This window comes from Longirhabdus pacifica (assembly GCF_004115085.1).
GTDB lineage: Bacteria > Bacillota > Bacilli > Paenibacillales > DSM-105158 > Longirhabdus > Longirhabdus pacifica.
Window position 1 is genome coordinate 1 of record NZ_QXJP01000001.1, and the last position, 230686, is coordinate 230686.

218 protein-coding genes, 1 tRNA gene, 1 pseudogene, 2 CRISPR repeat arrays and 1 riboswitch (1 of these 223 cut by a window edge) are annotated in these 230686 nt (G+C 36.5%); of the genes and pseudogenes, 158 read left to right on the forward strand and 62 right to left on the reverse strand.

What is annotated here, in order from left to right; all coding sequences use genetic code 11:
* Window positions 1-118 precede the first annotated feature (118 nt).
* Window positions 119-364, forward strand: a pseudogene (locus tag D1Z92_RS00005) (ABC transporter ATP-binding protein); the annotation flags it as partial.
* 12 nt (window positions 365-376) lie between these two features.
* Here the strand turns inward: D1Z92_RS00005 and D1Z92_RS00010 are convergent.
* A complete protein-coding gene (locus tag D1Z92_RS00010) occupies window positions 377-961 on the reverse strand; it encodes a hypothetical protein (protein ID WP_128893591.1) in 585 nt (194 codons plus the stop codon).
* A gap of 1 nt (window position 962) precedes the next feature.
* Window positions 963-1904, reverse strand: coding sequence for a hypothetical protein (locus D1Z92_RS00015; RefSeq protein ID WP_128893592.1), 942 nt, complete (start codon window positions 1902-1904; stop codon window positions 963-965).
* Between the two features lie 285 nt (window positions 1905-2189).
* On the opposite strand from D1Z92_RS00015, the gene D1Z92_RS00020 reads away from it, so the two are divergent.
* Window positions 2190-2663, forward strand: coding sequence for a hypothetical protein (locus tag D1Z92_RS00020; RefSeq protein WP_128893593.1), 474 nt, complete (start codon window positions 2190-2192; stop codon window positions 2661-2663).
* Window positions 2664-2732: 69 nt separating this feature from the next.
* Here the strand turns inward: D1Z92_RS00020 and D1Z92_RS00025 are convergent, their stop codons facing one another.
* The gene (locus D1Z92_RS00025) at window positions 2733-3317 is read right to left on the reverse strand and encodes a hypothetical protein (RefSeq protein ID WP_128893594.1); all 585 of its coding nucleotides are present in this window, start codon (window positions 3315-3317) and stop codon (window positions 2733-2735) included.
* A 1-nt stretch (window position 3318) separates the two neighbouring features.
* Window positions 3319-4254 carry a hypothetical protein gene (locus D1Z92_RS00030; RefSeq protein WP_128893595.1) on the reverse strand — a complete coding sequence of 312 codons (936 nt, stop codon included), beginning with the start codon at window positions 4252-4254 and terminating at the stop codon, window positions 3319-3321.
* Between the two features lie 216 nt (window positions 4255-4470).
* Between D1Z92_RS00030 and D1Z92_RS00035 the strand changes: the two genes are divergently transcribed.
* The 13 genes from D1Z92_RS00035 to D1Z92_RS00100 all read left to right on the forward strand — a co-directional run bounded on the left by D1Z92_RS00035 (window position 4471) and on the right by D1Z92_RS00100 (window position 17354).
* The gene (locus D1Z92_RS00035) at window positions 4471-4920 is read left to right on the forward strand and encodes a hypothetical protein (protein WP_128893596.1); all 450 of its coding nucleotides are present in this window, start codon (window positions 4471-4473) and stop codon (window positions 4918-4920) included.
* A gap of 3 nt (window positions 4921-4923) precedes the next feature.
* Window positions 4924-5976, forward strand: coding sequence for a phage tail sheath subtilisin-like domain-containing protein (locus tag D1Z92_RS00040; protein ID WP_128893597.1), 1053 nt, complete (start codon window positions 4924-4926; stop codon window positions 5974-5976).
* Between the two features lie 79 nt (window positions 5977-6055).
* The gene (locus D1Z92_RS00045; RefSeq protein WP_240666510.1) at window positions 6056-6496 is read left to right on the forward strand and encodes a phage tail tube protein; all 441 of its coding nucleotides are present in this window, start codon (window positions 6056-6058) and stop codon (window positions 6494-6496) included.
* Window positions 6497-6588: 92 nt separating this feature from the next.
* Window positions 6589-6993 (forward strand): phage tail assembly chaperone, encoded by a 405-nt coding sequence (locus tag D1Z92_RS00050; RefSeq protein ID WP_164931363.1) that lies wholly within the window; start codon window positions 6589-6591, stop codon window positions 6991-6993.
* Window positions 6994-7181: 188 nt separating this feature from the next.
* Window positions 7182-10148 carry a phage tail protein gene (locus tag D1Z92_RS00060; RefSeq protein WP_128893600.1) on the forward strand — a complete coding sequence of 989 codons (2967 nt, stop codon included), beginning with the start codon at window positions 7182-7184 and terminating at the stop codon, window positions 10146-10148.
* 11 nt (window positions 10149-10159) lie between these two features.
* Window positions 10160-10810, forward strand: a complete 651-nt coding sequence (locus D1Z92_RS00065; RefSeq protein WP_128893601.1) for a LysM peptidoglycan-binding domain-containing protein — start codon at window positions 10160-10162, stop codon at window positions 10808-10810.
* Window positions 10810-11769, forward strand: a complete 960-nt coding sequence (locus tag D1Z92_RS00070) for an XkdQ/YqbQ family protein (RefSeq protein WP_128893602.1) — start codon at window positions 10810-10812, stop codon at window positions 11767-11769. Before D1Z92_RS00065 ends, D1Z92_RS00070 begins: the two co-directional genes overlap by 1 nt.
* Before the next feature lie 72 nt (window positions 11770-11841).
* The gene (locus D1Z92_RS00075; protein WP_128893603.1) at window positions 11842-12327 is read left to right on the forward strand and encodes a DUF2577 family protein; all 486 of its coding nucleotides are present in this window, start codon (window positions 11842-11844) and stop codon (window positions 12325-12327) included.
* Window positions 12328-12741 carry a DUF2634 domain-containing protein gene (locus D1Z92_RS00080; protein WP_128893604.1) on the forward strand — a complete coding sequence of 138 codons (414 nt, stop codon included), beginning with the start codon at window positions 12328-12330 and terminating at the stop codon, window positions 12739-12741.
* On the forward strand, window positions 12741-13838 hold the full coding sequence (locus tag D1Z92_RS00085; protein ID WP_128893605.1) for a baseplate J/gp47 family protein: 1098 nt from the start codon (window positions 12741-12743) through the stop codon (window positions 13836-13838). The genes D1Z92_RS00080 and D1Z92_RS00085 overlap by 1 nt, the downstream gene beginning before the upstream one ends.
* Before the next feature lie 37 nt (window positions 13839-13875).
* Window positions 13876-14448, forward strand: coding sequence for a putative phage tail protein (locus D1Z92_RS00090; protein ID WP_128893606.1), 573 nt, complete (start codon window positions 13876-13878; stop codon window positions 14446-14448).
* Window positions 14449-14453: 5 nt separating this feature from the next.
* The gene (locus D1Z92_RS00095; RefSeq protein ID WP_128893607.1) at window positions 14454-15902 is read left to right on the forward strand and encodes an outer membrane protein assembly factor BamB family protein; all 1449 of its coding nucleotides are present in this window, start codon (window positions 14454-14456) and stop codon (window positions 15900-15902) included.
* A 30-nt stretch (window positions 15903-15932) separates the two neighbouring features.
* Complete coding sequence (locus D1Z92_RS00100; protein WP_128893608.1) at window positions 15933-17354, forward strand: hypothetical protein; 1422 nt, start codon at window positions 15933-15935, stop codon at window positions 17352-17354.
* 122 nt (window positions 17355-17476) lie between these two features.
* Here the strand turns inward: D1Z92_RS00100 and D1Z92_RS00105 are convergent, their stop codons facing one another.
* Window positions 17477-18448, reverse strand: coding sequence for an aldo/keto reductase (locus tag D1Z92_RS00105; protein ID WP_128893609.1), 972 nt, complete (start codon window positions 18446-18448; stop codon window positions 17477-17479).
* A gap of 300 nt (window positions 18449-18748) precedes the next feature.
* Between D1Z92_RS00105 and D1Z92_RS00115 the strand changes: the two genes are divergently transcribed.
* From D1Z92_RS00115 to D1Z92_RS00125, 3 genes are all read left to right on the forward strand, one after another.
* The gene (locus D1Z92_RS00115) at window positions 18749-19414 is read left to right on the forward strand and encodes a TetR/AcrR family transcriptional regulator (protein WP_164931364.1); all 666 of its coding nucleotides are present in this window, start codon (window positions 18749-18751) and stop codon (window positions 19412-19414) included.
* 499 nt (window positions 19415-19913) lie between these two features.
* Complete coding sequence (locus D1Z92_RS00120; protein ID WP_128893612.1) at window positions 19914-20318, forward strand: sigma factor-like helix-turn-helix DNA-binding protein; 405 nt, start codon at window positions 19914-19916, stop codon at window positions 20316-20318.
* 139 nt (window positions 20319-20457) lie between these two features.
* Window positions 20458-20946, forward strand: coding sequence for a hypothetical protein (locus tag D1Z92_RS00125; RefSeq protein WP_128893613.1), 489 nt, complete (start codon window positions 20458-20460; stop codon window positions 20944-20946).
* 152 nt (window positions 20947-21098) lie between these two features.
* On the opposite strand, the gene D1Z92_RS00130 is transcribed toward D1Z92_RS00125, so the two are convergent.
* Window positions 21099-22265 carry an iron-containing alcohol dehydrogenase gene (locus D1Z92_RS00130; RefSeq protein WP_128893614.1) on the reverse strand — a complete coding sequence of 389 codons (1167 nt, stop codon included), beginning with the start codon at window positions 22263-22265 and terminating at the stop codon, window positions 21099-21101.
* Between the two features lie 235 nt (window positions 22266-22500).
* Here D1Z92_RS00130 and D1Z92_RS00135 point away from each other — a divergent pair, with 235 nt between their 5' ends.
* The 20 genes from D1Z92_RS00135 (at window position 22501) to D1Z92_RS00230 (ending at window position 39339) form a co-directional block, all read left to right on the forward strand.
* Window positions 22501-23592 (forward strand): phage tail sheath C-terminal domain-containing protein, encoded by a 1092-nt coding sequence (locus D1Z92_RS00135; protein WP_164931365.1) that lies wholly within the window; start codon window positions 22501-22503, stop codon window positions 23590-23592.
* Window positions 23593-23630: 38 nt separating this feature from the next.
* The gene (locus D1Z92_RS00140; RefSeq protein ID WP_128893616.1) at window positions 23631-24728 is read left to right on the forward strand and encodes a phage tail sheath C-terminal domain-containing protein; all 1098 of its coding nucleotides are present in this window, start codon (window positions 23631-23633) and stop codon (window positions 24726-24728) included.
* 86 nt (window positions 24729-24814) lie between these two features.
* Window positions 24815-25909 (forward strand): phage tail sheath C-terminal domain-containing protein, encoded by a 1095-nt coding sequence (locus tag D1Z92_RS00145; RefSeq protein WP_128893617.1) that lies wholly within the window; start codon window positions 24815-24817, stop codon window positions 25907-25909.
* 265 nt (window positions 25910-26174) lie between these two features.
* Entirely contained in the window at window positions 26175-27308 is a 1134-nt protein-coding gene (locus D1Z92_RS17150; RefSeq protein ID WP_164931366.1) for a phage tail sheath C-terminal domain-containing protein, read from the forward strand.
* A gap of 50 nt (window positions 27309-27358) precedes the next feature.
* Window positions 27359-27793, forward strand: coding sequence for a phage tail tube protein (locus D1Z92_RS00155; protein WP_128893618.1), 435 nt, complete (start codon window positions 27359-27361; stop codon window positions 27791-27793).
* 42 nt (window positions 27794-27835) lie between these two features.
* Complete coding sequence (locus tag D1Z92_RS00160; protein WP_128893619.1) at window positions 27836-28384, forward strand: hypothetical protein; 549 nt, start codon at window positions 27836-27838, stop codon at window positions 28382-28384.
* A 12-nt stretch (window positions 28385-28396) separates the two neighbouring features.
* Complete coding sequence (locus D1Z92_RS00165) at window positions 28397-29482, forward strand: phage tail sheath subtilisin-like domain-containing protein (RefSeq protein WP_128893620.1); 1086 nt, start codon at window positions 28397-28399, stop codon at window positions 29480-29482.
* Between the two features lie 32 nt (window positions 29483-29514).
* Window positions 29515-29949 carry a phage tail tube protein gene (locus D1Z92_RS00170; protein WP_128893621.1) on the forward strand — a complete coding sequence of 145 codons (435 nt, stop codon included), beginning with the start codon at window positions 29515-29517 and terminating at the stop codon, window positions 29947-29949.
* Between the two features lie 101 nt (window positions 29950-30050).
* Window positions 30051-30443 carry a phage tail assembly chaperone gene (locus D1Z92_RS00175; RefSeq protein WP_128893622.1) on the forward strand — a complete coding sequence of 131 codons (393 nt, stop codon included), beginning with the start codon at window positions 30051-30053 and terminating at the stop codon, window positions 30441-30443.
* Between the two features lie 182 nt (window positions 30444-30625).
* Entirely contained in the window at window positions 30626-33121 is a 2496-nt protein-coding gene (locus D1Z92_RS00180) for a phage tail protein (RefSeq protein WP_128893623.1), read from the forward strand.
* Between the two features lie 12 nt (window positions 33122-33133).
* A complete protein-coding gene (locus tag D1Z92_RS00185) occupies window positions 33134-33796 on the forward strand; it encodes a LysM peptidoglycan-binding domain-containing protein (RefSeq protein WP_128893624.1) in 663 nt (220 codons plus the stop codon).
* Entirely contained in the window at window positions 33793-34770 is a 978-nt protein-coding gene (locus D1Z92_RS00190; protein WP_128893625.1) for an XkdQ/YqbQ family protein, read from the forward strand. Before D1Z92_RS00185 ends, D1Z92_RS00190 begins: the two co-directional genes overlap by 4 nt.
* 33 nt (window positions 34771-34803) lie before the next feature.
* A complete protein-coding gene (locus D1Z92_RS00195; RefSeq protein ID WP_128893626.1) occupies window positions 34804-35310 on the forward strand; it encodes a DUF2577 family protein in 507 nt (168 codons plus the stop codon).
* Window positions 35307-35750 carry a DUF2634 domain-containing protein gene (locus D1Z92_RS00200; protein WP_128893627.1) on the forward strand — a complete coding sequence of 148 codons (444 nt, stop codon included), beginning with the start codon at window positions 35307-35309 and terminating at the stop codon, window positions 35748-35750. The genes D1Z92_RS00195 and D1Z92_RS00200 overlap by 4 nt, the downstream gene beginning before the upstream one ends.
* Complete coding sequence (locus tag D1Z92_RS00205) at window positions 35740-37098, forward strand: baseplate J/gp47 family protein (RefSeq protein WP_128893628.1); 1359 nt, start codon at window positions 35740-35742, stop codon at window positions 37096-37098. The genes D1Z92_RS00200 and D1Z92_RS00205 overlap by 11 nt, the downstream gene beginning before the upstream one ends.
* The gene (locus D1Z92_RS00210) at window positions 37095-37751 is read left to right on the forward strand and encodes a putative phage tail protein (RefSeq protein ID WP_128893629.1); all 657 of its coding nucleotides are present in this window, start codon (window positions 37095-37097) and stop codon (window positions 37749-37751) included. The genes D1Z92_RS00205 and D1Z92_RS00210 overlap by 4 nt, the downstream gene beginning before the upstream one ends.
* Before the next feature lie 14 nt (window positions 37752-37765).
* Window positions 37766-37960 (forward strand): hypothetical protein, encoded by a 195-nt coding sequence (locus D1Z92_RS00215; RefSeq protein WP_128893630.1) that lies wholly within the window; start codon window positions 37766-37768, stop codon window positions 37958-37960.
* A gap of 80 nt (window positions 37961-38040) precedes the next feature.
* Window positions 38041-38316, forward strand: coding sequence for a BhlA/UviB family holin-like peptide (locus D1Z92_RS00220; protein WP_128893631.1), 276 nt, complete (start codon window positions 38041-38043; stop codon window positions 38314-38316).
* Window positions 38313-39107: an N-acetylmuramoyl-L-alanine amidase gene (locus tag D1Z92_RS00225; protein ID WP_164931367.1), complete on the forward strand. Its 795-nt coding sequence runs from the start codon at window positions 38313-38315 to the stop codon at window positions 39105-39107. Before D1Z92_RS00220 ends, D1Z92_RS00225 begins: the two co-directional genes overlap by 4 nt.
* The gene (locus D1Z92_RS00230; RefSeq protein ID WP_128893632.1) at window positions 39097-39339 is read left to right on the forward strand and encodes a hypothetical protein; all 243 of its coding nucleotides are present in this window, start codon (window positions 39097-39099) and stop codon (window positions 39337-39339) included. Before D1Z92_RS00225 ends, D1Z92_RS00230 begins: the two co-directional genes overlap by 11 nt.
* A gap of 113 nt (window positions 39340-39452) precedes the next feature.
* Here D1Z92_RS00230 and D1Z92_RS00235 read toward each other — a convergent pair whose 3' ends face one another.
* Window positions 39453-40241 carry an AraC family transcriptional regulator gene (locus D1Z92_RS00235; protein ID WP_128893633.1) on the reverse strand — a complete coding sequence of 263 codons (789 nt, stop codon included), beginning with the start codon at window positions 40239-40241 and terminating at the stop codon, window positions 39453-39455.
* A gap of 307 nt (window positions 40242-40548) precedes the next feature.
* Here D1Z92_RS00235 and D1Z92_RS00240 point away from each other — a divergent pair, with 307 nt between their 5' ends.
* From D1Z92_RS00240 to D1Z92_RS00260, 5 genes are all read left to right on the forward strand, one after another.
* Entirely contained in the window at window positions 40549-42465 is a 1917-nt protein-coding gene (locus tag D1Z92_RS00240) for an outer membrane protein assembly factor BamB family protein (protein ID WP_128893634.1), read from the forward strand.
* A gap of 12 nt (window positions 42466-42477) precedes the next feature.
* Window positions 42478-42729 (forward strand): hypothetical protein, encoded by a 252-nt coding sequence (locus tag D1Z92_RS00245; RefSeq protein ID WP_128893635.1) that lies wholly within the window; start codon window positions 42478-42480, stop codon window positions 42727-42729.
* A 368-nt stretch (window positions 42730-43097) separates the two neighbouring features.
* Window positions 43098-45212, forward strand: coding sequence for a hypothetical protein (locus D1Z92_RS00250; RefSeq protein WP_128893636.1), 2115 nt, complete (start codon window positions 43098-43100; stop codon window positions 45210-45212).
* Between the two features lie 89 nt (window positions 45213-45301).
* Entirely contained in the window at window positions 45302-45763 is a 462-nt protein-coding gene (locus D1Z92_RS00255; RefSeq protein ID WP_128893637.1) for a hypothetical protein, read from the forward strand.
* Window positions 45764-46173: 410 nt separating this feature from the next.
* Complete coding sequence (locus D1Z92_RS00260; RefSeq protein ID WP_128893638.1) at window positions 46174-46326, forward strand: sporulation histidine kinase inhibitor Sda; 153 nt, start codon at window positions 46174-46176, stop codon at window positions 46324-46326.
* 265 nt (window positions 46327-46591) lie between these two features.
* Here D1Z92_RS00260 and D1Z92_RS00265 read toward each other — a convergent pair whose 3' ends face one another.
* Entirely contained in the window at window positions 46592-46843 is a 252-nt protein-coding gene (locus D1Z92_RS00265) for a hypothetical protein (RefSeq protein ID WP_128893639.1), read from the reverse strand.
* 284 nt (window positions 46844-47127) lie between these two features.
* Here D1Z92_RS00265 and D1Z92_RS00270 point away from each other — a divergent pair, with 284 nt between their 5' ends.
* Window positions 47128-47520, forward strand: coding sequence for a thiol-disulfide oxidoreductase DCC family protein (locus D1Z92_RS00270; RefSeq protein ID WP_128893640.1), 393 nt, complete (start codon window positions 47128-47130; stop codon window positions 47518-47520).
* Here the strand turns inward: D1Z92_RS00270 and D1Z92_RS00275 are convergent.
* The 3 genes from D1Z92_RS00275 to D1Z92_RS00285 form a co-directional block, all read right to left on the reverse strand.
* Entirely contained in the window at window positions 47517-48509 is a 993-nt protein-coding gene (locus D1Z92_RS00275) for a DUF4855 domain-containing protein (protein ID WP_128893641.1), read from the reverse strand. The genes D1Z92_RS00270 and D1Z92_RS00275 overlap by 4 nt on opposite strands.
* Before the next feature lie 37 nt (window positions 48510-48546).
* Window positions 48547-49545 carry a glycosyltransferase family 4 protein gene (locus D1Z92_RS00280; protein WP_128893642.1) on the reverse strand — a complete coding sequence of 333 codons (999 nt, stop codon included), beginning with the start codon at window positions 49543-49545 and terminating at the stop codon, window positions 48547-48549.
* Between the two features lie 246 nt (window positions 49546-49791).
* Window positions 49792-50790, reverse strand: coding sequence for an NAD(P)/FAD-dependent oxidoreductase (locus D1Z92_RS00285; protein ID WP_128893643.1), 999 nt, complete (start codon window positions 50788-50790; stop codon window positions 49792-49794).
* Between the two features lie 546 nt (window positions 50791-51336).
* Here D1Z92_RS00285 and D1Z92_RS00290 point away from each other — a divergent pair.
* Together D1Z92_RS00290 and D1Z92_RS00295 are read left to right on the forward strand one after the other, a co-directional pair.
* Window positions 51337-52536 carry an NAD(P)/FAD-dependent oxidoreductase gene (locus D1Z92_RS00290; protein WP_128893644.1) on the forward strand — a complete coding sequence of 400 codons (1200 nt, stop codon included), beginning with the start codon at window positions 51337-51339 and terminating at the stop codon, window positions 52534-52536.
* 28 nt (window positions 52537-52564) lie between these two features.
* Window positions 52565-52804 carry a hypothetical protein gene (locus tag D1Z92_RS00295; protein ID WP_128893645.1) on the forward strand — a complete coding sequence of 80 codons (240 nt, stop codon included), beginning with the start codon at window positions 52565-52567 and terminating at the stop codon, window positions 52802-52804.
* Window positions 52805-52944: 140 nt separating this feature from the next.
* On the opposite strand, the gene D1Z92_RS00300 is transcribed toward D1Z92_RS00295, so the two are convergent.
* The gene (locus D1Z92_RS00300; protein WP_128893646.1) at window positions 52945-53259 is read right to left on the reverse strand and encodes a hypothetical protein; all 315 of its coding nucleotides are present in this window, start codon (window positions 53257-53259) and stop codon (window positions 52945-52947) included.
* Between the two features lie 330 nt (window positions 53260-53589).
* On the reverse strand, window positions 53590-54330 hold the full coding sequence (gene hemQ / locus D1Z92_RS00305; protein WP_128893647.1) for a hydrogen peroxide-dependent heme synthase: 741 nt from the start codon (window positions 54328-54330) through the stop codon (window positions 53590-53592).
* A gap of 746 nt (window positions 54331-55076) precedes the next feature.
* On the opposite strand from hemQ, the gene D1Z92_RS00310 reads away from it, so the two are divergent.
* The 3 genes from D1Z92_RS00310 (at window position 55077) to dnaI (ending at window position 58163) form a co-directional block, all read left to right on the forward strand.
* Window positions 55077-55379: a YuiB family protein gene (locus tag D1Z92_RS00310; RefSeq protein WP_128893648.1), complete on the forward strand. Its 303-nt coding sequence runs from the start codon at window positions 55077-55079 to the stop codon at window positions 55377-55379.
* Window positions 55380-55684: 305 nt separating this feature from the next.
* Window positions 55685-57169, forward strand: a complete 1485-nt coding sequence (locus D1Z92_RS00315; RefSeq protein ID WP_128893649.1) for a replication initiation and membrane attachment family protein — start codon at window positions 55685-55687, stop codon at window positions 57167-57169.
* Between the two features lie 40 nt (window positions 57170-57209).
* The gene (dnaI, locus tag D1Z92_RS00320; RefSeq protein ID WP_128893650.1) at window positions 57210-58163 is read left to right on the forward strand and encodes a primosomal protein DnaI; all 954 of its coding nucleotides are present in this window, start codon (window positions 57210-57212) and stop codon (window positions 58161-58163) included.
* A gap of 146 nt (window positions 58164-58309) precedes the next feature.
* Here the strand turns inward: dnaI and D1Z92_RS00325 are convergent, their stop codons facing one another.
* Together D1Z92_RS00325 and D1Z92_RS00330 are read right to left on the reverse strand one after the other, a co-directional pair.
* Window positions 58310-58453 carry a YqzM family protein gene (locus D1Z92_RS00325; protein ID WP_128893651.1) on the reverse strand — a complete coding sequence of 48 codons (144 nt, stop codon included), beginning with the start codon at window positions 58451-58453 and terminating at the stop codon, window positions 58310-58312.
* 69 nt (window positions 58454-58522) lie between these two features.
* Window positions 58523-58939, reverse strand: coding sequence for a hypothetical protein (locus D1Z92_RS00330; RefSeq protein WP_128893652.1), 417 nt, complete (start codon window positions 58937-58939; stop codon window positions 58523-58525).
* A 207-nt stretch (window positions 58940-59146) separates the two neighbouring features.
* Here D1Z92_RS00330 and D1Z92_RS00335 point away from each other — a divergent pair, with 207 nt between their 5' ends.
* The 4 genes from D1Z92_RS00335 to uvrC all read left to right on the forward strand — a co-directional run bounded on the left by D1Z92_RS00335 (window position 59147) and on the right by uvrC (window position 65572).
* Window positions 59147-60625, forward strand: coding sequence for a hypothetical protein (locus D1Z92_RS00335; RefSeq protein ID WP_128893653.1), 1479 nt, complete (start codon window positions 59147-59149; stop codon window positions 60623-60625).
* Between the two features lie 190 nt (window positions 60626-60815).
* Window positions 60816-63056 carry a PEP/pyruvate-binding domain-containing protein gene (locus D1Z92_RS00340; protein WP_128893654.1) on the forward strand — a complete coding sequence of 747 codons (2241 nt, stop codon included), beginning with the start codon at window positions 60816-60818 and terminating at the stop codon, window positions 63054-63056.
* Window positions 63057-63218: 162 nt separating this feature from the next.
* Entirely contained in the window at window positions 63219-63536 is a 318-nt protein-coding gene (trxA, locus tag D1Z92_RS00345; RefSeq protein WP_128893655.1) for a thioredoxin, read from the forward strand.
* A 221-nt stretch (window positions 63537-63757) separates the two neighbouring features.
* Window positions 63758-65572, forward strand: coding sequence for an excinuclease ABC subunit UvrC (gene uvrC / locus D1Z92_RS00350; protein WP_128893656.1), 1815 nt, complete (start codon window positions 63758-63760; stop codon window positions 65570-65572).
* Here the strand turns inward: uvrC and D1Z92_RS00355 are convergent.
* Complete coding sequence (locus tag D1Z92_RS00355; protein WP_128893657.1) at window positions 65523-67205, reverse strand: CPBP family intramembrane glutamic endopeptidase; 1683 nt, start codon at window positions 67203-67205, stop codon at window positions 65523-65525. The two genes, uvrC and D1Z92_RS00355, sit on opposite strands and share 50 nt — an antisense overlap.
* A gap of 249 nt (window positions 67206-67454) precedes the next feature.
* On the opposite strand from D1Z92_RS00355, the gene D1Z92_RS00360 reads away from it, so the two are divergent.
* Window positions 67455-68114, forward strand: coding sequence for a potassium channel family protein (locus D1Z92_RS00360; RefSeq protein WP_128893658.1), 660 nt, complete (start codon window positions 67455-67457; stop codon window positions 68112-68114).
* Here the strand turns inward: D1Z92_RS00360 and D1Z92_RS00365 are convergent.
* Complete coding sequence (locus tag D1Z92_RS00365) at window positions 68104-69000, reverse strand: LysR family transcriptional regulator (protein WP_128893659.1); 897 nt, start codon at window positions 68998-69000, stop codon at window positions 68104-68106. The two genes, D1Z92_RS00360 and D1Z92_RS00365, sit on opposite strands and share 11 nt — an antisense overlap.
* A 208-nt stretch (window positions 69001-69208) precedes the next feature.
* On the opposite strand from D1Z92_RS00365, the gene D1Z92_RS00370 reads away from it, so the two are divergent.
* The 4 genes from D1Z92_RS00370 (at window position 69209) to D1Z92_RS00385 (ending at window position 73217) form a co-directional block, all read left to right on the forward strand.
* Window positions 69209-69871: a succinate dehydrogenase cytochrome b558 subunit gene (locus tag D1Z92_RS00370; RefSeq protein WP_128893660.1), complete on the forward strand. Its 663-nt coding sequence runs from the start codon at window positions 69209-69211 to the stop codon at window positions 69869-69871.
* 13 nt (window positions 69872-69884) lie between these two features.
* Complete coding sequence (gene sdhA / locus D1Z92_RS00375; protein ID WP_128893661.1) at window positions 69885-71645, forward strand: succinate dehydrogenase flavoprotein subunit; 1761 nt, start codon at window positions 69885-69887, stop codon at window positions 71643-71645.
* Window positions 71645-72409 carry a succinate dehydrogenase iron-sulfur subunit gene (gene sdhB, locus D1Z92_RS00380; protein ID WP_128893662.1) on the forward strand — a complete coding sequence of 255 codons (765 nt, stop codon included), beginning with the start codon at window positions 71645-71647 and terminating at the stop codon, window positions 72407-72409. The genes sdhA and sdhB overlap by 1 nt, the downstream gene beginning before the upstream one ends.
* A gap of 193 nt (window positions 72410-72602) precedes the next feature.
* Window positions 72603-73217 carry a DUF2062 domain-containing protein gene (locus D1Z92_RS00385; protein WP_128893663.1) on the forward strand — a complete coding sequence of 205 codons (615 nt, stop codon included), beginning with the start codon at window positions 72603-72605 and terminating at the stop codon, window positions 73215-73217.
* Window positions 73218-73425: 208 nt separating this feature from the next.
* Here the strand turns inward: D1Z92_RS00385 and D1Z92_RS00390 are convergent, their stop codons facing one another.
* From D1Z92_RS00390 to D1Z92_RS00400, 3 genes are all read right to left on the reverse strand, one after another.
* Complete coding sequence (locus tag D1Z92_RS00390; RefSeq protein WP_128893664.1) at window positions 73426-74232, reverse strand: histidinol-phosphatase; 807 nt, start codon at window positions 74230-74232, stop codon at window positions 73426-73428.
* 28 nt (window positions 74233-74260) lie between these two features.
* Window positions 74261-75163, reverse strand: a complete 903-nt coding sequence (locus D1Z92_RS00395; RefSeq protein WP_128893665.1) for a LysR family transcriptional regulator — start codon at window positions 75161-75163, stop codon at window positions 74261-74263.
* A 385-nt stretch (window positions 75164-75548) separates the two neighbouring features.
* The gene (locus tag D1Z92_RS00400; RefSeq protein ID WP_128893666.1) at window positions 75549-75794 is read right to left on the reverse strand and encodes a DUF2573 family protein; all 246 of its coding nucleotides are present in this window, start codon (window positions 75792-75794) and stop codon (window positions 75549-75551) included.
* 187 nt (window positions 75795-75981) lie between these two features.
* Here D1Z92_RS00400 and D1Z92_RS00405 point away from each other — a divergent pair, with 187 nt between their 5' ends.
* From D1Z92_RS00405 to lepB, 5 genes are read left to right on the forward strand one after another with little or no spacing between them, the layout of a single operon-like run.
* Complete coding sequence (locus tag D1Z92_RS00405) at window positions 75982-77229, forward strand: DEAD/DEAH box helicase (RefSeq protein ID WP_128893667.1); 1248 nt, start codon at window positions 75982-75984, stop codon at window positions 77227-77229.
* A gap of 33 nt (window positions 77230-77262) precedes the next feature.
* The gene (locus tag D1Z92_RS00410) at window positions 77263-78018 is read left to right on the forward strand and encodes an ABC transporter ATP-binding protein (RefSeq protein ID WP_128893668.1); all 756 of its coding nucleotides are present in this window, start codon (window positions 77263-77265) and stop codon (window positions 78016-78018) included.
* On the forward strand, window positions 78011-79228 hold the full coding sequence (locus D1Z92_RS00415) for an ABC transporter permease (RefSeq protein ID WP_128893669.1): 1218 nt from the start codon (window positions 78011-78013) through the stop codon (window positions 79226-79228). Before D1Z92_RS00410 ends, D1Z92_RS00415 begins: the two co-directional genes overlap by 8 nt.
* Before the next feature lie 45 nt (window positions 79229-79273).
* Window positions 79274-80341, forward strand: coding sequence for an aminopeptidase (locus tag D1Z92_RS00420; RefSeq protein ID WP_128893670.1), 1068 nt, complete (start codon window positions 79274-79276; stop codon window positions 80339-80341).
* Between the two features lies 1 nt (window position 80342).
* The gene (lepB, locus tag D1Z92_RS00425) at window positions 80343-80888 is read left to right on the forward strand and encodes a signal peptidase I (protein ID WP_240666511.1); all 546 of its coding nucleotides are present in this window, start codon (window positions 80343-80345) and stop codon (window positions 80886-80888) included.
* A gap of 100 nt (window positions 80889-80988) precedes the next feature.
* On the opposite strand, the gene D1Z92_RS00430 is transcribed toward lepB, so the two are convergent.
* The 6 genes from D1Z92_RS00430 to D1Z92_RS00455 form a co-directional block, all read right to left on the reverse strand.
* Window positions 80989-82287, reverse strand: a complete 1299-nt coding sequence (locus D1Z92_RS00430) for an aminotransferase class I/II-fold pyridoxal phosphate-dependent enzyme (protein ID WP_128893672.1) — start codon at window positions 82285-82287, stop codon at window positions 80989-80991.
* 61 nt (window positions 82288-82348) lie between these two features.
* On the reverse strand, window positions 82349-83143 hold the full coding sequence (asd, locus tag D1Z92_RS00435) for an archaetidylserine decarboxylase (protein ID WP_128893673.1): 795 nt from the start codon (window positions 83141-83143) through the stop codon (window positions 82349-82351).
* A 105-nt stretch (window positions 83144-83248) separates the two neighbouring features.
* A complete protein-coding gene (locus D1Z92_RS00440; RefSeq protein ID WP_240666512.1) occupies window positions 83249-84025 on the reverse strand; it encodes an ABC transporter ATP-binding protein in 777 nt (258 codons plus the stop codon).
* 81 nt (window positions 84026-84106) lie between these two features.
* Window positions 84107-84877, reverse strand: a complete 771-nt coding sequence (locus D1Z92_RS00445) for an ABC transporter permease (RefSeq protein ID WP_240666513.1) — start codon at window positions 84875-84877, stop codon at window positions 84107-84109.
* Window positions 84867-85163: a thiamine-binding protein gene (locus D1Z92_RS00450; RefSeq protein WP_128893674.1), complete on the reverse strand. Its 297-nt coding sequence runs from the start codon at window positions 85161-85163 to the stop codon at window positions 84867-84869. Before D1Z92_RS00450 ends, D1Z92_RS00445 begins: the two co-directional genes overlap by 11 nt.
* A 40-nt stretch (window positions 85164-85203) precedes the next feature.
* On the reverse strand, window positions 85204-86244 hold the full coding sequence (locus tag D1Z92_RS00455) for an ABC transporter substrate-binding protein (protein WP_164931368.1): 1041 nt from the start codon (window positions 86242-86244) through the stop codon (window positions 85204-85206).
* 103 nt (window positions 86245-86347) lie between these two features.
* Window positions 86348-86459, reverse strand: a riboswitch (TPP riboswitch).
* Between the two features lie 269 nt (window positions 86460-86728).
* Here D1Z92_RS00455 and D1Z92_RS00460 point away from each other — a divergent pair.
* From D1Z92_RS00460 to D1Z92_RS00470, 3 genes are read left to right on the forward strand one after another with little or no spacing between them, the layout of a single operon-like run.
* Complete coding sequence (locus D1Z92_RS00460) at window positions 86729-86911, forward strand: cytochrome c oxidase subunit 2A (protein WP_306438795.1); 183 nt, start codon at window positions 86729-86731, stop codon at window positions 86909-86911.
* Window positions 86912-86928: 17 nt separating this feature from the next.
* A complete protein-coding gene (locus D1Z92_RS00465) occupies window positions 86929-87402 on the forward strand; it encodes a cytochrome c oxidase subunit II (protein ID WP_128893675.1) in 474 nt (157 codons plus the stop codon).
* A gap of 17 nt (window positions 87403-87419) precedes the next feature.
* Entirely contained in the window at window positions 87420-89078 is a 1659-nt protein-coding gene (locus D1Z92_RS00470) for a b(o/a)3-type cytochrome-c oxidase subunit 1 (protein WP_128893676.1), read from the forward strand.
* Between the two features lie 144 nt (window positions 89079-89222).
* Here D1Z92_RS00470 and D1Z92_RS00475 read toward each other — a convergent pair whose 3' ends face one another.
* The 4 genes from D1Z92_RS00475 to D1Z92_RS00490 form a co-directional block, all read right to left on the reverse strand.
* Entirely contained in the window at window positions 89223-90053 is an 831-nt protein-coding gene (locus tag D1Z92_RS00475; RefSeq protein ID WP_128893677.1) for a carbohydrate ABC transporter permease, read from the reverse strand.
* On the reverse strand, window positions 90053-90937 hold the full coding sequence (locus tag D1Z92_RS00480) for a carbohydrate ABC transporter permease (RefSeq protein WP_128893678.1): 885 nt from the start codon (window positions 90935-90937) through the stop codon (window positions 90053-90055). Before D1Z92_RS00480 ends, D1Z92_RS00475 begins: the two co-directional genes overlap by 1 nt.
* A 23-nt stretch (window positions 90938-90960) precedes the next feature.
* Window positions 90961-92253: an ABC transporter substrate-binding protein gene (locus tag D1Z92_RS00485; RefSeq protein WP_128893679.1), complete on the reverse strand. Its 1293-nt coding sequence runs from the start codon at window positions 92251-92253 to the stop codon at window positions 90961-90963.
* Between the two features lie 103 nt (window positions 92254-92356).
* Window positions 92357-93361, reverse strand: coding sequence for a LacI family DNA-binding transcriptional regulator (locus D1Z92_RS00490; protein WP_128893680.1), 1005 nt, complete (start codon window positions 93359-93361; stop codon window positions 92357-92359).
* A gap of 302 nt (window positions 93362-93663) precedes the next feature.
* Here D1Z92_RS00490 and adhE point away from each other — a divergent pair, with 302 nt between their 5' ends.
* From adhE to pflA, 3 genes are all read left to right on the forward strand, one after another.
* Complete coding sequence (gene adhE / locus D1Z92_RS00495; protein ID WP_128893681.1) at window positions 93664-96270, forward strand: bifunctional acetaldehyde-CoA/alcohol dehydrogenase; 2607 nt, start codon at window positions 93664-93666, stop codon at window positions 96268-96270.
* Between the two features lie 111 nt (window positions 96271-96381).
* Window positions 96382-98652: a formate C-acetyltransferase gene (pflB, locus tag D1Z92_RS00500; protein WP_128893682.1), complete on the forward strand. Its 2271-nt coding sequence runs from the start codon at window positions 96382-96384 to the stop codon at window positions 98650-98652.
* A 78-nt stretch (window positions 98653-98730) separates the two neighbouring features.
* Window positions 98731-99474 carry a pyruvate formate-lyase-activating protein gene (gene pflA, locus D1Z92_RS00505; RefSeq protein WP_128893683.1) on the forward strand — a complete coding sequence of 248 codons (744 nt, stop codon included), beginning with the start codon at window positions 98731-98733 and terminating at the stop codon, window positions 99472-99474.
* Between the two features lie 29 nt (window positions 99475-99503).
* Here the strand turns inward: pflA and D1Z92_RS00510 are convergent, their stop codons facing one another.
* Entirely contained in the window at window positions 99504-100235 is a 732-nt protein-coding gene (locus D1Z92_RS00510; protein ID WP_128893684.1) for a Crp/Fnr family transcriptional regulator, read from the reverse strand.
* A gap of 271 nt (window positions 100236-100506) precedes the next feature.
* Between D1Z92_RS00510 and D1Z92_RS00515 the strand changes: the two genes are divergently transcribed.
* The 11 genes from D1Z92_RS00515 (at window position 100507) to D1Z92_RS00565 (ending at window position 111771) form a co-directional block, all read left to right on the forward strand.
* Window positions 100507-101250 (forward strand): glycosyltransferase, encoded by a 744-nt coding sequence (locus D1Z92_RS00515; protein WP_128893685.1) that lies wholly within the window; start codon window positions 100507-100509, stop codon window positions 101248-101250.
* Entirely contained in the window at window positions 101247-102215 is a 969-nt protein-coding gene (locus D1Z92_RS00520; protein ID WP_240666514.1) for a glycosyltransferase family 2 protein, read from the forward strand. The genes D1Z92_RS00515 and D1Z92_RS00520 overlap by 4 nt, the downstream gene beginning before the upstream one ends.
* Window positions 102215-103168, forward strand: a complete 954-nt coding sequence (locus D1Z92_RS00525) for a Yae1 family protein (protein ID WP_128893686.1) — start codon at window positions 102215-102217, stop codon at window positions 103166-103168. The genes D1Z92_RS00520 and D1Z92_RS00525 overlap by 1 nt, the downstream gene beginning before the upstream one ends.
* A 262-nt stretch (window positions 103169-103430) precedes the next feature.
* A complete protein-coding gene (locus D1Z92_RS00530; protein ID WP_128893687.1) occupies window positions 103431-104501 on the forward strand; it encodes a Gfo/Idh/MocA family protein in 1071 nt (356 codons plus the stop codon).
* A gap of 16 nt (window positions 104502-104517) precedes the next feature.
* Window positions 104518-105222: an acyltransferase gene (locus tag D1Z92_RS00535; protein ID WP_128893688.1), complete on the forward strand. Its 705-nt coding sequence runs from the start codon at window positions 104518-104520 to the stop codon at window positions 105220-105222.
* Window positions 105223-105262: 40 nt separating this feature from the next.
* On the forward strand, window positions 105263-106246 hold the full coding sequence (locus tag D1Z92_RS00540) for a CgeB family protein (RefSeq protein ID WP_164931369.1): 984 nt from the start codon (window positions 105263-105265) through the stop codon (window positions 106244-106246).
* A gap of 5 nt (window positions 106247-106251) precedes the next feature.
* Complete coding sequence (locus D1Z92_RS00545; RefSeq protein WP_128893690.1) at window positions 106252-107361, forward strand: DegT/DnrJ/EryC1/StrS family aminotransferase; 1110 nt, start codon at window positions 106252-106254, stop codon at window positions 107359-107361.
* A 1-nt stretch (window position 107362) separates the two neighbouring features.
* The gene (locus D1Z92_RS00550; protein WP_128893691.1) at window positions 107363-108670 is read left to right on the forward strand and encodes a nucleotide sugar dehydrogenase; all 1308 of its coding nucleotides are present in this window, start codon (window positions 107363-107365) and stop codon (window positions 108668-108670) included.
* Window positions 108671-108682: 12 nt separating this feature from the next.
* Window positions 108683-110194 (forward strand): DNRLRE domain-containing protein, encoded by a 1512-nt coding sequence (locus D1Z92_RS00555; RefSeq protein ID WP_128893692.1) that lies wholly within the window; start codon window positions 108683-108685, stop codon window positions 110192-110194.
* A 49-nt stretch (window positions 110195-110243) separates the two neighbouring features.
* Window positions 110244-110981: a CAP domain-containing protein gene (locus D1Z92_RS00560; RefSeq protein ID WP_240666515.1), complete on the forward strand. Its 738-nt coding sequence runs from the start codon at window positions 110244-110246 to the stop codon at window positions 110979-110981.
* Window positions 110982-111093: 112 nt separating this feature from the next.
* Window positions 111094-111771, forward strand: coding sequence for a YhcN/YlaJ family sporulation lipoprotein (locus D1Z92_RS00565; protein ID WP_128893693.1), 678 nt, complete (start codon window positions 111094-111096; stop codon window positions 111769-111771).
* Between the two features lie 39 nt (window positions 111772-111810).
* Here D1Z92_RS00565 and D1Z92_RS00570 read toward each other — a convergent pair whose 3' ends face one another.
* Window positions 111811-112224: a hypothetical protein gene (locus D1Z92_RS00570; protein ID WP_128893694.1), complete on the reverse strand. Its 414-nt coding sequence runs from the start codon at window positions 112222-112224 to the stop codon at window positions 111811-111813.
* Window positions 112225-112276: 52 nt separating this feature from the next.
* Window positions 112277-113260 (reverse strand): glycosyltransferase family protein, encoded by a 984-nt coding sequence (locus D1Z92_RS00575; RefSeq protein ID WP_128893695.1) that lies wholly within the window; start codon window positions 113258-113260, stop codon window positions 112277-112279.
* A 204-nt stretch (window positions 113261-113464) separates the two neighbouring features.
* Here D1Z92_RS00575 and D1Z92_RS00580 point away from each other — a divergent pair, with 204 nt between their 5' ends.
* The 4 genes from D1Z92_RS00580 to D1Z92_RS00595 all read left to right on the forward strand — a co-directional run bounded on the left by D1Z92_RS00580 (window position 113465) and on the right by D1Z92_RS00595 (window position 116765).
* Window positions 113465-114403, forward strand: coding sequence for an NAD-dependent epimerase/dehydratase family protein (locus tag D1Z92_RS00580; RefSeq protein WP_206099694.1), 939 nt, complete (start codon window positions 113465-113467; stop codon window positions 114401-114403).
* 145 nt (window positions 114404-114548) lie between these two features.
* Window positions 114549-114770: a helix-turn-helix domain-containing protein gene (locus tag D1Z92_RS00585; RefSeq protein ID WP_128893697.1), complete on the forward strand. Its 222-nt coding sequence runs from the start codon at window positions 114549-114551 to the stop codon at window positions 114768-114770.
* A gap of 241 nt (window positions 114771-115011) precedes the next feature.
* Complete coding sequence (locus D1Z92_RS00590) at window positions 115012-115752, forward strand: class I SAM-dependent methyltransferase (protein ID WP_128893698.1); 741 nt, start codon at window positions 115012-115014, stop codon at window positions 115750-115752.
* 35 nt (window positions 115753-115787) lie between these two features.
* Window positions 115788-116765, forward strand: a complete 978-nt coding sequence (locus D1Z92_RS00595; RefSeq protein ID WP_164931370.1) for an MBL fold metallo-hydrolase — start codon at window positions 115788-115790, stop codon at window positions 116763-116765.
* 143 nt (window positions 116766-116908) lie between these two features.
* Here the strand turns inward: D1Z92_RS00595 and D1Z92_RS00600 are convergent, their stop codons facing one another.
* Window positions 116909-117403 carry a phosphatidylglycerophosphatase A family protein gene (locus D1Z92_RS00600; RefSeq protein ID WP_128893700.1) on the reverse strand — a complete coding sequence of 165 codons (495 nt, stop codon included), beginning with the start codon at window positions 117401-117403 and terminating at the stop codon, window positions 116909-116911.
* Between the two features lie 196 nt (window positions 117404-117599).
* Here D1Z92_RS00600 and D1Z92_RS00605 point away from each other — a divergent pair, with 196 nt between their 5' ends.
* The 3 genes from D1Z92_RS00605 (at window position 117600) to D1Z92_RS00615 (ending at window position 120531) form a co-directional block, all read left to right on the forward strand.
* Window positions 117600-118610, forward strand: a complete 1011-nt coding sequence (locus D1Z92_RS00605; RefSeq protein WP_128893701.1) for a GerMN domain-containing protein — start codon at window positions 117600-117602, stop codon at window positions 118608-118610.
* Between the two features lie 555 nt (window positions 118611-119165).
* Window positions 119166-119927: a ribonuclease PH gene (rph, locus tag D1Z92_RS00610; protein ID WP_128893702.1), complete on the forward strand. Its 762-nt coding sequence runs from the start codon at window positions 119166-119168 to the stop codon at window positions 119925-119927.
* Window positions 119908-120531 carry an XTP/dITP diphosphatase gene (locus D1Z92_RS00615; protein WP_128893703.1) on the forward strand — a complete coding sequence of 208 codons (624 nt, stop codon included), beginning with the start codon at window positions 119908-119910 and terminating at the stop codon, window positions 120529-120531. The genes rph and D1Z92_RS00615 overlap by 20 nt, the downstream gene beginning before the upstream one ends.
* A 119-nt stretch (window positions 120532-120650) precedes the next feature.
* Here D1Z92_RS00615 and asnB read toward each other — a convergent pair whose 3' ends face one another.
* Window positions 120651-122495 carry an asparagine synthase (glutamine-hydrolyzing) gene (gene asnB, locus D1Z92_RS00620; RefSeq protein WP_128893704.1) on the reverse strand — a complete coding sequence of 615 codons (1845 nt, stop codon included), beginning with the start codon at window positions 122493-122495 and terminating at the stop codon, window positions 120651-120653.
* Between the two features lie 409 nt (window positions 122496-122904).
* On the opposite strand from asnB, the gene D1Z92_RS00625 reads away from it, so the two are divergent.
* A complete protein-coding gene (locus D1Z92_RS00625) occupies window positions 122905-123222 on the forward strand; it encodes a hypothetical protein (RefSeq protein WP_128893705.1) in 318 nt (105 codons plus the stop codon).
* A 120-nt stretch (window positions 123223-123342) separates the two neighbouring features.
* On the opposite strand, the gene D1Z92_RS00630 is transcribed toward D1Z92_RS00625, so the two are convergent.
* Window positions 123343-123419 (reverse strand) — tRNA-Arg (locus tag D1Z92_RS00630).
* Window positions 123420-123756: 337 nt separating this feature from the next.
* Here D1Z92_RS00630 and D1Z92_RS00635 point away from each other — a divergent pair.
* The 8 genes from D1Z92_RS00635 (at window position 123757) to yihA (ending at window position 134853) form a co-directional block, all read left to right on the forward strand.
* Entirely contained in the window at window positions 123757-124674 is a 918-nt protein-coding gene (locus D1Z92_RS00635) for a hypothetical protein (RefSeq protein WP_128893706.1), read from the forward strand.
* Window positions 124675-125004: 330 nt separating this feature from the next.
* Window positions 125005-126354 carry a trigger factor gene (tig, locus tag D1Z92_RS00640; RefSeq protein WP_128893707.1) on the forward strand — a complete coding sequence of 450 codons (1350 nt, stop codon included), beginning with the start codon at window positions 125005-125007 and terminating at the stop codon, window positions 126352-126354.
* A 182-nt stretch (window positions 126355-126536) separates the two neighbouring features.
* Window positions 126537-127142, forward strand: a complete 606-nt coding sequence (gene clpP / locus D1Z92_RS00645) for an ATP-dependent Clp endopeptidase proteolytic subunit ClpP (protein ID WP_128893708.1) — start codon at window positions 126537-126539, stop codon at window positions 127140-127142.
* Window positions 127142-128395, forward strand: a complete 1254-nt coding sequence (gene clpX / locus D1Z92_RS00650) for an ATP-dependent protease ATP-binding subunit ClpX (protein WP_128893709.1) — start codon at window positions 127142-127144, stop codon at window positions 128393-128395. Before clpP ends, clpX begins: the two co-directional genes overlap by 1 nt.
* A 178-nt stretch (window positions 128396-128573) precedes the next feature.
* Complete coding sequence (gene ispG / locus D1Z92_RS00655; RefSeq protein ID WP_128893710.1) at window positions 128574-129680, forward strand: flavodoxin-dependent (E)-4-hydroxy-3-methylbut-2-enyl-diphosphate synthase; 1107 nt, start codon at window positions 128574-128576, stop codon at window positions 129678-129680.
* Between the two features lie 339 nt (window positions 129681-130019).
* Entirely contained in the window at window positions 130020-131705 is a 1686-nt protein-coding gene (gene lonB, locus D1Z92_RS00660) for an ATP-dependent protease LonB (protein WP_128893711.1), read from the forward strand.
* An 82-nt stretch (window positions 131706-131787) separates the two neighbouring features.
* A complete protein-coding gene (gene lon, locus D1Z92_RS00665; protein ID WP_240666516.1) occupies window positions 131788-134106 on the forward strand; it encodes an endopeptidase La in 2319 nt (772 codons plus the stop codon).
* Window positions 134107-134268: 162 nt separating this feature from the next.
* The gene (gene yihA / locus D1Z92_RS00670) at window positions 134269-134853 is read left to right on the forward strand and encodes a ribosome biogenesis GTP-binding protein YihA/YsxC (RefSeq protein WP_128893713.1); all 585 of its coding nucleotides are present in this window, start codon (window positions 134269-134271) and stop codon (window positions 134851-134853) included.
* Between the two features lie 58 nt (window positions 134854-134911).
* On the opposite strand, the gene D1Z92_RS00675 is transcribed toward yihA, so the two are convergent.
* Complete coding sequence (locus tag D1Z92_RS00675) at window positions 134912-136210, reverse strand: MFS transporter (RefSeq protein ID WP_128893714.1); 1299 nt, start codon at window positions 136208-136210, stop codon at window positions 134912-134914.
* 390 nt (window positions 136211-136600) lie between these two features.
* Here D1Z92_RS00675 and D1Z92_RS00680 point away from each other — a divergent pair, with 390 nt between their 5' ends.
* Window positions 136601-137215 (forward strand): TlpA family protein disulfide reductase, encoded by a 615-nt coding sequence (locus D1Z92_RS00680; protein ID WP_164931371.1) that lies wholly within the window; start codon window positions 136601-136603, stop codon window positions 137213-137215.
* Window positions 137216-137396: 181 nt separating this feature from the next.
* Here the strand turns inward: D1Z92_RS00680 and cimA are convergent, their stop codons facing one another.
* A complete protein-coding gene (gene cimA, locus D1Z92_RS00685) occupies window positions 137397-139013 on the reverse strand; it encodes a citramalate synthase (protein WP_128893716.1) in 1617 nt (538 codons plus the stop codon).
* Between the two features lie 300 nt (window positions 139014-139313).
* On the opposite strand from cimA, the gene queF reads away from it, so the two are divergent.
* The 3 genes from queF (at window position 139314) to D1Z92_RS00700 (ending at window position 141580) form a co-directional block, all read left to right on the forward strand.
* Window positions 139314-139682 (forward strand): preQ(1) synthase, encoded by a 369-nt coding sequence (gene queF, locus D1Z92_RS00690; RefSeq protein ID WP_128893717.1) that lies wholly within the window; start codon window positions 139314-139316, stop codon window positions 139680-139682.
* A 190-nt stretch (window positions 139683-139872) separates the two neighbouring features.
* Window positions 139873-141186 carry a DNA polymerase IV gene (locus tag D1Z92_RS00695; RefSeq protein WP_276318848.1) on the forward strand — a complete coding sequence of 438 codons (1314 nt, stop codon included), beginning with the start codon at window positions 139873-139875 and terminating at the stop codon, window positions 141184-141186.
* 157 nt (window positions 141187-141343) lie between these two features.
* On the forward strand, window positions 141344-141580 hold the full coding sequence (locus D1Z92_RS00700) for a ferredoxin (protein ID WP_128893719.1): 237 nt from the start codon (window positions 141344-141346) through the stop codon (window positions 141578-141580).
* A 252-nt stretch (window positions 141581-141832) separates the two neighbouring features.
* Here D1Z92_RS00700 and D1Z92_RS17155 read toward each other — a convergent pair whose 3' ends face one another.
* On the reverse strand, window positions 141833-141979 hold the full coding sequence (locus D1Z92_RS17155; RefSeq protein WP_164931372.1) for a hypothetical protein: 147 nt from the start codon (window positions 141977-141979) through the stop codon (window positions 141833-141835).
* Window positions 141980-142258: 279 nt separating this feature from the next.
* Here D1Z92_RS17155 and D1Z92_RS00705 point away from each other — a divergent pair, with 279 nt between their 5' ends.
* The 8 genes from D1Z92_RS00705 (at window position 142259) to D1Z92_RS17160 (ending at window position 150466) form a co-directional block, all read left to right on the forward strand.
* Window positions 142259-143356, forward strand: coding sequence for a quinone-dependent dihydroorotate dehydrogenase (locus D1Z92_RS00705; protein ID WP_128893720.1), 1098 nt, complete (start codon window positions 142259-142261; stop codon window positions 143354-143356).
* 33 nt (window positions 143357-143389) lie between these two features.
* Window positions 143390-144199: a GTP diphosphokinase gene (gene yjbM, locus D1Z92_RS00710; RefSeq protein WP_128893721.1), complete on the forward strand. Its 810-nt coding sequence runs from the start codon at window positions 143390-143392 to the stop codon at window positions 144197-144199.
* Complete coding sequence (locus tag D1Z92_RS00715; RefSeq protein ID WP_128893722.1) at window positions 144199-144603, forward strand: DUF309 domain-containing protein; 405 nt, start codon at window positions 144199-144201, stop codon at window positions 144601-144603. The genes yjbM and D1Z92_RS00715 overlap by 1 nt, the downstream gene beginning before the upstream one ends.
* 99 nt (window positions 144604-144702) lie before the next feature.
* Entirely contained in the window at window positions 144703-145533 is an 831-nt protein-coding gene (locus tag D1Z92_RS00720) for an HAD family hydrolase (RefSeq protein ID WP_128893723.1), read from the forward strand.
* Between the two features lie 287 nt (window positions 145534-145820).
* Window positions 145821-146501: a 7-carboxy-7-deazaguanine synthase QueE gene (locus tag D1Z92_RS00725; protein ID WP_240666517.1), complete on the forward strand. Its 681-nt coding sequence runs from the start codon at window positions 145821-145823 to the stop codon at window positions 146499-146501.
* Window positions 146502-146529: 28 nt separating this feature from the next.
* On the forward strand, window positions 146530-147213 hold the full coding sequence (gene queC / locus D1Z92_RS00730; protein WP_128893725.1) for a 7-cyano-7-deazaguanine synthase QueC: 684 nt from the start codon (window positions 146530-146532) through the stop codon (window positions 147211-147213).
* A 182-nt stretch (window positions 147214-147395) separates the two neighbouring features.
* Window positions 147396-148841 carry a SulP family inorganic anion transporter gene (locus D1Z92_RS00735; protein ID WP_128893726.1) on the forward strand — a complete coding sequence of 482 codons (1446 nt, stop codon included), beginning with the start codon at window positions 147396-147398 and terminating at the stop codon, window positions 148839-148841.
* Window positions 148842-149041: 200 nt separating this feature from the next.
* The gene (locus tag D1Z92_RS17160) at window positions 149042-150466 is read left to right on the forward strand and encodes a hypothetical protein (protein ID WP_164931373.1); all 1425 of its coding nucleotides are present in this window, start codon (window positions 149042-149044) and stop codon (window positions 150464-150466) included.
* A gap of 143 nt (window positions 150467-150609) precedes the next feature.
* Here the strand turns inward: D1Z92_RS17160 and D1Z92_RS00740 are convergent, their stop codons facing one another.
* On the reverse strand, window positions 150610-151383 hold the full coding sequence (locus tag D1Z92_RS00740) for an SDR family NAD(P)-dependent oxidoreductase (protein ID WP_128893727.1): 774 nt from the start codon (window positions 151381-151383) through the stop codon (window positions 150610-150612).
* 511 nt (window positions 151384-151894) lie between these two features.
* Between D1Z92_RS00740 and D1Z92_RS00745 the strand changes: the two genes are divergently transcribed.
* From D1Z92_RS00745 to sph, 3 genes are all read left to right on the forward strand, one after another.
* A complete protein-coding gene (locus D1Z92_RS00745) occupies window positions 151895-153091 on the forward strand; it encodes a HesA/MoeB/ThiF family protein (protein ID WP_128893728.1) in 1197 nt (398 codons plus the stop codon).
* The gene (locus tag D1Z92_RS00750) at window positions 153082-154311 is read left to right on the forward strand and encodes a PqqD family protein (RefSeq protein ID WP_128893729.1); all 1230 of its coding nucleotides are present in this window, start codon (window positions 153082-153084) and stop codon (window positions 154309-154311) included. Before D1Z92_RS00745 ends, D1Z92_RS00750 begins: the two co-directional genes overlap by 10 nt.
* A 272-nt stretch (window positions 154312-154583) precedes the next feature.
* Window positions 154584-158516, forward strand: coding sequence for a sphingomyelin phosphodiesterase (gene sph / locus D1Z92_RS00755; RefSeq protein ID WP_128893730.1), 3933 nt, complete (start codon window positions 154584-154586; stop codon window positions 158514-158516).
* Window positions 158517-158730: 214 nt separating this feature from the next.
* Here sph and D1Z92_RS00760 read toward each other — a convergent pair whose 3' ends face one another.
* The 3 genes from D1Z92_RS00760 to D1Z92_RS00765 all read right to left on the reverse strand — a co-directional run bounded on the left by D1Z92_RS00760 (window position 158731) and on the right by D1Z92_RS00765 (window position 160210).
* Complete coding sequence (locus tag D1Z92_RS00760; RefSeq protein WP_128893731.1) at window positions 158731-159318, reverse strand: IS607 family transposase; 588 nt, start codon at window positions 159316-159318, stop codon at window positions 158731-158733.
* A gap of 249 nt (window positions 159319-159567) precedes the next feature.
* Window positions 159568-159738 carry a hypothetical protein gene (locus D1Z92_RS17165; protein ID WP_164931374.1) on the reverse strand — a complete coding sequence of 57 codons (171 nt, stop codon included), beginning with the start codon at window positions 159736-159738 and terminating at the stop codon, window positions 159568-159570.
* A gap of 103 nt (window positions 159739-159841) precedes the next feature.
* Complete coding sequence (locus D1Z92_RS00765; RefSeq protein ID WP_128893732.1) at window positions 159842-160210, reverse strand: helix-turn-helix domain-containing protein; 369 nt, start codon at window positions 160208-160210, stop codon at window positions 159842-159844.
* Between the two features lie 176 nt (window positions 160211-160386).
* On the opposite strand from D1Z92_RS00765, the gene D1Z92_RS00770 reads away from it, so the two are divergent.
* Window positions 160387-160599 carry a helix-turn-helix transcriptional regulator gene (locus tag D1Z92_RS00770; RefSeq protein ID WP_128893733.1) on the forward strand — a complete coding sequence of 71 codons (213 nt, stop codon included), beginning with the start codon at window positions 160387-160389 and terminating at the stop codon, window positions 160597-160599.
* A gap of 236 nt (window positions 160600-160835) precedes the next feature.
* Here D1Z92_RS00770 and D1Z92_RS00775 read toward each other — a convergent pair whose 3' ends face one another.
* Window positions 160836-162032, reverse strand: a complete 1197-nt coding sequence (locus D1Z92_RS00775; RefSeq protein ID WP_128893734.1) for a GGDEF domain-containing protein — start codon at window positions 162030-162032, stop codon at window positions 160836-160838.
* A gap of 120 nt (window positions 162033-162152) precedes the next feature.
* On the opposite strand from D1Z92_RS00775, the gene D1Z92_RS00780 reads away from it, so the two are divergent.
* Window positions 162153-163274, forward strand: a complete 1122-nt coding sequence (locus D1Z92_RS00780) for a glycosyltransferase family 4 protein (protein WP_128893735.1) — start codon at window positions 162153-162155, stop codon at window positions 163272-163274.
* A gap of 92 nt (window positions 163275-163366) precedes the next feature.
* Here the strand turns inward: D1Z92_RS00780 and D1Z92_RS17675 are convergent, their stop codons facing one another.
* Window positions 163367-163501 (reverse strand): hypothetical protein, encoded by a 135-nt coding sequence (locus D1Z92_RS17675; protein WP_276318849.1) that lies wholly within the window; start codon window positions 163499-163501, stop codon window positions 163367-163369.
* Window positions 163502-163522: 21 nt separating this feature from the next.
* The gene (locus D1Z92_RS00785) at window positions 163523-164791 is read right to left on the reverse strand and encodes a helix-turn-helix domain-containing protein (protein ID WP_128893736.1); all 1269 of its coding nucleotides are present in this window, start codon (window positions 164789-164791) and stop codon (window positions 163523-163525) included.
* Window positions 164792-165178: 387 nt separating this feature from the next.
* Here D1Z92_RS00785 and D1Z92_RS00790 point away from each other — a divergent pair, with 387 nt between their 5' ends.
* The 17 genes from D1Z92_RS00790 to D1Z92_RS00870 all read left to right on the forward strand — a co-directional run bounded on the left by D1Z92_RS00790 (window position 165179) and on the right by D1Z92_RS00870 (window position 182211).
* Window positions 165179-166132 (forward strand): hypothetical protein, encoded by a 954-nt coding sequence (locus D1Z92_RS00790; RefSeq protein ID WP_128893737.1) that lies wholly within the window; start codon window positions 165179-165181, stop codon window positions 166130-166132.
* Window positions 166133-167497, forward strand: a complete 1365-nt coding sequence (locus D1Z92_RS00795) for a YcaO-like family protein (protein ID WP_128893738.1) — start codon at window positions 166133-166135, stop codon at window positions 167495-167497.
* A gap of 12 nt (window positions 167498-167509) precedes the next feature.
* A complete protein-coding gene (locus tag D1Z92_RS00800) occupies window positions 167510-168343 on the forward strand; it encodes a SagB/ThcOx family dehydrogenase (protein ID WP_128893739.1) in 834 nt (277 codons plus the stop codon).
* 156 nt (window positions 168344-168499) lie between these two features.
* Window positions 168500-168694, forward strand: a complete 195-nt coding sequence (locus tag D1Z92_RS00805) for a hypothetical protein (RefSeq protein ID WP_128893740.1) — start codon at window positions 168500-168502, stop codon at window positions 168692-168694.
* A 353-nt stretch (window positions 168695-169047) separates the two neighbouring features.
* A complete protein-coding gene (locus D1Z92_RS00810) occupies window positions 169048-169896 on the forward strand; it encodes a tetratricopeptide repeat protein (protein ID WP_128893741.1) in 849 nt (282 codons plus the stop codon).
* Entirely contained in the window at window positions 169893-171620 is a 1728-nt protein-coding gene (locus D1Z92_RS00815; protein WP_128893742.1) for an ABC transporter ATP-binding protein, read from the forward strand. Before D1Z92_RS00810 ends, D1Z92_RS00815 begins: the two co-directional genes overlap by 4 nt.
* A 218-nt stretch (window positions 171621-171838) precedes the next feature.
* Window positions 171839-172363: a hypothetical protein gene (locus D1Z92_RS00820; protein ID WP_128893743.1), complete on the forward strand. Its 525-nt coding sequence runs from the start codon at window positions 171839-171841 to the stop codon at window positions 172361-172363.
* Window positions 172364-172464: 101 nt separating this feature from the next.
* Window positions 172465-172995, forward strand: coding sequence for a site-2 protease family protein (locus D1Z92_RS00825; RefSeq protein WP_128893744.1), 531 nt, complete (start codon window positions 172465-172467; stop codon window positions 172993-172995).
* 265 nt (window positions 172996-173260) lie between these two features.
* Window positions 173261-174265 (forward strand): ABC transporter substrate-binding protein, encoded by a 1005-nt coding sequence (locus D1Z92_RS00830; RefSeq protein WP_128893745.1) that lies wholly within the window; start codon window positions 173261-173263, stop codon window positions 174263-174265.
* Window positions 174265-175041 carry an ABC transporter ATP-binding protein gene (locus D1Z92_RS00835; protein ID WP_128893869.1) on the forward strand — a complete coding sequence of 259 codons (777 nt, stop codon included), beginning with the start codon at window positions 174265-174267 and terminating at the stop codon, window positions 175039-175041. The genes D1Z92_RS00830 and D1Z92_RS00835 overlap by 1 nt, the downstream gene beginning before the upstream one ends.
* Window positions 175022-175828 carry an ABC transporter permease gene (locus D1Z92_RS00840; protein WP_128893870.1) on the forward strand — a complete coding sequence of 269 codons (807 nt, stop codon included), beginning with the start codon at window positions 175022-175024 and terminating at the stop codon, window positions 175826-175828. Before D1Z92_RS00835 ends, D1Z92_RS00840 begins: the two co-directional genes overlap by 20 nt.
* Before the next feature lie 51 nt (window positions 175829-175879).
* Window positions 175880-176401, forward strand: a complete 522-nt coding sequence (locus tag D1Z92_RS00845) for a GNAT family N-acetyltransferase (RefSeq protein WP_128893746.1) — start codon at window positions 175880-175882, stop codon at window positions 176399-176401.
* Window positions 176402-176979: 578 nt separating this feature from the next.
* The gene (gene cas6 / locus D1Z92_RS00850) at window positions 176980-177729 is read left to right on the forward strand and encodes a CRISPR-associated endoribonuclease Cas6 (protein WP_128893747.1); all 750 of its coding nucleotides are present in this window, start codon (window positions 176980-176982) and stop codon (window positions 177727-177729) included.
* Window positions 177730-177862: 133 nt separating this feature from the next.
* A complete protein-coding gene (locus D1Z92_RS00855) occupies window positions 177863-178777 on the forward strand; it encodes a lysylphosphatidylglycerol synthase transmembrane domain-containing protein (RefSeq protein WP_164931375.1) in 915 nt (304 codons plus the stop codon).
* Window positions 178774-179991: a glycosyltransferase family 4 protein gene (locus tag D1Z92_RS00860; RefSeq protein ID WP_128893749.1), complete on the forward strand. Its 1218-nt coding sequence runs from the start codon at window positions 178774-178776 to the stop codon at window positions 179989-179991. The genes D1Z92_RS00855 and D1Z92_RS00860 overlap by 4 nt, the downstream gene beginning before the upstream one ends.
* Before the next feature lie 67 nt (window positions 179992-180058).
* Window positions 180059-180496: a hypothetical protein gene (locus D1Z92_RS00865; RefSeq protein ID WP_128893750.1), complete on the forward strand. Its 438-nt coding sequence runs from the start codon at window positions 180059-180061 to the stop codon at window positions 180494-180496.
* Window positions 180497-180714: 218 nt separating this feature from the next.
* Window positions 180715-182211: an LCP family protein gene (locus D1Z92_RS00870; protein WP_128893751.1), complete on the forward strand. Its 1497-nt coding sequence runs from the start codon at window positions 180715-180717 to the stop codon at window positions 182209-182211.
* Between the two features lie 94 nt (window positions 182212-182305).
* Here the strand turns inward: D1Z92_RS00870 and D1Z92_RS00875 are convergent, their stop codons facing one another.
* Both D1Z92_RS00875 and D1Z92_RS00880 read right to left on the reverse strand, forming a co-directional pair.
* Window positions 182306-182938, reverse strand: a complete 633-nt coding sequence (locus D1Z92_RS00875) for a type 1 glutamine amidotransferase family protein (protein WP_128893871.1) — start codon at window positions 182936-182938, stop codon at window positions 182306-182308.
* Between the two features lie 102 nt (window positions 182939-183040).
* A complete protein-coding gene (locus D1Z92_RS00880) occupies window positions 183041-184015 on the reverse strand; it encodes a helix-turn-helix transcriptional regulator (RefSeq protein ID WP_128893752.1) in 975 nt (324 codons plus the stop codon).
* 306 nt (window positions 184016-184321) lie between these two features.
* On the opposite strand from D1Z92_RS00880, the gene D1Z92_RS00885 reads away from it, so the two are divergent.
* The 5 genes from D1Z92_RS00885 to D1Z92_RS00905 all read left to right on the forward strand — a co-directional run bounded on the left by D1Z92_RS00885 (window position 184322) and on the right by D1Z92_RS00905 (window position 188044).
* A complete protein-coding gene (locus D1Z92_RS00885; protein WP_128893753.1) occupies window positions 184322-184690 on the forward strand; it encodes a hypothetical protein in 369 nt (122 codons plus the stop codon).
* A gap of 49 nt (window positions 184691-184739) precedes the next feature.
* Window positions 184740-185096, forward strand: a complete 357-nt coding sequence (locus D1Z92_RS00890) for a hypothetical protein (protein ID WP_128893754.1) — start codon at window positions 184740-184742, stop codon at window positions 185094-185096.
* Window positions 185097-185646: 550 nt separating this feature from the next.
* Window positions 185647-185838 (forward strand): hypothetical protein, encoded by a 192-nt coding sequence (locus tag D1Z92_RS00895; RefSeq protein WP_128893755.1) that lies wholly within the window; start codon window positions 185647-185649, stop codon window positions 185836-185838.
* Window positions 185839-186051: 213 nt separating this feature from the next.
* Window positions 186052-186948, forward strand: a complete 897-nt coding sequence (rbsK, locus tag D1Z92_RS00900) for a ribokinase (RefSeq protein WP_128893756.1) — start codon at window positions 186052-186054, stop codon at window positions 186946-186948.
* Window positions 186949-187402: 454 nt separating this feature from the next.
* Window positions 187403-188044, forward strand: a complete 642-nt coding sequence (locus D1Z92_RS00905; RefSeq protein ID WP_128893757.1) for a hypothetical protein — start codon at window positions 187403-187405, stop codon at window positions 188042-188044.
* Between the two features lie 115 nt (window positions 188045-188159).
* Here D1Z92_RS00905 and D1Z92_RS00910 read toward each other — a convergent pair whose 3' ends face one another.
* From D1Z92_RS00910 to D1Z92_RS00920, 3 genes are all read right to left on the reverse strand, one after another.
* Window positions 188160-188567 carry a hypothetical protein gene (locus D1Z92_RS00910; protein WP_128893758.1) on the reverse strand — a complete coding sequence of 136 codons (408 nt, stop codon included), beginning with the start codon at window positions 188565-188567 and terminating at the stop codon, window positions 188160-188162.
* A 300-nt stretch (window positions 188568-188867) separates the two neighbouring features.
* Window positions 188868-190133, reverse strand: coding sequence for a helix-turn-helix domain-containing protein (locus D1Z92_RS00915; protein WP_128893759.1), 1266 nt, complete (start codon window positions 190131-190133; stop codon window positions 188868-188870).
* Window positions 190134-190505: 372 nt separating this feature from the next.
* Entirely contained in the window at window positions 190506-192278 is a 1773-nt protein-coding gene (locus tag D1Z92_RS00920; protein WP_128893760.1) for an alpha-glycosidase, read from the reverse strand.
* Between the two features lie 297 nt (window positions 192279-192575).
* Here D1Z92_RS00920 and D1Z92_RS00925 point away from each other — a divergent pair, with 297 nt between their 5' ends.
* Window positions 192576-193586: a LacI family DNA-binding transcriptional regulator gene (locus D1Z92_RS00925; protein WP_128893761.1), complete on the forward strand. Its 1011-nt coding sequence runs from the start codon at window positions 192576-192578 to the stop codon at window positions 193584-193586.
* A gap of 233 nt (window positions 193587-193819) precedes the next feature.
* Here the strand turns inward: D1Z92_RS00925 and D1Z92_RS00930 are convergent, their stop codons facing one another.
* Window positions 193820-194350, reverse strand: coding sequence for a hypothetical protein (locus D1Z92_RS00930; RefSeq protein WP_128893762.1), 531 nt, complete (start codon window positions 194348-194350; stop codon window positions 193820-193822).
* Window positions 194351-194631: 281 nt separating this feature from the next.
* On the opposite strand from D1Z92_RS00930, the gene D1Z92_RS00935 reads away from it, so the two are divergent.
* Both D1Z92_RS00935 and D1Z92_RS00940 read left to right on the forward strand, forming a co-directional pair.
* Complete coding sequence (locus tag D1Z92_RS00935; protein ID WP_128893763.1) at window positions 194632-195147, forward strand: hypothetical protein; 516 nt, start codon at window positions 194632-194634, stop codon at window positions 195145-195147.
* A 126-nt stretch (window positions 195148-195273) separates the two neighbouring features.
* Window positions 195274-195849, forward strand: a complete 576-nt coding sequence (locus D1Z92_RS00940) for a hypothetical protein (RefSeq protein ID WP_128893764.1) — start codon at window positions 195274-195276, stop codon at window positions 195847-195849.
* A gap of 1643 nt (window positions 195850-197492) precedes the next feature.
* On the opposite strand, the gene D1Z92_RS00945 is transcribed toward D1Z92_RS00940, so the two are convergent.
* Window positions 197493-198647, reverse strand: a complete 1155-nt coding sequence (locus tag D1Z92_RS00945) for a glycerate kinase family protein (protein WP_128893765.1) — start codon at window positions 198645-198647, stop codon at window positions 197493-197495.
* Window positions 198648-199110: 463 nt separating this feature from the next.
* On the opposite strand from D1Z92_RS00945, the gene D1Z92_RS00950 reads away from it, so the two are divergent.
* From D1Z92_RS00950 to cmr6, 8 genes are all read left to right on the forward strand, one after another.
* Window positions 199111-199749 (forward strand): hypothetical protein, encoded by a 639-nt coding sequence (locus tag D1Z92_RS00950; protein ID WP_128893766.1) that lies wholly within the window; start codon window positions 199111-199113, stop codon window positions 199747-199749.
* A gap of 225 nt (window positions 199750-199974) precedes the next feature.
* A CRISPR array of direct repeats spans window positions 199975-200826; the repeat unit is 30 nt; unit sequence GTTCATATCGTACCTATAAGGAATTGAAAC.
* Window positions 200827-201222: 396 nt separating this feature from the next.
* Complete coding sequence (locus D1Z92_RS17170) at window positions 201223-201372, forward strand: hypothetical protein (RefSeq protein ID WP_164931376.1); 150 nt, start codon at window positions 201223-201225, stop codon at window positions 201370-201372.
* 44 nt (window positions 201373-201416) lie between these two features.
* Complete coding sequence (cmr1, locus tag D1Z92_RS00955; RefSeq protein ID WP_128893767.1) at window positions 201417-202307, forward strand: type III-B CRISPR module RAMP protein Cmr1; 891 nt, start codon at window positions 201417-201419, stop codon at window positions 202305-202307.
* A 34-nt stretch (window positions 202308-202341) separates the two neighbouring features.
* Window positions 202342-204015, forward strand: coding sequence for a type III-B CRISPR-associated protein Cas10/Cmr2 (gene cas10, locus D1Z92_RS00960; RefSeq protein ID WP_128893768.1), 1674 nt, complete (start codon window positions 202342-202344; stop codon window positions 204013-204015).
* A 22-nt stretch (window positions 204016-204037) separates the two neighbouring features.
* A complete protein-coding gene (locus tag D1Z92_RS00965) occupies window positions 204038-205237 on the forward strand; it encodes a type III-B CRISPR module-associated Cmr3 family protein (RefSeq protein ID WP_164931377.1) in 1200 nt (399 codons plus the stop codon).
* 16 nt (window positions 205238-205253) lie between these two features.
* The gene (cmr4, locus tag D1Z92_RS00970) at window positions 205254-206279 is read left to right on the forward strand and encodes a type III-B CRISPR module RAMP protein Cmr4 (RefSeq protein WP_128893770.1); all 1026 of its coding nucleotides are present in this window, start codon (window positions 205254-205256) and stop codon (window positions 206277-206279) included.
* Window position 206280: 1 nt separating this feature from the next.
* Window positions 206281-206667, forward strand: coding sequence for a type III-B CRISPR module-associated protein Cmr5 (gene cmr5 / locus D1Z92_RS00975; protein WP_164931378.1), 387 nt, complete (start codon window positions 206281-206283; stop codon window positions 206665-206667).
* An 11-nt stretch (window positions 206668-206678) separates the two neighbouring features.
* Entirely contained in the window at window positions 206679-207854 is a 1176-nt protein-coding gene (gene cmr6 / locus D1Z92_RS00980) for a type III-B CRISPR module RAMP protein Cmr6 (protein WP_128893772.1), read from the forward strand.
* Between the two features lie 31 nt (window positions 207855-207885).
* Here cmr6 and D1Z92_RS00985 read toward each other — a convergent pair whose 3' ends face one another.
* Both D1Z92_RS00985 and D1Z92_RS00990 read right to left on the reverse strand, forming a co-directional pair.
* Entirely contained in the window at window positions 207886-208842 is a 957-nt protein-coding gene (locus tag D1Z92_RS00985; RefSeq protein WP_128893773.1) for a hypothetical protein, read from the reverse strand.
* A gap of 59 nt (window positions 208843-208901) precedes the next feature.
* Window positions 208902-209270: a helix-turn-helix domain-containing protein gene (locus D1Z92_RS00990; protein ID WP_306438796.1), complete on the reverse strand. Its 369-nt coding sequence runs from the start codon at window positions 209268-209270 to the stop codon at window positions 208902-208904.
* 249 nt (window positions 209271-209519) lie between these two features.
* On the opposite strand from D1Z92_RS00990, the gene D1Z92_RS00995 reads away from it, so the two are divergent.
* Window positions 209520-209711 (forward strand): hypothetical protein, encoded by a 192-nt coding sequence (locus tag D1Z92_RS00995; RefSeq protein WP_128893775.1) that lies wholly within the window; start codon window positions 209520-209522, stop codon window positions 209709-209711.
* A 327-nt stretch (window positions 209712-210038) separates the two neighbouring features.
* Here the strand turns inward: D1Z92_RS00995 and D1Z92_RS01000 are convergent, their stop codons facing one another.
* Window positions 210039-212453: a hypothetical protein gene (locus D1Z92_RS01000; RefSeq protein WP_128893776.1), complete on the reverse strand. Its 2415-nt coding sequence runs from the start codon at window positions 212451-212453 to the stop codon at window positions 210039-210041.
* 308 nt (window positions 212454-212761) lie between these two features.
* Window positions 212762-213124: a CRISPR direct-repeat array (repeat unit 26 nt; unit sequence TATCGTACCTATAAGGAATTGAAACT).
* Between the two features lie 91 nt (window positions 213125-213215).
* Here D1Z92_RS01000 and D1Z92_RS01005 point away from each other — a divergent pair.
* The 4 genes from D1Z92_RS01005 (at window position 213216) to D1Z92_RS01020 (ending at window position 216761) form a co-directional block, all read left to right on the forward strand.
* The gene (locus tag D1Z92_RS01005) at window positions 213216-213476 is read left to right on the forward strand and encodes a hypothetical protein (RefSeq protein ID WP_128893777.1); all 261 of its coding nucleotides are present in this window, start codon (window positions 213216-213218) and stop codon (window positions 213474-213476) included.
* Between the two features lie 170 nt (window positions 213477-213646).
* Window positions 213647-214507 carry a hypothetical protein gene (locus tag D1Z92_RS01010; protein WP_128893778.1) on the forward strand — a complete coding sequence of 287 codons (861 nt, stop codon included), beginning with the start codon at window positions 213647-213649 and terminating at the stop codon, window positions 214505-214507.
* A gap of 132 nt (window positions 214508-214639) precedes the next feature.
* Window positions 214640-215395: a GTP cyclohydrolase II gene (locus tag D1Z92_RS01015; RefSeq protein WP_128893779.1), complete on the forward strand. Its 756-nt coding sequence runs from the start codon at window positions 214640-214642 to the stop codon at window positions 215393-215395.
* 145 nt (window positions 215396-215540) lie between these two features.
* Window positions 215541-216761, forward strand: coding sequence for a cytochrome P450 family protein (locus D1Z92_RS01020; RefSeq protein WP_128893780.1), 1221 nt, complete (start codon window positions 215541-215543; stop codon window positions 216759-216761).
* 217 nt (window positions 216762-216978) lie between these two features.
* Here D1Z92_RS01020 and D1Z92_RS01025 read toward each other — a convergent pair whose 3' ends face one another.
* Window positions 216979-217536: a GbsR/MarR family transcriptional regulator gene (locus tag D1Z92_RS01025; RefSeq protein ID WP_306438797.1), complete on the reverse strand. Its 558-nt coding sequence runs from the start codon at window positions 217534-217536 to the stop codon at window positions 216979-216981.
* 352 nt (window positions 217537-217888) lie between these two features.
* Between D1Z92_RS01025 and D1Z92_RS01030 the strand changes: the two genes are divergently transcribed.
* From D1Z92_RS01030 to D1Z92_RS01040, 3 genes are read left to right on the forward strand one after another with little or no spacing between them, the layout of a single operon-like run.
* Window positions 217889-219034 (forward strand): quaternary amine ABC transporter ATP-binding protein, encoded by a 1146-nt coding sequence (locus tag D1Z92_RS01030; protein WP_128893873.1) that lies wholly within the window; start codon window positions 217889-217891, stop codon window positions 219032-219034.
* Window positions 219031-219993: an ABC transporter permease gene (locus D1Z92_RS01035; RefSeq protein ID WP_306438798.1), complete on the forward strand. Its 963-nt coding sequence runs from the start codon at window positions 219031-219033 to the stop codon at window positions 219991-219993. The genes D1Z92_RS01030 and D1Z92_RS01035 overlap by 4 nt, the downstream gene beginning before the upstream one ends.
* Complete coding sequence (locus D1Z92_RS01040) at window positions 219993-220880, forward strand: glycine betaine ABC transporter substrate-binding protein (RefSeq protein ID WP_128893781.1); 888 nt, start codon at window positions 219993-219995, stop codon at window positions 220878-220880. Before D1Z92_RS01035 ends, D1Z92_RS01040 begins: the two co-directional genes overlap by 1 nt.
* A gap of 202 nt (window positions 220881-221082) precedes the next feature.
* Here D1Z92_RS01040 and D1Z92_RS01045 read toward each other — a convergent pair whose 3' ends face one another.
* The 4 genes from D1Z92_RS01045 to D1Z92_RS01060 all read right to left on the reverse strand — a co-directional run bounded on the left by D1Z92_RS01045 (window position 221083) and on the right by D1Z92_RS01060 (window position 225596).
* The gene (locus D1Z92_RS01045) at window positions 221083-223026 is read right to left on the reverse strand and encodes an FtsX-like permease family protein (RefSeq protein ID WP_128893782.1); all 1944 of its coding nucleotides are present in this window, start codon (window positions 223024-223026) and stop codon (window positions 221083-221085) included.
* Window positions 223013-223777, reverse strand: a complete 765-nt coding sequence (locus D1Z92_RS01050; RefSeq protein WP_128893783.1) for an ABC transporter ATP-binding protein — start codon at window positions 223775-223777, stop codon at window positions 223013-223015. The genes D1Z92_RS01045 and D1Z92_RS01050 overlap by 14 nt, the downstream gene beginning before the upstream one ends.
* Before the next feature lie 129 nt (window positions 223778-223906).
* Window positions 223907-224908, reverse strand: a complete 1002-nt coding sequence (locus D1Z92_RS01055) for a sensor histidine kinase (RefSeq protein WP_128893784.1) — start codon at window positions 224906-224908, stop codon at window positions 223907-223909.
* The gene (locus D1Z92_RS01060) at window positions 224901-225596 is read right to left on the reverse strand and encodes a response regulator transcription factor (protein ID WP_128893785.1); all 696 of its coding nucleotides are present in this window, start codon (window positions 225594-225596) and stop codon (window positions 224901-224903) included. The genes D1Z92_RS01055 and D1Z92_RS01060 overlap by 8 nt, the downstream gene beginning before the upstream one ends.
* Before the next feature lie 139 nt (window positions 225597-225735).
* Here D1Z92_RS01060 and D1Z92_RS01065 point away from each other — a divergent pair, with 139 nt between their 5' ends.
* The 3 genes from D1Z92_RS01065 to panD all read left to right on the forward strand — a co-directional run bounded on the left by D1Z92_RS01065 (window position 225736) and on the right by panD (window position 228022).
* A complete protein-coding gene (locus tag D1Z92_RS01065; protein ID WP_128893786.1) occupies window positions 225736-226707 on the forward strand; it encodes a YheC/YheD family protein in 972 nt (323 codons plus the stop codon).
* A 22-nt stretch (window positions 226708-226729) separates the two neighbouring features.
* On the forward strand, window positions 226730-227542 hold the full coding sequence (locus tag D1Z92_RS01070; RefSeq protein WP_128893787.1) for a YheC/YheD family protein: 813 nt from the start codon (window positions 226730-226732) through the stop codon (window positions 227540-227542).
* Between the two features lie 75 nt (window positions 227543-227617).
* Entirely contained in the window at window positions 227618-228022 is a 405-nt protein-coding gene (gene panD, locus D1Z92_RS01075; RefSeq protein WP_128893788.1) for an aspartate 1-decarboxylase, read from the forward strand.
* Window positions 228023-228101: 79 nt separating this feature from the next.
* On the opposite strand, the gene D1Z92_RS01080 is transcribed toward panD, so the two are convergent.
* On the reverse strand, window positions 228102-229436 hold the full coding sequence (locus D1Z92_RS01080) for a hypothetical protein (protein WP_128893789.1): 1335 nt from the start codon (window positions 229434-229436) through the stop codon (window positions 228102-228104).
* 226 nt (window positions 229437-229662) lie between these two features.
* On the opposite strand from D1Z92_RS01080, the gene D1Z92_RS01085 reads away from it, so the two are divergent.
* Window positions 229663-230686: the start of a hypothetical protein gene (locus tag D1Z92_RS01085; RefSeq protein WP_128893790.1), read on the forward strand. The gene runs 1349 nt beyond the window's last position; the window shows 1024 of its 2373 coding nt (coding positions 1-1024); it begins with the start codon at window positions 229663-229665; its stop codon lies off the right edge, out of view.

Below are 230686 nucleotides of genomic sequence, written 5' to 3' on the forward strand. Positions count from 1 at the left end.
GTCTCTTAACCGTAGGGACTACGGGGATAGCCTAATAAACAATTGGCGGTTACGCTGATGTTCTTAGGAATACCCCACTTCAAGCAGCCCGAAAGGGTGATAAGTGGTGGGTCGTTCAATATTAGACGAAGCAACATCTAGCCTTGACAGTGAAAGTGAAAGGTTAGTGCAGGATGCGCTTCATAAGTTAATAAAAGATAGAACAACGCTCATTATTGCACATCGTTTGTCCACGATTAAAAATGCAGATCAAATTATCTTTTTAGATCATGGTGAAATAACAGGTGTTGGCACGCATGAACAATTGATGAATTCCCATGACAAATACACCTTATTCGTACAAACGCAAACGTTTAGTGAATAAGGTGACGAATGATCATGCTGTAGTTAACGCTTCAGAGAAATGATGCTTCATTCTGTATAGTATCAATAGAAAATACAGTGTTGCAACGATAGAGATAAAAATAAGGATATACAGGATCATATCCCATTGCTCATATACATTCATTGAAAAAGGATGTAAGATCATGATCAACATTCTGAAGCTGACATAAAAGGTACAGCCTCGTAATAGTATGGAACGGACTTCCTTGTCTTCCAAGGAATAGTTTTGGTACTTGTCCAAAGCTTGGATAAGGAACTGGAAAATATAAAAAATAAGAACGATGTCCATCCATCCAACGATGATGTTATATATGGTAAAAAAATGAATGTCAGCATAAGCGGTACTGCTACCCGTGAACTGTTCTATGTTGATCATATAAGGAATCGTGAGAAACATGAGTATATAGGAAAATAACCTGACTTTATGAGTAGAAGGGAATGGAGACGATTTTGCACGTGTCATTCCCTTGTAAATAAAGTAATAACCGATGGGGTCAGGTAAGATGTCTATAAAAATATGAAAATCTACAAAAATAAATACAAAACCATAAAACCACGATTTACAAATGTTGCTCATTCTATTTTCTTCCTCCCTTTGTCTCCGTATAGTAGTTTACATCTTCTTGATTCAAATACGGTTTATCCCATACTAAATTGATGTCGTTAAATGATTCACCCGTCGCAGTCTTCCCTTTTATCTTTATCGCAAATTGATAATATGCGGGTTTTTTAGGATGGAACTGCCAAAACGTTTCTAATCGATCACCCTCTGCTAAGGTGAAAGGATAAGCGATGTGTGCAACATTCATTCCTTTAGTTTGAGTCCAACCTATGTATGCATGCTCATATACCCAACTCTGTGGTTGCTCTAGTTGTTCACTATTTTGCACCAACTCCACTTGCCCATTGTCTACCTGTACTTTTCCTACAACGTTGTGATGGAGTAAGTCTAAAGGTACTTCTATTTCTTCTATGGTAACGGGCTGTTGTGCATAAGAAATGAACTTTTGTTGGGTGATGTAGCCTTCGCTAGTACCGTTACCAAAAGCACCATGCCCGTTTGGATAGGTACCTTGTATGTGCACTTGCCCAACATTCACATCTGAACTGCTGCCATCTTCGTAATGAATGGTCATATGTTCAAACTTCAACTCTCCCTCCGTCTCCATTTTTTCCATTAATGTATAACTTTGCAGGTATAATTCTACCGACCTTAAATAGTGATAGCGAAACTCCTTGTCATAACTTGGTGAACCATCTTCCATGAAAAAATATGGATCACGATGCACATAAAGGGTGACATCATCGACAGAAACGTGTGAAATAATAGATGCATCATTTTTGTTACTTAAATAATATAAACTCATAAGCTGTTGCATGTTATCATGCATATAAAACTCGTAATAATGGTCAAGGAAAACGGGCTCATCCAATTGCTGTGACTGGAAATACATATAGTTCCCGCCAAAGCTGATCATGTATAGGATGATGCCGATCCATATCCATTTGATTTTCATCATTTTTCACTCCTATGTAAGCACTTTTTCTCATGTTGTTAGCCGACATATGATCATACCATAAAAAATGAGCATAAAAGAATCTAATAATGAATTTTATGCAGGTAAGTATAGGAAAAAATATTTTTAACAATAGAAATGTAGCATAGTAAAAAACTTAAACTGAAAAATAAATACATATAATCAGAAATTTCAAAATTATATGAATTTATGTAAATATTGTAAAAGGTATTTATTTCTTTTTTAAGAAATGATAGTATTATAAATGAAAAATATGGGAGGTGTATGATGTTGAAAAAGAAAGTTTTAACTTTAGTAGGTGGTACTGTTTTGGCACTTTCTCTACCTCTTAGTAGTGTAAGTGCTGCAAATGTAACAGATGAGGTGCAAGAGAATAGGTTGTTTTCTGCTACACCAATAGCTGCAAATGAGGTTGCGGCTGCTGCAAAAGATGATTTTTGGTGGTATAACTTTACGTGTTACGGTGATAACACGACGATTGGTTCTGGCACTTATTTTAATGGTTCATCTTATGAGAGAGTTGAGATCAAATTTTATGATGATGCAGCAAATTTAGCGGGTATTGAAGTGAAGCTGAGAGATATTAGCACAAATCAATACACGTACTCCACGGTGCTAGATGGGAGCGAGACGCTTGTTTCTTTACCGTTTGAAGAAGGGAAAAACTATCAGGTGTATATTAAAAAGCCAAGTGGTTCAGATCCGTTGTCTGCAGCTTACAAACGTTACGGTAGAAGCTAAACGTTAAAAAATGTTTTGTATTAAAAAAGTAGCTTCCATCATAGGAAGCTACTTTTTTTGGTCCTGTATTTATGTGTGTAACTTTGCCATTCTTTGAGGCGAATAGTATGTTTGCGTTCTTTTTAATAATATTAAAAAATATATCGAAGCAATGAATGACATGATGCCTAATCCCAACATCAATAAACTCATCACATCATATAAGTTAATTAACAAAGGTTGCACAACCAATATACTCACACACAAAAATATATATATTTGTGATGCTTTCACTAGTTTCTTTTTGAATACGATAGAAGGCTTTTCCTGTATGTTGTTGTATTCCAGCATGCACTGAAAAATATAGAAAATGAGAAAAATATCAAGCCATCCGATCAACATATCGTAAAAAGAAATGCGCAAGTAAGGCGTAAACAATATACTTCCATATGAAGTTTGTCCGAATGTGATCATGTTTGGTAGCGATAAAAAGAGAAGCAGTACCGCTAGTTTGCTTACGTTGTTTATCGCGGGTAATGTTACATGTTTTAAGTATGAAACTCCTTTATAAATAAAGTAGTAACCTATGGGATCGGGCAAAAGGTCTACATAAACATAAAAGTCTATAAAAATAAATAGAAAGCCATAAAACCACCATGAACATGCACGTCTCATCTTACTTATCCCCTCCTTTTACTTCGATAATATGATCAATATCTGCTTGACTCAGCGAAGGATGATCTATGATAGGATCGATATCTGCAAAAGGTTCACCTGCTGCTGTCGTTCCTTTAATTTTCATCCCAAATTGATAGTAAGCATATCTGTCTGGACGGAACTGCCAAAAGGTTTGCAATCTCTCTCCTTCTGCTAAAGAAAAAGGGTATGCGATGTTTGTAATATGGATGCCGTTGAAATTGTTCCATTCATCAAAGTCATAACTGTTTAGCCAAGCAGGGGCTTGAACTTCTTGATTTAGAATCATATCCATTTGTGGATTATCTACTTTCACTTTCCCCACTACACCTTGATGTAATAAGTTGAACGGTACTTGTATCTCCTCAATAGTAATGGGCTGCTCTGCATACATCATCGTTTGTTCCCAATGTGTACTACCGCTGCTACCAGAGCGAGCATGCAATACACTTGGTTCCGTACGTCTTTCACGTATACGTACTTCCCCGATGTTGGCATTAACACTTCTACCATCGTCGAAATGAACGGTTATCTCTTCAAATATCCACACGCCTTCCTCATTCACGTGATGTGCTATCACATCGTTAAAATTAGATATTGTCAGCGATTTCAAATAATGATGTCGATACTCCTCCTTATAATACGGTACGGTTTGATTAGAGAAAAAGAAGAAGGAAGAAGGGTAAGTTTCTGGATACATGATTTCACCATCAATAGTGACGTAAGAAGCAGTTGATGTGTCACGTTTGTTACTTAAATAATAAAACGTTAATCCCCAATCGTTATCTACAAAAGGTTCGTAATAATGATCCAGAAAGATCGGCTCTTCCAACTGTTGAGATTGAAAATATATCAAATTTCCTCCCCAACTGATGAGAAAAACGATAAATCCAACCCATATAAATTTTAATTTCATAGTTAACTCCTTTTCTAATGTTCGTTACCTCATATAGCCAAATACTAGCATAGCATACTTAAAGTGAACATAGTGGGTGTATTTTCTATGTTTGCAATGACAATATCGAAAAAATAACGAAACGTGGTTGTAGCTTGCTATTTCATTTACCTATATAAACGAACAGCATGAATGAGTTGCTGACATTACAGCCAAAAGCATATGGAGGTGATACACATGTCCATACAAGCACATTTTCAAGCAGTGGCAGATTTTTTGAAACAAATCCACCCTGATAGTACCGTTGTCAACCATCAAAAACCGAACCCATTAGTGAATGCTTGTTATGTTATTCAACATCGTTTGGATGGAAGGCAAGTGGATTCTAACTATCAGATGAAAGTGGAGCGCACTTTTGTCATTGATTATTATGATACAAATGTGGATCAAGTGCTGACGCAGATGGACATCGTCAGTACGCAACTTTATCAGCATAAAATGCTCACTGTGCAGGGATCGACAGATAAGATTCGCATCGAATCTTTTGCATTTTCCATCCCAGAAGATGTGAGCGACATCGTTTGTAGTGGAGTGCTGAAAGTATCACAGCTCATGCCATTTCAGCAGCCGTCATACAGCAAGATGGAAAATATCTTTACCAAATATAACAACCTTAAGGAGGAATGATCTATGGCAGGAGGAACTTGGGATCCAACCGCTTTGCCTACAAGACCAGGTTTATATTTAAACTTTATCGAAGCTGCGACAGCACAAATTCAGGGTGGTGCGCGAGGCACGGTAGCAATTCCCTTAATTAAATATGATGGTACAGCATTAGAAAGTACCGTGTACACCATTGAAAAAGAAAGTGAAGCCATTGATTTATTTGTCGGATCGGACGCAAGCAAGATAGACAACATTAAGAGCATTCAATTTGCGTTGCAAGGAGGTGCAAAGGAGGTGGTTGTTTACACGATGCCAGCAAGTGCAGCAGAGGCTGATTATGCTGCAATGCGTGACGTACTGGAGACCTACGCATTCAACGTGTTCACTTTTGACCTTGATGATGCTAATACAGCAACACAATATGCAAATACAAAGACATGGACAGTAAACAATCGGAACAATGGAAAACACTTTATGTCGGTATTGGGTAATGACGATGATACGACCGTTCCGTCAACAAAAGCGTATGATGATGACTATATTATTGATTTGAGCAACGGGGTAGAAATAAATGAAAAAATATATACTTCCAAAAATTTTGCTCCATTTATTGCTGGTTTAGTAGCGGGCACAAGTATTAACAAATCCATCACGTATCAACAACTATTCGTAGATGATGTGAATGCTCGTTACAAAAATAGCGACATTAATGAGGCATTACAAAATGGTGCATTGGTGCTCGTTCATGATGGTGACAAAATAAAAATCGAGCAAGGTATCACTTCTTCTGGAAACAAAATTAGAGCTATTCGCGCCAGACAAGCGGTGGCAACGGATGTGATGAAAACTGCTTCCGATTCCTACATTGGGAAATTGGACAACAATGAAGATGGACAGAAAGCGTTACTTTCCGTTATTACTGCGTATTTAGAAGTACTTGAAAATGCAAACGTACTAACAGATATTCAAGTGCAGCTTGATCCAGATAACCCTTCTGTTGGTGACTCTGTGTTCATTCTTATTAGCTATAGAGAAATTGATTCTATGGAACGTATTTTCCTCAACGTCAAAGTATAATCATTTCTTTGCAAAAAGGGATTCATTTTACGATGACAATATGTTTCTTCATACTCAAATAACTAAAGGAAGGTGATTGATGGTGGCTTTAGATGCATCTCGTACGATAAATGGAACATTCGGTGAAGTTTGGCATGATGGTGTGTGGCTTACAAACATTAAGAGCGCAGAAGCGACAGTAGAAATCAATAAGGAAGAAATTCAGCGAGCGGGTACGCGCTGGGTCGCGCATAAAGTGACGGGATTATCCGGAACAGGAACGATAAACGGATATCGTATTACAACGGAAATGATCGATCGAATCGGGCAAATAAAAGATGATACGCAAGGCGCTTATACAACAGAGATCTTAATGAAATTAGCAGATCCAGAATCTTTCGGTGCCTATCGCGTACGTCTCAAAGGCGTGCAGTTTGACAGCATTCCGTTGATGAATTATGAAGTGGGTTCCATCGTAGAAGAAGAACTTTCTTTTACGTTTACTGGCTATGACATTTTAGATTTCATTATCGAAGGCTAGGAATAAAGGAAAGTAGTGGTTTGTCCTCTGTTGGACAAGCCGCTTCTCTCTAACCTTTTTATCCATACAATTGACGTTTTGGAGGTCCAATGATGACAAAGACGACAAAGAGTACTAAAGGGCAAAACATTTTACAAGCACTACTAGACGCGGAAGTAAAACCACAAGCACAGGTGTACATGAAGCGATTTGATGTGCATTTTGTGATTGAAGCATTAGATGGAAAAATGATCAATCGCATTCGTGAGCAAGCTAGTTACCCTGTTAAAGGGGGAAAAGAATTGGATGAAGAAAAGTTCGGATCATTAATGATCGAAAAAGCATGTATCGAGCCGAAATGGTCTGATCCAAAATTAATAGAAGCATTCGGTCCAACAGCAGTAGATGTCATTGGACAGCGTTTGCTAGCTGGAGAAATAGCAAAACTAACGACGGAAATTTTAAATCTATCTGGCTTTGGAGATGAGGAAGAGCAAATAAACGAAATAAAAAACTAATCAAGTCAGGGGGACTTCCCTTTTTACTGCACGAGATCTTTCAGCGACATGGATTGCCTCCTGACGAAGTGTTAGCCAAGCCACAAGTCGTTCAGCAATTTATGTATGGCTCCATGATTTTGTTGCTAGAGGAAGAAGACAAAGAGCGCAGAAGAATGGATCAAGCAAGACGGAAAGGAGGAAGATAGATGGACAAGGATATGAAAAAACTTTTAAATCAAAGTGAACAAACGTCCCTCTATGTGAAAAAGACGTTCAAGACATTAGACGACTTTCAATATAGGATTCAAAAAATAGATAAGCTTATGCTCAGTCAATTGAAGCAGAGTACGAATCATTTAGCTACACTCGTAAAGCAATCTAAACTATGTATGAAAAAAATAGAAAAAGCACTAGCAGGGAGCAAAGCTTCCAATAGTGCAAGTTCAGCGGCAGCTGCTCCAGCCGTCGCAGCTAAAGACGATATCACTGCACCGCTTAAAGCGCTTCTATCCAGCATGCCAGCAGTTTTCACATCTTTAAAAGAGATGTGGAAGCAAAAAATCATCGATCCGCTGACAGCAGAGATGAAAAGCTTAGGCACAGCGATAAGAAAAAGTGGACCAGATATGAAAAAAGCAATGAAAAATGTTGGAGCAGTGCTTCGGCGCATGACTGGATCTTTTCATAGCTTCATCCATAAGATCAAGTCCATATACTCTAATAAAAAGTCAAACCAACCTTGGCTCTTATCCCCATCGCAAAAAGGACTGCAACTTGTAGCAGGAACAAAGCCCTTGCAATTGCAAGCTGCCAAACAACCGTTGGTACTGACTGGGAGTAAGCCGCTACAATTACAGTCTGCAGCCCCCTTACTGTTACCAGCTTCGAAGCAACCGCAGCTGCTGCCAGCAGCAAAACAATCTAGCAATGCAGCAACAAATCCATTATTATTGCCCGCTGGACCAACAGCAAATAAGCAGCTTTTATTGCCACCAGGCCCAGCAGTAAAAGCGCCATTATTATTACCAGCGGCGAAACAACCCTTACTGTTGCCAGCTGCAAAGCAACCGTTACAATTGCCGCCTGCACCAACAACAAATTCACTGTTGCTGCCACCAGGTCCAGCAGTGAAAGAGCAACGATTATTACCAGAAGCGAAGCAGCCGCTATTACTGCCACCAGCGCAAACAAATGATGCTGCTAAAAGGATGAGTCGTTTACGTAAGGTCATGCATAAGTTTGGACAGCATAGCGGTAAAGTATTTAACAAGTTGAGCACCATTGGTAAGCATGTATTTAGCAAAGTAGCGGGAAAAGGAACACAAGCATTTGGAATGATGAAGTCTTCCGCTTTATCTGCATTCAATGGCATCAAAATGGGAGCCGCAGCAGCGGGTGCCGCTATTTCGGTCATTATCGGAGTGCTGAAGAAGGCAGCAGATCTCGCCTATGGTATCGGCAAACAAGGTATCCAAGCCGCGATGAAAACAGAAACGGAAACTATCCCGATACAAGCGGCAATATACGCCAAGTTTGCTGGTGGAAAACAAGCGGAGCAGAAAGCAAAACAATTCACAGATAAGCTGATGGCTTACTTTAAAGAACGGGCGGCCAGTTCCAGACTCAGCAGTGATGACCTACTCTCATCCTATAAAGTGTTAGCACCGACGTTGCAGTATGATGATAAGCAAACGAAAGCGGGACTAGAACTGGCGAACAGACTATCTGCAAGAACAGGCCAAAACTTAAGTAATGCCAGTAAGGAAGTAAAGGCTGTGCTAAGTGGCAATGCAGATGGTTTCGCTAAAAAGTACAATCTAACGAAAGTATTGAAAGATTTTAAGCAACTAACAACCGTAGAAGCAAGAATCAAGAAGTTAGATGAAGCCATGAACACGATGGGAGCTTCTAACTACGCCGTTCAATTAGCAGAAGGGAGTGCAACAGAACAATGGGAGCAGTTAAAGACGGGCTTTAAGCAAGGCATCAAAGATATGGGCATGATGGCGCTGAAATCTATGAAACCCCTGCTAAAACTATTTAACACGATGTTCAAGTCCAAACAGATGCAGTCTTTCTTTACTGCTGGAGGTAAAATGTTAGCTGATTTTATGAAGATGGTAACGAAAGTCGTGTCATGGATATGGAGCAAATGGCCCCAAATCAGCAAAGTGTTTTCTACTGTATTTGAGTCTATACGGCCGATATTTTCGGTTTTAGGGAACCTGTTGTTAACCAGTTTTAAAAACGTACTTCCTTTACTGTCGGGTGTAGTTTCAGCTATTTTTTCTATTTTCATTGCGGTTAGACCACATTGGGAAAAATTTAAGAATCAACTATTTGATGGTTTGGAACAATTAAGACCCCATTTTATGCTTCTCGGTCATGTCATTCGCACGATTGGAAGTATTGTAGGTGCGGTTTTACCCATCGTAATGGATATTTTCGGTACGGTATTTGGCTTCGCTGCACGGATCATTGGTAGGTTAGCGCAAACGATTAATAGATTAGTGACTAAAGTCGTTATGCCGCTCGTTCCTGTCATTGGAAAAGTGTTATCTGCGGTCTGGAAAGTCATCAGCCCTATTCTCAAAGGCGCGCTTACCGCTTTTACGTGGCTATTTGACAAAATATTATGGGTTGTTGATGGGATTATTGACTTCCTTGGATTAGTAGCTTCAGCTGGAGGCAATATTATCAGCAAAGTCATTGATTATTTTACTGGTGAAAGTGACAGCGATAACAGCAAGTCCAACGGACAAGAACAAATAAAAAGGCATAAAGATTACATCGATAAAGTAAAACAAAATACAGAAGAACGTCTACTAGCTAACGATACGGGATTACTAGATTCCAAAAAGTTTAAAGATATTTTTGCACAGTTGGAATTAGAAAATAGTAAGTCTCAACCAACGTACAACAGCGGCACTGGTTTTCCAAGTTGGGCTAGCTGGATGGACCCCAAGTATACGAACAGAGGGTCTGGAGAAGGCGCTACTTATGCCAACGGTAGTAACTTCCCAGCGTTTTCAGCAGGAGCAGAGAACAAAGAAGTGAACATTGAAATACCGAAATTAGCGGATTCTATCATCATACGTGAAGAGGCGGATATCGATCGCATTGCCGAAAAACTAGTGAGTAAAATGAGTGAAGCAGGCTTATCGTTTGCATAGGGGGTGATGTTGTGCAAGTTTGGTTAACGTTTAATAAAGAAGAAGAAAAATTGCAATTACCGGTTAACCCAAGTTCGATTAGCGTTTCCTCTGGTCATATGTATAACGACATCGACGTTTCGCAACGAGGTGAATATACGGTAATAGGTAATAAGCAATTGAAACAATATGAATTCTCCTCTTTTTTTCCACGAGACTATAACGAAGTATTTTGTGAATATAAAGAAGACTTTCCTGATCCATGGGATACAGTGCAAAAAATAGAGCGATGGCAGCAAGCTGGTGATCCAATACGATTTATTATCACCGAGAAAAAAGACCAGACAGATAAAGTGAATACCGCAGCAACGATTCGTTCGTTTTCCTATGAGGAAAAGCCTGGTAGTCCTGGCGATGTATATTACAGTATGACATTAAAGCAGTATGAATATTTGGAGTTTGAGAAAGCAGATAAAGAACAAGACACCTTACAGACAAAGCGCCCCAACGAACAAAGTAAAACCAACACCTATGTCGTGAAAAGTGGTGATTCTCTATGGAAAATTGCACAAAAGACACTTGGAGATGGCAATGCGTGGCGACGTATTTACAATCAAAATAAAGCGGTTATTGGCCCCGATCCTAACTTAATTTTTGCGGGACAAAAGTTGGTGATTCCATGATGTTACGTTGGATTTATGACAGAGACATTTACCTTGATCCCGTAGTGATGTCTACGACGTGGTCAGGGGATACAAAGCAAGCTTTTCGTGTGTTAGAGCTCAAAATATCCAATACGGAAGACGGAAAAACACCTGTTTTAAATATAGAAAAAGGGAAAGCACTACAATTTATGTACGATGATGAAGAAGTGTTTAGAGGCGTCATTTTTCAACATCATCTTGATATAGATGGCATCATGCGTATTACGGCATATGACGAAAATGTTTATTTAACTAAAAACATGGACTCAAAAAAATTTAACAATAAAACAGCTTCCGCCATCATCAAATCATTATGCAACGAATTTGCTATCCCCATCGGTGAGATTACAGATACAGGGTATGTCATTTCCAAAATCATTTTAAGAGACAAGACGCTGTGGAATATGATGAATACGGCACTCATGGAAACGGAAAAACATACAGGGAAGAAATACTACATTTACGCTGCACAAGGACAATTAAATCTCAGAGAGCGCAAAGAAAATAAAGCGGAAGATTGGGTATTGGAAAATGGTTTTAACATTTTAAAAGCATCACACAGCGCTTCCATAGAAGATTTACGAAATCAAGTCAAAGTGGTAAGTGGGGATCAGGATAAAAATCCCGTCTCCAAAACGGTTAAAAATGACGATGCTATTTCCGCTTATGGGCTCATGCAGCATTTGGAATCCACCGACGGGAATAAAAGCAGCTCGGATGTAGAGCAATTAGCGAAACAATTGCTACAGCAGTATGATTTGGTGAAGGAAGAAGTAGATGTAGAAGCACTCGGAGCGGTAAACGTCACAGCAGGTACAACAGTGCAAGTGAAAGAATCGATGACACAGCTGGATGGAGCTTTTACCGTCATCACGGATAGTCATACGTTTGAAAACCAAACCCACACCATGCGATTAACATTAGATAAGTTGAGCTAGTCTCAACTTATAACCTATAAAAAGACAGATAAAGAAACGTCAATAAGTTGAGCTAAGGAGGAGGCGGTGAGGATGAAACAGCCCTTCGAAGGAAGTTCATATAGCAAAATGATCCAAATGATGAAAACATTTGGCTATAACAAAGATATCGACATTGAACTTGCTACCGTCATCGCTGTGGAACCTTTAAAAATTAAAATTGACAATCTAGATATGGAACTAGAAAGTGAAGATCTCATCGTAGCAGAGCAGTTATTAGAACATACACGAACGATGAAAATAGATAAACAACAGTTTACGATCAAAGCAGATGTAGATAACCACGACATAGATGCTTCTACTATGGCACCGCTAACGTGTTCGAATGCTGGTACAGTTCCAATTAAAAAAGGCGACTTAACGTTTGAATTTACAACAGTAGAACTAACGGCTTCCGAAGTCACAGGTGAAGAAGTGGAAGTTACTTTTTCATCCATGCTAGAAGTGGACGATCGTGTCATTGTGGCTTCGGTACAAAACAATCAACAATTTATTGTATTAGATAAGGCGGTGTTCTAAATGGCTTTAAGTCCAATACAAGTATTAACGCAGCAAGATCAAACAGAAGATAGTGCAATCGCAAGTCCATCGAAAACGTACGCATTCGATTTCAATACGGGAGAAATCAAAGGATTCGTAGAGGATGTAGAAGCATTAAAACAATACATTCGAAAAGCACTTGTTACCCCTAGATTACGTTATTTAATCTATAGTGATCAATATGGAAGTGAATTAGAAAGTTTAATAGGCAGTTATGATTCGCAACCATTAATTTACGCAGAAGTTCCAAGGTTGATTAAAGATGCTTTAATTTATGATGATCGTATTATCGATGTATATGACTTTCAAGTTGAAGCAAGAATAGATGATCTGTTTGCTACCTTTACGGTAGAAAGTATTTACGGAACGTTAGAGCAGGAGGTGAACATATAATGGCATACGAAAATGTAACGAAAGATGTGTTATTACAACGTATGTTGGATCAGTCACCAGATGATTTGGACAAGCGTGAAGGTTCCATCACGTATGACCTTTTGTCTCCAGCAGCAATCGAACTAGCAGAATCATATATTCAACTGGATAGAATACTCACGTTAGGATTTGCAGATACGACGTACGGACCCTATCTTGATCTTCGTTGTAGTGAAATGGGAGTAACGAGAAAACTAGAAACGAAAGCGACTGGACAGGTTACGTTTAGCGGGCCAGAAGGAACCGTTATTCCTGCTGGTACACAAGTATCTACTGCTACGTTAGTGGATCGTGATTCGATTGTGTTTACGACAGTGGCAGAAGTGAAAATACCTAGCAGCATGCAAGTGATGGCTGCAATCGAGGCGGTCGTTGGGGGTGCAGGTGGAAATGTAGATATAGGGGAGATTACAATTGTCATCGGGAACTTAAGCAGTGTGTTGAACGTGATGAACGATACAAAACTAGCAGGTGGAACAGATAAAGAGGAGGATGAACAGCTTTTGAGCCGCTACTTGCAACGTGTGCGCGAAGCGGGTACGAGTGGAAATGTTGGCCACTATTTGCAGTGGGCAAAAGAAGTTCCAGGTATATCTAGAGCCATCGTACAACCTTTATTTGATGGACCTGGCAGTGTCAAAGTCATTGTGTTAAGTAACGAGCAGAAAGCTCCTCCTAGCCCCACCCTTGCAAATGTGGAAAATTATATACAACAGCAGCGACCGATTGGAGCGGCGGTAACCGTAGAAGGGGCAACAGAAATTCCAATGGACATCACTGTGGAGTTGGAGTTTATAGCAGACAACCAACAAGCACCAGACTTAACGTCCATCAAACAAGAACTGACAGAAAAATTCACGGCATATTTTGCTGAACTTGCTTTTAATGATCCTATCATTCGTCGTTCACAGATCGGAAATATGATTTTAGATATCGCTGTAGTAAAGGACTACCATAATCTACTTATGAATAGCAATGTCAGTGGCAACATCGCAGTGGATAGTGCTAATGGAGAGGTGGCCGTATTAAATAGTGTTACCGTAACGGAAAAAGTGTAATCTAGCTTTCATAAGGAAAGGAGGCGTTACAACTACAATGTTGAATACACAACATCCTTACTATTTTACGATGTTAAATGCTATCCCACGTTATTATCATGATGCCAGCATTGCAGATAATATCATGTATGTGGAAGCAGAGGAATTTTTCAAACTAAATGATGAGCGGAAAGAAGTACTGGATCAATTTTTCGTAGATACGGCAACGTGGGGATTAAATAATTGGGAACGAGTCTGCGGTCTAGAAATAAATACTAACTTATCTATCGAGGAAAGACGTTCCGTCATTAAGTCTAAACTAAGAGGATTTGGAACGGTGAACATTCAGTTAATTAAAAAAGTGGTAGAACCTTATGCCGGGGAGATTGAAGTGGAAGATGCAGCAGATCGATATACGATCGTCATTACATTTGTCGGCGAGCGCGGAACGCCAGTACAACTGGAAAATATGAAAGCTTCGCTATTAGATATTATTCCCGCTCATCTAGCGATGGAATTCGTCTTTACGTATTTGACATGGGATGAATTAGATAACTATTTGTGGACGTGGGACGAGTTAGATCAAAAAGATATCACTTGGAAAGAGTTTGAAATCTATAGGAAGGGGTAATAGTCATGCCAGAACAAACGCCCAAATTAAGTATAAAAACGCCGCTCGGTAACGAATATATTTTAAGGCAAAACTTTAATGAAAACTGGGATATCATCGATCAAAATGCAGCATCCCAAAGTGAGCTTGACGACCATCAAGCAGATAGTATCATGCATATTACGGCAGCGGAAAGAGCAGATTGGAATGGAAAAGAAACACCAACAGGTGCACAAGCCAAAGCGGATCAAGCTCTACAAAGTGCAAAAGATTATGCGGATGTACTAGTCGCTGGTATCGATTATGGGGCAGATAAGATCATCATTAACGATGCCAATGACGTATTTACATCTACCAATGTGGAAGGTGCTTTACAAGAGCTTTTTACAAGTGTCAGTAATGGAAAACATAGTATTGCTGCCGCCATTATTGACAAAGACCCAGTGAAAGATTCCAAAGGTAGTGATGATCTAAACAAATTAGCTAATGATATTCGTGATATTGAAATACCATTCGCCGTTCATACATTAGAAGATATGGAGAAACTAACATACTACAAGCCTGAACTACTCAGCGCTGTCATCAATGTGTCTGAGACATCCGCCCAAATTACGGTGGATGTGTATGGAAATTTATATTATACCGGTTCAGTCAACAACAATGGAGCTGTTGTTATCAAGTTTTCTTCAGATCTTCAGCGTGTCATATGGTCTAAGTCGCTGACTTATAGAACCACTGCAATCACCGTTGATGAAGTGGATGATGCCGTTTATGTTGGTGATAGTAATGGACACGTATATAAATACAATAAAACGACAGGTAACTTACTTTGGCAATGGACGTATAGTGATGTGCAGGCACGTACGGTGTTAAAGCTTTCTGCTTATAACGATTCGGTGTATGTGCTCAGAAGTAAAACATTCTTAAAAATTACGGCTGGTCAATTAGATTGGTCGGTAGATACGAATTTTAATTATTATGATGTAAAGGTCGATCCAAGTGGTAACTATTATTACGTTACTATTGGTAAAACGTTATACAGTATCGAAGCACAGTATCCTCCAGGTGGAACGTACAAATGGAAATTTGAAGTAGCATATCGATGTACTAATATTTTTATTGATGTAAATCATGATATTTATATTTCTACTAGTCCGTTAGCGACATTAAAATCAAGTATTTACAAGTTAAGTTATATGGATGGCATGTTATTGTGGCAATACGAGCATGAAGAAGAGGCAGAAAATATCCTTTATTTCGAAGTGGATCGTGATGGTTTTTTATATATGGCCTATGGAGACAGTAAACAATGTAGAATCCTATCACCTAGTGGTAAATTTTTTTATGAGTTCGATAACGATTTGGCTCAAAATGCACTAAGCGATACGTTTACGATTTATGAAGGCTATATGTTTACGTTTAACGCTAAACGATTATACAAAATGTTCGGTATGTATCGATTTCCTATTGTTTAGAAGGAAAATAAAGTGTTGGAGGGGGAAAGCATGCCAGAAAAAACAACAAGATTTGAAATCATTAAATCACTGGAAGAAGATAAAATATCAAGAGCATTGTTTAATGAAAATTGGAATATCATCGATAATGCGGTAACGTCAACAGCAGATTATAACACTCATGTGCAGTCTGACATACACATTACAGAAGTCGAAAGAAGTGCCTGGAATGACAAGGAAACGATAGTCGGAGCGCAAAATAAAGCTAACCGAGTCATCATAGATTCCAATGATTACACATCAAACAGTGTTTCCAATGTAATAAAGTCTGAAGCGGATGACATCGTGGTGAACCCGCAAAATAATTATGGAAAAATAGAACTAGAAGAGGCGCTGCAAGCCCATTTTCTAACTGCACATCAAGGAAAGCAATCCATTGCAGATGCCATTAATGATGTGGACGTAGTGAATAAAAATGCAGATCCCAACGATTCTTTTTTGCAACTTAGTACTAAAATAACACGGATTCGCAAATTCTTTTCAACGAGAAAACTTGAAGAATATTCCTATGAATACGCTCCTACAGATACTGTTTTCGTAACGTTACACCCTCATACTGGATATACACAGATGGTCGTTTTATGTCATGATAGGTATGCTTGTATCAACAACACCGGATTATATGTGATTGATGCAAATGGAAACGTACAAGGTTCTAAGACGTTGAACAAACCGATTTCGGTAACAAAAGATAGCGATGGTTATCTCTACGTTTTTGAACAAGGAACACGTATTTTATATCAGTTTGACCAGCAACTGATACAGCAATGGGCCATTCTTTTTTCCAGTTCCGATGTTTATGCCGTCGCGCATGACAATCAGAAAGGGTATCTCTATATCGCGGGTAATGACATCATTGAAAAAATTGCACAACTAGATGGGGGTACAATATGGACGTATGCACTCGATGATGTGTTTAAAGGTCAAGTCGTTGACATGGATACGGATGGTATGGATAATGTGTATGTTGTAGTTGTAGATAACACCAATACGCAGTTAGGTAAAGTGAAAACAGACGGCAATGATAATCCTGAATTAGAGTGGTTTCAAGATGATAGCTTTGCTAAGGGGAGCTCTATCGTGGTGGATGGTGAGAAAGGCTATTTTTATTATGGAAATGAAAATGGAGCTCTATATAAGAAGGATTTAAACAATCAAGAACAATGGGTGAGATCGTATGCAGGGGCTATTCGTTCGATTCAAGTTAGTAAAGATCAGTATGTCACTTTCGTAAATAACGTCCAAAACGTATACAAACTTAATGCAGAAGGGGAACAAATATATGTTCATGTATACAATACACCCGATCCTGGCAGTATCCTTTCTTTATATCTAGATGACGAATCGTATGTACACACACTTCATCATAATAAAATAGTGAAAACATCCGGCATGTATCGCTTTTTAGCATAGATGTAGTATAGACATAGTACGGGCACAAGACTAAAGGGTATAAAAAATGGATTTTAACATAAAAGGGACCTTGAGTAAGTGGACTTGTACCTTCACCCAAGGTCCTATTTTGAATGTGTGAATTAATATCGATTTCCAGCCGTTGCACCAACTGGAGCAATCTGATCTAATTTTTTCAAATCACTTGCTGTTAATTTGACCTCAAGCGATCGTATATTTTGCTCTAAGTATTTGGTCCGCTTGGTTCCAGGAATAGGGACAATGTCATTACCTTGCGCTACAACCCAAGCTAAGGCAAGCTGTGCCGGAGTACATCTTTTTTCTTCTGCTAGTTTTTCTACTCCTTCTACAATCTTCAAGTTTTGTGCAAATGCTTCATCGCTGAATCGAGGATTTGCTCTTCTCCAATCATTTTCAGCTAATTGACTGCGATCTTTTAATGCACCGGTTAAAAATCCTCTTCCTAACGGGCTGTAAGGAACAAAACCGATACCTAATTCACGAATCGTCTTCAACACACCATTAGATTCTACATCTCTAGACCATAAGGAATATTCGGTTTGTACCGCAGTTATAGGGTGTACGGCATGCGCTTTTCTCAGCTGTTCTTCTGTTACTTCAGATAATCCGATGTAGCGAACTTTTCCTTCCTTTACGAGATCGGCCATGCCACCGACACTTTCTTCAATCGGGACATTAGGATCTACACGATGGAGATAATACAGATCGATCGTATCGGTACCAAGACGCTTCAAACTTGCTTCACATGCTTTTTTGGCATAAGCGGGAGATCCATCATAACCTAAATGTGCAGTTTGTGAACGAAGTGGACCAAATTTTGTTGCGATTGTTACATCATCTCTGACCGATGCTAATGTTTTAGCCACAAGGCGTTCATTGGCTCCATGACCTTCTGCATCCCAGCCGTAAACATCTGCAGTGTCGAAAAAAGATATACCTAATTCCACTGCACGTTCCAATGTTTGTTTTGCTTCTGTTTCATCAATCTCACCATAAAACTCCGACATCCCCATACATCCTAAACCTATACGAGATACTTCTAACCCTTGTGAACCTAATTTTAATTTATCCATGATCTCATTCCTCCACTTTATATAAACATAGTCATGTTGAAAACTTAATCAAATTTCATGTTTTTGCTAAGTATGTGTTGTTATGATTAAAATATACCACATAAAATATACTGAGTAAACTATATTAATTAAATTAGTTCATTTCATTTAATTTAAGTTGCTTGAATGTTATATATATGTTTATAATGTAGAAGCAAGAAGCAAGAAGCAAGAAGCAAGAAGCAAGAAGCAAGAAGCAAGAAGCAAGAAGCAAGAAGCAAGAAGCAAGAAGCAAGAAGCAAGAAGCAAGGAGGAATGTTTATGGCCAGTATAGATGAGAAAAAAAATAAATATGCTGTCAAATTACTTCCCTACGTTCGAAAATTTGGGATCGACACACTCAAAACAGATGAGATTGCCAGCATCATGGACATAAGCAAAGCTACCATGTACAAATACTTTTCATCAAAGGATGAAATTATTGCATATATCGTTGACTTATGTATTGCGTTTATCGAAGAAGATGAACAGAAGCAAGAAAGAAACAACGAAGATTTTGTTTTGTTTTTCCAACAAAGCTATAAGCGATCTATTCTTTTAAGTTTTTATATATCAGACATTTTCCTCAAAGACTTAAAAACGGGATACCCGTCACTGTATGAAACATTAACAGCCAGCTTGCAAGATCGCATAAAAAAGCAAGCCAATCACTATGATCTTGGAATATCTAGAGGCGTGTTTAATCATCTCAACAGTCTGATGATCTGTTTGTCAGAAGATGTGATCATTCGAAAATTTATTGATCCCCTTTATTTATTGGAACACGATATGACGTTAAAGCAGGCACTAGTAGACTACTATCAGTTAAAAAAACATCAAACGATCCATCCGGAAATCTTTGATGCTTTAGATGATACAGTGATGATGGAAGAGTTAGATTATGTTGTGAAGAAAATGAATGCAAATTTACATGTGGAGAGAGGTTGATAACATTCGACCTCTTTTTTTATTCAAAAAAATAAAAAAACATTTAAAAAGTATAAATATACAAAATTACTTTAAAATAACTATATAAACTTTGTAAATCTGTCACTTTAACACAAAAATATTATTAAAAATACAACACTATTGTCAAATTATATTTTATACCATATTGCGTAGCACAACGTCATATAATATAATCTAGTTAATAGCTGTTAAATACCATCTAAACAAAAGTAAACTTATGGTTATTAAAAAATATGTATGAAAAGTACGTTAGCAGCTATGTGCTCCCCGGCATTTTCGGTAGTTTTAAACATTTGATCATTCGTTATAATCATATAATTAATTCATATTTTAGTTCATTAATAATGTAATGAAGTAAGGTAATAATCGCTTTAACAATGTATGTTTTATCAAGCTAAAAAATGAAAATGTTTTATATTATTAAGATTCTGAAAATACAGATAAATATATATTTTTTCTGTAAAATTGGGGTGATAAAATGTCAATATTGAATGTTGAGATGATGGAAAAAATGAATTTATATATGGTGAAGTATGCGTTAGATGAAGAAAAAGGTATACGACGTTTGTTGCAAGATAAATATTTAATTGCAGAGCGAAGATACAAAGGAGATACAGCGGCGAGTGATGTTTTACTTGATTTAGAATTAGCAATAAAATCTGCTTATTTAACTGAAAAACAAAGGCATGTTATTCATTTCTTGTATGGAGAAAGCCAAATGACACAGACGGAAGTAGCGAATAAATTACGTGTATCGCAGAAACAAATTAGTATACATTTAAGAGCTGCGATAAAGAAAATAACAAAAGTGTATAAAACGTGGCGATACAACGAGATAGAAATGTTAGTTGTAGTGGATGATATGGAATGTACAACAGTATAGCTGTATGTACGATTTTTTCTCCATCTTATAGATAAGATGAAGAAACAAGTTCAACCAACTTATTATCACTAATCATAAAAATATAGTTTTCATTTTTTACTGTAGTCAATCCAGACAATTTAAAGAAATGGGTGATACAATGAGTGAAATGATAGATTATATACAACATATGGAGCATTGCTTAAAAAAAGGACAGTCTTTTGAGTGGGAAAATAAAATTTACGATTTAAAACAGCGGCAACATCGTATAGCGTGCATTAAAGAATGGATTGAGCAGTGTGAAGTTTTACCTCCCAACAAAAAGAAAGAACAAGCATTAGAGAAGTTGGCAGACTTAATTTTGCATGAAGAATTATGTGATATGAATGCACATAAAGTAAGACAAGAAGAGTACCCGATTATGAGTACATGGCAGATTAAGCTTCGTCAGAAGCGTGAATACAATATAAAATTAGCAGATGAAATGAATTTAGATATGCAATCATGTCAACCTCCAGTGAGGAGAAAACGCACAGCATGGGAAGAGTGGAGTAGAGAAAAGGGAGAACATGAACGATTGCTTTCTTTCAACCCAGCATATAAGTTATTTGTGCAACACAGTCAAGTGAAAGTCAATGTTGTAAAGTAAAAGCAATATGTGAAGCGAACCAGACCATGTAGTATCAGGGCTTTAAATAAAACGTAGTTAAAGAAAAGGCAACTATTCTCCATTTACGGAATAGTTGCCTTTCCATTTTCACACTAATACACCCTATGTGAAATAGTGGTGACAGTTAAGAATTACAGTGACATTTTGTAAATTTCCATCACATCAGCATGATCTAATTTTTTGAAGTTGCCAAACGGTCCATTTTTTGCGGCATGATCTGCCATAACCGACAGTTTAGCATCGTCAATGTTGTAATCTGCAAGTCGATTTGGAGCGCCAATGGAAGTCCAAAATGCACTTAGTGCGTCTATTCCAGCCTCCGCAATTTCACGGTCTGTTTTACCAGCGGGATCAATATCAAATACGTTCGTAGCTAATTGTTTGAATCTCGTTACATCTTCATCTAATGTATATCTCATCCAGTTAGGGAATAAAATTGCCAAACCTCCCGCATGGGTAATATCGTAAACTGCGGATACAGCGTGCTCCATATTGTGAGTAGCCCAGTCTCCTGCACCTATTCCCATGCTTAATGTACCATTAAGCGCCATCGTTCCGCTGTAAAGAATAGTAGCTCGATGTTCCACATTTTCAAGGTCTTCCATTAATTTTGGGCCAACGTCTATTACCGTACGTAAGATCGTTTCTGCAAAACCATCTTGAATTGGTGTAGGAGCACCGTGATGGAAATATTGTTCTAATACGTGTGACATGATATCAACCATGCCATACATCGTTTGGTCTTTTGGTACGGTTAACGTATTTTTAGGTTCAAGAATAGAAAATTTAGGAAATACAAATGGACTGCCCCATCCTATTTTTTGCTGCGTATCCCACTTTGTAATGACAGATCCAGCATTCATCTCTGATCCAGTTGCTGCTAAAGTCAGTACAGTTCCTAGCGGAAGTGCATCTTTTGCTACTGCTTTTTTATCGATGATATCCCACACATCTCCATCATATTTCGCACCAGCAGCAATGGCTTTCGTGCAATCAACGACGCTACCTCCACCAACAGCAAGTAGAAAATCTATTTGTTCTTCCTTACAAATGGCAACACCTTTATGTACCGTAGTGAGCCTTGGATTCGGTTCCACTCCGGAGAGTTCAAATACTTCTGTATCTATTTCACGTAAATATTTCATCACTTGATCATACAATCCGTTTCGTTTAATACTACCGCCGCCATAAATAACAAGTACTTTTTTACCGTATTGAGGTATTTCAGTTTTTAAAGCTTCTAATTTCCCATCACCAAAAATGAGCTTTGTAGGATTTCCATATTCGAAAGGTTTCATTGTTTATCGCTCTCCTTATCTCTTAAATGCATGCCAGTATAATTACCATTCCCTGACACCAACAATTTCATTATATCATCAAAAAATATTGATTTAAAGATGGTGTTACTATTTTTTGTTGAAAATCTCGTTCAAAATGCAAATAAACTCACGATAATTTTTTTCCAATGGTATACAATGACTAACCTCGTACACTCTCTATATGAATACTACAAGGATTAAAGGAGGAATGTACATGGCAGGAGGAACATGGGACCCTACTAAGGAACTGCCTATAAGACCAGGGGTATATATGCGATTGATCGATGCAGCAGATGAACAAATCATTGGCGGTGTACGTGGCATTGTCGCGATGCCATTTGTGAACTACACCAATGCACAACCTAATGTGGTTTATGAATTCAGTAGCGGAAGAGATGTATCACAGCAATTCGGTAACAATTCAGCATTAAATCCCGTAAGATTAGCACTTCGCGGCGGTGCAAAGAAAGTAATCGCGTATGCTGCTAGAAACTCCATATTGGGCAGTCAAGCGCAGATTGATGAGATGATGGATACACTAGCCAGTCGCGATCCAGATGTGTTTGTATTTCCAGACGCAATGTGGACAGAGGGGTTTGTAAGAAATCGTATACTCTCACACTTGAAGAAACATCGAGAAAATGGAAGCTACTACATTTTTGTCATATCCAAAGAAGAAGACGTTATTATTGAACGTAATACTGCATCTGTAGCTGAAAAAGAGCAAGCGTTTTCTGCTTACACATCGGATGATTTTCTTGTTCATTTGGGTAATGGAGCGGTAATCGATGGATTGTGCAGTGATAGGCATCAATTCACAGCTTATGTGGCAGGCCTAATTGCAAGCGTGCCTTTAACTAAATCTATTACTTATATGAAGGTTCCGAGTAGCACATTAACAGAAGAATTTAATAGAACAGAAATGATTCATTACCTGCAACAAGGATATTTGCTCCTAGACTATAAAAGGCAACAAATCAAAATTGAAAAAGGTATTACGACAACAGGGAAAAACCTTCGTTCGGTTAAAACCAAACAAGCCATTGCGATGGATGTAAGAAGATTTGTCGTTAGCAAATTAATAGGAAAATTAAATAATGATACAGATGGCCAACTAGCATTGAAATCTGCTATTCAAGCATATTTGGAACGTTATGAGCAATTCGGTGTGCTAAAAGACGCTGAGGTGCTCATAGATGATGATTACAATAATGATCCTAATATCGAAGCGGATACAGTATACATCAAAATATCATATACCGAAATAGAGTCAATGGAAAGAATATTTCTGACCGTAACGATCTAACAAAGCATACATCACCATATTTAAAGGAGGAATACACCATGGCAGGAGGAACATGGGAACCAACAGGCCAGTTGCCTGTTAGACCGGGATTATATACGCGTTTTTTGGATGCAGCCATTCAGCAAATCAAACCAGGACCAAGAGGCATTGTAGCGATGCCTATCCTGACAGACAAACAAGAACCAGATCAAGTGATTACGATCACTAGTGTGGGGGAAGCAGAGGCACTGTTCGGAGCGGAAAATATACGTGCTATTCGTTTAGCATTTCTAGGTGGAGCGAAAAAAATTCTCTTGTTTACGATTGAAAAAGAGCCAAAAGATAATAAAGGGGTAAATAGGATGTGCGCTCAGTTTGAAAAAAGAGTGTTTAACGTCTATGTCCACGACAGCAACTTATATAGAGCGCATAGTAACCCCGATTATGGCATTAAAAATTGGATCACTTCCAATAGAGAAGTCTTAGGCAACCACTTCATTGGAATCTTTGGCACAGAAGATACTCCATCTCAAACAGCGAACAAACAACCTAACGTCGGAGCTAAACTTGCCGTAGATTTCAAAGATGATTATATTGTTCAATTAAGTAACGGTGCAGAATGGAATGGGGAAACATTGGATTCAATAGACTTTGCCCCTTATATCGCAGGAGTCATCGCAGGAACCCCATTGAATAAATCGATTACGTACCATTCGGTGCCAGTGGATACCGTAGATGAGCACTATACTGATGCACAAATAAAAGAAAAATTGAAGCAAGGTTTGCTCATACTGAGAGAAGATCGCTATAACAAGGTTCTTATTGAGAAGGGAATTGTTACTACAGGAGAGAAAATCCGTTCCATTCGTGTAAGACAAGCCATTCCGTTTGATATTCGCGTCATTGCAGAAGATGCATATATAGGCAAGGTAAATAACGACAGTGATGGTCGTGCGGCAGTGATTGCAGCTATCTCATCATATTTAGAAAAACTAGAAAACTATCAAGTATTAACAGATTACGAAGTAACATTAGATCCAAACTACCACTCTAGAACGGGAGAATACGAGCCAGATGAAGCAGACACGCTTTATTTACGCATATCGTATAGAGAAATTGACGCTATAGAACGTGTTTTTATTACCGTTACCGTTTAGTTTTTAAAAAAATAAATAGAAACACGGTATAAAGCAACGCCGTTAGCACCTTCTCATTATGAACACTTAAAAAGGAGGAATGTACAATGGCAGGAGGAACATGGGACCCTTTGGATTTACCTACGAGACCGGGTTTGTATATGAACTTCGAACAAGCTGCTATCAGGCAAATTACAAATGGTGAGCGTGGTGTTGTGGCTCTAGCTTTAACAACTTACGTTGGAACAGCGGTGGAGGATAACGTGTATACCATTTACAATATAGCCCAAGCAGAAGATAAGTTTGGAGTTCAGTATATAAGACCAATTAAACTTGCACTATTAGGTGGTGCGGAGAGAGTACTCGTTTATACACTAAAACCAAGTCAATCACAACCAATGTTTGAACATGATAGTGAAACAGCCAATGCTGCACAGTATGATTACGATGCCATGAGAGAAGCATTGTCCAAATGGAATTTTAATGTATTTGTCGATACCCCACAAGCATTTAAATATACGGAAACAGCAGCTTGGGTGAACAAATGTAAAGACGAATTAGGTAAACATTTCTTAGCTGTGGTGGGAAACAAGAATAATGATGATAGTCTTAAAAATCCAATGGCGGCTACAACAGATGATTATATGGTTCAGCTTGCTAACGGTATGGAATTTGAGGGAGTAAAATGTTCTGCTCGACAGTTTGCTCCATATATCGCGGGGTTAATCGCAAGCACACCACTCAACAAATCGATGACGTATCATCGTGTCTTAGGAGAACAATTGAATTACACATATTCACATAGTGAAGTTGTGAATGGATTAAATAGTGGTCACCTTATATTAACAGCAGGCAAAAGTGGAATCCGAGTGGAACAAGGAATCACGAAATCTAAAGCAAAAATTCGTTCCATTCGTACACGACAAGCTGTCGCAACAGATATACGACGTACAGCAGAAGATAACTATATCGGAAAATTAAATAACGATGCAGATGGGCAAAGTGCGCTTATCGCAGCAATTCAATCGTATATGGAAGTACTTGAAAATAATAACGTATTAACGAATTTCCAAGTAGGTTTAGACCCTACTTATCATGGAAATACAGCCGCAAACAAATCAGAACCAGATACGGTATATTTATCTATATCTTACGATGATATCGATGCAATGGAGCGAATCTTCTTAAGTGTATCCATTTAACAACACATTTCTTTGATAAAAATCAAGAAATAAATTATTCATAAAAAAAAGCAACATAGTAGGGTATATTGTAGAGCATTTCGTACCTTCACCTTATGAAGAGTACTTTGTGTTCATGTGAATTTATCAATCGAAAAATAAAATAAAGCAAAAGTGCACAGGAACGCTGGGATGAATTCGAGCGAATTTTTGCATGAGACACTGCAATAAAATATACGCTGCTGGGGAGCAGAAATAATAATAATGTGAAAGAAGGGGAAACAGTATGGCAGGAGGAACATGGGATCCATTAGGTGAAGAAAAAGTAAGACCAGGTTTATACATGCGTTTTGTCGATGCAGCTATTGCACAGATCCAAAATGGACCACGAGGTGTTGTAGCGATGCCAGTGAAAGATCTAGCTACGAAATCGCATAACAAAGTACATGAAATTTCCAGTGTAAGAGAAGCGATGGAAAAACTATTAGAAAAAGATGCAAACAATCAGTATGTAAACGCAGAAGCAATCGAACCGATTAAAAAAGTATTGCAAGGTGGAGCGAATAAAGTTCTAGTATTTTGTACAGGGACTTGGAATTTTGAAGCAATTAGTAACGCCTTTGAAAAATATGATTTCAATGTCTTTGTTCTAGCTCCACATTTTTTAAATGGATATACTAATCTCGTAACAAGTTGGGTCAATGATTGTAGAGAAAAGCTAGGCAAGCACTTCATTGCAGTTTTACCTGAATTAGAACAACAAGAACAAACACTTGCCGGAGGAGAAGAGTCAGCACAACCAGCAACGGCGAACACCAATGAGGATGAACCATACATCGTTCGTTTGCGAAATGGTTTGCAAAGCGATATGGGTAATAGTGGAACAGAAATGGATGATCTTAATGAAGCCATTTATCAATTTGCTCCTTATATCGCAGGCGTCATAGCGGGTACAAAATTAAATGAGTCTATTACGTATCGTCGCTTACCTTTTAGCGGGGTATCTAAGAAATTTACTCACATGGAAATTCAGAATGAATTGAGCCAAGGAAATCTCGTTATCGTAGAAGATAAATACGGTTTGCGTATTGAACAAGGCATTACAAAGTCAGGAGACAAAATTCGCGCTATTCGTGTAAGACAAGCAGTGGCTGAAGATATTCGCCGAGAAGCAGAAAGTAATTATATCGGTAACCTCAATAATGACGAAGATGGACAAGTAGCATTACTGTCTGCGATCACAGCATATTTAGAAAGAATGGAACAATATAGTGTGTTAACAGATATTCAAGTTCAATTAGATCCTGCATACCATGGGAAGAAAGCAAATTACAAACCAAATCCAGATTCAGTATATGTTCAAATTAGCTATACAGACATCGATTCAATGGAACGTATATTTATAACGGTAACATTATAGGTTATTAAAATATCATTTAACTTTAAACGAAAAAGGAAGGGTGAAGTAACATGGCATTAGATGCTGCAAGAACAATTACAGGTACATTTGGAGAAGTATGGCACGATGGACAATGGTTAACGAATATTAAAAGTGCAGAGGCAACAGTTGAAATTAATAAAGAAGAGATTTCACGTGCAGGAACACGATGGGTAGCGCATAAAGTAACAAGTTTATCCGGAAGTGGAAGCATGTCAGGTTATAAAGTCACGACTAATTTCTTAGAACAAATTGGTACAACAGCGAACGATAAATTTAGACCGTTTGTTACAGAACTCATCTTAGCATTGAAAGATCCAGATGCATTTGGTGCATACCGTGTTCGATTAAAAGGAGTTCAATTCGATAGTCTTCCATTGATTAATTACGAAGTAGGTTCCATTGTAGAAGAAGAGATGCCTTTTACATTCACAGGGTATGAAATTATAGATAAATTACAAAATTAGTAGGGGAGAAATACACTCTCCTCCTTAAAGGAGGGCTGATGCATGACATATACCAGTTATAAGTTATTGGATGTATTTCACTCCATTCGACTATTTCTCGTAAATAATGGGTTGATAACGGGAGAGAATGTGTACTATCACACGTACCCAGATACGTTACAGGATGGAGATCCTTTTTTTGTCATTAAACTTATTCAAGATGATCGGGTGATGGAAAATCCGTACATGTTGAATGCAAAACAGCAATTTGAGATTGAATTTGCGGATATCGTGAAAGATAACATCATTACGAAGATGGACAAGCTCAGCTCTACACTGTATGCCAAACGTTATATACCATATACCAAAGATGGCGGAATGAGTATAGCCGATGAGCTTCAGGATGGGCAACAGATGCCCCTTCAGTCCATGCAAAATCAAGACACTACGATGCAGTTAAAGGTGAATGCATTCACCATATTTGATATGAAGGTGCTTGAAACTACTGAAGTATTTGTATGTAAAGCACTTTTAACGGTTTCTCAAAATGTACCGTTTGACCAACAGACGTATAACAAGATAGGAAAAATAATACCTAAAATTAACGATTAGGAGGAATGTACAATGGCAGGAGGAACATGGGACCCAACAGGCACTTTACCTGTTAGACCAGGATTATATATTAATTTTGTAGATGCAGCAATTGCACAAATTAAAGGTGGCGAACGTGGAGTCGTTGCAATGACATTAAAAAATTATGGTGGTGCTACTGAAGATACAGTATACGAGATTTACGATGTAGCGGAAGCTGAAGAGAATTTTGGAAAAGACAACATTCAGTCTATTAAATTCGCACTTCAGGGCGGAGCAGAAAAGGTACTTGTGTATACGATGCCTCAACAATTTGAAAATCTTCAAAAAATTAAGGAGGCATTTGCTACGAAAGATTTTAATGTCTTCTGCATGGATGGAGATTACACAGAAGCTTGTTTGTATACAGATACAAATAAAAGTAAAATATTTGCAGATGTAAGAGAATGGGTTCAATACAGTATTGATTATGAAGGGAAATACTTCATGGCTGTATTTGGTAGAGAAGATGATACCGTAGTAGATAAAAGTTCATCCAGTTACTACGATAATTTTGATCATGATTACATGGTTCAGCTCATGAATGGTGTTGTTTATTATGGAAAAGAGGGAGATACAACTTATACATCTCAACAATTTTCTCCTTATATTGCAGGTTTAATTGCAGCAACACCGATTAATAAATCGATTACTTACGCACGTGTACCTGCAGATAACATGAACGTGCACTTTACACCGAACCAAATTATTGATGGATTGCAGCAGAACTTATTAGCATTAATTTACGATGGTGATAAAGTGAAGGTAGAAAGAGGTATCACATCATCAGGTGCGAAAATCCGCTCTGTGCGTGGGAAAGCAGCTATTGCAGATGATATTCTACAAACAGCGCATGACTCTTACATTGGTCAATTAGATAATAGTGAGGATGGTAGAGCTGCTTTAGTGTCTGCGATTAAAGCTTACTTGGAGCGTTTGGAAGATGCAAGAATATTAACCGATATTGAAGTTCGAGTAGATGAACTACCATTTAAGTCTGTTGGCGATACGGTATATTTAACGATTTCCTATACCGAAATTGATTCTCTTGAGCGTATTTTTGTTACGGTCAACGTATAACCAATACTAAAACAAAGAAAGGGTGAAGCGATATGGCATTAGATGCAGCACGTACGATTACAGGAACATTTGGTGAAGTATGGCACGACGGAGAGTGGTTAACCAATATTAAAAGTGCAGAAGCAACGGTGGAAATCAACAAAGAGGAGATTTCACGTGCAGGGACACGCTGGACAGCACATAAAGTGACAAGCATGTCTGGAAGTGGCTCCATGTCAGGATATAAAGTAACGACAAATTTCTTAGAGCAGATTGGGACGACAGCAAATGATAAATTAAGACCTTTCGTTACAGAACTGATTTTAGCATTAAAAGATCCGGATGCATTCGGTGCTTACCGTGTAAGGTTAAAAGGAGTTCAATTTGATAGTCTTCCATTGATCAATTATGAAGTAGGATCCATCGTTGAAGAGGAGATGCCTTTTACATTTACAGGATATGAAATCATAGACGGATTGAATCAATAAAACAATAACAATTATCGCATAAATATTAAAAACGTCCCCCCTTTAGAGGTGACGTTTTTATTTATGCATCTAAAATTCAAAAATGATAGGGGATAATCACAATGAGTGAAAAAAATACAAATGATATTCTACACGCACTATTAGATACGGAAATTACACTACAAAAAGAAGTATACATGAATAGATTTAAAGTTAGTTTTAAAATTGAAGCTATCGATGGGAAAATGATCAACCGAATTCGTGAGCAAGCCACGTTCCCAACAAAAAGTGGAAGAGAATTGGATGAAGAGAAGTTCGGAGCTCTTATTATTCAAAAAGCATGTAAAGTACCAAATTGGTCTGATCCTCAATTGATAGAGAAGTTTGGCCCAACCCCTACCGACGTTATTCAAAATCGCCTTTTAGCAGGTGAAATTGCAAAAATTACTACTGAAATCTTGGAGCTATCAGGATTTGTAGACGAAGATGAAAAGATAGATGAAATAAAAAACTAATCCGGTCAGGTGGCGTTCCTTACCTCATTCATGAAATATTTCAACGACACGGCATACCACCTGACGAAATCTATGCAAAACCAAAAGGTGTACAACACTTTATGTATGCCTCTATGATTTTGATGTTAGATGCAGAAGAGCAATCGAGAAAACAAGCGGAACGAAAGAAAGGAGGTCGCTAAATGGCTGATAGAAATATATTTAATGAAAAAACAACAGAAGCATATTCTAAGTTGTTGGATAGAATAAACCAAAAATATGATAAACAGATAAATAAGATGAAAGTATTATCTAGATATGCAAGAAAAAGATACAATGCAGCAAAAAAAGAATATCCTAAGGTATTGGATAAAATAAACCAAAAATATAATAACCAGATAAGCAAGTTAAAAATATTATCTAGATATGCAAGAAGCAGATACAGTGCAGCAAAAGAAGAATACCCTAAGGTATTGGATAAAATAAACCAGCAATATAATAAACAGATAAGCAAGTTAAAAATATTATCCAGATATGCAAGAAGCAGATACAATGCAGCAAAAGAAGAATATCCTAAGGTATTGGATAAAATAAACCAAAAATATAATAAACAGATAAATAAAATTCGTATATTATCCAGATATGCAAGAAGCAGATATAATGCAGCAAAAGAAGAATATCCTAAGGTATTGGATAACATAAACCAAAAATATGATAAACAGATAAATAAGTTAGGGATATTATCTAGACATGTGAGAAGAAGATACAATATAACAAAAGAATCATATCCTAAGGTATTGGATAACATAAACCAAAAATATAATAACCAGATAAGTAAGATGAAAATATTATCTAGATATGCAAGAAGAAGGTACAATGTAACTAAAGCAAATTTCAAAAAAAATACGTCTTTAGGTAGAAAGTATTTCAAGGTCTATACAAAAGGAATGAGAACGGCTTATAAACAAACTTTCAGATTAGGTAAGGCGATACCATTTAAAACAATATTTAAAAAAGTAGGTGTTGCTGCATTGGCCGTTGTTGCTGCAGTGTCAGCTGCAGTGTCAGGTGCGGTTAGGTTAATCTCAAAGTCGGTCAAGGCCGCAATGTTAGAAGAGAAGCAAACAAAAATAATTAACGTAGCTATCGGTAATGAAAATGAAGCTAAAAATATGTTGTCCTGGTTAAGTAAAGAAGCAAAAAACACAAGACTATCTAAATCAGATTTAATGGGTTCAACTAACCTCTTTACAACAGTTACAACGGATACTGATGAGCTGAAAAGCGCGATAGGGTTAGCAGATAAATTATTTGCGAAGCGACCAGATATAAGTTTTGAAGAATCTTCCAAGTTAATACAAGAAGCATTGATGGGCAATACTGGTAAACTAGCTAATGTATCTGGTATTGATAAAAATATGTTTAAAGGATTGGATAACCTTTCTGTGGCAGATAAAATAGAAAAGCTACAAAAAGCGTTTGAAGACAATGGTTTAAACGATAAATTAGTAGATGCAGCAAATCAATCAATTGAAGGACAGTTTGCTCAATTAGATCAAAACTTAAACATGATGTATGCAGACATTGGTAAAGGACTACTAGTACCATTTCAATCATTATTAAAAATAGTCAATGAGCTGAACAACAGTGAATTTATGAAGAGTTTGATAAGTATGGTATCTTCAGGTTTGAACAAGTTTTTAGTTGTAGTAACTGAATCGCTTAAAGATTTTAGCAATTATTTAAATAATGACAAAGGAAAAAAAATGTTATCTACTACATCTAATGTAGCTAAAGCATTATCTAATAATTTACTTTCGCTTTGGAATAAGACTAAAAAAATGGTAAAGTTTTTAATAAAAATATTTGTAATGTTTGCAGAAGTTTTAACTCCAGTATTTGAAGTACTTAGAGAACAGTTGAATAATGTTTTTGAAACGATTGACTTCGATAAGCTAACAAAAAGCTTCGAACAAATAAAAAATAACATTCAACCTATAATAAACTTCGCGGTTACTTTAATAAAAATTTTAGGTTATGCATTGTCCGCTTTCTTACCTATTGTACTAGATATTTTCTTAAGAGTAGCTAAATTAAATACCCTTATTTTTGGTATACTTGCAAAATGGCTGGATGGAATGACACAAGGAGGAAGCGATGTTATTAAGTGGCTGATAGATGCAGGCGCTTATCTACTGGAAATAGCAGGATATATATATACATTGCCAGCACAAATAGTGGCGTCATTACTTAGTGGGATAGATAACATCATAGAATTCTTTAAAAATTTAAAATCCAATATCGTTAAAATATGGAATGGTATAGTTGAATTTTTAGATAATAGTTTTCAGACATTACTGTCCAACATAGTTGAGAATGTTATTTCAAAAATAATTTCAAAGATTAAGGAGTTTGTCGGTCCTAACGTGGGTTTAAATTTCATTAGTAATTGGATAGATGGCACCGACGGATCTCATGCTGGTGGGTTATCCTATGTTCCGCGGGATGGATACATTGCTCGCTTACACAAAGGGGAGCGCGTATTAACCTCAGAAGAAAACAAGCAGTATAATCAAGGTTCACAGGTACAAGTTGCTAAATTAGCCGATACTATAGTGGTTCGTGAGCAAGCAGACATTGACCGCATTACATCCTTGCTCGTTGAAAAAATGAAACAAGCAAGTATGTCCTATGCTTAGGGGGTGAATAGGATGCAAATATGGTTAAAACAAGGTGACGATAATACAGCGATTCAATTGCCAGTTAATCCAGCAAGTATTCAAATTAAATCTTCACACACGTTTAATGATGTAATGCTTTCACAATTTGGTGAATTTACGGTGATTGGAGATAAACAACTAAAGGAATATAGTTTTTCTTCATTATTCCCCCGCGACTATAACGAAACTTTTTGCGAATATGTTCTGCTGAAAAATCCTTGGGACATTGTTGCAACAATTGAATCTTGGCAGCATGCTAAAGAACCTATCACCTTTATTGTTAGTAAAGAAGGTGCAGCAGCAGCGGAGCAAATAAATGTGGATGCGACTATACGAGATTTTTCATATGAAGAGAGAGCTGGCAGTCCAGGTGATGTGTATTTCAGCATGACATTAAAAGAGTACAAGACATTACAATTTGAAGCAGTAGTTAAAAATGAGCAAGGGGATGTAGAATTAGAGGAAAAACGGCCTACAACGAAAAAAGTTCCATCTCTTTACGTCGTAAAAAGAGGCGATTCATTATGGCTTATCTCCCAAAGAACGTATGGAGATGGCCGTCAATGGAGAAAAATCTACAATGAGAATAAAGAGACAGTAGGACCAGACCCTAATCTTATTTATCCAGGACAAAAGTTGGTGATCCCGTTATGAAACTAGAATTGTTTATGGGAACATTAAATATTACACCACTTGCGCAATCCATTACTTGGTCTGGAGATGTGACGCAACTATTCCGCAAACTAGAAGTATCCTTATTAAATACAAAAGATGGTCAGAATCAGTGGAAAACCTTTGAAAAAGGTAGTGAGTTAACTTTAAATTTTACTCAGGATGAACAAACATCAGTGCTATTTAAAGGATATATATTTGCTGATTCTATTGATGTACAAGGTAGTATGACCATTACCGCATATGACTCCAATATTTATTTAACAAAGTATCAGGATACGAAAAAATTTCAGGAAAAAAAAGCATCCGATATCATACGAGAGCTATGTCGTGAAATTGATGTCATATCCGTGGGGCAAATCGAAGATACAGGCTATATTATTCCCAAATTAATACTACGTAATAAAACGTTATGGGCTATGATGAAAGAGGCTCTAGAAGAAACAAAAAACCATACGGGTAGAGAGTTTGTTGTTAGCTCGCAAGATGGGAAGTTTTTTTTGAAAGAACATGAACGAAACAGAGTGCAATGGGCCTTGGAGAGCGGAGTAAATATCATTAGTGCATCACATGCTCAATCTATTGAAGATTTACGTAATGTCGTCAAGGTTGTAAGTGGGGATGAAAATAAAGATCCTATTGAAGTAACTAAAGAAGATCAGAGCCTTATCTCAAAATATAACAAAATGCAGCATTTCGAATCTGCTGGTAATGATCAGAGCAGATCTAAAATGCAGCAACTTGCTACTCAGTTATTAAGCAACTTGGGAAAAATAAAACATGATACTTCTGTTGAAGCACTAGGAAACATAGAAGTAATCGCTGGAACTACAGTACAGGTAACAGAGAACATGACAGATATGCAAGGAAATTACTATGTGACAACAGATTCTCATACATTTGCAGATGGGTTTCACAATATGTCATTGACGATAACGCAAAGAGTAGGTTCGTAAACGTTTCACTTGTAAATAGAAGGGAGGAGGACGATGCAGAAATTAGAGGGGAATGCCTATAGTCAGTTGGTTCAAATGATGAAGTGGCTGGGTTATAACAAAGATGTGGATATTGAGCTTGCAACAGTAACTTCTATTGATCCTCTAAGGATTAAAGTGGATAACATGGATGTTGAACTAGAAGGAAGTGATTTGATTGTTTCGGAACAGTTGTTAGATCATACCAGGAAGATAAAGATAGACAGTCAGACTATGGGGACGATTGATGCAACACAAGATGGTGTAACAAACCATAATATCAGTACACCAATCTTGCCAATCCCAGCACCATTACCAGTAGATCCAGCTACAAGTGGTGTTGTTAGGATAACATCTGATCAATTACACTTCACTAAAATTAAATTAGAAAATACTATGTTAACAGGCGATCAAATAGAATTGACCGTCTATTCACCGTTAGAAGTGGGTGACCGTCTCATCGTTGCTTCTATAAATAATAATCAACATTATATCGTGATAGATAAGGCGGTGATATTGTGAATATTCAATCCATTCAGCATCGTGTAGTAGCTAAAACTGACATAGAAACGAATGAGGCAAGCAGCAATGATACGAAGAAAATGTACAAGAGCTTACATTTTGACTTTGACTCAGGAGAGTTACAAGAAGATCCTATAGAAGGATTAGAAGCAGTGAAACAAATGATACGAAAAACATTAGTAACAGACCGTTATCGTTTTATTATCTACGATGATCAGTATGGTAGTGAACTGCAATCCTTAATAGGTACGGCTAACTTTAATGAAGTGATGGAAGCGGAAGTACCTCGCTTTGTGAAAGAAGCATTATTGATGCATGAACATATAAACGATATATATAACTTTAACATTTCTCGTGATGGGGACGCGGTTTATGTTGCTTTTCATGCAGATTCCACATATGGCACATTAAATGAGGAGGTGACGCTGTATGGCATTTGAAGGAAAAACAAAAGACCAAATATTACAAAGTATGATAGATGAGTCATCATCGGAAATAAATACAGAACAAGGATCTGTCACGTATGATTTATTATCACCCGCGGCATTAGAACTCGCGCAATCCTATGTGCAGATGGAGCGTGCGCTTGAATTAGGTTTTGCAGAAACGACATACGGACAATATTTAACTTGGCGCTGTAATGAGATGGGTGTATTCCGTAAAAAAGCTACGGCAGCAAAAGGATTAGTTACATTCATCGTACAACAAGAAAATTCTATTAAAGATGGGGTTATTCCAGAATATACCCAAGTAGCTACAGAGAATGGTCTTTACTACACCGTTAAATACGAGTCCAACAATGGCAGACAAGGTAAATTAGTTCCTGTATATGATAATAAAAATAATATTAAATATTACGAAACAGAACTTCTGGTTATTGCAGATGAAGACAGTTACGGTAGTCAAGGGAATGTGGAACCAGGAGAGATTGTTCGAGTCGTAGATGACTTATCTGGAGTATCCAAAATTGAAAACACAGCAGCCCTTACAGGTGGAGTAGATGAGGAAAGCGACGAGGAATTACTGGAGAGATACTTAGAAACCGTTCGTAATCCAGCGACAAGCGGAAATAAACATCACTATAAAAAATGGGCAAGAGAAGTAGAAGGCGTTGCAGATGCACAGGTATATCCGTTAGTCGGATTAGATGTCAATGGAGAAATTGATTACGATAAAGTAAAAGAAGGAAATGTCACCGTTGTCGTAGTGGAAAATGACATGTTCTCCTATGATCCGGAAAATGATATATGCAACCATGTTCAAAATGTCGATGTAGAGCAGATGGAACAAGATATGAAAGAAAACAAAATACCCATTGGGGCGAAACTACATGTGGCACATGCTAAACATAAACTTATTGACATTGATATCGACGAGTTAATCATCGAGGATGACAGCATCAAAACCAAAGAAGATTATGAAGCAGAAATCAGGGAACTCATTGATGTTTACTTAAGTAATCTTCCGTTTACCGTACCTACATTCGTTCGTTACTCTCACATTGCAAACTTCATTGGTGACATGTCGGATGTACATGACTATTTGGAGCTCGTTGTGAAGATGGTGAACTGTCCAAAAACGAACAGCAATAGACAGTCTTTCGATAATCAAAGTGAAGATCATCATGAAGGACATCAGCATTCTCTTTCTGCTAGATCTTTTGGTGTAGTAGAATGCACGCACGGCAACATTACGGTGGACAAAGGCCACGTCGTTACGATGGGTAAAGTGAACATTAACAAAATAACAAAAAGACAAGACGAAGGGAAGTCAGGTGAGGGGCAATGACCAATCTGTTAGATCAAAAGATGATTGCTTCTCGCATGCTCGATTACCTGCCAAGATACTACCATCGATCGAAAAAAATAAGTAACTTGCTAGAAGTAGAATCGAAAGAAGTAAAGGCAGTAAACGAGGCCATTGCATTGTTGCTAGATCAGTTTTTTGTAGATAAAGCGACATATGGTCTGTCTTACTGGGAAACGTTTTTAAAGTTACCCGTTGACAAAGAAAAACCATTAGAATACAGAAGAAACTTAATTAAGAGTAAATTACAAGGCATTGGCGTTGTTAATAAAGCGTATTTGATGCAAGTGGCGAGAGCGATATTCGAGGTGGAGAGTAATGGTAGTGATCCTGTTGAAATAACAGAATTATATGATAAATATACGATTCAGATCACCATACTCTTTCAAAAAGGGAAACCAGCAAAAATTAATCTGCTAGATTACGCGCTTCAAGAATTAATCCCTGCGCATCTAAAGATTGAATATGTGTATCAATATACAACGTGGGAAGAAGTAGATAATTGTTACTTTGTTTACGGGCATCCTGACGGAGAGACGGATAGCAATGTAGATCCTAAATGTTTATCTCATATTACATGGGAGCAATTCCAATTGATCTTTAATTGTGAAGTCCCCAAAATAACATCAACATAGTGGAGGTAATCGGAATGAGTAATAACGTTATACTGAATATTCCAGCAGACGAAAGTCGTTTGCGTATGAAAGAAATAAAAACGCGCTTTACACAGCGTGGTAATGAGCGTGCCCGCAAAATTAAACCAGATCAACTATATGATATGTTGCAAGACATACAAGAAACACAATTGTATATCCTGGAGCAACTAAAGAAAAACCAGAGATAAAAATATAAAGAGAGAGAAGGTAAAAAAAGAGTTGGAGTGAGAAAGCACCTGCTTTCTAGTCCACAGGGGAGGTTATGCTAATGAATACCGACATTAATTTCATTGACTACTTTTCATTGTATGGACCGTTCGCGGTCCTTTTTGTCTCCCTTTTTTATTGGACATTGAAAACCTATACCCACCGTGAAGAATTATATCGGAAAGAAATTATAGCACTGCGCAAAGAGTGTGAAGAGCAAGATAAAAGACATCATGAAATGTTGTCTACATTCTTTGATAAATACAATATTCTCATAGATAAATTAGATAATATAGAAGCGAAACTGGATGAAAGAAGAGGAGGAAGCAAGCGATGAGCAATCGTCATACCACACTTCGTTTAGCTATCGACGCAGGACATGGACCCCATACACCGGGAAAAAGATCTCCAGATGGAACATTGCGAGAGTTTCAATTCAATAGTGCAGTTGCTGACGACATGAAACAACTTCTACTAGATCACTATGATGGAGTAGAGATTTTATTCACACATGATCCAAATTGGGACGTACCGTTACAAGCTCGAACAGACCAAGCGAATGCTTGGCAAGCGGATGTGTTTTTATCCGTTCATGCTAACGCCTTTGGATATGATTGGAATGAAGTCTCAGGCATTGAAACTTATGTGTTTTCTCAACAAAACGTAAAATCGGTTGCACTAGCAAATAGTGTGCAAGAAACCTTGATTCAGCAAACAGGTCGTAAAAATCGTGGTGTAAAAGCAGCTAACTTTCATGTACTGCGTGAAACAGTCATGCCAGCTATACTTGTTGAATGTGAATTTATGACCAACATCGAAGCACTAGATTTACTAGAATCCGATGGCTACCGCCGTCAGTGTGCAGAGGCAATAGTACAAGCCATAGCAAAAACGTATAATTTAACGGAAAAACAAGCGCCACCTGACATACCTAACGGTTGGTTTAAAGATGTATCTGCCGATCGCTGGAGTTATAATGCGATAAGAAATTTACACGCACGTAATCTCATTTCAGGATTTCCAGATGGTACTTTTCGTCCTGAACAGATGCTAACTCGAGAAGAAGCTGCGACTTTAATATGGAAAGTCATCAATTATAGAAATGGAGGGGATGGACATGCAATTTGAAGCGTATGATATTGCTCTTTTACCTGTCATTATCGGTCTAGTGAGTATTGCAAAAACATTAGGTATTCCACAAAAATATGCCTCTCTTGTCGCAATAGGACTAGGCATACCTTGCGGAATGTTCTATATCGCACCGAATCATGTAGGCGAAGGTGTTCTAGTGGGTGTTACATTGGGACTAGCAGCAAGTGGTTTGTACAGCACGACGAAGAACATCGTGCAACAGAAATAAAGATCTCACCATGCCTCTTGTGCGTAACAGCTAACTTATCGTTTTCTTACCAGTTTGCTCCTTACTTCATAGCACGGATGAGATCATGGAAGCGAAACGTTGAAGGGAGAGCGTTATCTCACTTTCGATGGACTCATCCCTTTAAACTTTTTGTATTGTCGACTGAAAAAATACACATCTTTGTATCCAAGTGCTTCTGCCACTTCGGATACATTCATACCAGCATAATATAGCAAGTGCTCTGCCCGATCAATTCTTGCTTCAATCACATATTGTTGCAACGGTTTACCTACAATCTCTTTAAATTTAATCGAAAAATAACGTGGGGATAAATTCGCTCGTTTTGCTAAGTCATCTAGGGTATGCCATGCTGCAGGATGTTGAATTACATAGTTGGCTATTTCTTGAATGACTTCATGCAATTGATTGCTTTGTCCCTTTTGTTTTGTATCTTTCTTTTGATCTGCGCGCAGCAAATGAATCATCAGTTGTTTGATAATAAGCTGCGCTTCTTGTTCTGCGCCAAATTCGTTATTCAACCTTACGCGCACGTAACGAGTCAACAACGTTTCCACATCTTTCGTATCGGTTAAAATACGATGCTTCATCGGAATGTGTGCAGGCTTTTCTGCCATCCTAAAATGAATATAAGTCAGTGTTAGTGGAAACTGTGCATCATGGATTGCACTCGTAAAATCACCAGGACGAAATAAAAAGCAACTTCCTTTTTGCAAAGGGTACGACATATTGTTTAGCATTAATTCACCAATGCCTTCCCATACATAAAATAAATCGAAGTTGGGAATAGGTTTATCTCGCTTCGCCCACTTCCAAGAAGGTTCGCATCGAATTTTTGCAAAAGCATTGGTTAACTGAAAATGTGTAACAGGAGCGTCTAGCATGATGAAGCCTCCAAATGTAGATTATTCATGTGATATAAGCTAAATTGTGTAACTCAATCCGTAGTACGATCATGGTGTTTATTTTAATGAAAACATCATTTTATACTATAGGTTAATTGTATTGTAGAAGAAAAAGAGGGCAAGTTGCAACTCTCTCTTTTTTTAAAGATCATATTATTCGTTCAAGTCACGTCATATACAAGCAGCGCTGTACTTTTTAAAGCTATTTTATAAAAGTAAACAATGTATATTACAAAAACTTGAACTTTATATATATATTCTTAAAAAAAGTAGGAGGAAAGAAAAGATGAGCTTGAATTCAAAAGAAAGAACCTATTCTAAAAATCTAGAGTTAATTATTCCACAAGCGAATGACGTTGTGGAACGTCAAGATTTTGTAACCAACTGGGAAAAGATCGATACACACCTCTTAACACATGCCGACCATTTCATATTGGGAAATAACGATTGGACAGGCTTAATATATGAACAAAAACAAAACAACACTGGTTCCATTTCCTATGTGCAAGATAAAGGGGTTGTTGTCAAAGGAAGTGTATGGTTAACGCTTCGCATGCGTTTGCCCATTGATGAAGAAAGCACGTACTTCGCCAAAGTAAAAGTGAAGAAGGATCAAACACCGACGACAGATAATGCGTTATTTTACGCTGGAGCGAAATCATTAAACAATAACTTTGAAAATATAAGTTCAGACGGACAGACACAGTATAATTATTTTCTAGCTAGTATGGAGAAATTAGAACAAGATCAAGCGTATACTTTCGAAGGTGAAATATCGGGATATAATCCTAAAAAAAGTGATGAAAATGACAATGGTTCAAGAAATAAATTTGATCCTGGAGCAAATTATTTTGATATGGTCATCATTTGTAACTATAATACGCAAGCAGATACTTCAGAACATGCTACGATCATCCAATCGTTAGAAGTGTACAAAGCACCTAAGAAAATGATCGTAACAGGAGAAACGAAAATAGAAGGATCGGAAAACTCTAAATTAGTGATAGCAAAAGATAAACTCACTTACAACGGAGCAAAGGTTTTAACAGCAGATGATTATATTACACCAGACGCTAAAAACATTAGCATTGAAGATACCAATAATAACTTTAATGCAGATAATGTAGAAGGTGCGCTTTCAGAACTTTTTCAAGATGTCAGTGATGGAAAAAGCAAAATCGCTACCGCTATTACTGACGTAGATGGATCGAAAGATTCTAAAGGTAGTGATACATTTGATGAACTCGCTCAAGATATTAAGAATATTAAGATAAACAAAAGCTTCACTGGACACGAACTTCCAGCAAACTCTTATCACCCAACCCATCGGTATTGGAATATTGGGGGTCACGGTACATCTTCAAACTGTATCACAGTGGATAACGCAGGGAACGTGTATACCGGAAGTAGTTCAGGGGAAGTAAGGAAGTTTAATTCATCGGGAAATGTCGTTTGGAGTTATCAATCAGGATACATCATTACGGATATTGTTGAGCTCTTAGGGAATGTGTACTGTTCCATGTACCATTTTTTCAATGGATATGTCGGTATTCATAAATTAAACAAAAACGGAATTAAAGTATGGGACTATCAAGGGCATGGTGCTGTTGTTTATGGATTAGCTATATCACCTACAGGATATTTATACAGTGGGGGAGAAGAGAACAAAATTCACCGAATAAACACCAATAATGGAGTTAAGTTATGGGAATATACTGGACATAGTGATGATATATCTGCTATAGCGGTTGAAGGAGACAACTATATTTACAGTGCGAGTTGGGATAACACATTGCATAAAATAAGAGTATCAGATAGAAAACGGATGTGGAATTTCACGCAACATACAGATGACGTAAATACCATCACTATAGACAAAGATGGTTATATTTATAGCGGAGGCTCTGACAATAAAGTATATAAAATTAACCCCTCAAACGGTGCAAAGTTGAAAACGTATACGTTTGCTGGTGCAGGTGTAATCTACGACATTGCGGTTGATCAGTCTGGTTATTTGTATACTTGCGGTGAGGATCATATATTGAGAAAGACAAGAATATCTGATGGGGCTCTGATGTGGAAGTACGAAGGTCACAGTAAAAAAATAAATCAAATTGCTGTAGATACTTCCGAATATGTATACAGTATAAGTGAAGACCAGCGTATGCATAAAATTTCAGGAAAATACAGATTAGAACTTTGAGGAGGATAAAAGATGATTTTTATTGGATTAGGAGATGCAATTAATGCGAAGAAAGTAAATGTGGAATTGGTTCATTATCAGCCATATGATAAAGAGCACGGTTTATCAAATGAGCAATTGTCAGCAGGAGTAATGGTGAATGCTGTACCAGAATCAGATCATGAAGAAATTGAAAAAGGAAATCATGCAAAAATGTATTACAATCCACAAGCAAAACAGTTATTTTATGAATATGTTCCAGTAAAGCATCAACAGAAGGCGTAGTATTCTAATCACTGCATATTACTAGTCCTTCCATCCGCTTCAAAAACGATTAACCAACAATAAAAAGGATGATGAGGGTACTATCGAATACGAGAGTGCTTTTTTTGTGCTGAGTTCTATTGAGATAAAAAGTTACTAGTTAACTAGACAACAGGATCGTTGATAACGATCCTGATCGTCTTTCTTTTTATTGTTATGACAATAACAAAACATAAAACAAAAAAATTAAATAATTGTTTTGTTTTCTCTTGGTTAAATGTGTGAATAAAAGTGCAGCACCATCGTCATGACAATTCGTGCTGATTTGCATGCAAACAGCACTTTATATAGATGCAAACAATTCAACATAATAGGAGGAAGAAGTAGCTATGCCAACAACTACACAATTAGGAATCATAAAACCGAGCCCTAACGACAAAGTCAAATTAGAGGACTTTAATAAAAATTGGGATAAGATCGACAGTTTAGTAGGAAGCAATAATTTAATATTAGGTAATCATGATTGGTCCAATCTCATTTATGAAAAATCAGCCCAATCACAGGTTGAACATAATGTAGCATTATCTGGTATGGTCGTTAAAGGAAAAAGCACAATTAAAATTAGAATGCGAATGCCTGTAGATGAGCATAGTTTGTACTATGCCAAAGTAAAAGTGAAGACGGATACACCCAATAACGGTAGTTTTTATTTAGGAGCCATTCCGCTAGATCACAATTTTGAAGAAATAAAATTAAAAAATAATAACGGGGAAGACACTGCAGCAGCGGGATATCGTTATTTTTTAGGTAAGCAAACATTAGCTACAACGATGAATACGTATGAAGGGTCCATATCTGGTTATTTTCCTATCAGTGAAAATGCAAATGCAAATGATACTAACAAATTCCCTGAAGGGACTAGCTACTTCGATATTATTTTGCTTTGCAATCAGGAGAGTAATGTGGCAAATGCAAAAACGATCATGCAGTCTATCGAAGTATACAAAGTAGTCGAACCTTTTACAAAGGATTCCATTGCTTTGGGTAATCAGGATTGGTCACATTTAGTTTACAGTGATAGAAATAAACTAACATACATGAATACAGTAGAACAAAATAACGTTCAAGGTATGGTCGTAACGGGTAAAAACGCACATATTAAAGTGAGAGTCAGAATCCCTGTTGATAAAGACGCAATGTACTATGCAAAAGTAAAAGTGAAAAGCAATAATCATAATGGGTCCTTTTATGCAGGTGCGATTGCACTGAATGAACAATATAAACTAATGAATGAAGGAACTAAATATTTTATTTGTGCAAATGAAAGTCTTAGTGGTAATTCATCTATTTTTCAAGGTTATATTTCCGGGTATGTCCAAAATGGAGACGATGCTTTAGAAAAAAGATATAAATTTCCTAATCAGACAAACTACTTTGATTTATATTTGTTTTGTAATGTTAACAGTACGAATGAAGATCCTAAAACCATTATTGAGTCGTTAGAAGTATATAAAGTGACACAGCCGGTAGAAAAAGACAGTTTGACCTTAGGAAATCAAGATTGGTCGCAGTATGTGTACACTGATAGAAGTAACTTGAGTTACAACAAAACTGCAGAGGGCATGATTGTACAGGGTAATACTTGGATGAAAGTTGCACTTAGAATGCCAGTAGATAGAGACAGTGAGTACTATGCCAGAGTGAAAGTAAAACAAATTTCTAAGGTGAATGGATCTAATCCTAAGTTCTATCTTGGAGCCATTCCACTCAATCATAAATATCAAGAAATAAGAATACCAGATGCAAACAACCAAAACCCATCAGCACAAAGAGCATATCGTTACTTTGTTACTGGAGGAAAACAACTAGATCCATCAAAAAATGCTGAAATATATGAGGGCGTCATTTCCGGTTATTCACCAATTAAGATCAGCAGTAATAGCAATGAAAATATCAATAATCATTTTAAATTTCCATATGGCACTAGTTATTTTGATCTCGTCTTGATTTGTAATGGTCAAGGTGCAGCATTAGACAAAACGCTAATTCAATCCATCGAAGTTTTTAAAGCACCTAAACGCTTAGTCGTTACAGGTAAGGCTGAGGTGAAGAGTGATAGCATTAATTTGGATAATTTGCAGCATATTGTGGCTAAAAAAGCTAATGACAATACACTGCATCATATTTCATGGGGCGATTTGAAAAAAGGCATTGTTAAAAGTATTCAAAGTGGAACGATTACAGTAAATAATAATAACGAACAAATAGGTTATTATGACTTAGATATTACACAAGTAGAAAATACAGCAAATTGTATTGTTACTGTCGATATTAAAAAAGTATTAACACAAAAGAGTTCAGAAAGTGTTGGATTTTGGTTGAGTAAGGCTCAAGTATATTTCGTTGGATTTAAAAGTAACAATAAAATGACATTCCGAGTGGAAAGACCAGAAAGCTATCAAGTACAAATTAGTTATAAAGTTATCGAACTTGCTTACTCCTAAGGATTGCATTGTAAGCATAAAACAAATGACACGAACAACAGAGTAAACAAAAATTGAAAATAAAAAACTATTTGTGGAGGAATAAACAAATGAAAAGTTATGCACAAGTAAACGAATATAATAAGGTAATGGCAGTATGTAACGTACCTGTAAACTATGTAGAAGTATCCAGCGCAGATGATAGATTGTTAGGAACAACGTATGATGAACAGTCCGGTCAATTTACTGGATATAGACCTGTAGTAGCTATCGATAAAGAGGTTATTGTTGCAAATGGTAACAATACTGCAACGGTGACATGTACCATTGAAACATGGGATGGACAAGAAGTGGAATCATTTGATGAGAAGATCTTGTTACGTGTTAATGAACAACAACCAGTTGAAATAACTCTAAATACTGAGGGCATTGCAACATTTACGATCACCTGTGAAGAAGAGGGTATGCATAGTATTGTCATCTATGGAGAGGCATTGATGGAGTCAGCAGCAATAGAGTTGAAAGCTATCAAAGAAGATGACACCGAAGCTGAAGATGATAATATAGAGTAATCCATTAAATAATGAAAAAGACATGTCAGCAACCTTTTTGCATGAAGCTTTATGCATGCTTTTAAAGGGTTATTTGCTAACATGTCTTTTTTTTAAATCATTTATTTTATAAAATGTCATTAAAATAAATGATTTAATATAAAAAATCAATGTACATATGCCGATAAATAAATAAAATCATTCCATACGCATTGCATGAATATTTTTATTTTTATAATCCCAATTGTGGTGTGTATAACTTCTATCCACAAAAGAAATGTCATAATATTTAGCAATTCCACTTCTACAAACATATTACACACACGATATCCACAACGAATTGTGGATAAAGGAACAATTGTTCTTATCTTAAAAGCATGGTAATATATGTTCAGAAATAATAATACAATGTAAGTTAGGGTGAAGCATCGATGAAAAAATTAAACAATGAATGTTTATTGGAAACCTACTACAAAGCGGTAGAGCTACATTTAGAGAGTGCTTTCATCAGGTTGCTTTGTCGAGAAATCAAGAGACGAAACTTACAGATAAAAAAACATGACGTTAGTGACTTGAGTGCTTAGATCATGTTCTGATCGCAGCTTATGATTTCATTTTTAGACGCACCATAATCGCAGCAGGCAATTTGCTAAAAGATGTTAAGTGTCATCCTTTGTATTATACTTCATCGTAACATTTTACAATGTGAATGAATGGACGTGTATTCATCGTAGCATTTACACTATTGTTTGTGGTTATGAACCTATATAGCATGTTAAATGAAGAATATGCCTACTTTAGTAGTAGAATATTCTTTTTTGTTGTATCGTTTTATAGCAAGTTATTGCTTCAAGTTAACATTTCATATACAGCAGACTGAAATGTATATTGACATGAATGACAATAGGCGACATGGATACATTGATGCTGTATTTCATCCCAATAGCCATTGTCGGATTTCATTTGCTCGATAGATTGATACGGTGCATAGGGTCCAACAAAATCCGCATATTTCCCATAATCTTCTGTGTTCATATTACACTTTGGACAAACGACATTCCAGTTTTGCAGACCATTACATATTGGACATGCATAAGACAAAGTAAATTCCCCCTGATTTTCGATACCTTTAGCTTATCCTGTTTGTTTTTAATTATGAATGTTCTACTCTGCTTGCTTCTCATCTAAGCGAGACTTGATGGTTTGATCACCTTAATATTCATCATGAAGAAGTATCAATGTGTATCATATGCTTATCTTATCTTTTACGGTCGCTATAGTTTATCACGTGAAGGTCAGATATAATAAGTTATATATCTCAATTTTCATCATTTCATAATTCATCACTTCATAAACATAACATTGCTAAAGAAGGTGTTTACCTTATGCGTCACGTCATTTTATTTGATGGGGAATGTCATTTATGTAATACGGCAGTACAATTTATTATAAAAAGAGATCCAAAGGCAGTATTTTCTTTTGCCGCACTTCAAAGTGATGTCGGAAAAAAGATAATAAAAAAACATAACATTTCAGACGGTGTAGACAGCTTAATTCTTATTTACAACGATAAATGTTATATTAAATCTTCCGCAGCACTGACTATCAGCAAACATCTAAAAGGTCTTTGGAAAGGTTTATATTTTTTTATCGTAGTGCCAAAACCAATACGAGATTATGGTTATGGGATTGTCGCTAAAAACCGCTATAAATGGTTTGGTAAACGTGAAAATTGTATGGTACCAACGGAAGATATAAAGAAGAGGTTTATACATTAGAACGGTTGTTTGCTATAACTTCCTTTTACAAACGTATACATATGGGTATACAACTGCGGGTTTTCTTTGGCCACCTCATGTAAATGGATACCATCAAAATGAAATACGATAAATGCGTTGTTCATATAGTTGCATTTGTCAGGTAAGCCTAAATTTAAATATTGGTATATATGATGGTCATCATAAAGTAGCCCTTTCCCATAAGGGATTTGTATTCCACATTGATAATGTTTAGAAAATATTGTGTTGTTGGTGATCCAGTCTATATCAAATGGGGTGTTTCCATAATAATTGGGGTGAAGAACAACGACATCAAAACCATGTTCGCGCCAATCAATAACATTGGCGGAACCATACTGAGTCAACCACATGTGGTGTAGATGGAAACTGTGAATGTATTCGGAGACTTCCTTTACTAAAACAATATCTTCCTCAGACATAAGCTTTTCTTTTGGCCAAACAAACCCTTTTAATTTCAATGTATTTTTATTTCCAAACTGTTGATAGAAACGCTGCGTAAATTCTTTTATCCACTGTTTTAAAAGAGGGGCTCTTTTATGAGGGTGATGAATGTACGTTTGTTGGAGTGGATTTGGAGTTTGCTTATAATAAAGCGAAGGGTAAGGGAGCGTGATCCATACTTCAATGTTGTTTTCATTAGAAGCTAATTGTTCTAATGCATGTACGTTGTTGTTTTGCAAAAATAGTTCATTGCTCCATGCTATCCAATCGTTTAACGTTGGATGTTCAGAGAAGCCTTCATATTGCGCGTTTAAAAATACACCATTTGCCATACGATTCGGTGTAAAGATAAAACTGTTAAAAAACGCTTGTTGTCCGTAATGTGTGTAATAACATAACTCTTTTTGTGACCATCTTTGGAAATGGTCATTTGTCGTTGTGGACCCACAAGGTAAAATAACGGAGGGACTCGCAAGGCCATATGCGTATTTGTTAAGATATCCATCATGCGATCTGTTTTCACTCATCTATCACAACTCCTTTGTCTTATTACATGGGTTGAAATTAAATTTCTTCATACATGGATATAAGACTTTTCATTACGACTTTAGCGTCATGATACTTTTCCACAAAAGCCCTTCCTTTTTTTCCAATTTCATGTCTTAATTCTGGATGTAGTAAGAGCATCTTCAACTTTTCTTTTATTTGATCAGGGTTCGCAGATACAATAGGCAATTCGAGCGGGTATAGCGGGACTAAATCCTCACGAATATATGCGATCACTGCTTTACCTAAAGTCATTGCTTCGATACCAAGATTTCCATAAGCACCACATCGAATTTGATCAATAATAATATCCGCTTCTTGATAGTTGCGAAAGGCTTCTTGTTGCGTCATGTTTTCGATTAATCTAAATTCAAAGTCCATTTGTGGACGTAATGCTTGAACCGCTTGTATAATATAATCTGTGCCTTTAAATTCTCGATGAGTAGGAGCATGAAGGACAACAGGACGTTTTTTATCTTTTTGAGGATAGATAGGAGTATGTTTGTGCGTTTCGATTAATTGAGGAATAACATACACACGTTCATAATAATCTTTTACATATTTATAGCATTCATAATCTGTAACAACAGCAGCAGAGACATACTTAGAAAAGTACTCTAAATTTTGTACAATTTGTTCATGGGACTTACAGTTTTTAGTAATAACATAGGGGTTATGATAGTCTTTACCATGAACGGCCCATTGACTAGAACGAATATCTGAACCACGGTGATTCATCACAACTTTTTTTCCCTTTTCATGCAAGACCCTTAAATCAGATTGATCCGAAAAGATCGTACAACTATTCATATAGTGATAAATGTCAAAAGAGTCAAACGTGCGATGAAATACTTTTTGTAAACTATATAGGTCCGTTTCTATCATGTGATCTGTACACTGCAAATAATTTGGAAAAGTATTGTACGCGATACTAAACATATGATTGGCGTTTAAATATTTGCTCATTAAACCAGATTGACCTGCAATATCCACTGGAAGAATCATAATACGAGCCAATTTATCACCTTCTTCTAGTTCTATATACTGCAATATACGTGCTTATCGGATAAAAGTGCATAATATAGTTGAGTGAATATAATACATAAAAAAAAGCTGACTCATCAGACCTCTGGAGAGGTTAGACAAGTCAGTTCTGGTTTACATGTTATGTTAATTGTTACAATTTTAACTTCTACAAGGGAAGTGCACCTGTTATATGAATACCGTAAAAAATTGCAAACAGATGCATAATGAATTTAAGTGCTACATTTTCATATTACTACTATGTCCTGGTGATAATTTTGCATCAGGGTCAAAATACACTTTCGCATTGTTGATAGCGGTTGGAGCTTCTCCAAAACCGACAGCAATTAATTTTAATTTTCCTGGGTAAGTGGTAATATCACCAGCAGCAAAAATACCTGGTATGTTCGTTTCCATACGTGAATCTACGACGATGGAACCTTTTTCAATTTCCAATCCCCATTGTTTAATTGGACCTAATGAGGATACAAATCCATAATTGACTAAAAGGGCATCAATGTTCATCTCTTCGGTCTCTTTTGTCTTCGTGTTCGTTAACGTCACGGATGTGATCTTGTCGTCACCATGTGTTTCCGTTACTTCAGCATTGGTTTTAATCTGAACAGAAGAATTCATCAACGTTTCTACACTATGTTCATGAGCACGGAATTTATCACGTCGATGTACAAGCGTCACGCTGTTAGCAATAGGTTCTAGCATGAGAGCCCAATCTACAGCGGAATCTCCACCACCACACACTAATACATCTTGTCCTTTAAACATATTTAAGTCTTGTACAAAGTAGTGCAAGTTACTTTGTTCATATTTTTCACATTCTGGTATATTTAAACGTCTTGGTTCAAACGCTCCAATTCCAGCGGTAATAATGATGGATTTAGCGACATGTATGGCTTTATCCGTTGTAATTTCAAAAAGCCTTTCTTCTTTCTTTTCCACGTGAAGTACTTTTTCTTCTAAACAAACTTGTTGTTCAAAATGTTCCATTTGTTCTTTCACATTATTCACTAAATCAATCGCGCGGACTTTAGGAAATCCAGCAACATCATAAATGTATTTTTCAGGATACAATGCAGCAAGCTGACCACCTAATTGCGGCATGCTTTCAATAATTTTAACAGATGCTTGTCGCATTCCACCATAAAATGCAGCGAATAGACCAGCAGGTCCTCCCCCAATAATCGCGATATCTACTATGTCGTGTTTCTTTAATTCGTTCACGGTACACCTCCGAAAAAATATAAATGTCGTATTTTGTACATTATACCGTTTTACGCTAGCAAATAAAATAGCCTATTCTATTCTATTTACATTTATGTCACAGAAAGATCAGAAAAATATGTAATTTTCAATGAAGTCACGTTTATTTGAATTTTTAAAAACAAAGCGAGCAATATTTTTAAGGTAAAGTGACAAATTTACACTTTATTTTATCATTCGTTCATATTATAATGTAATTGTGTACAAAATATGAACAAGGAAATCATGTGATGATTCAATTGAACAAACTACATCATAGCAATGTATGTGTAATTTTTCACAATCTAATACTTTTGCCTTCATGTAATAGATGTTTTTTTGAAAATAAAATGTTCTATCCCAAATATTCTTTTAAATGATGAATGTGTGTAACAACTTGTTACTAATTTCACAATCTTTTACACCAAGCTAGCCACGGATAATGAGAACAGAGAATAAGTCATGTTGATTTACCTTTTTTATAAATCATAAATTTAATAAATTCACCAAAAGAAAGGGTAGTTACAAATGAGTAATGCTATACCTAAAATCGTCATTCTTGGGGCAGGTTATGCTGGTATCTTAACCGCACAAAAATTGCAAAAACAATTGAATTTTAATGAAGCAGAAGTGACACTTGTAAACAAGCACGACTACCACTATATTACGACACATCTTCATATGCCAGCTGCAGGTACAGATCATCCAGAGAATGCAAAAGTAAAAATAAGCAGTATAATTGATGAAATGAAAATAAAGTTTATAAAATCTACCGTTCATTCCATTAGTGTGGAAGACAAGAAAATACAATTGGATAACGAAACATTACATTACGATTATTTAGTATTTGGTTTAGGTGGAGAGCCTGAAACATTTGGCATTCCAGGAATGAAAGAAAATGCATTCATGATCCGCAGCATTAACAGTGTTAACCTGATTTGTGAACATATTGAATACCAATTCGCAAAATATAAAAATGATGAAACACAGAAAGATCGTATTACCTTTGTCGTGGGTGGAGCAGGCTTCACAGGCATTGAGTTCGTAGGAGAGCTTGCTGACCGTTTACCTGAACTATGTGAGCGTTTTAATGTAGATCCGAAAGAAGTGAAGATTTACAACGTAGAGGCAGCTCCGACAGCTTTACCAGGTTTTGATCCTGAATTAGTGGAGTACGGTATGGAAGTGTTAAAAAACAAAGGTGTCGAGTTCAAAATAGGTGTTGCGATTAAAGAATGCAAAGAAGACGGCGTTATTATTGGTGAAAATGAAGAAATAAAAGCAAGAACGATCGTATGGACAGGTGGTATTCGAGGCAACCACATGTTAGAAGAAGCTGGTATTGAAGTCATGCGCGGACGTGTAAAAGTCGATGAATATTTAAGAGTACCTGGACACGAAAATATTTTTGTTATTGGCGATAATGCACTGATCTTTAATGATGAAGGAAGACCATTCCCGCCGACTGCACAAATTGCAATGCAACAAGGAGTAAATTGTGCAAGCAACATTATTTCCACAATCGGAAATCATTCATTGACAACATTCAAACCTGAAATCAAAGGAACCGTTGCTTCTTTAGGTAAAGGAGAAGCGATTGGTATCGTGGGTAAAAAGAAATTAAAAGGTTGGTCCGCAGCACAGATGAAGAAAGTGATTGATAATCGCTACTTGTTCATTATTGGAGGCGTTCCACTCGTAGTGAAAAAAGGTCGCTTCTTTGGCTAAGGTCAGCTAACAAGGAAGGTGAAGTGGCATGAGACATGCAAGTGTACAAGTAAGAGGACTTCTTACAAGAGATGAACTAGATCGTTACAATGCATTAATGGAAGTAGGTCATTATTTAGAAAGTCAAAAACAGTACGATTTGGTGTATACGGTTCAAAAAGAAATAGATACACTCGTGCAACCTGCCATAGAACGGTTGAAAGAAAAAAGCAGGCAGCGTGATCGGGATACAGAAGCATACTTGAAGGAAACAAGATCTACTTCATAACAGCACAATATGTAATGAAAAAAAGGAAGCGATGACACTCGCTTCCTTTTATTGCTCTTAAAAGAAACTCATTTCGAATATGTTATGTCTTTCGCACCTGTATAGTTAATATGTTTTGTGTAATAGTTTAATCGTATGTATTAAAATGTTGATCTATTCATAGGCTTCGTTGATGGTGTGGACGCACTTATCATTAAAAAAGTGGCGGTCAATACATGCATAATCCAACCTACAAAAGGTATCCAACCAATACAAGAAGTTATAATACCTAGCACGCTGCCAGTTATTCCTTCTCTATTTTGGGAAGACAAGGCGAGTGTAACAATGTGTAAAACTAGCATCACCACTAATGGTGTCCAGCTAAATCCTATAATAATTAAGGCTCCAATAAAAGGAATGGCAAGCACTGCTTCTAACCCTCCAGTTACCCATTTCATTACTCTTGAATTTGTCATGAGTTATTCCTCCTTTCTGCATGATATGAACGATCTTCCGATTAACATCATTGATTATATGCAAATGCATTTTAAAAAACAAAACAATTATTGGGAATAATTGAATTTATCAAAAAAGCGGCAAAACTATGAATCCCCCTATACAGCAATGATTAGATATATGAGTTTAGAATAATAAAATGATAGGTATTTATTTTCGAAGGAAAGAAACGAGTTTTCCTTTCTTCGTAAAAAAGGATGATTAGAAGAATAAAAAAATAGCTACTCCGTGTTATTCCTTCGCAAAGGAATTAGCTTGGAGTAGCTTATTTTTTTGCTTCTCTATGGTTATTACATGAGTTCAGTTAACTTCTCTTTTGTCAGCAAGTTTCCGACAAGGAATTCACCAAATTCACCGTAACGTGCACTTACCTCATCAAATCTCATTTCATACACTAGCTTTTTAAATTGCAATGGGTCTTCTGCGAATAACGTAACGCCCCATTCCCAATCATCAAAACCGACAGATCCTGTAATGATTTGTTTTACTTTGCCTGCATATTTTCTACCGATTAAACTATGGCTACGCATGAGCGCTCTTCTTCGTTCCATACCGAGCATGTACCAATTATCTTGGCCTTCGCGTCTTTTATTCATTGGATAGAAACAAACATGTTTTGCTTTTGGCAATGTTGGTTTTAATCTAGCTAAAATAGCAGGGTCCTCCATTGGATCTTTATCAGGAGAAGCCATATAACTGCTTAATTCTACAATAGAAACGTAGGAATGCGCAGGGATAAAGAAAGACGCAATCAATGACTTATTAAAAGCATTTTCAATCTCAGCTAATTCATCCATCGTTTCACGTAAGTGCATGAACATCACATCTGCTTTTTGGCCAACAATGTTGTACATAGCTGTACTACCAATTTTATTTTCTTCTGCTGTAGTCCACGTGTCTATGAAAGTAGATAACTCATCTAATGCTTTGTTTTTAACTTCTTCGCTTGCCATATTCCATGCCTGCCAGTCAATGTGGCGAAAATCATGGAGGGCATACCAACCGTCTAACGTTTCAACAGCTTCACTCACTAACTTCATCTCCTTTTTTATCATGTTTGCCAAATGGGTTTAGCAAACAACACGGTTACCCTATACCTGTCTTATTTTATATTCTTTTTTATCTTATCATATTCAGCATATCTAGTGCTACACTTGCCCCCGTTCTACATTGACTTTAAAGTGAAAAACTACTACTATATAAGTTGAATAAATTTTTTTAGTCAACTTATTACCACTATTCATAAGATGAAGAAATTTCATATTACAACCTTTACGCCTGGCAACTGAGGCGTAAACTTGTATTTTATCATTTCTTTATCTTATATATAAGTTGAATGAATTTTTTTAGTCAACTTATTACCACTATTCATAAGATGAAGAAATTTCATATTACAACCTTTACGCCTGGCAACTGAGGCGTAAACTTGTATTTTATCATTTCTTTATCTTATATATAAGTTGAATGAATTTTTTTAGTCAACTTATTACCACTATTCATAAGATGAAGAAATTTCATACCACAACCTTTACGCCTGGCAACTGAGGCGTAAATGTTTATTCTATCATTTCTTTATCTTATATATAAGTTGAATGAATTTTTTTAGTCAACTTATTATAAAGTTGAAGTGAAAACGGTTTTTTAAAGCTACAATCTAAATACTATTGCATATGATACGGATGTTATGATCAGATTACAGCGCAGCATCCCTTTATGACAGTCAATATGTTTTGTATCTAATCTGGAATGGACTGTTATTTATAAAGGAGGGTTAAAGATGAGTCAAGTAAGTTTAATTCAATTACCGATACTTTTTACCTTATTTTTCGTGTTAATGTTCGGAATAGGATTTATATTAAATATGCTAATTAAGACAACGTGGTTGCCTTTATATTTATTCATGTTTGTTTTATTACCTGTCGTCGTATTCTGGAGATGGGACGGTGCTATACAATTTTCCGATAACTTGTTGGCATTTCAATTTATTGATTATCTCGTTGCAATAGCAGGTATTCTTGGAGCATTTATTAGTGGGCAAGCGATTAAAACGCTTCGCGTGAAAGGCTACAAAATGTTTTAATCATGCATGTTAAGCATGCATGCTATTTTAAAAGCAATCGTTTCAAAAGTGATCAAGCTTAAGAGATGATAGTGTGCAATAGAAAATAAAATAAAAATGCGTACTCCTTATTATCCATCCTATTATGGTTGATGGTCATAGGGAGTTTTTTTAGCTGTTGAAATACATCGCAAACTGTAAGAAAAAGGACGTATTTGATTACTATCGTCGTTAAAAGTGTGCAATTCCAATTTTTTAGTTTCGGCAACCATGCTCCATTATGTTAAAATGGAACATATCATTTTGAACCGGAAAGGTGTTTTTTAGTGAGAATATCTAACATGTTTCATTTCACGGAAAATCATCGTTTTTACATATTTCGTGATTTTTCTCTCAGCAGTATGGATTATAAACTATTAAATCATTTATACCAGCCTATGATCGGAGCGTATGCGATAAGTACATACATGCTCTTATTTCAACATATTCCAGCTGAGCAACTAGGGTATTCTAAGCTAGAACAACAGCGCAAACTATTTTTATCACTGCAATTGGAACCGAGTGAGCGAGGACGGAAATGGCTGACAGAGCAAACTTCACTACTAGAAGCGGTTGGGCTGTTGCAAACGACACAAAAGTGGATGGTAGAGGATGAAGAGCAAATTTTCGAGTATCGTTTGTTTGCACCGTTGAATCCATATGAATTTTTTAAAAATCACCATCTTACGTTACTTTTGCGCGATAAAATAGGCAAACACGCAGTGCTAGCGTTAAAATCAGAATTATGTTGTGAAGTGGACGCTAGTTTACAACATAAGACATGCAATGAAGTCAATTTGTCTGTACCATTCTATGAAGTGTTTCAATTAAATTCGAATATGATAGACGAAGAACTAGAACAAGCATTGTCAGAAGTAGGGATCGGAGAGCCAGAGCAAGCCACATCGATTAACAGCAGTGACTACGATGTGCAATATGCGGACATTATTATGCGTTTCCCGCGTCATGCCAAGCATAGACCATTTGTTGAAAAACTAAAGTACAAGCCCGAGCAACTGGCAGACCTCAATTATATTGCGAATAAATATCAAATTGGCGTGACACAGTTGTGTAGATTGCTAGATGAGGAAGGCGTTTTTGATAACGAAGGCATGCTGCTTTTAGATGGCTTGCAGCAACAGGCAAATCTTATTTTTTCACAACAAAATAAAAGAGAGCAAGACACGGTTTATTACCTCAATCAAAAGAAAGCAAACGATACGGCAAAGCAGTTGGACTATCAAGATGAAGTGGCGGTAGCGAAACAACATTGTTTGGAAGTGCCCCCTTCCTTAGTTGGGAAGTGCAGCATGGAACAGTATAATATGATGCTTCGCAACGAACCTTATATTAAAGTGCTGCAAAACTTTTTCCCTGGTACGGTACCTGAACATGTATATAAAATCTTTTCTGTATTGAATCTCAATTATAAATGTCCGGATGAAGTACTGAACGTACTGATACATTACCTAAAAGTAAATAACTTTTCTTGGAATCGTCCTTTTATTGAATCTATCGTTTCGGATATGCTCGGGAAAGATGTCACTAGCTACGAAACAGCAGTAGATTATATACGTCTGCAAACAGAACGGAAACGAAAGAAAGATCAACCAAGCAACTTCCGTCAGAGCAAAAATAAACATAAAAAGCCTCAAATTGCAATGCATACGAATACAGCAGAGAGTACTGCTCCTGTGTCAGAGGAAGAATATGAACGAGGACTACAAAAAGCAAAAATGTTAGAAAAAATGTTGAAGCAAAAAGATACGTAAACATAAACACGTAAACACTAGAGGAGAGGGTGAAAAGAGATTGGAATCTATTGGATCAGCATTGAAACAGTTAGCAAATAAACAGCTGGCGGAAAAAAATATGGAACAGATTGTGTCCGAGCTTAACCATCACCCCTTCGTACGACGATTGAAAATGAAACACCCAGAATTTGATGATACAGTGCAGCAACTTCATCTTGCTCGTATATATCAAGCGGTGAAAGAATATGATCACTGTAGTGCTTGTCCGGGATTAGATCAATGTCCTAACGACCTACAAGGTCATTACACTCAACTTACCGTAGAACCATTTGGGGAAACTTCACAAGTGGTGGAAAAGAAAGTGAGTTGCAAAAAATACATTGCTAATCAGACGCAAAAAAATATACACAAACGTATTCGCAGTTTCTACTTAGATGATGATATTATCAAACGTGGTTACACGGTAAGTGAAATTTACGAACGAGATAGTGCAAGATCCAAGGCAGTGGAGCAAATTACCGATTACGTCATTAAAACATTGCAGCAAGGATTGCAAAGTGAAGGATTATATTTAGTCGGTGATTTTGGAACGGGTAAAACATTTTTAATGACATATATGTTAAACGAACTAGCTAAAGAAGGTTTTACTGGTGTCATCGTTTATGTACCGGATTTGATTGAGGACTTAAAAACAGTCATGAAAAATGGAGACAAGCTAAATGAGATGATGGATACGATGAAAGAAGCGGATCTACTTGTTTTCGATGACATTGGAGCGGAAAATCTGAATCCGTGGGCGCGAGATCATGTGATTGGAACGATTTTAAATTATCGGATGAATCGCAAACCGACTTTCTTTACATCAAACTACGACTTAAAAGGATTACAAAAACATTTTTGTTTTACGGATAAAGAAGGGCAAAATGATGTAAAAGGAAGAAGACTAATGGAACGTATTGAACATTTTGTCCAAGTCATTACAGTGAGCGGAGAAAACCAACGCGGTAAATAATGATGTTCGTACAAAGTAAAATAGTATAGAACATACGAAGCACATTTATGAATACTACAACGAAAAAAGATCACCAAGTTGGTGATCTTTTTTAATGACCTAGGGTATGTTAGCCATCTAAAATCAAACGATATTTGAAGCTATATTTAAATATATAAATTCAAAATCGTAAAAATAATACAAACAACAGTGAAAATTCCGAACGTAACTCCAAAACCAAGGGCTACATCGATGAAGTCGTTACGAGGTTCTTCATTCGTATGTAACTTAGCGTGGTTTGTTTCACTCATTGTTATCCCCCCTCAATTGAAAAAAGCCATATACCTCAGTATACGCAGATAAAAAAGAAATTGTAAAGGTTATTTGGTGACAAAATTGTAAACAATGCCATGACCATAGAGGAGATGCACGACTTTCCATACAATAAAGAAGAGTGGTTGAGTCAAGCTCAGGAGTAGTTGCTGCAGATCACTCCATTGTAAACTTGTTCCAAAATCAGCATTTTTCAAGTTTGTAATCCAAAATTTCTTTTCATCCGTAGTTGGATTTTCTAGATTATATTTATCCATTATTGTCTTCCGTTCTTCATCATTGATCGTTTCAGAAATTTCCATTAATACCGCCGATGATGTCTTTGGTTTAACAATTTGCTCATGTTTTTCATTACTTGATAGAGCAGTATAATATGTATCATTCAAAGAAATAGTAGTCGAAGTGTGAGTAAACATCACGAGCATGAACATCAATACCAGGAAGAGCGTTTTAATACGCATCATTACTCCACCTCTTTTTCCTTAAATTATTATATAAAATCTTACATTTTATTATACCATGTGTACATCATAAAATTACCATATCGCTGTATATATGGATTTAACTAAACTATTATTAACAGATAATTCAATCATCTTTAATTTACTTTTAAAACTTTTAATTAAATTGTATAATTGAATCATACATATAAGGAGATGAGGTTAAAAGAGATGGGGAAATGGAAAACAGCTGCGATAACAACGATGATAAGTATGGCGCTTATCGGATGTACGGCAGAAGATAATGCGATCAAAACAAATGAAGAAGAAACGGTAGTGGCTATCGACAGAGAGCTCCCTGCTCAAGAGGATATGACAGAGCAAGGATGTCAAAAAAATCTAACGGCAGAACAAGAAGCGGAACTACTTACAATCACGTTAGATCATGAGCCATTAATACAAACGCCTGCATTTACTAGTGCTGTTGTTGGATATGGTGAAACAACATATACACTTCAATTTGCGGAAGAAATGGATAAAGATTCAGTCGAAAAGGCATTGCAAAACAACGTAGAAAATGTGAACAGCATATCTTTTGTTTGGAACGATGACCAAGCGTTAAAAGTCACTGTGGACGTAACGGAAAAAGAAGAATGGCATGCATATGAAGACGTGTATGCAATAAACGTAAAAGGTGCGTGTACGATGCAGGGAAGTGAACTGCAATCACCACCTTCTATCTATGTAAGTGTTCAAGAAGCGACACAAATTTCACGCATATCAGTAGATGGATCTAGCACGGAAGCATTGACGGATTGGCAGGAACCATACATTGGAGCTGTACAGGTAGATGATCAGCACATGTTGTTGAAGAAGTACTCCGAAAGAACTTGTTATGCATGTGATGGAGTTTTTAAACAACTAGGGGATCTATACAATATAGAAGATGATAGCGTAATACCCTATCATACTGATCTAACGGTTTTGTATGAAGGGGAAGGAGACTTCTATCTAAATCCAATTGGATTTTTCTTCTCGGCTAATGCAGTTACAACCGATGACTTGTTGGAAAATACAATTAACATTAAAGTTGATGGATACGTACATGGCGCTATGATAAGCCAAGATCAAAATGTTGTCATGATGGCTGTTGGAGATACTTATGAAGACCAAGAAAATTTAGATTTTGTTTTGTTTAACGTCACAACAAATGAATATACAAAATTTGAACAAGCTTTACAAGGTGTCTTAATTAATACGACTGCTCTTAACCCTGTTATATTCTTGGATAACGGTGAATATGTGTACACAAGTATGTATGATACCGGTGAAGTCAATCACTATCGATACAGTTGGCAAGACGGTGAATTTAATGAATGGCAACCAGAAAGTGAGGAACTAACAACAGATTTTTACGTTCCATATTGGTCTGAAGACGGAGTTTTCGCCTGGCATTACGGACAAGGTTTATATGAAGGAGATAAGAGGGTAGCTGAATATGATCCAGAACAGTATCATATCGAAAGCGTTCATTGGATTGGTAATACACATCAATTGGTGTATCTCAAGAAGGAAGAGGATGATATTAAATTAGTCCAGTTGAATGCAGATACATTACAAGAAACGGTAATAAAAGAAGACGTGACAGGCAATACGAGCATTGTTGGCGTAAGTGACGATGGCAAGTGGATTTATATTAGTCATTCTTAATTAGCAGTCTGATTCACACCCAAAAGTTAGTTTTAAATCTAGCTTTTGGGTTTTTTCATGTCCTTTTTCTTTTACATGCACAGTGCAGTAAAAATTTTATTACCACTAAAATTCAAAATATTATGATAAAATTTAATTACTGTATAAATTTGTATATGAATGCGGATGAAATTAAGGAGGGAAAAGAAAAATGAAATTTACGTATGACAAGCAGTCAATGGGCAACAAAGCGTATCATCTAAAAATACTAGAGGAAATAGGATTAAACATTCCGAAGTGGATACTGCTTCCTGTGGTATTTTTTCAGGTCGAAGATGCTCAAGTAGATAATAAATTACAACAGTTAACTTCTCAGCTACAATCATTATTGACATCTCAAACAGGTTGGGCTATTCGTTCTTCTTCCGTAAAGGAAGATAGTCAGGACAAATCATACGCTGGTAAATTCAAAACGATCATCATTAATGAACCATTTGAACTTGTTGAGGCAGTGAAAGAAGTGGTGCTCTCTGATTCAGAACAGCATCAGATGGCTGTCATTGTACAACAATATATAGAAGCAGATAACGCGGGCGTTGTTTTTTCATGTGATCCAGTGACTGGAATAGAAGATATGATAGTAGAAATAAGTAAGGGGAGCGGTCAAAAGGTCGTGGATGGTGCCGTTACTCCTTCCCAATATAGAAATGGCAAGTGGCAAAACGGACATGGTAATATAGATTCGTTGTTGATGAAGGAGATTACACATACAGTGCAAAATATCAAACGTCTCTTGAAGCATGAGGTAGATATGGAATTTTGTATCAAGCAACATACGTTATATTGGCTACAGGCAAGACCAGTAACGACAAATTACAACGCAATGGTATCAACGGATACGGTTAACTTATCCTCTTGGTTTTTGCTAGATCAATGCACTGAACCCGTTGCACAACTTATTCAAGATTTAGATCCAGCAGGGTTATTTCGCTCTTCTTTATGGGATACCATGTTTGTCAATGATTACCCTTATATTAAAATGCATGCCACGGCAGAACGGAAGAGTGATGCTCATAATGGGACCAATCACGAACCTCTCAACGAGAACAAAACGTTAAGTGAAATGAACATGGAACGTAATAAAGATCTCCAAAACGAATCTATGAAGAGGGATGAACAAGCACCACATAGTAGCAGTCACATAATAGAGGAATGGAAGCAAATTCAAGCTTTGTTTGAGCCTATTTTTGATCGCTTTAGACAAGAAGATTACAGCGACATGACGCTATCAGCGTTATGGGAGCGACTTGGACAAGCAATACAAAGTAATAGACAATTTACAGCGGCTTATATGAAGCGGGATTGGTTGATCATTAGACGGAAAACAGTACAGTCATTAAAGCAGCTAATCGTTCAAGCACTTGGCGAGAACTGTAATACGGATGAAATATTATCGCTCTTCTCTTCCCATTTACATACCTTAACGGCGCAAAAAGCATCGTTACTAACAGAAATCAAAAAAACTTACGATAACACGGTTGAACATCATAATGAACACCGTAACAACGTGACATTATGGAAAGAAGAACATAACTTTCAGTTGTTCATGAAACAATTCGGTTATGAAATGGTTCATCCTGCTGCTATCCATCTCCCTATGCTACAAGAAGTACCAGAACAGTTATTACATTTAATAGAGAGTCAATCTTCTTACTCTGCTATGACAGGTAACAGTCAAGACAATGAAGATTGGAATGTTCACGCTCAGAGGATAAGTGATGCACTTCCAGCTTCTAAAAGGGAAGAGTTTGCGCGTCTGCTTTCTGTGTTTCGTGATAGTCTCATACGAACAGAAAATGATGATTACATGTTGCAAAAAGGTGCAGCGATGATTAGAGTTATTTTACTACAAATGGGCGAGCGGTTAGTTGATGAAGGATTGCTAGAAGAGCGAGAACATATTTTTCATCTGCATGAAGCAGAGTTATTATCATGGATCGATGGACAGCAAACACAGATAAAGTTACATCATAGAATAACGGCATTTGAGCAAAATAAAAAGAAAAATCCGAAAATCACCTTACAATGGAATGAAAATCAAGATGCGCTCATTCACCGAGAAAAGAAAATGTGGACAGGCGTTCCAGCATCACCAGGCATAGCAGAAGGTGAAGTGTATGTGATTCAGCATATTTTAGAGCGAAGTACGTATAGTTATATACCAGAAGGTGCCATCGTAGTCGCTCCGATGTTGACTCCTCATTTATCTTACAACTTAGTAACAGCTGCTGGCATTATCACAGAAGTGGGAGGTATCCTTTCACACGGTGCTATTTTTGCTCGCGAAGCGGGTATACCAGCTATCGTATCCGTGCCATCCGCTTTAAAAGTGTTGCAGCAAGGAGATAAGGTAAGGATTGATGCACATCAAGGGATCATTACAAAAATATAAGCTCCGTTGTAACTTGTCACTGCTTTAAAATAATCTTGCAGATCGATGTAACAAACAACCACGTCAGAAAAAACATGAAAACTGTACGGTTATGAAATATCAAAAAAGTATGATATAATAAATTTGTTTATTGAATATTAGTTGCTGAGGGAGGTTTCAATCATGGCGATAGTAAATGTATCCGACCAGGATTTTAACGTTGAAGTAGAAAAAGAAGGAACTGTACTTGTTGATTTTTGGGCACCTTGGTGTGGACCATGTAAAATGATTGCACCCGTGCTTGAAGAAATAGATCAAGAAATTGGTGACAATGTAAAGATTGCTAAAGTAAACGTAGATGACAATCAAGAAACGGCATCTCGTTTTGGTGTCATGAGCATACCGACATTAATTTTGTTTAAAGATGGAGAGCCAGTGGACAAAGTTGTTGGTTTCCAACCTAAAGACGCATTGAAGGCAGTCATTAGTCGTCACATGTAATGATTCATTATCCATAATACAAGTTGAAGATACATCGTATACCTTTGCAGACGTCCTATAGTAAGTCTTAGTCTGGATGAACCTATAAGAAGTCACTTCTGTGTACGGTCTTTCATCTTATATGTCAGGTGTAGCCCCCTTAAGAAATTTCGGGGGCTTTTTCCTTATTCCATGTATCGTATATAATATAGTCATAGTAAAACAAGTGAAGGAAGATGGCGATGGATACCAAACAAATGATCACCAATAAACTTGCCCTTTTACCTCAACATCCAGGATGTTATTTAATGAAGGATGAGCAGGGAGTCATTATTTATGTGGGCAAAGCAAAAATATTAAAAAATCGCGTTCGATCTTATTTTACAGGCAGTCATGATGCGAAGACACAGAAGATGGTCAGTCTTATCGCTGACTTCGAATATATTGTTACAAGCAGTAATTTAGAAGCACTTATTCTTGAATGTAATCTGATTAAAAAGCATCATCCAAGATACAATGTATTGCTGAAAGACGATAAAACGTATCCCTATATAAAAATCACGAATGAGAAACATCCTAGGTTAATTGTGACGCGTAAAGTGGTGAAAGACAAAGGGAAATATTTTGGACCGTATCCGAGTGCCTATGGGGCGCAGCAAACTAAAAAATTGTTGGATCGACTGTATCCCCTGCGTAAATGTGTTACATTGCCAGATAAAGTTTGTTTGTATTATCACATGGGTCAGTGTATTGCACCGTGTGAAAAAGAAATAGCAGCAGAAACGTACGAAGATATGATGCAACAAATTACGCGCTTTCTTAAAGGCGGACATCTTGAAGTCAAAAAAGAGCTAACGGTAAAAATGCAAGACGCAGCAGAACAGCTCAACTTTGAACGGGCAAGTGAGTTACGTGATTTAATTAAGCACTTGGACGAGTTAATGGAAAAACAAACGATAACTACATCCGATGCTGTCGATCGAGATGTTTTCGGTTTTACCGTAGATAAAGGCTGGATGTGTATACAAATACTATACGCAAGACAAGGAAAAATGATGGAGCGTCACGCCTCTACCTTCCCATACTACGGAGATGCATACGATGATTTTATCTCCTTTGTATCCCAGTACTACAGTGACAATCCGGCATTGCCGAAAGAAATTGTGCTGCCACCAACGGAGCAAGAAGAAGAAATCAAAGAAATGTTGGGCAAATGGTTGCATGTGAACGTGCATATGCCTAAACGTGGATTGAAAAAGCAAATGATGGAGATGGCTGTGGAGAATGCTAAAGTGACTTTAGAACAGAAATTCCGCTTAATAGAACGGGATGAAGAAAGAACGGTCCACGCGATTAACAATTTAGGTGTAGCGTTAGGCATTGAAGGGCTAGAGCGGATTGAAGCGTTTGATAACTCCAATATCCAAGGTACGAACCCTGTCTCTGCGATGGTTGTATTTACAGGAGGAAAACCAGATAAGAAAGAATATCGGAAATATAAAGTGAAAACGATTCAGGGTGCGAATGATGTAGGCACGATGCGCGAAGTCATACGCCGCCGTTATGAGCGGGTGTTAAAAGAAAATCTAACATTACCAGATCTCATTTTAGTGGATGGTGGTAAAGCCCAGATGAACGCCGCTATTGACGTGATTGAAAATGAGTTAGGGCTGTATATCCCGGTTGCGGGACTTGCCAAAGACAACAAGCATAAAACGGCACAGCTGCTCATCGGTGAGCAGGCCGAAGTGGTACCACTAGCTCGCGACAGTCAAGAGTTTTATTTGCTGCAACGTATACAGGAAGAAGTGCATCGGTTTGCGATTTCATTTCATCGACAGACGAGATCGAAAAATATGTTTACTTCGAAGTTAGATGACATTCCTGGCATCGGGGAGAAGCGAAAAAAGAAGTTGTTAAAGCACTTTGGATCATTGAAAAAAATAAAAGAGGCAGAAATCGAAGATTTCAAACCTCTTGGCATTAGTGAGAATTTAGCAAAAAACATTAAACATCATTTACAGGATTCATCTGAGAATGCTGCTCCGGAGGAGTAGCATTTTTTCGAAACCACTTGTGAGCGAAGAAGATCGCAAATCCGACAAGTGCAGGGAACACAATGTAAAATAAAGTAACGAGACCATAGGATGTGCTTAATGCCATCAAGCTTAATCCCATGAGGACGCTATCCATCGTTGCATGTGCAAAAATCGCTGTAATGAACCCACGCTTTAAGTAAATGAAAGTGAAAATAAGGCCTAGTAATGTAACCTCGATCACTCTAGTGTACCAAGGGAAAATCGGATAAGCGATATGACCCAGTGACCAGATAAAACTAGGAATGAGTGCTGCTAAGAACGTGCTTTTCAACCATTTTTTGAAAATATTAAATCCAAATAATCGATACACTGCTTCTTCTGATATAGCTGCAATCCATGCTAGCAGTGGGAATAGTGCAGGGTAAAGCATGTTAAACGGTGTTAGTGTTAAGTCATTCACCGTCCATACCCCATATTGCTCCGTGCCGATATACAAATACAGTTGCTGGAAGGCAAAAATGATGAGGAAATATAAATATCCTCTTCCCATCGCAGTTAAAACATGTTTACCGTAATCTTTTTCTTTCCATTTTGGCCATAAATATTCTTTGTGCTGCATTTTCAACATACCATGACCTGTTGCAAGACTAAAGTAGGTGATGACAGCCAATACAAGTAAGAAAATCAAATTAATCAGCTGGTTTGCAATAGCTAGTTCCATGGCATTCGTTTCGTTTATCACCCTGGATAATGTAGCAGGTAACGTATTGTATGCGTACAAAATAGAAATCGCGGCGACGATGATGGATAATAAGATGCCAGTTCTAAACGTAATAGCTTTGCGATATACAATCGTCATCACAATAATAAGTACGTAAAACGAGAAAGAAGCAATAAGATTAATCCACTCTCCTCTTTCTCTTGCTTCTAACGTTTCAGATAGCCACGCTTTAAACGTGCTAGGAGCTTCGAATTGAGTTTCATATGCTGTAATGTTCCCTGCCTGCACTTCAAACGTTGCATATAACGCAGCACCTTCAAAATTGGTGGTTTGATGTTCCAAAATAAGTTGACCTTGTTCAGGATCACTGGAGAATAGCTTCCAATCCGTAAATGTCATGTTGTTATTCTCCATATAATTTCTTACAGTCGCTAAAGCATCTGTTTCGTTAAAATCGCTTGTATCTCTGAATGCGTTCATTTTCTGTTTAAAACCGATTACATTATTGTCATTCATGTGTACATGAACAAGATAGGCATCGTTTGACATTGCATCTTGCACTAACACTTGATAAAATTCAATAGGATAAGATTCACCGTATTCTTTTTGGTATCCAGTTAGTTCATTTTTTGCAATGTATGCACTAAATGGAAGGTTGGTCTGTAATACCGTAGACATTTGTAATGAAGTGTTGCCAAAATAAGAAGATATGAAGGTCGATGCTGTTTCCTCTGCTTCTTGTTTGGAAATGAACTGGCTCTGAGCTGCTCTGAATTGGTCCTGATCTTCAATTTTCGTTAAATCGATCCCTTCATCAGAGAGCATACTATATGTACGAAGTGCCAAAATAATAAAGATAACGAAAAAACTAACAATGGGTAAAATAATTTCAATTACATTTAAATAACGAGGACTTTTATTTTCTGACATATACAATCTCCTTCATTTCAGTGGTTTTTCATGTATTTTTCATTATTGTACTATTTTCATGCTTTGCATGTCATTCTAATGGCGCAAGCGTATAATGCATATGTGCAAATGAAATGCATGCCATGGTATACTGCTAATGGTGCGTACATGATAATAGTATGCCTCAACAAAGCCCTTTATTGCAACGATGGAATGAAAGATGTTCTTAACTAATTCTTAACTAACATAGATCTATCAGGAGTGAAAAAAATGAAGCAAAAACAATTTGTCGTCATTGGACTAGGTGGCTTCGGTTCCAATGTAGCGATTGAGTTAATTAATCAAGGATACGAAGTGCTTGGCATCGATTTAGACGAACATATTGCCAGTGAGCACAGTACGTTGCTAACGCATGTCGTTAGTGCAGATGCTACAGATGAAGATGTCATTAGATCACTGGGCATTACTAATTTTGACTGTGCTATCTTGTCTATCGGAGAACATATTCAAGCTGGTATTATGGCTGCAATCATATTGAAAGAACTCGGTGTGAAACAAATTGTTGCCAAAGCGGTTTCTGAACTGCATGGTCGCGTATTAGAAAAAATAGGCGTAGACAAAATAATTTACCCAGAAAAAGAAGTTGCCATTCGCATCGCACATCAAATTGTACAGCCCAAAACATTGGATTACATTAGTTTATCTAAAAACTGCAACATAGCAGAATTTTCGGTTCCTAGTAAAATCTGCGGAAAAAAAGTGGAGGAACTAAAGTTGCATAAATCTGGTTGTGACGTTGTTGCCATTCATACTAAAAATGATGCTATCGTATCGCCAGATCAAAGCTTTGTCCTATGCGAGCAAGATAAGCTCTTGTTAATCGGTTCCCCCAAACAAATCGAAAGATTTGAACATGAACTTATGAAGTAACCCGATTGTGTAACACACTAGCAGCATGTGAGATGCGCTCCAGCAATACACTGGACAGTTCCAGCTCTTTTTTATAAATAAGGGATGTTGTCCTTGTTGTATGTTGCAATTCTTCCATTGGAATAATGATGAGTTCATCTCCTGCAATTTTCCTAATATAGGATTGTGGAAGTACAGTGGCGAAATTGCAGCTTACGACAAGTCGTGTAATCGCTTCAAAAGAATCAATTTCCATCCTTATGTCAGGATGTACTGCATATTTTAACAACACTTCATCCATGAGAACTCGGTACATCGATTCGGTAGAAAACAATACCATAGGTAAATCATTTAACATATGAATATGACCTTGTTTTAACGTAGCGAGTGGATGACTATCTCCAACTACAAGTGCAAGATTATCTTCAAATATCGGTATGCAATGCAAATCAGCATGGTCGATATTGGAGGCAACAATCCCGATATCCACTCTATCTTCCTTAACAAGGCTCAGTATTTCATGTGTTTTTCCTGTTCGCGCATTTAGATCCAGTGGGAATCCATCTGCAATGATAAGTGAAATAAAATCTGGGAATGTCGATTGAAGTGTGGTTAGGCTTGCTCCTATCGTTAGTTTGTTGTTTGATTCTGGCTTATAGTCAGCAAGCGCATGATGAAATTTTTTTTGCAATGTACTCATTTGTTGTGCATACCCATAGGTTACTTTTCCAATCTCTGTTAACACTAATTTTTTTCCTTTTCTCTCAAACAACGTAACACCTAGTTCTGCTTCTAACTTAGATATTTTACGTGACAATGCTGGTTGTGAAATATTGAGCGTTTTAGAAGCCTGATTCAAACTGCCATGCTCCACAACCGCTTTGAAAAATATAATCTCATCTTGCATCTTACTGACTACTCCCTTCTCTTATAACTAATCGTTATAACACATTATAATATAATTGCAGTTCCATTATAAGTCATAAAGCGTTATGATAAGAAAGACACAAAATGTTTAAAACTTTGACTTTATTTATTCACATTTTTATTTGCTATAATTTATGGATGTAGATGAAGTTAACGGACTGGTATTGAACAAGGGGGAAAGTAAACTTATGAAACTGAATTCTTTTTATTCGAGGAAGCTTCATTCCTTATTGGGCGTGATTCCATTAGGGTTATTTCTAGTCAATCACTTGCTGACAAACTATGAAGCATTCCGTGGGGGACTAGAAAGTTTTAACGACAAAGTAGAATCTATTAATTCTTTACCGCTTATATTATTGCTAGAAATATTCGGGATATGGTTGCCTCTACTTTATCATGGGGTATACGGGTTATATATTGCATATCAAGCTCGCAATAATGTGAATCGATTCAGTTATTTCCGCAACAAAATGTTTCTTATTCAACGCATTACGGGTGTGATTACACTAGTATTTGTAGCTTGGCATATTTTTGATACACGTGTTCAGGTCGCATTAGGAAATGTAACGCATGATCAACTAGGACAACGAATGCATGAGACGCTGAGTAATCCTATTTTCTTTAGTATTTATATCATTGGAATTATTGCTGCTGTGTTCCATTTTTGTAACGGCATGTGGTCGTTCTTAGTAAGTTGGGGCATTACCATTGGTCCGAAAGCACAGCGTATCTCTACTTATATTTGGATGACGGCATTTGTTGTGTTGACCATCATGTTTATTGTAACTTTGGTAGCGTTTACGGGTGAAGAATTTGCAGCAGTGACAAGCTTGATGTCACATGTAGGATAAGGGGTGTAGAATAATGGCTAACAATAAAATTATCGTCGTTGGCGGTGGATTAGCAGGTTTAATGGCTGCGGTAAAAGCGGCAGAAGCAGGCGTTCATGTGGATCTATTTTCAGTTGTGCCGGTTAAGCGCTCACATTCTGTATGTGCGCAAGGTGGAATTAACGGTGCAGTAAATACGAAAGGGGAAGGGGATTCTCCTTGGGAACATTTTGATGATACGGTATACGGTGGAGACTTCTTAGGAAACCAACCTCCGATTAAAGCGATGTGTGATGCTGCTCCAGGCATTATTCATTTAATGGATAGAATGGGCGTTATGTTTAATCGTACCGCTGAAGGATTACTTGATTTCCGTAGATTTGGTGGAACGAAACATCATCGAACTGCATTTGCTGGAGCGACCACTGGACAACAGTTGCTTTATGCATTAGATGAACAAGTTCGTAGGTACGAGACGGCTGGTTTAGTAACGAAATATGAGCATTGGGAATTTGTATCTGCGGTACTAGATGACGATCAAGTTTGTCGAGGTATTGCAGCGCAGAGCCTACGTAATATGGAAGTGAAAACATTTTCTGCGGACGCTGTTATTCTTGCAACAGGTGGTCCTGGTATTATTTTCGGTAAGTCTACAAACTCTGTTATTAACACAGGAACAGCAGCAAGCGCAGTGTACCAACAAGGTGTAAACTACGCAAATGGTGAGTTCATTCAAATTCATCCAACCGCTATTCCTGGTGATGATAAATTGCGCCTGATGTCTGAATCTGCTCGTGGTGAAGGCGGAAGAGTATGGACGTATAAAGATGGTAAGCCGTGGTACTTCTTAGAAGAAAAATATCCTGCTTACGGTAACTTAGTTCCGCGTGATATTGCAACGCGAGAAATCTTCCATGTATGTGTAGATTTGAAACTAGGCGTAAACGGTGAAAATATGGTTTTCCTCGATTTATCACATAAAGATCCAAGAGAGTTAGATGTTAAATTGGGTGGGATTATCGAGATCTATGAAAAATTCATGGGGGATGATCCTCGTAAAATTCCAATGAAAATCTTCCCTGCTGTCCACTATTCTATGGGAGGACTTTGGGTAGATTTCAATCAAATGACCAACATTCCAGGTTTGTTTGCAGCCGGAGAGGTTGATTATCAATTCCATGGTGCCAATCGTCTTGGCGCAAATTCATTGCTCTCTTCCATCTATGGTGGTATGGTTGCAGGACCGAAGGCGATTGAATACGTGCGTGGATTAGATAAAACAGTCGAAGATGTTTCTAGTGCTGTTTATGATAGAGAGCGTACAAAACAAGAACAAAAATTCAATGATATCTTATCGATGGACGGAACGGAAAATCCATATCAACTTCACAAGGAACTTGGTGAGTGGATGACAAATAACGTTACCGTAGTAAGATATAATAAAAACCTACAGCAAACAGATGAAAAAATTCAAGAACTAATGGAACGCTATAAAAATATTAACATTCATGATACAGCGAAATGGAGCAATCAAGGTGCTTCCTTTACTCGTCAATTATGGAATATGTTCGAGTTAGCTAGGGTCATAACGATAGGAGCTTTAAAGCGTGACGAGAGTCGTGGTGCACATTTCAAGCCAGACTTCCCAGAACGTAATGATGAAGAGTTTTTGAAAACGACGAAAGCTTCGCATACAGCGAATGGACCAGAAATTTCTTATGAAGAAGTGGATACTTCTCTCATCACTCCTCGTAAGCGAGACTATACCTCGGATAAGAAAGGAGCGAAAAAGTAATGAGCGTGACGGAAAAGCAAACCAAAACGATAAAATTAATCGTGACTAGACAAGATTCACCAGAGTCTAATGCATACCATGAACAATTTGAAATTCCGTACCGTCCTAACATGAATGTGATCAGCGCTTTGATGGAGATTCAACGGAATCCGAAAACGGCGGAAGGGAAAGACACCACGCCAGTATGTTGGGAATCTAATTGTTTGGAAGAAGTATGTGGGGCTTGTTCCATGGTCATTAATGGTAAACCACGTCAAGCATGTACAGCATTAATAGATAAGTTAGAACAACCCATCAAAATTGAACCGATGAAAACATTCCCCGTTATACGTGATGTCGTCATTGATCGTGGTAGAATGTTTGATTCGTTAAAACGTGTCAAAGCTTGGATACCAATAGATGGTACGTATGATCTAGGTCCAGGCCCTAGAATGGCAGAGTCCAAAAGACAGTGGGCATATGAACTGTCCAAATGTATGACTTGTGGTGTTTGCTTGGAAGCTTGTCCAAATGTGAGTGAGAAAACAAGTTTCATAGGTCCAGCTCCCCTTTCTCAAGTTAGATTGTTTAATGCGCACCCAACGGGTGAAATGAACAAAGAAGAAAGACTGGATACATTAATGAGTGACGGTGGTATAGAAGGTTGTGGTAATTCACAAAACTGTGTACAAGCTTGTCCAAAAGGGATTCCGCTTACGACCTCTATCGCTGCATTGAATAAAGATACGACGATGCACATGGTGAAGAAATGGTTTACGTCTTAACATAAAACGGTAAATACGTTTCAGCATGAACAAGAGTGATACCTACCATTACTGGGGTGTCACTCTTTTGAAATTGCTGTAATAATATAATAGTTTAATGGTATAATGATTTTAATTAGTACAACTTGCTCTGTAGTTTTTACATGTCTTGTTGCAGCTAAAATAACAATAAGGGAAAAGGGACAATCTCAACATGAAATGGAAGAAGAAGAGGAGAAATAAAAAACATAATGTCTCCCTGTTTTCTCGCATGAAAAGATATGTGAAATATTACTTAATTAGACTATTCAGACTAAATAAAGGGGCACATCAAGTCGCTATGGGTTTTGTATTGGGGTTTATTCCATGCTGGTTGCCAACGTTTGGGATTGGTCCGATGATGTCCGTTTTTATAGCTAGATTTTTTAAAGTAAACGTGGTAGCAGCTATCATTGCAGCATCACTAGGCTCCTTTATATGGCCTGTATTGTTTTATTTGAATGTGTTTACTGGTTCTTTGTTTACGCATACAGATAATGATAAGAAGAGTTTGTCTGAAGTGCATTATAACGAAGGGGACTATGTAGTTCCAGTAGAGACTGATTTTATTACTTATGTTCAAGAGTTGTGGAATAAGTTTATTACGATGTTATTTACAACATTCGGAATCGGTGCCCTTATTAATGGGATTGTTTTTGCAGTCATAGGATATAGTGTTATTTATTTTATATTCAAAAAATATAGATCCAGTATATTACATCGATTGTTGAGCTCAAAAAGGATGAAAGAAAAACAAAATACAACAAATCAAAATGACACCACAATGTAGAAGGTCAATTTAAAATTTCTATCGTTTTGAAATGAAACTGATATCATTATGTAATCATTCTGTAACATAAGCAAGTTACAATAGAACTACGAAGACCCCCTAATATATATGGAAAACCTGCCTCTTGAGGCAGGTTATTTGCTTTTTCTTATCATATATTCTTCTTTTTCTTCACCACTACATGCACTATAGGTCATTTCTGTCTTATTTAAAGTGAAACTTTCACCTTTTGTCTTTGATTAAAATAAACCCAATGTTTAAACCCGATTTGTTTTAACTTTTCTCTCACAAGTTCGAAATCATCTCCAACTCTTGAAGGAATGTGAGCATCAGAACCAAAAGACACTTCCACGTTATAGAACAAAGCTTTTTCTAAAATGTCATGGGATGGATACCATCCGCCTACATCTTTTGTTTTTCCCGATGTATTGACTTCGATCGCAACTTCACAATCTCCAATCGTTTTTAATGTGTCCTCTACCCGACTGGTAGGTAAATCAGAAAAAGTGGGGTAAAACCCTTTCATAGCGTCAATATGACCTAGTATGTCGAACATGCCACTTTTAGCAGAATATGAAATTAAATCGTAGTAGTGCTCTTTGACTTCTATTTGCTCCTGTTCGCTCAGTTTTTTCCAACGGTTCTTATTGAAGATGCTAATGCCATTCACAGAATGAATAGAACCGATAATGTAATCAAAAGGATATTTTTTGTATTGCTCTTTATAGATGGAAGCAGATATAGGGAAAAAATCTGACTCTACCCCTAACAGCACCGTGATTTGATCCTCATATTTTTGTTTCAGTTGGAGCACTTCATTCACATAAGCAGCGAATTCTTTTTTTGCCATAGCAACATGAGGGTAAGCATGTTCCTCTATATGAGCGAAAAAAGGAGAGTGATCTGATATTCCAATAACTTCAAATTGTTGCTCTATAGCTGATTGTATGTAGTCTTCTATTGTTCCATCTGCATGACCACATCGCTCATGGTGGGTGTGTAAATCAAATTTCATTGCCATCTCCTCCTTCATTATATAATGTTTATTCTGATCCTAAAAATTGTGATTCCTGCATTCCCTTTAAGTCTTTCAAAAATTGTTTCAGTGCAGAGTTTAAATATCTTCCAGACTTGAAAAAGACACTTACGGGATGTGACTCATTTAATTCATTGATATGAATTTTTTTTAGTGTGCCCATTTTTAATTCTTTTGTGATAGATGAACTTGAAATAATAGCAGCACCTAAGTTTAATTCTACCATCCGTTTTACTTCTTCACTGCTAGACAATTCCATTAGCATATGGGGACGTATAGAAAATTTTTCTAAAATTTGATCTACAAATTTTCTACCTGCTGTTTCTTGTGACAACATAATCATAGGCAAGTCACTCAGTGATCCAATAGATATTGAAGTTTGTGATGCTAAGGGATGTTGAGGAGAAACGACAAGTTCAAAATGATCGTAATACAAAATAGATGAATTAAAAGAAGGATTCTCTTCAAATAAAAAAGCGATGCCAATATCAATGGTACCTTGTTCAACACTAGAGATGATTTGCTCTGATGTCATGGAGTGTATAGTGGTCTTGATTTTAGGGAATTGATTTTGAAAATATGTAAGTACACGAGGTAATATTTGCATGGCTATGGAAGTGGTAGTACCTAAATGAATATGCCCCTGAGGTGATTGCTGTAAATCGGCAATTTTTTCTTTTAACTCATCTACAATTTGTAATATATTCATTGCTTGTTCTAAAAAAATGTCTCCGCTCTCTGTTAAAGTTACGGGTTGGTTTCTGTCTACTAATACGGTTTGAAATTCATCCTCTAAACTTTTAATTTGTGCAGAAACAGCAGGTTGTGTTAAATTTAGCGCTTCCCCTGCTTTTCGGAAACTCATCGTTTTTGAAATAGCAACGAACGTTTCCAATTGATTTATATTCACCTGCATCCTCTCCCATGGTAGGTAGAATTTATAATTAAGATAAATTTTTTTTGTAGGTTATGGTGTTATTATAAAACATTTCTTTGGAAATAAGCAAATAAAAAACGATAACAAATTCCCTGTTATCGTTGCACATTTCAGTAGGTTATGTCTTTTATGCACGTGGCTTTACATTTATTTGAATTTGTACTTGTTAAGTGGATAAACGTTGTGCATTCATGACATGCTATATAAGTTGAATGAACTTGTTCAACCAACTTATTACCGCTATGTATAAGATGAAGAAATCTCAACATCATAACCTTTACGCCTGGCTACTGAGACGTAAACTTGTATTAAATCATTTCTTCATCTTATATATATTATGGATGATGATTGAAAAAACTTATTTTTTTTCATCTTTCGTATTGTTCCATTGTTTCACTTCTTCAAAAATCTGTCGTACCTGAGTTTTTGCTTCTGGAAATTCTTTCACCCAATGTGAAGTTAAGGCGGGCATGGTTTTGTGTATATGGTTATACATACTCCATATTTTCACTTTTTCTATCGCTTCAGGTGATTCTTGTCCTGTAAGAAGTTCCGTATATTTTTGAAATAAACCTTCGAACTGATCTTTAAATTGTTGATCCATCAAACACAGCTCCTATTCTATACTATTTCATTATGGAAAGATTTTTTTCCACTTATGTATATGCTATTAGTCTATCTTATGCACAAGTTATTCGTCAAAAATAAATACGATAAAGGAATGTTTTGTGTTATTTCATAGTAACGATTATAATGAAAAAAGCGACATTCAATGAGAGAGGTTACATTTTATGAATTTTAAGCAGTACATTCAGAACGAATCTATTTTAGGTGCATTGGAACAAATGCAAATAAATGAACCTACAGAGATTCAACATAAAGCCATTCCATTACTAACGAATGGACAAGATATTGTGGCTGAGTCACACACAGGAACGGGAAAAACGTTAGCTTACTTACTTCCTATTCTAAGTAAGTTAAAAGAAAATGTGAAGTATCCGCAAGCTTTAGTTATTGTTCCTACAAGGGAATTAGCAGTTCAAGTAGTCAAGGTTATCGAATCATTTCATATGGAACCATCCTATGAGGTAAAGGGACTTGCTGCTATAGGTGGGGCCAACTTATCTAGGCAAGTAGATAAATTGAAAGAACACCCGCAAATTGTAGTAGGCACTCCAGGTCGAGTGTTAGAATTAATTCGATTGAAAAAATTAAAAATGCACGAAATAAAAACGGTCATCATCGATGAAGTAGATCAAGTTTTCTCACTGGGCTCTCCGGTCGTGATCGAGCACATATTGAAAACGACACTGAAAGAACGTCAACTGGCTTTCTTTTCCGCAACGATTACAGAGGAAATATCTGATTTAGCAGACAACTGGATGGTGGACCCTGTTTCCATTAGTGCAAAAGCAGATTTAACCATTCCAGACACGATAGAACACCTTTACTTTACGTATATGCAGGATAAAAAATATATTTTGTTACGGACCATTATGCAAAAAATGAAGCCAAAGAAATCCATCATTTTTGTTAATGATAACAAGCGAATCATTGATTTAACGGGTAAATTGAATGGTCTAGGCATTCGTGTTCAATCCATTTATGGTGATCAAAACAAGCAGGAACGTTCCGAAATTATGACTAAATTTCGTGAGGGTACATTAAAGCATCTTCTAGCCACAGATGTTGCAGCACGTGGATTAGACGTAGAGAATGTGGAACTCGTTATTAACCTGGATCCTCCTATGGATAGTGCGAAGTATGTACACCGCGCAGGACGAACAGGAAGAATGGGCAAGAAAGGTGTGGTTGTGTCCATATACGCTCAAGATGAAGTGTTTATCATGAGTAAAATGGAAAAGCAACTTCGCTTCAAAGCGACGAAAAAAACGTTCTTTGATGGTCAATTAGTGGATGTGAAAATGGCTGTGAAGATGACAAAGAAAAAAGATGAGCAGCAAAAACAAATAAAGAAAAAAGTATCGAAGCGAAAAGATAAAAATAAAGGCGCTCCGAGATGGTTGAAAGATAAATAAAAAACAAAAATAGGTCTGGAAGGGGGAGTAAGTGTGAGCCAGCACCCTTTATTGCAAGTCAATCAGCTCACGGGCGGGTATAGTTTAAATCGACCTGTTCTGCACGATATCGATTTTACGCTATATCCTGGGGAAATGGTAGGTCTCCTCGGTTTAAATGGAGCAGGAAAAAGTACGACGATCAAGCATATTTTAGGTTTAATGAAGCCACATCAAGGTGAAATAAAAATAAATAATGCAACGTATGTGGAGTCTCCTGAGCAATATCGGGCTCATTATGCCTTTGTTCCAGAGACGCCACTCATATTTGATGAGTTGACGGTGGAAGAGCATTTGCAATTATCAGCGATGGCCTATGATCTGTCCAAAGAGGATATGGAGCGACGTTTGGCATGGTTATTGCAAGAATTTAATATGAAACCAAAGCGTAATCAGCTTGCCTCTCATTTATCAAAAGGAATGAGACAAAAATTAATGATTATGAGCGCTTTTCTTGTGGAGCCGAAGCTATATATCATCGATGAACCTTTCTTGGGTTTAGATCCACTTGGTATTAGATCGCTGCTGGACTTAATGGTGGAGAAAAAGAAGAATGGATCGAGTATATTAATGAGTTCACATATATTATCGACCATTGAGCAATATTGTGATCGTTTTGTTATACTTCATCACGGCAACATGATAGCAAATGGAAATTTAACCGATCTACAAAAGCAAACGGGAATGAGTAATGCCAGGTTAGAAGATATTTTTTTCCATCTCGTAAAGGACGAGAAGAAACATGAATAGGTATAACGATGTAAGAAGGCAGAGGTCGATACATTTTTGGAAACAGGTCTTGCCTTACGTGAAGTATGTTGTTAGTAGCGGATTTTTATTTTTCTGTGCTATCTTTGCTTTTTTATTTTTTTATTACTATTCTGATCTTGTAAACCATTATCCAGCTGATTTTCCGTTGGCGTTGGTGGCAACTGCAGTGTTGTTTCCTTTTATATGTTTTAATTCTATTCGGACTTTTTTTGTACAAGCTGACATTATTTTTCTCGTTCCTGCTGAGTCCAAACTAAAAGAATACATTCAAACTTCCATACGAAAAGCTTTTTATGCTAAAATACCGTACATATTTGTTTTATGGTTTTTTATATGGCCGCTTTATCGTATGTCGTTGGATATCAATCATTTAGCTATGTTTTTAGTCGTATTTTTATTTTTGCTGCTGTTGCTCTTCTTTAATATTTTTAGTCATTGGCAGGAGCTGCAAATGATAAATCGAATAGTTGTAAAAGGTTTTACTTTTTTACGATGGGTATTGTGCATAGCATCTCTATATCTTTTGTTTTCGATACAATGGCCATTAGCTATTTGTATTAGTGGGATTGCCATGATTGCCTATGTGTTTATGCTACATAAAGCAGATAAACATATTCTTTTTTGGGAAAACCTTATACGAGTGGAGTCTAAGCAGAGAAGCAGGTTTGAGTTGTTTTTAAATGCATTTGTGGATTACCCTCGTAGTACTTCTGGTAAAAGTAATACGTTTACGATAAAGTTGAAAAAAATGCAAAATCTGTTCCCATTTAAAAAGAAGCAAACTTTTCATTATTTTTACTTTTTAATGTTTTTGCGTAATGAGTGGTTTGGTATTGTTTTAAGATTAAACATCCTAGCCATCTTGATTGGACTTTTGATGGAATCACAGGAAGCAGCTATGGCATTACAAGTATTTTTTGTATATATCATTGGTGTACAGTTATCCTCACTTCCTTACGTTCATCGATATGCTCCTCTGCTTAACCTTTTGCCATTGCAGCAAAAAATGAGGGCAAATGCTGCGGCTAATGTTGCTGCTGTTGTACATGTCTTGTCCATTGTTTTACTGTCAATTCCAATACTAACTCGCTTTCCTTCTTACTGGATGGTAGGCATAGCTTGTGTAGAAGTCATTGTATCTTTTATTTATTTTCGACATGTGAATACGCGCAAATGGATAACAGATTAATTTAAACTTAATAAATGGATTGAAAATGACGAGGAGGAATGAATCATGGCTGATGAAAGAATTGTAAAATTAGCAGAAATTTTAGTGGATCACTCGCTTGAAGTAAAGGCTGGGGAAAAGGTATTAATCATAGGGAGTATGGGGTCAGAATTATTGATTAGGGAATGTTATCGTCTTATCATGAGACGTGGTGCTATTCCATTTACACATGTGTTCTTACCTGAATTAAAAAAGGTATTTTATGATGAGGCAAATGAGTCTCAATTGCAGAATACGGAATTCGATGAATTATTATATCAAAACTGTGATGCACTAATTCAAATAGATGCGAAAGAAAATTTAACCGAACTCACCAATGTCGATAGTCAAAAACTAACCGTACATCAAAAGGCTAGACTGCCTATTATGGAATATATGATGCAAGGAAAAGTGAGATGGGTACTTACTCGTTTCCCTACACAAGCATTCGCACAGCAAGCACTGATGTCCTTAGAAGAATACGAAGAGTTCGTCTACAGTGCAACGAATGTAGATTATCATGCGCTACATGAGTCTATGATTCATATTTCTGAGGCGTTTGATCAAGCAAGTAAAGTTCGAATCGTAGGAAAAGAAACGGATCTTACTATCGACATAGAAGGACGAAAAGCGGTCATCTGTAGTGGTAAACAGAACATTCCTGATGGCGAGTTTTTCTATACGCCTAATCATCTAAAAACAGAAGGTCATATTTATTATCAGTGGCCAACCGTGTATGGTGGTAGAAAAGTACAGGGCATTCGCCTTACTTTCAAAGAAGGTAAAATTGTAGAATACTCCGCTGAGAGTGGACAAGAACAGTTGGAACAAGCTCTCAATACGGATGATGGTGCCAAATTTTTAGGCGAATTAGGAATTGGAATGAATACAGGTATTGATATGCCTACTAGTGATATTTTATTTGATGAAAAAATAGGTGGATCTGTACATTTAGCAGTAGGAAGAGCGTATGAAGAAGGTGGAGAAGGGAATAAATCAGCAATCCACTGGGATATGGTGAAAAACTTAAAGGATGGCGGAGAAATTTACTTGGACGGTAAGCTAGTACAAAAAGATGGAGAATGGTTGTTATAATATGAAAATCAAAGAGTTGTTGGAATGGGTTAAAACCATCGTAATAGCAGTCGTCCTAGTATTTATTATTAAGCTATTTTTGTTCGGGAATTATGTTGTGGAAGGCGAATCCATGGAGCCAAATTTTCATGATGGGCAAAACATTATCGTAAACAAAATTTTGTATACGTTTCGTGAGCCTGATCGTGGTGAAGTCATCGTACTCCATGCACCAGATGGAAGAGATTTCATCAAGCGAGTCATCGGACTAGAAGGGGAAACAGTAGAAGTTCTTGGTGATGACGTGTACATTGACGGACAGGTGCTAGAAGAGGAGTATTTGCAAGATATTGTAAAAGAATACAATGACCAAGGGTTAAACTACAATACGATTGATTTTGAAGAACAGGAAGTACCAGAAGGACACGTCTTTGTTATGGGCGATAATCGTCCGAGAAGTAGTGACAGTAGAAGTGTTAAAGTCGGATTTATACCAGTAGAAGACGTAGTTGGAAGAGCAGATATTATATATTGGCCATTCTCTGACATCCAATGGATTAGATATTAATGTTGAAAAGTCATATCGTCATATAAAAACAAAGATCGCATGCACGTTGATCTGTTCTATGAAGAGCAGTTCAGGTGCTGATGCGATCTTTTTTGGTTGGTTATCCTTGCTCCAGTTGTTTTGCTGCTGTATATACGGTGTCGTATAAAGCAGTGAGATTTTCTTCGTCGATACAAGAAAAGGCAATGCGCAAATCTTTTTCTCCGAGTGCAATGGTGCCAATCCCATGTTTCTCTAGTAGGTACATACGTAACGTTTCTGCTTCCACATGTTTTAATTTCAAACACATGAAGTATCCTGAGTTAAATGGATAGTAGGACCAAGCATCATCATATTTGCCGCTGTCGAGCAAGGACTTTGTTTTCAATGCTCTTGCGTTCATTACATTGTATTTTTCTTTTTGTTGTTTTTTAAAATCAGGATTTTGAAGTCCATCTAAAATAAAAGTTTGGGATGGATGCGCAACACTAGATATGGTTGCTCTAATTAACCCCGTGGCTTTTTGTTCTAGTGCTTGTAATAACGATGTGCTTTCTGCTGCGAAGGTAATAAATCCTACGCGGAATCCCCACACGTACTCTTCTTTTGTTGCTCCATCTACGCGTATGGCTAAAATACGTGGGTGTATGGATGCTATCTTACCAAAGATGGAATGTTTCATACTATCTTCAAAGAAAAGCCCATAATAAGCATCATCTATCGCTACGACAAGATTCATGCCGTCATCAGCGCATTGCTTTAAAACAGCAGCAATGTCATCGCTCTCTTTTTCTGAAGGCGTGTAACCGGTAGGGTTATTTGGGAAATTAAGAACGACAATCGCTTTGCCTTTACTTTTTTGTGAAACAATAGCTTCTCGTAAACCTTCGCTATTGAATTGATTTTTATCATTATATAACGGGTACGTTATCGTGTTCGTTCCACGTCTTACATCAAATGATAAACCGTAATTCTCCCAATTTTTATCTGGTAAAATAACGGTATCGTCTTTATCAGCAAATAAATCTGCAACCATACTTATGCCATGAGTTAATGCATTCGTAACGATGGGTTGGCTCAGATTTTTATTTTTTAAATCAGGGTTTTCCGCTAGCATTTTCGCTTTCCATACGTCACGTAACTCCGCCTTACCAGCTGGTGGTGCATAAGGGTACAGATCTTTTGGCTCAAAAGGGGACAACTTTTCATGAAAGACGTCCAGATACATCGGTTTTCCATGTTCAATCGCCGTACCAATAGTGGCATTAAATTGATGCGCTTGTTGCTTTGCTTCGTTAGATTGACTAATGATGCCTTGCTTTGGAAAATATATTTCTTTTCCAAGATCAGATAACATCTCATAAACCGCTTTATTTTCATTTTGTATCGTTTCATTTAAACTTTTTGCTTGCGAATTCATCTTATTACATCCTTTCGCGCAATGATTTCATTATTATACCAATTTAAAAGCAGGCCGTCGATTATCTACTTTTGATTGGGTGCAAATGGCCAAGTTTTTCCCCCATTTTTACTTTGGAGCCAATATGTAAGGCTGAATCTACTTTGAAAATGTCGTGCTGTGTCAATAACACGACGGTGGAACCAAATTCAAAATAAGCTAGTTCTTCTCCCGTAGTGAGCGTATCATTTACGTTTCTTACATGCTGGATACTGCTTACATTCATCGCTCCTACTTTCACGACACACATTTCACCATATTCATGCTCCACATAACTGATGATTCTTTCATTTTTGCTTAATACTTGATTCATATTTTTCATTGCAAAATCATGTACAGGATATACTTTTCCTTTAATATGGTCTTTCTCTATTAGTTTTCCGCTTGCAGGACAATGAATACGGTGATAGTCTGATGGACTGAGGTATAGTACGAAGTAAAAGCCATTTTTATAATGGTACGTTCGTGGCGATTCATTTAATAAGGAAGAGATGGTATAATCTTGCCCCTTCACATTATACAATGTACCATCTTCTATTTTGCCCATCGCTGTAATCATCGCATCCACTGGACTAATTAGAACGTTGGAATCAGAAGCGATAGGTCGCGCAGAAGATTGGAGTTTTCGAGTGAAAAATTCATTTAACGTTCGATATTGATGTATATCATGTTCGGCTTCAGCAGGATTAATGTTATACGTGCGTGCGAAATGTTTAATGAAGGGGCGACTTAATGTAGATTTAGAAAAAGCCCCAACACCTTTAGCTATCGTTTTTCGAGATGAAAGTTCAGTTAATAATTTGTACACTTTTTTCATAATGCAACTCCAAGTTCATGATATGATGTTCTCCATGATATAGTGACATAGAACAAAGAGGAAGGCAACTATATTTCATCATGTCCGTCATGTTTGTGTTTAACGTTATGCACGTGATTTTTGTTTCATATGTTGATATATTTCAAATTTTAATTTCGTAAAAGATTCGGTTGCGAGTAACGATTCTGTTCGTGGACGTGGAAAAGGAACGGTATACGTCGCCAGCACGCTCGTAGGCTTATCAGATAAAACATAAATACGATCGGACATATATAAAGCTTCTTCAATATGATGGGTGATGAGTAAAATTGTTTTTTGTTCTTCTTCCCATCTTTGGACAAGCCAGTTTTGCATATCCATTCGGGTAAATGCATCCAAAGAAGCAAATGGTTCGTCCAAACACATAACGACATTTGGCGTTAACAAAGCTCTTAAAAACGATATACGCTGCTGCATACCACCGGATAAAGCATGGGGATAGTGTTTGCTATATTGTTCTAAGCCAACTTTAGCTAAACCTTCTCTCGCTTGCTTTATCGCGTCTTTTTTACGTATGCCATTCAATTCCATCCCTAGACGTACATTCGTTTCCACGTTACGCCATGGGAATAGACTTGCTTGCTGAGGCATGTAGCTAATGAGACCTTTTCTACTTATACCATCCATATTGTGTTGCCCGATATATATTTCTCCTGAACTAGGTGCTGTAATACCTCCGATCATATGAAAGAGGGTGCTTTTTCCACTGCCTGAAGGTCCTAAAATAGAAACGAATTCTCCTTCGTTGACATGCAAAGAGATATCGTTCAAGACGTGTAACGTACCTGATTCATGAGGAAAATATTTATGAATTTGTTTCATTTCAAGTATTGAGTTGGACATTGCATTCCCTTCCAAATCTATAATTTCTTTCTCACTTTTGTTGTATGCTTTGTTTGAGTTACACTGAATGATTATAAAAAGTTACTTTGTATGATTCCATTTCACAATCCATTTTTGTAATACGTTGATGATAAGGTAAAATGTAAAACTAAGCACTACGATAACGATAAAACCAATGAAAACACGAGGCGTTTTAAAAGAAGAAAGAGACAACTTCATAAAGGCTGCAATACCGTTGCTAGAACCGGCTGCCCATTCGGCAATAACGGCTCCCATCACACTATAGGTCGCTGATATTTTTAAACCTGAAAAAATATAAGGAGTAGAAAAAGGTAGCTCTAATTTCAAAAATGTCTCCCACTTTGACGCTCCCATCATCTGTACGAGATGCTTATAATGATGTTCCGTTTGTTGTAATCCCGTAATCATCGATATCGTGATAGGAAAATAACATATTAATGTAATCAATATATAGTGTGGAATTAAGTTATAACCAAACCAAATGACAAGAATAGGCGCAAGGGCAATGATCGGAATGTTTTGTGAAATAATTAATAGAGGGAAAAAAGCTCTATTCAGCCATGGAACGAGATGAAGAAGTATTGCTGTAGTGATACCGAAAAAAATACCTAATGTAAATCCAATTAGTGTAATCTTTAATGTGGTCATACTATGTTCCCATACTCGATCACCTACCAATAACCATTCATCATAAATCATGGATGGTGAAGGAAGTATCCAAGCATCAAGTTGAAAAATATAGGAGGAAAATTCCCACAGTATAAGGAGGAAGATGACCACCGTAAAGGCAGGCCATCCTCTTAGCCATAAAGCTTTTAATCTATTGTTCACGATATTTCTCCGTTAATGTATCCATAGTAATACCAGAAGGTTGATGTAATATTTTAATTTGTGAGATGACACTGGAACACCCTTCTTGGATCATAATATGATTCATTTCTTGCACGATAAGTAATAGTTGCGTTAGATCACCCTCCATGGTCGTTTCCAGTGGATGAACTTCGTATTTCACGTTGCTATCATCAATGACCTTGATAGCGCGATCAACTAACTCATATACATCTTTGCCATCTTGGCTTTTTGGTATGATTTGCACACTCAGCAGTGTGTTGCTCATTCGAATCCCTTCCTTTATCTATACGTGACTTTTGTTTATGTTATTGCGGTAAAAACTGGTTTGTAAATGCTGCCTCTGCATCGAAACTACCTTCTAGTAGTTCATTTTGTTCCAACCATGACGCGTAGTTCACCCATACTTCTTTTTTCTGTAATCCCCATTGTTCGGCATCATCTTGATACTTATCTGCAAGCCACTTTTGGCTCGCTTTGACAAGTTCTGGATCAAGGTCTGGTTCCGCTTCGATGAGTATTTCTGCTGCTTGTTCAGGTTGCTCTATAGCAAATGCATACCCTTTGGATACAGCAGCCATAAATGATGATGCTAATGCCGGATCATTATTGACAGTATCTTCACTAGTAATAATGACAGGCGTATAGTAGTCAAGACTCTCCTCATAGTCGTTCAAATAAACGACATTGATATCTACGCCTCTTAATTCTGCTTCAATCCCCGTCCATGCATAGTAAATCCATGCCAAATCAATACCACTTTCCATCGCAGCAAAGAAGTCCGAGTTACCGATATTGACGAATTCTACGTCTTCTATATTCGCTTGCTCTGTTTGCATTAAAGATGCGATAACGGGTTCTTCCGCTGGGCTTCCCCATCCCCCGTATGTATGATTTGCAAAATCTTTAGGAGAAGTAATGTTTTTTTCTGCTAAGGAAGCAAATCCAGATGTATTATGTTGAATAATAGCTGCTATCGACACGATAGGAATCTCGCTACTTGATCTTGCATTCGTAACATTTTCTTGATAACTAATACCGAATTGTGCATTGTTGGCTGCTACCATCGTTTCAGCACCAGCATCACCTGGTTGAATGATGGATACGTTTAATCCTTCTTCCGCAAAGTAACCTTGCGATTGCGCTACATAAATTCCCGTATGGTTGGTATTCGGTGTCCAATCTAATACTACATTTATGTTTTGAAGTTCTGCACTTTCCTGCTCGTTTACATTTTGTCCGTCTTCTGTTTCATTCGATGATGTTGTTTCATCTCCTCCACATGCTGTCATAAGCAGTGTAAGTAATAAAATAGATGTTAATGTGAAGAATATATTTTTTCTCTTCATGATGATATCCCCTTTCCATCCTTTCAATAAAAAAAACTTCCCACGTTAGGGAAGTTTGACTTCTGTCTTCTGACACACTGTGGGCACTGTGGGTATCACTGTGGCCATAAGACATCGCATTCCCTACGCTGGTATGATCCAGATCAGGTTTCTGGGTCAGTATCATTCGGGATACTTTCTCAGCTGGCCAAATTCCAACTCCCCATTACATTGTAAAAGTAGATCCTTGTGGATCAAACCATATTATAGCTAGTTATAAGGTAAATGTCCAGTAAATGCGATGTGCACGGGGAAAAGTAAAGAGATAATTTTACCAACTTGAAGGTGTTTTTTGCAATGTTCTGCAAACGTTAACAATTTTCGCTTTGTTTTGTGATAAATATCACAGTCCGTACACTACTTTGCTAAATACAATAGAGACAAATACATTAATTGAACATATCAGCTTATCTTTTCTTGATGAAAAGTGAGGGGAGGAAAACAAATGAGTCAAACGACAGAAGAAATGAAGACGGAAAAAGAAGTCGTGAGGTTAAAAGATAACAAAAAGACAAAACACGAAGAAGTGAATTTAAAGGGAACATTTGCATCGGTTATGCTTTTGGGTGGCTTCTTAATTATAACTTGGCTTGCTGTGTTTATTTTATTTTTAGTTCGTAACGGATAGATGAGGGGGATAAAAACATGCACATTCACAAATTAGAAAAAATATGGTTAGTATTTGGTATTGGTATGCTTGGGGTATTTTTGCTCATTCTTGGCATCTCCACTTTTTCTTACGGATTGGAGCCGCCTAGTGCCCATCAAGCTGTAAATATGGAAAATTTATATGACACACCACCATTTGATGAATTGGGATTAAATAAATTAAATGACAAAGAATACGAAGCTATTTTGACTGCTTACGTCTTCGGCTTTAATACAGGAGACGAAGAATTCACTGTGCCAGTGGGCTCTACCGTACATTTTAAAGCCACTTCTCCTGATGTTGTACATGGTTTTGAAATTCCAGGTACTAATGCAAATATGATGGTTGTTCCGGGAATTATCAATCATGTAACGTATACATTTGATGAGCCTGGTGAGTATTTAATTTTATGTAATGAGTATTGTGGTGTAGGTCATGAAATTATGCAAACCACAATTACAGTGAAATAAGGAGAGGGTGAATACATATGAATACAGTGCAGCAGTCAGAACAAGCATTTGATAAAAAAGATTCAAAATTGGTCATTAGTCATATTATATTCGCATTTGTAGCATTATTAATCGGTGGTATTGCTGGTTTATTGCAAGGCCTTGTACGTAGTGACATGATTCAGTTGCCAGCTGGAATAGGATATTATCAATTATTAACCGCTCATGGAGTCCTCATGGCATTAATATTCACTACTTTCTTCATTATAGGCTTTTTGTTTTCAGGAATGTCTAAAACGTTAGGCGGCAAGCTATTACCTCGAGCGAGAACACTAGGTTGGCTTGGTTTTATCCATATGGGATTTGGTACATTAGTTGCTACTGTCATGATTTTACTTAACAAAGCAACAGTACTTTATACATTTTATGCTCCAATGCAAGCTTCACCGTTCTTTTATTTTGCTCTTGTTTTTGTCGTTGTAGGGACATGGATGAGTGCAGCGGGTATGATATATCAATATCGATATTGGAAAAAAGAACACAAAGGGGAAACAACGCCATTAACAGCGTATATGTCCATTATTACGATGAGCTTATGGGTGATTGCTACATTAGGAGTAGCTGTAGAAGTTATTTTTCAGCTTATTCCATGGTCTTTAGGATGGGTAGAGGGCATTAATATTATGTTAAGTCGTACGTTGTTCTGGTATTTTGGACATCCACTCGTTTATTTCTGGTTATTGCCAGCATACATTTGTTGGTATGTCATGATTCCTAAAATAATTGGGGGTAAAATATTTAGTGATGCGTTAGCTCGATTATCTTTTATTTTATTCTTACTATTCTCTATCCCAGTAGGATTTCACCATCAATTGATGGAACCAGGTATTTCGCCGTTTTGGAAGTTCTTACAGGTTGTCTTGACTTTCTTAGTTGTCATTCCATCTTTAATGACCGCCTTTTCTCTGTTTGCTTCATTTGAGATATACGGAAGATCTAAAGGTGCGAAAGGATTGTTCGGTTGGTTTAAATATTTGCCTTGGAAAGATATTCGCTTCTTTGCTCCATTTATGGGAATGCTTATTTTTATCCCGGCAGGTGCAGGTGGCTTAATTAATGCAAGTAACCAAATGAATGCGGTGGTACATAACACGTTATTCGTTACAGGACACTTTCATTTAACGGTTGCTACCTCCGTGACATTAACGTTTTTCGGAATCACGTATTGGCTTATTCCTGCTATGACAGGGAGAAAGTTGACGCCTAAGATGCACAAGTTAGGTCGTATGCAGACATGGGTGTGGGTCGCTGGTATGGCGATGATGTCAGGAGCAATGCACATTGTCGGTTTATTCGGTTCTCCGCGCCGTACAGCATATAGTGATTACAATGGACATCCTGATGCAGCTGCATGGGAACCATACTATATCATTATGGCAGTGGGAGGAACGGTACTGTTTATTGCCGTACTCATGATGATTTACAATCTATATAAGCTCTTCACATTACCAAAAGGATACGAAGAATATCCGATTGGAGAAGTAAGTGATTTAGCAGAGAAACCTCCAAAATTGTTCGAACGTTGGGGATTCTGGGTAAGTATAGTGGTGATTCTTATTTTAATGGCTTATACGATACCAGTGATCGATATATTGAATAATCCATCTGGTGGATCAAAAGGTTTCGTTACTTGGTAAACGTAATGTAGAGTTGTATGAAGAAGTTCCCATCTTATGAAAAGTAGTAAAAAGTGGGTTGAAAAAACTCATTCAACTTATATGAAAAAGCGGCGGAGGCACTTGTTAGCCTCCGCTTTGCTTTGTTTCTATAGATAAGTATGATTATTTTATCGCACCATCTATTGCGCCTTTTATAATATGTTTTTGAGCAATGAAGTAAAAAATAATGATGGGAATAATAGCTAGGACTAAACCAGCCATCGCTAGCGTCCAATCTGCTTGATACGTTCCGAAAAAATACTTAGTGGATAGTGGTATCGTACGTAAACTTTTCTCTTGCAATACTAATGATGGTAGGAGGTAGTCATTCCATATCCACATCCCATTTAATATGGCAACCGTAATACTAATCGGTTTCAGAAGGGGAAACACAATGTTGAAAAAGATTTGAAACTTGTTGCAACCATCTATCGTAGCAGCTTCTTCCACTTCTTTTGGTATGGATTTCATAAAGCCATGAAACAGAATCACAGATAAGCTGGCACCAAATCCAATGTACATAAAGATGATGCCGTGATACGTATTAATCAAATTTAATTTGTTCGCCCCATACAGGTCAACTAACGGTAACATGACCGATTGAAATGGAATTAACATAGAAGCAATAAAAGCATAAAAAATTACAGTGCTTAATTTATTTTTTGTTCGAACTAACATCCACGCAGCCATGGAAGATAGTAATACGATGAGTGCAACACTCAATATAGAGATAATCAATGAATTCTTTAGCGCCGTTAGAAAGCCCATTTTTTCCATTGCTTTTATATAATTGTCTAGAACAAACGTATTAGGTAGTGAGAGTGTATTTAAGAGAAATTCCTTTTTCTCTTTAAAGCTATTCACAACTATAATGTAGAATGGTGATAAATAAAGTATACCAAGCAAAATACCGAATACTTGTAGCGATAGTCGTTGATATTTCTTTTTATTCATTACATCTCCACCTCTCTACGTTTGTTGTAATACACTTGAACAAAGGAGACGACACCGATGATGATAAATAAAATAGCTGCATAGGCTTGGCCTTGTCCGAAATTGGAATCTGTAAAAGCTGTGTTATAAATTTGTAATGTCAGCAATTCTGTTAGACGACCGGGGTCCCCGTTTGTTAAAGCTAAATTGACATCAAACATTTTAAATGAATTAGACATCGTTAAAAACATGCTAACAGTGAAAGCTGGCGCAACGAGTGGGAAGATGATGTGACGAACTCGTTTCCATGCATTGGCGCCATCTACTTGCGCCGCTTCGATAAGAGATTGTGGAATGCCTTGCAGTCCAGCAATATAAATGACCATGATATACCCACCAAATTGCCATGTTGTGACGATAGCCATGGCCCATATTGCTTGATTAGCTTCACTTAACCACGGTAACCCGAAAATACCAAGCCCTGTCGACTCATATAGCGATACAAAAACTTTAATAAAAATAAATCTCCATATATAACCTAAAACGATTCCTCCTATGAGATTAGGCATAAAAAACACCGTTCGTAGTAAATTTGCACTTCTCATTTTCTGAGTCACTAACAAGGCAAGGAAAAAACCTACAATGTTGACGAGTACGACACAAATGAGTGTAAATTGAATCGTGGCAAAGAAAGAAATTCTAAATTGCTCATCTCGAAAAGCAGCAATATAGTTTTCTAAACCGATGAAATCTATGCTTCTTCCCGGAATCGCACTCCAATTCGTAAATGAGTAGTATAAACCAATAATAAAGGGAATAATGACGACCATGAGAAAAGCAATAAAGATAGGTCCTACAAATGACCAGTATTCTAACTGATTTCGTAACTTATTTGATTTTTTCATGTTGTTTCTCTCCTCAAGTTACTTTACTTTGTTTTTTCATCCCACTGTGTATCTAGAAAAGATAAAATTTCATCCCATGTCTTATCACCATTGACATAATCTTGGAATGCTTTCTTTGCATCATTTTCAACTAATCCCAATGGAAAAGCATGCCACACCCACGGTATTGTTTTTTCATCATTTACGTAAGTAATAATGGATTGAGCTAATGGATCCGCTTTTTCAACACTAACGTTGGTGAAAGCTGGAATATACTTTGCTTCTTCAACCATGAATTGTTGTCCGCGTTCGTTCATTACCATGTAGTCTAAGAATTTTTTGGCCGCTTCAATGACTTCATCATCTAATTTTTTGTTGACTACCCAATAGTTAGGTACACCTACGGGAATGCTGTCATTCGCCCAAGATGTATTATCACTAATTGGAATAGGCAAGAAGGCGATATCTAGATTTTCGTCAATTTCATTCAACTGATTGATCGTCCAGTTACCTTGCTGAATAAAAGCCGTTTTGCCTGAAGCAAAATCAGAGTACTGTTTTTCGTAATCCGTAACCGCTACATCCTCATAAGAATACGTTACAAATGTATCTACTAAGTCTTTGAAAGCAAGCATTTGCTCGTTGTCTGCAAAATTTGCCGTGTCATCGTTCAATGCTTCGATAAAATCCATTGGATCTTGCTGCATTGCAAAAGGTACATTGAACGTATGATAGGAGGACACCCACCATGCTGTACCACCAACAGACCAGCCTAACGTAGCTTCCAAACCTAATGCTTCTTTTTGTTGTTCTACTTCTTCAAATAATGCTTGGAGAGAAGATAATGAATTTACATTGTTTATCATCGTTTGTGAAATGCCTGCTTGTTCTAAAATGGCTTTGTTGTAAATGATGCCGTAACCTTCAATATTTACTGGTTGTCCGTAAATTTTACCGTCTACCGTAATATTGTCTAATAACCCTTCACTTGTTACACGTACCCATTGTTCCTCTGATAAGTCAGTCAAAAAATCAAACCATACATCTCTTTCTGTCGGTCCAGGAACTTGGAAAATAGCTGGCTGATTACCAGAGCTCATTCTCGTCTTTAAAATAGATGTATAATCTTCCCCGCCACCAGCAGTATCTAGGTTTATAATGATGTCAGGATTTTCTTCCATAAAATCATCAACGAGACTTTGTAACTGATCCACAATTTCCACTTTCAGTTGAAAAATATCAACCGTGACTTTTTCACTTTCGTCAGATGAGCACCCAACTAAAAATAAAGATAGTACGAGTAAGATTGATATAGATGCTGTTATTCCTTTTTTCATAGCACATTCTCCTTTTTGTGTTTGCAACCGGTTTCCCAATATGCGTTTTTTTATTGTATATACATAAGATGAATGAAAAAGATCATTATCTTAGATATATCGATCAAGACTTTCTTTTTGTAGAGTCGCGTTCCACGATGCGATGAGGTAATATTACTTTTTTCTCTGTTTCTTCTCCATTCATGAGGCGCATTAACTGCGTCATTGCTATTTCTCCTTTTTGTACAAACGGCTGTTGAACCGTAGTAAGAGAAGGCTCATATATATGAGCAATGTTAATGTCGTCAAATCCTACAACAGACACTTCATGTGGTACTTTCTTTCCAGCCTCTTTTAATGCTTTTATCGCACCAATTGCCATTTCGTCATTCGCGCAGAAGAGAGCGGTCATCTCTGGGTAGTTTTGAATTAATTTCATCGCTGCTTTGTATCCGTCTTTTGTTTTATATTGACCTACTTCATATGTATGACTACCCCAATGTAAGCCGTGATCTTTTACCACACTTTGAAATCCTTCATATCTCAAATCACCAGCATAGTGATCAAACAATGGGCCACGAATCATTGCTAAATGTTGATGGCCGAGCCCAATCAAATAGTTAGCTACGTCTTTTGTTGCCTGTACATTATCAATAATGACAGTTGGGAATGGGAGAGAAGGATCCTCATACCCAACAATAACAATGGGTTTTGAAAACTCAGCTAACTTTTTGCATAAAGTATTTGATGTATGAAATCCACTCAATATCAAACCATCTACTTCTTTTTCAATTAAAATATCTAGAAACGTAATTTCACTCTCTTCTTTACTGCGCGAATTGCACAGTAAAATGTTGTAACCGTCTATTTGTGCTTGTTTTTCTATGCCATTGATCATATCCGAGAAAACAGGGTTAGAAAAATCGGGGATAATGACACCTACCAGCTTTGTCTTTTGATTCGCCAAACTTCTAGCTACTGCACTGGGTTTAAAATTTGTGGTGGCAATAGCATCTAAGACACGCTTTTTCACTTCAGCACTAACCGGTTTAGAGTTGTTCATTACGCGAGAAACAGTAGATTTGGAGACACCAGCCATTTCAGCAATGGTATTAATCGTAATACGCAATATACTCACCTCATATGACTAATATATCAGGAAAGCGTTTTCCTTGGAATATTTTTTTATAATATTTCTTTTTTATGTAAAGTTTCCATTTCGCTAAAATGTTGTAGTATACGTAAAAAGACGAGATACCCCATGTATTTTTCTTATTGTGTTTGGCTACAAAGTAAAGTTGTGAACAAAAAGACACAAACTTTGTGAAAAAAATCACAAATGTGTGATAAAAGTCACAGTTCATAAAGGTAAGGCAGTATAGAATATAGCTATAGAGAGAAACAAAAAAATGATTGATGGAGGCGTGGAACATGGCTGTAAAAGAAACCAAAGTACAAGAACAAGTATCCGTGCAAACTGAAGTAGATCGTTTAGTAGCAAATGCGAAAAAGGCATTAGATAAATTTATGAAACTCGATCAAGAGCAAGTGAATACAATCACCCAAGAAATGGCGTTAGCTGGCTTGGATAAGCATATGGCCTTAGCAAAAATGGCAGTGGAAGAAACCGGTCGCGGAGTATACGAAGACAAAATCACAAAAAATATATTTTCTACAGAATATATTTACCATAGTATTAAATACGACAAAACGGTCGGAATCATCGAAGAAAATGAGTACGAAAATTATAAGTTAGTAGCAGAGCCAGTTGGAATCGTAGCGGGAGTGACACCAGTTACCAACCCTACATCCACAACGATGTTTAAATCTATTATCTCTGCAAAAACACGTAACCCGATTATATTTGCTTTTCATCCATCTGCACAAAAATGCAGTAGCGAAGCTGCTAGAACGGTATTAGAAGCAGCAGTGAAGTATGGCGCACCTGAACATTGCATTCAATGGATTGAAAACCCATCTTTAGAGGCTACACAGTACTTAATGAATCACCCTGATGTGTCTCTTATCTTAGCAACAGGTGGAGCTGGCATGGTAAAATCCGCATACAGCACAGGTAAACCAGCACTTGGTGTAGGACCTGGTAACGTACCTTGTTTTATTGAGAAAAGTGCAAACATTAATCAAGCGGTAACGGATTTGATTATGTCTAAGTCTTTCGACAACGGTATGATATGTGCATCCGAACAAGCGGTAGTCATCGAAGAAGCAATATATGAGCAAACGAAAAAGAAAATGTCCGCAATGGGATGTTACTTCTTAAATAAACAAGAAACAGAGAAAGTTTCTGACTTAGTTATCAACAAAAATAAATGTGCTGTAAATGGTGCAATCGTTGGTAACCCAGCTACTAAAATTGCAGAGTTAGCAGGTGTTAAAGTTCCTGCAGATACGAAAGTGTTGGTTGCCGAGTTGCAAGGAGTAGGACAAAAATATCCATTATCCGCAGAAAAACTTAGTCCTGTACTAGCTTGTTATAAAGTAAAAACAGCACAAGAAGGCATTGAGCGAGCAGCTGAAGTTGTTGAATTTGGAGGAATGGGTCACTCTTCCGTTATTCATTCTAATGATCAAGATGTCATCGATGCTTTCGCTAAGCGTCTGCAAACTGGCCGTGTGTTAGTGAACAGTCCTTCTACTCATGGGGCAATAGGTGATATCTATAATACAAACTTACCATCTTTAACACTTGGATGCGGAACGTACGGTTCTAACTCTACAACTTCTAACGTTACAGCTGTTAACTTAATTAACGTAAAACGTGTTGCTTACCGTACAGTGAATATGCAATGGTTCAAAGCACCAAGCAAAATTTATTTTGAAAAAGGTGCAACACAATATTTAGCGAAAATGCCGGATATCTCTAGAGTACTCATCGTAACGGATCCAATGATGGTGAAATTAGGATATGTGGAAAGAGTTGAATACTACTTAAGAAAAAGACAGACTCCTGTATTCATTGAAGTGTTCTCTGACGTTGAACCTGATCCATCTGTGGAAACAGTGGAAAGAGGTAGTGAGTTAATGAAGAGCTTCAAACCAGATTGCATCATTGCCATTGGTGGTGGATCTCCAATGGATGCGGCAAAAGGAATGTGGTTGTTCTATGAATATCCAGACACAAGTTTCCATTCTTTAAAACAAAAATTCATGGATATTCGCAAACGTGTTTATAAGTACCCAAGACTAGGACAAAAAGCAAAATTTGTAGCTATCCCAACGACGTCTGGAACAGGTTCTGAAGTAACTTCTTTCTCTGTTATTACAGACAAGAAAGATGGCAATACAAAGTATCCATTAGCAGACTATGAGTTGGTACCTGACGTAGCGATTGTGGACCCTGACTATGTATTAACTTTACCAAAAACACAAGTTGCAGATACAGGTATGGATGTCTTGACACATGCGATAGAAGCTTACGTATCTGTCATGGCGAACGATTACACAGATGGATTAGCGATGAAAGCTATTCAACTCGTATTTGAAAACTTAGAGGAATCTTACAAAACAGGTGATCCAGTAGCACGCGAAAAAATGCATAATGCTTCTACGATAGCTGGATTAGCATTTGCCAATGCGTTCTTAGGAATTAACCATAGTTTAGCGCATAAATGGGGCGGAGAATTCCATACTGCTCATGGTAGAACCAATGCAATTCTAATGCCACATGTTATTAAATACAACGGTTCTAAGCCAAGCAAATTCACTTCTTTCCCTAAATACGATCACTTTGTAGCAGATGAGCGCTATGCTGAAATTGCTAGAGTGTTAGGTTTACCTGCAAGAACAACGGAAGAAGGGGTACAGAGCTTAATTAACGCGATCCGTGACTTAAACAAAAAGCTAAACATTCCGGAAACATTCCAAGAAGTTGGTGTCGCGCCGAAACAATTCGAAGCTAAGGTAGAAGAATTAGCTGATCGAGCGTTTGAGGATCAATGTACAACAGCAAATCCAAGACTTCCACTTGTAACAGAATTAGCAGACATCTATCGCAATGCTTTCTATGGCAAATTTTAATAAGCATTGATTATATAAAGAAAAAGGATTACAAATCTGGATGGGAAGTCATTAACCTTGCGTAATGGCTTCTCTCTTATAAGTAAAATAATTATTATGGAGGTGTTACACATGGTAATGAAAGAAAGAGAGATCTTACAAGAATCAAAAGTACAAGAACCATGGAGAATGTATCAATCTGGAAGATGGATGGATCACATCGATGTTAAAAATTTCATCGATTTAAATATAACTTCTTATGAAGGAAATGATCAATTCCTTCAAGGGCCTACGCAAGAAACATTAAAATTGTGGGATATCTTGCAGGATCTTACGATGAAGGAAAGAGAGAACGGCGGTGTACTTGATGTAGACGTAAATACGATCTCTACCATTACATCTCATGGTGCTGGCTATATTGATAAAGACAAAGAGCAGATCGTTGGATTACAGACAGACGAACCTTTCAAGCGCTCTATTCAGCCTTTTGGTGGTATTCGCATGATGGAGCAAGCATGTGAAGCTTATGGGTTCGAATTACCGAAAGAACTCGTAGATTTATTTACACACGTAAGAAAGACACACAATCAAGGGGTATTTGATGCATATACTTCCGAAATGCGTGCAGCGAGAAAAGCGGGGATTATTACGGGACTTCCAGATGCGTATGGTAGAGGAAGAATCATTGGGGATTATCGTCGAGTAGCATTGTATGGAGTAGATAGACTCATTGCGGATAAGAAAAACGATCTGAAGTTACTTGAAGTAGATGCGATGACAGAAGATATTATTTTACAACGTGAAGAGTTAAGTGAACAAATGCGCAGTTTAGTTGAGCTGAAACAAATGGCAGCTTCCTACGGGTTTGATATTTCTAAGCCAGCTACTAATGCGAAAGAAGCGGTGCAATGGTTATACTTTGCTTATTTAGCAGCAATCAAAGAACAAAATGGTGCGGCAATGAGTTTAGGTCGTGTATCTAGCTTCCTAGATATATATATTCAAAGGGATTTAGAAGAAGGAAACATTACGGAAAGTGAAGCACAACAATTCATCGATCACTTTGTGATGAAGTTAAGAATCGTTAAGTTTTTACGTACACCGGACTACAATGAACTATTTAGTGGTGACCCAACTTGGGTAACAGAATCTATCGGTGGTATGGGTATTGATGGAAAAACAAGAGTAACGAAAAACTCTTTCCGCTTCTTGCAAACGTTATACAATCTTGGTCCTGCACCAGAGCCAAACTTAACGGTATTATGGTCCGTTGATTTACCAGAAGGGTTCAAAAAGTTCTGTTCTAGAGTTTCCATTGAGACGAGTTCCATTCAGTATGAGAATGATGACCTCATGCGACCACATTACGGAGATGACTACGGTATTGCATGCTGTGTATCCGCGATGAGAATCGGGAAACAAATGCAGTTCTTTGGAGCTAGAGCAAACTTAGCAAAAGCTTTACTATATAGTATTAATGGTGGAGTAGACGAAAAGTCTGGAGCGCAAGTAGGTCCTGCTTATAGCCCGATTACTTCCGAAGTATTATCTTATGATGAAGTCATGAACAAGTTTGATCAGATGATGGAGTGGCTTGCAAAATTGTATATGAATACATTGAATGTGATCCATTACATGCATGATAAATATAGCTACGAAAGAATAGAAATGGCGTTGCATGATCGTGAAATTATTCGTACGATGGCGGGTGGTATTGCTGGTTTATCTGTTGTGGCAGATTCCTTGAGCGCCATCAAACATGCAGAAGTGAAGCCCATACGCAACGAAAATGGCATCGTTACAGATTTTGAAATAAACGGAGAGTATCCACAGTACGGAAATAATGATGAGCGTGTTGATAGTATTGCACAGCAACTGGTAGAGACATTTATGAATAAACTTAGAAAACATAAAGCTTATCGTAATGCAATACCAACCATGTCCATTCTTACGATCACTTCTAACGTGGTGTACGGTAAAAAAACAGGAAGTACACCAGACGGAAGAAAAGCAGGAGAGCCGTTTGCTCCAGGAGCAAATCCAATGCACGGTCGCGATAAGAAAGGAGCATTAGCTTCATTACAATCTGTCGCTAAATTACCTTATGAAGATAGCCTCGATGGTATTTCTAATACGTTTTCTATTGTGCCGAAAGCACTGGGTAAGCAGTTAGAGGTACAAGAAAACAATGTCACTGCGATGTTGGATGGGTATTTTAGTAATCACGGTCACCATCTGAACGTCAACGTATTCCATCGGGAACAACTCATCGATGCAATGGAACATCCTGAGAAATACCCACAATTAACGATCCGAGTATCTGGATATGCAGTAAACTTTATTAAATTGACCAAAGAGCAGCAATTAGACGTCATTAACCGAACGTTCCATGGCAACATGTAATAAATAAACAATACCCTCCATGATACATAGCATGTGGAGGGTATCACTTTCATATTTGTTGAAGGAAGGATGAACAGCATGATTGGACGCATACATTCAATAGAAACTTTTGGTACAGTAGATGGACCAGGTGTGAGGTTCGTATTATTTATGCAAGGTTGTGCACTACAATGTCGTTATTGTCATAATCCAGACACTTGGGATCAGACTATTGGAAAACGTATGACGGTCGATCAAGTATTAGCGGAGATTGAACCCTATGTGAGTTACTATAAGCCACTAGGTGGAATAACGGTTTCTGGAGGAGAACCTACTTTACAAGCTCCATTCGTAGCGGACTTGTTTCAAGCTTGTAAAGAAAAATGGGGCCTGCACACCGCACTAGATAGTTCAGGTTTTTGTGATCCTTATCATGCTCGGCACTTATTAGCGCATACGGATCTTGTATTGTTAGATTTAAAACACATCAACGAGGAAAAACATATCAATTTAACGACACAAACGAATCAGAAGACGTTAGCTTTTGCCCGCCATCTATCTGACATAAAGAAGAAAGTTTGGATTCGTCATGTGCTCGTTCCAGGCTATACTGATGATGAAAATGATTTAAAACAGCTTGGGTATTTCATTGGTAGTTTATCTAACGTAGAGAAAATAGAGATTTTACCATACCATCAGATGGGTGTATATAAATGGCAGCAGCTGGGTAAAAATTATACTTTAGAAGACATTCAAACCCCTACGGATGATGAAGTGAACAGAGCATATGCCTGCATAGAGCGGGGGAAAGAAATGTATCATCATGAGCAAAAAATAGGGTAAATGAGGTAAGCAAAGTATTGCTTATCTCCTTACATTCTACAAATTTCGGGAGGACAATTCGGGCACATGACAATGTTTTTCAGATAGGATAAGTCTGTGACGATCATTTGACCTTGTTTTATCACCACAGCATTGTCTTCTCGAAATTGTTTTAACGTACGATTAATGTTTTCTCTAGATGTTCCTATCATATTTGCTAACTCTGTATTCGTTAAACTCGTTTTAATGACAAACCCTTCCTCTGTCATTTTCCCGTAAGAATTAACAAGTCGAATTAAAATAGAAGCAAGCGCCCCTTTTTTCCCAAACAACAGTAAATCTCTTAGCCTCGCTTCGTACATCTTCTGCGTAATGCTAATCCACTTAATAAATTGCAAAGCAAATTCTCCGTCACTGGAGATAATGTCTTCTAGTGCATTTCGATGTATAACCAAAATTTTCGAAGTCGTCACACATTGTCCAGTGGCATTAAACTTTGGTTTTTCTTTTGTTCCCATCTCAACAAAAAAATCATGCTTTTGTAATAAACTTAAAATAATTTCTTTTCCTTCTTCTGTAGATTTTGTAATTTTCACTTGTCCATCCAGGACTAAAAAATGCTTATCTGCAGGTTCTTCTTCCATGAAAAGAAAAGAGTTAGATGGATAAGTGACTTCTTTACCTGCTTCTAATAAAGTATCAAAGTGTTTTTGTGACATATAATCTGTGATCTTGTTCATTTTCATGCTGAAATTGGATACTGTACATGGATGCTCTGTCATACTCCGGCCCCTCCTATTTCATTCTATCTTTCTTTAGTAATACATATTTTATGAATAACGTCAACATTTTTGTCTTTTTGTATATATTGATTGTAAACCTTACACTTTAAAAATCAGAATCAGAATGTAACATGATAATGTATGTCATGAAGCATACCCAATTCGCATGACAATAGATTTTTTACGCATTTTACTAATTGCAGTTGCATTATGGACCGATACTGAATATTTTATTCAATAGATATTATATAGAAGATTGAGGTGAAATTCCATGGTTAATCCATGTATAAGCTGTTCACCCCATCCCGTAGTTTCATTTATTGTCACTACAAAAAACAATATAGCTATGTTAGCGAGAACGATACATGAAATATCTCTTTTAACTTATCCTTATGAAGTGATTTTGGTTACGGAACGAAATAATCATCATATGATTCATGCTGGACAGCAAATGGGAACCATCCTTGAGTTTCAAGACAAGTCACCTCTCCTCTTTCATGGTCGTACGAAAGGTGCAATCAAGGCAAAAGGTGAAGTGTTAGTTTTTATGAATGAACATGATTTTCTCTCCACTGCAACGATAGCGAGGATGACGGCGGAAATCTTGTCTGGAAGAACGGTAATATTTGAACTTCCTCCAATCCAAAACGTCATCCGAGGTATCGATTTGGCGAAACGGGCGTTGAATTCCATTTTGCAACCTAGCTTGAAATCAGCATCGATGTTGGATGTTCCATATGGAATGCATAGATCCACGTTTAACAATGTCACGGCAGCATCTTTAGCAAATCCCGCGTTGGCTTTAGCCAAGACGATATTTAAAGGTTTCCCTGTGCAAGTCTACCCATTTTATGATGTACAAGTGAGTGAATTACTAAAAGTAAACCAACTAAATGAATTACATTCTGTCATTGTTGGAGATCATCTGGAAGCGATTCACTGGATCACTTTGCATACGAACCAACGTGGCAATAAGACGGACTTGGAACGCAAACGAGAGGTGATCCATCAGTGACTCATAACGTAAATAATTTAGTCAATAGCGCTTGGGAACGAGGTTATCATGATGGTTTTGCACATTCACAACATCAAGGTGTTTTTTCTTTAAGAGATATTCACAGAACATGGTATCAATGGATGAGCGAAGTTGCTTTAACAGGGCTAGAAGGAGAACTCTACGCCCTTTTATCCTCTACTTATTTTCAATCTTATTGTTCTTTTTATCCCGACTGTTATCATAAAAAATTATTGCTTCCCACCTCCAAAAGCGTTTCCGTCATTGTGACAGTGAGGAATGAACAAGATACGGTATGTAAAGTATTAAATGAACTTGAAAGGATTTCATTTGATGAGATTATAGCGGTTATTAACGGAACCACCGATCAATCCTATCACCTTATCAAACACGAGTATCCTTCTGTTACTATTGTCAATTACTTTCAACCTCTGGGGCATGACGTAGGTAGAGCGATTGGTGCGAAAGTAAGTCAAGCAGATATGATGTTGTTCCTTGACGGAGATATCGTGATTCCGGCAGAACAATTAATGCCCTATGTGTATAGTATCAACACAGACTTAGATATTGCGCTCAATAACATAGAACCCCTCATCAGACATCTTCCTTCCCAAGATCATGTCACGGTGTTGAAAGAGTTTTTGAATTACGTACTTGGTCGAGAAGACTTAGAGATGAATTCTTTAACTGCTATCCCACATGCCATGTCCAGAGAAGCCATTCAAGCCATTGGATTAGATAATTTAATTGTTCCACCAAAAGCATTTGCTATTGCCATTGACAAAAAGCTCCGCATCGGTTCTCCCGCTTCTATAGATGTACTTACAACAAATAGAGTAAGAAAAGAAAATAGGGGTTCCATCAATCCCGTTGCTGAACTCATCATTGGTGACCATATTGAAGCACTACACTATATGATGAGCCTGTATGGACCTCGTTTTCATGAGAAAAAAGGAGCTACGTAATGAGTAGGCCATGGAAACATAACATGTATGATCGCGGATATGATGATGGATATGACAGGGGGTATAAAGAGGGATATAAAGAAGGGTACAATGAAGGTTACCAAAAAGCAAAAGATGAAAAAATAAAGCTCAGCTCTGCTTATCATATGGGATGGGAAGAGGGATTGTATAGCGGTGGGGAAGGTGTTCTAGAGTATACCTTATTAAAAAATAAAATATTAATGCATGTCAATCATCGTGAAATATTACAAAAGGGTCTTGCTTCATATAAAAATAACATCGTTCCTATTCAATCTCTGCAAGAAGTATGGGATCAATTATACGATGCATTGGAAAAGAAAATAGCATATTCGTTCATTAGACTTGGTGATGGAGAGCTGTTGACCTTAGCACAAGGGAATGTACTTTCCGATAAAGATATAAAAAAATATGGACCTTTTCTTCCATATGCGGGAGTGACGATACCGAATACACATGCAAAATCGTTGCTTTTGACTTCACTCATAAAAGCTACATTAATTGGTATTCCACTAAAGCGTTCGTTTCCTTTTCAAAGGTTAGCAGAGCAAGTATTAAAAACAAACAACATTAACTTGAAATCATTACCATTAACGAATTCCTTGATTAATTATCAGATGTATGAAAATAATCTTATTTTAAAATTGCTGAAAGACAGAAAAATTCTAATTATCGGTAATGTGGCTGCTTTATTTGCGCGTAAATTAACGCAACATTATCATTTGAGCGTGAGTGGATACATTCAACCTGTAGATGGATTCTCCAACCTTCAAGAAGTCATTCAACAAGCCGGCCAATTTGATTATGATATTGCCTTAATTTCAGCAGGAGTGGCAGCCGTAGTTATCGCTGAAAAAGTTGCTAGTACGTACGGTAAAGTTGCCATAGACTTTGGTCATGTAGCGGATTTGATGATAAGGGATTCATCGTGTTAATGTTGCATAAAAAATCTTGAAATATCAATACCAAGTTCCATCGTTATTGCATCCAAAAGTTAGAGTAAAGAAACAATCTAGCTATTGAGGTGTTTTTTTATACGTATACCTATTTTATTTTTTTTGCTAGTAAAGATAATCGCCTTCGCCCTTTTTAACATATGATATTAGAACTAAATCGGTTGCTTCACGCAACCACCCAGCAACTACACATTAACATGAATATGAAATATAAATAACAACGTTGAAAGGGGAAGGGGTTGTGAATTTTGCAATTATAGGATGTGGCTTCATTGGAAAAAAACATGCAGAACATTTGGCTAAAGTGAAAGGATGTTCATTAGTTGCAGTCAGCGATATATACGAAGACAAGATGGAAGAAGTGATGCAGGCTTATAAAAAACAATATGAACATATCTCAAATCAACATCATCATATAGAAATAAAACAAGTGAAGCAATATCGATCACTGCTTGATGATAAAGAAGTTGAAGTCATCATTGTCGCCACTAGTACAGGATTCCACGAAAAAATTGCACACTTAGCACTGTCTCATGGAAAACACGTCATATGTGAAAAACCGTTGGCGCTTTCTTTATCAGAAGCTACTAAACTTATCTCTTTAGCGAAAAAGAAAAATCTTTATTTTGGTGTTTGCTATCAAAAAAGGTATTTATCACACCTAAATGAAGTCAAACAAATCATCGCGAATGGACATTTAGGTCATATCATTAATTGTCAGATGCATCTTTATTATAATCGTAACGATGAATATTACCGTAAATCTGATTGGAGAGGGACATGGGAACAAGATGGAGGTGTGATGTTAAATCAAGCTATTCATAATATCGACATGGTGACCTGGCTAGTAGAATCCACCCCAACATCTGTATTAGGCAAAATAGAAAAAAGAAAAAGGAAGATAGAAGCCGAAGATACAGCTTTTTCTATCGTTCAGTTAGAACCAAATATTCCGTTTTATTTCTATGCGACCGTTTGCAGTGCTCCACATGCCATGCATGAGTCCATATCCATCCTAGGTACATCAGGCCGTATCCAACTATCTGGGAAATTTTTAAATCATGTAGATGTCTGGGACGTTCAAGCATCACTTCCAAGATGTAATACAGTCCATTCTCCCATGATCATGTTATATGAAGATGTCATTCAATCCATACACAACAAGCAACCATCTAAAATTGATGCGGATACTACACTTTCCTCATTACACATTATTTTTGGCACTTATATGTCAGCTAAAAAACAAAAGAAGATTACATTACCTCTAAAACATTTTCAATTACATGATATGAAAAGCTTCACATTTTCTTAAGAGGCAGGTAAAAAACATGAACCATTTTTTGCATGAAAATATCAAGGTAGGACACAACTTCGAGAATGGATACTATACGGTTGTTCATGAAGGCGTAACGATTGGAGACGATGTTACACTTGGTGATCACACGGTCATATTGCCTCATGTTGAAATTGGCGACGGAGTTACAATTGGATCGCATTGTGTTATTGGCAAGCGACCTGCTTCCAATCAAAGGATGAAAAGAAAAAGTGACAGTGTACGCCCATTAAAAATTGGAGCGAACACCACCATTGGTTGTTCTTGTGTGTTATATGCGGGAAGTGAAATAGGTAAAGATGTATTCATTGGTGATTTGGCCTCTATACGAGAAAAGGTGCAAGTAGGAGAAACGACTGTGATCGGTCGCTCGGTTCACATTGAACTTCATACTATGATTGGATCTAATGTAGTACTTCAAACAGGGTGCTATGTTACAGGAGATACAGTAATCGAGAACAATGTATTTGTTGGTCCATGTGTTTCGATGAGTAATGATAAATATATGGGTAAACGTACGATAGCCTATGGAGGACCAACCATTTGTGAAGGAGCAGCGATAGGGAACAACGCTACATTGTTACCAGGAATTACGATAGGAAGAGAATCCATTGTAGGCGCAGGGGCTGTTGTAACGAAGCATGTGCCAGCTCAGTCCGTATATGTTGGAAATCCCGCCAAATCCATTACTCAAAAATAAAGTGATAATGGAAAGACAGGCAGAAAGGTGGCAGTCTTCAATGCGTGTATTGTGCTTGATGACATTAGATCGATTTAGATTAAATCTTGGCTGGGCGCTGGAAAGTATCGGTTATGATGTCTATCACATTAATGAAATACAAGAGCAAAGCCTAGAAGAAGCAATACAAATTCATAAGCCGGATATGTTTTTTGATGTCGGATGGGATGTGGAGCACTGTGACCCAAACAAACTTAAGATTTTAAAAAAAGTATTGAAAAAACACGATATCTTTCATGTTTACTTTGCAGAAGAAGATGAACTGCATTTTGAGCGATGGTCGAAACAATATGTATTGTTGATGGAACCGGAGTTTGTCATTACGAGAGGAGCGGAGTGTGTCCAATCTTATGATTTAATGGGATTTAACGCCATGCATATGGACATTGGTTGCAATGTGGAATTTCATTATCCAACGATGCCAGATCCTGAACTCCAATGTGATATATCGGTTATTGGCAATGTCCAGTTCGCTTGGGACATCTATCGAAGACAATGTATTAGAGAGTTAATTGTACCGCTATTCGATACCGGCTTTGATGTGAAAATTTGGGGCAAAGACTGGGATGACGATGAATTCAGCTTTCATTTTGAAAAATATCCGCCAAAACGTATGATGCAAGGTATGCTCCCTTATAGCAGAACACCAGCTGCATATAATGCTGCCAAAATAAACATCGGAATACAGTCAGTAGAAGAACAAATTAGCAACAGAGCGTATGAAATTATGTCTAGTGGTGGTTTTCTCCTTACTTCCAATACGGAAGCTGTGCAGCGCCACTTGATGCCAGGTCAGTATTGTGTCACGAGCAACTCAGCTCAGGAAACCATTGAACTATGTGAATACTATTTGACACACGAACAAGAGAGAATTGCGATTGCAAATAGAGGGATGCAGTATGTTCATGCGAACTATACTTATCAAAAAATCTTGCCTCCAGTCATGAAAGTAGCAGAACAACACATATTAAGGGGAAGGGGATAATCATTTTGCATGTACCATTCATTGAACTAGATAAAGAGTGGAAATCACAACAAGAGGAAATTATGACTGCTATACAACAGGTGATAGACAAAGGTCAATTTATACTAGGAGAATCTGTTCAATTACTAGAAAAAGAAATCGCTGCATGTTGTGGAGTACAGCAGGGCATTGGTGTCGCCAATGGTACAGATGCTTTGGTCTTATTATTACAAGCATTAGGAATACAAGAAGGAGACGAAGTGATTACGACCCCGTTTACATTTTTCGCTACGGTGGAAGCCATTATACAAGTGGGTGCAACCCCTGTATTTGCAGATATAGAAAAAGATACGTTTCTTATTAGTCCAGAAGAGGTAGAGCGTAAATGTAATCATAAAACAAAAGCCATTATCGCGGTACATTTGTTTGGGCAGATGGCAGATATGAAGCATTTAAATCAAATTGCTCGAAAATATCATGCTTACCTCATCGAAGACGCTTGTCAAGCCTTAGGTGCTAGTAGAGAAGGAGAATCCATTGGTCGTTGGAGTGACGGTGCAGCCATATCGTTCTTTCCTACTAAAAATTTAGGTACTTGTGGTGACGGAGGGATGATTGTAGTTCAAAACGATGAACTAGCATCCAACCTGAAAAGATTAAGAGCGCATGGCGCAACACAAAAATATATTCATGAACAAATAGGAATGAACAGTAGATTAGATGAAATTCACGCAGCTATTTTACGTGTTAAATTAAAAAAATTGAAACAGTGGAATGAAGAAAGAAGAACATTAGCAAATAACTATCGCGATATGCTGCAAGATTTGCCCGTACAACTTCCAACTGAAGTACCACATTCATATCATGTTTATCATCTGTATACGATTGTCATTGAGGAAAGAAATAAACTGCAAAATTATTTAAAACAGGCAGGTATTGGAAGTGGTGTATACTATCCTGTTCCTCTTCATTTGCAAAAGCCACTCATCCCATACGGTTTCAAATTAGGAGATTTCCCTAATGCGGAATATGCATGTGAGCACTGCTTATCTCTCCCTCTATTTCCAGGGTTAACAGAAGAGCAACAACAAACCGTTGTGGAACAAATCAGCTTGTCATTAAGAGGTGTTCAGTAGCATGCGAAGCTATGAAAATATACTAAAAAAAATTGAAGACTACAGTGCAACACTTGGTGTAATAGGATTAGGATACGTAGGTTTACCCCTTGCTGTAGCAAAAGCACAAGCGGGATATAGAGTAGTTGGATTTGATGTGGATACGGAAAGGGTGAATTGCCTGCAAGCAGGTTCATCTTATATTCGAGACATATCCAGTGACGACATCAAAGATCAAGTTGTTCACGGTCGTTTATCTGCAACGAATGACTTTTCTATTATGAAGCGATTAGATGCTATCAGTATTTGTGTTCCGACTCCTATTGATAAATATCGTCAGCCAGATTTAACGTATTTAAATGCAGCGATAAAAGAAATCGTCATTCATCTCCCATCCACGATGTTAATTATTATAAACAGTACGACTTTCCCAGGTACAACAGAAGAAGTCGTCAAACCGATCATAGAGAAAAAAGTAGGGGCAATAGGGGAGGATGTTTTTTTAGCGTATTCACCTGAACGAATTGACCCTGGAAATAGACAATTTCAAATTAAAGGCATACCAAGGATTGTAGGTGGTGTGACAAAACAATGCACTACATTATCCGCTAGATTATATGAAAAAGTGTTGAAAGAGAAGTTGTATAGGGTAGATAGTACAGGAATTGCTGAAATGTCCAAAATAGTAGAGAACACATTTCGATTAGTCAATATCGGACTCATTAATGAATTAGCTGTATTGTGTCATAAAATGAACTTAGATATATGGAAAGTCATTGAAGCTGCAAGTACGAAACCATATGGCTACATGCCATTTTATCCTGGACCAGGCATAGGAGGGCATTGTATTCCTGTTGATCCTCACTATCTTGTTTGGAAAGCGAAGGAATACAACTATAACACGCAGTTAGTTGAAATAGCAGCACAAGTCAATGAATCGATGCCTTCGTTTGTCGTATTCCGCATGACCATGATGTTAAACGAAATGAAGAAAACGATGAAAGATTCTAATATATGTATTATTGGAGCTGCATATAAGAAAAACGTAAGCGATTTAAGGGAATCGCCTGTGATGAAAATTTTCGAACTATTAGAGTTATATGAAGTAAATTGGAGCTATCATGATCCCCATATCGCAAGTATTGATTTATTCGAAAAAAATAGCGTTGCTCTAGAACCTAATATAATGGCACAACAAGACTTGGTGGTCATAGCGACAGACCATGATTGTATAGATTACCAATGTATAGCGGATCACGCTAATGTTATTTTTGACACCAGAAGCAAGATGAGTACGATGAAGTGTCAAGGTACGTATGTAAAACTATAGTGAGGAGGGATCATGATGCTTATTTACTTACTTGCGGACTCTTCCCATACGCAAGTAAAAATCATGAATGAAACCTTAACAGCCCGTGCGTGGGAAATTGAACACTCACCACAAGATGCGTTTGAACATTGTAGAATGGAGAATAAACACCCTTTTATTCTTCACTTTGATGTAGCTTCCATATGTAAACATATACCGCTCCTAAAATTAGCAAAAAGAAAAAATGCCGTGCGAATGTTACATGTATTTAACGATGAAATTAGTAAAAAACATATAGCAGGTCGACACAATCCATACGCGTCTTTAGTATCTGAAGAACATCCAGATGAAAATAAGAAGTGGAAAACGATAAAACAATATGCATCCCTTTTTTCTTGTTGCATCGTTTCTGATTATATGGTGGCTAATGCACTGAAAAAATATTTTCAACGTATCTATGTTTTACCTGAGATGATTCATTTTCGCAATTTATCCCCAGTCTACACCTGTACTTCCGAAGAACCAGTCATTGCTTATGCTAAAAGAGATAAAGAAAGTGAGCAGGTTGTACAACGCATTTTTAAACAATTAGCTGAAGCAGGTTTTGATTTTGAAACTAAAGCCATAGTGCCACACAAATATGAGGATAGAATAGATGATCTTTGTCAGGCGAATATCATCATGGATTACGATTTGCATGGGTCACTAAACTATTTTACAAAAGTATGCATGGCATTAGGCAAGCCAGTGGTAACACATATCTCTAAAGATATTTACACTCGATTACCTGCTGAAATTCCACTCCATCACTGTTCTCCTCCAAAATTATATGAAAAATTACAACACCTCATCTCACATTACAATGAATGGATAGATGCAGGGCATGAAAATAGAAAATACGTTAAAACATATCATGAACCTCAGCAGACATGCTCCCATTTAAAGTGGATATATCGTCGTGAATATCAAATTATGAATGGAAATGAAGTGGGTTTCCCATCTGTGGTAGACTGTCAGGATTATGTTCCAAAGCAATTCAGAATGGACTTGAAGACACGATATATTACGACGAATCATGAAGTAATAACGAAAACATACGAAATAAATGAAACTCCCTCTGCCCCGTCCCTTCTACGTTATAAGCCGGCTTTACAATGTTTTCGTAAAGAAAATGAAGGCATTTGTTTTAAATTTAGTATGGATCAAATGGAAGAACAAGACCAAATAAAACAAGCTAAACTCATTGTTCCTTTTCAAAAAGATATGGAGCAATTTGAACTTTACATCATGAAAGAGGACTGGGACGAAAAAGAAATGGAACAGACGTCATTCACCCAAAAGCAAATGGAACTCGCTTTCTGCGTAGATTTAACAAATAAATATAAAGAGACAAAATCTACATTGGAATGGGAATGTACGCCACTAGTTAGGCAATGGTTAGAGAATCAACAACAAAATTTCGGTTTTTTCTTAAAAAATAATATGAAGTTAACTCCTGAAATCGTCTTGGAAACAAGTAACAATGAATCGACTCGTATGTTCTAGGATAGAAGTTGTCATATTAGAAATATACACATTATAGGAGTTGAATACATTGAAATATAAAAGCATCATGAAAAAATGTAGCATAGCACTATTGTGTAGTATGCTTATTTTTTGTTCTGGAATTGGACATGCCGAGGCTTTTGGTGTTGGTGCAAAAGGTCCGGATGTTTACGCCGTACAATCCATGCTTAAATCCATTGGCTATTTTGGAGGTACTATTGACGGTATATATGGTCCGATGACAAAGCAAGGCGTCATGTATTTTCAGAGTAAATATGGATTGCCGCAAACAGGTGCTGTGGATTCGAAAACGTTACAGTCTATTTTATGGGCCTATGCCAATGTGAAAATAAGTAAGGCACCACAGCAACAACCAGAGGAACCTAAGCAACCAACAGAGGGGTTAACTGAAGACGAAAATTTAATGTTGTCGTTAGTGAATCAGGCAAGAGCAAGTGCAGGTCTACCTGCTTTAAGTATCGATTTGCAACTAACAAAAGCAGCGAGAGCAAAAAGCCAAGACATGATCAATAAAAATTATTTCTCTCACCAATCCCCCACGTATGGTTCCGTGTCTCAAATGTTAAAAACATTCGGTATTTCTTATCGCGCTGTCGGAGAAAACATTGCATGTAATTCATCTACAAACGGCGCACATACCGCATTAATGAACTCTTCAGGCCATCGAGCCAACATTCTTGGTTCTCAATATACGTACATTGGTATTGGCATAGTAGATGGCGGTAAGTGTGGAAAAATGTTTACCCAGCTATTTATTAGTAAATGACGTTGTAAGATATTTGGTACGTATTCCAAACATTGTAGAGCATGAAAATAAACCATTAACCCCATCCTAAGAAGGAACAAAAAACATTACAGGATGGAGGAAATACATCAAGATGAAATCAAAATGGTTATTGTTAACGATAAGTTTTATGTTCATTTTCTCTGCAGCAGCTTGTACGAACGACACAATGGATGAAGGTCGCGAGCAGGAAAGAATGAATAACTACAGCACTCGCAACAACATGGGTATGAATAATATGGAAAGAAGGGTTGATCCATATTACAGTAACAGAGGGAACACGATGGACAGAATGAACCAAACTACACGTCGTTTCTCTTTTAATCAAAACGCACGGTTTGAAGTTGGTCAAGCTATCGCAGATAAGTTAACCAAACTACGCGAAGTGGAAAGAGCCAACGTGTTAGTAACAGATAACAACTGTTTCGTTGCTGTAGACATGAATGACCGATTTGGGTACAGAAACAACTACAACGGTTACAGACCATATAACACAAGTGATCAGTTTGCTAATGATAATTTGACTTCTGCAATGAAAGATAAAATTAGAGCTGAAGTAAAAAAAGTAGATCATGATGTGAAAAATGTTTACATCTCAGCTAACCCAGACTTTGTGGAAAGAATGAATGGGTACGCTACACAAATCAGACAAGGGAGACCTGGTACAGGGTTTGTGAATGAATTTAGTAATATGATTGAACGGGTTTTCCCAATGAATGCAACAAGAAATGATGATATGAGAATGAAAAGAAATATGGATTACAACAGATAATTAACGCCAGCCCTCTCCATTAGGTGGACGGGGCTTGTTTCACGTATTGGAAGTGTAAAAAACTAAGTAAGGCATGGCCGCTGCATGTATTTGCTCTGGATATAATATATAAATGCCGTGATTTTCTTCTCCTTTATTTCTTTTCCAATCTTGATATAAGTGCGTAATGGGTAAAATGAACTCTTGCGGATACGCACTGGCTTCTACTTGCTGAAGCAATTGTGCAGGCTGTGGAAAGTGGTGTTGATGAATGACATCCGTTTCGGACCATCCTTGAGATAACTGTTTTACTACGATGGTTCCGAAAGGAATGTTTTGTAATGGGATATGAAGTTTCATTTCTTTTAAGTAAGCATCTGGGAAAATGGTAATGTTGAAAGAAACGTAAGTTTCATTTTGCTTTTGTGCAAAACGGTTTGGAACATAATATATGCGATCACTAAAGTTGTTCACTGCATTTATTCACCCCTTTTGTTCATGGTCGTTCGCTACGATATCATGAAAACTAAATTTGTTTATAGATGCCCAGTAATTGAGAAGCAACAACTTCTTTATCATGTACTTCTTTAGCATATTGACTGCCTTTAAGGCCTAACTCTGTTCTAAAGTCTTTGTTTTCCAATAAGCATTGTAATTTCTCATATAACGTATTAGGATTCGCATTGGCAATGGGAAGTTCTGGTGGGAACTTATTCACTAAATCCTCTCGAATATAACCGACGATAGGTTTCCCTAAAGCCATACCTTCAACAGCTAACAAACCGTATGAACCACAGAGAATTTGATCGATAATAATGTCTGCTTTTTGGTAAAACTCTCTAGCTTTGTGGTGGTTCATTTTTTCAATGCGCATATAGTCAAAGTCGTAATTATGTTTCAATTGACGAATGACTTCTTCAATTTGATTGGTTCCTTTGAATTTGGGCTGTGTTGGTGCGTGAACGATAAGAGGTTTTTTATTGTTTACAGCAGCGTTTTCTGGTGTGAATTTATCAAGATCTATAGCAATAGGTACCACATGCACATGTTTATAGTATGGACTTACATACTCATATACTTCGTAATCTTGCACAATCGCATGTTCAATGTACGCGGCGTTTAATTTTAATCTAAATGTAATCATATCGTTTGGCGGGGAATCCTCTGTATTCACAAATGGGTTTTTAGCTTTAGCTATATCGTGAAAACGAACATCATTGCCCCAATGATGCATCAATACTTTTTTGTTTTTGTGTATCAACGTTTCTAAATCGGACCGATCGACATGCAATGAGCTGTTGTAATGGAAGTGAAATACATCGTAGAAATTCATAATATGATGTGCTATGCTCTGAATTTCATAAGCAGATACATTAATAATATGATCTTCGTAACCAAGATAAGAATGAAACGTGTTATATCCGCTAGCTATATGTCCTCTTTTTTTAAATTCTTTGCACATTATCCCCATCTGTCCTGCTATTTCAATCGTCCCGTGTAAGATCTTCATGGTATACCTCCTACGATTCGGGGTTGTTGCCATAATATATTCTTTTTTTTATGGGGGTTTGCACGTCCATGACAAATAAGGGTTACTGTCCTATCTTTGATGGTCACAGCACTTGTTATAAACATCTTCACGTCAAGCGAATAACATAAAGAAAGGTAAAATATTTGCAGCAAGTTACGACGTGTATGAATGGAGGAGAATGAAGTGAAATTTGAGCATGTTTTAGTTACCGGTGGGGCAGGCTTTATAGGATCTCAATTAATCTCTGCTCTACTTCCACTTGCATCGCATATTCATGTCATTGACGACCTTTCAACGGGTAGAATAGAGCATATCCCTAAAGCAGAACATATTACTTTTTATCACGATAGTATTAATAACGATATATTGTTAGAAAAAATTTTACCTAACATACAATATATATTTCATTTAGCGTGCCGTAATTTAATATTATCAGCAGATGATCTAATGCAAGATTTTCAAACCAACTTATTAGGCACGATGACGTTGCTGAACAAAGTAAAGACGCATGGTCATCAAGTAAAGAAAATAATGTATACTTCTACTGCTTCTGTATACGGAGATGCAGATATCCTTCCTACACCTGAAACGTACCATCAAATCAAACTTCCCTACCCAGCTAGTAAATTTTCAGCAGAACATTACTGTCATGTGTACTATCATATGTATCAACTCCCGATTTCCATATTACGATTATCGAATGTATATGGCAGAGGACAAGTAAAGGAAAATCCATATTGTGGAGTCGTCACAAAATTTTTTGAAGCCGCAATGAACAATAACCCTATTATTATTTATGGAGATGGAAATCAAACAAGAGATTTTACGTACATTGACGATGCTATTCAAGCGATATTGCTAACTGCGAAGCATCATGTGCATGGCCAAGTGTATAACGTGGGAACAGGTGTGGAAACAAGTATCAATACATTAGCGGATAGTATCACTACTTTATTAGGTCATGAAAATGGTGAGAGAATAAATAAAGAAAAGCGAGTCGTCGATACGGTAAACCGAAGAGTGATGGACGTTCGTTATATTGAAAAAGAAATAAATTGGAGAGCAAAATATAATTTGAGTGAAGGATTACATCATACGTTGGAATGGATCAAACATGTTTAAGTCTGAAGAAGATCATGTTATTAGACATAAAGTGCCCATTTTTACATTGTATGCTCACGAATAAAATCACTACGTCATAAAATATGTTGACTGTATCCCTTAACCTTGTAAAACCAAGCCCGAGCAAGGAGGGGTGGCACTATTGATGGGTACTAACAATCAAAAAAAATTCATTTTAACCAATCGTGAGCGAGAAGTGTTCGAATTATTAGTAAAAGACAAAACAACAAAAGAAATCGCCATGGAACTTTATATTAGCGAAAAAACAGTGCGCAATCATATATCAAACGTAATGCAAAAACTCAATGTAAAAGGCCGTTCACAAGCAGTAGTAGAATTGATTAGATTAGGGGAAATAAAAATATAATGCATGAAAGAAAGCAAGTATAACAAAAATGAATGCACTATTTAGTTAGCTAGTTCATATTTATCATCAATAGTGCAGGAAATCTTACCATGATAGTATGGTGGGAGATAACATTGCACATTTGACAAGAGCAAGGAGAAATCCTTGCTCTTCGAATGTAAAGAAGTGATATAGCACTTTATTTATGGAGAAAAATACATTAAAATGACATCAGAAGTTTAAAACGATGGATGTGTTGTATATGGAAAATTGGTATAAGCGTAGTTTTGGAGAAGATTATTTGGAAGTGTATAAACATCGGAATGTGCAAGGTGCGTATCAAGAAATACAAAATATGATGGGATGGCTGCATTTACCAAAAGGTGCAACCATACTAGATTTATGTTGCGGAATGGGAAGACATGCACTGGCGTTACATCATTTTGGCTATAAGGTGACAGGTATTGATTTATCTGAGGTGTTGTTAGATGAGGCAAGGAAGCTTGATGTCAACCACGATGTTGAATGGGTACATGGAGATATGAGACAAGTACCTATACGGAAACAATTTGATGTGGTGGTTAATTTATTTACTTCCTTCGGTTATTTTACTGAGGATGAAGAAAACATGAAAGTATTGTTGGAAATACAAAGGTTATTAAAATATAATGGTACATTTGTTATTGATTTTTTAAACCCACAATATGTAAAAGAAAACCTTGTAGCTGCTTCCGAAAGAAAGCAAAGTGACATGACCATCTTGGAAGAAAGAAGGATACAAGATGAAGCAGTGCATAAAGTTATCACGATTTTGAAATCAGATCAAATCAAAAAACAATACAATGAGCACGTCAAGCTTTATAGTTTAGCGCAGTTCGAAAACATGTTTGAAAAGACGGATTTAAAATTAAGCAACGTCTACGGTGATTATGACAAATCTCCTTATGATCAACACGTTTCTAAAAGAATGATTATGGTAGGAAAGAAGCTGAAAAGGCAATAAACACATAATACTGTATGTCACAAGGAGGTGATGCAATGGAGAGGTTAATACAACACGATCATGGTATATATCAAGTGAAGACGCCAGTTCCTTTTCCATTGAGATATGTTAATAGTTACTTACTAGAAGATGGTTCTGATGGGTACGTCCTCATCGATCCAGGATTACATAATAAAGAAACAAAAGAACATTGGAATCAAATATTAGCAGCGATGTCTATTTCGTTGCACTCTATACACAAAATTATCGTTACGCATCATCATCCTGATCATTATGGAATTTCCGGTTGGTTTCAACAACAAACCTCTGCCCCTGTTTATATGTTAGAAAAGGCATATGAAAGTACAATGTCATTCAGGAAAATAGATCGGGCTAGAGAGCGGCTGTCCTCGTTTTATTTGGAAGAAGGTACGCCGGTTGATTTCACAAAAGAATTGGATAAGAATTTCTTTTCCTTCGATCAGCTTGTTTCTCCCCATCCTGAAGTCACAATCTTAAACAAACAAGAAACGTTACGTATAGGTGAACGGCATTATCGCCTGCTAGAAACGGCAGGTCATGCTTCAGGTCATTTGTGTTTATATGAACCGAATGAAAAAATTATATTTTGTGCTGATCATGTATTACAAAGAATAACGCCTAATATTAGCTATGTACCAAATGGAGATGACAGAAATCCTCTTCAATCGTTTATTCAAGATTTACAGCGATTAGCAAAACTTGATGTAGTAAAGGCATTCCCTGGTCACAGAGAACCTATTACAAATTTCAGTCAACGATGTGAAGACATTATACAACACCATGAGGAACGATTACATGAAATGCTGGAATCATTAAATGAACCAGCAACTACGTACGATCTTTGCCTGCAAACGTTTGGAACCAGGCTGACGACACATCAGTTTCGCTTTGCAATAGGAGAAGTAGCAGCTCACTTAGTTTACCTAGTGTTGCGAGGCGATGTTAAGGTGGAACGAAAGAATCAAGTTAGGTATTATAGTAAAATTCAATAAATGTAACATTGAATAAAGAATGACATAGAAGTTTACGTCACAGTAGGCAGGCGTACAGCAATAAATATATCATGGTTGTAACAAACACCCAAAAAGGCGTTTACCTATATGGTAAGCGCCTTTCCTTTATTAACAATGAAAGTTTAATCAGTAGCGTCATGTGCAATACGACTGCTTGCTGCAGCAGCAATAGCACCAATAATATCATCTAGAAATGTATGTGTATCCTTATCGTTTTTATCATTTAGTTTCTTCAAAACCCCTGGCTTTACTTTGTCAATGTAACCGAAATTAGTCAATCCGATACTACCGTATACATTGACGATAGATAAGGCTAATATTTCATCTACACCATATAGCCCCTCATCATGCACAATCATCTCTTGTAAAGAAGGGATTAGTTGATTTTTTTCTGCTAAGATGTCTAGTTGTATTCCAGTTAAAACGGCATTTTGTACTTCTCTTTTTTTCAAGACTCTTTCAACACTAATCATACATTCTTCCATTGTTAGATTAGGTACGTAATCTTTTTGCAAATACATGACTAATTCCGCAATTTCTTCTAGTTTGATTCCTCTTTCGTCTAGCCAATGCAGTGTATCTTGTTCTATTTTTTTACTGTTTAAACGATAAGCCATCTAATCAACTCCTAGTCATAGTCATAATATGTCCAATTATTGCAACTAGCCATTCATCTATTATAGCAAATTTTTGACTGTCATTTTCATTATGAAATGCTGAAGGAGCTTCGAATGAGTAATTGGTCAAGTTGTGGTATAAATTTTTTGCAAGCTCGTATACATATAACAAAACAACTTGGGGAGGAGTAAAGGAATGAAATTTAAATATGGGGTGTTCTTTTTTTTATTACTGTTGTTATCGGGGTGTTCTATGCTAAGTGATTCACAAGAGACGATTGAAATTGATCCACCACAAATGGAACAAAGTTTAGAAGATTCTACAGGGCAGAATGATATGGTAGGAGACAATGTGGTTTCAATGGATATCACGATCTATGCTGAAGATAGCAATGACTTTATTGTTCCTTTAACACTAACTATTCCACAATCGGACGATGTAGCGGCGAAAACATTGGAACATATGGTGGACGGTGGAGTAGCAGACGACATGTTACCGGATGGATTTTCACAGCTGATTCCTCAAAATACAGAGGTGAAAGGAATAAATATTGTAGAAAATATTGCAACTGTGGACTTTAGTGCTTCATTGTTGAATTACGATGAGAGTAAAGAAAGAAAGTTGATCGAAAGTGTAACGTGGGCGTTGACTTCATTTCCTTCCATAGAGCAAGTGATATGGAGAGTAGAGGGCACAGATTTAAACGAAATGCCGCTTGCCGGTTTTCCATTAGATGTACCACTATCTAGACAAATCGGTATTAATATTGAGAAACCATATGATACACAACTAGGTTTATCTCGAGCTGTGACGTTGTATTTTCAAGCTGAGTCAGCAGAACAGTTTTCATATTTAGTACCCGTAACGAGATTAATTTCTACAGACGAAGATATCGCCATGGCTTCCATACAGCACTTGATTGAAGGTCCAAAAGCGGCAGGATTATATGGTGTGATGTTACCAACAGTGGAAGTGAAGGATATAGAGCAAACGGAGGAAGTCCTCACTGTCCATTTTACGGAAGACATTATGTCTATGGAGTCCACTATTGCTCCAGAAACGTTACAGTCTGTGCTTCTATCTCTAACAGAAAATACAGATGTGAACGAAATTAAAGTGATGGTAGAAGGGGAAATATTAACGGGTGAAGGCAATGAAAATCTTCCTATTATAAAACCACATCATCTGAATAAAATAGGGCTATAAAATCAAAAGATAAGTTGGATGAACGAACTTGTTCAACCAACTTATAACCGCTAAACCAAAGATGAAGAAATTACAAGATGAAAACCTTTACGCCTGGCACCTGAGGCGTAAACCTTGAATTCCAACATTTCATCATCTTTATAGATAAGTTGGATGAACGAACTTGTTCAACCAACTTATAACCGCTAAACCAAAGATGAAGAAATTACAATAATGTTTACGCCTGGCAACTGAGGCGTAAACTGTGTCACCATATGTCTTCATCTTTAAATAAGTTGAATGAACTTGTTCAAGCAACTTATTACCGCTAAACCAAAGATGAAGAAATTACAAAAATGTTTACGCCTGGCAACTGAGGCGTAAACTGTCACCATATTTCTTCATCTTTAGATAAGTTGAATGAACGAACTTGTTCAAGCAACCACTGTTCTTTTACTTTTACTTCACAATGGGTCAAGAAAAGTGCAAGTTAGTGAAATATAGCGTAATGTCTGTTAAAATGAGAAAGGCTATATTCTCAAGTGAGTAGGTTGAAAATACAAGGGGGAAAAATCATTGAGAGCAGATAAAAGAGCTTCTAATCAATTAAGGGTTGTAACTATTACTCCCCATTTTAATAAATACGCAGAAGGTTCAGTCATGATTGAATCAGGAGAAACGAAAGTCATTTGTACGGCTTCCGTAGAAGAAAAAATCCCTCCTTTCATGAAAGGTCAGGGAAAGGGATGGATCACTGCTGAGTACTCTATGCTCCCTAGAGCAACACAAACACGTAATTTTCGCGAGGCAGCAAGAGGTAAGTTAGGCGGAAGAACGATGGAGATTCAACGTCTGATTGGTAGAGCATTAAGATCTGTCGTTGATTTGCATGCAATGGGTGAAAGAACGATAACGGTGGATTGTGACGTTATTCAAGCAGATGGTGGCACAAGAACCGCATCCATCACAGGGGCGTTCGTTGCTATGACACTTGCCTTTGGCAAATTGTTAAAAGAAAATAAAATAAAAAAAATGCCCATTACTGAGTTTTTAGCATCTGTTAGTGTTGGGGTTGTAAATAATGAACCAATGTTAGATCTTAATTACATAGAAGATTCTTCAGCAAAAGTAGATATGAATGTGGTGATGACAAGCTCAGGTAAATTTGTTGAACTGCAAGGTACTGGCGAAGAAAGTCCGTTCTCAAAAGATGAATTGTACATATTGATGGAACTTGCTGAAGGTGGAATTCGCAATCTAATTCAAAGGCAAAAAGAAGCCATAGGTGCTCTATCGGAACGTGTAGGAGAAATAAATCATGACAAAAACAAAAAATGAAATTATTGTAGCAACAAAAAATAAAGGCAAAGTAGCTGAATTTGAAGCATTATTTGCTCCTATGGGTCTGCATGTAAAAAGTTTATTAGATTTACATGATGCTCCAGAAATCATAGAAGATCAGGATACGTTTTTCGGAAACGCTGAAAAAAAGGCGAGAATCATATCTTCACATTACAACATTCCTGTCGTTGCAGACGATTCAGGACTTTGCGTAGATGCATTAGATGGTCAACCTGGCATTTACTCCGCTCGATATGCGGGGGAACAAGCAACAGCGAAAGATAATAACCAAAAGTTGCTACAGGCACTAAGCGATCTTACTCCATCATCAGAAGGAACGCTATCTACTGCTAGATTTGTATGTGCAATGGCTTATGTTGACACGGCGAAAGATGTAACTATACTAGCTGAAGGCACATGTGAAGGAGCCATTTCCGATACGCTTCATGGAGAGCATGGGTTTGGGTATGATCCTTTATTTTATGTACCACAACATCATTGCAACATGGCACAATTAACGATGGAACAAAAAAATAAAATTAGTCATCGAACAAACGCACTACAACAGCTGCTTGAAAAAATGAAAGCAGCAAAGATATAAACTGTTTGTATTCGAAATAAGGAAAAGCCAGACATACGTCTGGCTTTTCTTTTTGCGGTGCGCTACGCATGGCACGTAGAAGCGTGAAGTCCGCTATGGGTGGTAGCCGTTGCCAGCCATTACACCGCAATGTTAACTTTGTAATTTCTCAGCCATAAGTCCACTTGATACAAATATGCAAACAATTGTGGTGTAGACATCAACTGCCCAAACCATGGGATGGCCGTTGGGGCTGGTTGCTCTAATAGGGATTTTATTTTCTTCTCATCAATGAGTGGAAGCAAGGGAGAATTAGGATCATGCACGACATTAGATAATAACTTTTTCACTTGTTCGGTGTATGCAGGATGGTGTGTTTTTGGATAAGGACTTTTTTTGCGAGTCACTACTTCCTCTGGCATGATCCCTTTTAAAGCTTTTCTGAGCATTCCCTTCTCTCTGTTATCCACCGTTTTCATATCCCAAGGAATATTAAATACATATTGCACTAGTCGATGATCGCAATATGGCACACGCACTTCCAAGCTTGCTCGCATACTCATGCGATCTTTTCGGTCTAATAGTGTTGGCATAAATCTAGTGATGTTCAAATAGGACATACGTCGCATCCGCTGCTGTGATTCTGTTTCTCCTAGCAGCTTAGGTACTTCACTTAGTGCTCCTTCGTATCTCTGTTGTAAGTAGCGTACGGGGTTTATCGTTTGAATGAGATCTGGAGAAAGCCAATTTAATCGATGATCCAACTGTATTGACCAAGGGAAAGTATTTGCGGTTAATGCATCTTCTCGATAAAACCAAGGATAGCCACCGAATACTTCATCCGCTGCTTCACCGGAAAGTGCAACGGTTGCTTCTTTTTTAATTGCCTTACAAAATAAATATAAAGATGCGTCAATATCGGCCATGCCAGGTAAATCACGAGCATACATGGCTTCATCTAATGCTTCCGTTAGCTCGTTAGTATGTAGTTTAATATCGTGATGTTGACTGCCAACAAATTGATACATCATTTCAATCCATTTTGCATCCGAGTTAGGTTGAAATGAACTTGATTTAAAATACTTATCATTATCTAAATAATCTACGGAAAATGTATTTATTTTTTCGTTGCTTTGATGATGTATTTTATTAGCTGCAAACGTGGTTAGCGCACTTGAATCTAGACCTCCAGATAACAACGTGCAAATAGGTACGTCTGAAATGAGTTGTCTCTCTACTGTGTCTTCCAACATCCCTTGTACAACACTAGCCGTCTTTTCCAGGTTATCTTCATGCGTTTTACTTTCTAACTTCCAGTATTTATACTTTCTCAAACCACCTCGGCTAAATTCCACACATTCGCCAGGTAATACTTCTTGCATATGTTTATACACACCATGGCCTGGGGTTCTAGCTGGACCAATAATGAAAACTTCGCATAAACCTTCTTTATCTATTTGCGGCGTAAAAGAAGGGTGGGAAAGTATGGCTTTCGGCTCTGATCCAAATAATAAAGTATGATTTAGATGTGAATAGAATAACGGTTTTACACCTAGACGATCTCTTGCCATAAAACATATTTCTTTCGTTTCATCCCATATAGCAAAAGCAAAAATACCGTTGAATCTATCTAAACATGCTTTGCCCCATTCTATATATGCACATAACAACACTTCCGTATCGCATTGCGTTCTAAAGGTGTACCCACGACAACGTAATGCTTGCCTTAATTCATGCGTATTATATAATTCACCGTTGTACGTAATGATATATCTATGAGATTCATTCACTACTTCCATCGGTTGTTGTCCGTTTTCAGGATCAATGACACTTAGTCTCCGGTGACCGAACGCACAATGATTGGACAGCCAAACCCCCTCACCATCTGGACCTCGTAATTGTAATGTATTCGTCATATTTTGCATTATTTCAGGATAATGCCGCAAATCCTTATTCCAATCAACCCATCCGGTAATTCCGCACATGAACAATCATCTTCCTCTCTAATTGACTTCATATCGTATTCATACGTATGCAAACGATAAGACGAAAATGACATTGTCTGTGCAAAGTTTTATATCCTTGTGCTTGTGAAGTGAAGTTGATGACGCAAAAATAGCTTTTGTGTAGCAAAGCTTTTGGGCCGGCTCCAGCTAAGCAGACTTAGCTTTTTAGCCTTTATGCTTACGAAGTAGCTTTGCTTCGCAAAAGAGCTTTTGTGTAGCAAAGCTTTTGGGCCGAATTCAGCTAAGCAAGCTTAGCTTTTTATTCTTATGCTTACGAAGTAGCTTTGCTACACAAAATAGCTTTTGTGTAGCAAAGCTTTTGGAATTACATCCTTATTTATAGGTAATGCTATGTATTGTACATTTAGCTTATTAAGGAGTGAGGATATTGTTTGGTGAGATAAGAGAAGTCAAGGTAACAGGGATGGAAAAGGTAGAAGGTATAGATTGTGTAACGTTAGATGTAGACAATCATGCAGGTGAAAGTTGGATAGTATATGTAAATAAAAGAAATGATGGCAACCTTACAATACATAAAGTAGTAGAAAATAATGCTGAGTATGCATTGGATTGGTACAACAACGATTTACACTATGCTTTCAATGATATGACCCATTTAACGCAACAATCAAAACAAAGATTATGGGATGAGTTAGTGTCGTCAGAACAAATGGATACTTCCAGCGTGAATCACTATTTAAATTAATTTAAATTAAAGGAAATGTAATATAAAACGGATTTAAAATGTAGAATTTTTTGTGGAATTTTTAAATTTTAAAATGTAGTTGGGTGTATGAGAAATAAGAAAGGTGAGAATAAATAGAAATGGCGTCCCAGAAGGGATTCGAACCCCTGACACACGGCTTAGAAGGCCGTTGCTCTATCCAGCTGAGCTACTGGGACGCGTTAGCAGCGAAATCAATCATAACACGTTGGTAATAAAGAAGCAAGTATTTTTTTTATTTTATTCAAATGCTTTCGTAAGTGTGTTAGGTCTTTCGTCAGCAATTCAATATTATAAAGGCATCTTATTTGTTTGTCTATACTTTTTTTAAAAAAATTTAACTTACCGCTAAACATAAGATGGAGAAATTACAATATCACAACCTTTACGCCTGGCAACTGAGGCGTAAACTTATAATTCAACATTTCTGCTATATAAAGCAATATTACTGTATAGGTTAAGAACATGGTATGATGATGTCGAAGTTATAAATGAATAGAAGAAAAAGGTCGGGTGATGACAATTACCGTCTCTAATACGTTAAATAATGTAGTTTTATTACCACAAGCCATGGAACATTTTCAACATCAGTTAACTACATTGATGGAAGAAGAAAAATATAAACAAGCGGAAGAACTTATTCATTTCTTATTACAATGCCAAGTTTCCGATGAAAGCATCATTACAGAATGGGAAATGATTTTAACGTGGATACAGTCCCAGACTCAGCATCACAAAGAGCCAGCATCTATAGACGCAGCTATAGAGGAAGAAGCAATGTTTGAGCACTATGTGCAGCAAAAGCAAGAAGAGAATCAAGGTAGAGGTCAAGAACTTATTCAAACCCTCTTGTCAGAGGACACAACTTCAAGAGAGAAATGGATCGCTTTAGAGCAACTTGTATATATAGAAGATAAGGACACGAATGATAAGTTGAAAAAATGGGTGCAAGAAACTGAAATTCACCCTTTGTTACAGTTTAGAGTGTTACAAGTACTGAGAACCAGAAAAGCGAGTGGTACGTTATTTATTCAACGCTGTGGTGAGGAAGTGAAAGTTCAAATTGGCAGAATTCCTGCCTCTATTGATGAATTCCCGAAAAAAATCAAAGATATTTTACAAAGACTTACCGTGGTTTGCGAAAGTAATAATCCTTCTATGATTCATTTTGCTGAACAAATATGGACTGAGTTTATTTCCGCTATTTACGGTACAAAGCTATATGACCAAATGAAAAAAGAATTATCAGCAAATCAAATAAAAATGTGGGCACTTGTTCTGCATATCATTTCGTCAGAAATGATACAAACTGATTTTGATTTACATACTTTAGTGGATGAGTATCAAATAGCACCTACAGATGAAGCTGCTTGGAAAGTTATGTATTATCAAATGAAAGAAATTATGGATGAACATCTTCATCACAACATCTAATCTTTCATCATCTGAAAATAATTTATGATATGAAAATTTTATAATAAAAGAAAGATGGGAACCCTGTAGACATACGAAGTAAATTTTCATATAATAGAGTGGTTATGATGGTATGAAACAATTGATTTTTGTTCATGAATTTTCATGATTAATTTGTATAGAACAGTTTACAGTGTAGAGATTATACGTATGATAGCACCATAATTGGTGATGAATAATAAGAGACACTACACGGGTGCTGTCCGTATCATCTAGTTAAATAACCATGGACATATGTACACATACATATGAAGTTCAATATGGCTAAATGTTTTGGAGGGGAAAGTAGAAATGAATACAAATTGGGAAAAAACTGAAAAAAATACAGGTATTTTGAAAGTGGAAGTTGAAGCTGAGAAAGTAACAGTAGCTTTAGATAAAGCTTTCAAAAAGGTAGTAAACAAAATTAACGTACCAGGTTTCCGTAAAGGTAAAGTACCTCGTGCTATCTTTGATGCGAGATTTGGTGTAGAAAGTTTATATCAAGATGCAATTGATATTATTTTACCAGACGCTTATAGTCAAGCAATTGACGAATCAGGTATCGAACCAATTGATCGTCCTGAAATTGATATTGAGCAATTCGAAAAAGGAAAAACATTTATTTTCACAGCAAAAGTGGAAGTGAAACCAGAAGTTGAATTAGGCGCTTACAAAGGATTGGAAGTAGAAGAAAAAGACTTCTCTGTAAGTGAAGAACAAGTTGAGCTTGAGCTTAAATCAGCACAACAACGCAGTGCAGAACTTATTTCCGTCGAAGAAGGAACTGCAGAGAATGGTGATACAGCAGTAATCGATTTTACTGGATATTTAGAAGGAGAAAAATTCGAAGGTGGAGAAGCAGAAAACCACCAATTAGAGCTTGGTTCCGGACAATTTATCCCAGGATTTGAAGATCAAGTGGTTGGTATGAGTGCTGGCGAAGAGAAAGATATTGAAGTTACTTTCCCAGAAGAATATCAAGCAGAAGAGTTAAAAGGGAAAGACGTTGTGTTTAAAGTTAAGCTACACGAAATTAAACGCAAAAACTTACCAGAATTAGATGATGAGTTCGCAAAAGATGTGAGTGAGTTTGAAACACTTGCTGAATATAAAGAAGATCTAAAGAAAAACTTAGAAGAAGCAAAAGAGAAAGAACAGCAACAATATCGCGAGAGCGTTGTGATTGAGAAAGCAGCTGCTAACGCAACGGTTGAAATTCCAGAGCCAATGGTAAAGCATGAAGTAGATCATATGTTACAAGATTTCGCATATCGTTTGCGCATGCAAGGTATGGAAATGGAACAGTACTTCCAATTCTCTGGTCAAACAGAAGAGCAACTTAGAGAGCAAATGTCTGAAGATGGTAAAAAGCGTGTACTTAACAATTTAGTACTTGAAGCGATTACTATCGAAGAAAAAATCGAAGTAAGCGATGAAGCTTTAGAAGAAGAATTCAATAAATTAGCAGAGCAGTACCAACGTTCTGTTGAAGAGATGAAAGAAATCTACAAATCTAATGGTAATGATGAAGCGTTGAGAAAAGATTTAACGATTCGCAAAGCGATCGATTTGTTAGTGGAGACTAGCCAATGGGTTCCAGCTGCTGAAGAAGCAGATACAGAAGAAGCAACTGAAAGCGAAGAAAAATCAGAGGCATAAGTTCTCTGTGATCTGTGATCATAAAAAATAAGTTACAACATAAAATAAGGCACAAACATTTCTGTTGCGTGCCTTATTTTTTAAAAAAAGAATACATAACTTTGATTGTAAGAGTAAGGACTGATACAATATAATAAGCATCAACTACAGAAGTCAAGTTGATGAATTGGAGGAGTGAAAGCATGAGTCTAATTCCTTATGTTGTTGAACAAACAAATCGGGGCGAAAGATCATATGATATATATTCTCGGTTGCTGAAAGACAGAATTATTTTTCTAGGCACAGAAATAAATGATCAAATCGCAAATATTGTGATTGCTCAGTTACTACATTTAGCTGCGGAAGATCCCGATAAAGATATACACTTGTATATTCATTCACCCGGTGGTTCGGTTACAGCAGGAATGGCTATTTTTGATACAATGCGCTTCATTAAACCTGATGTATCAACCATCTGTGTTGGATTAGCAGCAAGTATGGGTTCCTTGTTATTAACTGCTGGAGCAAAAGGAAAGCGTTATGCTCTTCCCAACAGTGAAGTAATGATTCATCAACCACTAGGTGGCATAAGCGGCCAAGCATCTGATATCAAAATTCATGCCGACTGGATTTTGAAAACAAAAGAGAAATTAAATCAAATTTACGTTGATTGTACTGGACAGTCCATAGAAACGATTGAGCGCGATACGGACCGCGATAACTTTCTCGATGCTGAGGAAGCGAAGCAGTATGGCTTAATTGATAGTGTAATCTCTCGAAGTGATCTAGGTGAAAAGGGAGTGAAGTAATGATAAAATTTAGTGAAGAAAAAGGACAATTAAAATGTTCCTTCTGTGGTAAATCTCAAGACCAAGTGAGAAAGCTTGTAGCTGGTCCTGGTGTATATATATGCGATGAGTGTATTGAGCTTTGTACAGAAATAGTTGAGGAAGAGCTAGGTCAAGAAGAAGAGTTCAACTTCAAAGAAATTCCAAAGCCACAAGAAATTTTAAACATACTAAACGAATACGTTATTGGTCAAAATCACGCGAAGAAATCACTTTCTGTAGCAGTGTATAATCATTACAAACGTATTCATACTAAAAATAAAATTGAAGACGTGGAATTGCAAAAAAGTAATATTTTACTGCTAGGACCTACAGGTAGCGGTAAAACATTGCTAGCACAAACGTTGGCTAAAATACTAAATGTTCCGTTTGCTATTGCAGATGCTACTTCATTAACAGAAGCAGGATACGTTGGGGAAGATGTAGAAAATATTCTACTCAAACTCATCCAAGCTGCAGATTATGATGTAGAGAAAGCAGAACGCGGCATTATCTATATTGACGAGATTGATAAAGTAGCTCGTAAATCTGAAAACCCTTCTATTACTCGTGATGTATCAGGTGAAGGTGTTCAGCAGGCATTATTGAAAATATTAGAAGGTACAGTGGCTTCTGTACCACCGCAAGGCGGACGAAAGCATCCACATCAAGAATTTATTCAAATTGACACAACGAATGTATTATTTATTTGTGGTGGTGCATTTGACGGGTTGGAGCAGATTATCAAACGTAGAATTGGTAAGAAAGTCATTGGCTTCAACGCGGATAGCGGTAAAGCAGATTTGAGATCAGAAGAATACTTGTCTCTTGTGTTGCCTGAAGACTTATTGAAGTTCGGATTAATCCCTGAATTTGTAGGACGTCTACCAGTAGTATCGACACTTGAGCCACTAGATGAAGAAGCACTTGTGCGTATTTTAACAGAACCTAAAAATGCACTCGTTAAACAATACCAGAAGTTATTACAATTAGATGAAGTAGAGTTATCGTTTGAAACGGAAGCGTTAAAAGCGATTGCTCAAGAGGCTATGAAACGTAATACCGGAGCAAGGGGACTAAGAGCGATTATCGAAAGTATTATGCTGGATGTTATGTTTGAAGTCCCTTCACAAGATAATACAGAACAATGTGTCATTACGGAAAAAGTGGTATCGGAGAATTTACCAGCAGAAATTACACGTAAAAATAATAAAGAAACAGAAGAAAGCGCATAGATTGATGTTATGTTTTGGAAGGCCTCTACTTTAAAAAGGGAGGTCTTTTCCCTCATTAAGCTGGAAAATATTGTGGAACTAAAATGTAGTATTTAGCTGTCTTCGATTCAATTGCCAATCGTGTTTGCGATTCAGTTGCCAATCGCAAAGTAAAGAATTTTTTATGGGAGAGATTGAAATGTATCATAGAAAAGATACGAAGCCTGTTAAAGTGGGTAATATTGTTATAGGTGGAAGTGACGAAGTCATTATTCAAAGTATGTGCACAACGAAAACTGCGGATGTAGAAGCGACGGTTAGTGAAATTCTACGCTTAGAAGAGGCAGGTTGTCAGATCGTCCGTGTGACGGTAAATAATGAGGAAGCTGCTGAAGCAATTAAAGAAATAAAAAAACGTATTCACATTCCGCTTGTAGCAGATATACATTTTGACCATCGATTAGCACTCATGGCTTTGGAGAATGGAATTGATAAAGTTCGAATCAACCCTGGAAATATTGGACGCAGGGAAAAAGTCGAACAAGTTGTAAAAGCTTGTAAAGAAAGAAATGTTCCTATTCGTATTGGCGTCAATGCGGGATCACTAGAGCGTCATTTATTAGAAAAATACGGTTATCCTACGCCTGAAGCGATGGTAGAAAGCGCATTGTACCATATAAAAATTTTAGAAGATCTTGATTTTGAAGATATTATCGTTTCATTAAAAGCTTCTGATGTGCCAATGGCGATAGCAGCATATACTAAAGCTGCGGAAGTCATACGTTATCCTCTGCATCTAGGCATAACAGAGGCGGGGACACTGTTTTCAGGAACAGTAAAAAGTGCTGCAGGTCTAGGTGTAATGCTTTCACAAGGACTTGGGTCCACTGTGCGAGTGTCACTGAGTGCTGATCCTGTAGAAGAAATTAAAGTGGCTCGTGAATTGCTGAAATCTTTTGGACTTATCTCTAATGCTGCAACTTTAGTCTCTTGTCCTACATGTGGCAGATTAGATATTGATTTGTTCTCTGTCGCAAATGAAGTAGAAGCTTATTTAGAGACAGTAAAAGTTCCGATAAAAGTATCTGTATTAGGTTGTGCAGTTAATGGTCCTGGGGAAGCAAAAGAAGCGGATATCGGGATCGCAGGAGCTCGTGGTGAAGGTATGTTGTTCCGCTACGGGGAAATGATACGTAAAGTACCTGAAGATCAACTGGTAACAGAATTAAAGAAAGAAATTGATAAAATCGTGGAAGTGTACGAAAAGACAGGAGAAATACCTGGAAGAGAGAAAATAACTTCTTAAAGACAGAATGGAAATACACAATGAATAGAGAGCTTACAACTGTGAATCAAACAGCAGTAAGCTCTTTTTATTATTTATATAAGTTGAATGAACTTGTTAAACCAACTTATTACCACGATGCATAAGATGGAGAAATTTCCACATCACACCTTTACGCCTGGCTACTGAGGCGTAAACTTGTATTAAATCATTTCTTCATCTTATTTATATACGTTTTAATGATCATATCGATATGATTTACGTATTCCCTAAGGTTATTTTTCATGTTCTGGGCAATACTACCATTAAGTAGTGTGGTCATGAATGAAACTATGAAATGAATCATCGGGGGGTTTGAATATGAATATTATGATCGTTTTTATGGTCGTACAATTATTTTTTGGGCTAGTCATCGGTATGTATTTCTTGAACTTATTACGTAATCAGCGTTCTAATCGAACGGCTGTAGATAGAGAATCAAAAAAAGAGTTAGAGAAATTGCACAAGATGAGATCCATACAACTATCCACGCCATTAGCGGAAAAAACTCGCCCAACTTCACTGCAAGATATCGTTGGACAAAAAGAGGGGCTAAAAGCACTAAAAGCGGCTTTATGTGGTGCTAATCCACAACATGTGATCGTATATGGTCCACCAGGAGTAGGGAAGACTGCTACGGCAAGAGTCGTTTTAGAAGAAGCGAAGAAAAATCCACATTCACCATTTCGCACAGACGCAAAATTTATAGAAGTCGATGCGACCACAGCAAGATTTGACGAACGTGGAATTGCGGATCCATTAATCGGCTCTGTTCACGACCCTATTTACCAAGGCGCAGGAGCTATGGGCGTTGCAGGTATACCTCAGCCAAAACCTGGGGCAGTGACGAAGGCCCATGGGGGCGTTTTATTCATTGATGAAATAGGAGAACTTCATCCTGTTCAAATGAATAAACTATTGAAAGTGCTAGAAGATCGAAAAGTTTTTTTGGAAAGTGCATACTACAACGGAGAAGATAACAACATTCCAAAGCATATTCACGATATTTTCCAAAACGGTCTTCCAGCAGATTTTAGATTAGTAGGTGCTACGACGAGAACGCCAGATGAAATACCTCCAGCTATACGTTCTCGCTGCATGGAAATTTATTTTCGTCCACTTTTAACGTCAGATATCGAAGAAATATCGGAAAAAGCGTTAGCTAAAATCGGTATACCTAAAGTACCAGAAGTCATCGATGTTGTGAAAAAATACGCAACAAATGGAAGAGAAACCGTAAATATTATCCAACTAGCTGCTGGAATAGCGATGACAGAGCATAGAAAAGACCTTACAGCGTCTGATGTAGAGTGGGTTATCAATAGCAGTCAAATCTCTCCAAGACCTGACAAATTAGTTCCTAAGGAATCTAGAATCGGCTTCGTTAATGGATTGGCTGTGTATGGTCCTAACTTAGGATCATTGTTAGAAATAGAAGTCACTTCCATAAAAAGTGGGAATGCTGGGAGTGGCACATTTAATGTCACAGGTGCTGTAGATGAAGAAGAATTGGGTAGTCGATCCAAAACCATTCGCAGAAAAAGCATGGCAAGAAGCTCAGTGGAAAATGTACTAACTTTGTTAGAGAGAATTGGTTACAAGCCAAAAGATTATGATATACACATTAATTTTCCTGGTGGAGTACCCGTAGACGGTCCATCAGCAGGTATTGCCATTGTAACAGCCATTGTATCGTCCATACAGCAAATGCCCGTTGATCATAAATTGGCGATGACAGGAGAAATAAGCATACTTGGTCAAGTCAAACCAATTGGTGGAGTGGTTGCCAAAGTAGAAGCTGCTTTGCAAGCAGGCGTAGAGAAAGTATTAATTCCGAAAGAAAATTGGCAAAGTATCTTTGATTCATTTGAAAACATCGAGATTATCCCAGTATCTAACATTGCTGAAGTATTACAACACGCTTTCCAATTGGATCAGAATACACAAGAACAAGATGTGAAAAAGCAGTTCATACCAAATTTCTCAATGCTGCAAATCAATTCTTAGTAAAGAATATTGGTTTTTTTGTCCATCATTTGATACAATGTTCTACAGCAAGCGGAGTTTACGATGTGGAGGTGTATGTAGATTGGATGAAAAAAATAGTCAAGTAATCCCTCTTCTTCCTCTAAGAGGAGTTATCGTATATCCGAATATGGTCATTCATCTTGATGTTGGTAGGGATAAATCCATCAAAGCATTAGAAAAAGCAATGGTGGATAATAGTATGATCTTATTATGTACACAAACGGATGTAAATGTGGAGACACCGAATGAAGAGGATATGTATGGCCTTGGAACAGTAGCTAAAATAAGGCAGATGCTAAAATTGCCAAATGGCACCATAAGAGTATTAGTGGAAGGGATGTACCGTGCGAAAGTACTGGGATATCTTGAAAATGATGAATATACGGAAGTCAGTGCGGAACAACTTGATGATAAAGTGGATAATGAATCCGAGCTAGATGCATTAGTAAGAGGCGTTTTAGATCAATTTGAGCAATATGTCAATTTGTCTAGAAAAGTTTCCTCTGAAACCTATGCGAGCGTTGCTGATATCGATGAACCAGGTAGATTAGCGGATGTCGTATGCAGCCATCTTTCCATCAAAATGAAAGATAAGCAAGAAATATTAGAAACAATAGACGTGAACAAAAGATTAGAACGCTTGCTGGATTTGCTTAGCAGCGAATGTGAAGTTCTGCGATTAGAAAAGAAAATTAGTCAACGTGTAAAAAAACAAATGGAAAAAACGCAAAAAGAATATTACTTGCGTGAGCAATTAAGAGCTATCCAAAAAGAACTTGGTGAAAAAGAAGGAAGAAGCGGCGAAGTACAAGAACTAAGAGAACAGTTGGAAGAGATAGATCTTCCTGAAACGGTGAAAGAAAAAATTGAAAAAGAGATCAATCGTCTAGAAAAGACACCAAATGCTTCTGCTGAGTCTGGTGTCATACGTAATTATATCGAATGGATGCTTTCTCTACCTTGGTTAAATAACACAGAAGATGATTTAGATATGGAGAAAGCAGAGCAGATATTGGATGAAGATCACTATGGTTTAGAAAAGCCTAAAGAGCGCGTACTGGAATATTTAGCCGTGCAAAAACTAGTACAAAAGCTAAAAGGGCCTATTCTTTGTTTCGTTGGACCTCCTGGGGTAGGTAAAACTTCACTTGGACGCTCTATTGCCAAATCACTTGGAAGAGAATTTGTTCGCATATCACTTGGTGGCGTGCGAGACGAAGCCGAAATAAGAGGACACAGGCGTACTTATGTTGGAGCATTACCAGGGAGAATTATACAAGGTATGAAGTCCGCAGGTAGCAACAATCCTGTGTTTTTGCTAGATGAAATTGATAAGATGGCTATGGATTTTAGGGGTGATCCTGCTTCTGCATTACTGGAAGTGTTAGATCCAGAACAAAACACGACGTTCAGCGACCATTTTATTGAACATCCTTTCGACTTATCCAACGTGATGTTTATTACGACTGCAAATGCCGTGCACAACATCCCTAGACCATTGTTAGACCGGATGGAAGTACTATATATTTCAGGATATACTGAATTAGAAAAACAACAAATAGGGCAGCGATATTTATTCCCTAAACAAAAAGAAAAGCATGGTCTGTCAGAAGAACAACTGCACATGAATGATGACACCTTGTTAAAGCTCATTCGTGAGTATACAAGAGAAGCAGGTGTAAGAAATTTAGAGCAACAGTTAGCTTCTGTATCTAGAAAATCGGCTAAAGAAATTGTTTCCGATTCAAAAATTAAAGAGATTGTCGTGGATGAGACAAAGCTGGTGGAGTACTTAGGCTCCAGCAAATATAGATATGGACTTGCTGAAAAAGAAAATCAAATTGGCTCTGTTACAGGATTAGCTTGGACAGAAGTTGGCGGCGATACATTAAATATTGAAATCGCTATTTTACCAGGTACAGGTAAATTAACACTAACAGGTCAATTAGGAGATGTGATGAAAGAATCTGCTCAAGCCGCATTTAGTTACACGCGTGCCAAAGTCGATGATCTAGGATTAGATAAAGACTTTCAAGAAAAGCATGATATTCATATTCACATTCCTGAGGGGGCAATCCCGAAAGACGGACCTTCAGCAGGAATTACGATCGCTACAGCATTAGTTTCCGCACTGACGGAAAGAGCTGTTTCCAAAGAAGTGGCGATGACAGGAGAAATTACACTTAGAGGAAGAGTCTTACCTATTGGTGGACTGAAAGAGAAGACGTTAGCTGCACATCGTGCGGGAATTAAGACCGTTCTATTTCCAAAGCAAAATGAAAAAGATTTGGAAGACATTCCGGATAGTGTGAAACAGTCTCTCACCTTTGTTCCTGTCGATCACATGGATGAAGTGCTGCAACATGCATTGGTGCAATAAAGGAATCTAAAACAATGCAGAAGCATGACAAAACTATGGGGCGTTATGCCCCATAGTTATTATTACTTTTATTCGTTAGCTATCTTATGAAGCTAATGGACTAGCAACGCAATCATAAATATCATATATGAAGTAAGTATGCGAAGAGAAGAGTGAGAAGCAATGAAGATAAATGATGCACAATTTGTAATTTCCGCAGTAGAAAAGAAGCAATATCCTGATAATGGTTTGCCAGAAATTGCGTTAGCAGGACGATCAAATGTAGGGAAGTCGTCTTTAATCAACACGATGACGAACAGGAAGAAGTTAGCAAGGACAAGCTCTCAACCGGGAAAAACACAGACGTTAAACTTTTATAATATTAATGACCAGCTCCATTTTGTTGACTTTCCAGGCTATGGATTTGCGAAAGTATCGAAATCGTTACGTAAACAATGGGGCAAAATGATCGAATCTTATTTGATGAATCAAGAGCCACTAAGAATGGTTATTTTAGTCGTGGACTTAAGGCATCCTCCTTCAAAAGACGATCAACTCATGTACGATTGGTTGAAGCATTATGATATACCATGTTGCATCGTAGCAACGAAAGCAGATAAAATAACGAAAAGTAAGTTAGATGCGCATAAAAATCAAGTAAAGAAGACACTTAATGCCAAACCAAACGATCCTATTATTCTTTTTTCATCTGAAACGAAAATGGGGAAAAGTGACTTATGGTCGATCATAGATAACATCATTAAGTAAATCCATCTCCCCTTGTAATATGCGTCTTTTTTTGGATCAAAGTGGATAAAAAGGTTTACTAAGATACTTTTTTACTAGGCTTAATGAAAAAGAATGTCATGATCAGTGTAGCAAAGGAAACAACAGAAACAAATATAAAGACGACTTGATGAGAGTATGACATCAACCAACCAATAAGCGGTGGTCCTGCAGCTACACCGAAAAATCTCAGGCTGCTATAAAGAGATGTAATCATACCTCTCTGTTGTCTATCCACAGCCCCTGTCACCATCGTATTTAGACATGGAAGCAATAAACCAGTACCTACACTGCTTATGGTTAACAAAGATATAAATACATACATGTTATCGTGAAAAAATATAGTGATAACGAGAGAGATACTAGCCATCAATAAACCCACATTGATGAGTATTCGCATTAACACACCATTTTTTTTAATCACACTCCCTGTAATATAAGAAGTGATAACCAGACCAAGTAATGGTATGGCTAATATAAAACCTTTGATCGTCCCTTCAAAATTGTATGGTTTCTTCTCCAAAATATCTGATAAATAGAACAGCACACCAAATAAAATAAATAAAGATAACGAACCCGCTATAAAACTTGGAATGAGCCATTTCCCTTTTTCCTTAAAAATGGATCCGATTTTTAGTACGTATTCTTTTATGGATTGCTTCTTTTTTTTCGACTTGTTCGGTTCTTTAATGAGCCAAATGGTTGCAAATATAGCTACGCAACAAAAAATAGGGAATGCAAAAAAAGGTGCATACCAAATAATAAGTGCAAGTAAAGATCCTAAAATAGGGCTCAGTACTTTGCCTGTCCCATTAGCAGCTTCAATTAACCCCAATGCTTTACTTTCTGTACCTCCTTTGTATAAATCTCCAACAAGAGCCATGGCAATGGGAGCCGTACCTGCTGCACCGAGTCCTTGAACAATACGGCTAATAAAAATGACGGTATACGACTGCCATAGCGCGCCTAAACCAGCCACAATACCAGCACTGCCATAGATGATGAGGCAAGGGATAATAATTGCCTTTCTGGAATAACGATCAGACAAGTATCCTAATACTGGAATGAATATGGCAGCAGTCACAGAAAACAACGTAATGACTAAACTTGTTTGTAATTGAGTGAGGGAAAGCTCCTCTTTCATCTTAGGTAAGATCGGAATGAGCATGGAATTACCTAACACAAGCACGATAGGAATAGAGGAAAAAGCGAGAAAAGTTAGCCATTGGTTCGATTTTTTTGTTGATTTCTTCTTGGATTCATGTTGGTTGCTATGCTGTTCCTCCGTAATCTCACTTGTGAATATGATATCTAGCTTTTTATTTTTGGATGTAAACATGTGATGTCCTCTCTTACTAATGTTCATGGGTGATGAGATGTACATATCAAGTCAATGTTTAGCTATGCATGTCTTCAGTTAATAAAGTATAATAAATAAGTTGAATGAACTTGTTGAATGAACTTTGTTCAAGCAACTTATTACCGCTAACCATAAGATGAAGAAATTGCAATATTAAGACCTTTACGCCTGGCAACTGAGGCGTAAACATAAGATGAAGAAAGTAAGTGTTGTTGACATATTTTCACCAATAAGATTGCATGCCATGCTTTAAATGATATGGCAATATTTAGAAATAAGTTGAATGAACTTGTTCAAGCAACTTATTACCGCTAACCATAAGATGAAGAAATTTCGGTTTGTACTTACCTGATGAAAGAGAGTGATAGTTTGAATATTCGTCGAAATACAATGGTTATAATTTCCCTTATCCTCATTGCTGGTTTATTAGGCTATACCGTGTATCAAAATGTTATCTTGCCTAGAAATGCTTCTCCTGAAATTGGGAAAGCTGCTCCTGATTTCGAATTAAATGGCTTGGATAATACAGTATACACATTAGATTCAAGGGACAATAAATTGTTAATAATTAACTTTTGGGCAACGTGGTGTAGGCCTTGTAGAAATGAAATGCCAGAGCTTATTCAGTTATATGAGGAATATAATGATGAATTAGAAATATTTGCGATCAATGCGACAACATTAGATACGGTATACAACGTAGAATCTTTTGTAGAGGAATTTGAACTTCCTTTTCCAGTATTGCTAGATGAGTTAGAGGAAGAGAAGGAAGGATTCTTAGGTATGTTACAATCTGTATTAGGTGATGAAAATGGAAATGAAAGTATTGCACTGTCTACATACGATATCAATGCGTTTCCCACCACATTTGTGATCGATTATGAAGGTGTGATTAGACAAATATATATAGGTGAAATTTCTTCTGAAATGATGAAGAATCAATTGGAACCTAAAATTGTAGAGTTAATAAACGAGAAGAAATAAGCAGAAGAAATATGAAGCAATGTGAACATGTAAGAGCGTGAGTAGGAAGTACCAGAAAAGCACTCCTCCCTTAGCAAGCGGAGCAGTGCTTTTTTATATAGACATCATAGTTTTTAGCTAAAAGCTCAACATGAACCTATGTGTTTTATTCGACAATATTACCTGCCCTGTAGGCTGTTGTTTAGTGATTGTTGATGCCTTTTTCTGACGTATCTGTCATGGATACCGTAGGCATGGATTGTCCAATGAGTGCATAACGGAGACTGTCGATGAGTGCGCGCCAACTTGCATCGATGACATTGCTCGATACTCCTACGGTACTCCACGTATTTTTTCCATCCGTCGATTCTACTAACACTCTAACTTTTGCTGCTGTAGCATCGGTTTCGTTAATGACACGTACTTTATAGTCAGTAAGATGCACATTTTTTATATGCGGAAAATATTGAATTAATGATTTCCTTAGCGCATTATCTAATGCATTGACAGGCCCGTTGCCGTCTGCGACAGTATACACTTCTTGTTCATCTACTTTTAATTTTACAACTGCTTCGGAATGAACAGATTTATCCGTCGTCTTACCAACGTTCACTTTAAAGGATTGTACGCTAAACATTTTTTCTACCGTTCCCGATGCTTGTCTCAACATTAGCTCTAAAGAAGCATCCGCGCCTTCAAATTGATAACCTTGATGCTCTAATTGTTTTATTTCTTGTATGATGTGTTTCGTTTTTTCATTTTTCATATCTAATTCAAGTCCAAGTTCCTCTGCCTTGAACACCAGATTACTTTGACCTGCTAATTCTGAAACAAGCACACGCTGTCTATTTCCTACTTTAGCGGGTTCAATATGTTCATATGTCTTCGGATGTCTTAATATAGCGGAGACATGAATGCCCCCTTTGTGCGCAAATGCAGATGATCCAACAAACGGTTGATTCAATGGCATATGCATATTGGCAATTTCACTAACAAAACGAGCGGTGCTGCTCAGTTTTTGTAATTGGGTTGTCTGTATACATTCATATTCTAACTTCACTTGTAAATTAGGGATGACAGAGCACAGGTTTGCGTTTCCACAACGTTCCCCGTAGCCATTGATCGTGCCTTGTACTTGTGTTGCGCCTGCTTTTACGGCTGCGATACTGTTGGCTACTGCAAGCTCACAATCATTATGAGTATGAATACCTACTGGGGATGTCATTTGGTTTGTTACATAACTGACAATTTCGGTAATTTCGCCAGGCATGGTGCCACCATTGGTATCACATAGTACAATCCAATCTGCTCCACCCTTTTCCGCTGCTTTAATGGTCTCCATGGCGTAGTGGGCGTTATGTTTGTAACCGTCAAAGAAGTGCTCTGCTAAATAAATAACTTCCAATTGATTTGCTTTTAAGTATTGAACGGAATCTTCAATCATACGAACGTTTTCTTCCAAACTAGTTTGCAATGCTTTCTCCACATGAAAATCCCATGACTTCCCGAAGATACTAGCAACGGATACACCAGATGCAATGACGGCCTGTAGATTTTGATCTTCATGTGCTGCTATGTGTTTCTTGCGAGTACTGCTAAAGGCTGTAATTTTGGCATGTTTAAGTTGAAGTTGTTGAACCTGCTTAAAGAACTCACCATCTTTACTGTTGCTTCCTGGCCATCCACCTTCAATGTAATGAATACCTAACTCGTCTAATTTTTTCGTAATTTTCAATTTATCTTCTACAGAAAGACTAACTCCTTCTCCTTGAGTCCCGTCTCTTAATGTGGTGTCAAAAATTTTGATTTGTTTGTTCATATGATTTCCCCCTACTGTCAGTATGGCATCCGAAATATGGTTACCGCGTTTATCCGCATGGTTTGCAATATTATAGCATTAACATGCAAGGTTGTGGTTATTTTTTTATGTAAATTTGCTGTTACTGTTTATTTTCGTTCTAACCCTCTTGACCGTAGACGATTACACAGGTATCATTTTATTGTCATATTGATTAAGGATACTCAATACATATATTTGATGTGAATTAATGAGTATGCAACTTAACTGAATAAAACGTTGCGATGTAATCTCAACGTAAAAAGTAATGGGGGAATAACAATGACAACAAAACCAAGTAAAACGATGGACCCGGTACCTAATCCGCATCCTGATCGTGAATACGAGATAGAAATTGAAACACCAGAATTTACAGCACTTTGCCCAGTAACAGGTCAACCAGATTTTGCAACAATTACATTTAAATATGTTCCTGGTCCTTATATTGTGGAATTGAAATCATTGAAATTGTATATGTGGAGTTTCCGTGATGAAGGTCACTATCATGAAGATGTAACAAATAGAATGTTGAAAGATTTCGTCAACATTATTAAACCAAAAAAACTAAAAGTAACGGGTAAATTTAACGTTCGCGGTGGAGTGTACACTACCGTAACAGCAGAATACGATCAAGAAAAAGAACAAGCGTAAGTTTTTTTACCTTGTAAATGTTCCATTGTATGGATCAACGTATAAAACAGTAGCATATAGTTATGCTGCTGTTTTTTATGCTTTATTGACAGGAACGTGTGTGCGAATGTATGCTAAAATATAGTATATGATGGAAAAAATGATTTGGGGACAATCATCAGCATATGTGCATCGTAAGGGAGGTATAGCAGTGGCCGATAACAGTAAATTCTATCCGACTAAAGGACGAGTTATTCTACATATTGATATGAATGCGTTTTATTGCTCTGTACATGAAGCGGAAGAGCCTGAAAAATATAAAGGAAAACCTTCGGCCGTTTCTGGAAGTGTGGAGAAGCGCAAAGGAATCATCGTGACTTGTTCTTATCCAGCTCGAAAAAGAGGAGTGAAGACGGGTATGCACGTCATAGAGGCATTGAAAATATGCCCTGATTTAATGATGATTTCTCCTGACTTTCAGATATATAAAAAGTACTCTCAACAATTCGTTGCCATCTGCTATAACTACTCTCCTCTCGTTCAAGTGATGTCTATTGATGAATGTTTTGTAGATATTACTGGCTCAAAACAGTTTGGTACCCCACTGCAAATTGCAGAGACCATTCAGAACAGGGTGAGGGATGAGCTTTCATTGCCTTGTTCCATTGGAGTTGCTCCCAATAAACTGCTAGCTAAAATGGGCTCAGACATGAAAAAGCCAAACGGAATTACGGTATTGCGTAAAAGAGATGTCCCTCACGTATTTTGGGATAAGCACTGTGCTTTTTTATATGGAATTGGAGACAAAACAGCATCGAAGTTAGAAAAGCTTGGGATACACACACTTGGTCAATTAGCACATAGTGATCTTGATTTTTTGACGAAGCATTTCGGTGTTGTAGGAAAAGCACTCCTTGACGCTGCCAATGGTTTAGATGATAGCCCTGTAGTGGAAGAAAGACAGAGTAATAAATCGATAGGACATGCGACAACATTGCCAGTAAATTTTAGCGATATAGGTGATATTAAAAGAGTGTTTCTCAACCTCGCTGATCAAGTGTCCCGTAGGTTACGCAAACAGCAATTGTTATGCTCGACAGTACAAATTACAATACGCGATCCAGATATGAAAACAATTACCCGTTCTACGACGCTAAATACGCCCACAGAGGATCGTAAAAATATTTTTGAAACGGCAATGGACCTATTTGAAAAACATTGGCCTGAGCATAAACCTGTGCGTTTGCTCGGTTTGACGTTACAAAAATTAGCTGAGAAAAAAAGTACACCGATTCAATTGGATTTATTTGATTATGATGAACAAGATGGGGAAGAAGTTTTAACCGAAACGATGGATAAATTGAGAGATAAATTCGGAGAAAATGCGATCATTACTGCTGGTATGCTGGGTGATGACCCCTCTGTTATGCTGCGTGATAAAAAGCGTAGAGGAACTTCGTTGCAAAAAGATGATTTATCTATAGAACACTGGGAAGCAAGCAACCGTGATGATGTTAAGGAATAAGATAAAGAGCGTAAGCGTTGTTCATCATGTTCACAAAGTTACTTTTCAAGAAAAAAGTTACGAAAATATTTGAAGTTTTACATGAATTATATTATATTTGAATTGTAATATTAATTCCATTTCCAGAATTGGTTAAATAGATTTAGGAGGATTCGACATGGCAAAGTTTACTTGGGTAGATAAAGAGACATGCATCGCATGTGGAGCATGCGGAGCTACAGCACCTGATATTTATGATTATGATGATGAGGGTCTTGCAGAAACCATCTATGATGGCGATGATAACAAAGGGGTTAGTGAAATCCCAGAAGATTTATTTGATGATATGCAGGATGCAGTGGACGGCTGCCCTACAGATTCCATCAAAGTTGCAGATGAGCCTTTCGAAAACTAATATATCATCTATATAACATGTTGCCCGGTGTGTGCGCCGGGTTTACTATTACATTATAAATGATATTGATAATCTTTATCAACATGTTTTTTCAGTCTTCACATTCTGCTTACAAACCCACATGTTTTGGTTCGTATATGGAATGGTGTATCCACATTGTCGATCATCTATAATATAAGATGGTGTACTTCCTCATTGAAGTACACCTTTGTTATGCATATTATCCTTATCTTATATATCAAAGCAAAATCTCTATATATCAAGAATAAGCAAAATGCTGATAAGAACGACAATAAAACCAAAAGCAGAAGCTATCCATGTAATGGCTTTTTTATTTGTTTCTCCTTCGGTATGACGCTTTTGTGCACGTTCGTAATAATTTAATTTCTTTTTACTCATCGTAAACACCTCTCTATATTGTGTTTTCCATTCATCTTTGACTCAATATGATGACTTCATTTGAAATGACTAACCTTTTTCTTGAACCTATTTTTGTGGTTTATACCATTCCAGTGGTTTATATCATTCCAATGGTTGTACCAAAATTATATCATGGAAAATGTGAAGTTTGTAAATTTTCATACGAATTTTTGCTTCAAAAAATACAAATGGACTCATGCTTTCTTTTTCTACAGATAACATTTAAAATAATCAGAGGGGTGGAAGGAGCGAAGCGTCATGACATATACAAAAATAGTGAAACCAATACTGTTCAAAATGGATCCAGAAAAAGCGCATCATCTTACGATAAAAGGAATGAAGGTAGCACATCAAGTTCCCGGTATGCTTTCGATATTACGTGCATTATATCGAACAGCACCAAATTTATCATTACAGCAAAATATTGCAGGTGTTACATTTGATAATCCAATCGGGTTAGCTGCTGGATTAGATAAAAATGCAGAGGCAGTGCCTTCTTTTTCTTCTTTAGGATTTGGTTTTATGGAAGTGGGCACGGTGACACCAAAAGCTCAGCCTGGTAATGAGAAGCCAAGGATGTTTAGATTGCCTGATGATAAAGCATTAATTAATCGCATGGGGTTTAACAATGTTGGTGCAGAAGCACTTCGTCAAAATTTAAGTGTAATGAAGCAGAGAAACATTCCTATCGCGATTAATTTAGGAAAAAATAAAAACACAGCAAATGAGCATGCAGAAGAAGATTATGTGCAAGGTTTGCGTATACTTTATACATATGGAGACTTTTTTGTTATCAATATTAGTTCCCCTAACACACCGGATTTACGTCATTTACAGTTCGGGGAAGCATTACACAAATTGCTTGATGCAGTAACAAAAGAACGGGATAAGCTACAGGCAGAAAGTAAGGATCATAAAAAGCCTATTTTCGTTAAAATAGCACCAGATGTGAATGCATCTGAACTAAAAGAAATATTACAAGTGATCTGTTTATATGACATAGCGGGAATGGTAGTGAGTAATACCACGATTGCCAGAAACAATGTGACACATTCACATGCTTCCGAAACAGGTGGGCTTAGTGGTTATCCGTTAAAAAATACAAGTACAACGCTTATTCGCGATGTATATAAAATCACGGAAGGTAAACTGCCGATAATAGGAAGTGGAGGTATATTTACCGGTGAAGATGCATACGAGAAAATCCGTGCTGGTGCTTCACTAGTAGAAATTTATACAGCACTCATTTATGAGGGCCCCAAGTTAATAAGTAAATTGAATAAACAACTATCTTCTTTGTTAGAAAGAGATGGATTTCATCACATTTCTGAAGCAATAGGGGTTGATGTTGAATAAATTATTTTAGTGGCTTGAAAAGGGGAGAATGAGATGGATCATAGAGATTGGGGAAAGTTTTTAATTCCATATGAGCAAGCGGTTGAGGAACTGAAAGTCAAATTTAAATCACTCAGATCCGAAATGCACAAACGTCATCAAATATCTCCAATAGAATTTGTTACTGGGCGGGTCAAAAAGGTGTCCAGTATTTTAGAAAAAGCAAACCTTCTCAAAGTACCAATGGAAAAGTTGGAAGAGGGGATTGAAGATATCGCAGGCATTCGCATTATGTGCCAATTCGTTGAAGATATCGAAATCGTGGCAGAAAAAATTAGAAGTCGTGAAGATATGGAAATACTTTACGAAAAAGATTACGTTCGCAATACGAAATCAAGCGGGTATCGCAGTTACCATATTATTATTAAGTATCCCGTCATGACAGCGTTAGGTAAAAAAATTATATTAGCAGAGATTCAAGTAAGGACGCTATCGATGAACTTCTGGGCGACCATTGAGCATTCCTTGCGTTATAAATATAAGGAAAGTTTACCTTCCACACTCCAAGCGCGTTTGCGACGTGCTGCAGAAGCTGCATTTAGTCTGGATGAAGAAATGTCTAGTATACGAGAAGAAATAACAGAAGCACAAAAATTTTTTGAAAATAAATCTCACGTTGTTTCCACTGTATTAAATGGCATTCAAGAGCTGTATTACTTTAACCAAGTGGAACAGGCAGATATGTTCCAAAAACAATTTAACGACTTATGGAATAAAGAAGATCTATACGGACTTAGAAAGTTATCTATAAAAATTCAAACGGAACTAGCACAAAATAAAACACCGTTAAAAGGGCTTGAATAATGAGCGCATATGATCCACTATACGTTGCTTTCTTATACTACTTTAATGTAGAGCGGGACTTTTATGAATGTCATGAGGTCATGGAAGAATTATGGTTGGAAGAAGGAAGAGAACCAGTATATCAAGGATTGTTGCAAATCGCAGTAGCGCTTCACCATCATAGTTACGGCAATATTACAGGAGCAATAAAATTGATGGAAGCGGGAATATTAAAGTGTGAAAGTGAACACGAAATTAAGCTAGGTATAGATCTAGTTCAACTGTTGCAACGTTCTAGACAATATCTTATACAATTGCAGAGAGATGATGAATTTTTGTTTCAACCATATAAAATAGAAATAGTGGATCTTGAATTAGAAAACGTAGTATCAGCCTTTCAGCCTAAGCATAGCAATAGCAACTAAAAACATTTGAATAGATATATAAATGATGATCGGTATATGAGTGATAGACGTAGATGTTGAAATAATACTTGTTGTAGGAGACAAAGGAGAGACCTATACATGAATATAAAATGTGTTGCATTAGACGTAGATGGCACATTGCTAGATGACGATCACCAATGTTCATCGGAAAATATAGCAGCAATTAGAGAAGCGCACGATAAAGGAATAGAAATCGTACTATGTACAGGTAGAAGTCCTGACAGTACATACCCCATTTTAAAAAATGATATCGGAATACAAGGTACATTAATTACACATAATGGTGCACTAACGACAGACGAACATTTGAAAATTGTAGACGAATGTGGATTTACCATTGAAACGGTAACACAATTAGTAGCATATTGCCGTGAACATGCTGTGCAATGGGACGTCAATACAGCATCAGATATTTTTTGTGAGCACGTTAGCGATGAAGGCGCAGAAATGTATAAAAAATTCTTCTTAGAACCAAAACGTATCGACAATGTGTTTGAGTTAAAAGATGCTACAATATTGAAGTTTTGCTGTTATGGTACCATTTCAGAAATGGATCAGTTGGAAAAACAATTCGCAAGTCTTCATCTCGATAAGCTGGGATTGCGCATGATTCGCAGTGGGGATTTTTTCATTGATGTTATTCATTCCGATGTAGGCAAAGGGCATGCGCTAAAACAATTTGTGGAGCAAAAAGGGATCAAAGCGGAAGAAGTGCTGGCTATGGGGAATTATTATAATGATCTAGATATGCTTCAATTTGCAGGTCTAGGCATAGCGGTTGACAACGCACCAGAAGAAGTCAAGTTATCCGCGAACGAAGTAACAGTGAGCAATAATGACAATGCGGTTCATACCGTACTTCATCAATACATTCTTGGTAATGAAGTGCAAGCGGGGAAAGAAAAATAAAGGGACAACGTTACATTTGTCTCTTTTATGTATATGTGTTTTCTAGGGGGAATAAGTTGGTTGAACACATTCATTCAACTTATCCCTAGTGGTAGATCGTATGGAAATATTTCACTGGTGATATGTGTATAATAAATTGTTTATATCATTGTTTACAGTAAGTTATACATGCTATAATGCTAACTTAGAAGTCTCATGAACAGAGATGAGTGCTCATTGATGTAAGAGAAATGATAGCGAAGTGGACTATTATTGTTCATCATATTGGTGAGAGTTGGAGGCATGTAATGAAAGACATAAAAATTCCAATGGTTGAAATTTTTGAGACGGTGGAAGGCGAAGGTACACGCGCTGGTTTTCCTACCGTTTTTGTTCGTGTTTTTGGATGCAACATCAGATGTAAGTGGTGTGATACGAAATATAGTTACCCGCCACATCATGCTGAACATATGTTGTCCATAACCGAAATAGTAGAACAGGTTCAAGGCTACCAATCTAAGCATATTTGTTTAACTGGTGGTGAACCGCTTATGTACGGAAATAAATCACTTGCTTTAATTCACGCTTTATCTGAAATAGAAGGATTGCAAGATTTACATATTGAAACGAACGGTGCAATTGATCTACAACCTTTTATTAGTCAAGTCAATTCCTCTGTCGTACGGTTTGTCATGGACTATAAGCTTCCGTCTTCTGGCGAAAATGATAAAATGCTACATGGTAATTTATCGTTGTTACGAAAACAAGATGAATCTAAATTTGTGATTGGAAGTTTAGAAGATTTCCATTTTGCATTAAATATATTAAAAGAATATCCAACAGAGGCACTATCATTGTTTAGTCCTGTGTGGGAAACGATGCCACCAAAACGATTGGTGGAACTGATGCTGGAACACGGTTTACATGATGTGAAATTGAGTTTGCAGCTGCACAAAATCATATGGGACCCGCAATTGCGCGGTGTGTAAAAATAAAAATATTACGGGAGGTTACACCATGAAAAAAGCAGTCATTATTTTAAGTGGAGGACTAGACAGCACAACGTGTATGGGTATTGCGCAAGATGAAGGATATGCATTGTACCCTATTACTTTTCACTACGGACAGCGACATGATAGAGAGATTGAAGATGCTAAAAGAGTAGCAGCACATTACGGAGTTAGCGATCGTCATCGATTGATTTCATTAGACTTTTTACAGCAATTCGGAGGCAGTGCACTAACGGATCATTCCATCGATGTGCCAACGGTTGTAGGAGATGAAATGGAAGGACAAATCCCGGTTACTTATGTACCAGGTAGAAATTTATTATTTTTATCAATTGCAGCATCATATGCTGAGACATTGCAAGCAGATGCGATCTATATTGGAGTGAATGCACTGGATTATAGTGGTTACCCAGATTGCCGACCGGCTTTTATAGAACAAATGCAAAAAGTTATTGCAGCCGGAACGAAAGTCGGGGTAGAAGGAAAAGAAGTGAAGATCGAGACGCCGCTTATTTACTGGTCCAAAGCGGATATCGTGAAACGCGGATTAGAACTTCATGTTCCATATGAGCTCACTACTTCTTGTTATAATGGTGGGGAAGAAGCTTGCGGGGAATGTGATAGTTGTCGTTTGCGCTTAAAAGGATTTGCAGAAGCTGGATCAAGCGATCCCATACCATATAAAAAGTAATACAATGATGAATAAGGTAGTAATAGAGAGCTGGAAGTCGAAAAAGAGATGATTCTAATAGAATTATCTCTTTTTTGGTAGAATATTATTATTTTTTTTTCCTCCTAACCTGTGTATAATAATGACTTGTCTGTGTCAGAACGGTGACAACATGTGAATATACCAGAAAGTGAGGAGAGTACATGAACGCAACCTACCAAAAGGAATGGTTTTCTAATACAAAGAATGATATGTTATCAGGAATTACGGTTGCACTTGCATTAATACCAGAAGCGATTGCTTTTTCTATTATTGCTGGTGTAAACCCCATGGTCGGTTTATATGCTTCATTCTGTATTGCTGTGATCATTGCTTTTGTTGGAGGAAGACCTGGGATGATATCCGCAGCAACAGGTGCCATGGCATTATTAATGATTACATTAGTAAAAGATCATGGAATAGAATATTTATTTGCAGCAACGGTTTTAACGGGTATACTACAATTTTTGATGGGTGTATTCAAGTTAGGTAAGTTTATTACATTCGTGCCGCAATCGGTGATGCTCGGTTTTGTTAATGCATTAGCCATTCTTATTTTTATGGCTCAGCTCGTTCATTTTGAGGGCGCATCATGGGTGATGTATGCCATGGTCGTTGGTACGTTAGTCATTATATACGGCTTGCCTAAAATTACTAAAGCAGTTCCGTCCGCCTTAGTAGCGATTATTTTTATGACCATTATTACGTTAACTTTTGGCATCGAGACGAGAACAGTAGGAAATTTAGGTGAAATTTCGAATGAATTACCTTTTTTCAGTTTGCCAGTGGTTCCATTTACATTAGAAACGCTATGGATTATTTTACCGTATGCTTTTCCATTGGCTTTGGTCGGTATCATTGAATCGTTGTTAACTGCTACAATCGTAGATGAAATGACAGAAACGAAAAGTGATAAAAATAAAGAAATTAAAGGACAAGGTGCAGCCAACATCGTAACGGGATTTTTTGGTGGAATGGCAGGCTGTGCTATGATTGGACAATCTGTTATTAATGTAAAATCAGGTGGTCGTGGTAGACTTTCCAGTTTTACAGCAGGTGTATTTTTATTGTTTTTAATTATGGTTTTGAACGATGTTGTGATGCAAATTCCAATGGCAGCATTGGTTGGTGTGATGATTATGGTTTCGATTGGTACATTTGATTGGCAGTCTGTGTTTAAAATACATCGTATGCCGCGTGCCGATGCGCTCGTTATGATTTCTACTGTGTCTATCGTGGTTGTGACGCATGATTTGGCTAAAGGGGTTATTTTCGGGGTCGTGCTTAGCGCACTTATCTTCGGTTGGAAAATGAGCCGAATACGTTTGAAGAGTAGTATGGAGGAAGGTACGAAGCATTATACCGTTTCTGGACAACTATTTTTTGGAACGACAACGTATTTTATAGATCAGTTTGATTTCCGTGAAGATCCGGATACTATAGTCATCAATTTCACGCACTCTCATGTTTGGGATCACTCCGCAGTGAATGCCGTTGCGAAAGTGATAGCAAAGTATGAACAACTAGACAAAAAAGTGCAAATTATAGGCTTAAATGAAGAAAGTAAAATGCTTATTGATCGTGTTGGATTGACAGTGTCTGGTCATTAATTGTTGCTAACAATGCAACCATCATAACAATTTAAATATCATTGTCATGATGATAATACAATACAATGTGTTGAAAACTACAGCTATTTCGCTGTAGTTTTTTTATGTGTGATTCTACTTATTTTGTTTACTACATATTTATGATAAAGGGTAAATGGTTTGTGATTAAAGGTGTTTCATCAAAGCGATGGGGTGACTTAATGAGTAATATACATCATCTACCTGTTCCAGTTTGGAATGAACTGATGGTTAATGTGTCATTAACAGATTTTAATTTGTATCAAGCATCCATTCAAAACATTGAACATGGAGCCTGGTGTGTATTTTTTGAAGATAAGTATAGTCGCTCATCTTTGAAACAAGTTGTTCGTACTGAACCAGGTGATGAAATAGACGTGCTATTTCATGTTGGAAAACAAGGCGAAGGTATCGCGCCGATGATTACATACAGCGTATATTTTATCAATGAAAAGCACCAATTTATAAACTATGGAATGAATGAGGTCATTCATCCAGAACAATTACCTAATATAGAACGGGGAAACTATCATGTCATATCAGCTAGAAGTCATCCTGCCCCAAAGTCTGCTGTGATGGGTGTGTTGAATATAAATAAAGTTCCAACAGAAAATGCAAAAACAATTATTATTAAGAAAAAGTTAAATCAAGTTCATCATATGAAAGTAAAACAGAAAGAACAACATAATATTTATTTTGAAAACATACAAGAAATCCGACATTCACTTCGAAGTATATTGAATCAAAGCAGTAACTTAAAAGATGTACTACATGAAAACGACAAAAAACCGAATGAAATGAAAGAGATGATACAAGAAGAAATCAAAAAAGTTACACAAAAAGGATTCAAAGCACTGAAAGAAAATAAAGTAACTGAAGGTGAAGTAACAGAATTAAAGTCAATGAAACCAAAAGAAGTAGAAGAAATAAAAGAAGCAAAAGTAACAGAAATAAGTCCCATCATAGAAGAAGTAAAGGCAGAAGAAAGAAGCGACAATACGGAAGGTGAACGATTACATGCAGCAAAAGAAGTCAAAGCAAGCTACATTGTAGAGAATGAAGGAAGGAAAGTAAAACAGGAAGAAGAAGTGAAAGAAGCCAGACAGGAAGAAGTAGTAAACGACGTTATACAAAAAGATAAGCAATACCATCTAGCTAGTGAAGAACCAACGCATGTAATAAAGCGAGAGCGTGTAGCAGAGGATGCGCTAGCAGAAGCAAACCAGCCTCAAGTGGATAAAGATAATATTTCTTTTATACAACAGTTGATAAAAGAGCAGTATACATCGTATGAGATGGCTTTTTCAAACTCCATGATCTACGTTTCCTCTTATGAGCTAAACAAAGATACAATCAGAATACAAGGATATATTGATATTTTTCAAAAAGAAAAACTAGTATCCACGAACAAAGAAAAGATGGTCATCATGACGTATTTTGTGGATGACGTTACCCCAGTAATGGATGTGCAGTGGTATCAGAACTTAAATTTTAAAAGTATTATACCGATCTCTACAGCGGTAACACCAGAAAGTATTACGATCACTGCTACCATTATTTTTGATCAAAATGTGCTCTTCCCACAGCCTACAACCATTTATTTATAAATAAGTTGTTCATGCAACTTATTACCTCTAAACATAAGATAAAGAAAATTCAATATGAAGACCTTTACGCCTGGCAACTGAGGCGTAAACATTTCCATCATTTCTTTATCTTAAATATAAGTTGTTCATGCAACTTATTTGGTTTATTTCTTTTTTTGTGATTTTGCAATTTTACCTGAAATGATGGTCACTAATTTTCTAGGCAAAAATCGAGGGGATACGGTTAACAAAACATTTTTTGCACCGTCAACGACAACCGGCTTCCCTTTTTCAACTGCAGCAAGTGCGGCGTTAACGACTTGCAATGGCGTACGGGAATGCTTTGGCGTTGGGTCTCCTACTGAAGTAAAGAAATTGGTTTTTGTTGATCCCGGACAAATGGCAGTGACTTGTATTCCCTTCTTCTTATATTCCGCCCATAAACTTTCAGAGAAGGATAGAACGAAGGCTTTCGTTGCAGCGTACACACTCATAATAGGGACAGGCTGAAAGGCAACAACAGAAGCAACGTTGATGATGGTTCCTTCCCCTTTTTGGACCATAGCGGGTAGTAGTAAATGCGTAAGGTCTACTACAGCAGTAACATTCACCATAACTTGCTCATGATCTTTTTCCATCTCATTGCTGATAAACTCTCCCGTTGTACCAAATCCGGCATTATTAATGAGCATATCAATATGAATCTCTTTTTCTTTTAACTCGTTTACAATGATATTAGAGGCATACTCTTTGCTGAGGTCAGCAGTAATGACTGTGGTTTTTATGTGATAGGTTTTACTTAATTGATCCGCTAATTGCTGTAAAGATGTTTTGTTTCTCGCTGTAAGGACAAGGTTCATTCCTTTTTTTGCTAGACTTTCTGCAAATTGCTCTCCTATTCCAGATGAAGCTCCTGTGATGAGCGCTGCTTTTGACATTATAGATCATCCTATCTTTTCTTATTCACTTCATATATATCATAATAATAGAGTGTAGAAATCATCCCTCTAGTTGTTAAGTTCTTGGTAAAAAAGTGCGAACTACACATATTGTAATGGAATCAATAGGGAGCGTCAATTTTATTTATGGTAAAACATAATTAAATAATCATACAAAAAAATAAGTAAAACTTTTTAAATAATCAACTAATTATTAACTATATACTATAAATTTTAACTTTTAAATATACATATTATAGGATATAATGAATTCATTCTATATAGAATATTGTAAAAATAATACAAAAATTAGGAGGTGTAAATAATGAAAATTAATATCAAGAAAGTAGAAAGCACAAAAGTAACAAAAGTATGTTGCCCATGGTGCGCTAACTAATCTAGTTCATTTTCTAGTAAATCTAACAGAGGACGAAATCGTCCTCTGTTAGAACATGTTTGAAAAACGACATAGTACTTGGAAATTATAGTTTAATAAGAGGGGGAATGATCATTGTTACATAGGCCAATGTTTAATCCGTTATATCCAATCAAACAGAATGATGAAAATATATTATCTATTGGTCAGGACAGTAAGTTGTATGAATTAGAAGATAAAGATGGTGCCATCTTTACATTGCTTACGATGCTGGATGGAAGTAAAACTACATCCCAACTCCATGATGGTTTGCGTAAGAAGTTTCCTCATGTAACGTTAGAAGATATCCAGCAAGTGATACAAGCCTTGAATGAACTAGGTTTCATCATAGACCTCAGTATAAAAGAAACTTCCTCTCTCTCCTCATATGAACAAGAACGATTTAAAGCAAATATACATTTCTTTTCTCATTTCAGTGAACAATTAGCCATTGTAAACGAACATGCTATGACCTCACAAGAAAAACTATGCTCCTCCACTGTAACTATTATTGGTATGGGGGGATTTGGCTCAAGTGTGCTATTTAATTTAGCAGGACTTGGCATTAAAAAGGTGAGAATAGTAGACTTCGATACGGTTTCGCTTAGTAATTTAAATCGACAATTTTTGTTTAATGAAAAAGATATAGGAAAGAAGAAAATTAATGTAGCGCAAACATTTATGCAAGATTTTTATTCTAATATGCAAATCGAAGCAGTAGATAAGCAAATCAATCATCCCGAGGTAGCAGAAGAAGTGATTGTAGGAAGTGATGTTGTTGTTCTTGCAGCAGATCAACCAACTATTTTGTTACAGAGATGGGTAAACAGCGCTTGTGTAAATCAAGGTATTCCTTTTATTGGCGGGGGAATAGCAATTGATCATGGACAAATTTCGACAGTCATTCCAAAGCAGACAGGATGCGTTGACTGTATGCACTTGCATCGATTACAAAATATGAGTATTTATCGCCAACATATTCAAAGTTCTATTGAAACTCCGTTTACACCTCCCAATATGGCTACACCTTCTAATCTTATGATGGTAGCTGGTATGATAGGGTCAGAGTTGACAAAATTATTAACTGGCATTGCACCATTACAATCGAATGGAAAAGTCATTTATTTTAATCTTCTTACATTTAAAACGGAAATAATAGGGGATTGGCCACGAATGATTTCATGCCCTACATGTGGTGACCAACCAGATTCTTCTTTTAAAGAGCAACTACAATCTTTATTTACAGATCAACAGTACACTTTTATGAAGAAAGAGGAATTAGGATGGAATTAACCAGTACAAGCGTGGTAGAGTTGCACACATTAATAAAAAAAAGAGAGAGTGATGAAGAATTTCTAGTTGGTCGAGCGGATACAGGCGTGTATATGATTCTACCTTCATTTGCACTTAAAATATTAGACTTACTAGATAGTGGAGTAAATATAAAACAAGCAAGTATACTGGCTGAAAAAGAAATGGGGGAACCAGTTGATGTATTAGATTTTGTTCAACAAATAATGCAAGAATATGAATTCGTGCATAAAGTGGATGGAAAAGTCGTTAGCGAGAAACAGGAAGAGAGAGGACAATTTTCATGGATTCCTTCCAAATGGGGGCAGATTGCTTTTCATCCAATTTCCAATATGTTTTATGTACTTTTATTTATCATTGGTATCGTAATTTGCGTGATGAATCCTGGGTACTTTCCGAGTTTCAATGATATTATACCATCCACATCACTTAGTATTTCCTTTGTTTCTATCGTTATCATTGGATGGATGCTACTTTTTATTCATGAGTTTGCTCATTTATTAGCTGCACTATCCTTAAATGTCCAAAGCAAAATAGGTGTAGGACATAGATTGGTTTTCCCAGTAGCGGAAACAGATATTTCAAATATTGTAACTGTACCAAGAAAACAAAGATACAAAGTTTTTTTAGCTGGAATGCTGTGGGATGGTGCAATGTTTGGAATCGGCATTGTTGTATTGCTTATGCATCATTCAGGTATGATGCCATTACACGAATCGCTGATTCCCTTTGTACGATTTTTTAATTTATCTCAGCTGCTCAGCATTGCTTTTCAATTTATGTTTTTCATGGAAACAGATATATATTATGTTTTTTCTAATTTCTTTAAATGTAACAATCTATTACAAAATACTAGACTGACATTACGAAATAAAATAAAACGTTTAGAACCTAGTCAATTAGAGGTGCTACAACATATTGCACCGCGAGAGAAAAAAATAATTACATGGTACATTTGGTTTTATATGATGGGATGTGGCATTGCAATCAGCTTGTTCTTTATGTTCACTCTCCCACAAAGTTTACGAGTCATCTCGATGACTTTTGAAAAAATGAACCAGAACACTATTTATTCTGCTGCTTTTCTAGACGGTGTATTGTTTATTTGTATTATTCTCATTCCATTTGCTGTCCTACTTTACTCATGGATAACAACCTGGAATACAAATAGAAAATTCAAAATGAAAAATTTCCAACCATAACATGACCTAATATTGGCATGTTATTTTTTTGTTTTGCTATTCAATGTTCCTAAAGATTACAATTAAAATATTTTAATACTAAATTTACGCAAAAGGGATGAAATTAAAGAGTATAGTTAGTATGATAATAGAGTAAGAAAAAGTTGTAGAATCAACAAAACCTTATCCAGACATCATTTATTTTTTTTATTGAAAGGAGATGCTGCAGACGATCAAGATGAAACAGAAAAAACAGAGCATTCTAATCATACAAAGACATAGGAGGAAATTAAATGTTTGTAAAGTCGAAAAAGAAAATATCTTTATTTCTAGCAATAACAATGATGATCAGCCTTGTATTTAGTGCTATGGGACCTGTGGTGGCAGACACAGAGCAATTAGTGCAAAGTGCAGTGGAGACATTTGATAATTTGACAGATATCTCAGGTTCAACGTACGTAGATGGATCATTTACTGGTAATAACGGCGTGACATGGTCCTATTATGCTAGTCGAGATGAAGGGTCTTACGGTATTGATGGCGATGGATTGATGCTGCGAAATCAAGACGCAGGCAGCAAAATCGTGTCAAATCCTATTCCAGCTGGAATTTCAAGTTTCTCAGTGGATTTAAAGAAAGCGTTTACAGGAGCTGGAAATAGACAAGTTGAATTGTTTATCAATGGCCAATCTTACGGCGTTTCGGAAGCATTCGATGATACAAATACGTATACATTTACGGTTTCAAATATCGATGTTGCTGGCGACGTTATGATTGAAATTCGTAATGTTTCCAAAAAACAAATCGTGATAGATAACATAAGCTGGACTAGCTTTTCCGGGGAAGTAACACAAGTGAGTCCTATACAAGCAGATCCTCCATCTGGTGCTGTGGAGTCTGGAGCAGAAGTGACATTGTACAGTTCCACGGTGGGAGCAGCGGTGTACTACACGATGGATGGAAGCGATCCTAGTGACATGGGACAGTTATTCACGACACCTATCGTAATTGAAGACGAGGTAGAAATTAAAGCAATTGGGCTGAAAGAAGGATTAGATGCTAGTGAAGTATCTTCTTTCACTTATACTATCAAGAAACCACTTGAAGTCATCTCCATTGCAGATGCTAGATTAAGTGATGAAAACAGCGAAGTAAAAATAGAAGGTATCGTTACTGCTACTTTTGACGTTAGTGGTGCGACGAATGTGTATGTACAAGATGAAACTGCAGCGATTGTATTACGTGGTAAAGATTTAAATCTTTCCATTGGGGATCAAATTCAAGCAGTTGGTACCCTAAAGTCGTTTTTCGGTATGGAGCAGCTTTCAACAGAACCAAGTCAAGTTACTTTTATTCAAAATGGATCTGCACCAGATGCGGTAGTGATTACTTCTACTGATTTGTCAGTTGCAACAGGGGAACTCGTAGAAGGGGAATTAGTGCAAGTAAACGAGGTTACCATCGATAGTGTTGATAATTTTGGTAATGTTATCGCTTCTGATGCAAACGGTACATTGAAATTAAGACCAGAACAAACTAGCTTACTTGAAATTGGACAAACATATGAATCTATTAAAGGTGTAGTAGAGTACAATTTTAACGAGTACAAAATAGTTCCAAGATCACTCGATGATATCGTAGGTGGAGGATCTGGTGGAGATCCAATAGAAGGATTGAACATTCATCATATTCAAGGGGCTTCTCATACGTCTCCTTATGTAGATCAATTAGTAAAAGAAGTACCTGGAATCGTTACTTTCATCACAGGTTCTGGTTTTTACATGGAATCAATGCAATCCGATAGTGATGAGAGAACATCCGAAGGTATTTATGTCTTTAAAAAAGATGCTAGTGTGAACATTGGTGATGAAGTTCTCGTAGACGGAAAGGTGACAGAGTTTAAAGAAGGAGGCTTCCCTGATGCGAATGACTTATTGACAACACAGCTCATTGGATTTAATGTCAGCGTACAAAGCACTGGTAATGAGTTGCCAGCAGCGATTACACTTGGGGAAGATAGAATCGTTCCAACGAAAATTATAGACAATGATGGCTTTGCTGCATTTGATCCAGCAGAAGATGGTATCGATTTTTACGAGAGTTTAGAGGGAATGCGTATTGTGATTCCATCCGCAACGGTGGTTGCTCCTACTAAATATGACGAAATTGCAGTGATAAATGAAGGTTCAGTAGATGCGGATCGTACGTCATTTGGTGGAATTTTAATTTCAGAACAAGATTATAATCCAGAAAAAATGTTGATAGATGTAGACGGTTTCGGTGATATCCAAGCAAAGGTTGGGGACACTTTTACAGCGCCCATTACGGCAGTGGTAGGTTACAACTACAGCAACTACAAATTTATCCCTACTTCATTACCAACATTAAATGATGGGGGTGCTGTACAAGAAGTCACTACGATTGAGAAAAATGATGAGCAACTAACGATTGCGGCTTACAATGTAGAGAATTTCTCAGCTACTACAAAACAAGCAAAAATCGACGGTATTGCACAATCTATCGTGTCACATTTACAAGCACCAGATATTATTGGTTTAGTAGAAGTGCAGGACAATGATGGTAAAAACGATTCAGGAGTATCTGACGCTAGCGAAAGCTATCAAGCATTGGTCAATGCGATAGAGGCAGCTGGTGGGCCAAGCTATAGCTATGTAGATATTGCTCCAGAAGATAAGCAAGATGGCGGACAGCCAGGTGGTAACATCCGTGTTGGCTTTATTTATAATGAAGATCGCGTATCGTTAATGGAAAAGGAAAAAGGAGATGCAACGACAGCTGTTTCCTATGATGAAAATGGATTGACACTTAACCCAGGTCGCATTGATCCTACGAACGAAGCTTTTGCAGAGTCAAGAAAATCTCTAGCTGCTGCATTTGATTTCCAAGGGGAAGAAGTCATTGTAATTGCAAATCATTTCAATTCCAAACGTGGTGATGATGCTTTATTCGGAAGTAAGCAGCCTGTTGAACTAGGTAGTGAAACACAGAGACTGGCAATGGCCAATGTGGTCAATACATTTATACAACAAGTACAAGACGTTAACGAAGATGCAAATATTGTGGTGCTCGGAGATCTTAATGATTTTGAATTCTCAAATCCGCTAAATGTGTTAAAAGGGGAACAGTTAACGAATATGATCGATTTACTCCCTAAGGAAGAGCGATATACGTATATTTATCAAGGGAATGCACAAGTGTTAGATCATGTTTTGGTAAGTAACAACTTAGCGGATCAAGCCCAAGTGGATGTCGTCAACATTAATACACCTTTTGGTGAAGATAACGGTGGAGTGAGTGATCACGATCCTGTGCTTGTACAATTAGACCTCACTTCAAAGCAAGATACGTCGCTATCTATTTTACAACATAACGTGTACTTTTTAGAAAACACGCTAGTATGGTGGAAGCAGGGCTTACGTGCAAATTATATGCTAGATTCACAATATATCCAACAACATGATGTTGTCATTTTGAATGAGCTTTATGATAACTACAACTCTAATACGTTCTTAAAACAATTAAAAGATCAATATCCTTATCAAACGAAAGTATTAGGTCGTTCTATGCGTGGATGGGATGAAACGACAGGTAATTACTCCATTTTTGCACAAGAAGATGGTGGTGTCTCCATTGTGAGTAAATATCCGATAGAAGAAAAAGTACAGCACATATTTACCGTTGAATGCGGCACAGAAAAAAGAACTAGCAAAGGATTTGTATACGCTAAAATCAATAAAGATGGACAGTATTATCATGTAATTGGTACTCAATTGCAGCAGAGCGATAAGGGATGTTGGTTTAGTGATGCAGAAGAAATAAGAGCAGCACAAATGGAGGAAATTCGCAGCTTTATTGATGAAAGACAAATACCTTTAGAAGAAGTAGTGTTTATTGGCGGAGACTTCGGAGTAGATAGAAGTAATACACAAGAATACAACAATATGGTGGAAACGCTAGAAGTGAATAGTCCTGACTTCACAGGTCATGAATTCACGTATGACCCAACAACGAATGGCATTGCTGGTAAAAATGAGCCGAGAGCTGAAGGAAAATATGTGGATTATATTTTCGTAGAAAGGAACCATGCACAGCTTGATGACTGGACTAATGATGTCATGAAAGTAAAATCACCTACTTGGAAATATTGGTTTAAGCAGTACAACGATTATTCCGATCACTATCCTGTTGCAGGTTATACACAATAAATCAAGAACCTACAAGTTTTGGATGCATGTTTACATGCATCCATTCCTACAGCATGTATCGTTCATGATAATGATATAAAGACCGTCTTAGGGCGGTCTTTTGCATTATAAAAAAAGAAAACAGAAAATGGCCATCGATAGGATAGATGACCTAAATGGTTGCTATATGCTACTCACATAAATGACATACACTTTGCTAAAAAAATGTTTAGACTCAAGTTAAGCTGACAGCTTTTTTAATTTTCTTATTTTTTAATTCATCAGATAATTGTGTGATGACATGCTTAATGTCATGTTCAATATCCTGTTCAATAAAATGTTTCGTATTATCAATGACTTCAATTTCGGTACCGCATTTACTAAATACGTATTGCAACCAATCAAATCCCATAGGTAGTAATCTTTCTTTGTGCAATACTACTATTTTCTCCACTTTTCCAGCAATGACTAAATCAATAAGTTCCATTTGTCCGTTGTAATCATTGTGGAGGCCGCTACCGATATCTGTTATAATTTCGAATTGATATCCTTTCGCTACCATATAGGAAGTAACGTCTGATATTTGTTGATGAAGCTGCTCCTCAGATCCTTTGTTGAGCACGCGGCAATAACCGATAACTTTTTTAGTTTTTGATGTATGTCTTTGAAATATTTGATCTAATTGTTCTTGTGAGTAATAGCGATGACCACCCTCAGAAATATGGTGTGGTTTTAACTTTCCTTGTTTATCCCATAATCTAAGTGTTGAAATGCTCTTCCCAGACAGTTTTGCAAATTGACCGATATTATAATAATCATTCATTTATGTCACCTCTATAATGAATATCGGAAAAATCATTCCATTTTTTTATACGGATTTCTACATTATGTCGTATAATCTTTCAAAGGATACAACATTGTCACTTCTTTTAGCTATATTTAGCCTAAATAGCTAGGAATAACTTAGAAAAATATAAATATCTCATAAATAGAAATAGATGGTTTTGAAACGTGTTAAAAGACCCCCTCACTTTTTAAAAAAATAAGGGGGTGTTAATTACATTTTATTCTTTTAGTCTGCATGTACATGTTTCTCCATACGTTTATGTTTGTGATTGTTCCATTTTGCATGTAGGTTGATAAAAAACGTTTGCACTTTTTTTTGTTTCTTTTCCTCATGATTCAAGTTTTCTTTTTGAATACTTTCCCATGCTTGCCTGCGGTATTTTGATTCGAAAATCATATCAATTCCCCCAGTGGAAATAAAATTTGTGTAAGCGCTTTCTACTTATATTATAACAAATATAAGCATGACAACACAAGTTTTACACCGTGAAACGGATACTTTATTTTTTCTGATTTCTTTGCCAAAATAATGCGGTAAGTACGCGATCTATCCACTCTTTATCATCATTTGTAAGCTCGATTCCATCAAACACAATATCGTTATCTCTTAAAAAACGACGTAAATGAACGGGAGCTTTCCGCTGTTTTGGTTGCCCTGTATCGATATAACCGGCCACATTCATTAGCTCTGAATAAGAAATATTTAAACCATCGGATAATTTTTTTAATATGTCAGGGGAAGGAATACTTCGATTTCCGTTTTCTAGTTGAGATATGTATGCAGATGAAACACCAGAACGATCAGAAACCTCTCGAATCGTATACCCTTTTAATTTCCTTATATCTTTTAATTTTTCATAAAAGTTCATGATTTGCCACCAACTATTCCAGAGATGTAATCAAAAGTAAACAATAGTTACCAATTGCATTGTAGCATGAAGTAAAAGATAGAGCAATAAAGTAACAAAAGTAAATATTATATATTGCAATAGTAAAAGTGTAGTTATATAATGGAAATATATTAAAAATTAATAGGTGATGTTAAATGAAAATTTACGGTAAATCAGTAGAAATTAAAAAAGCTAGAATTTATATGGGATTATCACAAAGGGATCTTTCAAGTCTATGTGGATTGAGCCATCCGTATATTAGCTTAATTGAAAACTCAAAAAAATCCATGTCACCTAAGACGGCAAAAAAGATTAGTTCAGTATTAGAAAAAGACTGGAGGGACCTATTTTATATGCTAGAAGAGTAGTGATAATGAAGTAATACTCTAGCTATAGTACTATATTCTAGACTTAAATGTCATTTTCCTTTATGTTTTGAAAAAAATGCAAACAGAAGGACTGTCATGATTTTGTGCAACATGTTAAAGCTTCTTTCCTATTGTTCATCACCAGTTGCCATCTGTTTGCATATGATTTCTATTTCTTATGTTTTCTCGCTTTTTAACGTCTATTTTTCTTTTTTAGAATGACTTTGTTTTTATAATTAATGTCTTGAACCTTTATCTGCATGCAATTCATTCCAAGCTTTTTTGGAGTAAGCACTGACTTTGTTTTTACCACTTTTTTTAGCAATGTACATCGCTTCATCTGCTTGTTGTATCCACTGATCTATGCTCATATTTTTACGATACGGACTGTAACCAACGCTGACGGTGACAAATGTTTCTTGTTCAATTCTCTGCCGGATGTTTTCTGCTATTTGTTTGACCTTTGCTTTTGGATGGTTAAGAAGTAGGGCGATTTCTTCACCACCGTATCGACCGGCTTTCCCCAATCCTTCGCCTTCTTCTTTTATAATGTTAGCCACTAACTTCAGTGCTTCGTCTCCTTTTTGATGGCCTTCCGTATCATTCACTTGTTTAAAGTTGTCGATATCAATAAAAATAATCGCAGCTTTGGCATTCGGTTTTGCAGCACCTTGCACCTGTTTAAGAAATGCATTTTTATTGTACAGGCCGGTTAGCCCATCGCGAATTGCGGACTGGTATACAGCTTGTAACAATTCGACGACACGTTCAAATACAAACATAAACATAATGCTGTAGAATAAAATGGGCAAATAATGTTCTAGCAACGTAAGCAATTTTATATTTACGTTCGGTATGTAAGTTTGAATGACATCAATCAAATGATGAATAAAAAATATAATCAAAGCCATGTAGTATTTCACCAGCTGACCGATATGCGGCGCAATAAGCAACGTACTAACGAAAACAAGAATAAACAAATAGAGGTCTAATATAATACCATAAGGAAATGCATCGATTTGCTGTATGTCCATCGTATAGAGCTGATAGTAATATATACTAATAATGGACACCGTAATGAAAAGAATACTACCAAAAATAATATATTCTCTTTTTTTAGACCGATTGTATAATTGATATATTGCCATGTTTAAAAAAATAAAAGAAATGATGCTCAGGATTTGAGTTGCGTCATTCATGAAAGCCACAGGGGTAGTACTGAGCTGCATATACATATGGATCATGTATTGTACAATAATTAAAATGAAGGAAATAGATAACGAGTGATAAGCAGCCTTCTTACGTCGTTTTCGTAAAAGCAAGGAAGCAAATAATAGAATAGTAAGTAAAATAACGATCGTAAAGTTTGCTACAATTTCCGCGGTGCTGCCAAAGAAAACATCGTGAAAAGTAAGGGAATAAAAAGTATACATGAGTTCAGATCTCCAATTTTTTATCGTAACATGTTTATTATATCTTTCTATTCTTCATAAACTCAAGGTACAATAGGAACAGAAATTCTTGTTTTTCAATATGATAAGGGGGCCAAAAGTATGAAAATATTACAAGCATTGTTTTTTCCACCTGAACAACCGGGTGGTGTATCTTCGATGGTTCCGTTTATTCAAGAAGATTTTAAACAAAATGGATGGGAAATGGATTTGTTTTATTTGCCAAAGCGAATTCGTAATAAAGGAGTAGAGCCATACCCTTTTCAAACTTTGAATATGTCTTTATTCGAAGGCCATCCCATTGTAGATAAATATAAGCAAACGATGATGGATTACATATGGTGGACGGAAATGCGCATGAAGCAAGATTACGATGTCATTCATGCTCATCATCCGATAGCTGCATTAGTGATGAAGTATTTATTCCCTCACACCCCTGTGGTGGTGACGATTCATTCCAGCTATGAAAATGAATTATTTTTAAATCATGTCATTACAAAAGAGAGTAAAGCGTATCAATTTTTAACTTCAATTTATCATGAGTTAGAAGAAACGGTAGATCAGATTATCGTGGTATCGCATGCCTTCAAACGCTTCTTATCGCCGCATTTTACAAGACTGGATGAAATAAAGGTGCTGTATAACGGCTTTGATCAAAAGCGATTCAGACCGAGTAACCGTCGTAATGAAGTCGTTCAGCTTGTGACGTTATGCAGGCTGGTCCCTGCTAAGGGGTTAGATGTTCTAATAGAAGCTTGTTCTGAACTGAAGAAGAGAGGGCATCCTTTTATGCTGCATATTATTGGGGATGGCCCGATACGACAAAAACTAGAAGAAGAAGCACAGCGGTTGGATATGTTTGAAGAAACTATTTTTTACGGTTACATGCTGCATCCCGAACAGTTTATGCCGTTTTTTGATGTGTTTGTGCTTCCTTCAAGAGCCGAGTCATTCGGTAACGTATTTGCCGAAGCTGCGTTATGTAACTTAACGATTGTTGGAACGGAAATTGGTGGAGTGCCTGAACAAATTGAAGATGGTGTGAATGGTTTGCTCGTTCCTGTCAATGATGTTCAAGGATTAACAACTGCATTAGAGAAAGTCGTGACAGATGAGGCGTATCGTCAACAACTGGCTGATAAAGCATGGAAAAAGTCGAGTGAACATTATAGTTTAGATAGAGTCATTAAGGAACTGGAAACATTGTATAGAATGGTGAAATAATTCCGTATGAATGTATATAAAAGGAAACAGTTACTAAAACTGTTTCCTTGTTTAAGACATCTTTAATTTGCTTTTATTTGCGGTTATTCATTTTAATATTCTGTCGGTTCAGCTGTTAACAAAATAGTTTCTGCTGACAATATAGGGTTTGTATCCATAGAAATATAATTTGAGCTGAATGAAAAAGTTAGAGAACAAGCCATTATAATTAAGATCTTTTTCATCATGGTGTCAACCTCCTTCATAAATTAAATATCGTGTCTTCTTATAAGTTTATCATAGATGGTATTTAATTCATGAATAAAATAACTTCTATTGAGAATAATTTTTTCTGAAAATACAGAAAAAATTTCACTCATCGTTTTAATAAATTCATTAAATGTATGTGCGGAACCCAGTATTTCTAAACTTTTTAGATAGCTTTTTATTGCTAACTCCAGATGATTAATTTTTATATAGTAGCGTCCTTTGTTTAAATAGTATTTTCCTACATCAAGATATCTATAAGGTGTTGAGAAATCATTCAATTGCGAGGTAATCTCGTCTTCTCTAGCTAAAATTTTTTTTGCATCGTCTATTTTATCTAAGGTAATGTAAATGTCCAACAACTCATTTAAAGCATGAAATTTCATTTCATCATCTATGTTGTTTAAACATGATTCTAAAATGAATATAGAAGTGATGTAATTACGTTTTTTAGAGTTAATTATTGCTTTTTTTATTTGTGTAGCTGCTGGCACAAAATCAAATTTATAATATTCAAATATTTTCAAATGTTGCTCAACCATATCATACTTTTTTAGTGCAAGAAAAGAATTAATCATGGCTAGGTGACTATTTGCTTTTAATCTCGTATTTTCTTTTTCAATGGATAACCCTTTTTGACAGAAATAAATACAATCTTCATAGTTATGAATTGCATAAGCTTGAAGTGTCATTTTAAAATAATATAAAATTTTCTCGTATGTAGTTAAAAAAGAAATGTAATGCATTATTTCTTTGCCTTGATAATATGATTCTTCCATATGATTGAAGTCTTGCCGTTTAATTAAGTACACACTTAGCATTGCTTTTGCAATATATATTGGAACACCATGAATTCTAGCATATTTTAAAATTTCTTCAAAAATCATAAGTTTAATTTTTTGGTCGGTTATCTTTTTAGTAGTATTATATAGCATTTCAAGTGCATCATCTGTATCATGTCTAGGAGATTCTAAAATTTTCAAAACTATTTGTGAAATTGCAGTAACTTCATGAATTACTAAGCATTCAATCAATAATTTTTTTAGAACATTCGGTCTATTTTCTACTGCTAAATATTCTTTTAGTATATTCGTTAAAGGAATATCGAGAGCTTTAACTACTGAAAGTAATGTTTTTAGTTCTGGTCTTTTCGTTTCACCTGTTTCAACTCTAGAGGGAACACCGGTTGCAAGACCAGTGGTTTTCTCAAGCTGATCCAAAGTCATTCCTAGTCTTTCTCTGTGCTTTTTTACAATTAATCCAAGCGACATACAATCACTCCATTCATATTAACAAAATTTTTTTAATTTTCTAATTATATATTTTGTTACTATCCATATTACAATTTCATGTCTACTTTTTAAACTCTTAAAATTCTAACATTATAAGTTATTATTTCAATAGTTTCATAAAAAATATACTTATTAGAAAGGAGTTAAAAAATGAATGATATGAATTTTGAAATTATTAATCTTGATGAGAATCATCTCATACTAGAAGGTGTGTATTACAAAGGTGACTCCGTGAGTTCAGATCGAAAATCACATGATCCCGGTCCTGGTTGTGGTTGTTGTTGTTGTTGTTGTCCTTGTTGTTGTTGTAATTGATAATATAAATTTAGACCCCTCATTAGAGGGGTCAGGAGGTGAATGTTTATCATGAAATTTAGATTGAAATCAAATGTTCACATTATAGATATACAACCCGGTTTCGCTTTATTTTATCACTTTGGTAATCGTTATTTAATTAAAGGACAATTTGAGAGTAATGAATTTAAGGAAGTGCTTAATTTTTTATGTTCTCCAAGAACAGTAAATGAAATACAAGATAAATTTAAAATGGAGATTAGTGATTTAATAAAAAACCTTCAGCATCATAAATTGATTGAATTAATAGATGAAAGTGAGGAAAAATTTCAAAATATAGAATATAATGACGCAGTACAGTTGTTACATCATTTTTTTGAAACTCAATCCGATATTGGTTCAAGGTATACTACATTAAACACTACAAATATTGGGTGCATATGTTTCTTTCCTATAGAGGAAGAGTTGGTGCAGTCATTAAGTAATATAGGGATCGATTATATAACGCCCATTCATATGGAACAGCTTAGTGAAATAGATTTTACGAATTATCATTCGTTTATCGTAATAGGAACATGGTTTGATGCAAGAAGTTTTCAAAAAATAAATGACATTTTTTATAAGAATAAAGTTAAGTGGTTACTGTCTGTTGTTGACTCTTTTGGTGCGATAGTAGGACCTTATTTTGGAGTTGATGGTGGTCCTTGTTTTCAATGTTTATTGAGCAGAAAGTATTCAAATTTACATTACAATGATCATTATAAAACAATAGAAGATTATTTTTCAGAAAATCCTAAAGATGACTATTTATTGATGTTTAAGCAAAGACTATCAAGTATTATCACAATGGAAGTATTAAAAATGATGACGAATATGATAGATACTAGATTAATAAAAGGGTTGATAGAATTTGACTTTCTAAATCATCGCACAGAATATCATCAGTTATTAGCATCTCCTTTTTGCCAAGTATGTAGTCCTATACAAGACTCCCCACCAATTATAATATCAAGTGGAGGGATGTAAATGTACGTTCATTCGGATTTAACATACGAACACGATCTTAATAATATGGATAGCTTTATTTCTTCCAAGTATGGTTTAGTAAAGGCTCTATATTACCAAAGGGTGGAACATAAAATAGATAAAGAAAAAATATTTGTAATTAGCACGCCTTCTAATGATAGTTATCATGTACTTGGGTATAAAGTGGATATTGTTAATGGATCGGGTGCGGGAATAAATAAAAAACAAACAATCATATCTGCAATAGGGGAGCATATTGAAAGATACAGTGGTACATTTATAAGAGATAATAGAATGGTAAAAAATAAAACTTATCTGGAAATGCAACAGCAGTTTAATGAACAATTAGTTTTATCTCCATCAGTAGATTTAAATTTGTATGCTGAGTTTCAATACAAAACTGATTTATACAAAAAAAAAAATATAGTACCTTTTACAGATAATGCAAAGATTAATTGGATTAAAGGCATGAATTTATTGACAAAAAAAGATATTTATGTACCAGTGGATTTTATTTCACTTAAGATGATCAAGCATACTCAGAATGTTAATATTCCAACTTCAAGTGGCTTGGCATGTGGAAGCAGCAGAGAGAGTGCATTGTTAAACGGAATTTATGAAGTATTAGAAAGAGATGCTTTTTGCTTTAGATGGTGGACTCAGACAAGTTGTCCTATAGTAAGGGAGCAAGATATTCAGGATACTCATGTTCGTTCTTTAATGAATAATGGTAAAAGTAAATTGTATATACTTGATGCTACAACGGATTTGAAAATTCCAGTATTTATAGGGATGATCTCTAATGAAAAAGGAAGCAACCTTCCATCAAGGGTTTTAGGTGCTGCTTGTCATATTGACCCACAAAAGGCCCTTAATAAGGCGGTTATTGAGACGTTACATACTTATGGTTGGGCCCAGAGTATGTATCATGACAGTATTGGTATAGAATATGAAAATTATGATGAGAAGGTTATGAGCTTTGATGACCATGTGAAATTATACTCGAAAGATGAATATGCGGAAAAAGCAGATATCTTATTACAAAAAAATAAATACTCAACTATAAATAAGTACAATCTATGTAATGATTTCAATAATGAGAGAGAGGAACTAAATTTTGTTTTGAGTATGCTAGAAAAAAAAGGATATGAACCTATAGCTGTTAATTTAACTACAAGAGATATACAATCTGTAGGCCTTCATGTGTATAGAGTTTATATTCCAGGTCTTATACAACTTGATGGTCCTCACGCTTTTAGGCATTGGGGAGGGAAAAGATTATATCATTTAAAACAAGAGATGGGTCTGATTGATCGTGAATTAACGATACATGATTTAAGTCAAGTTCCTCATCCGTTTCCTTAGGAGGTTTGTTTAATGCCAATAATACATGATAAAAGAAAAATTGATGGTTATTTATATCCAAAGCATGAAAGTATCGGATTGCAATTTTATTATGACTCACGATTTATACCGTTAATTTCGAATGAAGATATGGCGAGAATAAATTTATATTTAAATCAAAACTTTGTAGAGAAAAATGCTGGCAATTTTAAAGCATACGATGTAACAGATAATGTTTTCCTCACACCATCATTTGAAGAAGTGGATATGAAGCTAAATAAAGCTATATTAACAAGACGTACAAAACGTAATTTTCAAAACGTTATGTTATCTAAAGAGGAAATTTCAAACCTTATTTGTCTCACCTATGGTATTCATCAACAACGTTATATTCATTTCGATAAACCAGATGGAACGGAAGTTAAACATTATATGAGAACCGTGCCATCCCCTGGTGCTCTTTACCCATTGGAACTATATGTGGTAATCAATAATGTGCAGGATATACCAAAAGGATTATATCACTATCATATTATGGATAAAAAATTGGAGTTGTTGAAAAGTGGGGATATGACTGAAGATCTTAACAAAATTTATGATGAGAGATCAGAACAAATAAATAATGCAAGTGCGGTAATTATTACAACAGGAATTTTTGAAAGAGTCATTGAAAAGTATGGTGAAAGAGGATGGAGGTTTCTTTTTTTAGAAGCTGGTCATTTAAATCAAAACATGGCATTAGTTAGCACAGCATTAAATATAGGTATTCATCATATAGGTGGGGGGTACGATAATTTGATCTCTGAATTTTTAGGAATAGATGGAATTCAAGAAGGACCTCTTTATACGGCTTATATAGGAAAATAAATTCTTTGAAAACGAAAAGTTACATGGTTTTTAGCATTCTTTATGTAGGACTTCAGATTTATTAAATATATTGGCTTTAGCGAACATGTAGCAGTAATAAGTGAAGAGTATATTAATACATGTTCGCTATTTATATTTTTTAATGAGGAGGGCAATATGTTAGAATTTATTTTCACTTTTATTTTTGCGTTATTGATAGTTTATTTTATCTCTATGCCATTATTTCTTGTCTTACATGAATTAGGCCACGCTATACCTTTGCATAAAGCATCATACGGAAAAATGACTATTAAGCTTGGTTTTCCAATAAAAAATGGAATAAATATTGGAAAAAAATGCGCTTCGGAATAAATTTTTATATTAATCCTACATGTTTTATCATTCCTATTCAAGGGATAATATTCGTTGAAAATTGGATAGTTTAAATAAAAAACAAAAAAATTTTTCTATAATTGGTGGTCCTATAATTTCATTTTTGTTGTTAGTCTTTTTTTGTTTTTCTTCCCATTCCCTTTTTTATACGATACGTTGTGATGTCAAGTGGTATTTCATTACTATTTCAATTGTTTTTTACCGCTTTTCCTATGATATATTTGGAAAGGGATACGCATCTAAGTGAAGCGATGGGATGCGGCTTAAACGTACTCTGAAAAATGAATAATTTATTTAAAAAGGTTAATTTTTAAGAATAAGGAGAGAGCAGGTTGTACAGTGATTATAAAAGAGAAGCATACGAGGAATGGCATCATGGTCGAATAGTTAACGCAATAAATAAATTAACGCAACATATAAATACTAATCCTTATGATGGTGAAGCCATGCTATCGTTGGGACTACTTTTTCTTCAAAACTATCAATTTGAAGCATCTTGCAAGCAATTTTTTAACATACTTAAGATTAACCCTTATGATCAATCAGCTAGAGAGTATTTGACGCTATATCATCATCGTATTAGAGAATATAACATATTAAAAGAACAGAACTATTTGATTATTACTAAAAGCGATCATGATATTAGGGAGCTCATTAATAAGAGCATAAAATATATTAGTCAGTCGTATAAGGTTGAATTCCCCCCTTGTGTGATTTTTCACGGATTTAGAAGTCAGAATGCAGCGTATACATATGGACGTCCTATACATAAAGCAATTCATTTTAGAGATGATGTAACAGAAAATCAAGTTTTACATGAATTAGCACATGTTTTCTTTGAACATTTATTTCTTGTTTTTGCAGAAGGGATGGCGGTTTATATTGAAAAATCATTTTTTGGAGATGCAAAAAATAGAATCCCAGATTATGACTTTTTATTAAGTGTATACAAGGAATCATTTTTTCACCATACTCATTTTTATACACATTATTCTAAATCGTATAATGAATCTTTTTTTTTCTTGATTTCACTTATAAAAGAATATGGCTTTGATACGATTAAAACCTTTTATGAAAGAACGAGAGGGATGGTTCTTTTTAGTCAAATTGATAGTGTATTTCAAGAAATTTTTGAAAAAAATATGAAAAATTATCTGTTAACATTGAGGGGTTCAAAATGAAAAGGAGTAAAAATCTAAGAATATTAATGTCAGAAGGTCAATTATCTAAAAAGCTGTTTACTATTGGTATATTACTAAATTTAATACAAGTTATTGTCATGTTATTGATTCCATGGCTTGCTCAATTCTTCATTGATTCTTTTATTAATAAAGAACCTTTTATGTATGAACTGGTATTAATTATATTTTTATCATTAATACAAATGATAAGTGGAGGAATAGCTTATTTTATTTTATCTACAATAGGAATTAACGTAGTTGCAAACTTACGAAAAAAATTATGGAACAAAGTGTTATCTTTACCTATGACATATTATGATAATCAAAATTCGGGTTCGACTGTTAGTAGAATAACCAATGATACATCTTCAATCATGAGTTTAATATCTTATCATTTGGTTAATTTTATAGTAAACTCAATAACAATCATAGGTGCCATTTCATTTCTATTGATACTAGATTGGCAGATGACGCTATTGATGATAGTTATTTTACCTTTAATTGCTTTAGTAATCATCCCTCTTGGCAAGAAAATCTATCATATTTCTAAGTATATACAAGATCAATATGCTACGTTAACAAAAAAATTAATGCAAGCATTAGGTGAAATTAAATTGGTTAAGTCATCTAACTCTGAAAATTACGAAAAAGAGAATGGAAATCATTCAATCGAATCGGTTGCAGCTAGTGCTATATCTTTATCAAAAATATATGCATTTTACTATCCTTTCATGAACTTAATTGTAAGCTTGTTGACGTTTGTAATAATTGGAGTTGGCATCTATCGTCTCTCCATGGGTTTTTTAACAGCAGGTGAATTAGTCTCTTATATGTTATATTTATTTAGAGTGACTATGCCAGTTACACAAATGGGAACATTTTTTAATGAGATTCAACGTACTCGTGGAGCAACAGAAAGAATATCAGAATTGCTAAAGGAAACAGATGAAGATAGTTCTGAATCAATTACATGTATTGGTGACACTATAGATTTTACAGGAGATATACATTTTAAAAATGTAAATTTTGTGTACGATAGAAAAGATATTCTCAACAACATTTCTTTAAATATACCCGCAGGTAAAGTTATTGCAATTGTAGGTCCTAGTGGAAGTGGGAAATCTACTATCTTTTCCTTGTTACAAAAATATTATCATCCTGTCAGTGGGGAAATATATATTGACGGAGTTTCAGTGAAAAAAGTTTCTAATGGAAATCTAAGATCACATATTGGTTATGTTTTGCAAGAATCACCAATCATAGATGGTACAATACTTGAAAATTTGACATATGGTATTAATAGAGCAGTAACAAAAGATGATATTGATGTCAGTTTGCGATTATCTCATTCTAAACAATTTATTAACGAATTTCCTGATGGGATAAGTACCATTGTCGGGGAAAGAGGTTTGAAACTATCTGGTGGACAAAAGCAAAGAATTTCAATAGCAAGAATTTTCTTGAAAAAAACACCGATTGTCCTTTTAGATGAAGCAACTTCTAATGTTGATCCAGACTCTGAAGAAGTCATTCAAAAAGGCGTACAGAATTTAATTGCAGATAGAACAACAATCATTATTGCACATCGACTCTCTACTGTCATGCATGCGGATCTCATTTATGTATTAGAGCAAGGAAATATCACTGGTTCTGGAACACATACTGAACTTATGAGAAATAATGAATATTATAAAGCATTTGTTAACAAACATCAGTATACATGAAGTGTTTACTCTCTGTGTTAATTACCATTTAAAGGTAGTAAAAAAATTATTCTTAGCTTAAATTATCATGTGGATTTTTACTGGTTCCTGTTAAAAATGTTACAACAGCAATTGAAGTAGAAATGAATAGACATGTATAAGTAGGCATGCAGCTGTTTTCTTCCATAAGAGGATAAGTGTGTATGACTATGTAACATACATGTAAGGAGGAATATATCATGAGTTTTTGGATGGAGTTTGTGCTTATTGGGCTAATCATTTATTTTGTTATGCTGCCATTATTTCTAGTTTTACATGAGTTAGGTCATGCTATACCGTTGTATAAAGTATCCTATGGGAAAATGCTTATAGAGATTGGTTTCCCAATTAGAAATTGGAATAAATATTGGAAAGTAAGGTTGTTAGGGATAGATTATCATATCAATCCCACATGCTTTATTATCCCGAATCAAGGAATTATATACGTTAAAAACTGGGATGTTTTAAGTAAAAAACAAAAAGCTTTCTCTGCTATCGGTGGTCCTCTCGTTTCCATTGCAATCTTTGTTTCATGTTGCCTCTTGCTTTTTCTTCCTATTCCTACTTATATAAAACAACTAGCGACGGGAAGTGCAATTGCTATTCTTCCTCAAATCATATTTACAGCAGTACCTATGGTATATACGGAAAGATTTTTTGGGAAAGGTTATGCTTCACTTCCTAGTGATGGGATGAGGTTTATACGTATTCTTAAAAATGAATAATCCATATAAATAAACATGTATAAATGGTCATGCAGCATTGTTCTTTTATGAGAGGATAGGTGTGCATGACTATGTCACATGCATGTAAGGAGGAATATATCATGAGTTTTTGGATGGAATTTGTGCTTATAGGGCTAATTATTTATTTTGTCATGCTTCCTTTATCTGTAGTTTTACATGAGTTAGGCCATGCTATACCGTTGTATAGAGTATCCTATGGGAAAATGCTTATAGAGATTGGTTTCCCGATTAGAAACTGGGATAAATATTGGAAAGTAAGGTGCGCTGGGATAGAATTTCACATCAACCCTACATGCTTTATCATCCCGAATCAAGGAATTATATACGTTAAAAACTGGGATGTTTTAAGTAAAAAACAAAAAGCTTTCTCTGCTATCGGTGGTCCTCTCGTTTCCATTGCAATCTTTGTTTTATGTTGCTTCTTGCTTTTTCTGCCTATTCCTCCTTTTATTAAACACCTAGCGACGGGAAGTGCAATTTCTATTCTACCTCAAATCATATTTACAGCAGTACCTATGGAATATACCGAAAGATTTTTTGGAAAAGAATATGCTGGTATAGTTAAATATAGTGATGGAATGCGGCTTCTACTTATTTTAAAAAACAAGTAAGCTTAAAATTGGCTCTAAAATGCAACATACATAATTAAAATCTACCTATTCACTTCAAACAAAATACAACACCTCCCTTTTCCTATTCACCAATGAGCTAGTGTACTCATATGTTAAACATAATACATAAGTTGAATGAACTTATTCGTACAACTTATACCACTATGCATGAGATGGAGAAATCTCCATATCACAACCTTTACGCCTGGCAACTGAGGTGTAAACTTCTATTCCATCATATATAGGTTTGAAGGGAGTGCTTTCGTTGAAAAAAATCATATGTACGTTGTCATTATGCGTTATATTGGCATTCAGTTTAACCAGCTGTACGAGTGAAGATACCAATACAGAACAAAGAATTAGCGTGGCTGAAGTGACACGCTCGTTATTTTATGCCCCTTTCTATGTAGCGATACAGGAAGGTTTTTTTGTTGAGAAAGGACTAAATATTGAACTTACCACCACTTGGGGTGGAGATAAAACGATGACCACCTTATTAGCCAACGGTGCAGATATTGCGCTTATCGGTGCCGAAACTACGATCTATGTGTACGCACAGGATGCGGTAGATCCCGTCATTAATTTTGCTCAGCTCACACAAACCGACGGTACATTCCTCGTAGCAAGAAATAAAGCGGATGATTTTTCTTGGGATGATGTGAAAGGCAGTACGTTCCTCGGACAGCGAAAAGGCGGCATGCCACAAATGGTCGGTGAATATGTACTGAAACAAAAAGGAATCGATCCACAAGAAGATCTGGAGCTTATTCAAAATATAGAGTTTGCCAATATTGCTAGTGCTTTTGCGACGGGTACAGGAGATTACGTACAGTTATTTGAGCCGCAAGCTAGCGTGTTTGAAAAAGAAGGAGTCGGGCATGTTGTCGCCTCTTTTGGTTTGGAATCTGGCTTCGTTCCTTACACCGTATTCATGGCAAAACAAAGTTATATGGAAGAAAACGAAGAGGTGACCTCCAATTTTACCGCTGCGCTACATGAAGGTCAAAAGTGGGTGCAAAATCATACGGCACAAGAAATAGCAGACGTTGTGGCGCCATATTTCGAAGATATTGAAGCTTCCATCATGGTTACGGTCATTGATCGCTACAAACAACAAGGGTCGTATGCGGAACATCCCCTGCTGGATGAAAAAGAATGGAATCACTTGCAAGATATAATGCAAGAAGCGGGCGAATTGCCAGAATGGGTGGAGCATGAGGTTTTAGTTAACACTTCTTTTGCCAACACATCGCTGGAGCAGTCAGAGTGATGAGCTTCGTTACGATCGAAAACATTTCCCATGTTTATATCAAGCAGGCTACTACTTTGCTTGCATTAGAAGAGATTAACTTGGCTATTCAACAAGGCGAATTCATTTCTTTCCTTGGTCCAAGTGGGTGTGGAAAATCTACGTTGCTATCCATCATTAGCGGATTGTTAAAACCGACTTTTGGGAGTGTGAAGTTGGAAGGAGAACGGGTTGTCAAACCTTCCAAACATATCGGACATATGTTCCAACAAGACTTCTTGCTGCCATGGAAAACGATCGAAGAAAACAGCTGGCTAGGCCATAAGATTATGGGAACACTCGACGCAAGTATTAAAGAAGAAGTACACCAACTACTAGCGGCAATGGGGCTTGGGGATGTGTATAAAAAATATCCGCATGAACTTTCAGGAGGAATGAGACAGCGCGTTGCGTTAGTGCGTACCATTGCAGTCAAACCTAAACTAGTTTTATTAGACGAAGCTTTTTCTGCATTAGATGTCGTGACGAAATTACAACTTGAAAATATGACGCAACACATACTAGAAAAGCACCAGATGACGAGTATTCTCGTGACCCACGATTTTCAAGAAGCGATTGCCATGTCGGATCGCGTTGTACTTCTTCATCATAACCCTGGCCGCATTAGAAAAATATTTGAAGTTCCGATAGAACTGCGTCGTCTCGATCCTGTAGATGCTAGAAATCACTACATGTTCACAGAACTTAGTCAAGAAATATGGGAGGCTCTAAACCGTGATGGAACAGCAACAGCTTAACACATTGCAAAGAGCACAGAAGCGGAAACAGCAACGTGAACGCCAAGTCATTCTCCTCACACAGATAAGCATCTTAGTCGGTGGTATAGGACTGTGGGAACTTGCTGCTAGACTAGCATGGATCGATCCTTTACTATTTAGCATGCCGTCAAAAATAGCCCTGCTGTTTTGGGAAAAATGGAACGATGGGAGCTTATGGATTCATATGTCTGTCACGCTATATGAAACGATTGCTGGTTTTTTGCTCGGAACATTATTCGGTGTCATGATCGCCACCATGTTATGGTGGTCTCCTTTTTTGTCGCGCGTCCTCGATCCGTACCTCGTCATTTTTAACGCCATGCCAAAAGTAGCCTTGGGTCCGATGATCATCGTTGCATTTGGTCCTACCCAAACTTCCATTATCGCGATGGGTATTCTCATCTGTGTCATCATTACGACGCTTGTCGTCTATGCTGGATTTAAAGAAGTCGATGTAAATAAACTAAAAGTCATTCAAACATTCGGAGGAAATAAGCTGCAACTGTACACACAGGTTGTACTTCCTGCTACTGTACCGATTATTATTTCTGCCTTAAAAGTAAATGTAGGCTTAGCGTGGGTTGGTGTCATCGTCGGTGAATTTCTCGTTTCAAAAGAAGGTCTAGGCTATCTTATTATCTACGGATTTCAAGTATTTCAGTTTACACTGGTGATGCTCAGCATGATTATTATCGCCATCTTTGCCACGATCATGTATCAACTCATCTACATTCTCGAAAAATATGTAGTTAAAAATAACAAATAAATTACTAATACATGGTATAATGGGTGGAGCGATAGTATGGGGGGTAGATGAATGAAGGATGTTTTGGTTACTACTACAAGTCAGACCATTTCATTAAAGCTGGCGGATAATTCAGGTCACACCATAATGAAAAACTTATTGTCACTTTACTTGCACGACCTTTCAAAGTACATGGATGATCTGGAATTAAATGAACAAGGGCTATACGAGTATGACGGGTTATATTTATATTTTGAAAAAAACGATTTGTTACCATACTTTATTATGCTTGATGATAAAGTGATAGGTTTTATGTTACTCAGCTTACCTCCGTTTGCTCCTTGTGATGCTGACTTCTATGTGAATGAGATTTTTATTTTGAAGAAATATCGGAGACATGGCTATGGTAGTCAAGCCGTCCATCACATTTTTAAACGGTATAAAGGAAATTACTTTATATTTCAATCACAAAAAAATAAAGAAGCAATAGACTTTTGGAAAAAAACATTAAATCAAGCAGACATTCAATATGAAGAAATGATCAAAGATATTGACGGGGAAAGGTGTTTAGTGCAAATATTTGATATCTCATAAACTTTTTATATAAAATTTACATTATTATTTACTTTAAACTTTTTATTAAATGAAATATAATAAACACAGATGGTGATTTGTTAAATCTTAAGAACAGGATTTACAATATTTCCAACTGTAAGTAGTTCATACTTCACAGCCTTACACGTCGGTGTATGAAGTGGATATGATGCTTAGTCCAATAATATTTTACCTTAAAGCGTCGTTTTGCTTTAAGGTTCTTTTTGTTATAGAAAATATTTTAATATATAGCTATGATTGTTTTTCACAATTATATATAATAAGGATAATAAAAATGTCATTGTCATTTTCTTCATTACATAGGGAGGGATGCTTTATCGAACACAGCAATCAGGATGATCATTTTGTTTGTGGTAGATGTGATGCAAAGTTTCATATTAAGGATAGAGTGACGATGAAAGATGAGGACAAATGTTTTCAATTGTGTAGAACTTGTTTTATTATTATATGGGAGAAATCAGAAATAAAGAAATAAGAATTTTCTGTATTATGAAAATAAAGTAAAGTGAACAGATGAAATTAACAATTACTGGACATTGTCGTGAGAGGATGAAATAATGAGACTTAGACTTACTTTTCGTTGCAGTCATCAAAAACCACTAGTATTACCGATAGATTATCATAGTTTGTTACAAGGCTTTATTTATAAAGCATTGGAAGATGAACATTTTGCTACCTTTTTACATGATGAAGGATATACACATGACAATCGTTCATTTAAATTATTTACGTTCAGTCGTTTGTATGGAAAATATACGATACATAAGCAAAAGAAGCAGATCATATTTACAGATGAAGTCGTATTGTATATTAGCTCAATTTTACCATCCTTTATTCAACTGTTAGGACAGACTCTAACAACCTCTTCTTCTCTTCATTTGCATCATCAACGCATCACGACGGAATCATTGGAATATGAAAAGGTAGAAATAAAGGATAACGTTTGTGTCATTAAAATGTTATCTCCCATTACGGTGCATAGCACGTTTGTCAATCATCAGCAGAAAAAAATAACGCAATATTATGATCCAGAAGATGCAGCGTTCTCTCATCTCGTTTCTACTAATATAATGAAAAAGTACGCCGCATATTATAATGAAGAAGCGGCTGGTACACTACATATTAAACCTATACATGTGACAAAAAGAGACAAGGTCATCACAAGGTTTAGAGGATTTATTATCGCAGCCTGGAACGGAACGTATGAGCTGGAAGGAGATGCTGCGCTTATTCAGTTTGCCCATGCAGTGGGTCTAGGCTCTAGAAATGCACAAGGATTCGGTATGTTTGAGAAGATTTCAACATAATGGTTAGACATGCATTATATTCATGCTACATGCAGTGAATAATATAAGGTATGGACATATTTAACTTAACATGTAACTGTAGATTTTATCGTAGATGTAACGGTGACTTCACGAGAGGTAGGGGATGTTGTACTTGAAGGTAAAGAAAAAATCGCTATTGAATTACTTGAAATTACTCTCCGCCCTCATCATTATATATTTTTTAGTTCAACAAGTGAGTAAAAATGTAGACGAGATTTTTTTGTATGTGAAAACGATAAATGGATGGTTTTTTTCTTCTCTAGCCGTTTTTACGCTTTTTTTAATGATGCAAGGATGGAATTGGATTCAAATATTGAACTATCCTCATCGACATATAGCAGTGTCTCGCGGGTTACATATTTATATCAACTCACAATTTGCAAAATATATCCCAGGAGGTGTTTGGAACTATATAGGTAGAGTGATGCTCACATCAGCAGAAGGGGTTTCTGTCCCTCATCAGATGGCTACCATCTTTTATGAACATGTCCTGTTAATTACGGCTGCTGCTATTTACGGACTGTATTTATTATATGAAATAGGTTATATCTCAGAGCTCATCATCATATGGATCGGCATAAGTGCTTTTTTATTTCACTTTTTTTACACGCCTCTTACTTCATTTATAAATAGAAAGTTAAGCAAAATAAAAAAGATAAATAACATCACGTGGACACTTCCAAGGAACAAATTTTACCTTTTTCTGATATACTTTCTGATAAGCCATTTTGTGATGGGTTTATCGTATTGGATGTTGATTAGAAGTTTTTACATTACCGATATCTCGCTGTTTTATGCTGCTGGAACGTTCGCTCTAGCATGGCTGATTGGGCTGTTAAGTCCCTTGCCAGGTGGATTAGGAGTGAGAGAAGGGATGCTGCTTTATTTTCTTTCGTTTTACGTGGACAGTAGCGTAGCATTACAAATCGCCATCATTTCTCGCATTTGGAATATATGTGGTGAAATATTATTTTATATTATCGCTAATAGTTGGGCAACCATAAAGAAAGGTTGGAAGTACACATGAAGGATCGAAAAATGCTTTTGGTCACGGGGGTTTTCTTGCCAGGAATAGGGGGAATGCAAAATTATTATTCTCATTTATGCAAAAATTCTGGACAGAATGTCACGGTTTTAGCGCCTCATTATGAGGGCGATGAGCAATTTGACGCGAAACAGCCTTACCGCATTATACGGGGCGATTTTTTTCGAGATGAAAAAGTAAATGTGACAAGTTGGATTAAGCTCTTCCGCAAGACAAACCGTGTCATTAAGCAAGAGAAAATTGAAGTCACGATGTACGGATACATTCTTATTGGTCTTATTGGTTGGATTTTTAACGTGTTATTCGGTAGAAAATATATGGTATCCACGCACGGAAAAGACGTACTAGAGTTTAAACACATTCCAGTGTTAAGCATGATAGCGAAAATGATTTTAAAAAGAGCGCATCGCGTCGTTGCCAATAGTCAATATACGAAGCGCATCGTGATGAGTTACGGGGTTTCCCCACATAAAATAGATATCGTCAATCCAGGTGTAGCGTCCATACCGGGTAAAAAAGAAAAGAATCAAGATCTGATAGAAAAATATAAGTTGGAAAATAAGTTTGTGTTGCTGAGCGTGTCGCGTCTAGTGCGGAGAAAAGGACATGACAAAGTCATTGAAGCTCTGCCTGGGATAGTACGTGCTGTACCGAATGCAGTATACGTCATCGTAGGAGATGGACCAGAACGAGAACGGTTAGAGCAGCTTGCGATAACCCATAACGTTGGGGAGCATATCGTATTCGTTGGAAAACTAGGTGATGAAAAAGAAGTAGAGCATTTCTATCATTTATGTGATGTATTTATTATGGTGAGCAGACAGCTCAAAGTAAAAGGGGACGTAGAAGGATTTGGCATCGTCTACTTAGAAGCGGCAAGCTGTGTGAAGCCTGTTATCGCTGGGGATTCAGGTGGTGTATCCGAAGCTGTGTTGCATCAAAAGACCGGATTGCTCGTAGATCCTTTGCATCGTGATGGCATTGTAGATGCCGTGACCACCATGCATGCAGATCCTGCGTTAAGAGATAGGATAGCACAACAGGCGTATGAACGTGTAACAAGACAATTCACGTATTCTATTTTGGCGAAACAATTTGATCAAGTGATAGAGAAAGCTTGCGATGTGGAAGGATACTATAAAGGCATCATCGGTAGAAGAACGTCAAAACAATCAAAGCCGCGGCTCCCTATTTAGTGGAGCTTTTTTTGTTATGAACATTGTAGTGTGTTGAAGTGTATAAATTGGTGAGGGGAGATGTAAGGTGCAGTCAGATCAAAATAAAGGGCAAGTCATGGACCAGACTATCGAGGAAGAGAAAGATGATACGTGGGAAGATAGGAAAGCACTGATTGAAAAGTATAAAGATGAAGATGAAGATGGAATATCATTGAATTTGAACTATGGTTTTACATCTTTTATGCTTAGTCTCATGTCGATTACGATTTTCGGTGCATATGTGGTAATCATCTATTTTCATTTTATGTTTGACCCTCCGGGTGAACTTAGGATATCTACAGAGAAACTTTTTTATATGTTTTTGACGATACAAATTCTCTTAGCTGCAAGTAGCTTCCTACTGGGGGCAGTCGGTTGTTGGCAACTAAAAAAGAAAAAAGAAAAGAGCGTTTTTACGATAATAGGTGTAGTGCTGGGTGGATGGGTGTTATGTATTAGTTTGATATTTATTTTGATTTTGTAGTTCAAACTTTTAAATTCCTTAAATTACAATAATATTGGTATAATGAGCAACTTTTAATTTTCATCCTCGTATAAATTTGAAAAGATGGATTTTAGGAGTGATTCATTATTCGTAGCAATCTAGAAAATAATAAACCACCAGTCACAAGAAAACGTAACAATAATAAAAAAATAAACGTCAAACGTATTGCCATCATCACAGGATGTCTTTTTGTGGTTATGGCTTCATTTTTTGTATATCAGGTGTTTTCCAAAATAGAAGAAACGACCGTAGAAAGAACGGATTCTAAAGGAGAAGTCACTCCTCCAAAAGTTGTACCGAAATTAAAAAATGATGAAGATTTTTATAGTCTCATTTTTGGCATGGATTATCGTCCTCACAGTGATGAACCATTATTAAACACAGACTCTATTATGGTAGCGCATGTTATACCGAAGGAAGAAACAATAAAACTGGTTTCCATACCACGAGATTTGTTGCTACTAAATGGATCAAATACGTATAGCAAAATCAATTCCTTCTTCGGAACAGGTTTTCACTATGCTGAGGATAAAGGATTAGAAGATGAGTCCTTTTTGAGTGGGAGAAAAGTAAATCTTGGCTCCAAGCAATACGATGAAATTTACATAAGCACGGGTATGGCATCTTTGCGTGAAAAAATTGAAGCATTATTAAACATTGAAATCCATCATACGGTGATGGTTAATTTTCAAACCGTAGTGGATGTAGTCGATGCTGTCGGCGGTATAGAGATCGATGTGCAACGGTCATTAATATATAATTTACCAGCAGATAGAACGCACATTAATATTGAAGCAGGACTGCAAACATTAGATGGCAAAAATGCTCTAGACTATGCGCGCCATCGTAAAGATGACAGAGGTTCACAATACGGATCTTCTGATTTTGAACGAGGATTAAGACAGCAAGAAGTGGTTAGTGCACTAGCAGAAGAGTTATTTTCTTGGGGTAGCGCCACAAAAGTGATCGATTTACTAGATATTATGAGTGAAAATATAAAGACAGATATGAGTGTGAACGATATGTATGACTTCATTAAGACACATTATAATACGTTCAACAGCGATTCTATTATTTCCATACCATTTCCAGTGCACTATGAGTATGTTCTTGGAAGTTATCATCCTGAAAACTATGACTACACAGATGTCGTTATTTCTGATGATGAATTAGCAGCGCTACGCATGATGTTCCAAGCGGTAGAGCCGGACTACGAAATAGATGAATCAACATCCATTCCTGCAATAACAGACAATCCGAGCGTACGACGGGAAGCATATTTACATTTATCTTCTATACCAGTAAAATCGGAACCAGAGCAACAAGAAGAAGTTGTAAGTGAAGAAAATAACGATGCTGAGCAACAACAAACTGAAAAGGAAAATGAAGAAGAGCATGCAGATGAGACAAATGATGCTGAAGATACAGAAGGAAATGTGAACGAAGAAGCAGAAGGTGGAGAGGAAATAACAGCACAAGAAGAAGCTACCACAACGGATGGAAATGCAGAGACTGATCCACAGGAAAGTAATGATAAACAGGAAGATGCTGAACAAATGGAAAATGATGATCAGCAGGAAACTGTTGACCAGCAAGAAAATGAAACACAAACAGAGAATGCAACTGGCGACAGTAATGATGCAGATGGGTATATAATGGATAACCCTAGTGACGATGCAAGTGAGGAAAATTAGCTGAAATATGGAGATGATGAATCATACCATCCATAGCACCAAAAACCAAAAGAACATTACCTGTCATAGGAATGTTCTTTTGGTTTCAACGCGATTAACGCTGCACAGCATCCATAAGCTCAAAGAAGTATGTGGTTTTTTGCGTTTTATTTAGGTTGTACCATGCATTCAGCACATCGGATTCAAATACATCCAATATGTTTAACACTTCATAAGCAAATTCTAGCGGGGCTATCCCAGACGCGGTTATTAAGTTTTTATGAGCAACAGCAGGCTTGTTTTCATAAAGGGCTTCCCCTTTATAATGAGGGCAAACCATTTTTAAATATGCTGCATCATTACTAGTATGCTTTCTACTGTCTAACATTCCGACATTGGCAAGACCTTCTGTTGCCCCGCAAATTGCAGCCACAATAGCACCTTTTTCTAAAGCTTTGTTCATGTTTTGTAGGAGGGGCATATGCATAGCTTCTCTCCAAGTATCTCCTCCAGGCAAGATGATCAGATCGTTTTCCTCCAGCGTAACTTCATCGATGGTGACATCTGGTTTCATTTTCAATCCTCCCATCGTCGTTATCGTTTCCGTGCTCACTCCTACTGTCGTAACGGACATAGGGGATAATTCTTTCTTGAAATATCTCCCTGAATGTAATTCAGCAATTAAATACCCGTATTCCCAATCTGACATCGTATTACATACATAAAGATAAGCTCTATTGGTTTGCATTTTTATATCGCTCCTGACTTCCTGTGTCATCGTTGAATGTGTTGCATGTTGCATCAAAGTCATTATAGTATGCTCTCCCTGACAGCTAGCGTCAGTAAAGTTTTATGTTTGGTAAAATTGTATCAACTCAGATAGCACTTCAACCATCCTTGTTTTAAAACTTGTTGGTTCTATCACTTGAATAGATGTACCGAAAGGTAACATGAAGTAAGGTACATGAGTATGAAGCATATTTTTTTCAAACAGAAAGGCAGCATTATTTTCAGTATGTTCATGTACATAGTGCCCTAAAAACCAATGTTGGCATATTTCATCGACTGTACTTTTATTGCCTTGAATACGGAATGAAACGATCTCTTTTTTATTTTCAATCGTAGGAAGAAGATTTTTGAAAAAGAAGTCACGAGCTGAAAAATGTTTGGGTGCAGTAAAGTGTTGCTGACTCCATTCTACATGTTCAATACGTTGGACGCGAAAACTGCGTATGTCATTTCTAAGATGGCAAAATCCAATCACATACCAATTTTCATTCCAATACATCATTTTGTAAGGATCAAGTAGTCTAGATGTCGACTGTTCTTCATTGTTTTTACGATAGTTGATACGTATGGTGATTCCTTCTGTTATGGCAATGGCTATTGTATGTAGATAAGTTTCCATAGATGGTTGCATTGAAAATGAATGTTGACCACTGATGACTTCTAGATGGTTTATGTGCTTCTCTACTTGTGCTGCTTGTTTTTGGTTCGTATGGTGATGTAGTTTTGTTATGGCTTTGTCTAGTGACTCCCCTCCGTAGTATCCAGCTTTTTTAGCAAAAACAACGGCATGTATGAGAGAAGTCTGCTCCTCATGATCAAAAAACAGCGGGGCTTCCATGAAATGTTTTAACAAGGTGTATCCACCGTGATGTCCAGTATCTGAAACGATAGGCACACCACTCGCTGAAAGTTTATCCATGTAACGATACACGGTTCTAATATTGATTTCTAATTCCTCAGCAATCTGTTTTGCCGTTATTTTGTGATCAGAATGAAGCATCCATAGTATGGATAGTAAATTATCCATTTTAGACATGTATATCCACCTCGTTATGTATGTATGCTTGCATGAAAAAAAACTACAATAGTAACCAGCTCATAGCTGTCAACCTGTAGTTCCGTTCACATTGCTTTTATGTTTTTCTATTTTATTCATACTTCATCATGCGATCTAAATTTTATTATACCATTTTTTATATGGAAGTATGCTAATGAACATAAGCGAATATAAAAATTAAACGAATTGAAGAAAACTAAAGATCGTAGTATAAATCATTTACAAACGTTTAATTTGTTACAGCAAAAAAATTAGAATTACATATGTTATGAGGAGGAAAAGAAATTGAAACAAAAATATATTATTGTTCCTAAAATGTTTGTATGTCTTGAATGTGATATGGATAATGAAGCAAATGAATTCGTAGGAATGATAGAGGCGACTGACGAAAAAGAAGCGCTTGGAATATTTGTAAAAGCACATGCTCAACATCATGATTTTTTTGAAGTTCATGCTTACCGACATCCACATAATGAAGAACATATTATAAAATTTTTTGGTGATCACACTAAGTTTGCAGAACAATATTTAAATTGTCAAAACTTTCGAGAGGTCATAGAATATTCAGACGAACTGTTTGATTATATCTATGAAAAAGATAAGGATAACCTTCCATACAGCGTTATAAATGCGAAAAAAATAAATCTCTTGTAGCACTGAACACCTGGATCAGTACATTACATATCAATATGGGGAGAAGAAATTGAAGCAAAAATATATTGTTGTTCCTAAAGAACTTGAGAACTCGTTTGATTTATCACGTGGTGTAGAAGAATACGTATTTATTGTAGAGGCAGTTAATGAAAAAGAAGCTTTGCGAAAATTTGTAAGAGAAAGAGGTCATGTAATAGGTTTTTTTGAAGCTCATGCTCGTGAATTAATACAAGAAAAGGAAAAAGATAGATTTCGGTATATTAAACATAAAGAATATGCGGAACAGTATATAAATTACTTTATGAAACAAGAGAACATAGAATATTCAGATGAACTGTTTGATTCCGTCTATGAAGATTGTGATATATATTACGTTATAAACATGACAGAAATTTATTATGGTTAATTAGTATGTCAAAGAGTCAGGAAATGAAAATGTCGTCGACCTCCAGTAGTGTAAAAATCCCTGGGGATCGACGACAAAATGAAAATAAGAGTAAATACGTGAAAATAGGAGAAAGAGAGAGTAAGGAATGCATATTTTGATTGTTTGTTTTTTTAGAAAATGAAGAAGGAGTTTTTTTGTTATTGTAGAAGTATTATAAGCAAGTGCATTTTTGGGGTTTATATCGTACCTATGAGGAATTGAAACCCATGCTTTGCAGCAAAATAGAAACACGAGGAAAAGAGTTTATATCGTACCTATGAGGAATTGAAACGTTCAACTACGATGTGAATTCCTAAAAAATAAAATACAGTTTATATCGTACCTATGAGGAATTGAAACCCGCCCGTCTTCTTGCTTTAATAAAGTAAATAATAGTTTATATCGTACCTATGAGGAATTGAAACTATACTCAGTGTTTCCTATTTCATAATGAGCGTTAGACGAGTTTATATCGTACCTATGAGGAATGACAAAGGTTGGTGAGTAAGTGAAAGTGGAGGAAAAAGACGTGAGCACAGAAATACAACAATTGAAGGACAGAATACAGAAATTAGAAGATGATATGGAAATGTTACAACAAGTAACCCAAACCCCTAAGCGAAATAGTTTTATAGTAGGTTTTACATCGGGTTTTTTATGGGTAGCTGGTGTATTCGCTGTATTTATTATTTTCGGTATGCTGTATAACTGGCTTGGTTAATGCTACATTCCCGAATGACCGCCTATTCCGTTATTGCTTTCGTTTGCTTAAAATAACGTGTTAAATAGACGAAGGTTATTCGAAATTAAAGCAACAAAACAAAATGAATGAACACAACAACTAGAAGAATAAAGTGCAATCTATATCCATGGCGAGTAATGTTTACCGTAACACTGTTACAAAGATACTCAACGAAGTAAAGGAGTCGGCAACATGAACAATATCGTCGTTGTAGGTAGTGCTTCCATTGATTTAGTGACGGTATCTAGCAAGCGCCCTAAAGCAGGGGAAACGGTCATTGGTGAAGCATTTCATACCGTACCTGGAGGAAAAGGAGCGAATCAAGCTGTAGCAGCTGCACGCCTCGGCGCAAATGTTGCCATGGTTGGGGCTGTTGGAACAGACACCTATGGTAACATGATTCTCGAAAATTTTAAAAACGAAAAGATTTTGTCCAAGCATATGAAAAAGGTTACAGATGTTACGACAGGAACGGCTCATATCGTACTAGCGGAAAAAGATAATAGCATTGTTGTCATTCCAGGTGCCAATGCGCTAGTAGACAAAGAACTAGTGGAACAGACAGAAGAGCTAATAAAGGGAGCGTCAATAGTTCTGTTGCAGCTTGAAGTACCAATCGAAACAGTTCAGATCGCTATTGATCTGTGTCATGAGCATGCTATCCCGGTTATGTTAAATCCAGCACCAGCACAAAAAATATCGCCTGCTATGCTAGAAAAAGTATCGTATATTACACCAAACGAACATGAAGTTCGTATTATCTTAAATGACTTTGATTCACCGATAGAGTCGCTTTTGCGGCAATATCCAAACAAGCTCATTGTAACAGAAGGAGAAAAAGGCGTTCGTTATTTTGACGGAGAAAACATCATTCACGTGCCTTCCCTGTCTGTAGAGGTAGTGGATACAACGGGAGCGGGAGACACGTTTAATGGTGCTTTAGCCGTCGCTTTGTCTGAAGGACAGCAACTAAAACAAGCAATACAATTTGCCAACGCGGCAGCAGGACTTTCGGTTACAAAACTAGGGGCACAGGGTGGCATGCCAAATCTACAGCAAGTACATGCAGCAAAAGAGCAACTATCATGAAACAACAGGCATGATCAAATAGTGAGATGGTTAGTTAGCTTGCAAAACTTCGTGATACATATAGCATCGTCTTGAAAAACGAATCCGTACATTACAACTTCAAATCGTCGGTTTACATCATACAGTGATTCAATGATTCAATATGTACTTCATGAATCTTAATGGTATATATCTTCATTTAGTCATAGCAAATACCCCCTACAAAAAAAGATTGTAGGGGTATTTCTTGCTACTGCAATGTATTGTTTATTTATATAGCATTCATACTATTGTTCATCATAATTTGATTCCTATTATTTTAAATCTTTCATCTTTCCTAGTAATCCATTTTTTTATTAGAGTTGAACATTTAGTTTCATTGTTTAGGAAGTTCGTACAATCAGTTAAAACTTAATTGCATACAAATGTATAGTAAGGTTACAGCGCTGAAAGTAAAAGGAGTGAAATGAATTTTATGAGTGATTTGTTAGTGAGTAATACATTAACAGTAGTTGCTTTTAAGCAGAGTGCAGATAAAATAAATCTATTTCCAGATGAAGAAGTAGAAATTGTTCTTGGCCCTAATAACACAAAAACAATATATACAGGTGATAACGGCATTGCCCAATCTGGAGACTTAAATTTAAAGCAAACTACATCACCAAATGTAGATATTAATCCTCCAGTAGAGAAGGGGACTTCTTTTTTCCAAAATATTATTAATAAAGTTACATTGGTGGTAAATGGTAACACAACTATCATTTCTGTTGTACAGGATGCATCTGAATTAGATGATGGAACAGGTAAATATGAATTTACTGTCTATGGCATTGGCAATCCTTCGAAAGTGATGACTCCCGATGATTTAATAGCTTATCGAAGTCCTTTGCAGGGAGCTGTGATCGATTTGTTGCTTGGCACTTCTGCATTTGCTGTTAGAGTAGTTACTGATAGTAGTGGAAAAGCAGTAATGATGCTGCCACCAAATAAAACGGTTGTAGGTACAGTAAGAACTAGTCATTCTGGATATTTTCAATCTAATATAAAGCCTATCCTATCTTCCCCTCTTGCAGGTGGAAAAATAGATGTATATTTAACAAAAAATATTTGGTTCTAATTGATTTCAATATAAAATCATGTATGTAGTTAAAATAACAAATACACCGTGTGGTCATCATCCTAAACGTTAGATGTATACGTTAACTTATGAGATGGACTTATACGGTGTTTTTTTATGCATAGTGATTAGATTTTAGTGGTAGTAATATTAGAAAAGATAAGATCAAAATGAACGTATGAAATAATATAATAGGGAAGTATTTCAAGCCTACAGTAAGCCAACCTAACAGTGGAAGCAATTGCATAAATAGAATGACAACGACTAGCAGCAATGAGAAAAATAAATAAAAGTTTTTATTTATCGCTCTTTTTGTAGTATACACATTGTATGCAACAGTAAAGAGGCTAATACATAACATGATCCAGCCCCACAAATGAATGATTGGAAGCACTCCATCAACTTCTGATCCAAAAAACGCAAAGGAATAAAAGTAATCTTTCATAAATGGAAAATATAAAATACTAGAAATAATGGATAAAACGCATAAGATATTGACCATTTTCATTTTATATTTAATCATTTTTACCCAATCCAATCCTTTTTTTATTTTATTGATACTATTTTACGGCAAATGTGTTTAGGATAGAGAAATGGTTAGAAGTTGCTGTTGTAATTCACTTTCTTTTAGAAGTGAGCAATAAAAATAAGAGAGAACTTAAAAACGTAAGGGTTGGCTGTTAACCAATCCTTACGTTTTTTTATCTGTTATCCACTGCAGGTAAACTTAACTGTGTGATGACCTCAGTTATGGTGTCCATACCTGTGAATAAAACTAAAGATAATAACATTATAGCAAATAATTTTTTCATCATAATCCTCCTTATTTTTCTTTGCTGATTTGAGCTGCATCTTTTATGATTTTAAATTGATTAATGTCTAGTTCTTTTTCTATGCTAGAAGAAATAATATGACGATAAGTAGTTGCTAGTTCTTCATATGCTTGTATATATGCGTATGCTTTTAAGCTTTTGCTGTAGGAATGCATCGCTTTCTCATGATAATCTTGATGCAGTTGCCAATCTCCTTTGTAGGTGTAGTACAATCCAAGTGCATGATACTCTTCTGGTATGCGTGGTTCAGTGAAAATAAATTGTTCTTCATTTGCATATATCTTATGAATTTCATTTGTTTCATCTAATGCTGCGTAAATATCTAAAAGTTCGTTCATAATGTACATTTTTTGTCTTTGAGGACACTCTTCTAAGCATTTTTTAAGCATCGGAACGGCAACATCGTACTCTTTTTGTTTCGTTTTTATACATGCAAATACGATATTAACAAACTCTTTTACAAAATCATACTTGTACTCTTTTAATATATGCAAGTGTTTTTCTACTTTATCATATTTCTCAAGATTAAAGTATGAATTTATCATGGCCGCATAGGCTCTTGCTTCCATTTCTGTAGGTTTTTCAAAAATATTTAATCCACACTTGGCAAGTTCTATACTTTCTTCGTATTCTTTGATGACATATGCTTGAATAGACATATTGAAATAATATTCTCGCTGTTCTTCCTTTGTCAAAAAGTTCATATAGTGAATGATTTCTTTTCCTTCTGCATACGTTTGTTTATCCTTTTGTATATCAAGACGTTTAATAAAATACGCTTGCAACAAACCTTTAGCAATGTAAGGTGGTACACCTCTTAATCTAGCATATTCTGCGATAACTATGTATATTATTAGGCTTATCTCTTTATTTTCGAGCTTTTTAGCATATGAATACAATGCTGCTAGGGCATCTTCTGTTTCGTGTTTATCTGATTCAAGATACAATAAAGCTATTTTTTTTATGAGCCTAGCGTCATCCGTAATTTCAGTAGTTTTAACAAGTAGTTCATGTAGAACATCCGGACGATCTTCTACTTCTACATACTTATTAATAATGCTTTCATGAGGGATGGATAGGGCATCGGCTATTCTAAATATGGTTCTGAATTCCGGTCGTTTTGTATCGCCTTTTTCAATCTTACTAATAACCCCTTTGTTAATTCCTAACTCTTCCTGTAATTGGCCCATTGTTATTTCTTGTTGCTCTCTATGTTTTTTGATCAATTCCCCCAGTGTGTGTATTGTCTCAATCATTTTGCATCTCTCCAATTTTTAAGATACATATTTACTACTAATATAGCATCAATATAATGTCGAAGTAACGTTTTTTTTGTCAGCAACTTGAAAATATTTTAATATTCAATATTTTTATGTATTTTTTAAATAAAATGATAACTTTTGTTATATTTTTTTAATCTCACTGTCGCTGACTTTTAGTAGTATCATAATTCAGGTGGGATATCTGCAACAAAATGAAAAGAGAGTTAAACTATGTTATAAGGAGATAAAAAGAGGAAAAAAGAAAAAAGGAAATGATAAAACTATCATTTCCTATACTAATTTGTGACTTTCACCAAGCATAAACAGTATGTTGCGAATGCTCTATGCATATCTGAGGTGCTTATCTTATTTTTTTAAAACGATGTATCCAAATGTATCTATCTCAAACTCAAAATGCTCTCCATTCAACTTATACACGTTACCAGATTGTACATCCTCTAATACAGGAGCATTTTTGATTGCAGGTGCTTCCAATACATGGCGATGAGGAGAATTATTGATAATGATCGCGATGGTTTCGCTCTCGTCTTCTCGAATGTAACCAAAAGTGTTTTTCGCTTCATCTACAAACCATACTTTAAATGTTCCTTTTTGCAATGCAATATGATTTTTTCTAAGTTTGATTATATCTTTATAAAATTGAAGCAAATCAAGATCTTGTTCCTTCTCATCCCAAATCATCGGACGACGATTATCTGGGTCACTTCCTCCTGTCATGCCTACTTCATTACCATAGTACATCATTGGCATACCAATATACGTCATTTGAAATAATGCTGCTAACTTCAGCTTATGAATGGAGGTGTTTTCTTCTGGAGAATCATAGCTGTTATCGATAATCGTTGTATAAAAACGTTCTGTATCATGGGAGTCTATCAACTGGAACATAGATCGATTAGCTTCATCAGGATACAGCATTTGTACGTAAGACAATCGTTCACAGAAAGATTTTGCCCCTACTTTTTGCTCTGCAAAGAATTCGAGCATTACTCTTCTAAATAAGTAGTTTTGCACACCGTCAAATTGGTCACCGCGCAGCCATGCTGCTGCATTGTGCATGATTTCTCCAATGACTGCAATCTCTGGATTTATTTTTTTCATTTCACTGCGGAAGAGCTTCCAGAAGTCACGATCCACTTCATTCGAAACGTCTAGTCTCCAACCATCTATGCCCAGCTCTTCAATATAATATTTTCCAATGCTGATGATATAATCGATAACTTCTGGATTTGAAGTATTAAACTTCGGCATGCTAGGTACAAAAGCAAAGGTTTCATAAGAAGCAGTAGGTTCTTTTTGAATAGGAAATTCTTTGATATGAAACCAGTCTTTATATTTGGATTTTTCCCCATTCTCTACTACATCTTTAAAGGCAAAAAAATCGTCTCCAGCATGATTAAATACCGCATCCAGAATAACGCGCATCCCTTTTTCATGAGCTAAATCAATGAGTCTTTTTAACGTATCTTTATCTCCAAAGTGTGGGTCTACTTGAAAATAGTCTTCCGTGTTGTATTTATGATTCGTGTCCGCTTGGAAAATAGGCGTTAAGTAAATCGTGTTGATACCCAGCTCGTCCAAGTAATCTAACTTTTGAATAATACCTTCCAAATCTCCTCCATAGAAAGATTGTGGAGTAGGTTTAAGCTTATGATCCCAAGGCATTACATCTTTGGGATCGTTGGAAGCATCCCCATTGCAAAATCTTTCCGGGAAGATTTGATATATAATAGCCTTATCGTACCAACTTGGTATTTGAAACGTATCTTTTTCTAACATATATGGGTAATGAAATGATCCGTCTAAATCTCTATTATCTCTTGGTCCGAACTCGTCATACCAAATTTCGTTGCCTTCGTTATCCAAAAGTAAAAACATGTAGCGAACTCGTTTCATTTCTGCTTCGATGACACCCTCGTAAAAATCAAAAAGAGGAGTAGTCGCGACCTTCTCTATTTCCATTGGCTTTTCAGTTCCTGGAGTAACATAGCGGTCACTGTGAAAAACATAGCATTTCTTCACCGCGTTTTTCTTTACACGAATTCTTACTTTTAATTGTGTCGTGCTTATCGGATAAGCATAAGGGATATCGTTTGTGTGATAGATGGTTTCTAACATGTGAATACAACTCCTCTTTTTTATGTATGTCTACTATTTGCAACCATAATGAATTTGCTTGTTGGAAAGCTTCACTAGTGTCTTTAATAGATTGGCTTTCATTTTCCTATGCAATATGACGGATGAAAACGTTACCATCTTTAGAATGAACTTATCATTTACTTTGAAGTGAAGTATAATTAAAAACATCATATAAACTAAGGAAACCGGTTTCTTAAATTTAAAGTATCATACTATATACTAGTTAGCAACTTGTTTTTTTTATTTATATCTTATTTTTAGCAAAGGGGGATCTCTATGAAAGTTACCATCAATGATATTGCAAAAGCAGCGAATGTCTCCAAATCTACCGTTTCAAAAGTGATAAATAATTCCCCCACGATTTCGGATACTACGAAAAGGAAAGTAAGACAGGTCATGAGTGAGCATAACTATATCCCTAGTTCGATTGCTACCCAGTTAGCGAAACAGAGTAGCCTGAGCATTGGATTAATTATAGATATGTCGCGAAGGGAACATTTTTTAAATCAATTTTTTTATAGTATTATCGGGGGAATTGAGAGTGTTGTTGCTAATTTTAATTATGATCTGACCATAGTCAACATTCATTCACAACGAGACAATTTTTTAGATCGTTTTGTATTAAGCAAAAAGGTAGAAGGAATTATTCTAGATAATACGTTGTTAGATACAACCATGGCAAACCAACTGTTGGAACATAGCTTTCCTTTTACCGTCATTGGGAAAATGGATGGGAATTCCGATGTGCATTGGGTGGATATCGATAATGAATTAGGAGGGGAAATGATAACAAAGCATCTTATAGAAGCGGGATATCAGCGCATTGCTTTTATAGGGGGCTTTAATGAAGATACGATTTTTTCTCAACGTTTCACAGGTTATCGCGATATGTTGCAGCAGTATGATATACCTTTTGTAGATAACTATGTGAAGAATGGGAGTGGGACGACAGAGTTTGGTTATGAATCTGCAAAGGAATTATTGTCAGAGGAAGTGAAACCTGATGCGTTCATTTGTGCCAGTAACTATATAGCGCATGGTGTGCTTGAAGCAGTGAAGGAAGCTAATTTTGCTATTCCAGAACAAATTGGGGTTGCTACATTCGATAATTACCCACTTGCTCCCTATATGAACCCACCTTTAACTTGTTTGGATAACGATACTTTCTTTCTGGGAGAAGCAGCGGGGAACCTATTAATGAATCAAATAAAAAAACATACCGATCAGAATTACCAACATTTCATAGAACCTAAACTAATTGTGAGGGAATCTACGCGAAAAGTGTAAAACGTTGGTAATATTACAAGGGGAAAAGGAAATGATACCTGTTATCATTTCCTTCCATCTAATTTTTTCATGCAATCCCTCCGTTTAATTCCATTTTAATCCGGTAAATTGAAAAATCTTCACCTTCATCAACAGAAGTGTCTATCACTTCATACTGAATTACTTCGTTTGTATTTTTATTATCATTTAGCATTTCTTCTTGTTCAGTAGCTTGTGCTGCTACAGGATTGTTTTTAATCTACGTTAACGATCTTCCAATTCCACTGATCCTCTTCTAATAAATGATGCAAGTAAAAATAACCACCTGTTCGATCCAAAGAATCAGATTGTTTTTGAAAAATCGCTACTACTATTATTGAGTGGTATTCTACTTCTTTATACTCTACAAAATCTCCGACTTTCAATAAAATATATTGTGTTTCATTCTGAACAAATTCTTCTTTAGTAAACCCCGAAAAAAGAGCAAAGTTATAATCAGATTTGTAATCATCAGCAAAAGTACTTTCCATTAATTCAACATTTTTTGTATTTATGGCTTCTACATAAGTTTTAAACATCTCAATGATTTCATTGGGTATTCTTTGATCAATGATTATTTCATGTTCATTTTTTGGTGTGATGACATCTTCTAAATGAGATATTTTCGTTTCATATTGTTCTATCTGACTTTGCAACTCTTTGTTTTGTGTCGATGATATGTTAAACTCGCTCTGCAATTGTTCAATTTCTTCCTTCAATTCTTGGTTTTCATTTTCTAGAAGCATGACTTGGTTATTACAACTCGATAGTATGATGATGGTTAAAAATAATAGAATTAATTTTAATTTTTTTATGTTTTTTCCTCCTATTTACGTTTTTAGTCTAATACAAATATAGGAAACAAACAATCATAATCATTATAATGAGGAGCTTTCATCTTTTCACATCATTTTGAAAAGAATAATCTTTTTGAAATTTTGAACAAGGAGTTTTTTTGCGGATATAGAAGTCATTTTATCAAGCTTGTTTTTGGGTATTCCATTAATGCTTAAGTGAGGTGTAAGTTTTGAAGCATTTTATATGCAAAGTGCCTATTAGTCTGATGTTCATTTTTTTTATGTTGTTATTGTATGGTTGCAATAGTGACGAGGACAACACATTATCCACAATACAATATATCTACCCTAGTTCGACTGTTGATCTGCAAAGTGCAGCTTTTTTGATAGAGGAAACATCATTTGATTTTGACCAAGATGAAAAATTAGAAAAAATAAAGTTATTTGTGACACCAGCCCCAAAGCAGTTAGCAGACGGCAGTTATGCGTATGATGATTCACATACATGGCAGCTACTCGTCGAACATGAAAATGAACAGTATGTGCTATATGATGCTAACCCTCACTTTGCAAAAATTAAGTTTTGGTTATATAAGGATGATGCTAGTTTAGCGTTATTCTTAGATGGTAATACGCAACAACTGATTCAATTCACTTACGATAATCAGAAAAAGGCATATAAAGTACAAATGCTCTTCAATAGTGATATAGCAGATTATCGATTTCGTTCAAGCAGGTTGTATTGATGTATGACAGAGGAACCTGATATCATTGCATTAAATTTCCATTTAATATAATATTATTATGTAAATTTTAAATAGAGAAATAAAAATTGAAATCTGATTAAATAAAATAAAAGGCAAGGTGGATGTATGCTTACAAAAAATAGAGTTTTTATATTGGTTTTAATAGCAATTTCTTTACTAATAGCAACGATGCTGGTAACTACGAATATTTTTAGTGAAAATAAAAATGAAAACGACAACTATGACATTGCAGTTCATTACATTTCTAATGAATTTGAAATGAAACATTATACAGAAGTACTCCAAACTGATGATTATCATGTTGGTGTTCCTGATTCATTTAATGGAATAGAGAGCAATAAAGATATCAATATTTATAACAGCAGCAAAAATTTCATATATAAAAATTCAGAAAAATCAATGATTATAACGTTAGCAATTAGTAAGAATAATGATAATCAATCAGAATGGATATCTGCTAGTGGTTATAACCCTAAATTACACAATTTCAAAGGTGGAGCATGGGGTTATGAAGATAATTTGCCTGAAACTGCAATTTTTACATATGTAGTTGGAAGTGAGGGATACACATTAACCATTTCTGGGCTTTCTAAAAATGATACAGACGGAAGTATAACTTTAAATGAACTCGCATTGTTTACTCAAGAGTTGACTAATAAATTAAAAGAAAATAACGGATAGGTTTATGGATGAGTTAAAATCTGATTGTGGTTCAAAAAAACTCATTTGCTAGATTCATTTATAACGGCAAGTTCAGAATAACAGTTAAACAGGAGAGTGTAATGAGAATAGTCTTCCGGATTGTAAATTTAATTATAGTTAGTTGTTCCCTATTTGTGGTTATATCTCTTTGGCCCAATTACGACAATGAATATCCTATTTTCACAGACATAACTTTACCGTTATTTCTCCCTAGTTTTTTCATGCTTTTCTTTTCAACCCCATGTATTCTTTTAACTTTATATTTGAAAAAAGAGTTTGTAATAATCAAAGTTTTTTCTGTAATATTGATCTATTGTATAAGTGCAGTTTTTGCAGCGAGTATGTTAGAGTTTACTTTTTATGGAAATATACTTATATGTGTATTTTTTTCATTGTTTGCATGGTTACATTTTATTTATTACATAGCAATAAGCAAATCGTGGTTGAATTAGTGCCGTATCTGTTAAAATTCAGGGGAGATGGTCTTAATCTTCGTAATTTTAAGGGTATTTCATTATAAATGCTGCATTTTAATTAAAAATTAAAAATTAAGTCCTCTTCAATGTCGTCGACCTCCAGTAGTGTAAAAACCCCCGGGGATCGACGACAAAATGAAAATAAGAGTAAATATGTGATTATAAAAGAAAACGGGAGGAAAGTTTGAATAGATTAAGAAATCATTTTTTTGAAAAGTTGAAGAAGGAGTTTTTTTGTTCATGTAGAAATATTATTAGCATAAGCATTTTTGGGGTTTATATCGTACCTATGAGGAATTGAAACGCTTTTAACTTTGATGCTTCCCTTTTCAAGAAGCGGTTAAGTTTATATCGTACCTATGAGGAATTGAAACATAAGTCCGCGGTTGATATATCCTTGTAAATTCTTTTGTTTATATCGTACCTATGAGGAATTGAAACTTATGTATCTCATATATGTTCTCAACAAAACGATATGGTTTATATCGTACCTATGAGGAATTGAAACCTAAAATAATTTATGATTTAGAAGTGTGCTGAAAAATCTGCACAATTCTATTTTGATTATTTTAGTAGGTGATATTCTATGAAAATTATTTTCCACTTAGTAAATTTTATTATAATTAGTTGCTCTCTGTTTCTGGTTATATTTTTTTGGAGTGATTTTATTGACTATGAATACCCCATTTTGACATATATATCGTTAGTTTTCTTTTTACCTTACTTTTTTATCATCTTTTTTTCGAGCCCTTGTATTTTTTTAACTACCACTTTTAAATCGAAGTTTAAAAGAGCTAGAATCTTTCTTGTAATTATCATTTATTTACTGAGTACAGTTTTCGCAATGAACAGTTTACAATTTTCTTTTTTCGTAGATATAAAAATATCTATACTCTTTTCATTGCCTGCATGGCTACATTTCATTATTTACATCATAATACACAAAAAGTTGATGCAAGATCCGTGTTCCCAAACTAAAAACGATTAATATACTATCATATATACGATAGGTTGTGACTTATCATTTTTTTTAATGCAGATCATGAACGAATAGATTTAAATATTGATCTACAACTTAGAAAAATAAAAGATGTAAGATAGGGAGGTGATGAGATGAGCATTTGTTTCCCTTATCTTACATCTTCTTTATTTACTCATAAAAGAGTCTGAAATGCACAGTAATCTTCCGACTTGCTCTGCTGTTTTCAACAAATTGGTACTAGCCTGCTCAGGTTGTATGGCTTGTTGAAGAGAAATAGGCCCTTGCACGATAGAGAAGAAGGCGTCAATTCCAAACTCATGAATGTGTGAGTCACTTAACGAAACGTCGCCTGCTAATGCTATCACCGCAATGCCTTGTTGTTTCGCTAACTTTGCAATTCCCGTTGGTGCTTTTCCCATAGCACTTTGCGCATCTAACCGTCCTTCTCCTGTAATCACTACTTGCACATCGCGGAGCTTTGCCTCCATCTTTAACTGTTCTAAAAGAAATGAAACACCAGAGACGAACTCCCCTTGCAAGAAACCTAGGCATGCAGCCCCCAATCCACCTGCTGCACCGCCACCGGCGTAGCGCTGTAAATCTACCCCCATCTCGGTATGCACTAAGCTTGAGAAATGCTGTAATCCTTTGTCTAATGACTGAACTTCTTCAGGGCTCGCTCCTTTTTGCGGAGAAAAGATATAGGCAGCACCATTGGGACCATATAGCGGGTTTTGTACATCACACAGAATATGAAATGTTACGTGCTGCAAAGCTTTGTGAACGTTGGTTGTATTCATAGTTTGAATGGAAGTTAGGTGTTTACCGCCAAGCCCTATTGCATTCCCATTAGCATCTAAAAATTGAAAGCCCAACGCTTGAAGCATACCAACACCAGCGTCGGTTGTCGCACTTCCTCCTAGTCCAATATAAACAGACTCACAGCCATCATCTATGGCGTGACAAATGAGTTCACCTACACCGTAAGATGTAGCTTCCATTGCTTGTTTATGACGGGGGTCAACGAGGGGAAGACCACAAGCTTCAGCGACCTCAATGACGGCAGTTTTTCCTTCATGAATCAGACCATATGTAGCAGTGGTTGGCGTACCTAACGGTCCTGTAACTTCTGTCTTTACATAGGTTCCATGCAGTCCAACCACAAAGGCATCCACCGTTCCTTCACCACCGTCGGCAATAGGAACGGTTTTTACGTGAAATTGTGGGTTGGCTTGTTGCAACCCTTTTTTAATCATTTCATTCGCTTCACTGGAGGATAGACTTCCTTTCAGAGAATCCATCGCAACGAGTATATTCATGTTAAAACCTCCAACAAATAATATTTCAATTTAGAAACCTTTGAAAGATTGACGTAGTGTGGAGTTGGAGTGAATCTCACGCCAATAGATGAACGAATACCTTTTTAATTACTTATAAAATTGTTTCGAAATTATCGAAATTAAGGTTGATTTTTAGTGCCATATCTTTCAAACAACATGTTCCTCCAGTACGAGGAGAAAGACATTTTAAACACTAAAATAAACAACTTAAGTTGAAGGAAGGCAGCTCATAGCGGATATTATCTGTTTGTACAATATACATAGATTTTGTTTGTTTGTAAACTTTTATATTTTACACACAAAATTGTTGACGGTACCCACGGTAAATAGTTTTTATTTTTATATTCAAAAAAACATGTAATAAGGTTAAAATGGAATAAAGTGTTATATTGTGTTCAGACTGAGTGTAGAAAAAATACGATTTTTGAGTGAGGGTTGCTTGATGAAAATAAAGTTACTGTTGTGTTTTGTTATTTTCACTTTATTAACTTCGTGTTCATTTGGTATAGGTGAAGAAGAAAGTGGATCTCAAAATAAAATTTCTATTCAAAACACAAACTTTTTTGACACAGAGGAAGCGAGCAAACTACTTAGGCATTTCTCATTGTCTGGTTACGGAAATCTTGCAATAGAAGGAATAACAAAAGAAGATCAAACGATAGAATTCACTGTGGAAGAATGGAAAGAAGGAGTCATTCAAAACCAAAATGTTTATAGTTATACGGATGTAGGGGATGACTTTCTAGGTGAGCTGTTGATTACCTTAAAAGAAAGCGAAAAAAAAGAAAACGTCTATGAACTCAAGATAACGACATTGTACCAGAACAGAGGAGGGGCGACTTCTTCTATTAGTGAATTTGATGTATCTAAAATAGCAGAAAATGATTCTATATCAAGCTTTAAAGCATTGAATTCCTATGAAAATGAAGGGTTTGAAGAAGATCAAGTTGCTATTTGGGGTTATGTCGCTTCAATAAATAGCATCTCTGGCAGAGTGCTTGAACAAGATTTAAAAAGCATGGCAACACAGGTGGATTTTGCGATTATAGTGACAATGAGTGTGAAAACAGTTGAAGAGTAATATATGTAAACATCTATTAATATTTAACCTCGTTAAAATGTCGTCGCCCTCCAGTAGTGTGAAAATCCCGGGGGATCGACGACAAAATGAAAATAAGAGTATAGATTAGATATAGGGAGTAAACAAGAGTAAAGATCTCATAATCTTGATGTTGATATTTTTTTAAGTATGTAGAAGGAGTTTTTTTGTCTATGTAGAAATAGTATAAGCATAGGCATTTTTGGGGTTCATATCGTACCTATAAGGAATTGAAACCAGGTACGACTATCAACATCGCGATGACCATTGATAGTTCATATCGTACCTATAAGGAATTGAAACCCGAGTCCCATGTCTAAATAAAACGCAACTCTATTGTGTTGGTTCATATCGTACCTATAAGGAATTGAAACTCCACTGATTTTTTGAGATGATCAATATCTTCATCTTCTAGTTCATATCGTACCTATAAGGAATTGAAACCATATTTAGTAGTCGTAATTTTTTTAGTAGGTTCCGTTCATATCGTACCTATAAGGAATTGAAACGATGGTGCAACAGTATTCGTGCCAACTATTGGGGAATTTGTTCATATCGTACCTATAAGGAATTGAAACAGTGAAAACTATACGAACATAAGTCAGTCAAAAAACGTTTATATCGTACCTATAAGGAATTGAAACTTTAAACGAATAGAGATAGCATCTATTAAGTCATTAGTTCATATCGTACCTATAAGGAATTGAAACACCTTTAGTTTTGTGTCCCTACCGGTCATATCAACGTGTTCATATCGTACCTATAAGGAATTGAAACTATTCTCTATCTGACAATATTTGCTCCATATTTTTCACAGGTTCATATCGTACCTATAAGGAATTGAAACAAGTCTGCTTGTGCGCTATTGTATTCTGGTCTTCTATCACTCGTTCATATCGTACCTATAAGGAATTGAAACCAAAATCTCTGTTCAACTCTCTTAATTCTTCTTTAATTTCGTTCATATCGTACCTATAAGGAATTGAAACTTGATAGTAAGAAGCATCTTCACCATCAATAGGTAAAATCGTTCATATCGTACCTATAAGGATTACAAATAACATTCGATGAAATTAGAATCGTAATTGTTTTTGTTCATGCCTGTATCAACAATCTGTAAGACAAACTAATGTTCTACCTATTATGTCCCTACTACTCAAAGTGGGGATTTTTTTATTGTAATTTATAACTTTTTGTATGAAAAGATCGATAAAAGAAGGAATTTCCAATAATTTATCAAATATTATAATGTATCTTTGATTTAATATAAGCTTAAGGAGGACTTGATGATCTAAAAAAGCGGTTTTACGCTCACCAAAAAAAGATGGAAACTGATTTATCATTACACAGAGGGATTTTTAATCATCCAAACCATTCTGTTCGGAAGATAAGTGGAGAGAATTTTTTGAATCGTATTTGCCCCGTAGGGGATCTGTTAAATGGAAAGCAGAAACGATGGAATTGCAGAGAAGCACGAAAGATGAGATATTAATTTTCTTCTTTCTAAACTTAGTGAATGATTTGCAAAAACGAGGCACCGTACCTGCAATAGATATAAAACAATATATGAAAGTACTAGACTCTAATAAACTACCTACCGTTTGAATATATAGCTACACTTGTAATTTAAAAAAGCAGGAGGGGGACACATGACTTCTGAAAAAGAATGTAGTCCATACCAAGCATATACTACAGAATGGACCAAAGAATACATCATTCGGATATTATCTGAGTTAACCATGCATGGTGCAAATAACAAAACAGAACTACGAGCCACTGAATTAAGAGGGTTACTAAGATATTGGTGGAGAACACTGCAACAAGATAAGATAGAAAATCATCATGCCTTATTACAACGAGAAACGATGTATTTTGGAGGAAGTAAATCTAAAAAAATCGATATATCGACTGCATCTCCCATCATTTTTAGATTGTCGGAAGTCAAAAACGAAAAAGAAGCAGAGTTGAAAATACACATCAGAAAACAAAATAAACTTTCCGCCTCAATAGAAGATCCGATGGATATATACGACACCTATATTCGATATATGTTTATGCTATCTGGATTTGGTAAACAGGGACGAAAGGGTCATGGTGCTTTACAAATAGATCAATGGAAAGATGTAGATCATTTTTTGAAAGAATTAAATTGTATTTTTGAAAAATTAAAGCTAGATCATTATAAGCCGGATACGAATACGCATGGATCAGATGTCGTTATGATAAAAAAAGACATAGTTAAACCAACTTCACATCTCACATTACAATTTGTTTGTCTTGGGCCTGGATACGATGATTACAACGATGCTAGAACCAAAGCAGAAAAGGCATATAAGATCGGAAAAAAGATATACGGTAAGTTAGTGCAAGGTAATAGATATTCCTCGCCTTTTCATTGTACTGTTCGTCAATTCGGTGAGAAATATCATCCTATCGTTTCTGCTGTTTTTCCAGATAAGTATGCGGATGATAAGAAGTATAACGAAGCCAAACAAGACTTATGTCGTTTACTGAAAAATAAAAATAACGACATGATTTGAATGCAAACCTATATACCATAGTCAGGAGGATACAATGGAACAAGAACAAAGTATGGTTGCTATAACCATCGGTCCAGCACAAGCTTTTATTTCCTCTGCTCGAAAAATGGAAGATTTGTGGAGCGGAAGCTATATTCTTTCTTATTTATCTGAATTAGGATTGCAACATATATTCGATATGTGTATTGCTGAATCATTGACAATAAGGAGCATATATCCGAATTATTTAGATGCCCAGTCCTTAGAAGCCAGACCAAATAAAGAAGTACCTTCCATGCCTAATAGACTAATGTTTTTGCTGAACGATAATCCACAACAAGCAGCACGAATTGCAGAGCGAATAGCGAAAACAATAGAAAATGAACTTGTTAAAATGTACAGCCAATCTTTTACAGATATTTTTGGAGATGTAAAAGATAGTCAGACATATATGTATGAATTTGGAGAGCAGCAAGTTGCAAATGCATTGGAAATATATTGGGCGGTTGAGCCTACAACGTGTGATGACAAGCAATTTGAAAGAAGTAAAAAGAAATTAGAACAAAAATTAATCGCCATGAAACATCAACGTAAATTTAGAAATGAAAATCAGCAAGGCATCGTATGTACCGTTTGCGGTGAACGAGAAGCATTGCATCAGGAACAAATTTTAAACAGTCATCGTCTCTTTGAAATGAAAAAACAATTACAACAAACGTGGAAAAAACGAAACAAAGATAAAGGTTATGACAAAAGAATACAAGACAGAGAGTACTTGTGTGGTGTGTGTAGCACTAGACGGGCATTTCGAGCGGTACTTAGTAATAGAGGAAGATCGGTGAAACACTTTGATAGTGTACTTACCTTTGCAGAGGAAAATAATTATTACGGGTTAGTGTTAATGGACGGAGATAACATGGGACAGTGGTTTAAAGGAGAGCATCGTAATGACGGACAGTCTTTACTTACATATAATCAACAACTTAGCCGTAAATTAGTTGATTTTTCTACTCAGGCATTGGATACGGTCACAAGTGAAGATCATAAAGGAAGATTAATTTACGCCGGCGGAGATGACGTATTTGCTATCGCTCCATTACATACCATCTTACCGATGGCACATCAGTTGCAAAAAGATTTTTATAACGTACTAGAACAACTGAAATCCGATCAAGAACCAACTAGTTCAGCAGGGATTATGATTGTACATGGTAAAACTCCTCTAAATATAGTGTTAAACCATACACGTCGCCTAGAAAAAAAAGCTAAAGCACATGGACCAGATAAAAATGCATTTGCGCTATCTATATATACCGGAAGTGGAGAAATAAGAGAGGTTTCACTACGATGGGAGGCAATGGAATCTGTTCAACAATTAGTAAACAGTTTGAAAAAAGATACGTCTGCAAACTTTATTTATACTTTTACAGAGACCATCTTACCATTGCTAGGTTCTCATCTGAATAATTTAACAGACAAGGAAGAACAAGCACAAAAAGATGAATTGAAAGAAATCATTCAGATTGAACTATCTCGCATGATGCATCGATCAGGTAAAAACTACGTGGAAGATGATATGACAACAGAGCTGTTAATTCAAAGTGTAATGGCTTGTTATCATTGTGCGCCTACTGTTTTTCAATTCATTCATTTATTGCAAATAGCTAGATTTATGAAAGTGAACATGACAAGAGTGAAGCAACAATCAGATGCGAATGCGCAAAGCTAATGAATCGGAAAAGGAGTTTATTATGAATAAGCATGGTATAGTACTCAAACCAATAGACACATTCTTTTTTCGTAATCATCAATCGTTTACCGCTGGGGAGGATAGCGAGGCAGAAATGGTATTTCCACCTCATTTAAGCACGGTATATGGTGCACTACGAAGTGCATATATACATCAACATAGCGATTTTTCTATCTTTTCGGAAGGAACAGATAAAAACGTTCGACATTGGATGGGAACACCATCAACCATAGGGCAATTTGCCATACAGGGTGGGTTCCTATGTCGCATGCAAAAAAACGATCATGATGAACTAGAAGACATCTACTTTCCTATTCCACTAGACTATCAAATTGAAGATAAAGCAGATGGAAAAGTGTTACCCCTAAGATTACAAAAAAAAGACGAACAGGACTATTCTTCACATCACGGTTCACATTATCTATATCGAACTACAGAAGAAAAAGCAGCATCTATGCAAGGCGTATATGTGCCCTATCAAGAGTGGATACAAGCGTTAATTGATCCGAATAAAATTAACCGGTGGTTTAAAGTAACGGATTGGTTGCAACGTAACCCTAAAGTGGGTATAGGAAGAAATAATAAGGAAAACAAAGCAATCGATACAGAGGGGGAAGGTCTCCTTTATCGAATAGATATGTCTATGTTTAAAGATAAAGAATTAGGACTGCTCGTACTTACAGAGGATAAGCATTGTCCGGATCTCACACAAGTCCCTTTTGCTCGACTTGGTGGAGAGAATCGTCCTTGGACAATACACCAGTTGCCTTCATCCATAAATCTATTAACAAAGCAGCAAGAACAAAAGATAATACAACAGGTAGAAAAAAGCAACATGGCAAGGTTAGTCCTACTAACACCAGCTATATGGGGCTATCATAATGGATCTTCTTCAACGGGACAGAAAGATCGAATCGTGTGGCAAGAAAATGAAAATGAACAAAAATTAATGATCGATGAATTAGAAGTGAGCGTTTTGACAAGTGCTGTTGAGCGTCCAAACCTTATTGGTGGTTGGGATATACATAAGAGAAGACCGAAACCAAGAAGAACAGCCATTCCAGCTGGCTCTGTCTTCTACATTCAAGTGCCAGAAGGACAAGCAGAAAAAATTGTTACTAAAATTCACGAAACCCGATTAACAAATGAACTGAGCCATGAAGGATATGGAATTTCTTTTTGTGGCGTTGTACAACAATAGATGAGGAGTGTTACCTATGTTTAAAAAAGCGTACCCTTTTATGTTGCAAGCTATTTCATCCGTTCATGCAGGAAGTGGTAGTGAAATTGGCATTGTCGATTTACCTATCCAACGAGAACAGCACACAGGAATACCAAAAATAGAAAGCTCTACTCTCAAGGGAGCAATAAAAGCGGATTTTGAACTTAATCAAATTTTACAAGAAGAAACAGATTTTAAAGAGAAAATGAAATGGACGTTTGGTAGTGATCCTCAACAGAAAGAGGATAAAGAGAATAAAACGGTAGCGGGAGCCATTTCTTATGCAGATGCAAGATTATTGTTTTTCCCAGTCAAGTCGATGAAAGGTGTCTTCGCCTTGGTCACTTGTCCAGAAGTGCTGAACCGTTTTGTTAGAGAAATGAGTCAATTTCAAGATGACATTAAGATACAATCGCCCATAGAAGAAGGTTGGAACGGATGTAAAGTATGTGAGAAATCTAGCCTAACAATGGGAGATAAGAGCAGTAAGGACAGTGAGAACAGTGGAAAGAAGAATATCGTATTAGAACAGTATGCTTTTCCAGTTGAGCAAAATTTAGAGTTAGATGCGTGGGTCAAGTCATTAGCGAATTGTTTGTATTTTAGTGATGAAAATGATAAAAGTGATAAAGATAACCCTAACAATGAAAATAAGAAAATATTTGTAAATAGATTAACTGAAAAACTAGTTATATTAGATGATCAGGCGTTCATGGATTTCGTAAAGTTATCTACTGAAGTAAACGCTAGAATTAAAATCGATTCGAAAACCGGAGTCGTTAATGATGGAGGATTATGGTACGAAGAAAATCTACCACCTGAAAGTATATTATATAGCTTCCTTTTCGTTGGCGATGCCAGAGGTAAGGGGTTAGAGGATTTCGAAAAAGCGGATCATATTAAAAATTTCTTGGATAAGAGGAATGAAATTTTTCAGTTGGGCGGCAATAGTACGTTAGGTAGAGGACTACTGAAATATATGGAGATGAAGGGAGTTGAAAATGTTGGGGGAAACAACTAGTGTGATAAAAAATATGGAAAATGAGAGAGCGAAAGATGCTTTGAAAAATGTAAAAGCTATCTTAGAAAAAAACGAAGATAAGAAGCAACAAACGGTGTACAAGGCGCATGTTAAAAAATTAGCCCCAATGATCCAAGTCAACGGATTAGCACAAACGATGGCGTTTTATCTTTATAAACAAGAAACAATATATGAGCAAATACGAGGTTGGATTATGCAGCAGGAGAGCGAAGACTTTGAAGAGTTTAAGGATAAAGGCAAAGCAGACTTCGTGCAATTTATTATTGAACAAGAGAGTGAAGAGTATAGGCGATTAACTATGGAAGTGATAGCCTATGTGCAATGGCTAGCTCGCTTTGCTGACGGATTAATAGAAAAAGAAGTATAGGGGTGATCAAAATGGAGGATAAGAATCGAATGAAAATTGTTCATCCAAAATATTTAGATGACTACAAGGATCTACCACTCGATCACATGGCGTATAAAATGAACTACTTCATAAAAGAAAGTAGCAATAAACAGAATGATATAAACCCAACAAATTCGTTGAAGGAAGAAAAATCTCTACTGCATGCACAACAGAAGGAAGCATTACTTTCCCTCTCTTCTTCCTATGAGGTTGAAATCATTAAAGCCAAAACAGATGGAAAGCTTGTCCATGGTTTTGGTTCAATAAATGCAAGAGAAACATCAATAAGTATTCATTCGGTCTATGGAATTCCTTATATTCCAGCATCTAGTGTAAAAGGAGCAATGCGAAATTGGGTGATACAAGCTTGCTTCAATGGCATGGAGCCTGATCAATCTATATTATCCGAGGAATCGGAGGCAAATGAAGAACAACAACACCTATACAAAGTATATTTAGATTTGTTCGGTTCGGAAAAATCACGAGGCATGTTACAGTGCATGGATGCTTTTATTGCAAGTAAGGATTTTAAGCTAGAGAAGGATGTGATGACGGTTCATCACAAAGAATATTATAGTGGCAAGCAGGAGTCGCTGGATAATCAAAAATTGGATATCATTAATTTTTATGTATTGAACAATAAAGAAATAAACTTTCCTTTATTTGTAGCAAAAAAAGAAGGAAGACATTCGAAATTATCATCTAACAAACTATTAGATGAAGCTATTTGTTATTTGAAAAATGCTTTAAAAGAAACCGGGATTGGTTCAAAAAAATCATCAAGCTACGGTTACTTTAAAGAAATTAATGATCTGGATATTAGAAAAGAAGTGTACAAAAAGCATGAAAAAGCAGCTGCAGCAAAAGCGAAAGCCAAAGCAGAGGCAGCAGCAAAGGCCGAAAAGCTAAAGCTGGAAAAGATGACGGACGCAGAAAGATTAGTTTATAAAATTCAACAATTTAAAAACATGGATCAAGGTAAAGATGAGTCCAAATCACCACAAATATTTAAAAAAGTATTAGAACTTGCGGAACAAGGAGAATTAGAGCCTGCACAGGAATTAAAAGCATACTGGAAAGAAATAAATCAGTGGGACCTCCCTAAAAAGAAGAAAAAACAAGGTAAACAGTTGGAAAAAATAGAACGTTTAAAAAAACATATTTAATTTATTAATGTAACGAAAAATGAAGCTACCATTACAAATTTGTTTTGGTAGCTTCATTATTACTATAAAATGCAAATGGTAGTGTGAATAAATGGCTCAACAATGTAGAAGGTAAGTTAGCATAAACAATCCACTTGTAAGTATAGTCTTTGCTCATCGTAACACTCCCTTTTTCATAGTTGTACAATAGCAATGGTATCTTTTTTTCACTTGCTATAAGAGATTTGATTACTTCATGCAGATAAGGATCTTCATTTGAAGTAAAACGATAAATTATAATATCAAATTCATTATTATCTAATTTTGTTTTAAAATCATCCACTTCGTAAACGGGTGGTAAAACTGCAACACCTTTAGATTCAATAGCGGGGATTTCTGTTTTTTTCATGATATCAATCTCATCTTTTGAACCCATAACTATAATTTTGGACTTTTTTAGTGAAAGTTGTTCGCTTACCATTTGTTTTAAAATATGAAAAAAAGTTTCGGATGATATTTGAGTAAGCTTTTCATCGATTATTTTACCGAAATCATTTACAGCATCATGCTCAATTTCAGTGAATTTTGATTCAATTTCGGTGAATTTTGATTTAATTTTCTCTTGAAATTCCTTGATAGAATTTGAGAATACATATCGCATATAAAATAAAAAAATTCCAGATATTATACCTAATATAGTAATAACTGCACCCAATATAGTGAAAATGGTGGAGATTGTATTAAATAGTCCTGCTCTTTCATTTTCCACAAACTCTCGGTAATTTTTCAACTCATTTTCAACATATGTACGATAATTTTCATTCTCTTCTTTCAAATAATCATAGTTAGTTGCTTTCCCTTGCAAGATTATGATTTCTTTCTCAAGATCATTAATTTTAGACTGTAACTCTGTTATTTCATCTGCTTCTATTGGGATAGGTAAAGCATACATAGTTAAAATCAAAAAGACAAAGAAAGTTATGATGAAATTTTTTCTACTTTTCCTCAAATTGAAATCCTCCAGCTTTATTAGATATTAATGAACAAAAAGTGTTGATTTATTTTTTGTTAATTTTTAGAACTGTTTCTGTTGTATTTTTCTTTCATTTTTCTGTATAGGTTCAAACTTTCTTTTAAAAATTCAGCTTCATCATCGTTAAGTTTTTCTTTTTTTGATTCAAAAAAAGCGCAATTTTCATAAACCTCTACAGGAATTTTATTTACATCTCTTCCTAAGAGGTAATCAGTACTTACTTGAAATATGTTTGCTATTTTAATGAGTGTTGCATTGTCTGGTTCATTTATATTGTTTTCATATTGTGATATTGTCGATTTAGCCGCACTTAAATGAGAAGCTAGAGCTTCTTGTGTCATGTTTTTTGACTTCCTTAACTCACGTAGAATACTACCCACCATTATTAAAACAACCTTTATCATTTAGTAAAGTTTCATTTTGTCATGTGATACTGCGGAAAATGCTATATGTTCATAAAAAATAAAGGAATTAATTCCCTATATGTATTCTACATTGAAAATACAATATAAGGTGGTTACAAAGCACTAGTTCATGATAAATGTATTTTTTCGTTGTTTATTCTTTATTTTTGCTATATAATCAGTAATATATTCATGAAACATGAATATAGTGTAAATGTAGTTAAGTTGTAAATAGGAAGAGGTGTGGTAATGTACAAAATTCGTTGGTTATTCCCTAATGAACAATATTTTGAAAACTTCACCTCTAATGTATCTGAGTTTTTGCTTCTGTTACAGCGATCTGATTATGTTACATACGAAGGCATAATGTACCAAGTAAGTGCAATAGAATTAATGATAGAAGAACAAATGTGGCTATCTATTTTACTCGATCAAGCATAGGGTGGTTGGATACCTAGCTTTTTTTACATATAGGGGAAGAGGGTTATAATGTTAGGAATGAATCTCTTATAATTTCGTAGGGTTGCTTATTACTAGTTCTTTCTATTTTTCTTTAAAAGCGAAGGTAAACCGTCATAGGCCCCTAAAAGTTAGACGGTTTACAACAAGGTTGAGCTGATCTCTCTTTTGATTGTTTTACGGAAGGTGAGTGTCGGGGTGCTCATATGCCTTAGATCATTTATAACCTAATTACCTAAAATTAATAAATGTCTAAAGTAAATTGTGAAATGATTGATATGTCTTTATAAAATGATTTTGATTGATGTACTAATCAATAGACACCGTCTTCCAGTCCGTTCCATCATAAAATTGCAGCTTTCCATCTTCAATTCGTAATTGTCCTGTGTGCAAATATTCATAGGAAGATCCGTCCCTAATCATTTCCATCCTTCCACCGTTTTTATCCGACGTAAGGACAAACTCAGTAGCATTGGCATTGACTCCATCAGTGGTTTCTGTATCCGTATTTTCTATACTGAATTTTATTCTCGATGCAGCCTCGTCATTTTTGTAATGTAACAAAGCAGTAATGTCACCTACATTAACGGATAAAAATTCCTTATCTTTTCTCCCTTGTCTTGAAAAATAAAATGCGTGTTGTTGTGTCTTACAATCATGAATAAAATCTCCTGTAATGATATCTCCACTTTTAGATATAGCTGTACTTTTCACATCGTTCACTTCTGCCACCAATGCCTCTTGTACTGATGCTATTGAAGTATTATATTTTATTGCAACATTTAGTGGTGTAAGTGCAGTTTCATCGTCGTATAAACGAATAAGGTTGTCACCGGCATGCAAACTTAGGGCGCCCTCTACATATGCTTGTTCTTCAATAGGCTGGCTACGTCGATAACATAATAAATATGGCTCATAATATCTTGCGTGATTGGACGCTACAAAATCTAGTGATTGCGTAGGTGCTTCACTGTCATCTACTACCGAGACCCAGCTCGTTGGCACGCCGTCTACATGTGTTTTTACCTTCCAACCGTTAAAAAATGCTTTTATTTCTTTAGCTTTAGGTGTGTATTCGTTAGTAAATCCAGTCACTTCATCTCGAATTCTAATATATAAGTGTCCATCAGATACACTGGATGCAATATTCACAGTGTCAGGCTCTCTAAAATCGGCGTAATATGGATAAAATTTTCTATCTCCGCTACCTCCATAAACATATTCACCATCTTTAGAGCCAGAATCATCTTTTACGATATTATTGATCGCATACTCTTTATAACCTTCTTGTTGTGAAGTAAAATACCAATCTAAACTGCCGTAGAGTGGAATATCTTTTTCCCAATGTCTGCTGATGTATGCTGTACCTTCCTTAAAATAAAGTTCATCTGGCGAACTTCCATCTAAGCCTGACCCTAACGGTGTGTTTATTTGTAAACGGTCGTGATTAGGAGACTCAAATGGTAGATCTTGCTTACCCACACTAACCATTGGATTAGTAATGATCCATGTGCCTGTTGCTTCTTTGTCCACTACCCAGTTTGCTAGAATCTTCACTGTATCTGGTTGTGGTGTGAGTGTAAATGAACAATGTCCACTCTCTTTTAAGTATCCCATATTGTAAATTGATCCTTTGTAAACGGTAATACCTTCATTATCGATTTCAGCAAACTCAACAAAAAAACCATTGTTGCCCCCAACGTTAGTTACCTCAATATCTGCTGAAATAGTATAATGACTAATGTTTGCATCATGATCAAAATCGTAAGTGTAAGCGATCTTTTTTTCTGTGACAGATGGTTTATTTATATTTGTAACAAAGGGGGTAACAATGTATTCCTTCTCTATTACTTCATCTGTCATATTATAAAATCCATTTGTAGGTATAATGTTTTTCCCTCTTTTTCTGATGATCGGGGTAGTATGCTGTATTCCATTGACATATGGAAACTTTTCTGCAAGTTTATTACCTGTCCACTCAGGATGAACATCAATTAAATCGTACTGTTCCTTAGTAATTTCATACACTCTCAGTGCATCCATATATCCGTATTGTCCATCATCACCTCTAACGTAACCATGAATATTAATTCCATTGTCATTTTGAAATGAAGCAGCATCAAGTTTAATATAACTAGGCTGAAACTGCTGTTGTGTAATTTCGTTACCCACCATGTGTGAATATTCATCATTTAATTTCGTATCGATATATAATTTTATGGATTGTGCATTTCCATTCTTCACGTCAGCCATAAGGATATAGTGTTTGGTATGTTCTAATTTCAAACCAGAGTAATATCCTGTTCCGAATCCTTTGTCTGAAGAAATAGTTATCTTTAGACTTTGATTGCCTACGATAAACTCAGTAGTATCATATGATATAGAAGAATAATTATTATTAAATGTTCCTGTTACAATTCCCCCTTTGTCTCCTAATACATTCAACAGCGTTCTACCTTTTATGTTCGGATACAGAGGTGTTGCTTTGTCCGTAGTAATCACGTTTAGCCCAGTCTCTAAACTGGACGTTGTTTCGTAAGCTTCTCCTAAAACTTCATTTATACCGTCAATTTGTTCTTGGAGTAACTGCTTTTGTTGCAACAACTCATCTACCGATGCTGCATTTTCATCAATAGCATCCCAGTTGTAATTAAAAGATTCTAGTTCGACATATTCATTGATAAGTGGTTTTTTGATCCCTAATTTTGGTGTTTCATTTGGCATCGTCAATCTCTCCCTTTTGTAAATGTTATCTACATAAGAGGGTGACGAACAACTAATTTGACACCCCAAAGAAGGAATTTTAGTATTTTATTTTTAAAAGTGAACTTGACTATATGTGTCGTCGACCCCCAGTAGTGTAAAAATCCCGGGGGATCGACGACAAAATGAAAATAAGAGTATATCGTAGATATGAGGAGTAAAAGAGAGTAAAGATCTCATAATCTTGATATTGATATTTTTTTAAAAATGTAGAAGGAGTTTTTTTGTCTATGTAGAAATAGTATAAGCATAAGCATTTTTGGGGTTCATATCGTACCTATAAGGAATTGAAACTTCTTCGTCCCTTTCGTATTCTGCCGCATGCCTACGTTAGGTTTGTATCGTACCTATAAGGAATTGAAACTACGTACTTAAATCATTGTCGTGCATTCTGTGATTGTTCATATCGTACCTATAAGGAATTGAAACTGTATCCCCCTGTTTGTTTATCTGCAATCGTTAATGCCGGTTTATATCGTACCTATAAGAAATTGAAACAAGGATTCAAAACTGCAAAGTGAGTTCGGATGTGTTGATTTTATATCGTACCTATAAGGAATTGAAACAGTCTTGATATTGCAAATGTTTTTGCAGGCTCTGAGTTTATATCGTACCTATAAGGAATTGAAACTTACGTTCTTCAAGTGATTGTAGATAAAAGATAACAGGTGTTCATATCGTACCTATAAGAAGAAATGAATTCACCCACTAAGGAGCAAATCTATGTACAAATATATCTCGCTTCTATTCTTTCTGATTCCTTTTACATCGTATAATTTAGCTTTTTGGTTCAACTATAATACAAAAATGAATCCCATCCATTGGACATTATTGTTATTAGCAGGCTTACTGTTTGCGATTATCAGTATGAATAAAAAAGAACAAAAACTATTATCCTATACGTCACTTATGCTAAACACACTGGGGCTGCTTTTTTTATTTATTATTTTTGTCGTTATGACATTTTTTTGGAACACCCCATGATGGATAATATCAAAAAAATAATCACTAATATCCCTGAATCACCTGAAAATCGGAATCCCGAAAACTTTTACTTAGTAACCGTGAATCCTCTAAACCATGCCGACCTAGTCTTATATACGTAAGGTTCAAACCACTCACTCCTACCTAAAAAGCAATAGGAGGCTTTTCTCATGCACATCTCACTAACCACCAACATCAAAAAACAACCAAGCCGATGGATCATCATATGTATCTTCATCGTAATCCTAATCGTAATCGCAGCAGCAGTGATCCAAGCGGGTTCCGCAAATAAAAGTGTACAGAACTTCGAGGCAGCAGCGCCTTACCAGATGTACGAGTTTGAAGAAGAGTCGGGGCTAGATATTTTCTCTATTTTCACTGAAGCTGATGCGAAAATAAAAGAAGATTGGAAAGCAATAGAGTATAGTAAAATCACGAAAGCTAGTTCCATTAAAAAGGCATTTTACTACGATGAAAAGAAAAATGCACTTGTTCCAATGGAACAAGAGGAGATGGCAACGACACAAAAAGAAGTATACGAACTAACACTGTACTTAATGAGTGGAGAATTTGAGAAGGGATATGGAGATCCTGACTTTGGTAAAATATTTATTTCATCATATGACTGGAATCAAGAACTTCCTTTATCGTTATCTATGAAAAACTATCTTGCCATCATTTATAGTGGCGATGTAGCAATGAAAACAAATTCACATGTAACCATCGCGCACATGAATAACAAAGATATGGAAATTGCTCTTGATACAGCTTCACCTGGAGGGGGACTAGGCTGGCAATACCCTGATGAAGAAGGATTGGTGCAAAGTGCTACGTTTTCTTACAAAGTGATTCAAGGAAGGCGTCCAGATGACAATCTGTATGTAAAGAGTAATTACTATTTTGCAACATCAGATAGATTGCATCAAGATGAACCTGTTTTTCAAAGTAGTATACGAAAAACATATGTTGAGTTATCTCCATATGACGATGCTGTCAATGTGAATAAGATAGAGGTTTGGCATTCTTTCTGATCGTTATGCATGTAGTTAGACGCTACTGGACATTCTAATTTGTAGTCTATAAAACCATAAACGTTGAACGGAACGTGCAGTGTTATTACAGCAACAGAACAAATAGAATAAACAGGACGAAAGGAACTACATATGTCAACGAATACATTCGACGAAAACATATTATCTGTATTGCAAAATAAAATTGAAAAAATAAACACAAAAACAGGTGCAATTTACATCGTAGGCCCTATTAAGCTTCCTGTTCACTTAGATGATGATACAGCAGAATTTCACTGGTATTGTTGGTTGAATTGTGAGGAAGTCACAGAAGATTACGGGAGAATCATTGAAAAGTTGTCTTCATCCAATTTGGCTGAGCAACAACAGTCTAGTGTGTTGGTATACGGTGATTTTACCGATGCAGAGGAAGCGATCATACGAATGCATTCCATTTGCCATACAGGAGATATATTTGGAAGTAAGCGTTGTGATTGTGGTTACCAGTTAAAGAAGTCGTTGAAAACCATTGTCGAAGAAGGCACTGGTGCGCTATTTTATTTGGCTAATCACGAAGGCAGAGGGATAGGGTTATTTAGCAAAGCGATGGCATACATTCTTCAAGAACATGAATATGATACGGTGGACGCTAATCAAAGTCTTGGTTTTGTGGATGATGCAAGAAATTATGATGATGCTATACAAGTGCTCAAGCATTTGAGAACAAAACCGGTGACTTTAATGACAAACAATCCTAAGAAATTAAATGCATTACAAAGTGCTGGCTTAAAAGTGTCAGAGCGAAGACCGCTATGGGGAGATGTGTCTGTTTTCAATGAAAATTATTTAAAAACAAAAATTAAACGTTCAGGTCACTTAGCTGAAGAAACTCCATCTGATTCAATTTAATTTACATCGGTTTAATTTTACTTTTCTATTTTGCACCAGTATAATGTAATTAACTGGAACGGATGAGTAAAATAGTACTAGAGTATCATACTGCACATCTTGCTCAGTCATCGGTCTTCCAAATATACAAAAGGAGAGATTCGAAGTGAATGAAGTTAGTATAGATATTTATTCAAAATCGTATCAACAAAATCCTTACCCTACATTAACTGACCTTAGAAAGCACGATCCGGTTCATTCTTTTACAGTACAAAGAGGAGAATACAAGCAGGAAAGTTGGCTCATCAGCAGATATAAAGATGTTTCAGCACTGTTTGCCGATTTACGATTATCGAAAGAACCTACCAAATTAATGACAGAAGAAGAAATAAAACAAAGAGCCTATGGTGAAGAATCAGGGTATGTGATGAATAACATGCTTTCCACCGATCCTCCAGATCACAAACGCCTCCGCATGCTTGTCCATAAAGTATTTACTCCTAGTATGATTGAAAACTTAAGAGGAAGAATTACGGAAATTACCAATGAGTTATTAGATGAAATGGAAAAGAAAGAACAATGCGATTTAATTAACGATTTTGCCTTTCCACTTCCGATTACAGTGATATCTGAAATGATGGGAATTCCTGCAGAAGATAGAGAACGTTTTCGTGTATGGTCAGAAAATGCTTCCAATGATGAGTTTGATAGTAAAGAAGAGTTCGAGAATTGGCAAGAATATATTAGAGATTTTTTAGATTACATGAAGAAACTAGTAAAAATAAGATCAGAAAATCCGCAAGATGATATTATAAGTCATTTAGTTCAAGCAGAAGAAGACGGAGATAAACTTAGCGAAGAGGAATTATACTCTACTTTATTTTTATTAGTGGTTGCAGGTCATGAAACGACTGTCAATTTAATAGGGAATGGGATGTTTGCCCTGTTTCAACATCCTGAGCAATTAACTAAATTGAAAAATAATCAAGATCTCATGCCAACAGCCATCGAGGAAATGTTGCGTTATACGAACCCCGTTGAGTTTGCAACGTTTCGAATGGCGTTGGAAGACATCGATTTGCATGACAAGCAAATCAAAAAAGGGGATTACATCTATTTAAGTATTGCTGGTGCGAATCGTGATCCTGAATTTTTTGAGAATGCGGATGTTTTTGATATTACAAGGGAAAATAACAAACATCTTGCTTTTGGCTATGGTATTCACTTTTGCTTAGGTGCACCTTTGGCTCGGTTAGAGGCAGATATTGCGCTTAGAGCGCTATTAAATAGATTTCCTAATCTTGCGCTAGCAGTAGAAGAGAAAGATATTAGATGGAGAAACTCTGAAATTTTTAGAGGTATTACATCTTTACCTGTGCAGAAGTAATGATGTAACCTGAAAATAATGATAGATTAAACTAAATGAAAGATAAATATATAAGGCTATACATCATAATGATTTGTTATGGTTATAGCCTTTTTTACTTTTTTTATTCTTTGTATGAAAGTAGCAGGAGGTGGATGATCATTTACTTTTAAAAGTGCGTTTTGCAGGACTACTTGTCCCTTGTCTAATTTTTCAGGACTTGTCCAACTGTCTAGCTCTAAAGTTTTTCATCTGGTCTCGGTACCAAATCAAAAATATGATGCGATTCAAATTGTTGAATGACTTGTAATAACCAATCGTAATATTTTAATGCTTCATGCAGCTTACTTATATCATTTTCAGCAGTATGTTTTACTTCTTCATCTATGTCAGGTTGTGTAATGAGAACTTCTAGATCATGTAATGACTTTTTAATGGACTGAATGTTCATCGTTACGGCACTTTTCCATTTGATGGAGAAAAAGTCGATAAAACTCTGATACCAATCTTCCTGTACCGCATAGTGATCTTTCCGTGTACCTTTCATCCATTTCTTATCAATCATTTTTAAATCCATTAAAGTTCGTACAGATGTGCTCATGCTCGTTTTGCTCATACCTAGTTGTTCTTTCATCTCGTCTAACGTCATAGGATGATCTTCGAAAAACATTAAGCCATATAATCTGGCAATGGACGAAGTGACACCGTATAGGTGCATATTTTTCGCCATGGATTCAACGACACGCTCTCGTGCCACTAACAATTTATCGCTTCCATTACCTTCCAATTCGTTCACTTCCTGCTTTTATTTTATTGATTTTAAATTTTAACAATGATTTTAAATTGATTTTAACAATAGATTACTCATTTATATTTGTTTTGTAAAGTAAGGATTATGAAGCATATGGTTTTATTTGAGAGGATTTATAAGCATCAACAGTTACAGTTTGTACAGTTTAAACTGTACAAAATGAATCGACAAAATACGCTGTCTTTTACTTTTTGAATAATACACCTCATTTTCCTTATAATATAACTATTGCATTTATTAATGGATGGGTGAGTGAACTACATTGGGCTCAGAGACAATAGTCAGAGTGAAGAATTTAACAAAAGTGTTCGGTAAAAACAAAAAAAAGGCATTGACGATGCTCAGTAGCGGCAAGTCAAAGCAAGAAATACTGAAGGAAACGGGCGCTACCGTCGGAGTGAATTTAGCTAATTTCGATGTAAAACAGGGTGAAATATTTGTCATTATGGGGTTGTCGGGTAGTGGAAAATCTACCCTTATTCGACTGCTTAACAGATTAATTGAACCTTCAAGCGGTGAAATATACATAGGAGAACAAGATTTAACACTCATGAACAGAGTGAAGCTGCTAGAAACACGCAGAAAAAAAATGAGCATGGTATTTCAGAAGTTTGCACTTTTCCCGCATCGTACGGTATTGCAAAATACGGAGTATGGCTTGGAAATTCAAGGAATGAGCAAGAAACAACGGCAAGAAAAAGCGATTGCCTCTCTGGAACTAGTTGGCTTGAAAGGTTACGAAAATCAATACCCTTCCCAATTAAGTGGGGGGATGCAGCAGCGTGTTGGACTTGCACGCGCGTTAGCGAATGATCCTGATATTTTGCTTATGGATGAAGCATTTAGTGCATTAGATCCGCTCATTCGTAAAGACATGCAAGATGAGCTGTTAAGTCTACAATCTTCCATGAACAAGACGATTATTTTTATTACACATGATTTAGACGAAGCGTTGCGTATTGGTGATCGCATTGCATTAATGAAAGATGGAAAAATTGTACAGATTGGAACACCTGAAGAAATACTAATGAATCCAGCAAATCGTTACGTAGAAAAATTCGTAGAAGATGTGGATTTATCTAAGGTTTTGACGGTAGAACATGTCATGAAGTCACCGGAAACGGTCCTGATTGATAAAGGTCCTCGTGTGGCATTGCAGCTCATGAAGGATAAACGTATTTCTTCTATTTTTGCTGTGGATAAAAATAAAACATTGCTCGGTATTATTACAGCAGATGACGCTTTGAAAGCAATAGAAAAAAAGCAGTCACTAGAAGATATTATAGAGAAAGAAGAGCTATCTACAGTAACGAAAGAAACGCTTTTAACGAACGTGTTTGAAGTCATTTCAACGACGCATCATCCAGTAGCGGTAGTGAATGAAAAACATAAATTGTTAGGCGTTGTCATTAAAGGTGCAGTGTTAGGTGGACTAGCTGGCAGCGATGAGCATATTAATATGGATGATGGTGGTGGCGAATGATGAATATACCGAAGTTGCCCTTAGGAGATTGGATCGATACATTTATAGATTTTCTTGTAAATCAGTTTGAACGTTCTTTTGAAGAAATAGCAGAGGGTCTTGAATACATCGTAGAATATATGGTGGACAGTTTACTTACTGGACCGAACTTTATTTTCATTTTAGCTGCTACCGTGATTGCATGGTCTGTTGGACGTTGGAAATTCGGACTACCTGCTTTCTTTTTATCTATTTTGTTAGAAGTATTTATTTTGGATGCGCCCATTACCGTGTTGATTTTATCTTTTACTGCCTTAGCATGGTGGTCAGGTAAATGGAAATTTGGTTTGTTTACACTCATTGGATTGCTTCTCATTCTGAATTTAGGATATTGGGAAGAAATGATTGAAACCTTATCGCTAGTGATCGCGTCTGTCATCATAACGGTGGCGGTGGGCATACCGGTTGGGATTTTGGCTTCACAAAGCGAGAAAATTCGCCGTATTGTGACACCGGTTCTCGATTTTATGCAGACGATGCCAGCTTTCGTTTATTTATTACCGGCTATATTTTTCTTTAACATTGGTGTCGTTCCAGGTATCATTGCTTCGGTTATTTTTGCCATGCCACCGGCGATTCGTTTAACGATTTTAGGTATTAGGCAAGTGTCAGGCGAGCTGATTGAAGCAACACAAGCTTTTGGTTCAACCACAACACAAAAGTTGCTCAAAGTACAGTTGCCACTTGCAATGCCGTCTATTATGGCTGGTATTAACCAAAGTATTATGCTATCTTTATCCATGGTCGTTATCGCATCCATGGTAGGAGCACCAGGATTAGGTGCGGAAGTGTACCGTGCTGTAACACAGCTTCAAATTGGTGCAGGTTTTGAAGCTGGAATTAGTATTGTTGTCATTGCGATCATTCTAGATCGATTGACACAAAACATTGGTAGTAAAAATAGAGGGGGAAATTTGTAATGTTTAAAAAGTTTTTAACAATGGGTTTAACATTGACTTTAGCTGTAGGGGTTGCTGCATGCGGCAGTGGAGAAGAAACAAATGAAGATGCTACAGTTGGGGAAAGGTTAGATTATGAAATCATCGGAATCGATCCAGGTGCTGGTCTAATGAAAGCAACAGCGCAAGTACTGGAAGATTATGAATTAACAGATTGGGAGCTTGTAGAAGGTTCTGGCGCAGCAATGACGGCAGCATTAAAAAAAGCATACAATAATGAAGAGCCGATTGTTGTAACGGGCTGGACACCACACTGGATGTTCTCTAAATTTGACTTGAAATACTTAGAAGATCCTAAAGGAATTTATGGTGAAGATGAATCCATTCACACTTTAGTACGCAACGGATTGAAAGAAGATCTTCCAGGTGTTCATCAAGTGTTAGATCAATTTAACTGGACTTCGGATGATATGGGAGAAGTCATGGTCATGAATGAAGATGGTATGTCATCAGAAGAATCTGCAGCACAATGGGTGGCAGATCATGCTGACATGGTAGCGGAGTGGACCGATGGTGCGGCAAAAGGGAACGGAGAAGAAGTCACGATCGCTTTCGTTGCATGGGCTAGTGAAATCGCAAGTACACATGTCATCGGACAAGTACTGATGGATCACGGATACGATGTAACCTTGCGTCAAGTGGAAGTAGGACCAATGTTTGCGGGTGTTGCGGATGGAAGTGTCGATGCACTTGTTGCTGCATGGTTACCGATCACGCATGCAGACCACTATAGTACCTTTGAAGGCGATTTTGAAGACTTAGGCGCTAACTTAGTAGGAACAAAAGTTGGTTTAGTTGTACCGAGCTATATGGACATTGATTCCATTGAAGATTTAAAATCAGAATAACGTAAGACAAATACAATCCCCGCCTACAATACTAGGTGGGGATTTTTCATATCTAATACATTCAATACCCTAATACATTCAATGTATCCAATGCAGTATTTACTTTATCCATACTCATTACAACGTATTGATTACAACGTACTAATCACCAAAGTGTATACAAGTTGTTTTTTTGATTTTACGAATTACCAAGTTTTACAGTTTACAGCGCTTCTCTAATGACCCTTTTATAATATAGCACAGACAGGAAAGCGAAAATGGAATACAAAGCGGTGTAGATAACCATAACCAACATCATCGGTGTCCAAAGTTCTGCGCCAAAGAAAAACCAGCCAGATTTTACAGCAAAATAACTATGGGAAAGGCCGACAAGCAGCGGTATGCCGAAATTAAAGATCTGCTTGCGAATGACCCCTTTCAATAAATTACTTTGGGTAAATCCAATTTTGCGTAAAATCGTGTAATTAGGCTGCTCATCTTCTGCTTCATCCATCTGTTTAAAATATAAGATACAACCGGAAGTAATGAGAAAAGTCAATCCTAAAAATCCAACGACAAACATGATAAGCCCAAAAATTTTTTGATTTTCTTTTTTAATGTGCAGTTGGGATTCAGCATATTCAGATGTGAAGTTTTGTTCTGCAAACAATGCATGAGCCTGTTCTAGCTGTTTTTTGTTAACCACGTCTAAGCCAATATAGATAGAAGATGGCTGTTCTATTTCTCGATCTAGATCCTTTTTCAACTGTTGGAACATTTTGTCATCGACAATAGCTGTCGGTCGTGCGCTCCCTCCCGTATAATAGTGAGAGAGATAATAGTTTTTCTCAATTCCCGTATAACCTAACTCCACGGTGTTGTTTTTGCCTTTTAGTGTCACGATACCTGATGATTTAAACGGAAATACACTTTGCAACGATTTGTTATACCCCGATATAATCAGTTCGCCTTCATCTACATCCATACGCTCTAAGTCTGTGTCACTAATGACAGGAGTCCTAACATACCCATCATTGTTGGCGAAGATATTGTCTTGACTTAAAATGTCGTTCATGTTGAAAGCGACTTGAATGACCTCAAATATGGTTTCCTCATACGTGATGTTACTGGAGTCCAAAGCTTGTTTTAACTGATTCGCATCTTCTTCACTAATGAATGCAAAATCGTTCGGAACAGTATTTTTTGCAACTTCCTCTATAGAATAAAATGTAATATAGCTTAACGATAACAAACCAATCGCTAACGCAGATATAGTGGTAATAATGGTTAGTAAAAGGCTGTTTGATTTCATGCGAAACATAAGTGGAGATAAAGACGTCACATCTTGGATTGACAATAGGCCTTGCTTACGTTTGCGAATAAGATGAAATACAAAACTCACTGTCCCTTTGTAAAATAAGTACGTTCCGACAATGACAGAAGACAGTATCAAAATCATCATGAAAAACAATCCATTGGATGTCATATATTCTGCACTGAACAGTTCCGTGGATAAATAATAACCAAGTAGAATAAGTCCAATGCCTAAAAGCCCTATTAACATTTCCAACCAAGTGAGTCGTTTTCCTTTTGTTTCACTTGTCGTATTTACATGAAATAAGTTCAAAATGGTTCGTCTTTGTATAAACAAATAATTTAGCCCCATCATGAGTAAATAAATGATGGTAAACACGATGGTAGTTTGGATGAAAGCCTCGGAAGAAAAGCGAAGGTTCACCGTAGTTTCTACCCCAGTGATCTTAAACAAAATCATCAAAATGACTTTGGAAACGGAGAAGCCGAGAAACATACCCATAGCGAAGGAGCTAAAATAAAGGATGAAATTTTCTGCACTTAATATGCGAAATACGTTGTTTTTCGTCATTCCAATGAGCTGCAAAAGTCCAATTTCTTTACTGCGCCGTTTCATAAATAAGCGGTTGGCGTACAATAAAAAAACAGTCACAATGAGAATTAAAATAACAGACCCTGCTTTTATTCCTGCCTCCCCTTTTATCGAACCTTTCGTTGCATCTAAGGCAGGATCATATTGCAAGGTGACAAAAGAAAAGTAAAGGGCAACACTAAACGTGAGTGCAAACACATAAAGGTAGTAATTTTTTACATTCTTTTTTAAGTTTTTGAGGATGAGCTTACTGATCTTCATCTTGCACCCCACCTAAAACAGCCTGTGTACTCATAATATCTTGGAAGAAGTCCTTTCTAGACTGCTCTCCTTTATGCAACTGAGTATATATTTGCCCGTCTTTGATGAAGATGACTCGGTCACCATAACTTGCGGCAACGGCATGATGTGTCACCATCACAATTGTGGCTTCGTACTGTTGGTTGAGTTCTTTTAATTTATCCAGTAAATCGGAAGCGGACTTGGAATCGAGCGCACCAGTAGGCTCATCTGCAAAAATAATACTTGGTTGATGGATAAATGCACGAGCGGCGGATGTACGCTGTTTTTGTCCACCTGAAATTTCGTTCGGGTACTTATTTTGCACATCTTCAATCCCTAACGTCTTCGCCAAAGCACGAAAGCGTTGCTCGGCCCCTTTTCTAGAAATATTCATGACCGATAAAGGCAGTAATATATTTTCTTTTACGGTTAACGTGTCGAGCAAATTGTACTCTTGAAAAATAAACCCTAATTGATGTTTACGAAACTCGGCAAGCTGCTTCTCTTTCATTTTCGTCATTTCTGTGCCATCAATCAAAATCGATCCGTCATTCACTTTGTCGATGGAGGAAAGTACGTTGAGCAATGTCGTTTTACCGGATCCCGAAGCCCCCATAATCGAGACGAATTCCCCTTTTTTAACGGATACATCCAATCCTTTTAAAACCTCTTGTTTGTTCCATTTATTACCGTAACTTTTATGTAGTTTTGTTGCTTGTAGTATGAACATGGTTGTCATGACTCCTTTCGTTTGCCCTGTGTTTACTGCTTTCAACAAGGATTATGTTCATTATAATAAGGGGATGTTTTGTTTTCCTTCGATTTACCTAACAAATAAAAAAAGCAGGTGACATTTTTGTCACTTGCTGCTGATGATCGTAAATTCATTTCGTTTCGGAAAGGTCAAAATCACCGTCGTGCCATCATTCACTTTAGATCTCATCTCGATCTTTATATGTAATGAATCGGCAGCTTGCTTTGCCAAGTATAGTCCCATCCCTGTGGCCTGATGGTTTTGATGCTCCGTTGTGGATGTGAAGCCTCTATCGAATATGCGAGGCATGTCCTTGGCATCAATGCCTTGCCCTTTGTCGGTGATAGTTAATATGACGTGTGCTTCATATATGTCACTTTCAATCATAATATCTTCTTGCTCACTATATTTTACAGCATTAGTAATAAGCTGACGCAGAATAAAAGCAAGCCATTTCCCATCACTAATCACGTCGTTATGCTTCAAATTTAATTCAAATCCGATCTTTTTTTGTATGCACCACGATTGCAGAAACTTGATTTCCTGATGCATGATGTCACGCAGTTGAACGGTTTCGATGTACAGATCATTTTCAATAAAAGAAATTCGCTTCTGATGCAGCTGTTGATCAAGCAAAAAGTGAACTCTAAACCATTCATACGTAAATTGATGCTTTAACTGCTTATCTTCTATGCGATCAATCAGTAAATGCAGAGACGTAAGCGGGGTCTTCACCTCGTGCACCCACGACAACAACTCATCTTGTTCCTGTTCCATCACTTCACGTTGCTTGGATATCTGCGCTTTGGACTGCTCATGCTGCGCTTCTAGCTTTTCTACTATGATGTGTTCAAATGGACGCTGCGGATGGAGGCCATCAAGTGGGTTAGCATATTCCCCATCCCTAAGTTGTTTGTAAAATGATGTTTCACTGTAATAACGAAAAACAATAAACAAAGTCAAAAACACAGTGACTAAAAAGACGATGTACAAATACGATTGGAATGGAATCGACGGATCGATATAAGCAATAAATAAGATGACAGTATGAGTGAAAACAACAAATGCAATCCAGCTTTTCCGTTCCCAGATGTAAGATTTAATCATATGTATTTTCCTCTTCTGTTAACAAGTATCCTTGTCCCACTTTGGTTTCAATAAAGTCACCTAGACCCAACTGTTCCAACCGTTTTCGTAAGCGATTGACATTGACCGTTAACGTATTGTCGCTAATAAAGCGGTCATCATTCCACAAGTGATTCATCAGCGTCTCTCTGCTCACAATGTTGTTTTTATGCTGTATTAATATTTTTAAAATAAAAAGTTCGTTTTTCGTTAATTCAATAGATCCAACATCATTGATGACAATGTGTTTTTCAAAGTCAATTTTTGCTCCTCTCCACGTTCTCAGCGCAACATCTTCCGCATTGTAGTTGTAAGTGCGGCGTAATATAGCCTGAATTTTAGCGATGAGCACATCAAAATGAAAAGGCTTCTGCAAATAGTCATCAGCCCCTAACTGCATGGACATCACCATATCCATCGGATGATCTCGGGAAGATAGGAAAATAATCGGTACTTTTGAATGACTGCGAATCATTCTGCACCAGTGAAACCCGTCATATTTAGGCAGTTGAATATCAATAATCACCAGCTCTGGGTTGATGTTGCTGAATTCCTCTAAGACTTTTTCAAAATCAGTAATACCGTGTACTTTATAATCCCACTGTGTTAAGCGATCTTTCATTTCTGAAAATAAAGAGGCGTCATCCTCAATTAAAAGTAATGTAAACATGCACAATCACCATTCTCAAAATTTATTTGTTTATTTTACCATAATGTACAAGGGCGGTAATCATCCAAATTTGAAAAAGGGGGATACAAACCGTGCCATGCATGTACAAATCCACATATAGTGAAATGGAAGATTAAATATGACTATTACAGTAGGTGGTGCTTCCCTTGTGCGAGCAGTAAATCGAAAAAACACCAAAAAAAATAAAAACGTAAGCGGTGCAATCAACGTTAAGCGTGGCAAAAAAGTGAATGCTGGAAAGCAATATGTCCTTGGAGACAAAGCAAATAAAAGCAAAAAGATAAATGCAAAACAAATAAATGCAAAAAAAATAAATGCAAAAAAAATCAAAGCAAAAAGAAAAGTTAAGATCATAAAAAAAATAAACCCAAGAAATAAATGGATGCATTATCGATTGTTCCAGTCTAATCAACGTCTAAGCGCTCATCTTCCTCATACCGTGTTGATGACATCCAAAACGTTACATTCCATGTTAATGAAATACAGGATGGTATATATCAAACCAACTGTCGGCGCCTTTGGAAAAGGTGTGATGAAAGTAGAATATATCAAAGACATTAATGGTTTACCATTCCGGTATCAAGTGGAAGAAGCGGTATATTATTTTACATCCTTTTCAGACCTTATGACATCCATTCGAAAACATACGATCAAAAAACCGTACATTATTCAGCGAGGGGTAGAACTCATAAACTATCAATCACGACCAGTAGATTTGCGTATTATGCTGCAAAAAGAAGACGGACAGTATAACGTGGTGGGCATTGCTTGCCGTGTGGCGCATCCAGATAAAATTATTACGAATGCTAGTGGTGGTGGGGAAGTGATACCGGTACAACGATTGTTAACTTCATCTCGCATTAGCAAAGGGCTTATTACGATTTATAAAATGCAGGAAGTTGCATTGCTAGCTTCCAAAGTCTTAAAAAATAAATTTCCTCAAATCAAAGAATTCGGTGTAGATATAGGATTAGATAAGACGATGAAACCGTGGATTATTGAAATCAATACTCGTCCACTGATTCGAATTTTTGAAAAGCTAGGTGATCGAGACATACTAGATCGGATACAAAGAAATCGAAATCAATAAATGGAGTGAAGGGGGTGAAGTGATGAAACCGAGAAGAGATAAAATGAAAATAACGTCTATTTTGCTACACAATGATGCTGTTAGTCCCTTTATACCTGAGACGGTGGAGATGAATCGGATGGAACTAATACGAATGTTGAATGATTATAAGATGGTGTATCTCAAACCGAATCGCGGAGTCAAAGGAAAAGGCATTATGAAAGTAGCCAAATTACCTAACACAAAACGCATGCCATTTTTATATAAATATAATCAACTACGCAAAACGACAGTAAGGAGATTCCCCACTTTCCCAGCTATGTTTAAAGTGATTCACCACCATGCAATAAACAAAAGATACCTCATACAACAAGGCATACCATTATTACGATATAACAATAAAATTACAGATCTAAGAATTATGGTGCAAAAAAATCTAGTAGACACATGGGAGATTACAGGGATAATGGTGAAGGTTGCGGTTCCGAACCGAATTGTAACACACAGCTTTTACGGTGCGAAACTAATCACATTAAAACAATTACTACAACCTCATACGTACGATAACAACGCGGCGTGGATTAGAGAGCAGATTCGGGATATAACATATAACATTGCTCAGGAAGTAGAGGTACATTACCCAAGTTACCGTGATTTAGGTATTGATTTAGGCATAGACACTTCCCTTCAACCATGGATTTTAGAAGTGAACTTTCGATCCCCTGATCTCTCTATCTTTAGAAAATTCAATAAGAAAATGTATCGTAAAATGGTTTTATATAGACGCAAAAACCTAAGATTAATCTCCAGCAGAACTTTCCAAGATGAAATAAATAATCCTGAGAATGTAACATGATGAGAGTGTAACGTAATGAAAAAGTAGGATGAACAGATAAGTACAACAAACATAAGTATAGGAGGGAGAGCTTATATGTATAGAACGATGTTAACAGCAAAAATTCATAATGCAACCGTAACAGAAGCCAATTTAAACTATATCGGTAGCATCACGATAGATGAACATATATTAGATCAAGTAGGAATTCTAGTAAATGAGAAAGTGCAAGTAGTCAATGTGAACAATGGAGCTAGATTAGAAACGTATGTGATTAAGGGAGAGAGAAAGTCTGGTGCTATGTGCTTGAACGGTGCTGCTGCAAGACTTGTACAGCCTGGTGATAAAATTATTATTATGGCTTACGCACAGATGTGTGATGAATTAGCTCGTGCCTATCGCCCTAAAATCGCTATTATGAATGAAGATAATACCGTGCAGGTGATGCTGCCTCATGAACCACATTCCAGCACGACCGAAGATATCAAGTCATCCTCATAGAAGATATAAAAATGAACAGTGGGCTGTTAATGTTTTTTCTATTTTATCCTTAGTAGTCTAAGTCAACAGCCCATGATCTCTATTGCTCATTCTTTTTATTTATATTTTTTTCACTTTTAATTGAAGCTTTTTTCTTCACCTGTTTTGAAGAAGGTGATGGACGGTTATGGATGAAAGATTGTTTAAATTCTTCATAGTCATTCCAAAACTTATGTCTAAACTCATTTAATTCTTGTTTGATTTCTTGTTTCAATTTTTGGGTATCCTTCATGGCATCTTCATACATACTTTTAATTTGCCCATACTCTGTTTTTGTAACATGCGTGTTACTTTTATTTTGGGATATGGAATGAGTATTTCGTAACTGTCTCTTTAAGTTTTTCATTTGTTCCTTTTGGTGCTGCATCTTTAACTTCATCTCTTCTTTTTTACGACGGAACTCCATTTTTAAATTATTCTTTTCATGACGCTCATCATTTTCTTCCGTTGCTGTTGGTGTTACACTGGCATTGTCATCGATAGAAGTAGTAAATGAATCCTCTGTACTATCTGTAGTGGTAGTAGATACCATGATGTTCTCTTTTTTATTTTCTTTTATGCTCTCTTTTTTGTTTTTTCTCTTTGTTCTTGGCTTTGTATTTGTCTTTTCTTTCTCAACAATATGTTTATCTTCTTCTTTGTTGGTCATAGGACTTTCATCTGCATCTGCATTATTGTACTTTACTGTTACTACTTTCAAGTCTTCGTCTAATGGTTGTTCTGTTAGTACATTTTTTTCAGCGTCTTCTGTTTTTTTCTTATCTTTTTCTACTATATCTTTTTCTTTCGTGTGCTGCATTCCCAATTCGTTTACACCCTCATCTAAGGGTTGTTTTTCTTCTATGACATCCGTGTCGGCTGTTTCCATGTTATCCTTGTCACCCTCATCTTGTACTTCTAGTACTTCGGCAAATTCATCTACAAGTTCTTCTTCTTCGATGTCATCATGCTTTGCTTTTTCTAATATTTCTTTTTGTGTTATTTCTTTTTCTTTGTTCTCTTCATCACTGTTTTGAACTTCAACTACTGCTTCAAGTACTTCAGGAGATTTACTTATACGTTGTTCTTCTTTCCTTTTGTGATTCTCACCTGTTTCTTCTGTTTTCTCCATATGATTTGGCGTATGCTCTTCTTTACTGTCTTTATCTTCTACTCCATTTGAATCCTCACCTAGCTGCTGTTTGTTTGTTACCTTATCTTTTGCTGCTTTGTACGTTCTTTTTTTCGCAATGGGAGGGGATTCATTTTTTGTTCGGTTACTATTTGAATGATGGGGTGTTTCATCTAGATCTGAAGCTACATATGTATCGGAAGTTTGATCATGTACAGCTGTACTTTTATTTGGTGAGGGAGTCGTTTTTTTCTTTCTTCGCATGTGGTTCACCTCTTTATAATCCATTCATAATAAATGTATACGCAAAAAATCCAATGTGATACTACATTTATCTTTTTTCATTCTCCAACATAATAGATACGTATCTATATCTACGTTTTTATGTATGTATACCTATCATTTTAAAATCAATTACATGCCTAGAACTCCTCTGTACTTCATTCATATGATAGAGTAGCAAATAACTATTCAGCGAGAAGGGATGTATATGTCCTACAGAAAGAGATATCGTTATTTTGAGAATGAAAAATCTCCAAAGCGAAGGAAATTGTCATCAAAGTCGTTTAAAAGGAAAAATCATAGTAATAAACTCATTAAAGCGAAGCAAAAGGCCAAAGGAGATGTAAATCAGGATCAAATTTTAAAGCATCGGCAGAAATTAGCTCAAGCACAAGGGGATCAAGATCAGAAACAATCACAAGGAGATCAAGGGCAGTCACAAGCACAAGGACACGAACAAGATTTGTCACAATCTCAAGGTGGGCAAACACAAGATCAGTTGCAAGGACATCAAGGCGGTTTGACACAAGGCCAAGGTGGCTTGACGCAAGATCAGATGCAAGGACATCAAGGCGGTTTAACGCAAGGCCAAGGTGGCTTAACGCAAGATCAGATGCAAGGGCACTCTGGTGGGTTGACACAAGGCCAAGGTGGCTTAACGCAAGATCAGATGCAAGGGCACTCTGGTGGTTTGACACAAGGTCAAGGTGGCTTGACGCAAGACCAGATGCAAGGGCACTCTGGTGGGTTGACACAAGGCCAAGGTGGCTTGACGCAAGATCAGATGCAAGGACATCAAGGCGGTTTAACGCAAGGCCAAGGTGGCTTAACGCAAGATCAGATGCAAGGGCACTCTGGTGGGTTGACACAAGGCCAAGGTGGCTTAACGCAAGATCAAATGCAAGGACACTCTGGTGGATTGACACAAGGTCAAGGTGGCTTAACGCAAGACCAGATGCAAGGACATCAAGGCGGTTTAACACAAGGCCAAGGTGGCTTAACGCAAGATCAGATGCAAGGACACTCTGGTGGGTTGACACAAGGCCAAGGTGGCTTGACGCAAGATCAGATGCAAGGACACTCTGGTGGATTGACACAAGGTCAAGGTGGCTTAACGCAAGATCAGATGCAAGGACACTCTGGCGGTTTAACACAAGGCCAAGGTGGCTTAACGCAAGATCAGTCTCAAGGCCATACAGGAGGCTTGACGCAAGCGCAAGGTGGACTGACGC

Bases quoted from the DNA above. Each gene is read 5' to 3' on its own strand.
- D1Z92_RS00130 (WP_128893614.1), bottom strand. From the start codon at position 22,265: ATGAAACCTTTCGAATATGGAAATCCTACAAAGCTCATTTTTGGTGAT.
- D1Z92_RS01060 (WP_128893785.1), bottom strand. From the start codon at position 225,596: ATGTTTACATTACTTTTAATTGAGGATGACGCCTCTTTATTTTCAGAA.
- D1Z92_RS00040 (WP_128893597.1), top strand. From the start codon at position 4,924: ATGGCAGGAGGAACTTGGGATCCAACCGCTTTGCCTACAAGACCAGGT.
- pflB (WP_128893682.1), top strand. From the start codon at position 96,382: ATGGTAATGAAAGAAAGAGAGATCTTACAAGAATCAAAAGTACAAGAA.
- D1Z92_RS00440 (WP_240666512.1), bottom strand. From the start codon at position 84,025: ATGTCCAACTCAATACTTGAAATGAAACAAATTCATAAATATTTTCCT.
- D1Z92_RS00095 (WP_128893607.1), top strand. From the start codon at position 14,454: ATGCCAGAACAAACGCCCAAATTAAGTATAAAAACGCCGCTCGGTAAC.
- D1Z92_RS00230 (WP_128893632.1), top strand. From the start codon at position 39,097: ATGCAATTTGAAGCGTATGATATTGCTCTTTTACCTGTCATTATCGGT.
- D1Z92_RS00705 (WP_128893720.1), top strand. From the start codon at position 142,259: ATGACATATACAAAAATAGTGAAACCAATACTGTTCAAAATGGATCCA.
- clpP (WP_128893708.1), top strand. From the start codon at position 126,537: ATGAGTCTAATTCCTTATGTTGTTGAACAAACAAATCGGGGCGAAAGA.
- D1Z92_RS00295 (WP_128893645.1), top strand. From the start codon at position 52,565: ATGAGACATGCAAGTGTACAAGTAAGAGGACTTCTTACAAGAGATGAA.
- D1Z92_RS00105 (WP_128893609.1), bottom strand. From the start codon at position 18,448: ATGGATAAATTAAAATTAGGTTCACAAGGGTTAGAAGTATCTCGTATA.
- D1Z92_RS00770 (WP_128893733.1), top strand. From the start codon at position 160,387: ATGAAAATTTACGGTAAATCAGTAGAAATTAAAAAAGCTAGAATTTAT.
- D1Z92_RS00550 (WP_128893691.1), top strand. From the start codon at position 107,363: ATGCGAAGCTATGAAAATATACTAAAAAAAATTGAAGACTACAGTGCA.
- D1Z92_RS00415 (WP_128893669.1), top strand. From the start codon at position 78,011: ATGAATAGGTATAACGATGTAAGAAGGCAGAGGTCGATACATTTTTGG.
- D1Z92_RS00995 (WP_128893775.1), top strand. From the start codon at position 209,520: ATGTACAAAATTCGTTGGTTATTCCCTAATGAACAATATTTTGAAAAC.
- D1Z92_RS00245 (WP_128893635.1), top strand. From the start codon at position 42,478: ATGATTTTTATTGGATTAGGAGATGCAATTAATGCGAAGAAAGTAAAT.
- D1Z92_RS00950 (WP_128893766.1), top strand. From the start codon at position 199,111: ATGAAAATAAAGTTACTGTTGTGTTTTGTTATTTTCACTTTATTAACT.
- D1Z92_RS00945 (WP_128893765.1), bottom strand. From the start codon at position 198,647: ATGAATATACTCGTTGCGATGGATTCTCTGAAAGGAAGTCTATCCTCC.
- sph (WP_128893730.1), top strand. From the start codon at position 154,584: ATGTTTGTAAAGTCGAAAAAGAAAATATCTTTATTTCTAGCAATAACA.
- D1Z92_RS00175 (WP_128893622.1), top strand. From the start codon at position 30,051: ATGAGTGAAAAAAATACAAATGATATTCTACACGCACTATTAGATACG.
- D1Z92_RS17675 (WP_276318849.1), bottom strand. From the start codon at position 163,501: ATGATGAAAAAGATCTTAATTATAATGGCTTGTTCTCTAACTTTTTCA.
- D1Z92_RS00930 (WP_128893762.1), bottom strand. From the start codon at position 194,350: ATGCTTCTAGAAAATGAAAACCAAGAATTGAAGGAAGAAATTGAACAA.
- D1Z92_RS00725 (WP_240666517.1), top strand. From the start codon at position 145,821: ATGAAAGACATAAAAATTCCAATGGTTGAAATTTTTGAGACGGTGGAA.
- D1Z92_RS00275 (WP_128893641.1), bottom strand. From the start codon at position 48,509: ATGAGTGAAAACAGATCGCATGATGGATATCTTAACAAATACGCATAT.
- D1Z92_RS01035 (WP_306438798.1), top strand. From the start codon at position 219,031: ATGATGAATATACCGAAGTTGCCCTTAGGAGATTGGATCGATACATTT.
- D1Z92_RS00355 (WP_128893657.1), bottom strand. From the start codon at position 67,205: ATGTCAGAAAATAAAAGTCCTCGTTATTTAAATGTAATTGAAATTATT.
- D1Z92_RS00795 (WP_128893738.1), top strand. From the start codon at position 166,133: ATGTACGTTCATTCGGATTTAACATACGAACACGATCTTAATAATATG.
- yihA (WP_128893713.1), top strand. From the start codon at position 134,269: ATGAAGATAAATGATGCACAATTTGTAATTTCCGCAGTAGAAAAGAAG.
- D1Z92_RS00780 (WP_128893735.1), top strand. From the start codon at position 162,153: ATGAAAATATTACAAGCATTGTTTTTTCCACCTGAACAACCGGGTGGT.
- D1Z92_RS00800 (WP_128893739.1), top strand. From the start codon at position 167,510: ATGCCAATAATACATGATAAAAGAAAAATTGATGGTTATTTATATCCA.
- D1Z92_RS01070 (WP_128893787.1), top strand. From the start codon at position 226,730: ATGAAACCGAGAAGAGATAAAATGAAAATAACGTCTATTTTGCTACAC.
- D1Z92_RS00880 (WP_128893752.1), bottom strand. From the start codon at position 184,015: ATGTCTAAAATGGATAATTTACTATCCATACTATGGATGCTTCATTCT.
- D1Z92_RS17150 (WP_164931366.1), top strand. From the start codon at position 26,175: ATGGCAGGAGGAACATGGGATCCATTAGGTGAAGAAAAAGTAAGACCA.
- cas10 (WP_128893768.1), top strand. From the start codon at position 202,342: ATGGAACAAGAACAAAGTATGGTTGCTATAACCATCGGTCCAGCACAA.
- D1Z92_RS00310 (WP_128893648.1), top strand. From the start codon at position 55,077: ATGAGTCAAGTAAGTTTAATTCAATTACCGATACTTTTTACCTTATTT.
- D1Z92_RS00300 (WP_128893646.1), bottom strand. From the start codon at position 53,259: ATGACAAATTCAAGAGTAATGAAATGGGTAACTGGAGGGTTAGAAGCA.
- cmr4 (WP_128893770.1), top strand. From the start codon at position 205,254: ATGTTTAAAAAAGCGTACCCTTTTATGTTGCAAGCTATTTCATCCGTT.
- D1Z92_RS00270 (WP_128893640.1), top strand. From the start codon at position 47,128: ATGCGTCACGTCATTTTATTTGATGGGGAATGTCATTTATGTAATACG.
- D1Z92_RS00820 (WP_128893743.1), top strand. From the start codon at position 171,839: ATGAGTTTTTGGATGGAGTTTGTGCTTATTGGGCTAATCATTTATTTT.
- D1Z92_RS00475 (WP_128893677.1), bottom strand. From the start codon at position 90,053: ATGAATAAAAAGAAATATCAACGACTATCGCTACAAGTATTCGGTATT.
- D1Z92_RS00080 (WP_128893604.1), top strand. From the start codon at position 12,328: ATGGCTTTAAGTCCAATACAAGTATTAACGCAGCAAGATCAAACAGAA.
- D1Z92_RS00470 (WP_128893676.1), top strand. From the start codon at position 87,420: ATGAATACAGTGCAGCAGTCAGAACAAGCATTTGATAAAAAAGATTCA.
- D1Z92_RS00330 (WP_128893652.1), bottom strand. From the start codon at position 58,939: ATGATGCGTATTAAAACGCTCTTCCTGGTATTGATGTTCATGCTCGTG.
- D1Z92_RS00020 (WP_128893593.1), top strand. From the start codon at position 2,190: ATGTTGAAAAAGAAAGTTTTAACTTTAGTAGGTGGTACTGTTTTGGCA.
- lepB (WP_240666511.1), top strand. From the start codon at position 80,343: ATGAAAATCAAAGAGTTGTTGGAATGGGTTAAAACCATCGTAATAGCA.
- D1Z92_RS00340 (WP_128893654.1), top strand. From the start codon at position 60,816: ATGAAATTTACGTATGACAAGCAGTCAATGGGCAACAAAGCGTATCAT.
- adhE (WP_128893681.1), top strand. From the start codon at position 93,664: ATGGCTGTAAAAGAAACCAAAGTACAAGAACAAGTATCCGTGCAAACT.
- asnB (WP_128893704.1), bottom strand. From the start codon at position 122,495: ATGTGCGGAATTACCGGATGGGTTGATTGGAATAAGGATTTGCGGCAT.
- D1Z92_RS00075 (WP_128893603.1), top strand. From the start codon at position 11,842: ATGAAACAGCCCTTCGAAGGAAGTTCATATAGCAAAATGATCCAAATG.
- pflA (WP_128893683.1), top strand. From the start codon at position 98,731: ATGATTGGACGCATACATTCAATAGAAACTTTTGGTACAGTAGATGGA.
- D1Z92_RS01080 (WP_128893789.1), bottom strand. From the start codon at position 229,436: ATGCGAAGAAAGAAAAAAACGACTCCCTCACCAAATAAAAGTACAGCT.
- D1Z92_RS01005 (WP_128893777.1), top strand. From the start codon at position 213,216: ATGTACAAATATATCTCGCTTCTATTCTTTCTGATTCCTTTTACATCG.
- D1Z92_RS00750 (WP_128893729.1), top strand. From the start codon at position 153,082: ATGGAATTAACCAGTACAAGCGTGGTAGAGTTGCACACATTAATAAAA.
- D1Z92_RS00700 (WP_128893719.1), top strand. From the start codon at position 141,344: ATGGCAAAGTTTACTTGGGTAGATAAAGAGACATGCATCGCATGTGGA.
- D1Z92_RS00210 (WP_128893629.1), top strand. From the start codon at position 37,095: ATGACCAATCTGTTAGATCAAAAGATGATTGCTTCTCGCATGCTCGAT.
- D1Z92_RS00145 (WP_128893617.1), top strand. From the start codon at position 24,815: ATGGCAGGAGGAACATGGGACCCTTTGGATTTACCTACGAGACCGGGT.
- D1Z92_RS00575 (WP_128893695.1), bottom strand. From the start codon at position 113,260: ATGAAGATCTTACACGGGACGATTGAAATAGCAGGACAGATGGGGATA.
- D1Z92_RS01000 (WP_128893776.1), bottom strand. From the start codon at position 212,453: ATGCCAAATGAAACACCAAAATTAGGGATCAAAAAACCACTTATCAAT.
- D1Z92_RS01050 (WP_128893783.1), bottom strand. From the start codon at position 223,777: ATGTTCATACTACAAGCAACAAAACTACATAAAAGTTACGGTAATAAA.
- D1Z92_RS00585 (WP_128893697.1), top strand. From the start codon at position 114,549: ATGGGTACTAACAATCAAAAAAAATTCATTTTAACCAATCGTGAGCGA.
- D1Z92_RS00875 (WP_128893871.1), bottom strand. From the start codon at position 182,938: ATGCAAACCAATAGAGCTTATCTTTATGTATGTAATACGATGTCAGAT.
- D1Z92_RS00250 (WP_128893636.1), top strand. From the start codon at position 43,098: ATGCCAACAACTACACAATTAGGAATCATAAAACCGAGCCCTAACGAC.
- D1Z92_RS00615 (WP_128893703.1), top strand. From the start codon at position 119,908: ATGACAAAAACAAAAAATGAAATTATTGTAGCAACAAAAAATAAAGGC.
- panD (WP_128893788.1), top strand. From the start codon at position 227,618: ATGTATAGAACGATGTTAACAGCAAAAATTCATAATGCAACCGTAACA.
- D1Z92_RS00790 (WP_128893737.1), top strand. From the start codon at position 165,179: ATGAAATTTAGATTGAAATCAAATGTTCACATTATAGATATACAACCC.
- D1Z92_RS00915 (WP_128893759.1), bottom strand. From the start codon at position 190,133: ATGATTGAGACAATACACACACTGGGGGAATTGATCAAAAAACATAGA.
- D1Z92_RS00460 (WP_306438795.1), top strand. From the start codon at position 86,729: ATGAGTCAAACGACAGAAGAAATGAAGACGGAAAAAGAAGTCGTGAGG.
- queF (WP_128893717.1), top strand. From the start codon at position 139,314: ATGACAACAAAACCAAGTAAAACGATGGACCCGGTACCTAATCCGCAT.
- sdhA (WP_128893661.1), top strand. From the start codon at position 69,885: ATGGCTAACAATAAAATTATCGTCGTTGGCGGTGGATTAGCAGGTTTA.
- D1Z92_RS00165 (WP_128893620.1), top strand. From the start codon at position 28,397: ATGGCAGGAGGAACATGGGACCCAACAGGCACTTTACCTGTTAGACCA.
- D1Z92_RS00100 (WP_128893608.1), top strand. From the start codon at position 15,933: ATGCCAGAAAAAACAACAAGATTTGAAATCATTAAATCACTGGAAGAA.
- D1Z92_RS00405 (WP_128893667.1), top strand. From the start codon at position 75,982: ATGAATTTTAAGCAGTACATTCAGAACGAATCTATTTTAGGTGCATTG.
- D1Z92_RS00115 (WP_164931364.1), top strand. From the start codon at position 18,749: ATGGCCAGTATAGATGAGAAAAAAAATAAATATGCTGTCAAATTACTT.
- D1Z92_RS01015 (WP_128893779.1), top strand. From the start codon at position 214,640: ATGTCAACGAATACATTCGACGAAAACATATTATCTGTATTGCAAAAT.
- D1Z92_RS00060 (WP_128893600.1), top strand. From the start codon at position 7,182: ATGGACAAGGATATGAAAAAACTTTTAAATCAAAGTGAACAAACGTCC.
- D1Z92_RS00180 (WP_128893623.1), top strand. From the start codon at position 30,626: ATGGCTGATAGAAATATATTTAATGAAAAAACAACAGAAGCATATTCT.
- D1Z92_RS00090 (WP_128893606.1), top strand. From the start codon at position 13,876: ATGTTGAATACACAACATCCTTACTATTTTACGATGTTAAATGCTATC.
- D1Z92_RS00675 (WP_128893714.1), bottom strand. From the start codon at position 136,210: ATGTTTACATCCAAAAATAAAAAGCTAGATATCATATTCACAAGTGAG.
- D1Z92_RS00220 (WP_128893631.1), top strand. From the start codon at position 38,041: ATGAATACCGACATTAATTTCATTGACTACTTTTCATTGTATGGACCG.
- D1Z92_RS00240 (WP_128893634.1), top strand. From the start codon at position 40,549: ATGAGCTTGAATTCAAAAGAAAGAACCTATTCTAAAAATCTAGAGTTA.
- rbsK (WP_128893756.1), top strand. From the start codon at position 186,052: ATGAACAATATCGTCGTTGTAGGTAGTGCTTCCATTGATTTAGTGACG.
- D1Z92_RS00940 (WP_128893764.1), top strand. From the start codon at position 195,274: ATGCTTACAAAAAATAGAGTTTTTATATTGGTTTTAATAGCAATTTCT.
- D1Z92_RS00170 (WP_128893621.1), top strand. From the start codon at position 29,515: ATGGCATTAGATGCAGCACGTACGATTACAGGAACATTTGGTGAAGTA.
- D1Z92_RS00195 (WP_128893626.1), top strand. From the start codon at position 34,804: ATGCAGAAATTAGAGGGGAATGCCTATAGTCAGTTGGTTCAAATGATG.
- D1Z92_RS00515 (WP_128893685.1), top strand. From the start codon at position 100,507: ATGGTTAATCCATGTATAAGCTGTTCACCCCATCCCGTAGTTTCATTT.
- D1Z92_RS01040 (WP_128893781.1), top strand. From the start codon at position 219,993: ATGTTTAAAAAGTTTTTAACAATGGGTTTAACATTGACTTTAGCTGTA.
- clpX (WP_128893709.1), top strand. From the start codon at position 127,142: ATGATAAAATTTAGTGAAGAAAAAGGACAATTAAAATGTTCCTTCTGT.
- queC (WP_128893725.1), top strand. From the start codon at position 146,530: ATGAAAAAAGCAGTCATTATTTTAAGTGGAGGACTAGACAGCACAACG.
- D1Z92_RS00565 (WP_128893693.1), top strand. From the start codon at position 111,094: ATGAAATCAAAATGGTTATTGTTAACGATAAGTTTTATGTTCATTTTC.
- ispG (WP_128893710.1), top strand. From the start codon at position 128,574: ATGTATCATAGAAAAGATACGAAGCCTGTTAAAGTGGGTAATATTGTT.
- sdhB (WP_128893662.1), top strand. From the start codon at position 71,645: ATGAGCGTGACGGAAAAGCAAACCAAAACGATAAAATTAATCGTGACT.
- D1Z92_RS00990 (WP_306438796.1), bottom strand. From the start codon at position 209,270: ATGATAAAGGTTGTTTTAATAATGGTGGGTAGTATTCTACGTGAGTTA.
- D1Z92_RS01055 (WP_128893784.1), bottom strand. From the start codon at position 224,908: ATGATTAAATCTTACATCTGGGAACGGAAAAGCTGGATTGCATTTGTT.
- D1Z92_RS00190 (WP_128893625.1), top strand. From the start codon at position 33,793: ATGAAACTAGAATTGTTTATGGGAACATTAAATATTACACCACTTGCG.
- D1Z92_RS00390 (WP_128893664.1), bottom strand. From the start codon at position 74,232: ATGAAATTTGATTTACACACCCACCATGAGCGATGTGGTCATGCAGAT.
- D1Z92_RS00635 (WP_128893706.1), top strand. From the start codon at position 123,757: ATGACAATTACCGTCTCTAATACGTTAAATAATGTAGTTTTATTACCA.
- D1Z92_RS00205 (WP_128893628.1), top strand. From the start codon at position 35,740: ATGGCATTTGAAGGAAAAACAAAAGACCAAATATTACAAAGTATGATA.
- D1Z92_RS00815 (WP_128893742.1), top strand. From the start codon at position 169,893: ATGAAAAGGAGTAAAAATCTAAGAATATTAATGTCAGAAGGTCAATTA.
- D1Z92_RS17165 (WP_164931374.1), bottom strand. From the start codon at position 159,738: ATGATTTTCGAATCAAAATACCGCAGGCAAGCATGGGAAAGTATTCAA.
- D1Z92_RS00965 (WP_164931377.1), top strand. From the start codon at position 204,038: ATGAATAAGCATGGTATAGTACTCAAACCAATAGACACATTCTTTTTT.
- D1Z92_RS00910 (WP_128893758.1), bottom strand. From the start codon at position 188,567: ATGATTAAATATAAAATGAAAATGGTCAATATCTTATGCGTTTTATCC.
- yjbM (WP_128893721.1), top strand. From the start codon at position 143,390: ATGGATCATAGAGATTGGGGAAAGTTTTTAATTCCATATGAGCAAGCG.
- D1Z92_RS17155 (WP_164931372.1), bottom strand. From the start codon at position 141,979: ATGAGTAAAAAGAAATTAAATTATTACGAACGTGCACAAAAGCGTCAT.
- D1Z92_RS00125 (WP_128893613.1), top strand. From the start codon at position 20,458: ATGAGTGAAATGATAGATTATATACAACATATGGAGCATTGCTTAAAA.
- D1Z92_RS00385 (WP_128893663.1), top strand. From the start codon at position 72,603: ATGAAATGGAAGAAGAAGAGGAGAAATAAAAAACATAATGTCTCCCTG.
- trxA (WP_128893655.1), top strand. From the start codon at position 63,219: ATGGCGATAGTAAATGTATCCGACCAGGATTTTAACGTTGAAGTAGAA.
- D1Z92_RS00595 (WP_164931370.1), top strand. From the start codon at position 115,788: ATGGAGAGGTTAATACAACACGATCATGGTATATATCAAGTGAAGACG.
- asd (WP_128893673.1), bottom strand. From the start codon at position 83,143: ATGAAAAAAGTGTACAAATTATTAACTGAACTTTCATCTCGAAAAACG.
- D1Z92_RS00465 (WP_128893675.1), top strand. From the start codon at position 86,929: ATGCACATTCACAAATTAGAAAAAATATGGTTAGTATTTGGTATTGGT.
- D1Z92_RS01030 (WP_128893873.1), top strand. From the start codon at position 217,889: ATGCTCAGTAGCGGCAAGTCAAAGCAAGAAATACTGAAGGAAACGGGC.
- D1Z92_RS00860 (WP_128893749.1), top strand. From the start codon at position 178,774: ATGAAGGATCGAAAAATGCTTTTGGTCACGGGGGTTTTCTTGCCAGGA.
- D1Z92_RS00765 (WP_128893732.1), bottom strand. From the start codon at position 160,210: ATGAACTTTTATGAAAAATTAAAAGATATAAGGAAATTAAAAGGGTAT.
- cas6 (WP_128893747.1), top strand. From the start codon at position 176,980: ATGAGACTTAGACTTACTTTTCGTTGCAGTCATCAAAAACCACTAGTA.
- D1Z92_RS00030 (WP_128893595.1), bottom strand. From the start codon at position 4,254: ATGAAATTAAAATTTATATGGGTTGGATTTATCGTTTTTCTCATCAGT.
- D1Z92_RS00450 (WP_128893674.1), bottom strand. From the start codon at position 85,163: ATGAGCAACACACTGCTGAGTGTGCAAATCATACCAAAAAGCCAAGAT.
- D1Z92_RS00025 (WP_128893594.1), bottom strand. From the start codon at position 3,317: ATGAGACGTGCATGTTCATGGTGGTTTTATGGCTTTCTATTTATTTTT.
- D1Z92_RS00740 (WP_128893727.1), bottom strand. From the start codon at position 151,383: ATGTCAAAAGCAGCGCTCATCACAGGAGCTTCATCTGGAATAGGAGAG.
- D1Z92_RS00600 (WP_128893700.1), bottom strand. From the start codon at position 117,403: ATGGCTTATCGTTTAAACAGTAAAAAAATAGAACAAGATACACTGCAT.
- D1Z92_RS00840 (WP_128893870.1), top strand. From the start codon at position 175,022: ATGGAACAGCAACAGCTTAACACATTGCAAAGAGCACAGAAGCGGAAA.
- D1Z92_RS00255 (WP_128893637.1), top strand. From the start codon at position 45,302: ATGAAAAGTTATGCACAAGTAAACGAATATAATAAGGTAATGGCAGTA.
- D1Z92_RS01010 (WP_128893778.1), top strand. From the start codon at position 213,647: ATGCACATCTCACTAACCACCAACATCAAAAAACAACCAAGCCGATGG.
- D1Z92_RS00155 (WP_128893618.1), top strand. From the start codon at position 27,359: ATGGCATTAGATGCTGCAAGAACAATTACAGGTACATTTGGAGAAGTA.
- uvrC (WP_128893656.1), top strand. From the start codon at position 63,758: ATGGATACCAAACAAATGATCACCAATAAACTTGCCCTTTTACCTCAA.
- D1Z92_RS00325 (WP_128893651.1), bottom strand. From the start codon at position 58,453: ATGAGTGAAACAAACCACGCTAAGTTACATACGAATGAAGAACCTCGT.
- D1Z92_RS00535 (WP_128893688.1), top strand. From the start codon at position 104,518: ATGAACCATTTTTTGCATGAAAATATCAAGGTAGGACACAACTTCGAG.
- D1Z92_RS00360 (WP_128893658.1), top strand. From the start codon at position 67,455: ATGAAGCAAAAACAATTTGTCGTCATTGGACTAGGTGGCTTCGGTTCC.
- D1Z92_RS00290 (WP_128893644.1), top strand. From the start codon at position 51,337: ATGAGTAATGCTATACCTAAAATCGTCATTCTTGGGGCAGGTTATGCT.
- D1Z92_RS00485 (WP_128893679.1), bottom strand. From the start codon at position 92,253: ATGAAAAAAGGAATAACAGCATCTATATCAATCTTACTCGTACTATCT.
- D1Z92_RS00510 (WP_128893684.1), bottom strand. From the start codon at position 100,235: ATGACAGAGCATCCATGTACAGTATCCAATTTCAGCATGAAAATGAAC.
- D1Z92_RS00185 (WP_128893624.1), top strand. From the start codon at position 33,134: ATGCAAATATGGTTAAAACAAGGTGACGATAATACAGCGATTCAATTG.
- D1Z92_RS00135 (WP_164931365.1), top strand. From the start codon at position 22,501: ATGGCAGGAGGAACATGGGACCCTACTAAGGAACTGCCTATAAGACCA.
- D1Z92_RS00225 (WP_164931367.1), top strand. From the start codon at position 38,313: ATGAGCAATCGTCATACCACACTTCGTTTAGCTATCGACGCAGGACAT.
- D1Z92_RS00825 (WP_128893744.1), top strand. From the start codon at position 172,465: ATGAGTTTTTGGATGGAATTTGTGCTTATAGGGCTAATTATTTATTTT.
- D1Z92_RS00215 (WP_128893630.1), top strand. From the start codon at position 37,766: ATGAGTAATAACGTTATACTGAATATTCCAGCAGACGAAAGTCGTTTG.
- D1Z92_RS00735 (WP_128893726.1), top strand. From the start codon at position 147,396: ATGAACGCAACCTACCAAAAGGAATGGTTTTCTAATACAAAGAATGAT.
- D1Z92_RS00120 (WP_128893612.1), top strand. From the start codon at position 19,914: ATGTCAATATTGAATGTTGAGATGATGGAAAAAATGAATTTATATATG.
- D1Z92_RS00045 (WP_240666510.1), top strand. From the start codon at position 6,056: ATGGTGGCTTTAGATGCATCTCGTACGATAAATGGAACATTCGGTGAA.
- D1Z92_RS00455 (WP_164931368.1), bottom strand. From the start codon at position 86,244: ATGAAGAGAAAAAATATATTCTTCACATTAACATCTATTTTATTACTT.
- D1Z92_RS00235 (WP_128893633.1), bottom strand. From the start codon at position 40,241: ATGCTAGACGCTCCTGTTACACATTTTCAGTTAACCAATGCTTTTGCA.
- D1Z92_RS00905 (WP_128893757.1), top strand. From the start codon at position 187,403: ATGAGTGATTTGTTAGTGAGTAATACATTAACAGTAGTTGCTTTTAAG.
- D1Z92_RS00805 (WP_128893740.1), top strand. From the start codon at position 168,500: ATGTTAGAATTTATTTTCACTTTTATTTTTGCGTTATTGATAGTTTAT.
- tig (WP_128893707.1), top strand. From the start codon at position 125,005: ATGAATACAAATTGGGAAAAAACTGAAAAAAATACAGGTATTTTGAAA.
- D1Z92_RS00160 (WP_128893619.1), top strand. From the start codon at position 27,836: ATGACATATACCAGTTATAAGTTATTGGATGTATTTCACTCCATTCGA.
- D1Z92_RS00050 (WP_164931363.1), top strand. From the start codon at position 6,589: ATGACAAAGACGACAAAGAGTACTAAAGGGCAAAACATTTTACAAGCA.
- cimA (WP_128893716.1), bottom strand. From the start codon at position 139,013: ATGAACAAACAAATCAAAATTTTTGACACCACATTAAGAGACGGGACT.
- D1Z92_RS17170 (WP_164931376.1), top strand. From the start codon at position 201,223: ATGGAATTGCAGAGAAGCACGAAAGATGAGATATTAATTTTCTTCTTT.
- cmr1 (WP_128893767.1), top strand. From the start codon at position 201,417: ATGACTTCTGAAAAAGAATGTAGTCCATACCAAGCATATACTACAGAA.
- D1Z92_RS00605 (WP_128893701.1), top strand. From the start codon at position 117,600: ATGAAATTTAAATATGGGGTGTTCTTTTTTTTATTACTGTTGTTATCG.
- D1Z92_RS00785 (WP_128893736.1), bottom strand. From the start codon at position 164,791: ATGTCGCTTGGATTAATTGTAAAAAAGCACAGAGAAAGACTAGGAATG.
- lonB (WP_128893711.1), top strand. From the start codon at position 130,020: ATGAATATTATGATCGTTTTTATGGTCGTACAATTATTTTTTGGGCTA.
- D1Z92_RS00370 (WP_128893660.1), top strand. From the start codon at position 69,209: ATGAAACTGAATTCTTTTTATTCGAGGAAGCTTCATTCCTTATTGGGC.
- D1Z92_RS00015 (WP_128893592.1), bottom strand. From the start codon at position 1,904: ATGATGAAAATCAAATGGATATGGATCGGCATCATCCTATACATGATC.
- D1Z92_RS00430 (WP_128893672.1), bottom strand. From the start codon at position 82,287: ATGAATTCGCAAGCAAAAAGTTTAAATGAAACGATACAAAATGAAAAT.
- D1Z92_RS00400 (WP_128893666.1), bottom strand. From the start codon at position 75,794: ATGGATCAACAATTTAAAGATCAGTTCGAAGGTTTATTTCAAAAATAT.
- D1Z92_RS00720 (WP_128893723.1), top strand. From the start codon at position 144,703: ATGAATATAAAATGTGTTGCATTAGACGTAGATGGCACATTGCTAGAT.
- D1Z92_RS00555 (WP_128893692.1), top strand. From the start codon at position 108,683: ATGATGCTTATTTACTTACTTGCGGACTCTTCCCATACGCAAGTAAAA.
- D1Z92_RS00070 (WP_128893602.1), top strand. From the start codon at position 10,810: ATGTTACGTTGGATTTATGACAGAGACATTTACCTTGATCCCGTAGTG.
- D1Z92_RS00035 (WP_128893596.1), top strand. From the start codon at position 4,471: ATGTCCATACAAGCACATTTTCAAGCAGTGGCAGATTTTTTGAAACAA.
- D1Z92_RS01065 (WP_128893786.1), top strand. From the start codon at position 225,736: ATGACTATTACAGTAGGTGGTGCTTCCCTTGTGCGAGCAGTAAATCGA.
- D1Z92_RS00925 (WP_128893761.1), top strand. From the start codon at position 192,576: ATGAAAGTTACCATCAATGATATTGCAAAAGCAGCGAATGTCTCCAAA.
- D1Z92_RS00140 (WP_128893616.1), top strand. From the start codon at position 23,631: ATGGCAGGAGGAACATGGGAACCAACAGGCCAGTTGCCTGTTAGACCG.
- D1Z92_RS00845 (WP_128893746.1), top strand. From the start codon at position 175,880: ATGAAGGATGTTTTGGTTACTACTACAAGTCAGACCATTTCATTAAAG.
- D1Z92_RS00335 (WP_128893653.1), top strand. From the start codon at position 59,147: ATGGGGAAATGGAAAACAGCTGCGATAACAACGATGATAAGTATGGCG.
- D1Z92_RS00525 (WP_128893686.1), top strand. From the start codon at position 102,215: ATGAGTAGGCCATGGAAACATAACATGTATGATCGCGGATATGATGAT.
- D1Z92_RS00715 (WP_128893722.1), top strand. From the start codon at position 144,199: ATGAGCGCATATGATCCACTATACGTTGCTTTCTTATACTACTTTAAT.
- D1Z92_RS00835 (WP_128893869.1), top strand. From the start codon at position 174,265: ATGAGCTTCGTTACGATCGAAAACATTTCCCATGTTTATATCAAGCAG.
- D1Z92_RS17160 (WP_164931373.1), top strand. From the start codon at position 149,042: ATGAGTAATATACATCATCTACCTGTTCCAGTTTGGAATGAACTGATG.
- D1Z92_RS00085 (WP_128893605.1), top strand. From the start codon at position 12,741: ATGGCATACGAAAATGTAACGAAAGATGTGTTATTACAACGTATGTTG.
- D1Z92_RS00760 (WP_128893731.1), bottom strand. From the start codon at position 159,318: ATGAATGATTATTATAATATCGGTCAATTTGCAAAACTGTCTGGGAAG.
- D1Z92_RS00870 (WP_128893751.1), top strand. From the start codon at position 180,715: ATGGCTTCATTTTTTGTATATCAGGTGTTTTCCAAAATAGAAGAAACG.
- D1Z92_RS00420 (WP_128893670.1), top strand. From the start codon at position 79,274: ATGGCTGATGAAAGAATTGTAAAATTAGCAGAAATTTTAGTGGATCAC.
- D1Z92_RS00920 (WP_128893760.1), bottom strand. From the start codon at position 192,278: ATGTTAGAAACCATCTATCACACAAACGATATCCCTTATGCTTATCCG.
- D1Z92_RS00010 (WP_128893591.1), bottom strand. From the start codon at position 961: ATGAGCAACATTTGTAAATCGTGGTTTTATGGTTTTGTATTTATTTTT.
- D1Z92_RS01045 (WP_128893782.1), bottom strand. From the start codon at position 223,026: ATGAAGATCAGTAAGCTCATCCTCAAAAACTTAAAAAAGAATGTAAAA.
- D1Z92_RS00365 (WP_128893659.1), bottom strand. From the start codon at position 69,000: ATGCAAGATGAGATTATATTTTTCAAAGCGGTTGTGGAGCATGGCAGT.
- D1Z92_RS00590 (WP_128893698.1), top strand. From the start codon at position 115,012: ATGGAAAATTGGTATAAGCGTAGTTTTGGAGAAGATTATTTGGAAGTG.
- D1Z92_RS00480 (WP_128893678.1), bottom strand. From the start codon at position 90,937: ATGAAAAAATCAAATAAGTTACGAAATCAGTTAGAATACTGGTCATTT.
- D1Z92_RS00775 (WP_128893734.1), bottom strand. From the start codon at position 162,032: ATGTATACTTTTTATTCCCTTACTTTTCACGATGTTTTCTTTGGCAGC.
- D1Z92_RS00260 (WP_128893638.1), top strand. From the start codon at position 46,174: ATGAAAAAATTAAACAATGAATGTTTATTGGAAACCTACTACAAAGCG.
- cmr6 (WP_128893772.1), top strand. From the start codon at position 206,679: ATGGAGGATAAGAATCGAATGAAAATTGTTCATCCAAAATATTTAGAT.
- D1Z92_RS00540 (WP_164931369.1), top strand. From the start codon at position 105,263: ATGCGTGTATTGTGCTTGATGACATTAGATCGATTTAGATTAAATCTT.